This window comes from Paraburkholderia caffeinilytica (assembly GCF_051027425.1).
Taxonomy (GTDB): domain Bacteria; phylum Pseudomonadota; class Gammaproteobacteria; order Burkholderiales; family Burkholderiaceae; genus Paraburkholderia; species Paraburkholderia caffeinilytica_A.
Window position 1 is genome coordinate 1,944,735 of the sequence record NZ_CP186552.1, and the last position, 230,686, is coordinate 2,175,420.

A 230,686-nucleotide genomic window follows, 5' to 3' on the forward strand; every position below is an offset into this window, starting at 1 on the left:
GGTCGAGTGCGGCCTCGCCGGTCTGCGTCTCTTTACCGGCGGCAGCACCAAGGAGTTCGATCCGAGCGAGCTCGACGATCCGCGCTCGTTCCCGGCGTGGGAACTGTGCGGGAAGCTCGGTCTGCCAATGTGCATCCAGACCGGCCCGATCGGCTTACCTCAGGTAACGGCGCTCGCGCGGCGTTTCCCGAAGGTTGCAATCATCCTCGATCACCTCGGACGCCCCGACGTGACTGACGGCGCACCGTACGTCAACGCGCGGAGTCTGTTCGATCTGGCGCCGTTCGAGAACATCTACCTGAAGCTCTCGCCGCGCATTTTCGGCGATGTGAAGAAGGAAAAGGCGAGCGCTGAAACATTCTTCCCGCGCGTAGTCGAGGCCTTCGGCGCAAAGCGCATGGCCTGGGGCTCGAATTACCCGACCTCGCCTGGCACGCTCAGCGAAATTCTTGCCACGGCCCAGGCAGGTCTGGCATGCCTGAGCGCGGAAGATCGCGATTGGATTTTTGGCAGGACAGCGCAGCACCTGTATCCGGCTCTGACTTCAGGACGAGATTCGGCGCCGACCCACGACAAGAGAGAACCAGCATGAGCGATACCCGCCTCAACAGCATCATCCGCGCATTCGAATCCGGCAAGCCCGCCTTCGCCGCCTTCTCCAAACTGGATAAACAGAGCGCCATCGAAATGAGCGATGCCCCGTACGACGGCATCGTCTTCGAGATGGAGCATAACCCGTACGACGTATCGGCACTCGGCGACGCATTGCAGTACATGCTCAGCCGCAAACAGATCGCCGAGTCCGGCTCGGTCGCACCGCGCGTCACGCCGATCGCCCGCATTCCGGCCAATGGCGCGGAGATGAACCAGTCCTTCGCCAAGCAGGTCCTCGACCGTGGCGCCTATGGCGTGGTGTGGCCGCATGTGTCGACGGTGGAGCAGGCCTATAACGCGGTGGCGTCCTGCCGTTACGCGCGGCCCAAAGGTGCACCGCTCTATGAGCCGAAGGGCATCCGTGGTGACGGCCCCGCCAACGCGGCGCGCTACTGGGGCCTGAGCATGGCCGATTACTATAAAAAGGCGGACGTCTGGCCGCTCGCCCCCGAAGGCGAAATTCTGGTCGGGCTGATGTGCGAGAGCACCGAGGCGATCGAAAACCTCGATGACATCCTGGCGGAGGTGCCCGGCATCGGCTTCATCCTGATTGGCGAGGGCGATCTCAGCCAGCAGCTGGGCCATCCGCGCGATTACGAGCACCCGGTGGTGGTCGATGCGATGCGCCAGATTGTCGAGACCTGCCACAAACACAACGTGGTGGTCGGCAATCCGCATGTGAACGCGAAGAATCACAAGCGGCTCATCGAGGAGGGCTACCGTTTCCTGATCTCCGCACCGCTCAGGAGCTACGGCGTGGTCGGCCTCGCGCGCGAGATGGCGGGGTACTGAATGAGCGCAATGAGCGGAACGACCGCAACGACCGCAATGAACGGCGCCGAAAGCCTGGTCCAGACGCTCACCGAGCAGGGCGTCGACATCTGTTTCGCGAACCCCGGCACCTCGGAGATGCACTTCCTGAAGGCGCTCGAAAACCCGCGCATGAAGAGCGTCCTGTGTCTTTTTGAGGGCGTGTGCACAGGTGCGGCCGATGGTTATTACCGGATGAAAGACACACCGGCCTCCACGCTGCTGCACCTCGGGCCGGGACTCGCGAACGGGCTGGCCAATATCCACAATGCCCGACGGGCATCGTCGGGGATGGTCAATATCGTGGGCGAGCATTCGGCCGCACACCTGAAATACGATCCGCCGCTGACGTCCGATATCGAGGGCCTCGCGCGGCCGCTGAGTCACTGGGTGCGCCGCGTCGAGTCGCCGGGCGCGGTGGCCTGGGACGTCGCAACGGCGGTGGGCAAGGCGAGCGAACATCCGGGACAGATCGCGACACTCATTCTGCCCGGGGACACCTCCTGGCAGGATGCGGGCGAGCAGGTCGCGGTGCCACGCGTGATCGCCAGCGTGAAAACACCGGATGCCACGCGCATCGAGCACATCGCAAAGGTGCTGCGCTCGGGCGAACCGACGCTCATCGTACTTGCCGGCCGCGCGACGCGTGGCCGCGCGCTCGAACTGGCGGGCAGGCTCAAGGCGGCAACCGGGTGCCGCATCGCGACGCAGTTCTTCAGTTCCCGGATCGAACGCGGGGCAGGGCGGGTCACGCTAGAACGCATTCCGTATGCCGTGGGACTGGCCGTCGAGTATCTGAAAGATTTCAGGCACATCGTCACGGTGGAGACCACCGAGCCGATCGCCTTCTTCAGCTATCCGGGCAAACCGAGCCTGCTCAAGGCACCCGGCACGCGAGTTCATGCGCTGGTCGAAACCGGCGAGGACAGTGAAACCGGCCTCGACATGCTGCTTGATGCGCTCGGCGCGACGCATACGGCGGCGGTGCTTCAGCCGCGCTCGGATGCCCCGCCGCCGACTGGCGCGCTCACGCCTGCCACGATTGCCCAGGCATTGGCCGCTGCACTCCCCGAAAACTGCATCCTCGTCGACGAATCGCTGACCACGGGCCGCGAGACGATGGGGCTGACCGTGGGGGCCGCGCCGCACGATCTGATCAACAACATGGGCGGCTCGATCGGCTACGGAACGCCGGTGGCGACTGGGGCCGCGCTGGCCTGTCCTGGGCGGCGCGTGTTCTGCATGGTCGGTGACGGCAGCGCGATGTACACGATCCAGTCGCTGTGGACGCAGGCACGCGAGGGCCTGAACATCACGACGATCATCTTTGCCAACAACAGCTACGCGATCCTGAAGGCCGAGTACGCGAACATGGGCGCCGGCGCGCCCGGGGCGCGCGCGCTGGCGATGATCGATATCGACCGCCCGAGGATCGACTGGCAGGCGATGGCGAAAAGCATGGGCGTACCCGCTGTCGCCGTCGACACGGCCGAGGCGTTCCACATGGCCATGGCCGGCTCGGTGAACGAGGCGGGACCCTGCCTGATCGAGGTCAGGCTGTGAATCCATTCAGACGTAAAGAGGGACAACAATGACAACAGCGGCAACCAGGGCACTCACCGGCGTGCCGACATTACGCACCAATCTGGCCGACTACCCGGTCACGAAGGCGATGAAGGACGGGCGGGTGAGTTCGGACCTGGTCAGGCTCAACTATTGCGGACCGACGCCGGCGCATAACGGGTTCAAGGCGATGGTGCGGGAAAACGCGTTCGACGCGGGCGAGCTGGCGATCGTCACCTTCCTGCAGGCGAAGGCTTACGGCAAGCCCTATGTGCTGTTGCCGACGCCGATATCGGGGCGTTTCCAGCATCATTGCGCGGGCTTCAACATCGACTTCGGCCACCTCGATCCGAAGGATATCGAGGGCAAGCAGGTCGGCGTTCGCACCTATACCCAGACAACGGCGCTCTGGATCCGCGGCATCCTGCGCCACGAATACGGTGTCGATCTCGACCGGGTGACATGGATGACGCTCGGCGAAGGACACCTCGCCGAGTATCGCGATCCGGATAACTGCGTGCGCCTGCCCGCAGGATCGTCGATTCCGCAGATGATGCTCGACGGTGAGCTGAGCGCCGCGTTGCTCGGTGAAGATATGCCGAAGGACCCCCGCGTGCGCACGCTGGTGCCCGATGCGCAGGCGGCGGCCAAAGACTGGTTTGCGCGCACCGGGGTAGTCCCGATTAACCATATGTTCGTGGTACACGAGAATGTGTCGAAGCAACGTCCTGACATTGTGCGTGAGCTTTATCGGATGATTGTGGAAAGCCGCTCGCTTGCCGAAGGAGTCCCGGCTGCGTTCCCGCCGATCGGACTGGAAGCAAATCGCAAGGGCCTGCAACTGGCAATCGACTGGGCGCTCGATCAGAAGATCATTCCGCATCGCCTGTCCGTCGACGAACTGTTCGACGATGTAACCGGCAGTCTTGGATAAGTGATACAACGGGCATCTGGGTCGAATCGGATGCTCATCCTGGCGAGGTCCCGTAGCGATCCCGGCAGGCGCGTCGCCAGGCAGAAAAGTTTGCGCCGAATAAAAAAATTACCGGAGATGAATCGATGGAGACAACCCGAGTGAAAGGGTCGCGGCCGGACAACCGCTGGGGCATTCTCGTGCTGCTTGCGCTCGGGTTGATGATCTCTTTTGTGGATCGCACGAGCATGTCCGCCGCGCTTGCGGACCATCGTTTCGTGCGGGAATTCCTGCTGACTCACGTCGAGCGCGGCTGGCTCGGTTCGGCCGTGTTCTGGTCCTACGGTATCCTGCAGATTCCCATGGGCTGGCTCGTCGATCGGTACGGCGTGAAATGGCCTTACGCGATCTGCTTTGTGCTGTGGTGCCTGGCCGCGGCGGCAACCGGCATGGTCAGCACGCTGTTTGCCCTGATCCTCGTGCGCCTCATGATCGGCGCCGCCGAAGCCGTGGTGGTTCCCGCCACCTATCGTTACCTCGCCAACAACTTTGAAGAAACCCAGAAAGGTACGGCGCTCGGCATTTTTTCAATCGGCGGCAAGATGGGTCCGGCGCTCGGCGCGCCGATTGCGGCGTGGTTGATCGTCGCGAGTTCCTGGAAGGCGATGTTTGTTGTCACCGGGCTCGTGGGGCTGATCTGGCTGATGCCGTGGCTGCTGATGCTCAAGAATGATTTCCCGTCCAAAGCCGGGCTGGCGGCGGCGAAGCAACGGGCGGCGTCGGTGCCGATCGGCAACCTGTTATCGAGTCCGGTGGTATGGGGCGGGTTGATTACCAACTTCTGCTACAGCTATTTTGCGTTCTACTGTATGACCTGGATGCCGGCTTATCTGGTCGAACAGCGTGGTCTCTCGCTGAAGCAGTCGGGGCTTTATACCTTCGTCAGCTTCGCCGGCATTGCGATCGTGGCGGCGCTTGCCGGATGGGCGGCCGACCGTCTGATTGCGCGCGGGCACGATGCGGTGGTGGTGCGCAAATCGTTTATCGTGGCCGGGTTTATCGGCGGCACAACCGTTCTGCTGGGTGCCTATACTCGCTCGCCGCAAATGGCCTTGTTCTGGAATGTGGTTTCACTCTCGCTGCTGGGCCTCGCCACCGCGAATAACCTCGCGCTGGTCAAACTGACATTGATCCCCAAACAGGCCGTGGGGTTGAACACGGGCTTGCAGCAGGTGGCGACCAGTCTGGCGGGCGGAGTGTCGGCCAGCCTGTCGGGCTGGCTGCTCCATCTGGGACACAGCTACACACTGCCCATGCTGGCGATTTTCGTGTTCCTGGTGCTGGGTGCGACCAGTACGGTGGTGCTCCTGCAGCGGAAATGGGCGCCGAAAGTCAATGACTGCCGGTACGAACAGCAGCAGGGTGAGGGGCTGGCGAGGCAGAGTGCGCCGTGAGCCGATAGCGGCCCCGCCGCTGTGCGAAGCTGAGGGCGAGCACGGCAAAAATCAGCACGCCGGTTGCGACCTGCTGCCAGTAGAAATTCCAGCCGATCAACAGCAATCCGTTTGCCACCAGACTCATCAGCAACACGCCGAGCAGCGTACCGGTCACGCCTGGCCGGCGCGTGGGCGACAGCGTCGTGCCAATGAAGGTCGCGCCGATCGCATTCAGCAAATAGCCGTTGCCTGCCTGAGGCACAAAGGCTTTGACGGTCGACGACAGCAATAGACCCACCACGCCGTAAATGAGCGCACTGGCGATGAACGTGACGGTCGTGATCGCGGCGACGGGCAAGCCCGAGTAGCGTGCTACGCCAGGTTGTGCGCCGAGCGCGACACTGTAGCGTCCGAATACCGAGCGCGCGAGCGCCACGTGCACGGCAATGGCCAGCACGGCAACGATCCACAGCGGCACGGGTAAGCCTGCCAACGTGCCGTGCGCCAACTGGCTGAATAGCGGCGGCAAGGCGATATTGAGCAGATAAACCGGCTGACCGCCATCCGTGGCGAGTTGCTGGATGGTCTGACCGATGAACAGCGTGCCGAGCGTCGCAAGAAACGGCGCGATGCCGAGCCCCGCGATCAGCACGCTGTTGAACGCGCCGACCAGCAACGCCGCACCAAGACCGCCGAGCAGCGCCGGCAGCACTCCGACGTGATGTGCGCTCAGCAGCACGAATACGAGGCTTGCCAGATCGACCGCAGTGGCGAGCGACAAGTCGATGGCCCCAATCGATAACGCGAGCGTCATGCCGAGCGCCGCGATGGCGAGCAAGGCGAAGTTGTTCAGCAAGACATCGGCAAGATTGGCGGGACGGGCGAAGCCGGGGGCGAACACCGCGAAGAACGCGATGACGGCAAGCAAGGCGCCCACCAGCGCAAAACGCTGCAGGCCTGCAAGGCGTTCAATCATGAGCATGATTTCCTGAATACCGGCGACGAATGACGGCTGTTGTTGCGACGACGAACAGGATCAACGCGCCTTCGACGCCATTGACCCAATAGCTCGACACGTTGTCGAGCTGAAAGCCGTTGGTGACGATGCCGATGAAGAGCACCGCGAGCAGGGTGCCCGGAATGGTCGGCACCAGGCGCCGCGAAAACACGACACCCAGCAACGCGGTGGCGACCACCGCAAGCAGATTGTCTCCGGCGCCGGGCGAGCTTCCGCTCAGTAGCGCGGCGGACGTGAAGGCGGCGAGGGCCGCTGTGATGCCACTCAGGACATAGCTGGCCGCCACATAGGCATTGACGCGTAGCCCGGCGGCCCGCGCCGCGTCGCGGTGCGCGCCGGCCGCGCGCAGCCGCAGACCGAACGGCGTGCCGTGAATCAGCACGGTGAAGAAGGCCGCGACGATCAGCAGTGCATAGGCGAGGTGGGGCACGCCGAACGGCCCGCTATCCAGCAGGAAGGTGAGTGCCGGGGCTGCTGCGGGGACCGACGTATTCTGCGTGAGGACCAGTTCGAACCCGCCGCAGATGTTCATCGTCGTCAGCGTGGCGAGCAGCGGAAAAATGCGCAAGCCAATCACGGCAAACGCATTGAGTGCGCCGACAGCGGCCCCCGTGGCGAGCGTCAACACGAGCGCTACGCTTTGCGGCGCGCCCTGGCCGAGTACGACGGCGTAGACGGCTGCGCAGAGCCCCATGTTGGCGGCGATCGACAGATCGAGACCGCCTTTGATCGGATCCGACCCGCCGCCGATCAGCACGATCGTCAAGCCAAAACCGAGAATCCCGACCACGACGGATTGCTGCAGGACGTTCGCGAGATTCGCGACGCTGACGAACAGGGGCGAACTGACGGCAAACACTGCAAACACAACGGCGAAGGCGAGCGCCGCACCGTAACGCAAGCCGTACTGTGCACCGAACCAGCCTGCGGGCAGTTCGACTTTCGCCGGGCGCCGCGTGCTGTCATGAATGACTTTGCTCATACGGCGAACTCCTGTTGCTGGGCCGGTCCGCGTGCGCCGGTCGCCCACGCGAGCACGTCCTGGCGATCGGTTTCATGCGACACGAGTTCCCTAACAATCCGGCCCCGTGTCATCACCAGGACGCGGTTCGTGACGTCCAGCAGTTCGATCAGATCGCTGGAAAACAGCAGAATGGCGGCGCCGTCGTGCGCGAGTTGCTCCAGCAGCCGATAGATCTCCGTCTTCGCACCGATATCCACGCCGACGGTCGGTTCATCGAGCAGATAAACCGGCGCAGCGAGCGCCGGTCCGCGGCTCAACCATTTCGCCAGCACCACCTTCTGCTGATTGCCGCCGGACAGATGGCGCACCGGCGCCTCCGCTCCCGGCGTGCGGATGCCGAGGGTGTCGATCAGCCTCTGCACGGCATCGCGTTCGCGGTGGCGCGCGAGCAGACCGAAACGGCTGAAACGCGTCAGACTGGCGAGCGTCATGTTCTCGCGCACGGACAACGCAGGCGCGACGCCGTGCGCGCGACGATCTTCCGGCACGAAGGCGATGCCACGCCGCGCCGCATCGAGCGGGCGGCGCAGGCGTACTGCGTGGCCACCGATTTCGATGTCGCCCTGCACACCGCGTTCGAGACCGAACAGACTGCGCACGACCTGTTTGCCCCCCGAGCCCAGCAAGCCTGTTACGCCGACGATCTCGCCGCGCCGCAAGTCGAACGAGACGTCGTCGAAGCGACCGCGCGCGCTCAGGTTGCGGACCTTCAGAATCGTCTCGCCCGGTGCGCGCGCCGGCGCGGGTGTTCGCGACGCCGCTTCCGTGCCGATCATCGCGGCGACGAGCGTCTCCGTCGGCGTGCTGCGCGCATCGACATGCGCGACGTCCGCACCGTCGCGCAATACGGTCACGCGATCGCAGATGGTGCTGATCTCGTTCAGGTAGTGAGACACGTAGAGGACCGTCAGCCCGCGTTGCCGAAGGCGGTCGATGGTCTGCAGCAGGCGCTCGACTTCGCGGCTCACGAGTGCGGCGGTGGGTTCGTCGAAAACGAGAATGGCGGGTTCGCGGATCAGCGCGCGCGTGATCTGCACGATCTGCTGCTCCGCGACGCTGAGTTCGGCGATCAACCGGTTAGGGGGCAACTCGATGTCGAAGTGGGTCTGCAGCGCGTCGCGCGCTTCCCGTTGCATGCGACGCGCATCCAGCAGCCGCAACGGACCGGCAGCGCGCGCGCCGATCGCGGGTTCGTTGCCGAGCAGCAGCGCTTCGGCGACCGTGAACGTAGCCGGCAGCAGGCGCTCCTGATGGATGAACTCGATACCGGCGAGGGGCGCGCGGCTCGATGATGCGGCAGCCAGCGGCCGCGTGACTCCGTCGATGGCGATCGTGCCGCTGTCGGCGGCGTAGATGCCGGCGAGAATCTTGATCAGCGTCGACTTGCCGGCGCCGTTCTGTCCGATCAGGCCGTGCACGGTGCCGCGCGCGACTTCGAGCGACGCGCCTCGCAATGCCGGCACGCCGTCGAACTGTTTGACGATGTCGCACAGTTCGAGTGCGGCCGGATGAGTGGCCGAATGCATGGCCGGATAAGCGGCCGCACTCATTTTGCGCTGACCTGGCCGAGCGTCTGCTGGATCGCGCCGGCGTTGTTCTTGGTGACGAGGATCGACGGTACGTAGGTGTACGGCGGCAAGGTGCGGTCTCCCGCCAGATAACGCGCGGCATTGTCGACGGCGGTCTTGCCGATCAGCGCGGGCTGCTGCGCGACCACTGCCGCCGCGCTCGATTTGGGATCCTTGATGAGGTTGACGATATCCGGACTGCCGTCCACCGCGTAGGTGCCGATTTCGGTGCGATGGGCGGCATCGACTGCCTGCGTCGCGCCGACTTGCGGGACGTCCCACGCCGACCAGATCGCGGCAATCTGCCCCTTCGGATATTTGGAAAGCAGCTGGCTGATCTGCGCGTACGCACTTTGTACCGTGTTTGAAGACACATCGCGCAGTTCCGGCTGGATGATGTGCACCTTCGGGTAGTACTTCAGCACGGCCTTCAACTGGTCGTAGCGTATTGCGCAGACCGGCACACCATAAAAGCCGTTGAAAACGAGAATATTGCCTTCGCCGTGAATGTCGTTGACGAGCTTGAGCGCGAGTTGCTCGCCAATAAAGAAATTATCCGAGGTCGTGTCGTTCAGGCTCGATGGCGAGGCGGTGTCGATCGAGAAGAGAGGGATGCCGGCCTGGCGGATTTTCTGCAACCACGGCTCCAGCACCGTGATTGTGCCCAACTGTTCGATGATGGCGTCCGGCTTCTGCGCGATCAGCGTCTGGATCTGCGCAATTTGCCGGTTGTCATTGCGTCCGGCGTCGAGCGCGATGGGCGTGCCGCCCAGGCGTTTCACTTCGTCGATGGCGCCCTGGTACGCTTTCAGGTCCCAATAGTGATCGGTACCGATCGCGGTGATGCCGATGCGCTTGCCTTTCAATGACGGGACGGCGGTGTCGCCCGTTGTTGTTTCACCCTGTGCATGAGCCGGGGAGAGAAGGCCGGTGGCAACAATCGTCAATACTGCGGCTGTCAGCAATCTGAGGGTTTGATTAAGACGTGTCATGTCATCGAAAGAAGGTGAAGGGGCCAAAAGGGCAATCGCAACGACTTTAATGAACAACCTGCCGTGCGTGAAACCATCGATTGCCGCTATGGTTAGAACGGGCGCGCTGCAGTGCTTATTGCTGAATGGAAATTGCGCCCTTGCAAGTCGTATGCGTGAGGTATTGCGGGTGAACGTTAGAGAACGAGACGTCCTTCCGATGCGATGGCGGTCAGCGCATTGCGTTGGCTCTGTACCTCGCGCGCCTGCAGCGCTTCCGGCAGCGATGCCTTGTCCCCCGCGCGGCCGATGGCGATAGCGGCTTCTATGGAGTACGTGTCCGGAACGGCGAGCGCCTGGCGGATCTTCTCGCGCTCGATGCCGGCAAGGCCGTGCGCGTTCCATCCGGAGAGGCTGGCCTGCAACGCCAGGTAGCCCCACGCGGCGCCGGTATCGAACGAATGGGTGGGAGCCGGAACTTCAGCCGCGCCGCCGGGCGGCGTGAAGGTGCTCTTTGACAGCACGACGACAATGGCCGCTGCATGGCGAGCCCAGCTTTGATTGAATTCGTTGAGGAAGCCGACGAATTGTTCCCAGTGAGGCGTATCGCGTCTTGCATAGACGAACCGCCAGGGCTGGGAGTTGTAAGAAGACGGCGCCCAGCGGGCTGCTTCGAAAAGCGTCAACAGGCTGGCTTCCGGAATCGGGTCGGAGGTGAACGCGCGGGGCGACCAACGGTTGAGGAATTGCCGGTCGATCGGATGGTCGGCGGTACGTGCGTTCGATGTTGTCATTGACTCTGCTCCTGAAAAGAAAGAATTCGGCGCTCAAACTTGAGGGCTGCAAAACCCTCTGGCGATGCCGAATCACTTTATTTGCCCGAACAGCGTGAATGAACCGATTTATTCTCACATCGTTATTCCCCGTAGCGGTGTGGGGAGACTCGATTGACCGGGTCAGATCGACTTGACCTCGCCGCCATCCATCCTCAACGTCGAACCCGTCATCCAGTGAGCCGCGGGCGACACGATGAACGCCATCAACTCGGCAATCTCCTCGGGCGTGCCGTATCGCGCGATGCCCGCTTCGGCAGGAAAGCGCGCCGTGGCTTCTTCAACGGTCATGTTGTGCAGCGGCGCCCAGTGTTCCAGATAGGATTGCCGCCGGCCGGTCATCACCGGCCCGGGCAGCACGCTGTTGACCTGGACACCGTCTGCAATCCCGCGGTCCGAGAAGGCCTTTGCCAGCGCCACAATCGCCGCGTTGATCGTGCCCACGGCCGCATACGGTGCTTTGGGAAACAGCGCGGAGTTGCCCGACATCAGCACCACTGATCCAGACGTCTGCTTCAACGACGGCCATGCCGCGATCGTCAATCGCCGCGCACCGTGCAGCTTCAGCGCGAAGCCGCGATCCCATTGATCGTCGCTCATCTCGAAGACATCGATCTGCGGCACCGCGCCCGCGATGTTGAGTAACGCGTCGATCTGCCCGAACGCCGACACCGTCTGGTCGACGACTTTCTGTGCGGCCTCGGGGTGAGACAGATCGAGATCGAGTGCAAGCGGTTCGGCGCCGGCTTTTTTGACGTCGTCGGCGGTCTGGGCGAGGTTCTCGCGATTGCGCGCAACCAGCACGATCGACGTAAAGTCGCGCGCCAACCGGATCGCGGTTGAGCGGCCGATCCCCTGGCTCGCCCCTGTAACGATTGCTACTCTCGTGGACATTTCCTTTCTCCTTCATGCGTGAATGAGCCGCTTGAATGAGCTGCATGAGCGGTGATTCAACCGACAATCGCCGCTCGTGGTTTACCTGTCAGCGAATAAGAAACCCCGAAATAGCCGCGGCGATTTCTGCTGCATGCGTTTCAAGCGCGAAGTGGCCGGTGTCGAGAAAACGCACCTCGGCGTTCGGTATGTCGCGCTTGAATGCTTCGGCGCCGGGTGGCAGGAAAAACGGATCGTTCTTCCCCCACACAGCAAGCAAAGGCGGCTGATGGGTACGGAAATAGTGCTGGAACGCGGGATACAACGCGACGTTGTTCCGGTAATCCTGGAACAGATCGAGCTGGATCTCGTGGGCACCCGGCCGGCTCAGATAGAAGTCGTCAAGCGAGTAGCCGTCGGGCGACACGGCGGTGGCGTCCTGTACGCCATGGGTGTACTGCCAGACGGTCGTTTCGTGCGTCAGCATCGCGCGAAGCGCCTCGCGATTGGCCTGCGAAGGATCCTTCCAGTAAGCACGGATCGGATTCCAGCCCTCGCTCAAACCCTCTTCGTACGCGTTACCGTTCTGCGAGATGATCGCGGCGATCCGCTCGGGGTGATTGAGCGCAAGCCGGAAGCCGGTTGGCGCACCGTAGTCGAATACGTACAGGGCAAAACGGTCGAAACCGATCTGCTCGGTGAAACGCTCGATCACGTTGGCGATGTTGTCGAACGTGTACGCGAAAGCATCGCGGCTCGGCATGTCCGACTGGCCAAAACCTGGCAGATCGGGCGCGACGATATGGAAATGCCCGGCAAGCAGGGGGATCAGGTCGCGAAACATGTGGCTCGAACTCGGAAAACCGTGCAGGAGCAGCAGCTTCGGCGCGTTCGGACGACCCGCTTCGCGGTAGAACACCTTGACGTGGTCGACGTCAGCATAACGATAGGCAATGGAGGACATGGGTTGACTCCCGGTTGGGTAAGCGGTGTGTTGGAAATGTCATGTTGCGAACGTGTGTCGGCATGACGGTTTGCAGGTATTGCTAGCGGGCCGGGACGGTCCGGATCGCTTCGACAATCACGTCGGTGACGACGTCAGGGGCTGTGACCATCGGCGTGTGATCGACCGCGTGTGAATGCACGCGCGCGCTCATGCGCTGTGCCATGAAATGTTGGGTGTCGGGATTGATCATCCGGTCCTGTTCGGCGCTCAGGAACCAGCTCGGCCGATCTTTCCAGAGCGGGCGCCCGACCGCCTCGCCAATGCATGAAACAGAAATGGGACGTTGAATTGCACCGAGCACCGTGAGCTCCCGCGCGCTCGCGTTCTGTGCGAATGCCGCCGCGAACGCTGTTTCGGGCAGCCAGATCAGGCCATGCCGATCCGGCGACAACGCGGGCGCCTGCGGGTGCGCTTCACCGCGGTAGAACACATCGCCCACCGTTTCGCCTTCGTCGGGTGCAAGCGCGGCGACGTAGACGAGAGCCTTCACGTTGTCGGCGCGTGTCGATCCGATCACGGCGCCGGCGTAGGCATGCCCCACCAGTACAACCGGACCTTCGATGCGTTCCAGCGTTCTATCGAGGGCGGCCACGTCGTCCTGCAAGGAACTGAGCGGCAACGGCGCCGCAACCGATCTGATGCCGCGCGCCGCCAGGCGTTCGACGACCTTGCTCCAGCTTGAACCATCCGCCCATGCGCCGTGCACCAGCACCGCGCTCACATTGCCAATCGACATTTCTCGCTCCTTTGAAAGAATTGAATGCGGTTTGTGAGGCACATCCATCGCGTCGTGCCGCGTGCCGCGTGCCGAATTGTGTAACCTTATTAAACTGTATTTACAGGTTACAAACGGGAGTCGTAACTTGTCAAGGGCATTTTTAGTGGTTACGATGTATCCATCGTCACTTCACGCTCGCCATGAGAGATGGACTACCGTCAGATCCCCGCAATCCTGGTGGCCGATGCGCCGGGCCTCGATTTCCTGAACTCGGTCGCGACGCCGTTCGATGAAGAAGTCGACTGGATCAGCGACGGAGAAGGCCTGCTTGCCTGGCTGGACCAGACAGGGTTCGTGCCCCGCGCGGCCCTCGAAGCAATACGAACCCAGTCGACGGCGGCCGAACTCGACGACGTGGCCGCACACGCGCGTGGGTTGCGGGAATGGTTCAGGGGATTTGTCCGGAAGAGGAAGGGGCGGCCGCTGGTCGCCAAGGATTTGCGCGAACTGGAACCGTTGAATCAGCTACTCGAGCGGGACCAGCAACATGGTGAAATCGTCACGCATGGATCGGGCGATGCGACACGCTTTGAGCTTCGCGCGAATCGGCGCTGGCCGTCAGCGGAGTCGCTGCTGATGCCCATAGCCGAGGCGCTGGCGAAGCTGGTATGCGAAGAGGATTTCACCTACGTGAAAGCGTGCGAGGGGCCGAGGTGCACCTTGATGTTTGCGGATCACACGCGGGGTCACGCCCGCCGGTGGTGCAGCATGGCGATCTGCGGCAATCGCGCGAAGGTCGCCGCTCACCGCAAGCGGCTCAAGGAGCAGGAAATCGGCTAGGCTGGCGCGGTCGTGATCGCCGGGAATTACATCGGGGGCAGCACAGGAATTGCCGGCGAGAGCCATTGGACGATACGTCATTGCACGACGGTGAGAGGGACCACCGCGTGCAATTAATGCCGCTGCGAAGCGCGGCACGTAATCTGGAATCGAACCGCATAATCGGGGTTACACAGTGCGGGCCGGCCGACGCCCATGGATTCGAATCGATTAAATTAAATTATTCTCTTTGCATACTATGGCGGAAAGGGCACGCAAGTTTGCACTGTTCATTCAAAGACCCCGGTACTATATAGTTCAGCGAGAATCGGCCCGGGAGCCAGCGTGAGAGAAGCCGGCATGTAAGCCGATGCGAGGCACGCCGCATATTCCACGTAAAAACATGAACAATTTTATTCGACCCCCAGTTTTCTATCCGTCATCTGTCGTTTTCGTGGACGACAGCGATAGCTACCTTGATGCGTTGCGCCGATTCTTTCCGGATATTTCCACCAATCTGTTTTTCACGCGGCCTCAAACCGCGCTCGCTTTCATTCGCAAGCATGCCCGCGAGAATTCGCTGGAGTTTGCGCCGGCCTCGGCCAGTCTGAGCGAGACGGGGCTGGAGCGGTATGTCGAAAGCTCGGCGGAGCGGGACATCCTGATCCGGGATTCCCGATTTACCGAGGTGGCCGCGGTTGTCGTCGATTACGACATGCCGGGACTGAGCGGCGTCGAATTTCTTTCGTCCATATCCAATCTGCGTTGCGCGAAGGTACTCCTGACCGGCGTCGCGGATGAGACTGTCGCGGTAAAGGCCTTTAATGCCGGCATTGTCGATCTGTATCTGCGGAAAACAGATGCGGATTCAGCCAATCGGCTGGTGCATTTTTTAAAAGATGCCAGAAACAGGCATTGTTCAGAGTCAGGCTGGCTCGGCTTAGGTGAAAACGGCACGACATATTGCGATCCGAGAACGAAAAGGGTGATCGACGAAATAGTTGCCGCTGAAGGCATCGTCGAGTACTACTGGCGTCCGGAGCAGAATGCCATCCTGATGTTCGACCGTGCGGGCCAGCCGAGTGTTTTCCTTGCGTGGGCGGAGAATGACTGGATCTCCCAGGCGGAGATCGTGGCGGATGAGAGCGGGCCGGTCGAACTGTTGAGGCAAATGGCGGTACGCGAATCGATGCCGGTTTTCTGGCCGCATCTGGCCTTTCGTCCCGGTACGGACTTCAAGACGGTAACGCCGCAAACCATCCCGGGCTGGGACGACGCTTTCTATGGCTGGAGCCGGATAGATTCGGCCGATGTGGGGGTGAACACACTGACGTTTTCGCAATGGCGGCGTGACCGGAATCCGCAAACCCACGGATGATGGGCTATCCCTTCGCTTACTCTGCGATGAAAATGCCGGAATAGCCCAATGCTTCCAGACACATTGAGCCACATGTACGCCATTCCGACTGCCTTTGTGTCCGCGCTGTTCGTGGTGTTCGGCCTTTACGTACTCATCACGCAAGGGGTGACGCGTCTGTCCGCGCCGTTTCTTTTGATGTGCGCGACGACGTTTGCATGGCAGGGCACATGGACCTTGCTATTCCAGACGGAAAATCCCCACATTGCGAGCGTGCTGGTCAGGGTCGGTTATCTCTTCATTCTTTTCCTGCCCACCACGTTCTATCACTTCGTCACGGAGGTGGCGGCGAGGCGCCGTGAGCAGCCGGTATTGCTCGCGTCTTACGGCATGTGTCTTGTTCTGGCCGTGCTGCTGCCCGGCGACGAAGTGGTCGCGGGCTACCGGCATTACTTCTTTGGCTACTATCCAAGCGCCGGGCCGCTGCATCCCTTGCATGTGTTGCAGACCGTGCTGCTCGCCGGCCGCAGCGGACAGCTTCTGCTCGCCGCCCGCAAGCAAGCCGGTGGCGAAGCGCGCCGGCGTCTCGATCTCTGCTTTGCGAGCCTTTGCCTCTATTCGTTCGCGGCGGTCGACTACGCGGTCAACTATGGCTACGCGTTCTATCCGCCGGGGGTGCTGTTCATCGCCCTCAGCCTTGGACTGCTCGCGATCACGATTGTCCGCTATCACCTGATCCACCCTTATGCGCTCGCGGCGACCATCGCGCATGAAATCGCGACGCCGCTCGCGACGATCGCCATGCACGCCGACGAAATCGCCAGTGTCTGGTCCCATGTGTTCAAAGGTTACCGGCTGGCCGTTACGCACGGGCTTTACGACGACGAGGAGGTGCATTCCGGACAGCCCGAACGCGTCAGCCAGCTTGCCACGGCAATCAGGCGGGAGGTATCGGGCACCAGCGCAATGGTCGAAATGGCGCTCGCTTCGTTCACGCTGGATCGTCTGGACCGCACCCGCTTCAGTCCTCATTCCATGCAGCAATGTGTGGCGTCGGCGCTGGAACGTTATCCGTTCCGCGGCGGCGAACGTGCATGCGTCACCGTGGAGCCGATCGACGCAGCCTTATGCTTTTCAGGCTCGGACACGCTGGCGGTTTTTGTCCTGTTCAATCTGTTGAAAAACGCGTTGCACGCTATCCACGTGAGCGGCGAGGGCGAGATCGCCATCAGTGCGGTTCAGGAGCAGGGCTTTTGCGTCTTGCGATTCCGCGACACGGGGCCCGGCATCGCGCCCGACGTGCTGCCGCATATCTTCGACGCCTTCTTCTCGACCAAGCGGCACGGAAGCGGCGCGGGCATGGGGCTCGCATTCTGCCGCCGCGCGGCGGAGCTTCTGGGTGGAAGTATCGAATGCAGTTCGATGCGCGGTGCGCACACCACATTCACCGTGCGCTTGCCGGTACCGGGCTCGCCGGCGGATCGCGCACTGAGCAAGGCGCCGGCGCGTCCTTTGCGCCGGCGTCAGGAGTGAAAGTTAAAGTTGAAACCTGGCGGTGAAACTTAACGTAAAACCCTGCGATAAAACCCAGCCATAAAACCCAGCGGAAAAAACTGAACGGCGAAGGTCAATCGTTATGATCAGGCGGCTAATGCAGTCGTCGGCAGTTCGTACTCCTTGACCCGCTCGACGATCCCTTCCGGGAACCGCCTGATCTTCCGGTCACGCCCGGCATACAGGATCTGCTGGTAACCCTGCGAAACCTGCCGACCATCCACGCAGAAGCGAAACAGCAGGTAGGCCGAGCACTGCTTGACCTGTACCGTGTTCAGGTAGCAATCCACGTGCTGGAAAGGGAACGTTTCGTGGACATATTCCTGGTGTGCGCGTTTAGTCACGAACATGCCGTCCGATCCCAGCAGGTCGTTGTGTATGCATTCATGAAACCAGCGCTCGCGGCACACACCTTGCCACTCGAAGTAACGCGAGAAATACGTATTCATGAACGCGTTCGAGTCCTTCAGATAGATATCGAACGTATGGTGGAAGGTCTTGAGCGAGGTCGTTGCCATCGGGTCTTCGGAAAGAAGGGCGGAGCCTCGGTTCAGGGCGGTAGGGATTACATCACGCATCAACATACGATTTTCCTTTTGCAGGAACGGCTGCTTGCGGCAACCACGCATGCCTCCCTGTACGGCAGGCACATCCCATTCTGTTGGGGATGTGGGCCGTATGGCTATTGGCTGACAAACATGCGGCGCAGAAATCCTGAACTTCTCGTGGATCGGGCAGGTTGCGCGCGCGATTGCCGCGCAGGTTGAAACCCGCCGTACCTGAAAAAATCGCATGGAAGATGCCGGTGACAGGCCGGCGGAGAACGGGGGAGAGGGGCCGGTACATAACGCGTTCGCCCCGGCGCCTCTGCCTGCTTCTACCCGCTTCTACCTGCTTCTACCCATTAGGCATTTCTCTATGCCATGCTCACAGCATGGATTTGCCCTGGGCAAGAATCTTGTCGCAGATCTGCTTCGTGGCCTGCTGCTTCAGGCCGCCGCCGCTCAGGTCCAACTGCTGGCCGCTGCTGCTGCTCAGGATACCCTTGGCGCCATCGCTATAGCCGCTGTCGGACGAGGCGGCACTGGAACCGCCAGGCAGCTTGCTCATTAGCGAGTCCTTGACCGAGGATGCGCCGCTGCCGCTCACATAGTTGTTCTTGATGCAAAACTCCAGCACGCCCGCGACGTTGCCGGTGCTGCCAGAAGTCAATGACTGACCCGACAAGGCACTGCCCATGCTACCGAGGCTTCCAAGGCCGCCGGACGATCCGCTTCCGCTGCCTCCGGCCTGGTTAAGCAGGTTTCCGAGCTGCGCCTGGGCGCCCGAGACAGGTAGCAATGCGGCGAACAGGATGCCTAGCGCTGCGGTGCGATACGTACGTGCTTTCATACTCGAACTCCTTTTCTGGCTGAAAAACCTTTCTACTATAGTTCTTTTCGGACTGACGGCAGACGGCGTCACGTTACATATTGCGTGACGCAAGAGTAGGGAAGTCATCCCTCTTCGCGGAAATCCGAATTTAGAAACGTAAGTTCGCTGACCCGGCCCCGACATGGCGTTTTCGCATGATGCGGTCACGTTCAAGGTCGGGTCTGCAGAATCATTCCATGCTGTGCAGTGCGCTAACCGGCGTATCGCACCTGTATCTCACCTCTGCAGCCGCAACCAATCCACGGTTTTTTCAGTACCCCGCAGTGCGCACTTCAGGCGTGCACCGCGGGCTTGTGTTTGGCTTGTCGATTCCATTAATCAAAACATGCAGAGGGGTAGTATGAGGAAGGCTTCGTTCATGACGCTGTCGGCGATAACGCTGGCAGGCGCGGTATTAGCCGCTTGCGGCGGCAGTCTCCACAGCGATCCGGCATCCACGGTTGCGTCGTCGCCGGGCTCGGCGTCCGCACCGGCCGGCGCGTCGGCGCCGGTTTCCGCCTCGAGCCCGGCGGTGGTGGCCGCAAGCGTCAAGTGGTCGCTGGATAGCGGCGTGCAGCCGGTTGCCGCACAAATCAACGTGGGCACGTCGATCGGCAAGGGCGCCGGCGCGACGCCGTTCACGCTCGACAAGCTGGCGCTCGATCCGAAAAACACGCAGAACACGACCAACCCGTTCCTGACGACAGGCAACGTTCCCGACACGGCCGCCGGCTATTGCGACTACACCGTCACGCCGCCGGTTCGGAAGACCTACGCCACCGGCTCGAAGTTCGTGATCCCGCCGACCGACCCGCTCGTCAACATGGCGCCGTTCTATTTCCCGTTGGTCTATACCAGCAACCTGACGACGACGGGTAACGTGAATGGCACGACCACGCCGATCATCGGGCTGTTCGACTGGCGTCCGAAGGACATCAACGAGTCGGTCGTCGCGGCCGAGTCGGACGACAACGGCAAGACCTGGTACTTCATGCAGAACGTGCTGGAACTCAATCCTGGCGAGTGTCCCGCAACGATCACGAGCACCAATGCAGCGACCACCGCCGACAACGGCTGGGGCCACGCATCGCTCCTGCAACTGCCGGGCACGCAGGCCGCGACCGGCCAGATGCTCTACACGCTGAACCGCGATCCGGCCAAGGTCGACGTGGCGCCGCTGAACGTGATCTCGCTGCCGCTTGCCAGCGCCAAGTTCCCGATCTGGAACACCAACACCACGAACGTGGGCGGTCAGGACATCGCCGCAGTGGCGACGGCGACGACCAACACGGCGGGCTCGGTGAACCCGGTCGTGGTGCAGCAGACCACCGGTTTGCTGAATCCGGACGGGATCATGGCCGTCGTGCCGAACACCGACCCGACCAAGCCGACCACGGTGCTGTACGTGCAGAAAATCCTGAACGGCGACAACACCGGCAGTACGGCCATGCCGGGCGCCAACCAGTGTACGAAGGCGCCGTTTAGCGGCAAGACCAACCACGATATCTCGAACGTGCGTCTGGCCACGACGAAAGACGGCGTGAACTTCACCGATCTGGGCGTGGTGAGCGGCCTGAACGATCCGACCACCGTGGACTACAACGGCACCCGCTGGATCAGCCCGCGTGGCACGCTGATCGATATCAATGGCGACGGCAGCCGCTGGGGTCTGTACTTCTCGGGCGGCAACTGTCTGGACGGCGATTCGGACGCGTTCCACTACATCGGCTATGCGGAGTCGAACGACCTGAAGACGTGGACGGTCTATAACGACATCAACAGCCCGATCGCGTCGATCAACTCGATCACGACGACCAACCAGGGTGGCACGAAGACCTCGGTGACGATTCCTGCGAAGGCGCCGATCATCCCGACGCAAACATGGTTCGCTCAGCGTCTTTATGCGCCGACCGCCATCCAGATCGACGCGACTCACATGAGCGTGACGTTTGCCGGTTATGGCGTGCAGTCGCCGAACACCAATCTGCTGAACTACCGCCAGATCGGCAATGTGGTGCTGACGGCCAGCAAGTCGCTGCCGAAAGCGCCGAACAACATCAACAACCAGTAACGAGCAGGTTCGCTTCGGGCGCGGCGCGGCAGCGCCACGCCCGAATGGAGAGCAGAAGAGGCCGCCCCGGTTGGCAAACCGCGGCGGCCGTTCTGTTTTCTGTTGCGCATGCAACCAGATTAGGTTCGTAAGGTATCCATCACGGTCGATTAACGCCCGGTGTTTAGCATGTCCTTATTCGCTGATCACTCTACGGTCATTCAAAACAAAGGATGCTGAAACATGCAACGGGTACGTTCAAGGCTCCGCAAGAAGCCGCTTACGCAGTTCGTTCTGGCTTCGTTCTGCGCAGCCGGCACGCAGTTTTCCTTCGCCCAGACCACCGGGGATCTCGGCTCGGTGCAAAGCACGGCGACGGCTTCGTCCGCTGCCGCCGCTGCGCCGGACGGCAAATCGCAATCCGCGCCGGCTCAGGCGCCGTCGCAGGGATCCTTGAGCGCTAGCGAGCCGAAGTCGATTATCAGCCGCCATTACATCGAGAACAGCACGGCGCCGAGCGCGAACTATAGCGACATCATTCAGATATCGCCGAGCGTGTCCAATATCGATCCGAACGGCGCAGGCCTGATGGAGTCGCAAAGCCTGTCGATTCGCGGCTTTCAGGACGGTCAGTACAACGTGACCTTCGACGGTATTCCGTTTGGCGACTCCAACGATTTCACGCACCATTCGACGTCGTTCTTCTCGTCGCGCAATATCGGTTCGATTGCCGTGGACCGCGGTCCTGGCGACGCCTCGCAGATCGGCTTTGCGACGTTCGGCGGCACGATCGCCGTGCAGTCGGTGGAACCGTCCTTGACGCCGAAATTCACGGTGCTCGGTTCGTACGGCAGTTTCAATACCTGGATGAGCGGCGCCGAGCTCAATACAGGCGACATGCAGCAGTGGGGCGACGCGCGCGCGGTGGTCGGCTACAACCACATCGGCAGCGACGGCTATCTGACCAACGCGGCGCAGCGCCGCGACAACTTTTTCTTCAAGCTCGACAAGCCGCTCGGCGACGACACGCTGCTCACGCTGTATGCGGACTACAGCCGCATCCATCAGAACGTGTCGCTCGGCGCGACGGCGGCGCAGATCCGCGAGTTCGGTCCGAACTTCGGCCTGAGCGGCGACCCGTCGAGCCAGTCGTACTACGGCTACAACTACGACCGCATCAACACGGACTTCGAGTACATCGGCATCAAGACGAAACTCGCGGACTGGAAGATCGAAAACAAGCTGTACACCTACGCTTACTATCACGACGGCTTCAACGGACTGGACCCGAACGGTGAAACGCCGAACGGCACCAGCTTCGGTCAGAACAACGTGCCCGGCCAGCAGATGGCCAACAACTATCGCGCGTTCGGCGATATCGTGAATGCCGAACGGCAGATCGGTCCGGGCAAGCTGGAGCTTGGCGCGTGGCTCACGCATCAGTCGAATTTCCGCGACAACATGAACGTGGACGACTCGCTGAATTTCGCGCTCGAGCAACTGAACTTCACGATGCACGACACGTTCCTCACGTTCGAGCCGTTCATTCAGTACGAGTGGCAATTGCCGCACGGGCTGACCGTGACGCCGGGCGTCAAGTACGTGTCGTTCAACCGCAATATCGACACGCCGCTCGATCAGGGCTCCGGCGCGGCGGTGGACTTCAGCCATACGTGGACGAAGGTGTTGCCGTCGCTGACGCTCCATGAGCAGATCAACCCGAACTGGAGCGCGTACATCCAGTATGCACAAGGCTTCCTCGCGCCGAACCTTAACGTGTTCTACGTGCAGAATCCGTCCGTTTCCGGCCAGCCCGATCCCGAGCAGACCGACAACTACCAGATCGGCACCACGTATAAGACGGATCGCCTGACGCTGTCGGCCGACCTGTACTACATCAACTTCCGCAATGCGGTGACGAGCCGCGTGGTGGGCGGCAATGCGACGTTCTCGAATGCGGGTGGCGCGGTCTACAAGGGTTTCGAATCGGAAGCGACGTTCTATGCCGGACTCGGATTCAGCCTGTACGGCAACCTGACCTTCAATTCGGCCAAACAGAAGAGCACCGACACGTGGATGCCGAACGCACCGCAATCGACGGCGGCACTGGGTGTGATCTATGAGCGCGGGCCGCTCTACGGCTCGCTGATCACCAAGTTCGTCGGCCATCAGTTCGGCGATACCGGCGATACGCAGCCGATCGGCGGCTTTATGGTGACCAACCTCTCCGCCGTCTACACGATCAAGAGCCCGGCCGCGTGGATGCACAACACGCGTATCGGCCTCGAACTCGACAACCTCTTTAACCGCACCAGCATCGACGCGCTCGCCGGCTATACCGCCGCCGCCAGCACGCCGCTGTACTGGACGATTCCCGGCCGCGCGGTTGTCGCCTCGCTGTCCACCGACTTCTAACTGGAGATTGATTCAATGAATGTCGACACCCTGGTGCACCTCGCGAACGATTCCGGAGGCGTGCTGTACGTGATCGCCGCGATGCTGTTCGTCGCGTTGACGGTGATTGTCGAGCGCTTCTGGTTCCTGCATCGCCTCGCGGCATGCGGTCATGCCGCGCTCGACCAGATCGACGGGCTCGATCATCTCGACGCGGCGACGCTTGCCTCGCTTACGCAGCAATATCGCGATTTGCCGGTCGCCCGGCTCTTCGCGACAGCCACGCGCCTGCAAACCACGCACAACCGCGAGGAGCTCGACGCGCGCTTCAACGAGGTCATCATGCGCGAGGCGCCGCGCATCGACCGGCTGCTGTGGGTGCTCGATACGATCGTCACGCTCGCGCCGTTGCTCGGCCTGTTCGGCACGATCATCGGCATGTTCAACGCGTTCCAGGTGTTGTCGAACCCGGGCAATGCACCGACTCAGGTGACCGGCGGCGTCGCCGAAGCACTGGTCGCCACCGCGTCGGGCCTGTTCGTCGCGATGCTGGGTCTGGTGTTTTTCAACGGGTTGCACAACCGGGTTCGCTCCGTCGTGCATCAACTGGAAACGTTGAAGGCGGCGCTCGTGAACCGGATGGCCGGCGCCGCGCATGAGCAGGTGGCGCGAGGCGAGCGCGAAGCGCCGCGCGCAGTGGCCGGAAAGCTGATGTCGCAAGGGGCGTGACGATGAAGTATTTCGAAGCGCGCAAGGCCCGCATCGAGATCATCCCGATGATCGACATCATGTTCTTTCTGCTGGTGTTCTTCATCATGATCACGCTGCACATGATTCCGAATGCGGGTCTGAAAACGCAGTTGCCGTCGAGCGCGAGCACGCAAACGTTGCCGCCGGCGAAGGTGATGGTCACGCTGTCCGACGACGGCGCGATGTCGGTCGAGGGCAAGACGGTATCGGCCGCGGAACTCACGGCGATGCTGTCGGCGCGGCCCGATCCGGCGCATACGGCGGTGACGATCGCCGGCTCGAAGGTGGCGCAGATCCAGAAACTCGTTGCCGTAATGGACGCGTGCCGCGCGGCGGGCGTGTCGCAAATCGCGCTGGCCGCACAACCCGTGGCGAAGTGAGATGGCGACGATCTCTGCGCATGTCAGCGCGCCGGAGCGGCGGCGCATCTATCTGGCGGCGGCGCTTGCGCTCGTCGTGGAGACCGGTGTGCTGGCCGGTGCGTATCTGCTGTTGACGCATCGGCAGGCCGAGCCGCCGGCGACGGTGTTGACGCTGGCACCGGCGGTTGTGCCCACGCCCACGCCTGCACCAGCGGCGCCGCCCGTGCCGCAAGCTGCGCCGCGGCCTGTGGTGCATCCGCCTCAGCCCGTGCATCGCGCTGAGCATGTGGTAACGCAGCGTCCGGCTATTCATCCACCCGCTCCGGTGGTGCCGCCCAAACCCGAGCCGGCGCCCGCGGCGCCGTCGGCTACGCCTACAGAACCACCGGCTGTCTCTCATCCCGCGCCGCCGCCGGTTGCGGCGCCCGCGGCGCCGGGCGCGAGTTTCGAGGCCGCATTACGTGCCGCGATCCAGTCCGCCCTGCATTACCCGGAGTCGGCGCGCATGGGCGGTATCGCAGGCCGTACGCGGGTGGCGTTCGATTACCGCGACGGCGTGATCTCCGGCGCGCGGGTCGTCGTTTCCAGCGGCGTGGGCCTGCTCGATCGCGCCGCGCTGGCGGCGGTGCGCGACGCGGCGTGTCCGAAGCCGGAACCCGCCTTCGCGGGAAAGACGCTCTCCGAACAACTGTGGGTCACTTTCAATCTAAACGAAACCGAATGAAACCGATTCTTTCCGCCATAACAGCCGCGCTCTCGCTTTCCGCTCTTGCCGTCGCAGGCACTGCCTGCGCGGGCGTACTGCCGCCCGGGGCGCCGGTGCAGCACGTGCTGCTGATCAGCGTCGACGGTCTGCATACCGGCGACCTCGCCAACTTCATTCAGGCGCATCCCGATAGCACGCTGGCGACTCTGTCGAAGCAGGGCGTCGACTACACCAACGCCCATACGGTCGAGCCGGCCGATTCGTTTCCCGGCCTGCTGGCGCTCGTAACCGGCGGCACACCCGCCGTGACCGGCGTGTACTACGACGACTCCTACGACCGCCGGCTTGCGGCACCCGGCAGCGATTGCAGCCGGACGGGCACACGGGTTCGCTATGACGAATCGCTCGACACGACCGGCGCCGACGGCCGCGATGCAATCGATCCGGTCAAGCTGCCCCGCGACCCGCTGCATGCTTGCGCGCCGGTCTATCCGCACGCGTTCCTGCGCGTGAATACGATCTTCGAAGCCGTACGCGAAGCCGGCGGCTACACCGCCTGGACCGACAAGCACCCGACTTACGAACTGGTCGAGGGACCGTCCGGTCATGGCGTCGACGATCTGTTCCTGCCGGAGATCGGTGCGAACTATGAAGGCCTGAGCAACGTGTCGACCCGTGAGATCACCGGTTCGCTCGGCAAGACCGAGAACTACGACGATCTCAAGGCACACGCGATCATCAATGAGATCGACGGTTTGACCCACGACGCCAGCCGGCACGCAGCCGTGCCGAACGTGTTCGGGCTGAATCTGCAGGCCGTGAATGTGGCGCAGAAACTGTATGGTTATCGCGATGCCGACGGCGGTCTGACGCCGGGCGTCGATCGCGCGATCGGTCATGCGGACCGGCTGATCGGCCAGTTCGTGACTGAACTGGAGAAACAACATCTGCTCGACGACACGCTGGTGATCGTGACGGCCAAGCACGGCAACGGTCCGATCGATCCGAGCCGCCTCAACAAGATCGACGAGCGCCGTCTGCAGAAGGTGATCGACGACGCCGCGCCCGGCGCGCTCGCGCAACTGACCACCGATCACGGTGCGCTGATCTGGTTGCACGACGCATCCGCCACGCAACGGATCAGCGCCGCGCTTCGCAGCCAGGCCAAAGCGCTGGGGATCGCCGACGTGCTGAGCGGCGACCGGCTGGCATTGCGCTTTCCGGCGCCGTCGCAAGACAGCCGTACGCCGGACATCGTCGTGGTATCGCGCGACGGTGTCATATTTACGCCACCGAAAGATGGCAAACTCGCCGAGCACGGCGGTTTTCATAACGACGATACAGCGGTGGCGCTGCTGCTCGCGAGTCCGCATCTTGCCGACGCGGGCCGTCGCGTGACTTACCCCGTTTCGACGACTCAGGTCGCGCCCACCATTCTGGCCGCGCTCGGCCTGCCGCCCACCGCGTTGCAGGCGGTCGCGCAGGAAGGCACGGCCGTGCTGCCGGCCGCGACGTGGGGGCAGCCGCGGCAACTGGCTCAGGATCAACGAGGAACTCATCCACTTGGCAAGTGAACTGCCGATTGCCCTACCAGGCGGGAGCACGGCGCGCGTTCTGGTCGTCGAGGACGATCAGAACGTCGCGCTTGAAATACATGCCGCGCTCGAAGACTACGGTTTCGACGTGGAGTGCGTGTCGACCGGTCATCATGGTTTGCTACGCGCCCTGAACGGCGACTTCGACGTCGTGGTGCTCGACCGCATGCTGCCGGACCTCGACGGCCTGTCGATCCTGTCCACCTTGCGCAACGTCGGTAAGCGCACGCCGGTGCTCATCCTCAGCGCGTTGGGCGCGGTCGATGAACGCGTGCGCGGACTGCGGGCCGGCGGCGACGATTATGTGACCAAGCCATTCGACGGGCTCGAACTGACCGCGCGGCTGAATGCGCTGCTGCGCCGCCATTCGTCGGCCGGGGAGCCGTCCCTGTTGTGCGTCGGCGATCTGACGCTCGACCCCGAGACACGCGTCGTTCAGCGCGCCGGACAGACGCTCGAACTGCAACCGCGCGAACTGGCGCTGCTCGAGTTCCTGATGCGGCACGCCGGCCAGGTCGTGACGCGCGCGATGCTGTTCGAGTCGGTCTGGAATTACCACTTCAATACGCAGACGAACGTCGTCGACATGCATATTTCCAATCTGCGCCGCAAGGTCAGTTGCAATGGACGCCTGCCGGCCATGATCGTGACGGTGCGCAATGCCGGCTATATCATTCATGCGGAAAGCTGAACGAACGGCACGGGTCAGCGCGGGCAGCGTCGGCTGGCTGATGATCGTGTTCGTCAGCTCCGCGATCGCGCTTTTCACGCTGCTGTACTGGCTGACGAGCAGCTATCTGCTGCATGAGGTCGATGAGCGTTTGCTGGGCGAGGTGGCCGAATTCCACACCGTCGGCCGCGCCGAGGCGATCGCCAGCATCGCGGCGTTGAGCCGGCGCGACATCGCCAATAGCAGGCCGTACGGCGTGTTCGATGCGAACCGCAAGTGGCTCGCGGGCAATGTCGCGAACTTGCCGGCGGAGCCGGACCGCACGCCTTTCAACTACACGCAGCGCTATAAGGACGGCAGTGCGGAGGTGGAAGGCCATTATCGCGGCATCATTGTGCCGACCACCAGCGGCGTACGGATCGTGGTTGGACATTCGATCGACGAGATCATTGTTTTCGACCGCACGTTGGTGAAGACGCTATGCGCGGGCGTGACGCTGACGATCTTGCTGGCGATCGTCTGCGGCGCCGCGCTCAACTGGATGTCGAACCAGCGCATTCGCGCGATCAGCGAGGCCAGCCGTGAAATCATGACGGGCAAGCTGAATCGCCGTCTGCCGACGCGGGGCACGAGCCACGATCTCGACCGGCTGGCGTCGATCGTCAATACGATGCTCGACGAGATCGAACGTCTTGTTGAAGAAGTGCGCTGGGTGTGCGCCGGCATCGCACACGATCTGCGCACGCCAATGACGCATTTGCGCGCGGGACTTGAACGCGCTGCCCGGCGCTCGCGCACGCCGGAGGACTACGCAGCGGCGATCAACAGCGCGATTGTGAATTCGGACGTGGTGCTGAATCGCTTTACGGCGCTGCTCAGGATCGCGGAAATCGAAGCCGGGGGACGGCAGGCGAGCTTCGGTCCGGTTTCGCTCGATACGGTGCTGCGCGATGTCGTCGAACTCTATGAACCGCTTGCCCATGAGCGGGGCTTGACGATGAAGGTGCAGGCATCGGCGCCGGTGGAGGTGACGGGCGACGTCGATCTGCTGTTCGGCGTGGTCGAAAATCTTCTCGACAATGCGCTGAAGTTCACGCCGAGAGACGGCGCGATCACGCTCGAGGTGAACCAGGAAGGCGGGCTCGTCATGCTGCGGGTGGCCGACACGGGACCCGGTATCGAACCCGGTGAGCGCGAAGCGGTATTGCGGCCGTTCTATCGCAGCGGCGGCGCGGCTGCCCAGGCAACGGCGGGGCACGGTCTCGGTTTGAGCCTCGTCGCGGCAATCGCGCGGGTTCACGACGCGGAGATCACAATCGGCGATAACCAGCCCGGTTGCAAAGTGCTGCTGCGATTCAGGGCGGCGTAGTCCCTTTCTTTCTGTTACTGAGCGGCGCTAGTTCGCAGAATCTCCGCCTCGCCGGGCTCTCGTTTGCCGGTTTTGACCATCGCAGGTTTTACGCCCCGTTCTCATTGATAGCCTGGCACGGCGGCGCATCGTCCAGTTCGGGTGTTTCCCGACTCAGGAAATGCGCCGCTGCGCCGTTAACCAGTGATAACCCTCTAACGGCTCGTCCATTCGTCGAGCCTCCAGAGTGGTTGAACACTGAGCCTGGCGGTTGAGCCGGCGATGGATGGCTATGGAGAAAACGGCGTGAACCGACTCAGCTTGAATACCAAACTGTGGCTTGCATTATTGATTACGTGGCTGGGCCTGCTGGGTCTCGGCGGCTGGGCCGCGTGGCAGTCGCGCACGACGATGCTGTCTGAGCGCAAAGCGGCGGTGCAAAACGTTGTCGAAAGCGCGTACGGCATCGTGGCCGACTACGCGAAGCTCGCCGACCGGCATGAACTGACGCTCGAGCAGGCGAAGCAGCAGGCAATGGCGCGACTCTCGGTGATGCGCTATCCCGGCAACGGCTACATGATTATCACGACGGCGACACCGGTCGTCATCATGCATCCGACGCTCGCGGATCTGCGCAACAAGGACGTCACGCACTACGCGGATAGCGACGGCAAGCTCCTGTTCGTCGAGATGGTCAAGCTCGCGCAGGCGCAAGGACAGGGCTTCGTCGACTATATGGCGAGATTGCCCGGCAGAACCGACCACGTGCCGAAAATCAGCTTCGTCAAGCGCGTCGACGCGTGGGACTGGTATCTGATTTCAGGCGTCTACGTGAACGACATCGACGAAGCATTCCGCGCCGGTCTGCTGCGCTATTTCATCATCATTCTCGTGATAGGGAGCTTCAGCACGATCGCGCTGGTGCTCATCATCCGCAACGTGAAACGCAGTCTCGGCGGCGAGCCGGCCTATGCGGCGCGCGTGGCGGAGACCATCGCGGATGGCGACCTGTCGCATCCCGTTGCACTAGGCGGCGACGATCGGCAAAGCATGCTGTTCGCGATGCAGCGCATGCAGAGCCGGTTGGCCGAGGCGATGCGGCGCATTCGCGGCGGCACCGAAACGATCACCGTCGCGGCCGAGCAGATCGCTGCGGGCAATCTCGATCTGTCGGCGCGTACCGAAGAGCAGGCCTCGTCGCTCGGCGAAACCGCGGCGAGCATGGAGCAACTCACCGCGACCGTGAAGCAGAACGCCGACAACGCATTGCAGGCGAACCAGATGGCGCTCAGCGCTTCGAAGCTCGCGGGCGAAGGCGGCGAGGTCGTCCAGCAGGTGGTTGCGAACATGCAGAATATCGCGGCGAGTTCGGCGCGCGTCGTCGACATCATTGCCGTGATCGAAAGCATTGCGTTTCAGACCAATATTCTCGCGTTGAACGCGGCGGTCGAAGCGGCGCGTGCCGGTGAAGAAGGGCGCGGATTTGCCGTGGTGGCGGGCGAAGTGCGCAATCTCGCGCGTCGCAGCTCGGATGCGGCGAAGGAGATCAAGAGCCTGATCGAGGACTCGGTGGAACGTGTCGACGACGGCAAGGCGCTCGTCGAAAAAGCAGGCGGCACGATGTATTCGCTTGTTGACGCAGTGAAGCGCGTCACCGACATCATCAGCGAAATCTCGGCGGCTTCGGAAGAACAAAGCCGCGGCATCGAGCAGGTCAACGTCGCCATTGCGCAGATGGACGAGACCACGCAGCAGAACGCGGCGATGGTCGAAGAAGCCGCCGCCGCCGCGCAATCGATGCAGGAACAGGCGCAGATGTTGCGCGACGTCGTCAACGTGTTCCGGCTGCAGGGCGAGACTGTCTGACGACGTGACGGATCGCGGCGCGCTTGATGGATTGAGCGCGTCGTCTTTCCTGACGAGTCTATGTGTCTATGGCGACGGGATGCGCCGATGGTTTGCGAGCAAGGCGACCCTGATCCGCTTATCGTGGCGTTGTGCCATCGCGGCCATCACTGCCTGCCACCGTGCGTTGCCAATGCTGACTTCAGGCCCCGGCTGTACAAACTGGGGAGCGTGGAACGCAAGGCCGATCGAAGCGACGGCAAGAGGAACAAGCCATAGGGCTGCTGGCAGAGGGCTAAGTCGCATTTACAGTCTTCCGCAGATCACGGCGTATACGTTCTTCGCAATCCGGCAAACATACCGGCAGGCCGCACCCGCATAGCGCAGCATGCGCGTTATCGCGGGGCCATGTGAGCGGCCGAATGGAGACACACGACGAGCGTGATGTAGACGAGGGCCGCGCAGACGCCGGCCAGCGTACCGGCTACATCTCGCGCGCTGGCGCCGCGCCGGAACTGGACCGGAATTCCCACCAGCAGGTACGCGACCGAGAACACGATGGCGGCCATCAAAGGCGGGGGCGCAAGTGAAGCAGCGATGTCGGGCAATGCGTGCATGGGAAAACCTCCACTCAATCCGGAACGGCCGCTTTTCCTTCACGGCAAGTTCCGGCGATTCATACTTCAGTGGCGCCGCGCGCCGGGAAAAACACCAGTCGGCGCGACTCTGCGCGATTCTGCGAGTAAGAACCCGCTGGTAAGAACCTGTTAACGAAGCTGGGCGACCAGCGCATCCGCGCCTTTGTCGAGGCCGGTCTCCGCTGCGCTCAACGAGCCGAAGGCTGCCGGAAGGTTCATCGCGTTCGGATACTGCTTCGAAACGTAGGCCTTCAGCAGTTGGCCATTGGCGCCGTCATAGACTTCCACGGCGTAGGAAACCGAGCCGCTGAACGCGCCCTGGCCGCCACGGATCGACTGCACGCCGTTATAAAGATTGCCCGCAAGGTCGAAGTGCATGACCTGTCCAACCAGCATCGTCGTCTTTTCAGCGCCCGTCAGTGTCAGCTTGATGCGCAGGGTGTTGGGGCCGGGCTGCTTCGCAACAGTGAACCGTGCCGCCAGTTTTTCCGAAAACGTCTTGTTCATGTAATCGGCGAGCGCGGCGCGGTCGGCGGGCTTCATATCGCCGAACTGGTTATCGCTGCCCTGATAGACGACGACCGGGTCCAGCACGACCTGCGTGTATCGCGACCAGACCACCGGGGCCGTGTATTTGTAGGGCACCTTGCGGGAATCGTCACCGCGGTTCTGCGTCAACTGCGACGCAGAGGAGATGCCCGTATAGGCGACCGGCTGCACGCCCGCGCACGCGGTTAAGGTCAGTACCGCTGCAGCGGTGAAAAGAAGCGGGACGACGTTTTTCTTAAACATTGGGTGTTCCTGGGAGGGTAGATCGGGTGGAGAAAAGCGTCCTGGGTCAGGCCGGAGCCGATGAGGCCGAACAGTAGCATCACCGTTATGATTTGTAAACCGTCTATCCGGGTTGTTTTTGGGGTGCCCGGCGCGGTACAATTCCATTCCTCAGCACGAATTCTCTTGCGGCGAGGGTCTGCGGCACGGCTCGCAGACCCCGATTCACCGCTTCGAATGGCGTGCCGGACACCATAACTACGCGGCCGTTATCGAGCCGGCGGCGCAATCATCGCGATCTCATCAATATCGACAATGGATAACCAGACCCGTTCGGAGATTTCCCGCAGAAGGGCAATTGAAGCCGCTTTTTCCATCCTCACCCGGGACGGTGTCGGCGGACTGACGTTCGATTCGTTAGCGCGCGAAAGCGGCATCAGCAAGGGCGGACTGCTGCATCAGTTCCGTACCAAACAAGGCGTGCTTTACGCGCTGCTGGAACATCAGCGGCAGCAGTTCGAGCAGATTGCGCGCAGCTATATTGCGAAAGAGGGGGCGTCGAAGGCCGAACCGAACCTGGCCGCCCAGATTGCAATTTATCGGGAATCGGTCAATCAGCCGCATTCCGTCGCACGCGCCATTCTCGCGGCGATTATCGAAAGCCCGACCTTGCTTGACGACATGAAGGTCGCGGACGCCGGGAAAATGCAGGCGTTGCAAGATGAAGCGGCCGACCTCGACTTGTCGTTGCTGCGATATTTCGCTGCCAGCGGTCTCGCATTTCATTCCCTGTTGGGATTGTCGCCACTGGCCGATTCGACTCGTAACCGGCTGTTCGATCGTCTCCTCGACGAAGAGAGCTGGCAAGGCCAGGTGTCGCCGCCAAAACGCCGGAAACGGTCCGCGGGCTGACCTGCGCGGGTGGTGCGAATAGAGGGGCGACCGGGCGAATCTGCGTCTGAGCGTCCCTTTCGACTCAATGGTTCGACCTACAAACAAACCGTCTAGGCGGTTTACAAGTTGAAATTGCGGTGTTACTGTGGCGCCTCACATGAGTTGTCTCTCTGCGGCCCAGGTACGAACCCAACGGCGTCGATCGAATAAGGGCCGCGCGCTTCCGGGTTATGCGCCCTCAAGCGGATACCGAAAATGAATGAAGCCAGATTAATTGCGTGTCACGAATGTGATTTGCTGCAGTGGAGGGCACCACTATTCGAACGCGGTACTGCGCGTTGTCAACGATGCGATGCAGCGCTCTACCGAAGCTTGCCGGCCACGTACGATCGCGCGCTCGCGTTCACGCTCGCGGCTGCGGTTCTGTTTGCGATTGCCAACTGTTTTCCGATCATCGGACTGCGGGTCAATGGCGCGCTCGTTGAAACCACGCTATTTGAAGCCGTTTCTTCGCTGTACGCCGACGGTATGTGGCCGGTAGCGGGTCTCGTTCTGGTGACGACGATCCTGATGCCGGCATTGAACATAGCGGCGGTGATCTATCTGCTTCTGCCGCTGCATATCGGCGGATTGCCTCAACGTCCCGAGATTGTTCTGCGTGTGCTCAGGCATGTCGCGCCTTGGGGGATGATCGAGGTGCTCATGCTTGCGATGCTGGTTGCGCTCGTCAAACTCCAGCACTTCGCGACGGTGGTTCCCGGCATCGCGATCTGGGCATTCGGTGCGGTGATGGTGCTGCTCGCGGCAGCCGCTGTTTCGTTCAATCCACGCGATATCTGGGCGCGTATCGAAAGCATGCCAGGCGTCGTTGTCGTGTCGCATGCGCTACAGGCAGGCGCCAGTGCGGCTACTGCAGCACGTGCCGGTCTATTCGCTTGTCACGACTGCGGCCTGCTGTCAAAACCGCTCGGCCATGCTGGTGGCGGGATTTGTCCGCGTTGCAGCGCCGTGTTGCATCTGCGCAAGCCCAATAGCCTCGCACGCACCTGGGCATTCCTGCTGGCCGCGATGGTTCTCTATATCCCAGCCATTCTCCTGCCGGTCATGGTCACCAGTACTTTATTCAGCGCGCAATCCGACACGATTTTAAGCGGTGTCGTGTTTCTCTGGACCTCCGGATCGTGGGTGCTTGCCACGATCGTTTTCATTGCAAGCATCGTGGTGCCCATGCTCAAAATCCTGTCGTTAGCCTACCTCGCCTGGAGTACCCAGTTGCGCTCGTCCCACATGCCGCGCAAGCGCACGCGCATCTACCGGTGCGTGGAGCTGGTCGGCCGGTGGTCGATGCTCGATATCTACGTCATCACTATCCTGGTAGCGCTCGTGCAATTTGGTTCGGTTGCAACGATCGATGCGGGTCCCGGGGCGATAGCGTTCGGCGCGGTAGTTGTGCTGACCATGTTCGCCGCACTGTCGTTCGATCCACGGCTCATATGGGATGCAGTGGAGTTGGACGGTGAATAAGTTGCCAGCACAGAACGATGGTGAAGATGCGACCGACTTTCCAACAGCAGTGACCGCCGGGCGGTCGAGGTGGCGTATGCCGCTCGTGTGGCTCGTGCCGCTTGTTGCCGTCCTGATAGCGGGCGGCCTCGCGGTGCAGTCGATCATGCAAAAAGGCCCAACCATCACCATCAGCTTCACGACAGGCGAGGGCATCGAGGCCGGCAAGACGAAGATCAAGTTCAAGAATGTCGATATTGGCGTGATCAAAAGTCTCACACTTTCTGACGATCACAAGACCGTGCTTGCCAGCGCTGAAATGTCTCGCAACGCTTCCAGCATGCTGGTCGACGATACCCGCTTCTGGGTGGTTCGGCCGCGCATTGCGGGCGGCACCGTATCGGGCATCAGTACATTGATATCCGGTTCTCACATCGGCATGGACATTGGAACGTCGCAAAAAGCGCGGCGTGATTTCACCGGTCTCGAGTCTCCGCCCGTTCTCGCTTCAGGGGCGCCGGGGCGGGAGTTCGTCCTTAAGAGCGGCAGCATTGGCTCGCTCGATATAGGTTCGCCCGTATTTTTCCGCAAGCTTCAGGTTGGCCAGATCGTTTCTTACGCGCTCGACCCCGACGGCGCGGGAATGACCGTGCACGTTTTTGTCAACGCGCCATACGACAAGTACGTCACGAACGACACTCGTTTCTGGCAAGCGAGCGGCGTTGACGTGACGTTGGACACGACCGGCGTGAAGGTCAACACCGAGTCGCTGGTATCCATCCTGATCGGTGGCCTGGCGTTCGAGAATCCGCCTGACACAACCAGCAAGATCGAAGCGGACCCGAAGCGTGAGTTCCAACTTTTCGGCGGCCGGGCGGATGCGATGAAGCAGCATGAAACGATCGTCGACAAATACGTGCTGAACTTCAAGGAGTCTGTCCGCGGATTGACTGTTGGGGCGCCGATCGACTTCCGCGGGATCGTCATCGGCGAGGTATCGGCGATCAATACGCACTTTGATCCGGCGACGAAGGAATTCAGTATCCCCGTCGAGGTCAGCTTCTTCCCGGAGCGCCTGATTTCACGCGACGAAGTCGGCGGCGCCATTGCGGCAACACCGGCAGAGCGGCAAGAGTTTGCGGACTATCTGGTGAAGAAGGGTCTGCGAGCGCAACTCAGAACAGCGAGCCTGCTGACCGGTCAACTCTATATCGCGATCGATTTCTTTCCTTCGGCGCCGAAGGCGGCCATCGACTGGAGTAAAACGACGCCTCAGTTGCCGACCATACCGGGCAACCTGCAGGGTTTGCAGGACTCCATTACAACGCTCGTCGCCAAGTTGAACAAGATTCCATTTGAAGGCATTGGCAACGACTTGCGCAAAACGCTCAATGATGCGGATACGCTGATGAATACGATCAATACCGATGTGGCGCCGGAGGCAAAAGCGACGCTGGCCACAGCACGTGAAGCCATCACGTCGGTGAATCGCACGTTGCAAAGCGACTCGCCATTGCAGCAAAGCACGGCGGAAACCATGCGCGAAGTGTCACGGACCGCGGCTTCGTTCCGCGCGCTGGCGGAGTATCTCCAGCGCCATCCCGAGGCGCTGCTTCGTGGCAAGACCGAGGACAAGTAATGAGCCGAATAATGAGCCGACTAATGAACCGACATTTGACGTTACCTTCGGCACTGCTTGCGCTGACGTTTTTCGCGGGGTGCGCAACATCGCCGGAATCGAAGTTCTATACGTTGAGCCCGGTTGAGGTTGCCGGACAGGCGGCGCCCGCCAATCCGGTTTCAATCTCAATCGCGATCGATCCGGTGACGGTTCCCGAACTGGTCGATCGACCGCAAATCGTTTCCCGGCTGGACGCGAACCGTGTGTCGATCGATGAGTTCGCGCGTTGGGCGGAGCCGTTGAAGAGTCAGATTTCACGTGTGCTGGCCGCGGACCTCGCGCAACGTATTCCGGGTGCGATCGTATCCAGTTATCCGCAACGTGTGGACGATAACGCCTATCGCGTATCGGTTGATGTGCAGAGCTTCGATTCGTCAGTGGGGGGCATCACCATGCTGGCCGTTATCTGGTCGGTGCGCCCGCCGAAGCGAGGGGAAGCGCTCAGCGGACGGACGGTTGTGTATGAGCCCGTGAGCGGACCCGGCTACGATGCAATGGTGGCGGCGCACAGTCGAGCGCTTGCGTCCGTGGCCGGCGATATCGCCGTAGCGACGCGTTCAGCCATGCAGCGGTGAAACGAAGCGGGGAAACTTCACATCATCGTCACTTCGGATGACTAATCTCATGAATTGCAGTACCCCTTCAACCATGAGAACCGAAATGACAAAGATCAAATGGAATCATGCAGCAGCGCTCGCGCTTTTCGCGGCGTCCCAGGTGGCTCACGCCGGCACGCCAAGCGTTGGCAGCCGTGAGTACAAAGTGTTGCTCAATCCCGTTGCATTCGACAGTTCACCGGTCGATACGGCGAATCGCTTTCTGACCGATCTGCAGGCGAGCCTTGCGGCAAACGGCTTCGATAGCACCGTCAAGAAGACGTTCGGGGCCGACAACGACCGCACCGTGCTCTACTACGATTCACCGGGTACCTGTGCCGTCAAGCAGGCCGGCTACTCGATGCGCGAGCGCGATGACAGCAGCGGTCGCAAGATCGAGTTGAAGTTCGGCTCGGCGAATGAAGCCACCTCGGCGAATACGGACGTCAGCGGCAGCTCGTCGAAGGCAAGCAGCAAACTCGAAGACGACATCACGCCGCCGTCGAATCAGACATACTCGCATTCGACAAGCGAGCCGCTCTCCAACTCCAAGAACATCAACCACCTGAGCGACATCAACGATCTGTTCCCTACCACGCACGTGTTCGACAGCATCAGCACGCAGTCGCTCGTGCCGGTGAGCGGTCTGTCGATCCATGAACTGACCTTCGACGGCCCGACCAGCGATCTCGGTCAGGAAGATGCTGACTTCACCATGACCGTCTGGTATGCCAACGGTTCCAGCACGCCGGCGCTCGCGGAAATCTCGTTCGAAGTCGACGTGAACGACGACGGCGTATTCACCGACAAGGTCACCGCGCGGTCGCAACTGATCTTCAATACGATTCAGGGCATGACGAACTGGGTGCAATCTCCGAGCTCGACGAAGACCGCCTGGGTTTACAAGTATCAACCGTCATTCTGTAGCCAGTAAGTTCGTACGACTGCCGCGCCGGTCCTGCTTTTGCCGCCGGCGCGGCGCACCGCAATACGGCCCGATACAGGACAGACTCAGGGTAGCGTGTCGAGACGCCGTGTCCAGAGCGATGCCACGGCGAGCACAATACCGCTGATCACCAGCATCAGCGTGCCCATCGCCATCCCGTCGCCAATCGAGCCTTGCTCGAACTGTTGCCAGATGAACACCGAAGCGGTTTGCACGCCGCTTGGCGAAAGCAGCAGCGAAGTCACCAACTCGCGCGACGCCACCGCGAACACGATCATCATCGATGCGGCGAGCGGTGGCGCGACCAGCGGCAACACGATACGCCACAGCACGCGCGCACCGCTCGCGCCGTGTACGCGCGCCGCGGCTTCGAGACTGCCGCCGATCTGCCGCAGCGCCGCGCTTGCGTAACGCACCGGATACGGCAACAGCAGACAGCTATACGACAGCAGCAGAATGCCCCACGTGTTGTACGGCGTGACGGGCCAGAGCGGCAGGTTCCACGCGAGGATCAAACCGACGCCGATCACGATGCCGGGCATTGCATGCGGCAACAGCGTGAGGCCGTCGAGCGCCGCGCGGCCTGGTGTACGCGTTTTGATGATGATCCATGCGGCGAGAAAACCCAATGTCCCGGTGACGACAGCCGTCGCCGCGGCCAGCCCGAGACTGGTGAGCAGGGCGCCTGCGCCTTCGCCGGCCGAGGCAATCGCCGCGAAATGCGCGAGCGTCAGATTGGACACGCTCAAACCGCCCGACAACGTACGCACGAACGACGTCGCCACGATCGCACCAAGCGGCGCAAGTGTCGTGCAGAATGCCGCCGCGCTGAATAGCAACAGGACCGGCGCACGCCAGCGGCCCAGTTCGAGTGGATCGTTGGCAACCGGTTTGCCCGTTTGCGTATCGAAGTCGCGGCCGGCAAGCAGACGCCGCTGCGCGATGAAGGCAGCGAGCGCGGTGAGCGCGAGCAGTGTCGAAAGCACGGCTGCGCCGGCCAGATCGATCGGCCAATCGGAGAAGCGCGCTTCGATCGACGTGACCAGCAGACTGAAGCCGGCACGCGCGCCGAGTGCGGACGGAATGCCGAACTCCTCGATCGACATGGTGAAAGCAAGCAGCGCGCTCGCGGCGATCGCCGGCGCAGCGAGCGGCAGCGTGATGCGCACGAACGCGCGCCATGGCGTTGCACCGCATACGCGCGCCACTTGCGCGAGCCGGCCGCCCGTCGACATCAACGCGCGTGAAACCGCGAAATACACAACAGGAAACACGCTCAGCGTCATCGTAAGCGCGATGCCGGTGAACGAAAACAGATACGCGCCGAGATCGAAGCCGGCCAGTTGCTGAAGATAGCCATGCGGCTGCAACAGCAGCATCCAGCCGAGCGCCGCGAGATACGGTGGAATCAGAAACGGTGCGAGAAACAGCAAATCCCATAGGCGCGCGGCCGGCAATCGCGTCAGGCCACGCAGTGCGCCGAGCGGCACACCGAACGCGATGCTCGCAAGCGCAACCGTGATGCCGAAGCGCAGCGTATTGCCGAGCAACGGCCACGTGTCGGATTGCGTGAGTGTCGCGCGGATCGCGGCAAAGGGATGGGAAAGGGAACCGTGGTTCAGCGCCGGAAAGATCGCCTGCAACGCGACGAAGGCAGTGGGCAGCGCGACCAGCAGCCCCAATGCCACGAACAGCGCACCGAGCGCAACGGTGCGTCCGGCGCGGCTCAGTTGCCACGCGCGTCGCGTGGCGGGGCGCTGCGCGATCACGCTTGCCATCAGTGTTCGCCGAACAGGGCGTTAAAGCGCGACAACACCTCGGCTCGCGATTTCGTGTTGCTGCCGTCGTCCTGCGGAAGAAGCTTCAGGTCTTTCAGACGCGGGCGCGGCGTGTCGATATCGTCGCGCGCGGGCATCAGGTAGGCGGCCGCTACGAGTTGCTGGCCTTCGTCGGAGAGCACGTAGTCGATGAATGCCCGGGCGTCCGCCTGGTGCGGCGACGATTTGAGGATCATCATCGGACGCGGCGCGATCACCGTGCCGCTGCTCGGGAAGATCACCTTGACCGATTCGCCGCTGGCCGCCGCGCCGTATGCGACGTAATCGACCGCACCGAACACCGCCGATTTCGCTCCCTGCAACACCGGGTTGATCGCCTGCGCATTCGGCCCGAGCACGACCATGCCGTTCTTGTGCAGGCTGTCGAACAGCGTCCAGGCGGATTCGCCGAGCCGGTCCTGCAGGCCCAACAAAAGATCGAGCGATGCACCCGACAGAGCGGGATTCGGCGTGGTCACCTGGTCGCGATAGGCGGGCGCGGCGAGATCGCGCCAGTCGTGCGGCTCGGGTTTGCCGGCACGCGTATTCCAGACAATGCCCAGCGCCGAAATACCTTGCGCGACGTAAGAGGGCGACTTGAACATAGGCGGCACGTGCGCGGCATTCGGGCTCGTGTAAGGGGCGAGCCAGCCGCGCCGGTCGAGATCCTGAGCCGTATCCCATGACGCGGAAATCAGGACGTCCGCGTGAGGATTGCTCGATTCCGCCTCGATCCGCGCCATCACCTTGCCGGTCGTGGCCTGAAACAGATCGATTTTGACACCCGTTTTACGCTCGAAACCTTGAGCGAGTTTTTTGCTGAGATTGCCAGGACCGGCAGTATAGACAGTAAGCGCGTGCACGGAAGTAGTCAGCCCGAAGGCAAGGAAAATGAAACAAACGAGGGAAGACAGTGATTTGACCATTGTAGCGACTCCTTTATCGATAGACAGTTCGCGCCACACGTCCGTGCGCCAGCGTGACGATCGTGTGCGCCAGCGCATCGGCTTCGCTGCGATCGTGCGTCACATACACGGCGGTCGTGCCGAGTTGCGCGAGGAGGGTGCGAATGTCGTCGCAGAGGGTGGCGCGCAACTGCGCGTCGAGATTCGAAAGCGGTTCGTCGAACAGCAACACGCGTGGACGCGCGACGATCGCGCGTGCCAGCGCGACGCGCTGCTGCTGGCCGCCGGAGAGCGCCGACGGCCGCCGCGCGGCCAGGTGTTCGAGACCGACGCGCGCCAGCGCCTGCGCGACCGCCGCGACACGCGCGGCGCGCGGCACGCCGCGCATCTCCAGCGGAAACGATACGTTGCCCGCCACCGTCATATGCGGCCAGAGCGCGTAGTCCTGGAACACCATGCCGAGGTCGCGCGCTTCCGGCGGCACGCAATGCGCCGGATCGGCGACGGTTTCGTCGCCGAACATCACGCGGCCTTCGTCGGGGCGCAGCAGTCCGGCGAGCAGTTTGAGTAGCGTGCTCTTACCGCAGCCGGACGGCCCGAGCAGCGCGAGCGTCGTGCCGGCCGGCACGTCGAGATCGATACCGTCGAGCACGGTTTGTTCACCGAACCGCTGACGAAGCCCGCGCAAGTGGATCGATACGCTCGCGTCGTTCATCGGCATGCCTAGAACTTGTGGCGGATGCCGGCCATCAGGCCGAACTGGTTCTTGCCGGCCACGACGTCGGTGCCGAAGCCATTGAGACCCAGGTTCGAGCCGTTGCGGTTCAGCACATACGCAAGGTTCAGATACAGGTCGGTGCGCTTGGACAGGAAGTAATCCGCATCGGCCTGGAACGACCACGGGTCACGCGAGGTGCCGTAGAAGTTCTGGTACATCGCCGTGCTGGAGAGCGCGAGGTTGGGCTGCGCGAGCCACGTTGCGCCGAGCCAGTAGAGGCTGGTCGCTTCGACGGGCGACGTGCTCAACGTGCTCAGATGCACCGCTTTCGAATCGAGGTAGCGATAACCGGCATAAGTCGTCACCGTCGAAATCCTGTAGCTCGCGGCAAAGGACACGCGGCGGTCCGTGTTGCCTTCGTAGCCGCCGACCTTCGTCGTGTGCGCGGCCGTCGGGCTCGTGCTGCCGCCGTTCTTCTGGTCGTAGACGAGTGTCGCGCTGAACGGGCCGTGCTTATAACGCAGGCCACCTTCGATAACACGGGCGAAGCGGGTGTCGCCGGCCGGCTGCGCGCCGTACGTGACCGTGTCGTAGCCGAAGCTGTATTGCGCGATCGCCGTCAGTTCGCCGAAGCGTTTTTCATAGCGGGCGGTGTTGTCGAGCCGGTCCGAAAATGCCGGGTCCTGCATCTTGATCGCGTAGACCGCGTTCTTCAGCGGGTTGTATTCGCTGACCCAGTCGAGGAACAGACCGCCCTGGCGGCCCAGCGAGAACGAACCCAGGGTGTCGTTTGCGATACCGACGTAGGCGAGCCGGCCGAACTCGCGGCCGCCTTGCAGCAGGGCGCCGCTATCGACGTTGATGCCGCTTTCGAGCAGGAAGAAGGTGCGCGAGCCGCCGCCGAGGTCTTCGGTGCCGGTAATGCCCCAGCGCGAGCCGGACATGTCGCCGGAAGTCAGGCGCGTGACGCTATGCGTTTCGCCTTTCGACGACGATGCACTGGTGAGATATTCGAGTCCGGTATCGACGATACCGTAGAGCGTGACAGACGAGCCGGAGATGGCGGATGCTTCGTCGGCATGTGCGTAGGCAGACAGGCTGGCGCAGACGGCCAGACAGCAGCCTACCGCCGTGGTGCGGTAGGAGTGATTCACAGATTGTGTCCTCTTTGGGATTAATTTGAGCCACGAATGTAAGCGGCCTGCAAGTCATCCGCGTGACAAAAGGACAGTGATGAACCTGCCGTGTGCTACGCTTTACCCAGATACGAACGGGAACTGAATCATCGGCGAATCGGAAGCCTGGCGTGGAGCGCAAGGGATCGATTCAGCGGAAATAGTCGAAATGTTCGTCTGAATTTCGGGGGTGTAATGAAAAGAAGATTTCAGGTGGTACTTGTCGGCGCAACGTTTCTAACGGGCTGCGCGACCGCAAAATACGACAGCATGGGACCCGCGCTGTCGCTGATGTCGCAACAGCAGAAATGCTATCTCGTGGCTCAGACCGCCTCGGCCGCGGCGAAGTGGCGCGATGACGGCGTTCCCGTCAGCGAAGCGCATGCGCGCCTCGACGCCGTCATCATGCCGATGCGTGCGCCCGACGATTACAAGCAGCGGGTGCATGAAGGCATCGACACCACCTATCAAAGCCATGTCACGCAGCAGCAGCTCTATTCGAGCATGAAGGGCGCATGCCGCGCTGAGAGCGCGAAGGTTCCTCCGGTGAATTGAACGACGCGGGGGCTTGCTTATCGCCGTTCCGCCATCGCCGGGACGCGTTGCGCCGTCCGCGCGTTTGCGAAATCGACCTGTTTGCCGTCATAGCCCATCGCCGCAGCTTTCCGCGCTCATGTTCGCATCTGCGCGGGATCGCGGCATGTCGCACAAACACGTCTTTGGCCTTGACCCATAGCGCCTGATCGCTTCGATTTTCCCGATTTCCGCGAAAGAGATTCCCCTTTCGGCTCTGTGTCTCCATCGTTGACGAATATACACTCCGGTCAAAGTTGCACTAAAACAACGACGGAGACGCGCCATGCCGCAAGCAGACCTCTGCTTCGAAATCCCTCATACGTCGATGCGCATTCAGCGAACGCGATCAGCAACTGATCGGGTTACGTTTTAAGCATTCCAGAATAGTAAAACGCTGCGCGGAATATCAAATCAAAACGATCTGATTATCAGAAGGTAGGTTATTAAAATAGTAGTAGTACTATATATAGGAGATGCGATGAGAAAGGTTCTGTTTGGGCTGCTCGCTATGACGGCCACGGCGTCGGCAAGTGCGCAAAGCAGTGTCACGTTGTATGGCATAGTAGACAACGGGCTCCAGTACGAGTCTGGCTTGCCGAAAGGGCACGTGTTCGGTGCGCAAAGTGGAGGATGGGCCCAGTCGCGATTCGGCCTTAAAGGCACAGAAGATATTGGAGGCGGAACACAGGCCATTTTCCACCTTGAGTCCCGTCTCAACACACAGAACGGCAGCCTGGCCAACGGCAGCTTCTTCGAGGGGCAGGCGACTGTCGGCTTGCACAATGACACATGGGGCCAATTGAAGTTCGGCAACATGGGCTCGGCCGAAATAAGCCAGTATTCGGGCGATGTCGATCCGCAACAGACGAAAAAGTATGCGATCGGTACGCTGGTGCGAGGCCGGATTTTTTCGCAGGCGGGTAATGGTGTCGAGTATCTGTCGCCGACGCTCGGGGGATTTACGCTGCAGGGGCAATACGACCTGACGAACTCGACGAAATGGAACGCCGGAAATCCGGGAAGCGCGCCGGGCCAGTTGGGCACGTCGAGCGGTCTGGGTAGCGCTCAGGGGCGAACGGACGGTATCAAGCTGTCGTACCAGACTGGCGGTCTTTTCTGGCAGGCAACCTATGACGAGGTTCGCGATCCCAACGGCCAGTTCAGCAACGTGTATCTGGCCTCGCGTTCCATCCTCACGGGCGCGACCTATGCGTTCGGCCCCGTGATTGCGTATATCGGCTATCAGCACCTCAGCGCGCCCAATGCGTCCAATACCGGATACTTCGGTACGGCCACGCCAACAACGCTGCCCTCAGGCACGTCGCTGCCAACAGCGGTCAATCACGAATGGATCGGGGCAATCTGGCAGACCACGCCGGCGCTTTCGATCACCGGTGCGGTGTATCACGCAAACGCCAATCATGGTAACGGTAACGCGACGCTGTACACACTGGGCACGAACTACTCGCTGTCGAAGCGAACGCTCCTGTATACCGAGCTCGGTTACGTTCGGAATAGTGCGACGTCCAACCTTGGACTCGACAGTGGGCTGTATGGCGCGAACAGTAACAACGACCCGGTGAACGGCAGCACGTCCAGCACGAATCCGAACTATGGCAAGAGCCAGTTCGGCGTAATCGCGGGCATCGCCCACCAGTTCTAGGAGGAGCGGACGGGTTTGGGAGAGGTTCTATCCCGAACCCGGCTCGCTATATGCTCGGGAATATTCTCCGGCGTCACGACAACGACCGATGAAGATGGCGATACGGCTGAGGCCGGCAGGAGTTTGTGGAAATGGATGATGTGTTGGCACGCCGAGCGCATGTCCTGGCGTAGATCGTGATGGAGAATCGCCTGTACCTTACCCTCGCGCAGCAATTGCACGTTGTCTCGATCGAGGTCGTGTCCGATAAAGCAAATCGGAGCTTGCTGCTGTGCTTCGAGTGCTCGAAGAATGGCGACATTTCCTCCTCCCATGGAGTAGACCGCGGCGATGCGGGTTGCTGCGCCGAGGACATTGAGGACTCGTTTCTCGGTGGGCGTGTCGAGGCCGTGGCCGCCACTGGCATCGATCAACGTAAGCTGTGGATAGCGGGTTCTCAACGCGCGCCGAAAACTTATTTCGCGTTCCTCCTCGCCCCTGAACCGTTCATCGCTCATGGTGATCAGGATGTTGCCGGACCGCGGACCGAGCCACTGCGCAACGAGATATGCGGCGGTGGCGCCGGCGACCCGATTGTCCAGCCCCGCGTATGCAACGCGGCCGGACAACGGGATATCGGTGAAGATCGTGACGACTGGAATGCCGCGGCGCTGCAGGTCGCCGATCGCTTCGGCAATCTCGGGAACATCGCGGGCCTTCAGGAAAACCCCGTGGCTTCCGCGGCGTCCAATCGACTGAAGAGTCTCGACGACCTCGGCGGTCGTCATTGTTTCCCGCATCAGGAAACGCGGACGAACGACTACCGGGTGCATCACGGGCAATTCTGTTTCAAGCGCATCCTTGATCTCGTCAGCAAAGCGTGCAGGCGCTTCTACGACCACGTCAACCATGAGTTTTCGCCCGACGGTCGCCAACTGCAGTTCCTGTTTTTCGAGTTCCTTGATGGCTTGTTCGACGCGCTTGCGCGTGTGTTCGCGAACGTGGGCACGCCCGTTGAGCACGCGGTCGACTGTTGCCACGCCTAGCCCGGCCTGGAGAGCTATCTCCTTGATAAGAAAGCGGTGTGCCATGCCTGCGCTTCCATTTGTGATGTGTTTTTGATGTTTTTATGATAACCGCATATTGGTTCGGCGGACTATGCTGTGACTGCAAGATTCACACGCGCATTGAGCAAGTTTGCCTCGTTAAATTATAGGACGGGCATTCCAGACGAGCCTGGGTAAACGCTAAGTTTGATGTGTTTTTGATGTGTTTTCATTCTTCGCCGATAGAAAGAGTACCGTATTATTTCCAGCCCACGACAAACAGGCGGCCGGGCGAAGTTCTCCCGAATCGCGCGCCTGTGCGGTCTCTCGCACGACGGAACTTGCGAAAAAGTAGGTGGTACAAGATGGACCAGTTCAAGGAGCTACAACTGTTCGTTGAGGTTGCCGAAACGGGCAGTATCAGCCGGGCCGCGGAAGCGGTAGACCTTTCCATATCCGCGGCAAGCCGCTACCTGATTTCGCTGGAGACCCGGCTTGCTGTCCAGCTCGTGCGCAGGACGACACGCAATCTCTATCTCACGCAGGCAGGGGCGGAGTTCCACCGGCGATGCAAGTCCATCCTGGCCGACCTTGGCGAAGCTGAGTCGGTCATCAAGGATGCAACGGTACGACCGAGTGGCGTACTTCGCGTCACTGCATCGCTCTCGTTCTGCATGCTGCACATTGCACCCATGCTTCCGGAGTTTGCGGCGCGTTATCCGGACATCACGGTGGACGTGGTAGCGGCCAATCGTTACCACGACATCATCGAAAATGGCATCGACGTTGCAATCCGTACCAAGGTGCTCGAGGCAGACAGCAACATTACGGTAAGGCGGCTCGCCGCAACCCGGCGAATACTGGCCGCGGCTCCTTCGTATATCGAAGCAAATGGTTCGCCGCGCTTCCCGGCGGAACTGGTCAAGCACAAGGTATTGAACTACGGACTCGCCGACAATCCGCGCGAGCTCGTATTCTGCCGAACCGGTGAGTCGGTTCTCGTCAAGGTCAGACCGCTTCTTGAATCCAACGACGGCCAGATACTCAGGGTTGCCGCACTCGACGGCATGGGTATTCTCGTGCAGCCCAAGTACATCGTGTACGACGACCTCAAGGCCGGCCGCCTCGTTCCGGTGCTGGATGACTGGGATCTGCCACGGCTCACGATGAACATTGCATTCCAGACCCGAACTCATATGCCGGTAAAGGTTCGCCTGTTTATCGATGCACTCGTCGAGCGGTTTCAGCAGAACGAGTACGAGCGGCACTGGACCGCGTGACGGTCACGCGGAAGGGGCAATCATGCATATGCTTTCTTCTATTTTCCCAGTCTGCGCGAAAGAGATTCCCTTTTTAGCTCTGTTTTGCCGAGTTTGACGAATATAGACTCGCTTCAAAGCTGAACGAAAATATCGAAGGAGACGCATCATGCAGCAAGCAGCATCTTCTGTTTCCCAATCCTCCTCACCGTATTTTGATGAAGCTCACTCAGCGGACGTCGTCAACGCCCGCATGGGTCAGAATGCCGATGCGCGACTGCGGCAGGTGATGGAGATTCTGGTCAGGCATCTGCATGCGGCGGTGAAGGAAATCGAGCCGACGCACGAAGAGTGGTTCGCCGCCATCCGATTCCTGACCGAAACCGGCCAGATGTGCACCGACTGGCGCCAGGAATACATCCTGCTGTCGGACATTCTTGGTGTTTCGATGCTCGTTGACTCCATCAATCATCGTCGGCCGAGCGGGGCGACTCCCAACACAATTCTCGGCCCGTTTTATGTTGCGAATGCACCCGAATACGAGAATGGCGCGAACATCTGCCTGGACGGAAAGGGCGAATCGCTGGTTGTCGCGGGACGTGTGACGAACATTGAAGGCACACCTATTCCGAATGCGAAGCTCGAGGTCTGGCAGACCAACAACGATGGTTTTTACGACGTCCAGCAAAAGGGGATCCAGCCGGACTCAAATTTGCGCGGCGTATTTAACTCGGACGCTGAGGGCCGCTACTGGTTCAAGTCCGTCAAGCCGCGCCACTATCCGATTCCATCAGACGGGCCGGTCGGAAAACTTCTCGGTGCAATAGGCCGCCACCCGAATCGTGCCGCGCATCTTCATTTCATTGTGACTGCGCCGGGCTACGACCCTGTCATTACCCACATCTTTACGCCTGATTGCCCCTATCTCCCCGAGGATGCGGTGTTCGGCGTCAAGCGTGAACTGATTGCCGAATTCAACCAGATTGACGACTCCGACGCAGCGCGAGAGCTTGGGTTTGCGGCTCCTTTCTGGTCGGTGAACTGGGATTTTACCCTCGCAAGCTCCGCGAATCCGACGCCGGCAATCGCCTGATCGTGCATCGTGCAGGAATGCATAGCGTCAAACGTTTGTCGAACGTTTTGAATCAACCTGAACTACAGGAACACACTGAAATGAGCGCCAAAGAGATCGAACTGCTGGCTGCGTACTGGACTATTGCGGGCGACGTCTATCCGTGTGGACCGGTCGAAATCAGTCCGTTTCCGCTGCGGGACCGTTGCGTAGCGGCATCGCGTGCCGGCTGGAGCGGCATCGGCCTCATCCTCGATGACCTCGAGTACAGCATCGGGAAATACGGGCTCTCCGGCGTCAGGAATATTCTGGACGACACGGGCATGAAGTACTTCGAACTCGAGATTCTCATGGACTGGTACCTCGACGGCGAGGCGCGTGCGAAATCGGACAGCTTCCGCCGCCGTGTCATCGAGCTGGGGGGCGAACTGGGCATGCGCAATCTGAAAATCGGCGCGAACCCCTTCGACGAAAATCCGGCCGACTTTCCGCGCATGACCGACGAATTCGCGAAACTTTGCGAAGACGTGGCGACGGTTAATGCGACGGTCGCAATCGAATTTATGCCTTTTTCTCCCATCCGGAACATCGGCGAAGCGCTGAAGATTGCTGAAGGCGCCGGCCAACCCAACGGTGGCTTGATGGTCGACCATTGGCACGTAGCACGCGGTGGCAGCCCCTATAGCGAGGTCGCCCGAATTCCCGCGCGCTTCATCAAGGGCGTAGAACTGGACGACGTAGGCACGCAAGTCAGAGGAACGCTGTTCGAGGACTCGAGCTTTAACCGGCAGCTTTGTGGCGAAGGTGCAGGCGACTGTCCCGCCTTTATCGATGCTCTGCAACAAGCGGGCTGCACGCTTCCTTACTACGGCGTGGAGCTCATCTCCGAGTCCCACCGGAAGTTGCCCCTCGACGAAATGGCAAAGCGCGCCTACGACACCACGCGCGCGCAGTTCCTGGAAAAAAGCGCGACTTCCGTCTGACGCTATTGGCCTTAAATCAAAAAGTACTTCTGGAGATTCACATGATTCGTATCGCTGTACTCGGCGCTGGCCGGATTGGTCGCATTCACGCTGGCAACGTTGCCGCGAGCCCGAACGCGAAGCTCGTTGTCGTCGCCGATCCGGTTGAGAAGGCCGCCACCTCGCTCGCCGAAAAACTCGGCTGCGAAGCGTCGACGGATTGCTCGGCTGTCCTCGAGCGCAACGACATCGATGCCGTGGTGATCGGCACGCCGACGGATACGCACATCACATTCATGTTGCAAGCCGTGGCGCGAGGCAAGGCGGTGTTGTGCGAAAAGCCCATCGATCTGGATATGGAAAAATCGATCGCGGCAGCCAGGGAAGTTGAGCGCCTCAACGGCCGGGTGATGCTTGCGTTCAACCGCCGCTTCGACCCGACCTCCCAGGCATTTCGTAAGGCGATCGACGCCGGCGACGTGGGCGAGGTGCGTCAGGTTGTCATTTCGAGCCGCGATCCGGGCATGCCGCCTCGCGATTACGTCGAGCACTCAGGCGGCATTTTCCGCGACATGGTGATCCATGACCTCGATATGGCCCGCTGGCTGCTCGGCGAGGAGCCGGTCGAGGTGATGGCAATGGCAAGCCGGCTCATCGACCCGTCGCTGGCAGAACTCACCGATTTCGACACGGTCATGGTGCAGCTTCGCACGGCTTCGGGCAAGCAATGCCACATCAATTGCTGTCGCGAGGCGGTGTACGGCTACGACCAGCGCATGGAAGTCTCGGGTTCCAAGGGCATGCTCCTGCAGGAGAACCTTCGGCCTTCGACGATCCGCCGCTGGACGAAGGAGGCGACCGATGTCCGCGAACCTCTCCTCAACTTCTTCCTCGAGCGGTACGAAGCGGCCTACAAGGCTGAACTCGAAGCGTTCGTCGAGGCGCTCAATACGAACTCACCCCTGCCGACCTCGGTGCAGGACGGCCTCAAGGCATTGCGCCTGGCTGATTGCGCACTCGAGTCCGCGGTGTCGGGAAAATCGGTCAAGGTGTAACGGATAACCAGGAGGGGACAAGACATGACGCGAAAGATCGGTGCAAACGAAACGGTGGGCGTGGTGTGCCTCGGCATTACCCATCCGCACACGTCCGGCCGGGTCAAGGCAATCCAGCGTCGATCCGACGCAAAGATGCTCGGTGCGTGGGACACCAGTCCGCTGCTTGAACCGTTCGTGGACGCGCTAGGCCTCGAAGCACGCACGAAAGAGGACATTCTCGCCGACGACAACGTACACGTCGTGCTCGTGCACTCGAAGAGCGAGAAGATGGCCGACCTGACCATTGAAGCACTCGAAGCCGGCAAGTCGGTGCTGTGCGAAAAGCCCGCGGGCCGCAGTTCCGCGGATGCCAAACGGATCGTCGCTGCGGTTGAACGTACCGGCGGTCTCGTCCAGGTCGGCTACTGCTGGCGCTTTGCACCATCGGTCGACGCGATGCAGGCGGCGTTGAAGAGCGGCCGCCTTGGCAAGGTGGTCCAGGTGCGCGCGCACGGCGGTTGCTCGCATGATGAGGCGGGAACGGCTCACATGACCCAGCCGGGCGATATCGGCGGCGCTGTCTTTGTTATCGGCTGCCACCTCGTGGACCGCATCCTCCTGCATTTCGGCATGCCACGGTCCGTCAACGCGCGCATCACCAAATTCCCGAACTTCCATGGCGATGAGTCGCGCGAGGATGCAGCGGGCGCGGTGCTGAACTACGAAGACAAGATCGTGGTCATCGACTTCATGTCGTGGGACGTGCTGCCCTGGACGGAAAGCTGGGACATCACGGCGTATGGCACCGAAGGCATTATGTCTTCCCGCTCGCTGCCGTCGAGCTACAAGATCTACGACGCGGGCAAGGGCGCCTATCCGGAAGGATGGACCGAATGGCAGGAAACGAGTTTCCCCGAGATCTGGGCGACAAAGAAGACCGAGTATTCGCCCGATATTGCTGAAATCGGGAACCCGGTCTACTTCGACCGCGAGTCGAATGCATTTTTCGACGCGCTTCGTAACGGTACGCCGTCGGTTGTCCCCGCTACGCAAGCGTACAACATCAGCCGCGTCATTGAGGCGATGTTCGCCTCGTCGAAGCAGGCCGGCGCAGAGATTTTTATCGAGTAGGAAGGCGAACGGCTGGTCCCCCTGTAGGGCCGGCTACCAGAAACTGACTGGAGAAAGTCAGAATTGAATTATGTAATCCTAATCAGGAGACAAAGAATGAACATTATTAAGAACATCGTGATGGCCGCAGTCGCCTCATTTGCATTGTCTGCGGTGTCGCTATCCGCTTACGCACAGGACAAGGGTGTCATTGGCATTTCGCTGCCGGACAAGACGGAATCGCGCTGGATCACCGATGGCAAAAGCATGGTCGACGCGCTGAAAGCGAAGGGCTATTCCGCCGATCTCCAGTACGCCAACTATGACGTGCCGACTCAGGTCAACCAGGTCGAGAACATGCTGGCGAAAGGCGTCAAGGCACTCGTGATTGCGCCGATCGACGGGAAGACCTTTTCCGACGCCCTGGCGCTGGCGCAAAAGAATCACATCAAGGTCATCTCGTACGACCGTCTGATCAGCCAGACGAAGGACGTCGACTACTACGCGACGTTCGACAACTACGGCGTGGGTGTTCTGCAAGGCCAGAGCATCGTTGCCACCTGGCAGAAGAAGGGCAGTAAGACTCCTTTCAACATTGAGGTCTTTGGCGGCTCGTCGGACGATAACAACGCGCATATGGTCTACGCCGGCGGGATGTCCGTACTCAAGCCGTACATCGACAGCGGGAAGTTCGTGGTTCGCAGCAAGCAGGTGGCATTCGAAAAAGTCGCCACCCGCAACTGGGATGGCGCCACGGCCCAGTCCCGCATGGATAACCTGCTGAGCGCTTTCTATGGCAACAACCGGCTCGATGCCGTATGGACGCCGAACGACGCTATCGCAATCGGTGTGATTTCGTCGCTCAAGGGTGTCGGCTACGGTTCGGCGCAGCAGCCGATGCCGATCGTCACCGGACAGGACGCGGACCTGCAGAACGTCAAGGGAATCATACGCGGCGATCAGACCACGACCGTGTTCAAGGATACGCGCAAGCTGGCCAGCATCACGGCCGATATCGTGGACGACGCGCTGACTGGAAAGACCGTGCCGGTGAACGACACGAAGAGCTACAACAACGGCGCCAAGATCGTTCCGACCTATCTCGTGAAGCCCATTCTCGTCGACAAGGACAACTGGCAACCGGAGCTCGTTACGAGCGGGTATTACACGCAGGCGCAGTTGAAGTAACAGTGTCCTGATCCTGGTGGAGTCCGGAAGTCTTGTGGCCGCCCGGGCTCCACTGCGCAGACACGTGTTGTACGTGACCAACCCGAGGAATACGACGATGGACGCGATCCTGGAGATGAACGAAATTCAGAAGAGCTTTGGCGCGGTCAAAGCCCTGAATAACGTCAATCTTAAAGTCCGCAAAGGTGAGATTCACGCCATATGCGGCGAAAACGGCGCCGGCAAATCGACACTGATGAAGATCCTGAGTGGCGTCTATCCGCACGGCTCCTACGCAGGCAACGTGGTCTACGAGGGTGAAGATCGCGCGTTTTCGGATATCTCCGACAGCGAGCAGGTGGGGATCATCATCATTCACCAGGAACTCGCACTCGTGCCCATGCTCTCGATTACCGAGAACATTTTCCTGGGTAACGAACAATCGAAGCGGGGCGTGATCGACTGGCAGGGCTCCCGCTCAAAGGCGAAGGACCTGTTGGCGAAGGTCGGCCTGACTGACTCCCCCGATACGCTTGTAGGCACACTTGGTATCGGCAAACAGCAGCTTGTCGAAATCGCCAAGGCATTATCGAAAGAGGTCCGCCTGCTGATCCTGGACGAACCTACGGCAAGCCTTAACGAAAAAGACAGTGACACGCTGCTCGATCTTTTGCTGGAACTGAAGGCGCGCGGCGTGACGTCCATCATCATCTCGCACAAGCTCAACGAGATTTCACGCGTCGCCGACGGCATTACGGTGATCCGGGATGGTTCGACTGTCGACGCACTCGACTGCAAGGCCGGGGGCGTGAGCGAAGATCGCATCATCAAGGCGATGGTCGGCCGGGAGATGTCCGACCGTTATCCGAAACGTGTGCCGAATATCGGCGAGGTGATTTTCGAAGTCAGGGACTGGCGCGCACAGCATCCGACCCAGCGGGAGCGCGCTGTCATCAAGGGCATCAATCTCAAGGCGCGAAAGGGCGAGATCGTCGGTATTGCCGGACTGATGGGTTCTGGCCGGACCGAATTCGCGATGAGTGTCTTTGGTGGAACGTACGGCCAGGACATTTCCGGCACCGTGCTCATGCATGGAAAACCGGTAGACGTTTCGTCGGTACAGAAGGCCATCAAAGCGGGTCTCGCCTACGTGACAGAAGACCGTAAAGGAAACGGCCTGGTCCTTGACGACACCATCCAGCGAAACATCAGCCTGGCGAACCTCGCAGGCGTGTCGAAACTCGGGGTGATCAACGAACACGCGGAAATAACCGTCGCGGCCGATTTCCTGAAGAAGCTCCGCATCCGCGCCCAGGGCGTAACCCACGTCGTCGCCAATCTGTCTGGCGGCAATCAGCAAAAGGTGGTGCTGAGCAAGTGGCTGTTTTCGGGACCCGAAGTACTCATTCTGGATGAGCCCACGCGCGGCATTGACGTGGGAGCGAAATACGAGATCTACAGCATCATCAATCAGGCAGTTGAAGCGGGTAAATGCGTTGTCATGATTTCCTCGGAAATGCCGGAGCTTCTTGGCATGTGCGACCGCGTTTACGTCATGAACGAAGGCCGCTTTGTCGGCGAGTTCACCGCGGAAGAAGTCTCGCAGGAGAAGATCATGCGGGCAATTATGCGAAACGGAGGCATTTGAAATGCGTAAGGCACTTTCGCCGGCAGCACCACAGGACACCGGCGTTAAAAATAGTAGCGAAATCGTTCGGGCGCTCAAGCGCGGCGCCAGTGAATATGGGCTGCTGATTTCGCTCGTCGTCATCATGGCATTCTTCCAGGTGTCGACGAGCGGCGTATTGATGCAACCGCTCAATCTGACGAATCTGGTACTTCAGAACAGTTATATCGTCATCATGGCGCTCGGCATGCTGATGGTGATTGTTGCGGGCCATATCGATCTCTCGGTTGGTTCGACCGCAGGGTTGGTGGGCGCGCTCGCAGCGGTACTGATGGTGCAGTTCAATGTCAGCTACGTGCTGGCCACCATCATCTGTTTAGTCACCGGCGCGCTGATCGGAGCCGTTCAGGGTTACTGGATTGCGTTCTGGCGGATGCCGTCGTTCATCGTCACGCTGGCCGGCATGCTGGTGTTTCGCGGGCTGACAAACCTCGTGTTGCAGGGTCAATCCATTGGACCCTTCCCCGACACTTTCGCTGCGTTCAGTTCAGGCTTTATTCCTGACGTCTTTCACGGGCAGAGTCTGCACATCACCTCCATCCTGCTTGGAATTCTGGTGGGCGTGCTCTTTTTCGCGATTGAACTTCGGCACCGCACGAGCGCAACCAAATACGGGATGGGTAACGGATCGTTCTCGATGTTCGTCGCGAAGAACGTCATTCTGACCGGCCTGATTGTTTTCCTCTGCAGCATCCTTGCTTCGTATCGAGGCCTGCCGACGGTTCTCGTCATCATGGGCGTGCTGATTGGTGTTTACACCTTCGTCATGAATCGCACCACCATTGGCCGTCGGATCTATGCAGTGGGTGGCAATGCCAAGGCGGCCAGGTTGTCCGGGGTCAGTGTTCCGGCCGTCAGCTTTTTTACCTTCGTGAATATGGGTGTTCTGGCAGCCCTGGCCGGCCTCATTTTCGCCGCCCGCCTGAACAGCGGCACGCCGAAAGCCGGAACGGGGTTCGAACTCGACGTGATCGCTGCATGCTTTATCGGCGGTGCGTCTGCTTCCGGCGGAGTCGGGAAGGTGGTCGGCGCGGTAGTGGGGGCCTTCATTATGGGTGTCATGAACAACGGGATGTCGATTATGGGCATCGGCGTCGACTACCAGCAGGTGATCAAAGGCGTGGTGTTGCTCGCGGCCGTCTTTGTCGATGTCTACAACAAGAACAAGGCCTGAGCTTCGGATTCCGGACGTGCAGCTAGATGGTGCGGACGAGAAGTAGCCAATTTCAACGGCAGAGTACCCGGCGGATTCAGATCACGCATCTATAGATAGGGATGCCTGAAGAATTTCGCTCGGGCATCGGTAGCAAACACGGAATCGAAATGATTAAACACATCGTTATGTGGGATGTTCGCGGTGAGACGCCGGAGCAAAAGAGGAAAACGGCTCAACTGGTAAAGAGCGCTTTTGAAAGTCTGGCCGGAAAGATTCCGGGACTAACGAAGCTCGAGGTCGGTATGGACGTGAGTGGGGTCGACTACGCCTGTGACGTCGTGCTCTATACGGAGTTTGAGGATACTCAGTCGCTGGAGGCGTATGCGTCCCATCCCGAACATCTGCGCGTCAAGCAGGTCATTGGGGACAGCCGCATCGCCCGGCACCAGGTCGATTACATCTGAGTCGTTGAACGATAGGGAATCCTATGTACGAATTTACCTATACGACGTCCGCCTCGCGGGTGGTGTTCGGCGCAGGGAGCATGAAACTCATCCAGCAGGAAGTCGAAACGCTGGGAGCGCGCAGGGCGCTGGTTTTATGCACGCCGGAGCAGCGAACGCAGGCGGAGATCGTTTCGTCTCTTCTCGGTCCGTCGAGTGCCGGCGTCTTTGATGGAGCTCAGATGCATGTTCCCATTGAAAACGCCCGCCGTGCGCGCGAGTACGCGAGGGCGGTTGACGCGGATTGCGCGGTGGCCATTGGCGGAGGCTCGACGATTGGTCTTGGCAAGGCCATTGCTCTCGAATCGTCTTTGCCGATTATCGCGATTCCAACGACCTACGCCGGTTCCGAAATGACCCCGATCTACGGCATTACGGATAACGGGCTCAAGCAGACAGGCCGCGACCCAAAAGTTCTGCCGAAAACGGTTCTTTACGACCCGGAACTGTCGATCGGTTTGCCAGCGCATCTCTCGTTCGTGAGTGGACTGAATGCAATCGCACATGCTGCCGAAGGTTTGTACGCGAAAGATGGAAACCCGGTCATGTCGCTTATGGCGGAAGAGGGAATCCGTGCACTCGCCAATGGTCTGCGTGGCGTGAAGAAGAGCAGCAAGGACAGGACGGCGCGCAGCGATTGCCTCTACGGTGCGTGGCTGTGCGGAATGGTTCTCGGCAACGTGGGTATGGCACTCCATCATAAGCTCTGCCACACGCTTGGTGGGACGTTCAATCTTCCGCACGCGGAGACGCATGCGATTGTTCTTCCACACGCGCTCGCCTACAACAGCATCGTCGCTGCGGACGCGATGACACGAATTGCACGTGCGCTCGATGCGAAGTCTGCCGCGGATGGTTTATACGACCTGAGCGAAGAGTTGGGTGTGCCTCGTGGGCTGCGTGAGATCGGACTGCTTGAAAGCGACCTCGACCGTGCGTGCGAGGTCGCGATGTCGAATCCGTACTGGAATCCGCGCCCGGTGGAGGCGGCGGCGCTCAGAGCATTGATCCAGCGTGCCTGGGAAGGGAGTCGGCCGAGCCCTTGATGAGTCGCCGCGGCATCGTCGCGGAGTCGCCGCGATCTCAGTGACAGAATTTGCAAGACCGCGCCTCAGGGCGCGGAATGCCTCAGGCGAGCATCTGGCAAAATCTCCAGAAGGACGCCAGAAATGGAGGCAGCTTGCACACGGTCGAATACCGCTTTTTCACCATTTGGCGCATCGATGCACCCGTGCAGGAAGTTTGGGTGGCGATCCAGGATTCGGCGCGCTGGCCCGAGTGGTGGAATAACGTCGAGCGCGTGGACCAGCTGGAGGCGGGCTCCGAGCAGGGCGTGGGTGCCGTACAGCGCTATACGTGGAAAGGCTGGTTGCCCTATCGCCTCGTGTTCGATATGCGGGTGACGCGCGTCGATCCGCTGGTCGCGCTGGAGGGACAGGCCAGCGGCGACGTAGAAGGTGTCGGCCGGTGGAGTTTTTCGACCGACGGACGCAACCTTACCGTAGTCCGCTACGACTGGTGCGTGCATACGAACCGCGCATGGATGAACGCATTGGCGCCGTTGTTGCGGCCGGTTTTCCAATGGAACCACGATGCCGTAATGCGCGAAGGCGGCGCCGCGCTCGCGCGACGGCTGGATGCGCGGCTGGTTGGCATCGAGCATGGATGAAGTCCGTCACATTACGGCAGTTGTCCGGCCAATCCAGGCTGCTATTTCGTCGCAACAGTCAGACTGGTGCAGGCAAGGTTCTACAACCTTGCCTTACCGTCGCGAAGCAAATCAAACGTAGCGCATCTCGTTGAGGTCGGCGATGAGTGTCGGGCCACTCGGATGCCAACCCAGCCGCGCCTGGGTTCGGGCGCTGGAAGCCGGAAAATCCATGCCGACAAACATCCCCATCCATCCGAAATGCTCGGCCGCTTTTTCCGGCGCGATGGAAACAACCGGCAGGTTCAAACCTCGGCCAAGGGCCTCGGCGATCTCGCGGCTGCTGACTGCTTCCTCGCCAACCGCGTGATAACGCGCGCCCGGTTCATGCGCTTCCACAGCGAGACGGTAAAGACGCACCACATCGAGCAAATGGCCCGCCGGCCAGCGGTTATGGCCTTCGCCCACATAGGCCGAGACGCCTTTTTCACGGGCGATCGTGACGAGTGGCGTGATGAGCCCCTGCTTGACCGTGTTGTGAACCTGCGGAAGCCGCACGACCGACACGTTGATCCCTTTCTCCAATAACTCATTTCCCATGAGTTCGGACGCGATACGCGGATTGGGATGGTCGATGTTGAAGACGTCTTCGGTTGCCAACTGGCCGAGCCCAGGGTTGCCAATTCCGGTCCCGGAGGTGATGACGAGAGGACGATCGGAGCCTGCGAGGGCGGAGCCGAGCGCGGCGATGGCACGTTTGTCCTTTTCGCAATTCTCGACAAACCTTGTAAAGTCGTGATCGAAGGCCGTGTGGATCACGCCTTCCGCTTTCGCGGCGCCACTGCGCAAGCTCTCGGGATCTTCCAGGCTTCCCCGATGCACCTCGGCTCCCGCAGCGACGAGCGCCTGAGCACCCGTTTCCGAACGGGTCATACCGATCACCTGATGGCCAGCGTTGATGAGTTCGGGGACGAGGGCCGAACCGATGAATCCGGTTGCACCCGTGAGAAAGATACGCATGACAAAGCCTCCTTGGTAGTCAGGGGCGTACTATCCGGCCATTCTTTACTCGTTAAAAGTAGTGAGATCATCCTATTAAAATGATTAACAGGCTTGTGCGCGCAAGAGAAATCAAATGTGAAATCGCGCTGCACTTCGCTTACGGAGCGGTCTGCGCGCGGATATAACGGCGCGAGGCTGGGGAGCCGATCGTTAATGCGATTCCTCTGCTGCTCGAAACACCTTTAAGGCCGACGAGCCGAATACCTGGCTGATCGATCCGAAGCGAGCCAGAGCGGGTGTTTTTGGCCATCCGGAGCTGGCGGCCGATTTCTCGGTAATGAGACGTCAGACAACTAAGGGCGCCAGCCAAGCTACGAACAAATTACACAAAATTAGCGATCCGACGGCCAATTCGGGTAAATACGAATCCAAGTATTTCGACAGGGTCAGATTCATCTTGTATGATGACGTATATCAAATTGCTCCACATGGAGCGACGTCGCATTCGCGCGGGTCGAGCGGCTTGCTCCTCAACGGAATTGCCGATAGCCGGCAACGTGACGATGGTGTCGCGTGGGGTGGAGTCCCAAATATTGATCGCCACTGCCGGCTGACGAAGATCGGAGCGATGACCGATCGCGTCGCGATTAGACGGGCGAGCTAAGCGCAAGCGCAGTACTGCAGTGTGTGCCGTATTTGCGAAATCGAAGACTCAGGTTTTGTGTTGTTTATGTCGTAAACAAATCGACAACGGTTAACTGGATCGGTAAGTATGCGTAATCTGACAATAAGAAACAGTCTCCTTGCCGTCCTCGTGCTTTTCGCGAGCATGATTCTGATCGGCGGCGTAGTGGGGGTGCTGGCACTGGGCCGTTCTAATGACAACGCTCGGCGCTTACACGAAATTGCCAGCCAGGAAGTGCTGGTCAACAACGCCTACAAAGACTCCACACGCACCCGCGCGGCTATGACGCGTGCGTATTCGGCATTGAAAGAGCGCAATGACGAAGCGACCCGCGATTCGGCGCTCAAGAGCGCTGCCTCGACATTGGCGCGCGCGGACCATGAAACCCAGATGTTTCGTGATGCTACGAAATTTGCAGGTCAGGACGACGCGCTGAAACAGAAGCTCATCGATTCCTCCAATGCGTTAGCCGCGATTCTGCAGACAGCGTTCGCCGCCTTGCAGCGGGGCGATACGAATGCTTACGTATCGATCAACGATAAAGATATCACTGCGGCCGGCGTCGCCTATTCGGCCAATGTCGAGAAGTTCCAGAACCTCGCCGAGGCACTTGCCCAGGATTCCGCCGCGCAAGGTGACCGTGAATACACATGGGTCGTCACAATGGTCGTGGTGGGGGTGGCCTTGGCCCTCGCATTGGTGGTGGCCGTGCATTTCGCTTTGCGGGAGATTGTGGTCCGCCCGCTGCAACTCGCGTCGGATATGCTCAACCGCATCGCGGGAAGCGATCTGACGGTATCGATTCCGGAAGGCGGCAGAAGCGAGTTGGGACAGCTGTTTACATCGATGTCCCGGATGCAGACAGGACTGGCGACAACTGTGTCGAATGTGCGTGTGAACTGTGAAGCCATCCATGGCGGTGCGCGTGAGATCGCTGCAGGCAACCTCGATTTGTCGAGTAGAACTGAGCAGCAATCTGCATCGCTCGAAGAAACGGCGGCAAGCATGGAAGAACTGACTTCGACCGTCAAGCAGAACGCCGACCATGCCCGCCAGGCCAGCAAGCTCGCCGCCAGTGCGGCGGATGTTGCGCAGCGAGGCGGCAGCGTCGTGCAGCGGGCCGTGCAAACCATGACTGCGATCACCGCCAGTTCGAACAAGATCGCGGAGATCACCGGCATGATCAACAGCATCGCATTTCAGACCAACATTCTGGCTCTGAATGCAGCGGTCGAATCCGCGCGTGCCGGCGAGCAGGGCCGTGGCTTTGCCGTTGTCGCGGGCGAGGTGCGCACGCTCGCGCAGCGCAGCGCGGTCGCGGCGCAAGAGATCAAAACGCTCATTGCCGCCTCCGTCGGCGATATCCGTGAAGGAAATGAACTCGTTGTCCAGGCCGGCCAGACCATGAGCGAAATTGTGGGGGCGGTGCAGGGCGTCGCGACCATCATGGCTGAGATTACCTCGGCGACGGTTGAGCAGAGCACCGGCATCGAACAGGTGGGGCAGGCCGTCAGCCAGATGGACCGGGTGACGCAGCAGAACGCCGCGCTAGTCGAGCAGGCCGCGGCTGCCGCGAATGCACTCGAGCAGCAGGCGCAATCGATGACGGATGCTGTTTCGGCATTCCGCCTCAATCGGGTTTGACCATCACCCGTATCTAGCAAACACATCCATCGCGCCTATGCCGGCGCGGCAATGTGCTGCCATCGGCCGGCTTTCTTTCGAAAGACTGGGACGGCCGATGCCGGCTATTCATATTCGATCCATTCAACCATTTCAACGGAGTGTCACGATGAGCGTTAGGGCCACCATGGTAGCGGCAGCAATCCTGTTTGCGGGTGCGTTGGGATCGGGGGCATCTCAGGCTGCTACGTATGCCTACGTATCGAATGCCGACAGCCAGGACATCTCTGTCTTCAGTCTCGACAAATCGAGTGGCTCGCTCACCGCGGTCGAGACCGTGCCGGTTGGCGGCACGATCATGCCGATGGCGCTTTCGCCCGACCATCTCCGGCTCTATGCCGCGTTGCGTTCCAAGCCATATGCCGTGGTGAGCTTCGCGGTCAATCCGCTCGACGGCCGCCTGATCGAACTTGGCCGGGCGCCGCTGGCGGATAGCATGGCCTATGTCTCGACGGATGCGACCGGCCGATACCTCTTTTCCGCATCGTATGGCGGCAATCTTCTGGCAGTGAACAAGATCGCCGCAGACGGCGTGGCCGGCGAAGTCCAGCAAACCGTCAAAACCGGCCCGATGGCTCACGCCATACGCAACGCGCCGGACAACCGTTATGTTTTCGCGTCGGTGCTCGGCTCGGATGCGTGGCTGCGTCTGAAATTCGATGCATCGAACGGTCAGTTGACCGAAGACGCCGCGCCCGCCTATTCGTTGCCGGAGAAGTCGGGGCCGCGCCACTTTGTCTTCTCGCCGGATCATCGCTTTGTCTATCTGATCGATGAGCTCGACGGCAAGCTGCATGTGCTCGCCTTCAATAGCGCGCGTGACACGGTCAAGTCCATCCAGACCGTTTCCATCCTGCCGCCCGATTTCTCCGGCGACAAGCCGTGGGGTGCGGATTTGCACGTCACACCGGATGGACGTTTCCTGTACGCCACCGAACGCACGTCCAGTACGCTGGCTGCCTATCGGGTGAACGCGAAGTCGGGTGAGTTGACGCGCATTGGCACGTATCAGACGGAAAAGCAGCCGCGCGGATTCAGTATCGATCCGTCGGGCAAGTATCTGCTGGCGGTCGGCCAGTTGTCTTCGAACCTGAGTGCTTATCGCATCGACAGCAAGTCCGGCGCGCTGGCTGCGATTGGACAATACCCTGTGGGTAAGGGCGCGAACTGGATCGAGATAGTCGAGTTCGAGGGAACAGGCGGCAATTGAGAATTGAGGCACGCGTAAGCCGAATGTGGCCGTGATGTGCACCGCGGTCGAGCGGGACAGTGCTCATATTCAGATCAAAGAAGACGCCAGTCGCAAGCCTGTTTAGTGTTGGCCGGAACACCACCCGTGTTCCGGCAATCCATCTTCCTTCCCACGCGTCCCGCATTAACACTGCCGTTACTGCTGCCTGCCCCTGCTCCGCATTCTCATGCAATGCGCAAACCGAAACGTCACCTCATCTGCTGCGCTCAGTCGCTGGATCGTCGGCCTTCGTCCTCGCCCAAACCTTACAAAGTAATAACGCGAAAGTCTAAAAGTATGGAAAATTTGCGCGTAAACGATAATTGGTATGAAGAATAGATTGTGGCTGCCGTTAACTGAATACATGGAGCACTTGCCGCATCCCCGGACGGCATTGCCGACTATCCGGCGACGCGCGAGCGCCGTTGGATCTATTTCCTTGTTCCAATTTTTTCACGTTGACGAAGCAAGCTATGAATATCGGCAATATGAAGCTCGGCGCCAAACTAATCTGCGCCTTTATCCTCGTATCGGTCATCAGTGCCATCGTCAGTGTGATCGGTGTCCGCAGCATGGGCCAGATCAGCGACAACGCGGACACGACCTATCGAATGGATCTCGTGGGGCTCAACCAGATCCAGCAAGCGAACGCCGATGTACTGAGAGTCGGTACCTATCTGCGCAACGCCATTCTGGCTTCCACGGCCGAGCAGCGGACCGCCTCGTTAGCCCAGGCCGAAAAAGCCCTGGCTTCGGCGCGCGAGCACCTCAATCAGGCCGAACCTCTTGTCTACACCGATAAAGGGAAGGCGACCTTCGCCGATCTCGATCGAGGCTGGCATGACTACATCCAGGCCTTCGATGAAATGAAAGGGCGGATTAACGCCGCCGGGCTGCAGGATCAAGCCGCCCTGACTGCCTATCTGTTGGGCGAATACCATGAGAAGGGTTTCAAGACCCTGGTCCTGATGGGCACGCTGGTCAATGTGAAACAGAGCGACGCCCAGGCGACGGCCGGATCCAACGACAAGGTGTACGAGGACGGCCGCAATCTGATGCTTGTTCTGGTGATCTTGTCCGTGTTGATCGGTTGGGGAATCGGCGTCTGGATGGCGCGCAGTCTGACGCGGCAACTGGGCACTGAACCGGCGACCGCCGCCAGCCTCGCCAGAAGCGTGGCAGCCGGCGATCTCAGCGTAAGCATCGACCTCCGGGCCGGCGACACGACCAGCCTCATGGCATCGCTGAAGGCAATGCGTGATGCGCTGGCGCAGGTCGTGGCCGAAGTCCGCGAGAACGCCGAAGGCGTGGCGACGGCGAGCTCGCAGATCGCACAAGGGAATCTGGATCTGTCGAGCCGTACAGAGGAACAGGCAGCATCGCTCGAAGAAACCGCCTCGAGCATCGAAGAACTGACCGCCGCGGTCCGTCACAACACGGACAACGCGAGGCAGGCAGCAACGCTCGCCGGTACGGCCTCCGGCATCGCCCAGCAAGGCGGCGAGGTGGTCGGGCAGGTGGTCGAAACGATGCGCGATATCTCCGCCAGCTCGACCAAAATGTCCGAGATCATCAGTGTGATCGAGGGTATTGCCTTCCAGACCAACATCCTCGCGCTCAACGCGGCGGTCGAAGCGGCTCGTGCCGGCGAACAGGGCCGCGGCTTCGCTGTCGTGGCCGGTGAAGTCCGCGCGCTTGCCCAGCGCAGTGCCAGCGCCGCAAAGGAAATCAAGGACCTGATCGCTGATTCGGTCAACCGGGTGGAGGTGGGCTCGAACCTTGTCGAGCAGGCGGGCGGCACGATCAATGAGATCGTCGCGTCGGTGAAGCGTGTCACCGATATCGTGGGCGAAATCTCATCGGCGTCGCAAGAACAGAGCACCGGCATCGAGCAGGTCAACCAGGCCGTCAACCAGATGGACCAGGTCACCCAGCAGAACGCCGCGCTGGTGGAAGAAGCTTCGGCGGCGGCTCAGTCGATGGCGCAGCAGGCCCAGGGCCTGCGCGCGGCGGTAGCCTTCTTCAAGATCGACGTCAGGCGCGCATCCATGTCGCCTGCGAACACCGCTCGGATGGAACCACGTCGGACGCAGCCGAAAATTCACACGTCTTCCCCTGCAAGGTTGGCACAACCCGCGACGACACCACGTTTAACAAGTGGCGCAAGCACCGCGGTCGCGACCAGCGCCAGTGAGACTGCCGACTGGCAGACATTCTGAACGGAGCAACGCGTTCAGGCTGGACGACAACCCGTAGTCGAACGGACCGAGGTTCGCGGTTCACGCGCGCCGCATGGTCGATAACACCTCGCAGCGCTCGCCTCAGCCATTGAGGCCGTGCATGCGAGCGACGTCGTAGCCGGAAAAGAGTACTCACGGATGGAGACACGGGCCCGTTTCAGGCGGGCTCGATGAAGCAGCACGGGACGCGATTGCAGCCGGTGTGCAACGCGCTCAGGGCCGTCTCGCTGTCTCCGCATACCGGCGTTGTGCCGCCGGCTTCGTCACGTTGCTCTTTCGGGGGCCACGCGCGACGTCCGGATGAGGGGTAGCGAGATCCGATTATTGGTTTCTACTCGGATCGTACTCAAAAAATATGGAATCACACGCTCCTCTCAATGTATCGACAACGGTCGTGAAGTCGCTGGAAGTCGCGAAAATCGACCACGTCTTCCTCGTGCCGGGGAAGATGATCTACCCGCTGCTGGATGCAATCGACAAGTCGCCGTCGATTCGCGGAATTGTTTGCGCGCATGAGACCAGCAGTGCTTTCATGGCCGATGGTTATGCGCGGGCCAGCCGGAAATTTGGCGTGTGCGTGGGGATTTCCGGACCGGGCACCATGAATTTCGTGCCCGGCATGGCGGCCGCTCACGCGGACCGGATTCCCATGCTCTATATCGCCGGAGGGGTTTCGTCGCGTGCGGAAGGCAAAGGCGCGTTCCAGGACGCGACGCAGAGCGGTATTTTCGAAAGCGGCGTGGTGAGGAGCCTTGTCGAAAATGTCGTTGAACTGAAGAACAAAGACAATCTTCAGGCCGAAATGCGCCGCGCGACAGACGGGTTGAACTGGATGCGCCGGGCGCAGTCTTTCGTGAGCATCCCTGTCGACGTTCAACGTCAGGAAGTGCTACCCGGCCACGACGCATCGCGGCAACCGTACGATCATGACGAGTTCAACGCCTGCGAGGTCCCCGCGAACCGCGCCGCGCTGGACGCCTTGTGCAACCGGTATCTGCTGAAATCGAAGCGGGTCGCTTTCCTGATCGGCAGCCGCGGCAACGACCCGGAAACCGCGAAGGTCCTGCTCGACGTGGCCGAAAAATTCTGCATTCCGGTTGCGACCACGCTATCGGGAAAGGGCGCGTTTCCTGAGGACCATGTCCTTTCGCTCGGCGTGTACGGATTCTCGGGCCACTCGCGGGCCGTTCGCGTCATCAACTCGGACGAGCTCGACGTGCTCGTCGTGTTCGGCAGCGACCTGAATCAGCGCGACAGCATGAACTGGACAGAAAAGCTGGCGGCCTGGAAAGAGCTGATCATCTTCGACGACAGCTTCGACGCACCCGCGACGGGGCATGTCGCGCGCGGCAGGGTTTTCTCCGGGATTGGCGCCACATTCCGCGCGCTGTCGCAGATGGACACGAACCGGAGCGCCGACTTTCACACGGTGCTGGAAAAAAGAAAAGCATGGGTCGCCGAGGTTAACGAAACTCCCCTGTACGACTATAAGTTCGAGCAACCCGGCGTGCAGGGTTCAGACGGCGATCAATCGCTCTATACAGGCGACGTCGTCAAGCAACTGTGTCAACTTCTGCCGAAGGATGCAAACGTTGTCGTCGATTCGGGCGCTCACCGGATATTCATGGCTCACTACTGGCTCTCGTCGGGCATCGGCAACTATTTCTCATCCAGCTCGCTCGCGCCGATGGGTTGGGCAGTCGCCGCCGGGATCGGCGTCAAGCTTGCGGCTCCAGAGCGTCCGTGTGTCGTCGTGACCGGAGACGGATGCATGCTGATGCACGGCATGGAGATCCAGACCGCAGCCCGATACGGCGTAAAGATGCTTTATGTCGTGCTGAACAATGCTGCGCATGGCGCGGTCCATATCGACGCAATCAGCAATGGCTCCATTCCGGAGCAGTTCAGCAAGCTCCCGAGTCATGATTGGGCCGCTTTTGCCGCTTCGCTCGGGGTCGCGGCGCGCAGGGTCGAGCGCCTCGATGACCTCGCCGATGCGCTGAGCGAGGCGTCCCGGTTTAACGGTCCATTCCTGATCGAAGTGATGACCGGCGTCTTTCCGGCACCGAATCGGTACTACGCGGAATGCGCGGCTTGAACAGCGGCTGGTTCGTTTGCGTCCCATGACCGAACGCGCAACCAGAATCAGCCAATCCTTACGAAATATTCAGCATTCCCGTACCCCATTCGCGCTACACAAAAAGGCCTCTCCATCCGTTAATAGGGGAGGCGCGCATCGCGCTCTGCAGCTATGCCGGCGCCGAAGGCAAACGTTTGCGAGAAAGTGCCCGCCAGGCCATATCTGGCGTCGACGTCATGCGGTCAACAGCATGCGCTTGCCGCCTGGCATTTCTCTTTCCGTTCGCAACTCATTCACCATACAACGCGTAGGAGCCGTATGAAGAGCAGCAACGAACACAACTCAGGGATGTCGCGGCGAACCTTTTTATATAGTCTCGGCGCGCTCGCGCTGTCGGGTTGTGACGGCAGTGCCAGTTCCGCGGCCACGGCCGTGAGCCGCGCGACGAGCCGGGCCGCGACATCGGGCGTGACCCTTGCGCATGTCGCGAATGGCGCAACAGACATCGCCACGAGCGGCGCATTCGTTCACCCTGGGCTGCTGCATACGCAAGCCGACTTCGACCGCATGGCGCAGAAAGTCGCCGCGCAGGCGTCCCCCTGGTACGACGGCTGGAAGGTGCTGATCGCCAACGGCCGTACAAGACTGTCGTGGTCGCCGCGCCCTCAGGTCGAAGTCGATCGCGGGGGGAGCGGTGCGCAAAATTATCCCGTGCTGTACAACGATATCGCCGCGGCCTATGCATGCGCGCTCTACTGGAAAATAACCGGCGACACGGCCTATGCCGACAAGTCCGTGCAGATCATGAATGCCTGGTCTTCGACCTTGCAGCGACTCGGCGGCGATAGCAACGTCGATCTCGCAGCCGGTATTTACGGCTACGAGTTCGCGAATGCCGGCGAAATCATGCGCGGCTATTCGGGCTGGGCAGCGGCCGATTTTGCCGCGTTCCAGTCGATGATGCTCAACATCTTCTATCCGATCAACGTCGACTTTCTCAACCGCCACAACAACACCGACATCACGCATTACTGGGCCAACTGGGACCTGTGCAACATGGCGTCGATCATGGCCATCGGCGTGCTGTGCGACGACCACACCCTGTTCGATCAGGCAGCCAACTACTTTATCGACGGGGCCGGTAACGGTGCGATCGCGCAAGCGGTCTATTACGTGCACCCCGGCTATCTCGGACAATGGCAGGAGACGGGCCGCGATCAGGGGCATAACACGCTGGGCATCGCGCTGGGCGGGGCCATCTGCGAGATGGCGTGGAATCAGGGCATCGATCTGTACGGGTATGACAACAATCGCTTTCTCGCCGGTGCGGAATACGTGGCGAAGGCGAATCTTCTGCAGGCGGACGGCACCTATCTCACGGTGCCCTACGTGAGCTATTCGAATGTCGACGTCACGCAACCGGGTTTTTCAACCTCCGCGCAAGGCACGATCCGGCCGTGTTGGGCACTTGTCTACAACCATTACGTGAATCGCAAAGGGCTGGCTGCGCCGTGGTCGACGAAGTTCGCGCTGGCAATCCAGCCGGAAGGGGGCGGCGGCAACTACGGCACAGCCAGCGGCGGTTTCGATCAACTTGGCTATGGCACGCTGACGTGCACGCGCGAGGCAGTCGCGCCCCTCACTGCGCCGAGCGGTCTCACGGCGTTCCCGAGTGCGGGGCAGGTTGTACTGTCATGGTGGGGCGTTGCCAATGGCACGAGCTACAACGTGAAGCGCGCGTCCAGTTCGGGCGGAGCGTACACGACTATTGCGAGCGGCATTGTCGATCCGTCGACGTACACGGACAATCCGGCAGCGGGTACGTGGTATTACGTTGTGAGCGCGCAGACAACGTCGGGCGAAAGCGCGAATTCGTCAGAGGCCGTCGCGGTGACTGCGGTGCAACTGCATACGTATCTGACGTTCAACGAAACAACCGGCACGAGCGCCGCCGATTCGACGGGCAACGGCCACACGGGCTCGCTCGTCGGCGGCGTGACGCATGTGGTGGGCAGAGCCGGCAACGCAGTGTCGCTCGATGGCTCAAGCGGCTACGTCAGCCTTCCCAACAACGTTGTCGCCGATGTGTCGGACTTCACTATCGCCGCCTGGGTTTTCTGGAACGGCGGCAATGCATGGACCCGCATTTTCGATTTCGGTGCGGGCACGGGACGCTATCTGTTCCTCACGCCGAAGAACTCCAGCGGCGTCATGCGTTTCGCGATTACGACCAACGGCGGGCACGGTGAGCGCGGCATTAACGGCAATGCCGCACTGCCGACAGGACAATGGGCGCACGTGGCCGTCACCCTATCGGGCACAACCGCGACGCTGTATCTGAACGGCACTGTGATCGGCAGCGCGACCGATGTTGTCTTCGCGCCGTGGCGTGTCGGTCCCACTGCACAGAACTGGCTTGGACGCTCGCAGTATGCCGGCGACCCGTTCTTCAGCGGATCGATCGACGAGTTCCGTATTTATCGCGGCGCAATGTCAGCCGATCAGATTACGGCGCTTGTGCAGGGTACGTAGCCCGAGCAGGTTGCGATATCAGGAGACCGCGCCAGAGCCGTATTTGCCCACCAGCAATGCGCCGCTGGCGAAGCGGTCGAGGGCGTAGGGCGCGAGGGAAACCTCGGTGGGCAGATCGAGTGCATGCTGGGCGAGAATCTTGCCGATGCCGGGCGAGAGCTTGAAGCCGTGCCCCGAAAAACCGAAACCGACCACGAGGCCTTCGATATCGGCGACCTTGCCCAATACCGGGTTCCAGTCGGGCGTCACGTCGTAGACGCCGGTCCATGACGAAGCGAGACCCGCGGCTTCATACTGTGGGAAGCGTTCGGCCACCTGGGCGCCGACTTCGGCGACATAGTCGAGTGAGATGTCGCCCTGTTCGGTTTCCGGAGCGTTCAACGTTTCGCCCACTACGCCTTCCGACACCAGCATCTGGCTGCCGCCGTAACTGCGGTAATAGAGCATGCCGGCCGAGCCGAGGTCCTTGAACGCGGGCATTCTGAACGAGTACGCAGCGCCGTCGCATTCGAGTGCGAGCACGGTGTGACGCTCCGGTTTGACCGGCAGCGGCACACCGATCCAGCCGGCCAGTTCCGGCGTCCAGATGTTCTGCGTGCTGATGAGGGTGCCACAACTGAAGTTGCCGGCGCTGGTTGCGACGCCGGTGATCCGGCGTCCTTCGCGGACGAGGCTCGTGACCGTCACGCCTTCCATGATCTTGACACCGCGCCGGCGCGCCGAACGTGCGAAGCCGGTCGCCACCAGATAGGCATCCGCAAAACCCGCCTCCGGTTCGTAGCCGATCAACGCGGCATCGTCGAAGTTCGCGATCGGCAAGTGCTCGTGCGCCTGTGCCGTGTCGAGCAGTTGCACTTCGATGCCCATATCCTGCTGCGCGGCGAGCGAAGCGCGCAGCGGTTCCAGCTTGTCGCTGTCGGGCGCGCAGATCAGATAGCCGCATTTGACGAGACCGCAGGACGCTTCGTCGTCGCCGAGATAGTCGGCGAAATTATTGAATGCCCACCACGAAGCGCGTGCGAGTTCCACATTCTGGCGCACCGAATAGTGCGTGCGCAACAGACCGGACGACTGTGACGTGGTGCCCGCGCCGATCGTGCCCTGTTCGATGACCAGCACGCTGTGCGCGCCCAGTGCGGCGAGATGATGGGCGACCGACGTGCCAATGACACCCGCGCCGATCACGATGAAATCGTAGTGGCTCATGTGGACCTCTGGATGGGCAATGAGGCGAATTCTAGAAAAACGTTGGCTGCACTAATTTTGTATTAGGCAAACTTATGGCGAGCCAATGCAATTTCTCATCCTGCGCATCAACCCTGCGAACCTCGGCACGCTGCGGTCGTACTACACAGGATGACCGGCATGCCACCCACGAGAGCGGAGCATTTCATGAGACGAACCCCGGCTCCAATCGATCTACGCGCGTTGCAGGCTTTTGTCGCTGTCTGCGAGAGCGGCTCGATGACGGGCGCGGCGAAGCAGCTCGGCGTGAGCCAGAGCGCCATCAGCCAGTCGATCGCCGCGCTGGAGCGCGATCAGGGCCTGACGCTGTTCGATCGCGAGAGCCGTCCGCCGCGCCCGAATGTAGCGGGGCGTGCGTTGCTGGAGTTGGCGGGGCCGTTGATCGAACACGCGCAGATGGTGAGCGCCCGTATCGGCGATGCGTCGCATACCGGCAAGATGCCGGTGCGCCTGGGTTGTGTCGATTCGTTCGCGGCTACCGTTGGACCTGAATTGATTCGCGCAGTGTCGAATTCAGAGCGGCAGATTTCGATGTGGTCCGGTCTCACGCCGGGCCTGAGCAAGCAGTTGCACGACCGCGAACTGGATATCGCGATCTGCACGCAGACCACGCTGAGCGACGCACGGATCGTCGAAGTGCCGTTGTTTTCCGAGGCGTTCGTGGTGGTGGTTGCACGCAGCCAATTGAACGGACGCCGCACGATCGACTGGCGCACGCTCGCGCTCGAACTGCCGCTGATCCGTTATACGGCGCGCTCGGTGATCGGCCAGCAGATCGAGCGTTTCGCACGCCATCTGGGCATCGACAGTCCGCGGCGTTACGAGTTCGACGCGACCGATCCGCTGCTGAGTCTGGTGGCCGCGCGCGTGGGATTCGCGATTTCGACGCCCTTGTGTCTGTGGCAGGCGCGGCACTATCTGGACGATCTCGCGGTGATGCCGTTGCCGCCGAGCCGGCTCGGGAGGCGCGACTTTTTCCTGCTGCATCGCCAGGGCGAATGGGACCAGTTCGCCGGCGACATCGTCATGCTGACACGCGGCGTGCTGGACAACGCGATTCAACCCTCGCTCGCACGGGCGCTGCCCGATCTGCCGGACGATGCCTTGCGCTGACTCAGGCGCGATAGCGCGCGTTTGTATAAGCGTTGCTTTTAACGCTGCTTAACCGCACACCTCGTTTTTGTGCAAAGTCGCACCAGTCGTAGCGCCGATGTGCACCGCAGTCAGGACGATGAACCTTTCAGCGTCGAAATCAGGAACGGCGTATGGCGCCCAAAGCGTTTATTGCTGGGAATCTTTGATTCACTCGGATAAACATGGCACAAACGTTGCATTGATAAATGCGTCGACTGGGACGACGGCAGCGAGCGATCAGTCAGCCGCGCTCGATTGCGGATACACAAAGATCGACAGGAATTGAATGGGCGTCTTGATCAGGCGTTCCGGACCGTGCGGTATCTCGCCCTGAAAGGTGAGCGTGTCGCCGGGATGAAGAATGTAGGTTTGCTGACCGTGGCGGTATTCGATCACGCCCTTGAGCATGTGAATGAACTCGGTGCCCGGATGCTGAAACACGGGAAAGCGTTCGGCTTCGTCTTCCATTGTGATCAGGAAGGGTTCGAAAAGCTTACGCGGACCCTGGTCATAGGCAAGCAGGTGATAGGTGTGGCCGCTTTTGGTGCCCTTGCGAACCACTTCCATGCCGCCGCCTTTTTTGACGAGTTGTGCACCGCCTTGCGGCACGTCGAAATTGCGAAACAGCATGGAGAGCGAAACGCCGAGCGCCTGGGCGATGCGGTTGAGGACTTCGAGGCCGGCGGAAGTCTGCGCGTTTTCGATCTTCGAGAGCATGCCGCGGCTGATGCCGGCCTGAGCGGAAACCTGAGCGATGGTCAGACCGTGGCGTTGGCGTAATTCGCGAATGGTGTTGCCGAGGTAGCGTTCAAGCGGCGTTTTATTGTCTTCACCGATTTGCATGTAAGCCTCACGTAAAAGGAAAGCGTAGCAGATTGCAGCGCCAGGTCACGCGCAAAGAGTTTCACTAAGAGAATCTTTGTTTCTCGCCAATAAAGTACCCGGCCAATTGAAAACACGCTCGAAGCACGCCGCGACCGGCGTTCGGGAGCGCGTTGCGAAACCCGCCCACACGCGTTGTGTGTGGATTTTCCAAACCACGAAAGATGCAGTTGCAAGGAGTGGCGATGAACCTGAACGATGCGAGCAAGCCGCCGGTCGACGCGCTCGGATGCGTGCCCCGCTTCGGCTCGGCGGAAGAGGCGCAAGCGTATCTGACGCAACAGGGCGTGAAGTACGTGCTGGCGCAGTTTGTCGACATTCACGGCGTGGCCAAGGCGAAGTCGGTGCCGGTCAGTCATCTGAAGAGCGTGCTGACGGCGGGTGCGGGTTTCGCGGGGTTTGCGATCTGGGGCGTCGGTATCGAGCCGAACGGTCCCGACTATATGGCCGTCGGCGATCTGGCGACGCTCACGCCGGTGCCGTGGCAGCCGGGCCTGGCACGGATCGTCTGCGACGGTCACGTGAACGGCGAAGCGTGGCAATACGATTCGCGCGTGACCTTGAAGAAACAGGTCGCACGGATGACCGCACGCAACTGGACGCTCTTCACCGGTCTGGAGCCGGAATTCTCGCTGCTGCGCCGGTCGGCGTCCGGCACGCTGGAGCCATGCGATCCGAGCGATACGCTCGCCAAGCCGTGCTACGACTACAAGGGACTCTCGCGTACACGCGTATTCCTGGAAAAACTCACCGAATCGATGCGCGCGGTCGGCATCGACGTCTATCAGATCGACCACGAAGATGCGAACGGGCAGTTCGAAATCAACTACACGTACACCGATTGCCTGACGTCGTGCGATCACTATGTGTTCTTCAAGATGGCGGCCTCCGAGATCGCCAATGAACTCGGCATGATCTGCTCGTTCATGCCGAAGCCGTTCGCGAACCGTCCCGGCAACGGCATGCACATGCATATGTCGATCGGCGACGGTGAACGCAACCTGTTCGCTGATTCATCGGACTGGCTCGGCATGGGCCTCTCCAGGCTCGGCTACCAGTTCACGGCGGGACTGCTCGCGCACGCGCCGGCGCTGTCCGCGCTGTGCAATCCGACCGTGAATTCGTACAAGCGCCTCGTGGTCGGCCGCTCGCTGACGGGCGCAACGTGGGCGCCGGCCTACATCAGCTATGGCGACAACAACCGTTCGACGATGGTGCGCATGCCCGGCGAGCGTATTGAACTGCGGCTGCCCGATGGCTCATGCAATCCCTATCTCGCGACCGCGGCGGTGATCGCGGCAGGACTCGACGGCATCGACCGTGGTCTGTCGCCGGGCGAACCGGCTAACGAGAATCTCTACGAGTGGTCGCCCGCGAAACTCTCCGAACACGGCATTGGCGTGCTGCCGCAAAACCTTGAGCAGGCGCTCGATGCGCTGGAAAGCGACCACGTGATCCGCGACGCGCTCGGCCCGGTTGCCGATGAATTCCTCAAGCTCAAACGGATGGAGTGGCTCGAATACATGCGTCACGTGTCGGACTGGGAACTGAAGACTTACCTCGAATTCTTCTAAGGAGAAGCACCATGTGCGGAATTGTGGGCTTGCTGGTCAAGACGCCGGCATTGCGCGAACGGCTCGGCGAACTGATGGTGCCGATGCTGATCGGCATGACCGAGCGTGGACCGGATTCGGCGGGCCTCGCGGTGTTCGGCAAACAGGTCGATGCGAGCCAGCGCAAGCTGAGTATCTACGCGGGCTTCACCGACGAAGGCGCGGATTTCGCATGGCAGCCGCTGGTGGAAGCGCTGAACGCGGCGATGGACGTCACCGCGCGGATCGACTCGAAAGGCAATCATGGCGTGCTGACGGTGCAGGGCAATGTCGAGCGCGTGAAGACGTGGCTGCGCGAGCGCTATCCGAAGCTGTATCTGCTGTCGAGCGGCCGCTCGATCGATCTGTACAAAGACATCGGCTCGCCGTCGCAAGTCGCCGAGCGTTATGACTTTGCCAACCTGAAGGGCTCGCACCTGGTCGGTCACACACGCATGGCGACCGAATCGGCGGTGACGCCGGATCGCGCGCATCCGTTCACGGCCGGCGACGATTTCTGCCTCGTCCACAACGGCTCGCTCTCGAACGCGCATGGCGTGCGCCGCAAGCTCGAACCGCAAGGCATTCACTTCGATACCGACAACGACACCGAAGCCGCCTGCCGCTTTCTCGAATGGCGGCTGCGCGAAGGCGATACGTTGCCGGTCGCCTTGCAGAAGGGTTTCGAAGAACTCGACGGCTTCTACACATTCCTGATGGGCACCTCGACCGAACTCGCGCTGATTCGCGATCCGTTCGCGTGCAAGCCGGCGGTGGTCGCGGAAAACGACGACTACGTCGCGATCGCTTCCGAGTTCCGTTCGCTTGCGCATCTGCCCGATATCAAGAACGCCCGGGTCTTCGAACCGGCACCTGAGGAGATGTATGTATGGAAAGCCTGACTTTCGATCTGGAGCGCACGACGGTCCGTGAGCTGAACCAGTTCCTGCACAAACCGGCGGGCGAACTGGCGGGCCAGGCGGTAGCGGTCGTCGCGCCGAACGGCGCGCATAACCTCGCAGTCGGTGTGGATGCGCCGGTGCGCGTGACGATTGCCGGTCACGCCGGCTACTACGCGGGCGGCATGAACAAGCACGCCACCATCGAGATCGAAGGCAGCGCGGGCACCGGCGTCGCGGAAAACATGATGAGCGGCAAGGTGCATGTGAAGGGTTTCGCGTCGAACGGCGCGGGCGCTTCCGCGCACGGCGGCCTGCTGGTGATCGACGGCGATGCGGGTCTGCGCTGCGGTATTTCGCTGAAGGGTGGCGACATCGTGGTGGGCGGCTCGGTGGGCAGCTTCTCGGCGTTCATGGCGCAGGCGGGCCGCATGGTGATCTGCGGCGATGCGGGCGACGCGCTCGGCGACTCGCTCTACGAAGCGGTGCTGTACGTGCGCGGCGAAGTGAAATCGCTCGGCGCGGACGCGCGATACGAGCCGATGACGCAAGCGGATATCGACGCGGTGCGTGCGCTGCTCACCGCCGCCGGCATGGATCACGACCCGGCGTCGTTCAAACGGATCGCCTCTGCTCGCACGCTCTATCACTGGAACGCGGACGCGAACCAGGAATATTGAACACACGCTCTCGAAGAAGGCCCCCATGGAAGCCAAACCCGTTCAATTCGTCCGCTTGCAGCAGGAAGAGTCGCAAGGTTACGACCGCAAGACGATCGACTATATTCACGCCGCCGCGCAGCGCGGCCTCTACGAAATTCGCGGTCTGGGCGCGAAACGCCATGTGCCGCATTTCGACGATCTGCTGTTTCTCGGCGCCTCGCTGTCGCGCTATCCGCTTGAAGGGTATCGCGAGAAATGCGCGACGCGGACCGTGCTCGGCACACGCTTTGCCACGAAGCCGGTGGTGCTCGATATTCCGATCACGATTGCCGGCATGAGCTTCGGCGCGCTGTCCGCAAACGTGAAAGAAGCGCTCGGCCAGGCCGCGACCGCGATGGGCACCTCGACCACCACCGGCGACGGCGGCATGACGCAGGAAGAACGCCGTTCGTCGAAGACGCTGGTCTATCAGTGCCTGCCGTCGCGCTACGGCTTCAACCCGGACGACGTGCGCCGCGCCGATGCGATCGAAATCGTGATCGGCCAGGGCGCGAAGCCGGGCGGCGGAGGCATGTTGCTCGGGCAAAAGGTCAATCCGCGCGTCGCCTCGATGCGCACCTTGCCGGCCGGCGTCGATCAGCGTTCGGCGAGCCGTCATCCGGACTGGACCGGTCCGGACGATCTGGCGATCAAGATTCAGGAGCTGCGCGAAATCACCGATTGGGAAAAGCCGATCTACGTGAAGGTTGGTGCAACCCGCACGTTCAACGACGTCAAGCTCGCGGTGCATGCGGGCGCGGACGTGGTGGTGATCGACGGCATGCAGGGTGGCACGGCGGCGACGCAAACCTGTTTCATCGAGAACGTCGGTATTCCCACGTTGGCGGCGGTTCGTCAGGCAGTGGACGCGCTCGAAGATCTGAATATGAAAGGCCAGGTACAACTGATCGTCTCGGGCGGCATCCGCACCGGCGCCGACGTGGCGAAGGCATTGGCGCTCGGCGCGGACGCCGTGGCGATCGGGCAGGGCATGCTGATGGCGCTCGGCTGCAACAGCGATACGTACTTCCAGAACGGCGCCTTGCATTCGGCTGCAGCGGACTACGCGGCGCTGAACACGTCACCGGGTTTCTGCCATCACTGCCACACGGGCAAGTGCCCCGTCGGCGTAACGACACAGGACGCTGTGCTCGAACAACGCGTTCAGCCGGACGAAGGCTCGCGCCGCGTACGCAACTACCTGAAGACACTGAACATGGAGCTGACGACGATTGCGCGTGCGTGCGGCAAGCAGAACGTGCATCACCTGGAGCCCGAGGACCTCGTCGCCCTGACGGTGGAAGCAGCGGCGATGGCGCGCATTCCGCTCGCGGGTACCTCGTGGATTCCCGGATGGACTAAATGAATTGAGTTGTTTTGAGTTTTTTGACTGTGGAAAAGTTGAGTGCATTCAACCTTGATTCACCCCTCTATCAGGAGCCCGACATGAGCACTCCGCAAAGCACCACGCAAGCAGTACCGGCACCATCCGGTGGTCTACGTGCCGGCACGTTAGGTTTTCCCGAGGTCATCGGCCAATCCATCGCGAACCTTTCGCCAACTTTCACGCCGTCGATCAACGTGACCGCGATCGCGGCGCTGGCCGGCGCGGGGACCTGGTTGATTTATGGTCTTTCGACGCTCGGGCTGTTGCTGGTGAGCATGAGCATCATCGCGCTCTCGAGCCGGATCGCCTCGGCGGGTTCGTTCTTTATCTATATCTCGCGCGCGCTTGGGCCGATGGCGGGTGGCATTGCCGGTTGGGGGTTGATCGCGGCCTACGTGGGCACGGCAATGGGGGTGGGCGCCGCAGGCGTCGTATTCGTGCAGAACGCTTTTACGGCCTGGGGGTTCAATGTCCCCTCGTGGGCGGTCTACACGGTCTTTGTCGGCCTCGCCTGGTTCTTCTCGGCACGTGACGTGAAGCTCTCCTCGCGTCTGTCGCTGGCAATCGAAGCTGCTTCGGTGGTGATCGTGGGCGGTGTGCTGATCTATGTGCTCGCACTGCATCCGGACCATATCATCGACCATACGCAACTGGGCCTGCAGGGCGTGAGCGGTAAAGGCATGGCACAGGGCATGGTGCTCGGCATCTTCTCGTACGTGGGTTTCGAGAGCGCGGCCTCGCTCGGCCAGGAAACCAGGAACCCGCTGCGTGTCATTCCGCGGGCGGTGGTCTGGTGCGTGATCCTGTCGGGCCTGTTCTTCATGTTTGTGGCCTATTCGATGACGATCGCCTACCACGACGACGCAGCCAAGCTCGGCGGCGATTCGGCCGTGCTCAGCACCTTGCTCACGAGCGTCGGCGCGTCGCCGCTCGGCCCGGTGTTCTATCTGATTGCCTCGGTCAGCGCGTTCTCGTGCGTGCTTGCGTGCATCAACTCGTCCAGCCGCCTGCTGTATTCGATGGGCCGCTATCAGTTCGTGCACCGCTCGATGGGCATGGTGCATCGCACGCACCAGACGCCGTACCTGGCCGTTGCGTTTTCCTCCATCGTGACCTTCGTGGTGTGTATCGCCATGCTCGGCACGGGGCCGCTCAACACCTTCGGCTATACCAGTACGTTTGCGACCTTTGGCTTCCTGGTCGTGTATTTCCTGGTCGCCATCGCGGCGCCGGTTTATCTGAAGAAGCAGGGCGAGCTCAAGACGAGTACCGTCGTGTGGGGCGTGCTCGGCGCCCTGGCGATGGTCGGCGCGGTGATCGGCAGCGTGTATCCGGTTCCCGACTATCCGTACAACATCCTGCCGTATCTGTTCGTTGCGTATATGCTGGTTGGCGCGGCCTGGTTGCTGATGCTCAAGAAGCGCTCGCCGCAGGTGCTCGAGAAGATCGAGCACGATCTGGAAACCAGCGACGTGATGACCCACGGCAAAAAGTAAATGAGTGAACCCTTCTCCCAGGATAGCTTGCCCGCACCCAGCACGGGGCGAATGCCAGACGATCCGGAGGGAAGGCCCGCTAGCGGTCGCGGCATGAGCGGCCAGGAAATCGATCTGCAGTTGAGGCCGGAGCGCGGCGAGTGCGCCGCGCTCGAGATCGGTTGTGTTTCTTTTCCTGCCCGCACCCGCGGGCAGGATCACATCAACGAAGACTACGTCGGCGTGATGCCCGGCGATCTGGTGGAGCGCGCCGCGCGTGGCAGCGTGATCGCGCTTGCCGATGGCGTGAGCGGCAGCAAGGGCGGCCGGGTCGCGGCCGAACTCTCGGTGCGGACTTTTATCGATGCCTATTACGGGCTCGCCGACACCTTGCAGCCCGGCGTGGCCGCGGCGCGCGCGCTCGAAGCAATCCATGGCTGGCTGCATCAGATCGGCCGCGTCGACCCTGCGCTGAAGCAGATGGCCGCGTCTTTTGCGGCGCTGATCGTGCGGCGAGCTACCGCGTACCTGGTAGCGGCCGGCGATGTGCGGCTCTATCTGCTGCGCGATGGTCAACTCACCCAGCTCGGTGACGACGACGTGGTGCCGGTCGCTTTCGGCTCGTATGTGGCGCACGCGGTCGGCATGCTTCCCACGCTGGTGACGCGCATCGAAACGCTCGAACTGCACGAGGGCGATCGCCTGCTGATGTGCTCCGACGGACTCTATCGCCGCGTGCCGATGCGCGAACTGCAGACGGTGCTGGCGGCGCGCGGCGGTGCGCTCGACACGGCGCGCCGGCTCGGCGCGCTGGCCGTGGCGCGTGGCTCACAAGACGACGTGACGAGCGCGGTGCTCGACGTCGGCGGCCTGCCTTTGCTCGATATCGGTTACCTTGAGCGGGTGGTCGGCACCTTGCCGATTCCGGCGGTGCCCGACGCCGGCGAAGTGATCGACGGCTATCTGCTCAAGAGCGTGTTGAGCGACGGCTTCTATTCGCGGATTTTCGCGGGCTACGATCTGGCCGATCCGAACACGCCATTGGCGCTCAAGTTTCCCAAGCCGCGTGTCGAGCAGGACGAGAACGTGCGGCAGTCGATCGTGCGCGAGCGCTGGCTGGCCGGCAAGATCGGCGACGATGGCGTGCTTGCGCCGATGCCGGTCGATGCCGACCGGCAGACCCGGCTCTATGTGGTGATGCCGCTCGGCGCAGGCGTCACGCTCGAAAAACTGCTGGCGGCGCCGCAACCCATGGCGCTGCCGCGTGCGCTCAAGATCGCGCAACAGCTAGGCCATTCGATCGACGTGCTGAATCGCCGCAATATCTTCCATCGCGATATCAAACCCGAGAACGTGCTGGTGATGCGGGGCGATAGCACGCGTCTGCTCGATCTCGGTTTCGGTTATATGCCGGGCATGCAATTGCCGGGCCCCGACGCCGCACCGGGCTCGCCCGCTTACATGGCGCCCGAGTTGATGAGGGGCGCACAGGGCGATGCGCGTTCCGAAGTGTTCGCGTATGGTGTGACCCTGTACCGGCTGTTCAGCGGCGGCAAGCTGCCCTACGGCTTCAATGGCCGCGTGCCGCTCTATCAGTACCGGCCGGACGCGCCGCAATGGCTCGACCTGGTGCTGGAGAAAGCACTGCAGCCCGATCCGGCGCGCAGGTATCAGGACGTGCTCGAAGTCTGCGCCGATCTCGAACGCTTTTCGAGCGGTCGGGACGCGATGGCGCCGGTTCGGCGCAAGCCCCTGCTCGAGAGCGATCCGGTGCTGTTCTGGCAGGGCGTCGCGGTGCTGTTGCTGGCGCTGCTGTTGTGGTCCCTGATGCGGCATTAAGCGGCGGCATTGAACGGCATTGAGCGCAGTTGATGGCGCCTGCGCCGCTCCGGCAACGAAGACCTCCGCGGATTACGCCGCGACGCTCGTTTGCAACCACTGAAGAAGCGGCTTCAATTTCTCGCGATATTCATTGCGCGGCGGATGCACCAGATAATATCCCGCCCCGGTCTCCACCACGCGCCTGAACGGCGTCACCAGTGAGCCGCTGGCGAGATTCTCTCCGACCAGGTTCAGATCGCCCAGCGCCACACCCAACCCTCGTACCGCGGCGCTGAATGCGAGGTCCAGCGTATCGAACACCTGCTCCCGGTACGTATGCGCGGCAAGGTTGCCTTCCTGCTGCAGCCACAGGATCCAGCCGCGCCGGCCGAAGCTGGAATGCAGCAACGTGTGGTGTTTCAGATCTTCGGGTTCCACGAGCGGGGGCGTGCCGTTGGCGATCTGCGGCGAGCAGACCGGCGTCAATCTTTCCCGCATCAGGCAGGTGGCTTCCAATCCTTCCCAATTGCCGGTTCCGAACAGGATCGCCGCGTCGAGCGTGCCTTCGCCGAAATTGGTCGGCAGGAACCATGCGGTGTCGATATTCAACTGCGTACCCGGGACTTCCGCATAGAAGTCGGTCAGGCGCGGCAGCAGCCAGCGCGCCGCCAGCGTGGGCGTGACCCGCAGGGTAATGGTCTGGCCGCCGGCATTGGTGATGTGCATCGAGCGGCGCGCGGTGGCCAGCAATTCCTCGACGATCGGCACCAACCGCTGACACTCCGCAGTCTGCACGACCGCCCGGGTGTGCCTGACGAACAGCGCGCAACCGAAATACTCCTCGATCTGTTGAATATGCCGGCTCACCGCGCTTTGGCTGAGAAAGAGCTGCTGCGATGCCGCCGTGAAGTTGCCGCAACGGGCGACCACCAGCAGGGTTTGCAGCACGTTGAAGGGAGGATAGCGTTCGATCTTCATTTATGCACAACTCGCATGGTAACCATGAGATTTTACCGTTTGTGGGCAGAAAATTGGCGTTCTTAAATCCCTTCGACGAGTCCGGATTTCAATGCTCGAAGCCGTCTTGCCGGGAGCACCGCGGCGCCCCCGCTGATCAGCGGGTTTGCCTTGCCTGGCGGACAGATGCACCGGCTCGGCACCGTATCGAACAATGCGTTCAAGGGAGTTTTAGTTTGACCCGATCTACCGTTACGTTGACCTTGCCGGAGGGCATGCCTGCGCCGCCAAGCCATGCACACAATGCAAGCTTGTCTGAGGCGTTGGGCAGCGTTTCTCAAATGGAATCTGTCGAGCGCCAGTCGACTCGGACCGCGCCGCGCTGGCCGGAAGGACATCGCTCTTGCGTCGCGCTCGCGTTCGATCTCGACGGCCCGACCGGCGATGCGATGCTCAACGGTTCGATCTGGACCAACCCTTCGTACTTCACGCTGGGCAGTTACGGCCCGTGGCGTGCACTTGGCCGTCTGCTCGATATGCTCAACGAGCGGGGCGTGCCGGCCACCTTCTTCGTGCCGGCCTGGGTGGTCGAAAACTGGCCGGACCAATGTGCGGCGATCGTCGCGGGCGGCCACGAGATCGCTTACCACGGCTACCGGCACGAGGCCTTCTGGACCTTGGACCGCGACGCTCAACGCGCTGTGATGGAACGCTCCGCGGAAGTCTTCGCCAAGTACCTCGGCATTCGACCGGTTGGTTTTCGCACGCCGTCGGGCGACTGGGGGCCGGACACGATTCGCGTATTGATGGAAGCCGGCGTGCGCTATTCGAGTTCGATGCGTGGCGACGATCGCCCTTATCTGCTGCACGCCGAGGGTATCGCCGAACCCATGGTCGAAATTCCAGGCCGCTGGGAGCTCGACGATTATGCGTCGCTGGCCTATCACCGCAACCCGGATTTCCCGGCGAGTCTCGATCGCATTGCCAGCTATGACACGACGCTCGACAACTGGCGTCGTGAATTCGACGGCTCGCATCGCGACGGACTTTGCCTGACCACGCTGTTTCATCCGAAGGTGTCCGGCAAACCCGGCCGGATTGCGCTGCTGGAAAGACTGATCGATCACATGCGCGCACAAGGCGGCGTATGGTTCGCCACGTGCCGCGACGTCGCGCAATGGTGGCTCGACAACAATACGTCGGGACACGCGCAGGAGGTCAGCGCATGAATGCACTTCACTGGCCGCACAACGCGCGCTGCGCGGTGGTCGTCACGGTCGACTTCAACGACGAACACGGCATCCTGACTCAGGAGCCGCGCATTGCAGGTCGCGAGAAATCGCTTTCGGTCTGGCGCTACGGGGCGAAGCGAGGCGTGGATCGTGTGCTCGACGCGGTCGATGAATTCGATGTCCGCTCGAGCTGGTTCCTGCCCGGACGCGTTGCCCAAACCCACACGGATTTGCTGCATCGTATCGACGCGCAGCAACACGAAATCGGCACGAGCGGATTTCGCTGCGAGAACTTCGACACCCTCACGTTCGATCAGCAACGACACGCGTTTCTTGCGGGCCAGCAAGCGCTTGCCGACGCGCTCGGTCGGCGCGTGCAGGGTTTTCGTTCCTTCACCGGCAATTGGGCGCCGGGTTTCGCGGACTTTCTTCGCAGCGAAGGGGTGACGTGGTCGTCTTCATGGCGTGGTGACGATCTGCCGTATTTTCATCTGCCGGACGCGAATGCGAATACAGGGAAGGTGGTGGCTGGCGACACGCCGCCGCTGGTCGAACTGCCGCTTCACTATGAACTCGAAGACGAACCGTACTTCGTCTACAACCTGTCGCCTGCAGTACCGGTCGGACAGCCACGGATTCCCTCGTATCGAGAGGTGCTGGCGAACTGGAAGCAGGATTTCGCGGCGTTCCATCGCTTCGGTTTGTGCTTTGTGCTGAGGCTGCATCCGGAGCTTATCGGAACGGCGGGACGGATCGACGTGTTGCGCGAGTTGCTGGCGGAGATGCGTTCGCATGACGACGTGTGGTTCGCGACGGGCGCGGAAGTAGCGGCCTGGTGGCGCCAGAACGTCGACGGTAACGAGCCCGGTCATCCGGTCGACGTGTTTGCCCGGCATCGGGAGGCTGCACGATGAGCGCGCGAGATCTATCGCTGTCGGAGCAACTGGCGGCATTCGTCGCCGGCGTACCTAACGACGCGCTGCCTGCTGCCGTCGTCCATAAGGCCAAGCGACATATTCTCGATACGCTCGGCGCGTCGCTGGCTGGTGCCGCGGCTATCGAGTCACGCAGCGCGCGGGCGGTTATGGCCGGCGACGGACCAGGTGTGGCGCAGGTGTGGGGCACGCGGCAGTCGCTCGGCCCGCGCAACGCGGCCTTCGTCAACGGTGTCGCCGCGCATGCATTGGAACTCGACGACTCCGGCGGCTGCGATCATTCCGGCGCCGTCGTGCTGCCCGCGGCATTCGCGGCGCTTGCCTGTTCATCGCGCCCGGTGTCGGGGCGTGAGTTTCTTGCGGCCGTGGTGCTCGGCTACGACGTCGGCCGGCGCGTGCTCGAAGCGTGCGGCGGATATTCGCCGCACAACGCACGCGGCTGGCATTCGACCATGACCTGCGGCGTGTTCGGCGCGGCGGCGGCAAGCGCGCGCCTGCTCGGACTCGATGCGGTGCAAACCGGCGCGGCGCTCGGCCATGCGGGCAGCTTCAGCGGCGGCCTGTGGGGTTTCATTCACGACGCGTCGCAAACGAAACGCATGCACACCGGCCGCGCGGCGGAAGGTGGATTACTGGCGGCATTGCTGGCGCGGGAAAACGTCAGTGGCCCGACGCAGGTGTTCGCGGACGTATGGGGCGGCTTCTTCAATGCGTTCGCTCCCGACACGCAGAAGCCCGAAGCCTTGCTGCACGAACTGGGCAACACGTGGAAGATCATGCGTTGCTCGATCAAGCCGCACGCGTCGTGCCGCAGCACGCATGCAGCAGTCGATGCCACGCTCGATCTGTTGCGTGACGTGAAGTGTGACCCGGACAGACTGTCCAGTGTCCACGTCAAATTGAGCGCATTCGTCGAAGGCATGTGCGGTGGCCGCGACTTGCGCAATCTGGCCTCATCGCAGATGAGTCTGCCGTATGCGGTCGCTTCGGCGCTGGTTCATGGTCATGCGGGAATTGCCGCTTATCTCGAGGCGGCGCGAACCGATCCGCGCATGGCCGCGATGATGGAGCGCATCACGCTCGAAGTCGATCCGGCGATGTCCGATCTCGACGAGCCCCTCGTCACGCTCACGATCGCCGATGAGATGCCGCGCTCGCGGCAGGTGCTCACGCCGCTCGGCGATCCGCGCAATCCGTTGTCGGATGCGGACCTGCTGTCGAAGTATCACGCGCTGGCCGCGATGGCGCTCGACGACACGTCGGCGAACGCGCTTGCCGATGCCGTACTCGATCTGGACAATCTCGCCGACGCGCGCACGCTTCTGCCGTGGCTCGGCGGCGATGCCGATGCCAAACCCGTGCTGCGCTAGCGCGGTAGGTCACAACGGAAACTCAATGGTTTTGATGACAAGCGTTCAATTCTTTAAAGGTATGTCCTCCATGTCCAAGCTGAACCCGCTGCACGCCGCGTCCCGTTTGATGGCAGTCTGCCTGTCGACGTTGTTCTTCGGCGCCGCCGCCCATGCACAAGCGTTGCCCGATTCGATTGCCAAAACCAGGGTCATCAAGGTCGCGGTCAACTCGATCTACCCGCCGATGGAATACAAAGACCCGGAGAGCGGCGAACTGACCGGCTTCGATATCGACCTCGGCAATGCGATCGCGAAGCAACTCGGCGTCAAGCTGGACTGGCAGGAGTCGGCGTTTGAACAATTGCTGCCCTCGCTCGCGACCGGACGTGTGGACATGGTGCTGAGCGGATTGAGCGACGTACCGGGGCGCCGCGATACAGCGGACTTTCTCGATTACCTGAATTCGGGCGCGCAGTTCTACATCCTGACGGGCGCGCATGGCGGCGAGATCCGGCAGTCGGCGGATCTGTGCGGCAAGGCGGTCGGTACGAGCCGCAGCACGTCATTCCCCGCGGACACCGCGGCATGGAGTGCGAAGAACTGCGTCGGCAAGACGCCGATCACGGTGGTGGGTACGGAAGACACGTCGTCCGCACGCATGGAGTTGAAGCAGGGGCGAATCGTGGCGGGCGTGCAGGGCAGCGAAACCCTGCCGTACGCAATGAAGCTCGAGCCGAACACCTACAAACCGATTGGCGAACCGTTCGCAGCTTCGCCTGAAGGTATCGCCTTTGCGAAATCCAACCCGAAGCTGCGCGATGCCGTGCGGGCCGCGCTCGACAAGCTGGTCGCCAACGGCACATACCGTGCGATCGTCGCGAAGTGGGGGCTGCAATCGAGTGCGGTTCAGCAGGTGACGATGAACGGCGCGAAGGACCATTGAAGCACCTGGGTCACTCCATGTTTTCGCTCAGCCACATGGCGAATGCCGAGACGAGCGGCGTATCGGACAACTCCTGGCGGGACACCAGGTAATACGCGTGTCGCGACGGCACGGTGATGTTGAACGGCCGGATCAGCGTGCCGTCCATCAAGTCGTCACGCACCGAGAAACTGTCGCCGAGCGCCACACCCTGACCGTGAATCGCCGCTTCGATACCGATATGCGCATTGCCGATTTCCAGAATCCTGATGCCCTCGAGTTTGTCGGCCGACGCATGCGCGAGCCATCGCATCCACGATCCCGAGTGCTCGCAAAACAGCGCCTTGCCCGCGAGATCCCCGATCTTGCGGATCGCGTTGGGACTGTTCATCAAGGCGGGGCTGACCACCGGAAACAGCGCGGGATGCGTAATCAGCGAGACGTGACGATCGCGCCAGCGGCCTTCTCCATAGCGCACGCATACGTCGACGTCGGGCGAATACACCTCGCGGTCGTCGTTGGAGGGAATCACTTTCAGATTGATCGCCGGGTACCGGTCGAGAAATTCGCCGATGTGCCGGGCCATCCAGCGCGACGTGAACAGCAGCGGCGTGGACACGACGAGATCGCCGGCCATCTCCGGTGAGTCCAGTTTGACCACGGCGTTGGCGATCATGTCGAAGGCGTTTTTGACGGGCTGCAGCAAGGCCTCGCCTTCGCGCGTCAGTTTCACGCGTGCCTTTGATCTGACGAACAGCGTGACGCCGAGCGACTCTTCGAGAATGCGGATCTGATGGCTGACCGCGCTGGCGGTCACGTGCAGCTCCTGCGCGGCGCCGGCCACGCTCGAGCGCCGCGCGGCGGCCTCGAACGCACGGAGCGGATTGAGCGGTGGCAAACGGTTTCGCATGAGGCGGGAAGAGATGCTGAGAAAAATTTCATTTGAACGGAATTTAATTCTCGCTACAAGAAGAAAAACTGGATACGTACAGTAGGGTCAACTTAACTGAGGGCTGGCAGCGATGAACATTTCTGAACCGATCGAGCGTTTGTGGGGCGGGCGTTTCAAGTCGGGGCCGTCGGCGGCGCTCAAGGCGCTGTCGCGTTCGGACCCGAGCTTCTTCCGGCTCGCGCCTTACGATCTGGCCGGTTCCCGCGCGCATGCGCAGGAACTGCGCCGCGCGCAGATCCTGACCGAAGAAGAACTGCAGCAACTGCTGGGCGAAATGGATACGCTGCAAGCGCAGTTCCTTGCGGGCGAGATCGGACCGTCGCAGGACGACGAAGACGTGCACACGTTCCTCGAACGCGAATTGACGCAACGTTTGGGCGCCACGGGCGGCAAGCTGCGCGCCGGCCGCTCGCGCAACGACCAGGCCGCCAACGACTTGCGCCTGTTCCTGCGCGACAAGGCACGCACGCTGGCGCACGCGGTGATCGATCTGCAGAACGCACTGATCGAACAGGCAAGTGCGCACACGCGCAGCGTGACGGCGGGCTTTACTCATCTGCAACCGGCGCAGCCGGTCGTGTTCGCGCATCACTTGCTGGCGCATGCGCAGTCGATTTACCGCGACGTCGATCGTCTGGTGGACTGGGACCGGCGCAGTGCGCGCTCGCCGCTCGGCGCGGCAGCGCTGGCAGGCTCGGCGATCTGTGTGCGCCCGGAACTGTCTGCGGTAGAGTTGGGCTATGACGCGCCGTGCGAGAACTCGATCGACGCGGTCGCCTCGCGCGATCACGTGGCGGAGTTCGTGTTCATTGCGAGCATGCTGTCGGTGAATCTGTCGCGGCTGTCGGAAGAAGTGATTCTGTGGACGACGCGCCAGTTCGGCTGGGTCGTGCTGGACGACGGCTACGCGACGGGCAGCTCGATCATGCCGCAGAAAAAGAACTCGGATATCGCGGAGCTCACGCGCGGCAAGGCAGGGCGGCTGATCGGCAATCTTGGCGGCTTGCTGGCGACGCTGAAGTCGCTGCCGCTCGCGTATAACCGCGATCTGGCGGAAGACAAGATCGCCGCGTTCGACAGCATCGACACACTGGAGTTGGTATTGCCCGCAATGGCTGGCATGATCCGCACGATGCAGGTGAACGTGGACGAGATGCGCCGCCAGGCGCCGCTGGGTTTCACGCTCGCCACGGAGGTGGCCGACTGGCTCGCGCTGCGCGGCATTCCGTTCAGCGAAGCGCACGAGATCACGGGCGCGCTGGTGAGGGCGTGTGAAGAGCAGGGCATCGAGCTGGACGAGGTATCGGTGGCGACGTTGGCGCAGGTGGATGCGCGGCTGGAGGCCTCGGTGCTGGAACACGTGACGCTCGAAGCGGCGGTGGCCGCGCGCAGCGGCTACGGCGGCACGGCGCCGGCGCGCGTGGAAGAGCAGATCGCCCGGCTGCGTGCGGCGATCGACCGGCAGACCGCGTGGGCGGCCGACTATCGAGGCCCATCATGGTAAGCGTATCTAACGATCGGGCGGCACTGCCCGCGGAGGCTCAGAAGCAGATGACAGAGACGAATGAGGACGTCACCGACATTTCGCATCTGGAGCATGTGCGGCGGCGCTACTGGGGCCGTTATGTGGCCTCGGCGGCGATCATCGCGGTGATTGGGTACGTAGTGCTGGCGTTCGCGCATGGTCAGATCGAATGGCGTTATGTCGCGCGGTTTCTGACGGCGCGTTCGATCCTGACCGGCCTCGTCAACACGATCGTGATGACGGTGCTGGCGATGGTGCTGGGCGTGGTGCTCGGCGTGATCACCGCGATCATGCGGCTGTCGCCGAACCCGGTATTGCAGGCGGTCGCGCAAAGCTATGTGTGGCTGTTTCGCGGCACGCCGGTGATCCTGCAACTGCTGCTGTGGTTCAACCTCGCACTGGTGTTTCCGTCGATGGGGATCCCGGGGCTGTTCGAATTCCGCACGGTGGACGTCATGACGCCGTTCCTTGCGGCGCTGCTGGGTCTGGGGATCAACCAGGGGGCGTACACGTCGGAAGTGGTGCGCGCGGGGCTGCTCTCCGTGGACACGGGCCAGTATGAAGCGGCCAAGTCGATCGGTATGCCGCGATTGCAGGCGCTGCGCCGGGTGATTCTGCCGCAGGCGATGCGGGTGATCGTGCCGCCGATCGGCAACGAGCTGGTGGGGATGGTGAAGCTGACCTCGCTTGCGAGCGTGATCCAGTATGCGGAGATGTTGCACAACGCCGAGAACATCTACTACGCGAACTCACGGGTGATCGAGCTGCTGATGGTGGCCGCTGTCTGGTATCTGGTGGTGGTGACGGTGCTCTCGTTCGTGCAGTCGCGGGTGGAGCGGCATTACGCCCGCGGCGCGGGACGTGCATCGGGCCGGCAATGAAAGCGCCGGTGACGACAGGACAAGGAGCCAAAATGAATTCAATCGTTCGCGCGGTCGACGTGCGCAAGTCATACGGCGAGTTCAAGGCCCTGCAGGGCATCACGCTGGATGTCGCCAAAGGCGAGGTGCTGTGCGTAATCGGGCCGTCGGGCTCGGGCAAGAGCACGTTCCTGCGGTGTATCAATCAGCTGGAGAAAATCAACGACGGGGCGCTGTGGGTGAACGGCGAACTGGCGGGCTACCGGCGGGTGGGCAACCGGCTGCACGAACTGTCGGAACGGCAGGTGGCGCGCCAGCGTCTGGCGACCAGCATGGTGTTCCAGAAATTCAATCTGTTCCCGCACAAGACGGTGCTGGAGAACGTGATCGAAGGTCCGGTGCAGGTTCTCAAGCGGCGGCGCGCGGAAGCGGAAGAAGAGGCGCGTTCGCTGCTCAAGCGGGTCGGGCTCGCTCATAAGTGCGACGCGTTCCCGGTGGAACTGTCCGGTGGACAGCAGCAACGGGTGGCGATCGCACGGGCACTGGCCATGCGTCCGCAACTGATGCTGTTCGACGAGCCGACCTCGGCGCTGGATCCCGAACTCGTGGGCGAGGTGCTGGCGGTGATGCGGGATCTGGCGCAAAGCGGCATGACGATGATCGTGGTGACGCATGAACTGGGCTTTGCCCGCGAGGTGGCCAACCGGGTGGTCTTCATGGATCAGGGGCAGGTGGTGGAAACCGGCACGCCCGATCAGGTGCTCGGGCAGCCAAAACATAAACGTACGCAGGATTTCATCTCGGCCGTGCTGTCCTGATCACGACCGCGCACAACCGCGGGTTCCGGCTGGGACCCGCTTTCCAGATTCTTCTAACAAGCGAGTTTCTATGAACGCGTCCTTTCGTTTGCGTGAATGGTTCACCCTGGCAGTTGGCGTCGTAGCGCTGCATGCGCCGCTTTCTCACGCGCAAACTGCCGCGCCGTCCATCCCCAGCATTGGCAAGAGCACGCTCGTCGCGGCGATCGTGCCGAACTATCCGCCGTTCGAATACAAGGACCCGGCCACCGACAAGCTGATGGGCTTCGACGTCGATCTCGGCGAAGCGCTCGCCGCGAAACTCGGCGTCAAGCTCGAATGGCAGGAAACCAGCTTCGACCAGATGATGAGCGCACTGACCACGAAGCGCGTCGACGTGATCCTGTCGGGCATGACCGATCTGCCCGAACGCCGCGGGGCAGTGAACTTCCTCGACTACATCACGACCGGCCCGCAGTTCTACACGGTGAAGGCGCGCGCGGGCGAGTTCGCGACGATGGATGCGCTGTGTGGCAAGACCGTCGGAACGAGCCGCCGCACATCGTTTCCGAACGACATCGCCAAGTGGAGCAATGAGCATTGCGTGAAGGCAGGCAAGCCGCCCGTCAAGGTAGTCGGTACGGATGGCTCGTCGGACGCGCGCATGCAGTTGCGCCAGAACCGGATCGATGCGGCGGTGCAGGGCGGCGAAACCTTGCCGTACCAGAACTCGATTGAGCAGAACGCGTACGCGCCGATCGGCCAGCCGTTCCTGTCGCAGTACACCGCGCTCGGCATGTCGAAGGACAACGCGGCGCTCAACACGGCGCTGACCAATGCGTTCAACCAGCTGGTCGCCGACGGCACCTACCAGAAGATCCTGACGAAATGGGGTTTGCAGCAACACGCTGTGCCGAAGGCGCTGGTTAACGCCGGGACGTGACACGGGCCGGCGCGGGCCTCGCCTCGGCCTGCGCCGCAACTCGCTGAGTGAAATGAGTTTGTATGCCTGCACGAATCGTGGCACGATGATTTTTTGACCGTGCATGATTCAGGGCGATCCGGGCCAGTACTGACGAATCGCTCATGTGTCGAACCTATCCATGCATCGCAGGCGTTTTGTATTGGCTGCACTGGGCGCGGCAGGCGTGACGCTCCGCGCGCGTGCCGCTTCCGCGGCCCCATTCTCTATCGTTTACCCGCACTACAGCCTCGAAGACCGGGCACGTGCGGTCTTCCCCCTGGCGGTGCTCGACCTCGCAATGAAAGCGGCTGGCGCCGAGTACGTGGCGCGGCAGGCTGAGGTCCTGATGGAACGGGGGCGTGCGCTGACAGAACTGGCCGGCGGGAGCAATGCCATCAATCTGCTCTGGACGAGCATGGACGCCGAGGCGGAACGCGGGTTGAACGTGGTACGGATTCCTATCAACCGCGGGCTGATCGGCTACCGGATCTTTGTCATACGAAAAGATCGTCAGGCTGATTTCGACAGGGTGGGGAGCCTGTCCGATCTGAAGGCATTGACGGGCGGCCAGGGGCTTGACTGGATCGACACAAAAATCATGAGAGCGGCCGGTCTGAAAATAGAAACGGTTCCCTATGAGACCGTGTTCGATATGATTCAGGGCGGCCGGCTCGACTATTTTCCGCGCGGTGTCGTCGAAGCTTTCGCGGAACTGGACGAGCCGCGGCACAGGGAGCGGAATCTGGTCGTCGAGAGGCGGCTGCTTCTGAAATACCGGTCGGACTTTATTTTCTATGTCTCCACGAAGAACGCGAGCCTCGCCCAGACTATTCGCAGAGGGCTGGTGAAGGCGTATCTCGACGGATCGTATATGAGGCTGTTCAACTCCCATCCCTACATTCAGGACGGGCTGGTCCGTGCCGACCTCGCGAGCCGCAAGATCTTCGTTCTCGACAATCCGTATCTTTCCGAAGAGGATCGCCTGATCCCGAACAAGTACTGGATGAGCTAACGTCGCGCGGGTTTGAAGGCGTGCCTGGCTTCAAGCGCCATGGTGTCGCCGGCCATCTTGAGAAAGCTGTCGACGATCGGATTGGTGGATTGAAGCTGCGGACATACCGTGAATCCCCGAAACATGACGTCCGGTGCAAACGGCCGGAACTGGATCTTCGTGGGATTGGCATCGAAAGTCGCCAGCGGATTCACGATGCCGATGCCCAACCCGCGCGACACCATCGCGCAAATCGTTGCACCGTATGGCGTTTCGATAGTCGGCACCTGATTGACGTCCGCCTGACGCAACACGCGATCCAGCGACGAACGCGTGTCGTCCGCATACGAAGCCAGAATCAACCTTTCGTTACGCAGATCGCGTGCGTGGATACGTTTGCGCGCCGTCAGCGGATGTCCGGCCGGCAGCGCGCATACGCCGGGCAGCCGGTATAACTCGGCGCTCGTCACGCCGAACGCTTCGGGCGTAGTCGTAGCAAAGCCGATATCGCAATAGGCCGACGAGGCCCAACGCTGGATCGTGCCTTCGCTGCGCATTTCCAGCGATATCGCGATGCGAGGATAGACGGCGAGAAAACGCTCGATCACCATCGGGATGAACGACAACGCCAGCACCGGCGCCGCGACGAGCCGCAGGCGGCCACTGCCGAACTGACGGATTTCGCGCGCGGAATGCGCCAGTTTCTCGATGCCCACAAAACTCCGGTCCACTTCGCGGTAAAACGCGCTTCCGGCATCCGTGGCCTGAATCCTTCCGCCGTTGCGCGTGAACAGCGCCAATCCCGTCGATGCCTCCAGTTCCGCAATCAACCGGCTGATGCTCGGCTGCGACGTGCCAAGCTCCTCGGCCGCGGCGGTCATCGAACCGCGCAACATGACCAGCCTGAATGCATCGATTTGCCGTTGATTCATTCTTCTGCCTCGTTTGCCTTCGTTAATCCAGCTCGCAGCTTGCCATATCAAATTTGAATGGCAGACGTTTTTGGTCGTATTTGACCGGATGGTCGACGAAAACCTAGACTGGTTTGCATCTTCCCACCGGCCATAGACGATGCGCTCCGATGCCCTGCTGTTTCACGACGATTTCCGCGTGACCCCGTACTGGTGGGACACCGCGCCGCCCGAGACGGCCCGTGACGCGTTGCCCTCGAGCGTGGATCTGGTGATTGTCGGCAGCGGCTATTGCGGCTTGTCGGCGGCAGCGGTTGCGGCGCGCCACGGCGCGAGCGTCGCCGTGCTCGACGCGGCGGAGATCGGAGCGGGCGGCAGCACGCGCAGCGGCGGCATGGTGTCGAGCGGACAGAAGCTCGCGCTGACCAACGCGATTCGTGGCGTATCGGCAGAGCGGCTGGGACGGCTGATGCGCGAGTCGATGGCGAGCTTCGATTACCTGAAGCGCCTGGTCGCTGAGGAGTCGCTCGACGCCGATCTGCAGATCACGGGCCGTTTCTTCGGCGCCTTCACGCCGCGCCACTTCGATCGTTTGCGGCGCCAGGGCGACCTCCTGCGCGAGAAGACCGGCGTGACGGTGCACGTCGTGCCGCGCGCGGAGCAGCATACGGTGATCGGCTCCGACTACTACTACGGCGGGATTCTCGTCGACGAATACGGCGGTCTGCATACGGCCAAATATCATCGCGCGCTGCGCGATCTCGCGCGGCGTTGCGGCGCGACGTTACATTCGCATGCGGGCGTGGAGCGAATCGAACGCCATGGCGCGGGTTTTCGGGTTCATGCCACGCGAGGCAAAATCGACACGAAGCATGTGCTGGTCGCGACCAACGGCTACACCGGACGGCTGCTGCCGTTCTTCGCGCGGCGCGTGCTGCCGGTTGCGAGTTACCAGATCGCGACAGAGCCGCTGCCGCCCGGACTGATGGCCGTGCTGAATCCGGGGCGGCGCATGATCAGCGATTCGAAGCGCAATCTGTTCTACACGAGACCGTCGCCCGACGGCACGCGCATGCTGTTCGGCTCGCGCCCCGCCATTCGCGAGGTGAGCGAACGTGAAGCCGCGGGGATGCTGCACGCGAAGATGATCGAGTTGTGGCCCGCACTGCGCGACGTGCGCATTACGCACGCGTGGAAGGGCTACGTCGCGATGACGGGCGACAAGCTCGCGCATATCGGCGAGCAGGACGGCATTCACTACGCGCTCGGCTGCAACGGCAACGGTGTCGCGCTGATGAGCTATCTGGGCGCGCGCGTCGCGAGGTCCATGCTCGGGCTCGACGCGCAGGCGGGCGCATTCGGCGAGGGCGCCTTTCCGGTCAGCCCGGCCGGCATGGCGAGCCGCCTGAGCGTGCCGGTCGGCACGGCGCTCTATGCGTTCGACGATTTCTGGAGCGGCCGCGCGCGCGCCGCGCTTTCGTGACTGACTTCCCATCGCAGGTTCTTTCGACGGAGCAAACATCATGCGTTTTCGCCATCTTCTCAGCCTCATTGCGGTTGTCGTGCCTTTATCGTTCGCGTTGCAAGGCAACGCCCGTGCCGACGACATCGGCACGCTGACGCCCGGCAAGCTGGTCGCCGGCGTGGATGCGAACAACAAGCCGTATTCGTATATCGACAACGGCAAGATGACGGGCTTCGACGTCGAATTGCTGCGCGCCATAGCGGCGAAGCTCGGTCTGAGCGCCGAGTTCCGCGCGCAGGATTTCAGCGGGCTGCTGCCGAGCGTCGCGAACCAGCAGATCGATCTGGCCGCCGGATCGATTTCGATCACGAAGGAACGTCTGAAGATGGTCGATTTCTCGGAGGGCTATCTGACGGGCCTGCTGAGCGTAGCAACCTTGCCCGACAGCACGATCACGAGCGATCCCTCATCGGTGAAGGGCAAACGGATCGGCGTCGTGCAGGGCACCATCGAGGACACGTATTCGGACAGCTACCTGCCGGGCGCGCAGATCGTGCGCTTTCCGAACCTGAACGCGGGATTCCTTGCGATGCGCTCGAAATATATCGACGGCTATTTCGTGGATAAAACGCTCGTAGAGGGCTTGCAAGGAAAGTATCCACAGATGAATATCGCGGACAAGCTCGACATTTCCGCCGTCAATCTGCCCGCCGGTTTTCCAGTGCATAAGGGCAACGCCAAGCTTGAGGCAGCGCTGAACAAGACTATTGGCGAACTGGTCGCGGACGGAACCTGGCTGAAGCTGTACCTGCAGTTCCACCCGGGTTATTCGAAGCCCGCGAGCTTGCCGCCGTACGCGATGAAGACCGGTAACTGATCCAGTCCGGCCGGTTGCGGACCGGCGGCTGAATTCACCGCCGAGGCTCAACAGGGAGCGCACCATGAATGCTTTCTTGCAGAACTTTCTCGACTGGCCGTTGCTGATCTCGTCGATACCGTCGTTGCTGTGCACGGGCCTCGTCAACACGCTGGTGCTATCGGTGTTTTCGACCGTGCTGGGGATCGTCGCGGGCATGATGCTCGCGTTGATGACGGTGTCGCACATGCGCTGGTTGATGCTGCCCGCACAGGTGTTCATCGACGTGTTTCGCGGCCTGCCGGCCGCGCTCGTGATCCTGCTGGTCGGCCAGGGACTCGCGCCAATAGGGCTCGCGATCTTCGGGCCCAACCCGTATCCGCTTGCGATCGTCGCACTGGGGTTGATTTCGTCCGCGTATATCGCGGAGATTTTCCGCTCCGGCATTCAAAGCGTGGGGCGCGGACAACTTTCTGCGTGTCAGGCGCTCGGCATGACGTACTGGAGCAGCATGCGCCACGTGATCGTGCCGCAAGGCGTGCGGCGCATCTTGCCGGCGCTGGCGAACCAGTTCATTTCGATCGTCAAGGATTCGAGTCTGGTCTATTTTCTCGGCCTGCTGACTTCGCAACGCGATCTGTTTACGATCGGCCAGAACACGTCGGTAAATACCGCGAACCTGTCGCCGCTGGTGGCCGCGGGTGCGGTGTATCTGCTCGTGACCGTGCCGCTCACGCACGCGATCAATCACATCGACCGCTGGACCAACCGTCATTCGAATCCGGCGCGCGGCAATTCCAGCACGGGATTGTCACGCCGGCAGCGCAAGGCGCAGGCTTCGGCCAGTTCGACCGTCTCCGTCAGGGCCGGCATCGCCGATCAACATAACTAGTCTTTACAGGCAGGACACCAGCCACAATGAGACCCCAAGTAGAAACGGTCGCTGACGACACCACCTTGCCTGCGCAAGTCGATGTCGTCGTCATCGGCGGCGGCATTATCGGCGTGAGCACGGCCCTTTATCTGAGCGAGAAAGGATTGCAGGTCGCGCTATGTGAGAAAGGCCATATTGCGGGCGAACAATCGAGTCGCAATTGGGGCTGGGTGCGCGTCACGCATCGCGACATGCGCGAGTTCGCCTTGAGCATAGAAAGCCTGAAGCTGTGGCGGAAAATGGATGCGGCGCTCGGCATCGACACGGGCTTCAATCAATGCGGCATCCTCTACATGACCGACGAAGACAGCGTGATGGACAGTCATCACGTATGGCTCGACAAGGCGCGCCACGTAGGGGGCGACACGTTCGACACGCGCGTGGTCGACGGGAGTGCCGTTGCCGGACTGCTGCCCGGCGCGACGAAAGCGTTCAAGGGCGGGCTTTACACACCCGGCGACGGCCGCGCCGAACCGCAAAAAGCCGCACCTGCAATCGCGAATGCGTTGCGCAAACGCGGCGTCAAAATTCTGACGCCATGTGCCGCCCGTGGCATCGAAACGAGTGCAGGGCGCGTCAGTGCCGTCGTCACCGAGCACGGCACGATTCGCTGCAACAGTGTCGTCGTCGCGGGTGGCGCGTGGTCGCGGTTGTTCTGCGGCAACCTGGATGTCGATGTACCGCAACTGCTGGTAAAAGCCTCGGTGCTTCGTACCGAGCCGCTCGACGGCGGCCCCACCTGTAGCGCGAGCAACAAGAAATTCGCGTTTCGCAAGCGCGCCGACGGCGGCTATACGATCGCCTTTGGCTTTCGCACCTATAGCGATCTCACGCCCGATTCATTTCGCCTGTTCTTCAAATATGTCGAAGCGTTGAAGAGCCAGTTGGGCTCGTTGCGCATCGGCATCGGCGCCCGTTTCTTCGATGAATTGCGCCGTCCCCGTCATTGGGCGCTCGACCGTCCCACTGCGTTCGAAGCGGTCCGCACGCTCGATCCCGAACCGATCGTCAAGTACACCGACGCCGGCTTGCGCGAGTTCACCAGGGTCTTCCCGCATCTGGCGCACGCGCGAATCGCACAGCGCTGGGCGGGCTACATGGACGTGACGCCGGACGCGATTCCCGTGATCTCCGGGGTCGATACGGTGCCGGGTCTTTTTATCGGCACCGGCTTTTCGGGGCATGGATTCGGCATCGGCCCGGCGGCTGGAAAGCTGATGGCGGATCTGGTGGCGAACGACACGCCGCTTGTCGACCCGCATGCGTTCCGCCTCAACCGGTTCAGCGACGGGACGAAGATCGTGATCGACGCGGGCTTCTAGGGTGATCTTTCATCAGAAGGAATATCCGGTCATCATGAAGCCGATGTGATGCGGTTGCCATAACTTGATGTCATGGGCACCACAACAATTGCGGCGTTGTCGTCATTAAATAGACTCACTATATTTGGCTCAACACGCATTACATCCACGATCTCTTTCGCTTAACCGTTTCGAGGACAAAGTCGTGATCAAGAAGCCAACGTTGCGTCCGCTTGCCGCTGTTCTGATTCTCGGTGTCGTGGGTCTGGTGCCTGCGTGTTTCACGCCTGCTTTTGCTGCGGGCAAGATTACCTTTGTTTCTCAAGGCGGCACGTATCAGGAAGCGCAGACCAAGGCGATTCTCGACCCGGCGGCGAAACTGCTGAACATCACTGTGAACCAGGACAGCATCCCGGACGCGTGGCCGCAGATCAAGGCCCAGGCCGCAACCGGCAAGCCGATCTGGGACGTGGTGGATACGCCGACGTCCAACTGTCTGCGCGGCGGCCACGAAGGCCTGCTGGAGAAGCTGGATTTCTCGAAGATCCCGAATGGGGCGGCGATGCCCGAGAAATACCGCACGCCGTACTCAGTCGCCTATGAGTTCTATTCGACGGTGATCGGCTACAACAAGAAGACGTTGAAGAAAGTGCCGCAGAGCTGGGCCGATTTCTGGAACGTAAAGGGCTTCCCCGGCACCCGCGCGTTGCGCAACGATCCGCAGACGGTGCTCGAAGCCGCGCTTCTGGCAGACGGCGTGCCGCGCGACAAGCTTTATCCGCTCGATGTCGATCGTGCGTTCAAGAAGCTTCAACAGATCAAGCCGGACGTGAGCGTCTGGTGGACGTCGGGCGGGCAGTCGGCACAATTGCTGCACGACGGCGAAGTCGACATGACGATGATCTGGAACGGCCGCGCGAGCGCCGTGCGTAAAGACAACCCCGATATCGACTTCACGTTCAACGACGGCATTCTCCAGAATACCCAGTTGTGCATATTGAAGAACGCGCCGAACCTGGCCGACGCGATCAAGTTCGTCAACGCCGCTGTCTCGCCCGAATTGCAGGCGAACCTGCCGTTGTACATCGACTATGGCCCGGGCAATCCGGCGGCCTTCAAGACCGGCAAGATCGACGCGAAACGCGCGAGCGAGCTGCCAAGTTCGCCGGACAACGCGGCGAAGCAGGCGCTCATGTCGGAGGAGTGGTGGGCCTCGGACGCCGGCATTCAGGCGAAGGCGCGCTGGCTTAAGTTCATGCAGTAAAGCTGCAGGTCGTTTTTTACGCGCGGGTCTATAGGCCCGCGCACACGCGCCTTGCCTTGTTTCGCCCGGCCCGCACGTTTCAACGCCCGCATCATCATCGAATGTGATCGACTATCTGATTCTCGGCGGCGGGTCGGCCGGCTGCGTGCTCGCCGCGCGTCTATCCGAAGACGCCTGCAAGACCGTCTGCCTCGTCGAGGCCGGACGCAATATCTCGCAGACCGACATGCCGCCTGCGGTACGCAGCCGGTATCCCGGCCGCGCCTATCTCGACACGGCGAACATCTGGCAGCGCCTGCAGGCGCGCATGAATGCATCGGCGACGACACGCCGCTATGAACAGGCGCGTCTGCTCGGCGGCGGTTCGGCGATCAATGCGCTCATGGCGAATCGCGGCGCACCCGCCGATTACGACGAATGGCATGCGCTCGGCGCGCATGGCTGGGACTGGAACGCCTGCCTGCCGTATTTCCGCAAACTCGAATCCGATTGCGACTTCGACGGCGACCTGCATGGCAAGAGCGGTCCAGTCCGCATCCAGCGCGCGAAGTGGGCGCGCATCTCGCCCTTTGTGCGCGCGGTGCTCGGCACGCTCGCCGCGCGTGGCCACGTGCGGCGCGAGGATCAGAACGGCGTGTGGGAGGATGGCACGTTCATCGGATCGATCGCCGTGAGCGAGGCGGGGGAGCGTATCCCGACATCGGTGTGTTATCTCGACGACACCGTGCGCGCCCGTCCGAACCTCCAGATCCGCACCGGTATGCTGGTCGAGCGCGTGCTGTTCGACGGCACGCGCGCGGTCGGTGCGCGCATCGTCGGCAGTGAGGGCAGGGATGGCATGGATGGCGTCGGCGAAGAATTGCGCGCCGCGCATGTAATCACCTGTGCCGGCGCGATTCACAGTCCCGCGCTGCTGATGAGAAGCGGCATCGGACCGGCCGCGGAGCTCGCCGCGCTCGGTATCGACGTGCGCGCGGATCGTGCCGGCGTCGGCGGCAATCTGATGGAGCATCCGTCGATTGCCGTCTCCGCGGTTTTGCCGCGAGCTGCCCGCACGCCGTTTCCAGACGAGCATCACGAGCAGGCCATCGTGCGCTTTTCGTCAGGTGTGCCCGGCACCGTACCCGGCGACATGCACGGCGCGATCCTGTCGCGCTCGGGCTGGCATTCGGTCGGCTACCGGCTCGGCACGATCTTCTTCTGGGTGAACAAGTCGTACTCGCGCGGCCGGGTGACGCTTAAGTCGGCGAGTCCGCATAGCGAGCCTGCTGTCGATTTCAACATGCTGTCCGATGCTCGCGATCTCGAACGCCTGAAGCAGGCGCTACGCTTCGGCGCTGAAACGCTGGCCGATCCGATGATGGCGAAGCATTGCGCGACACGCCTGCCTTCGAGTTATTCGCCGCGTGTCGCAAGTGTGGCCGTGCCGGGTGTGTGGAATGCGTTGCAACGCGGCGTGCTGAGCGCGCTGCTCGACATCGCGGGATCGTTTCGCGCGTGGCTCGTGCGGCGCGTGGTCACTCAAGGCGTGACGCTGACCGACTTGCTCGCCGACGATCGTGCACTGACGCAATTCGTCACGCGTTCGGTGGGCGGCACCTGGCATCCGTCGGGAACCTGCCGGATGGGCGCCGCGGACGATCCGCTCGCCGTCTGCGATGCGCGCGGCGCCGTGTACGGTGTCAGCGGACTCTATGTATGCGATGCGTCGCTGATGCCGTCGATACCGTGCGCGAACACGAATGTGCCTACCATCATGATTGCGGAGCGCATCGCGGATATGCTGCGTGGCCGTGTTTGAATGCTGTGTCGTGCTGTACTGTGTCGTGCCGGAATAGTCACGCTGTAGTCTCACGCCGGTCCGGCAAGCGGCAGAGCGCCCCAGTCACGCTGAATGCAGTTGCCCTGAGTCGCCTCAGTCTCCATACCCCACGATGCCTTTCACTTCGAGAAACGCCTCCAGTCCCCACTCGGCGTATTCGCGTCCGTTGCCCGACTGCTTGTAGCCGCCGAAAGGCGAGCCCGCGTCCCATGAGGGATAGTTGAGGTACACGCTGCCCGCACGCAACCTGAACGCCACACGTCGTGCACGGTCGAGATCGGCGGATTGCACATAGGCCGCGAGACCGAAGGGGCTGTCGTTCGCGATCGCGATTGCGTCTTCTTCGTCGCGATACGGCATGATCGCGAGCACGGGTCCGAAAATTTCCTCGCGCGCAATCGTCATCGATGGACGCACGTTTGCGAACACAGTGGGTTGCACGTAATAGCCGCGTTCGAGACCTTGCGGACGACCGAGGCCACCTGTCACCACCTGTGCGCCCTCGTCGATACCGATCGCGATCAGCCGCTCCACGCGCTCGAACTGCACGCTGCTGACAACCGGTCCCATGGTCGTGCGTTCGTGGCTGGCGGGGCCGACGCGATGTGCTTCTGCCGCGCGCCGGGCGATCGCCACCGCCTCGTCATGGCGTGCCTCGGGCACCAGCATGCGCGTCGGTGCATTGCACGACTGGCCGCTGTTGTTGAAGCACGAGTTGACACCCGCCGTCACGGCCGCTTCAAAATCGACGTCGTCCAGCAGGATGTTGGCCGACTTGCCGCCCAGTTCCTGATGCACGCGCTTGACGGTCGGCGCCGCGAGCTTCGCGATCTCGATGCCGGCGCGCGTCGAACCGGTGAACGACACCATGTCGACATCGGGATGCGCCGCGAGCGCCGCGCCGACCGTCGGCCCATCGCCGTTCACGAGATTGAATACGCCGGGCGGCACGCCGGCGGCGTCCAGAATCTCGGCGAACAGCAGCGCGTTGAGCGGGGTGACTTCGCTGGGCTTGAGCACCATCGTGCAACCGGCCATGATGGCGGGCGCGGCCTTGCAGACGATCTGATTGACCGGCCAGTTCCACGGCGTGATGAGCGCGACGACGCCCACCGGCTCGTGATTGACGAGCGTAGTGCCTTTTTTGCGCTGCCATTCGAAGGTTTCGCAGGTAAGGATCAGCTCGTCGAGATGCCGCCGCCCGATTCCCGCCTGCCACGCACGCGCCATGGCGAGCGGGGCGCCCAGCTCACGCGAGATCGTATCGCCCATCTCATCGTGCCGTTCGAGAAAGACTTCAAGAATGCGGCGGATCAGCGCGAGGCGGTCGGCGGGCGAGGTCTGCGAGAACGACGTGAACGCGTGTTTCGCCGCGGCGACCGCGCGATCGATATCGGCAGGTGTGCCCATCGCGACTTCGGCGAACGCTTCTTCGGTGCAGGGATCGATCACGGGCAGGCGTGCCGTGCCCGACGGCTCGACCCAGGCGCCGTCGATATAGAACTTCAGTGCATTGGTCATGGGATAGATGGTTAGGAGACGTTCAGGCGCGCGCCGCGCCGGAGCGGCGGCTCACCACGACGATCATCACGAGGCATAGCGTCAGCGCGGTAAGCATCGTGCTGATCGCGGCGATGGTCGGATCGATCTCGTCACGCAGCGTGACGAACATGCGGCGCGTCAGCGTCTGGTTCGAGCCGCCTGACACGAAGAGCGCGACCACCGTTTCGTCGAGCGCCTGAATGAACACGAATACCGCGCCGGAGATCACACTCGCCTTGATTTGCGGCAGCGTCACCGCCATGAAGCTGCGAAAGCGATTCATGCCGAGGCTGCGGGCGACCATCTCCTGAGTGCGGTCGAAGGTGCGCAGATCGGCGCCGACCGAGATCAGCACGTACGGCAGCCCGAGCATCGTATCCGCGAGAATCAGCCCGCCGAGCGTATTCACATAGCCCGCCTGCGAGTAGACGAAGAACACACCCACCGCGACGATGATGATCGGCACCATCAACGGCAACATCAGCAGCGTGCGCAGATAACGCATGATCCAGTGCGTGCCGTTCTGGATCGCATAGGCGGCGCATACGCCGAGCGGCGTGGCGAGCAGCGCGGCACAGGTCGAGGCGATCAGCGTGGTGCGCGCGGCGTCGATCCACGCGGGGTTATCGAAGAACGAGTGGTACCAGCGCAGCGAATAGGCAGGCGGCGGGAAGGTCATGAAGCGCGTGTCCGAGAACGACAGCGGCACGACGATCAGCACCGGCACCATCAGGAACAGGAGAATCAGCACGACCGTCGCGCCGAGGACGATCCTTCCGAATGAGAGCTTGGTCATTTCGCGCCTAGGGTCTTCTCAAGTGGCACCACGCGGCTCGCGGCGTAGAAGATCGCGAACACGCAGATCAGCAGCACGACGCTCACCGCGCTCGCCGCGCCCCAACTGTTATAGATCTCGACGTTGCGGCTCACCACCATCGACACCATGATCGACTTGCCGCCGCCCATCAACTCGGGCGTGATGTAAAAGCCGAGGCACAGCACGAACACGAGCGTGACACCGGCGAACACGCCGCTCATTGAAAGCGGCAGGAACACGCGCATGAACACATGCAGCGGCGAGCCGCCCAGGCTTGCACCCGCCTGCGAGAGATTCGCCGGAATCTTCTGCATGGCCGAGTAAAGCGGCAGCACCATGAACGGCAGCAGGATATGAACCATGGCGACTATCGTGCCGAACTGGTTATAGGCGAGCTGCACCGGCCGGTCGATCAGGCCCGAGGCGATCAGGGCCTTGTTGACGAGGCCCGTACGCTGCAGCAGCACGAGCCACGCGTAAGTGCGCACCAGTACGCTGGTCCAGAACGGCAGGATCACCATGCCGAGAACAAGCGCGCTCAGCCTGGGCGGCAGCGAGGCCGCGAAATAGGCCACCGGATAGCCGAGCACCAGCGTGATGACGGTCACGACAATGCTCAGCTTGAACGTCAGCAGGAAGGTGTCGAGGTAAGCGCCCGTGAACATCCGCCGATAGTTTTCGAACGTGAAGCCGTCGTGCCAGATCGACTGCCACGACAGCCACGCGAGCGGCACGACGAGCAGCACGACGATCACGAGGAGCGCTGGCGCCATCAGGAGAAGCATCGTGCGATCTTCGCGGCGCTGGTAACGTGTGGCGGGATCGGACTCGGTGGCCTGCATCAATGGAGATCCTTCAAGCATCCGTTTGGCGGTCGTCATCATGCACCTACGGCGTCGAGAAACTGATACCACGCGGCGACGAGCCTCACACCCGGCGCACGCAGCGAATGAAACGGCACAGGTCGCAGGCCAGGCGCGCCGAGCAGCGAAAGCTCGGGCGTCTCGCCGAGGGCGAGCGCGGCGGCATGCTGGCCGAGCAGGCTCGCCATCGCGACACCTGCTCCGTTATACCCCAGACAGAAGCTCGTGGCGTCGTCGCTGCGCCCCACATGCGGCAGGGAATTGAACGTCATGCCCACGTAGCCCGACCAGCCATACGCTACGGGCACGCCGGCGAGGTCGGGAAAGAGCGCGACCATCGCGCGTTGCAGTGCATCGAAGCCGGTCGTCTGGCTTTCCTTGCCGAACGCGTCGCGTCCGCCGAACAGCATGCGGCCGTCTACTTTGCGGAACCACTTCATCATGCGCCGCGTTTCGGTGTAGCTGCGGCGCTCGACCATCAGACGCGCGTCGAGGTCGGCGGGCAGGCGTTCGGTGGCGATCATCGCGCTGCGGAACGGCACGAGCTCGCGCTGATACGGAGAGGTGGCCGGCGTGAGATCCGAGTAGGCATTGGTCGCGACGATCACCTGCTTCGCACGCACCGTACCGCCGGGCGTGCACAACGTCACGTGGGTGTCGCCGGGCGCGCGGTGCATCTGCAGGACCGGCGTCGACTCGTAAATCGGCACGCCGCGCAGCGTCATGCCGTGGGCGAGTCCACGCAGGTATTCGAGCGGCAGGATCGTGCCGGCGTCCGCGCTCAGCACGCCGCCGACAAAGCCCTTCGAACCCGTTTCGTGCTCGACTTCCACGCGCGATTGCACGCTCATCGAGGTATCGCCGAGCGTCGCGCGCACCCAGTCCGCTTCGGCGCAGATCGCGGCCAGCGCACGCTCGGTGTGCGCGCAGCGCAGGCTGCCGGTATGTTCGAAGCGGGCCCGTGTGAGCCCGAACTCGTCGACCAGCGATTCGACGACCCGCACACCCTCATGCGCGAGCCGGTGCATGCGCTTCGCGGTATCGAGGCCATGCAGCTTGTCGATGGTAGGAAACGACAGTCTGAATTTCGACGACACCACCCCGCCATTGCGCCCGCTCGCACCCCAGCCGACCGGGTTCGCGTCGAGCACGACGCAATCGACGCCGCGCTTTTGCAGCGCATAGGCGGCCGTAAGGCCCGAATAGCCCGCGCCGATCACCGCGACTTCGACGGCGAGATCGCGTGCGAGCGGCGCACCGGTGCTGACCGCCGCGTCCGCATCCGGCGAGGCGGCAAGGAGCGCTCGCCAGAGCGAGTCGGGCTGGGGGCGGGGGTGTGCCGTCGGCGCGAGCATCGGATCAGGCGGCGAGGCGTGCTTCGGCTTCGACGGCGTCCGCGAGCTCGGCGAGCGTCGGGAACGTGAACGTCGGCGTTGTGACGGCCTCGGGCACCGGCGTGGCGCCGAAGCCCTTCTTGCCCTGACGGCGCTCGATCCAGCAGGTCGCATAGCCCAGTTTCGTGGCGACGCCGATGTCGTGGTACTGGCTCTGCGCGGTGTGCAGGATCTCGCCGAACTTGTAGCCGAATGCCGCCTGGCGGCCACGGTTGTAGGCGAAGAATTGCGGATCGGGCTTGGCGACGCCGGTTTCGTCGCAGCAGACCGTGTCGTCGAATGGATCGCCGAGCGTGTGCGCATAAGCCGACAGCGCGACGCGGTCCGCATTCGTCATCGCGACCAGACGGAAGTGCTTGCGCAGACGCTTGAGCGCGGCGACCGAGTCCGCGAACGCGGGCCATTCGAGCACGTCGCGCTGGAAGGCGGCGGCCGATTGCGGGTCGTCGGGCAGACCGAGTTCCTTCGCCAGCGACAGGTAGACGTTGGCCATTTCATGGCTCGAGCGGCCCGGGTAGGTCGCACGGCCACGCATGTACGGCTCGAAAATCTGGTCGTCGGTCAGGTCCTTCGCTGCCGGGCCGCCAATGCGCCGCACGGAGGCGAGCACGCCGCGCTCGAAGTCGATGAGTGTGCCGACGACGTCGAACGTCAGGACCTTGAAATCGGTGAGCTTCATGAAATCATCCTTTTGCAATGTGCTGTGAATCGGAACAGGGAGTGCCCGTGTCCGGGCGGGGGCGGTTAAAAAAGAGTGAGGTCAGGCGGGCACGACGATCGTGTCCTGCGGATCGAGCACGACGCTCATCGGCGCGCCCGGCTCCGGAATGCGCCGGCGCGCGTCGTGGCCGCCGGGCTGCCTGAGGCTGATGGCGGTGCCGTCGGCGAGCGTGGCGAACACGCGCAGGCTTTCGCCTTGATACAGCACCTCGGTGACCCGGCACGACAGGCGGTTCACGCCGTCGTGCCGATCGCCGCCGTCGATTACCAGCTTCTCGGTCTGCACCGCGAGCAGCAGTTTGTCGCCGCGCGGCAGCGGGTGGGCGGTGCGCAGAACCGTCTCGCCGAGACGGACGGCGTCGTCGCCGGCACGCGTCACGTCGAGCAGCGTCGCTTCGCCGATGAAGCTCGCCACGAACGCGTCGCACGGGCGGTCGTAGAGCCGTTCGGGTGTGTCGATCTGCACGAGCCGGCCGTTCTTCAGCACGGCGACGCGATCGCTCATGGTGAGCGCCTCACGCTGGTCGTGCGTCACATAGACGATCGTCGCGCCGAGCTTGCGATGCAGCCGCCGCAGTTCGATCTGCATGGTTTCGCGCAACTGCTTGTCGAGCGCGGAGAGCGGTTCGTCCATCAGGATCAGTTGCGGCTCGAAGACCATGGCGCGGGCGAGCGCCACGCGCTGGCGCTGGCCGCCGGACAATTGGCCGATGCCGCGGCTCTCGTAGCCGGAGAGTTCGACCATGGCGAGCGCGTCGGCGACCTTTTTCGCCCACGTCGCTTTCGGCTGACGGCGCGCGCGCAACGGAAACGCCACGTTCTCGCCAACGTTCATGTGCGGAAAGAGCGCGTAGTTCTGAAAGACGATGCCGATGTCCCGTTTGTGCGGCGGCGCAAATGTAATGTCGCGCTCGCCGACCCACACCGCGCCTGAACTGGGCTGCACGAAGCCGCCGAGGATGCCGAGCAGGGTGGTCTTGCCCGACCCGGACGGGCCGAGCAGCGACACGAATTCGCCTGGGGCGATATCGAGCGACACGTTGTCGAGGGCCATGACCGGACCATAACGTTTCACTGCCGATCGGATCGAAACACCTGTTTTCGCTCGTGCGTCCATGACGTTCTGTCTCGCTGTAGAAGCCCGCGTTAGGGAAAATATAGGCCGCGTCATTATTGACGGCAATTCCCAAATTGTTGGATAAGGCATAACATCAAGTCATGCCTAACCTTCGCAAAAAACTGCCGAGTGCGAACGCGCTGTTCGTGTTCGAAGCTGCGGCCCGCTGTGGCAACTTCACGCGTGCGGCGCAGGAGCTGTATGTCAGCCAGCCGGCGGTGAGCCGCATGCTCTCGCGCATGGAGGATCATCTCGGCGTGCGTCTTTTTGAGCGCGTGCGCGGTGGGATCGAACTGACCGAGAACGGCCGGATCCTTTACCGGAAAATATCCGAAGGCTTCAACGGCATAGAAAGCGCAATACGCGAGATCGAGGCGCGTGCGACGGGTGTCGAGTCGGTGTCGCTATCGGTGTCCACCGCGTTCACCACGCACTGGCTGATGCCGCGCATGAGCCGGCTGAACCAGGCGTTTCCGAATGTCGATTTGAGGTTTCAACTGATCTCAGGGCGCATTGGCGGGCCGCTCGTCGATGTCGATCTCGGCATGCGCTTCATGCGCGAAGACGAGATTGGTGAGAACAGCGTGCTCGTGATGCCGGAGACGTTGCTGCCGGTGTGCAACCGGCGCTATCACGAGACGGTTTCGACCGGAACGGGCCGCGAGCACGGCGATACGGTGATCGTGATGGACGACGGCGAGCGGGGCTGGCATGAGCGCTTCGCCGCGTTTGCGGCGCATGGGCGGCACGCCGCGAGCATGCTGAGTTTCAACGACTACGCCATCGTCGTGCAGGCGGCGCTGCTTGGGCAGGGCGTCGCGCTCGGCTGGCTCAATGTGGTGTCGCATTGGCTGCTCGAGGGCGCGCTGCTGCCGGCCGAAGAGGAACTGATCGTAACGAACCGGCGCTGCTGTCTGGTGTGGCCGGAGAATCGGCCGTTGCGGCCGGTTGCCGCGGACGTGCGCGACTGGATCATCGAGGAGACCCGCGCCGATGTGTCCGCGGTCGATCGAAATTATCCGAAGCTGGGGTTGCGGCGCTCGCTGGCGGAGGCGGGTCTGGTGATCTGAACGGCGCAGGATGACGCGCGAGGGTTCAGACTCCAGCCGGCCTCCCCAACATAATCACGCCGCAATCACACCAGATCGCGTCCGCCGGTTTCTTCGAGCATCGTCACGGCACAGAGCGAAATGATCACGCACGCGATCATGTACCACGCCGGCGCCATCGTATTGCCCGTCACCTTGATGAGCCACGCGACGACGAGTTGCGCCGTGCCGCCGAACACCGACACCGCCACGGCATACGCGCTTGCCAGGTAGCCCGCGCGCACATGCTTCGGAAAGTTCTCCGGCATCAGCGCATAGGCCGGCGCCGAACCCATCGTGTAGAAGAACATCAAAAGGACGATCAGGCCGATGACGACCGGCAGCGTCGGAAACTGGTTCATCAGCCAGAACGCGGGGTAGAGCAGCGCGATCAGCACCACGCGTCCGAACACGGTCAGCGGCTTTCTACGGCCCATGCGGTCCGACAGCGCGCCCCAGATCGGGCACATCACCAGCGAGACACAGGCGGCGCCGATCGAGACCAGCATCGACAGCTTGGGCGGCATCTTCAGATACTGAATCGAGTAGGTCGGGATGTAGTACATCAGCACGTAAGTCGCGACCGTCATGCCCATGATCGCGAAGACGGTCAAAAACCATTTACGCACGAGAGCCGGTTCGAAGCGCGAGCGCTCCGTTTTGACGGGTTCGTCGTCCACGATATGCCGGCGCAGATACACGCCTACCGGCATGATCAGCGTGCCGGCCAGAAACGGAACGCGCCATCCCCAATCGAGCAGATCCGCTGCGCTCAATTGATAGGTGAGCAGTGCGGCCATGCCCGAGCCAAGCAGGGCGGCCGCACCCTGGCTTGCCAGTTGCCAGCTTGCGCGAAAGCCACGCCCTTTTGCGGAGCCGGTTTCCAGCAGCGTCGCGGTGGCCGCGCCAAACTCGCCGCCTTGCGCAAAACCCTGCACGAGGCGCGCTATCACGATCAACGTGGGCGCGGCGATGCCGATCGTTTCATAGGTCGGCGCGAGACCGATCGCTGCGGAGCCGACGGCCATCAGGAAGATCGTCAGTGTGAGCGCAGCGCGGCGCCCGTGCTTGTCCGCGTAATGGCCGAGCACGAAGCCGCCGACGGGTCTCGCCACGAAGCCGATCGCGAACGCCGACAACGCCAGCAGGGTCGACACAATGGGATCGTGCGACGGAAAGAACAGCTTGGCGATGGTCAGCGCGAAAAAGCTGTAGACCGTGAAATCGAAGAATTCAAGCAGATTGCCGATAACGGCCGCCACGACAATGCGGGTCTGCGAAACCGCAGTCGTGCCGGACGACGTGAGAGGCTGGGTTGACATGGTTCAGGTCCTCACCGTAGGTGGTTTTATGATTGTTATGTCTGCGCGTTCTGAGCTGCGCTTAGACTTTCGACGCAAGAAACCGCTCGACCAGCCGCGTCCAGAATGCGGCGCCGACGGTCAGATTGTCGTCGTTGAAATCGTATTTCGCGTTGTGCAGCATGGGCGTGTTCATGCCATTGCCCACGCGCAGGAAGCAGCCTGGCTTTTTCAGCAGGTAGAAGGCGAAGTCTTCGCTGCCGGCGATCGGACCAAAGCCATCCACCACGCGTTCGTCGCCCACCAGTTCGCGTGCGACCTGCAAGGCGAATTCCGTCTCCGGCGCGCTGTTGACGAGCACCGGATAGCCCGGCACATAGTCGATCTCGACGCTGGCGCCGTGTGCTTCTGCATGCGCGTTGGCGAGCGCGCGGATGCGTGTTTCGAGTAGCGCGCGCACGGCGGGATCGAACGAGCGCACGCTCAGTTGAAGGCGCGCCGTTTCGGGGATCACGTTGGGCGCGTGTCCGGCATTGAACGCGCCGACCGTGACTACGGCGGGCTGCATCGGATCGATATTGCGCGACACGACGGTCTGCAGCGCCGTCACGAGCCCTGCGCCGATCACGAGCGGATCGGTGGTGAGGTGGGGGCGCGCGGCGTGACCGCCGCGGCCGTGGATCGTGATGTCGACGGTATCGCATGCGGCCATGAACGGACCGCTGCGGAACATGAAGGTACCCGCCGGTGCGCCGGGATGATTGTGCAGGCCGAAGATGGCTTCGCAAGGGAAACGCTCGAACAGACCGTCGGCAATCATGCGTTCCGCGCCGCTATCCGTGCCGATTTCCTCGGCGGGCTGAAAGACCAGATGGACCGTTCCGTCAAAGCGGCGCGTGCGCGCCAGATGCCGCGCTGCGCCAAGCACCATCGCCGTGTGGCCGTCGTGACCGCATGCGTGCATCTTGCCCGGGTGAACGCTGGAATAGGGCAGGCCGGTGGCCTCGGTGATCGGCAGGGCGTCCATATCGGCGCGCACGGCAACGGCCCGCGATCCCGTTCCCGACTTCAGCGAGGCGACCATGCCCGTTCCGCCCAGGCCACGTGTCACTTCGTAGCCCCAGCTTTCGAGCGCTTCGGCGACCAGATCCGCTGTCTGGAACTCCTGATAAGCGAGCTCAGGGTGCTGGTGCAAGCGGTGGCGAATGCCGCGCAGTTCGTCGTTCAGGTCGCTGGTTTCGTCGAGCGTACAAAAGTGTTGCGTATGGGTATCGGACATGGGATTGACGGGCATAGGGAAAGCGAAACGTCAGTATTTCGCTGCAAAAACGTGCGATCAATGACGTCTTAAGGTCGATAATGTTGACCTGAATGTCAACAGTCCGGAAAACATGTCAAACGACGCCGATATCCCTCAGCAAGGCGCCCTGAGCCTGCGCAGCCTCCGTTATCTGCATGAAATCGCCGTGCAGGGTGGGGTGCGGGCGGCGGCGGATGCGCTCGGCATCAATGCGTCGGTGATCAGCCGGCAGGTGAAGCAGCTGGAGCACGCACATGGTGTGGCGCTGCTCGAGCGGCAGGGCCGGCGCGTGGCGCTCACGGAAATCGGCCTGAGTCTCGTCGATCACTTTCGTGAAGGCCGGCGCCGCGATACTGAAATGCTGGCGCAACTGGAGGACTATCGGGGACTGCGGCGAGGACGGCTCGGTATCGGGTGTGGCGAGGGGTTCGTCGGCAATCTGATGGCGATCGTGCTCGAGCGTTTTAGCGCGCAGTTTCCGGATATCGTCGTCGATCTGCATACCGGCGCAACGTCCGAAATCATCGCGATGGTTCGTAACGACGAGGTCGATCTCGGCTTATGCGCGGGCGGTGCGAAGGACCCGTCGATACGCTCGCGCACGTTTCGCGCCGCGCCGTTCTGCGCGTTCGTGAGCCCGCGTCATCCGTTGGCGGGACTGCAACGCATCCGCTTCGAGCAGCTTGCCGATGCCCGCCTGATTTTCATGCCGCCGCGTTTCGGCGTGCAACAGTACGTCGACTCGATCATTCGCGCGGAGCGGCTCAGCCTGTCGCCGGCTTACCGGTGCGATATGTTCGCCGCGGCGCAGGCGATCGCGGCGGCGGGTCTTGGCGTCGCGTTCATGTCGACCGACGCCGCGCGGCAATATCTCGACGCGGGCAAACTCGTCGCGCTTGAAATCGATCATCCGATTGCACGCGACTTCAGCAGTCAGGTGATACGGCGGGTTGGCCGGCGCCTGTCGCCGGCGGCGGAGTTCCTGTGGAAGCAGTTGGTGGAGGCGATGCAGAGAGGGTGGGCGTCGGCGTCGGCTGGCAAAGGCCGATGAACGGAGTGCTGGAATTGCGGATGCGCGCGCACGGTCGTCGAACCGTCGTTGCGATCGATCGTGGTCGCGCGGCATCAGGTTGCTGGTGAAAGGTGGCGCCGGTCCGGTGGCACCGCGAACTCAATGCGCGGGTCCGGCATTCAGTTTGGTCGCCGAAGCCCGGGCACTATCGGCGGTCAGCTTTGCGGCGCCTGGTTCATAGCCGTTCGAATACAGCAGGAAGGCCATGATGTCGGCATAGTCCTGGTCTTTCAGCTTGCCGGGACGGTCGGCCGGCATATTGGTCGCCATGTAGCCAAACACGCCGCCGATCGTCAGATGTGCATTTGCCGCCGGCGCGAACGCGGGCCCACGCAGCGCCGGAGCGGTCACGCCTTGCAACGCACCGCCGTGACATTTCGCGCACGAACTCGCATAGAGCGTCTTGCCGTGATTGGCCTGCAAGCGGTCGAACGATGGCGCGTCGGTGGAGTCGCCGGCAGACACCTTGATGAAGCGTCCCTGCGCCGTCCCGGCCGCCGCGGCTCGCCCGATGGCGGCGGGCAGGCGTGACGTCTGGACCGAGCCGTCGAGATAGGCATAGTGCGATGCGCCTGCAGCCCCTCGCGATGCGGCGGCTTCTGTATCGGGCATCGTCCATGCGCGTGTCAATGCAGCCAGTTTGCCGTTGGTGCTCATCCGGGCGAGCGCGGTGTCGACGCGTTTCTGCAGTGCCCCGCTGTTGGCGCCGAACGCGAACACGAGGTGCCAGTCCGCGTAGGGCGAGGTGGTTGGCGTAACGGTGAAGTGCTGTTGCGGATGCGCGAGACCGTAGGCGACGACCGCGGGATACCAGACAATCGCGCGTTGCGCGCGGCCATTGGCCACCGCGCTCACGCTCAGCTCCGCGGTGTTTTCCAGATCCAGCCTGACATCCTTCTGCTGGAGTGCGATCAGTTGTGCGGGACTTGCGTACATCGCCGCGACGGTATTTTTGGCGGTGTCGTCCGGCGTCGCGCCGGGGACCTGAACGCTGACGTAGCCTGAGCGCAGATAGCCGCGGGAAAACAGCATCTTGCTTCGGGAGGCGTCTGCCACGGTCGAGCGCGGAAAGCCGGCGATCACGTCGCAGTCATGACCGAGGGTCCGGTCGAGTTCCCTCAGCGATACGCCGTCGTCATCGCCGTCGTTGATTCCATGCGCGACGAGCGACGCTGCGACGTCGGCGGTCCTGAAGACTTCTCGTGCCACGGCCTGATCGAGCGCGGTCGATGGACTGCCGGGAAAGGTGCAGACGCGCACGCCCGCCATGGCCTGAACCGGCGTGAGCGTGACGCTGGCCGCGAGCAGAGCGGCGGCCGACAGATGTTTGATGTGCAGGGTGGTCATGATGGAATCCGTAAAGACAGGAGCAGGCCGCAGCCGCGCGACGCGGCTGCGATACTGCAATGCGTGGGGCGATCAGCTCTGGTTCAGCGCGAACACATACAGGGTGCCGCCACGTGGAACTTTCTCTGCAGCCTTGGCCATCGGACCACCCCAGATCGGATTCGCACCACCGTAGCCGGCCAGCACCGCGACATATTCCTTGCCGTCGATCTCGAACACTGACGGCTGCGCAATGATGCCGCTCGCCAGTTTCGGGCTTTGCCATAACACCTTGCCGCTCGTTTCGTCGAACGCATACAGGTGGCCGTCGAGCGAGCCGCTGAAGGCGAGACCGCCGGCGGTGGTGGCGACGCCGCCATTCCAGGGCAATTTCGTCCAGTGACTCCAGACCTTCTTGCCGGTGTTGACGTCGACCGCTTGCAGCTCGCCGTAACCTTGGCTACCCGGTTCGGGTTTGATTTCGAAGCCTTCGCCGAGATAAGGCAACCCCTCCATGTAATTGACCGATTTGCCGGACAGCGACATGCAGGCATGCAAGGCCGGAATGAAGGCGAGATGCTTGTCGGGGTCATAGGAAACCGACCACCAGTTCTTGCCGCCGAGGAAGCTCGGACAGGTTTCGATGGTCGTGCCGGCCTTCGGATACTTGCTTGCATCCTGCTGCGGCGCGCCATCTGCCGAATAGCCTGTGACTGAAGTTGCCTTGACGAACGGCCGCGCGTAGATCAGCTTGCCCGTGGCCCGGTCGATCGCATGGAAGTAGCCGTTGCGATCGGCATGCACAATTGCATCGTAGTCCTTGCCTTCATATTTAATATTGGCGAGAACCGGTGTATTGACGCCGTCATAGTCCCAGGTGTCATGACGCGTGTACTGATAATGCCATTTGAGGTCGCCCGTCTTCGGGTCGAGTGCGAGCAGCGAGTCGGAATATAAATTGTCGCCCGGACGCAAATCCGCGAGCCACGGTCCGGGGTTGCCGACACCCCAGTACAGTGTTTTCGATGCCGCGTCATAGGTGCCTGTCAGCCATGCGGGTGCTCCGCCATGTTCCTGCATGCCATCCGGCCACGTGTTGCCGTCCTTCTCTTTCGCGCCCGGGACGGTATAGCGCTTCCAGAGCACGTTGCCGTCCTTCGGGTCGAGCGCCGCGATGAAGCCGCGCGCGCCGTATTCGCCGCCGGAACTGCCCACCACGATCGCACCGTCGAGCGCGAGCGGCGCCAATGAAAATGCGTAGCCGATACCGGGTTCGAACATCTGCTTTTTCCAGACGAGCGCGCCGGTTTGCGCATCGAGTGCCGCGACTTCGCCGCTCAGCATCGCGACATAGACGTTCTTTCCGTACAGCGCAACACCGCGGTTGACCACGTCGCAGCAAGCGGTCTTGAACGATTCGTCGCCGAGCTTCGGCTCATATTTCCAGAGCTGTTTTCCCGATGCCGCATCGAACGCGTAGACGTTGTCCTTCGGCGTGGTCACGAACATGAAGCGGCCGTTGATGATTGGCGTTGCTTCAAAGCCCTGCTGAAGATCGGCCGGAAACTTGTAGCTCCATGCCTGCTTCAGTTTTTTCACATTCGATGTGTCGATCTGCTTGAGCGGCGAGTGGGCCTGGCCGTTATACGTGCGGTAGTAGGTAAGCCAGCCGGGGTCGCTTTGGGCAGAGGTCAGGCGCTCGTACGTGACCGCCGGGTAGTCGTCGGCTGCCGCAACGGGCCCAGGCTTCAGACTGATGGTGGCGACGGCAACGGCGCCCATGACTAGCGTTGCGAGCCGCATAGTCGAAGCCGAAGGTGTCTTCATTGTTGTCTCCTGTTGATTTGTCGATGCGGTGCCTCCCGGCGGACCGTCGCCTGAAGGTTGCAGAATGACTGCGCAATCGTTAAGGCAAATCGCATGCCACTTTGGGTTGATCGGCGAGGTTCCCTGGCGCGAGCGGGTTCGCGCGAGACGACGGCCTCGCGGCGAATCGATCCCGTGCCGCAGGGGTGTTGCATGGCGGAACAGCGCGTGCCGCGTGTGTTGCCAAACGTGACAGGTCCGACGTCGCCAGGATACTGTCTTGACGCGCGCGCGAGCGGATGACGTGCGCGTATCTGGAATCAGCCGCCTCGTAGTCGATGGATGCAATCGATGGCACGGTTCTCGCTGTTTGGCTCCGGCGATGACGGCGTGCGAGCCCGACGACAGTTGAACGGGCCAACGTGTCAAGTCGATTCCATTACCAATCAGGAGGCGCCACGAATGAACCACGCAGACATGCAATTTCTCGACGTTGAATTTCCCTTCGCACGCCAATACGGCAATTTCATTGGCGGTCAATGGATCGAGCCTGTACGCGGCGAATACTTCGAGAACCATTCGCCGATTACGGGTGAGCCCTTCACGTCGATTCCGCGTTCCACTGAAGAAGACATCGAGCTCGCACTCGATGCGGCGCATCGCGCCAGCAAAGCCTGGGCCGATACGTCACCCGCCGCGCGCGCCACGATCCTGAATCGGATCGCGGATCGCATGGAGAAGAATCTGTCGCGCCTTGCATTTGCGGAATCGATCGACAACGGCAAGCCGATCCGCGAAACGATGGCCGCGGACATTCCGCTCGCGATCGACCACTTCCGCTATTTCGCTGGCTGTATCCGGGCACAGGAAGGATCGATTGGCGAGATCGACGGCGATACGGTGGCGTATCACTTCCATGAGCCGCTGGGCGTGGTCGGTCAGATCATCCCGTGGAATTTCCCGATTCTGATGGCGACGTGGAAAGTCGCGCCGGCGCTTGCCGCCGGCAATTGCGTGGTATTGAAACCGGCGGAGCAGACGCCCGCGTCGATTCTCGTATTGCTCGAACTGATTCAGGATTTGTTGCCGCCGGGCGTGCTGAATGTGGTCAATGGCTTCGGCGTCGAAGCGGGCAAGCCGCTTGCAACCAGCAAGCGTATCGCGAAGATCGCGTTTACCGGAGAGACGTCGACGGGCCGCCTGATCATGCAGTACGCGAGCCAGAACATCATCCCCGTGACGCTCGAGCTCGGCGGCAAGAGCCCGAATATTTTCTTTGCCGACGTAATGGATCAGGACGATAGCTTCTTCGATAAGGCGCTCGAAGGCTTCGCGATGTTCGCGCTGAATCAGGGCGAGGTCTGCACCTGTCCGTCGCGCGTGCTGATTGACGAAAAGATCTACGACCGCTTCATGGAACGGGCGATCAAGCGCGTTGCTGCAATCCGGCAGGGACATCCGCTCGACACGAGGACGATGATCGGTGCGCAGGCCTCGCAGGAACAGCTTGAGAAAATTCTTTCGTATATCGATCTGGGCAAGCAGGAGGGCGCGCAATGCCTGATCGGCGGGGAGCGCGGCGCGCTGGGCGGTGAGCTGAGCAAAGGCTATTACGTGAAGCCGACCGTATTTCGCGGGCACAATAAAATGCGCATTTTTCAGGAAGAGATTTTCGGCCCGGTCGTGTCTGTCACGACCTTCAGGACCGAGGACGAAGCGCTGGAAATCGCCAACGATACGCTTTACGGTCTGGGCGCCGGCGTGTGGACACGCGACGGTACGCGCGCCTATCGCTTCGGCCGGCAGATTCAGGCGGGCCGCGTGTGGACCAATTGCTATCACGCCTATCCGGCGCATGCGGCGTTCGGCGGCTATAAGCAGTCGGGTATCGGCCGTGAAACGCACAAGATGATGCTCGACCACTATCAACAGACCAAGAACCTGCTCGTCAGCTACAGCGAGCAACCGCTGGGCTTTTTCTAAATAGCCGGCGCCCGGCCGCCCCGATCCGCCCCGGTCGCAAATCCCGCCACCCGGAGGGTGGGGGCGGGCGGCGCAACCGAACAAAGGATGCAATCAGGAGCGCGTCGTCACCGTACAACGATACGTAAGTTCTGCCAGAAGCCATAGCGGCGGCGCTGGATGAATGATGTCGTGGTTCATATCAGTCCACCCAGCCTCGCTGCCGCGCATGCTCGATAAAGCGGTATACGTCGGCGGCAAGGGCAGAGGTGCTGAACAGGTGTTCGAGTTCTCCAATGATGTCGTCGAGTTCACGGGTGCCGTCGCAGCGCGACAGGATCTCGCCGGCGCTCGGATTGAGCTTGACCATCCCTTCGGGATAGAGCAATACGTAGGCGTCTTGCGCGGTCTCCCATTGCAGCCGGAACATCGACTTCAGATGGGGGCGCAGGCGGGTCGCATCGGTGGGATTCGATGAACTCATTCTGGATAAGCCTTTTCAATTGCGTCGAGCATCGACCACAGGATGTCGAGCTTGAATTGCAGAATGTCGAGCGCGCGTCGCTGCGCTTCTGGCGTGCGGAAATAGTGCGGTGTGACGTCGAGGTCATGGCACCGCTCGTCGCCACCTGCGGCGGTAGCGGCGAGCGGCGCTTTGAGCGTGTCGTTAGCGGGTGGCGATATACATCGTGATTTCAAAGCCGAAACGCAGATCGGTGTAAGCGGGGGTGGTCCACTGCATGAATGTCTCCTTGGATGTGATAGGTCGGTGAGTCAGCCGCGCAGAACACGCGGTCGAATAGCCAACGCAAAGTCCATGCCGGGGTGCCGCAGACCGCTTCGACGGACGCATAGCGGACATGAAGACACATGACATTCGGAAACGAAGCTTCGGCATGGATGAACAGGCCGTCTCGCGCAGCGACACCGCGCGTCACGATGGATCAACCCATGTGCCACTGCTCATTTAAGGGACACCAGTGTTGCAGAACGCAACACCGGCTGAACAGTCGGACGGATTCGATGGCGCAGACCGGCGACGAGCGAGTCCCTCGCGGACCGTTCAGAGATCTTCCGGCACACCGTCCGCACCGGATAACGCAGGCAGTTTCCGGTAGATCGTATTGCGGGAAATCCCCAGGTCCCGCGCCGCCGCGGACACATTGCCCCCGTGCCGCGCGACTGCGGCCGCAATGGTCGATGTCGCGACATCCTGCAGGCGTACTGCCTGCGCCGCCCAGGCGGTCTGCGAGTCAGTTGCTGAAACGACGGTGCCCGGAGCGTTGGCGGTGCTCCGCAAATCTTCGAAGAAATCATCGGGCAGATGCTCAACGCGGATTTCGCCGTCATCGTCGACCATCGCAGCGGCCGTGCGCAGCAGATTGCCCAGTTGCCGGAAATTGCCTGGCCACGTGCATCGCTCAAATAGCGCCATCACGTCGCCGGCGACACTCAGACGATTGCCGCTCGCGCAATCGGGCGGTTCGCTCTGCAGCATCTTCTGGATGACCGTTGCCAGGTCGGTGCGCTCGCGCAGGGGAGGCAACTTCACGACGAGGCCGTTCAGACGGTAATACAGATCCTCGCGAAAGCGGTTCTGCGCGATCATCTCGCGTAGGTCCCGGTGGGTCGCACAGATAATGGCAATGTCGACCGGAATCGACTTGCTCGAGCCGAGCGGGTTCACCAGCCTTTCCTGCAGCACGCGCAGGAGGCGCACTTGCAGCGGATACGGCATGTCGCCGATTTCGTCGAGAAACAGCGTACCGCCGTTAGCCTGCAGTAATTTGCCGAGCGCACCTTTACGCCGCGCGCCGGTGAACGCGCCTTCCTCGTAGCCGAACAGTTCGGATTCGATCAGGGTCTCCGGAATCGACGCGCAATTGACCGCGACAAACGCGTTGCCCCGCCGCGGCGAATCGTTGTGAATTGCCTGGGCGAGAAGTTCTTTGCCGGTGCCCGTTTCACCCGTGATCAGGATCGGGATGTTTTTGCCGATCACCTTGCGGACCTTGCCGATCACCGCGGATACCTGCGGGTCGCCCGTATCGAGGTACGTAAGTCGCGACAGCGCGCTGGACGCCGCTGCGGGCTGCGGCGCCAAGGCGCGCGCCGGCCTCGCACCGTCCTGCGGATCGAGCGGCCAGCCGCTATTGGCGAGCGTGGCGCGTCTGAACTCGACGTTCGCGCACACCACCGTGCCGTTGTGCAGATCGAGCGACATATGCCGTCCAAGACTCATGCGCAGACGGTCGATCAGTTGCGGGCTGGTGAGCCCGAACAGCGACGACAACGTGTGTGCGCGTAGCGCTGCGAGCGGCATGCCCAACTGAAATTGCGCACTGCGGTTCGCCGATAGAAAACGGCCATCGCAGGTAAACGCAACGATTCCCTCCATGAGCGTGCCGAGGAATTCGGGGCGTCCATGGAAGGCGATTTGCAAGGTTTCGCGAAAGGTGCTGGTGAACAGATGATTCTCGATCATCTGCACGGACATCCTGGCAAGCGCCATCGTATGCTGATGATAGCTGCGATGGTCGCCTGTCACGTCCAGCACGCCGATCAGGTCGCCATAGGGGTCGAGGATCGGTACGCTTGAGCAGGTCAGAAAGCGATTGGCGGCGAGATAGTGTTGCTCGCCGTGGACGACCGTCGCGGATCGCTCGATGATTGCCGTGCCGATCGCGTTGGTCCCCTGGCGGTCTTCGGCCCAGTTCGCGCCGGGCCGCAGCGCTACCTTTTCAGCCCGCTGCAGGAAGTCGTCGTCGCCGATCGAATGAAGAATCAGGCCTTCGGCGTCGGTCAGCACGATCATGCTTTGGGTGTTGACGATCTGTTCATGGAGGGTCTCCATCACCGGCGTCGCGTGTGCGCATAGAACCCGGCTCTGCTCCATCTTCAACAGGAGTTCCGCCCTGGGCAGCACGTCGTAATCGGGACGTGTCGACGCAATCAGACCGAAGGTTTCCGAGCGTTCGTGAGCCTTCTGAATGGAAGGTGTAAGCCATCCACTTTCGCGAGTCGCCAGTGGGCTGATTGTATGAGACGTGTCATCCTGCATTGTCTCCTCCTGTTTGAGCGCCGGTCATGTAGCCGGAACATCTTGGGTGCATTGGCCCACTTGATTAGCAAGTCTCGAGCCAGTTTTTTGCCGCCATTCCGTTTCGCGGGTATACGCTTGCAATCGCATTCGCGAATGCTTGCGTCTACCGCGTAGCGTTACACTCGGCGATTTGCCTCCTATCCGACAAATTGCGGAGCCAAAGCATGCCAGGATCACGGTCGCGAAACGAGCAACGGCAACATGTAATGCATCGAGTCTTCCGCGACGGTCATCACGTGGCTTTCACGGTAGCGGGCACGGCCACCGGTATTCCCGTGGTTGTGCTGCATGGCGGTCCGGGTAGCGGAAGCCAGCAATCGGTATTGCAACTGTTCGATCTCGCGCGCTTTCGCGTTGTGCTGGTGGATCAGCGCGGCGCCGGCGCGTCGACTCCACGCGGGAGCCTGCGCCATAACCGCACGGCGCAACTGACCGGCGACCTCGAAGCTATTCGCATGCGGCTCGGTATCGAGCGATGGGGCGTCATGGGCGGTTCGTGGGGTGCGTCGCTCGCGCTTGCCTATGCCGGGTTGTATCCTCGCGCGGTAACAGGCGTTGTGATGCGCGGACTGTTTCTAACTTCGGCCCGTGAGGTGCGTCGTCTGTTCGGTGCGAGCAGGGTGCATGCGCCGCATGAATGGAAGCGATTGTGCGCCGCGGCGCAGTGCCATCGTCCGTCTGCCTTGCTGGGTCGCTGCGCGACGGCGCTGCAAGCCGGCGGTTTGGCCGCACGCCAACGCGCCGTCGCGCTTGCGTGGCGCGACTATGAAGCGGCAGTGCTCGCGTCGTCGCATTCACGCCGCGTGCACGTGCGGCCCGTTCGTTCGTATGCGGTAGTGCGCAAGCTGATTTCCAAGTACCGGATTCAGGCGCACTACCTGACGCACGATTGCTGGCTCGGCGAGCGCCGCTTGCTGTCGCGTGCGCGAGATGCGCAAGCGGCAGGCGTACCGCTCTTTGCCGTGCATGGGATGCGCGATCCGGTTTGCCCGCCGGACAATCTGCGGCGTCTTGCACGCGTGGTGCCGGCTGTGCACGTCGAGTGGGCGCATGCGGGACATCTGGCAACCGAACCCGAACTTGCCATGCGGATGAAACGCGCGATCGAAGCGGTGTTCGCACCATGCGCTTTATCTGCGGATGCCGCAACGTGATGGCATGGGTTTGCGATCGGACTCTGCGGTCGAAAGACGTTCATGCTGTTGACGCCGATGGGTGAGGGTATGGCGTGATTTTTGTCTCGCGCACGGCAAGTTGACAACGCCTTCTCGCCCGACCGGGAACATTGGACCGGATCACTCCTCGGGGGCAGCCCACCCGCGGACACTAACCTCTGCCAGCGCCTCGAATACCGCCGGCGTGCGTTCCAGGCGGGCGATCGTTCGGGCGCCTTCGAGGGCGGCTACCAATCCGGCTGCGGTAGAGGACGCGCGCGCGGGAGCGAAACCGCACCCCCTAAAATGCTCCGCAATAATCTCGGTCGACTCAATAAAACCGCGCGCTACCCGTTGGGTCAGCTCAGCGTCGAGCGCGGGCAGCTCATTCGCCAGATTTTGCATTAGACATCCATACTGGAAATCAGAGGCGACCATCTCAGCCGCAAATGTGCTGAAAATCTGATGAACAAAATTCAGCGCATCACCCGTCGTATTCGCCGAGATGCCCCGTAGTACAGCAATTCGATTCGCAATGTAGTTATCGATTGCTTCTTCTGCGAGTTGTGCCTTGCCGCGTGGAAAGTGAAAGTAGAACGATCCCTTAGGCGCACCGCTTTCTTTAAGGATCTGGATCAATCCCGTCGCAGTGTAGCCCTGGATGCGAAACAGCCGTTCGGCCGTGGCAATCGCGCTAGCGCGGGCGTCAGTCTTACGTGTCATGCCGGAAACGTACCACGTTTCGCTTGACGTCGCTATGGCGATCGACCTACTATGGCGATCACCATATTCTGATTCCAGCGATGCCCCTCGACCCAATCACGCCATCGACGTCCCGACGAGCCGTCTTGGCGATGGGTGCGGTCAGCCTGATCGCCGCTTTTATTCGACCCGCCCGCGCAAACCTCATAGGAGGAATTGACTTGTCCACAGCAACGTATGGCGATGGAACGCTTCCGAATAGGGTCCGCTCGCGCATGATTCGTGGGGTCAACGGCCTCGATGTCCATATTCTCGAGGCCGGTTACGAAAGTCCCGGCCGGCCACTCGCGCTGCTTCTGCACGGGTTTCCCGATCTGGCTTACGGCTGGCGACACCTCATCCCAATTCTGGCGGACGCCGGCTACCATGTCGTGGCGCCCGACCAGCGAGGTTTTGGCCGCACCACCGGTTGGGTGAACGACTATGACGCCCAGCTAGCGCCCTTCAGCCTTTTGAATATGACGCGTGACGCCCTCGGATTGGTTTTGGCGTTGGGGTATCGGCGTACGGCAATGCTCGTCGGGCACGACCTCGGCTCGCCCGTAGCGGCCTATTGTGCGCTAGCCCGACCTGACGTCTTTCCCTCGGTGGTGCTGATGAGCGCACCGTTCCCCGGTCCGCCGACGCTTCCGTTCAACATTGCGGAAAGCGAGGTATCGTCAGTTCAACCGAACACCGGCAATCAAAAGTTAGCGGCCGCGCTGGCGGCGCTCGACCCGCCGAGAGAGTATTACCAGCAATACCTGAGCACACGGGAGGCGAACCATGACATGTGGCACCCCCCTCAAGGCTTACACGCGTTTCTTCGCGCATTTTTCTACGTCAAGAGCGCCGACTGGCCGGGAAATAAGCCGCATCCGTTGAAGGCGCTAACCGCCGCAGAACTTGCACGAATGCCCACCTATTACGTCATGGATCTCGGCAAGACGATGCCCGAGACCGTCGCTCCATTCCAACCTTCCTCCGCCGAGGTCCTGGCCAGCACATGGCTCACCGAGCCTGAACTTGGGGTGTACACGGAGGAGTATGGCCGCACGGGGTTTCAAGGCGCCCTGCAGGCTTATCGCGTCTTTTCCGACCCTGACCTGAACGCTGAGTTGCGGCTGTTTTCGGGTAAGACGATCGATGTCCCGTCGCTCTTCATTGGCGGGAAGAGCGATTGGGGCACCTATTCGGCGCCGGGCGCGCTCGATCTTATGAGGACGAAGGCGGTGACGAGAATGGGCGGCATCGAGCTGATCGACGGCGCCGGTCACTGGATCCAACAGGAGCAGCCGGCTCGGCTCAGCGAGCTCCTGCTCGCCTTCATCAAGGAGGTGGGCGGGGCGGATCACACCAGCGGTTAGATCGGGGAATGCCTGTCGTTGCTCTTGAATCGAACCGCCTTCCCGCATGCGCAACGCGCCTGAGGTCTGATTTGCGTCTTCATATCGTTACTGCGCGTTGTCCGCGACCATACTGGCGCGGCGAACAATTCATGACCCGTTTGAATGCCGTGCTGAAGGATTTCTCGGACTCATACCCAAGCGCGCGGCCGATCCCGGCAACTGAGTCGCGGGAATGCGTCAGCCTGTCTGCGGCAAGCATCATTCGCCAGCGCGTCAGATAGTCCATCGGCGAGAGGCCGACGAGTTCCCTGAACCGAAGCGCGAAGGTCGTGCGCGACATGGCGGCTTGCCCGGCGAGCGTCTGCAGGGTCCATTTCGTGCCGGGCGCCTCGTGCATAGCATTGATCACCGCGCGCATGCGTTTGTCCGCCAGGGCGAACAGCCAGCCGACACCATCGCCGCTCTTCGCGGAAAGCCGCATCCGCAACGCCTGCACCAGAACCATCGTGGCCAATTGCTGGGCGACGATGTCGCCGCCGGGTTGCGGCTCGCGCAATTCCTGTCTCATGCGTTCGATGCACCATCGCAACGTCGACAGGCCAGGCTCGTCACGGACGTGAACGATGGTGGGCAGCATATTCAACAGCAGATCGGCCTGAGCATCGGCGAGGGTGAAAAAACCGCCGATGCTCAGGAATCCGCCGCCGCCGTTGTACGTCACGATGCGGCCGTCCTGGACTTGCGGCAGCAGCGTGCGGACATCGACCGGCTTGGCTGCCATATCGCTCGCGATGCGAAACGGCCTTCCACTCGCGAGCAGAAAACACTCACCTTCCGTGACCTTCACGGGCTCAGGTTCGCCTTCCACCGAGACCCAGCATTGCCCGCGAAGAACAGCATGGAATTTGATCCCGTCGTGAGGACCAAATTGCACTGCCCAGTCTCCGCCCGCATCGAAGCCGCCGGACACGTAACTGCGCAGTTCCAGCAACGACAAGACATCTGATAGGGGGTCCATATAGCAAGTTCCGAACGAATGGATACTAAATACGAACGATAAGGCATAGATCGTCCCGCTTCAATGCCGTAGCCTGTGCTGGAAACAGAACAGGAGGTTTGTGATGCGTGTATTCGTGACGGGAGCGACCGGCTGGGTTGGCTCGGCCGTGGTACGGGAACTGATTGAAACGGGGCATCACTGGTCGCGCTTTGCCGAGGTTTGCACCGTTCGTGGCAATTGACGCTCCTGCTACGAGTGATCGCACGCGTGCGCTGTTGGGCTGGGCGCCTGAGCAGTGCGGCCTCCTTGCCGACCTTGCGCAATCCGGTTATTTCAGCATCGGATCGACTGCATCCTCTCACTGAATTTTCATCGAAGGAGCGCGGAATGCGGGTTTTCATCACGGGCGCCACAGGCTTCATAGGCTCCGCTATCGTTCGCAGTCTTATCACCGCCGGCCACGAGGTTACCGGCCTTGTACGCTCGGCGAATGCCGCCGCTTCGCTTGAAGCCTTGGGGGCTCAGGCTTGCCACGGGACGATCGAGGATCTCCACGTCCTTCGGCGGGCTGCGGCTGCTGCGGAGGGCGTCATTCACACTGCCTTCTTTCATGCGCTCTCGCAAGCCAGCCTCGGTATCCGTGTACGAATCATGTTCGGCGGTCGCCCGACGAATATTGTCGAGCGGTTCACGACTGCGGCCGTCGGAGCAGAGCGGCACGCCATCGAGACATTCGGTGGCGCACTCGAAGCAAGGAAAGGCTCGCTGATCATCGCGTTTCCGACGATGGCAATGGCACAGGGGCGTTTGGCACTTGAAACTGACGTCGCCGATCCCGGTGCGGTGGGCGGGCTCAGGGCGCAATCCGAAAAGACGGCATTGGATCTCGTCCGGACCGGTGTGAGCGCCACGGTCGTTCGGTTGCCGCCGTCGGTCCATGACGAGACCAGGCTCGGGCTCGTCACGCGGTTGATCGAGATCGCACGGAAGAAGCGGATTTCCGCCTATCCGGGGGATGGGAACAACAGATGGGCTGCCGTGCACCGGCTCGACGCATCGCAGCTGTTCCGGCTCGCGCTCGAAAGTGACGAGGCGGGTGCCCGCTATCACGCTGTGGCGGAGGAGGGCATCCGGTTCCGTGGCATCGCCGAGGCGATTGGACGCCATCTCGACGTCCGGGTTGTGCCTTTGTCAGTTGAAGACGCTGCGAGGCATTTTGGCTGGCTGGCACCCTTTGTCAGCGCAGATAACCCGGTTTCCAGTCAAGCCACACGGGAACGATTGGGCTGGGAGCCGCGGCATCCGCAGTTGATGACCGACCTTATGGCTTCCTTGCGCGACGTACGTCGTTAACGCCTCTCATGTTCCGGACGCAGCACCGAGGCGCCAACGCGTGATTGCGCATCCAGACAGGCGATTATCTGACGCCGTTCTACTCGGACGAGGCGCTCGCGCTGCAGACGCGCTTCTTCGATCATTTCCTGAGGGGCGTGAACAACGGTTTGGAGAACGAACTATGCGTCGCGGTGCAAGTGCGGCGCCCGGAGGGAACGGCCTGGCGCAATGCGGTCGCCTAGTCGCGCTATTAATTTTACATAATATAAATTATCAACATACTGGATGTAGAGGCTAAGTTGTAATGTCCGCTTCTAGCCAAGTTCAAATGTCCGGTTCCCGACTCCGGACCGGCGGCTGTTGCGCATGCTGCGGCATCCCAGCGATGCCTGGAGCCAGACCACGGACGGACATGGATTCATCACGATCACCATGAGCACAGCGCACAGCGAGCCAGACCATGAACGCATGTGGATTTATCACGATCAGCACGCGTGCGCTTGATCGGCTCAAGATCATTGAGGCGATCGTCGAACACCGGCTGAAGTTATCTAGGCGGTCATCGAGAAACGACTGATGCGCCTGCTGCGCAAACAGCCGCTCCGTACTTTCCCTCCCAAAATCCGGCAATAGCTTGACTACAATGTATTGAAGCAAACGAAACTGCAACGGCGGTCGGTACAGACACAGCAGTCAGTACGGTGACGTTCCAATTCCTTCATTGGAGGCACGGCCATGACCTGCCTGAGCGAAAGGATTGTCGGCGCAATATTCTGTTTGCTGGGCGTAAGCGGATATGCGTTCGCGGACGGTCTTGCCATGGACTCGCACGAAGAGATGACCGTTGCGAATATCGCGCCTCCGCCCGAGAAGATTGTTCCATCCATTCCGGAACCGCAGCGCTATCTGCAGCGCTATGAAATGGAATATCAGGTGGATCAGGGGCAGCCGTTTTACGCTCAAGTCGAGAACTTCTATAGCTCACCGGTGACTCACGACTTCCATCTCGGCGCCGCGAAGACCACCGCAACGCCCGAGGCGGCGCAACAGCAAACGTCGAGTTATCTTCATCTGGGTCCGTCGACGGTACCGCAGATCTCGATCGTCCAGTTATCGAACACGACTTTAACGCTCGGTGCGCAACCGCAGCGAAGACTGTCGTTGACCGTCAACGATTGGGTCTTTTCCGGCACAGCGCGCGTCGCGGTTTTCCATTCACACGATACGGGTGCGACGCTTTCTGTCCGGCACGGCTTTTAACCTGAGGTCCGTGGGTTAACTCGAATCCGTGCCTGCTGGGATCGCTGAACGGCCGGCTCGGTGACTGCCGTCCCGACGCGAAGCACACCATAGCATTCGCAATTGCCGCCGCAACGCCGACCACCCTGGTATCCCCTACTCCCTTCACACCCGACGGATCGGCGACGTCCTCGGGTTCGTCGGCAAACATGCGTTTGAACCGGAGACGACGATGAAACCGTCGCGATTCGACACGGCGCGTGCTGCAACCGGTAGAGCCATATCGCCCCAAAGTGGCCACTTGAAAGTGGTTACCTGAAATTAAATAAAACTGGTTATTTAATAAGGCCACTTGAGCGCCTAATCTGTACTCACCGAACCACTGAGTGGGTCCAAACCATCAAGGAGTGAATCATGGAACAACGTCTCGACTTCTACAAAGCCAATCCTGCCGCCATCAAGGCGATGCTGGGCGTTGAAGAGCGCATCGGCAAATCGGCCCTCGAAAAATCGCTGACTGAACTGGTCCGTTTGCGCGCTTCCCAGATCAACGGCTGCGCTTTCTGTGTCGACATGCACACCACCGATGCCCGCAAAGGCGGCGAATCAGAGCGCCGTCTGGCCACCGTCGTAGCGTGGCGTGAAACGCCCTTCTTCACCGACCGTGAACGCGCCGCGCTCGAATGGACCGAAGCGCTCACGCTGGTGTCGCGGGACCACGTACCCGATGCCGTGTGGCAAGCCGTCCGCCCGCATTTCAGCGACGAGGAACTGGTCGACCTGACGCTGCTGGTGTCCGCCATCAACGCGTGGAACCGCTTCGCAATCGGGTTTCGCAAGATGCCGGTTTGAGCTCGCCGCCGCTATGCCGCCCGCAGAATCATTTCTGCATTAAACCTGAAGGACAGAAGTCGTGAAAATCATGCACGTCGACGCGAATCCCAACCGCGAGCGATTCAATGAGGCGCGTAAGCGCACGAAAATGCGCAAGCTTATCGCGATGGTGGCGCTAGCCGGTTTTTCCATCGCTGGAATTTCCCAACCTGTATTCGCCGCCGATACAGCCGCTGCTCACGAGACGATTACGCCCGCGTTCACTGAGGCAATCGCCAACGTTCCGGGCAAAACGATGACGGCGCTGGTCGTCGACTATGCGCCTGGCGGCAAATCACCGTCGCATCGTCATGGGCAGGCTTTCGTGGTGGGCTATGTGCTGTCGGGTGCGATCCGCAGCCGTGTCGACAGTGGCGAAGAACGCGTCTTTCATGCGGGCGAATACTGGACCGAGAAGCCCGGCGCGCATCATATGGTCAGCGAAAACGCGAGCAATACCGAACCCGCGAAGCTGCTGGCTATTTTTGTTGCGGACACAAATGATAAAAACCTGGTCACGTTCGACAAACAGTGAACGCGTAGCGTGAGACGCATGCGGTCCATGCGGTCCATGCGCTCCCCGCGTGGACCGCATGCATGCCATTGCCACCATGCACGTTAAGATGTCGCGCTACGGTTTTTCATTAATCTGGCGATGGCCGAAAATACCAACGATTCAATTGAGCAGCCGCGCGCGAGTAAATGGCACATGCTCGTCGAACTCATCATCATCGTTCTGGCGACATGGACGTGCGCGAAGTTACCGCTGCAATGGGGCCTCGTTGGCTGGCTCTCCATTGCGCTGTTCGAATGGCTGCAAAGTCGATTTACCGTTCTTCGAACCGGTTGGTTCTCGCTCATCCGGTTGTGCTGGCCGTTCGGACTCGGCATCCGAACGGCTCTCGACGTGCCCCATCTCGTGCTCGGCGTGCCGGCAGGCATCGGCGTGTGGGCGCTTTCCGTGCTTGCGCTGGAGGCATTTGAGCGGCGCATCGGACTGCGCCCGCGCACGGTCGAATCAGAGCCCCTCAGGCATCGGCCTGATCCTCCATCGCACGCCGTTCAGGACGGCCCGCGTGGCGGGAGCGCCTGGGGTGGTGACACGCCTGCCCAGACGCCCGAAGGCGAACCGGTTCGCGTGATCGGTGCGGAAGAGATTGCCATGGGTGGGCCGGTCATCTGCGACTTTCTGCTCCCCGACGGCACCGTGCTGCTGCACGGCGGCGCATCGGCACGCTTTTCCCGCGATGGACGCTACTTCGTGTCGCCCAAGCCAAGTCGGGGCGCGTGGGAGCTGTATGTCTTCGACCGTCGGGAGCGCGTGCTGTATCACTGCCGCGAGTCGCGTTTCTGGGAGCTTGACGAAGTCAGCGAAACGGACGTCAAGGGGCGCGTCAGTCCGCTTACGCACGACCAGACCTCCGTAGTGCCGCTGGCCGAATTGATCGGCAATGGAAAACCCGAGCGCTTCGCGGCCGTGCGCGACCTCTGGCTGCCGGAGTCGTTCATCGAAGAGATCGCAAAGTGGCATGCCCACGAGGCGTTGCCGCCAGGACCGGCTGAATCGCCGGTTGTCGAATGCCGTCATTGGCTGCCGGAATCATTGCGTGCGCTCGATGACCCACTTGCTTTGCTGCGGCGGCCGCAAGGCGATGTATTTGTCGGTGGTGTGGCCACCGGGTTGAAGGTGTTTTCTCGAACGCTGACCATCGACTGGTGCGGTGGCGGCCGCACCTTCATCTGCACCGCGATGGCGGCCGGCGATTACGCGATGCGTCGTCGTCAATGGAGTCCCGAACATGGATTCACCCTGATCGACGACACGGCTTCGTCAGTGTCCCCGTCCCCCTAGAATTTCGGATGACATTCGAAATTCACTGACGATGCATGCTCGCTCATCATCTGCACGCCGCTCACCGTTTCCGTTGTGACGCTGCTCTGCATGCCGCGCCGCTCGCAATAGTCGCGCGCCTCGTTGACAGCGTGTTCGTGCGCGCGGGCCCAGGCCATCCGCCCGCCAGTTGCGCTCGCCGCCACAGTGTAAATACCGGGTTTGTCCGTGGCGGCAACGTCGGTCGTCGATATGCATCCCACCAGGCTGGCGCACGCGCTCACCGCCGCGATGAGCGAGCGCCCGCGGCTGAACAACGGGCGTCGACGCTGCTGTGCTACGGATGCCCGCTCCCGATCGAGCCTGTGATCTGAAACCGTGTTGAACATGATTCGCCTACATTTCTTAACCGTTTTACCAATCTCGAAATTATGCGTAATCAGACGCGCAAGATCAGCCTCGTCACCCGAAAACACTGTTGCATACGACTGAACAATCGCCGGCCGCCCTTACACAAGCGGAGCTTCGTCAGTCCTCGGCATGACGGGCGCACAGCGTGATCCTGTCGACCTGAGCCGGGTTTTCATCGCGGTTTTCCGTCATGCAATTTCCGCACTCTCCTCATAAAAACAATGCACTGGCTTTATCCCGCCAGTTCGCTTGAAATTAGCACGGTCATTCCATTTTGCGGCGACGGTCCGGGGTCGATGAACCCGGACCGCACTCGCTCCGCAACAGGGCTGTGCAATCAGGTCCGCTACAGGCGGATATAAAAAGAGGAGACATGCATGCGTTTTATCAATCATGGCGTTTGCGGAGCCACGCTGATTCTTGCCACCGGCGCCGCCGCGGCTGCCGAGTCGAGCGTGACCTTGTACGGCGTCGTCGATGCGAACATCCAGTATCTGGACAACGGCGGCGTCCACTCGTACGCGGAAAAGAGCGGCGGCTCGACGGGTTCCCTGTTCGGCCTGAAAGGCAACGAAGACCTGGGTGGCGGCCTGAAGGCACAGTTCAACGTCGAGACGGGCTTTAACGTGAACAACGGCGGCTTGTTCGCCGATACCTCGGCGCTCTTCTATCGTCAGGCATGGGTCGGTCTGAGCCACGACCAATACGGTTCGGTGACCATGGGACGCCAGTACGAGCCGAGTTTCCGGGTCATCTATCCGTCCGATCCGTTTCGCGCGAACGAAGTGTTGTCGCCGTTTTCGGCCAACGTCCTCGCAGTCGACCGGAACACGCTGTCGACACAATACGATTCCGGCCGCGCCAGCAATTCGATCATGTATCAATCGCCGGATATGAAAGGCCTGAAGTTCTACGGCATGTATGCGTTCGCCGCCACGGTGAGCCAGCCTGTGCCGGCCACGAGCGGCAACATGCTGAACGTCGCGGCCACTTACACGGGCTACGGTTTCTACGCGGGTCTTGCTTACGTGAACCAGCATCCGGGACAGGAAACCATCGCCGGCCTGCCCACGTCGCTGAGCCTGCTGGGCACCGAGCATTTCATCGGTGCGCTCGCTTACCGGATCGGCATCGTGAATTTCCAGTTCAACTATTCGTACAACCGCGCGCAGGATGCCGCGCCTGGCTCGCTGGCCGCGCACCTGGGCACCGCCCATTCACTGAGCATTGCGGAGTTGGGCGCGACGATTCAGGCAACCCCTGCCGATACGATCACGATTGCCGGCGTTCAGCGCAGCGTGCGTGGCGCGCATGACAATACGCCGAGCATCGAAGTGGGCGCCGACCATTCGATATCGAAGCGTACGAGTCTGTACATGCGGGCGGGCTATATGAAGAACAACGGCTCCGCCACGGTGAGCTGGCCGGGCGTAACCGTGACCGCCCCCGGAACCAAGCAGATTCTCGCGACCGTGGGTATGACGCATCGGTTCTAGGACGAATCGCGGCCGCTGGGTGACGCGGAGGCGTCGCCTCGCGGCAAGCGTTCCCGAAAGCAAAACACTTTCGGAATCGCGCTCCACCGACTAGTCTGTATGCACACCAAGCAAACGGACCGGACGCTGAACCGGAGGAGACGTCGATGGATATTGAAGCACGCACCATAACGCGCGTGACGGTTCGGCTCGTGCCGTTCCTGATCGTCTGCTATTTCATAGCTTATCTCGACCGGGTCAACGTCGGCTTTGCTGCACTGCAAATGAACAAGGCGCTCGGGCTGTCCGCGAGCGCATTCGGCTTCGGCGCGGGCATCTTCTTCATCGCGTATTTTTTCTTCGAAGTCCCGTCCAATCTTCTGCTCGAGAAATTCGGCGCGCGGCGCTGGATCGCCCGGATCATGTTCACATGGGGGATTCTCGCCGGCGCGATGGCGTATATCCCGGACATTGCCCGCTTCACCGGCCTCTCGCCCGCGCACGTGTTTTACGGCTTGCGGATTCTGTTGGGCGTGGCCGAAGCAGGATTTTTCCCCGGCATCATCTTTCTGCTCACATTGTGGTTTCCCGCCGCCTATCGCGCCCGCGTGGTCGGCTATTTCATGGCGGCCATTCCGCTGTCGACGGTGATCGGCGGCCCGATTTCCGGCGCCCTCCTCTCGCTGGACGGCCATGGCGGACTGGCCGGCTGGCAGTGGGTCTATCTGATCGAGGCGCTGCCCGCGCTGGTGCTCTCGTTCTGCGTGCTGTTCTATCTGACCGACAAGCCGGCGGACGCCACCTGGCTTGCCAATGACGAACGCGCCTGGCTGGTCGCCCGCCAGGCTCAGGAACGTGAGCATCGCGAGGCCGTGCGCACTTTCAGCGTGAAGGAAGCGCTGTTCAATCCGCGAGTCCTGGCCGTTGCGCTCATCTACTTCGGTGCGAACGCAACCAACTATGGCCTGAGTTTCTTCCTGCCGCAGATCGTCAAGTCCTTCGGTCTCACCAATCTGCAAACCGGTTTCGTGACGTCGCTGCCTTACATCGTCGGCGTGATCAGCATGATTTACTGGGGGCGCCATTCGGACCGCAAGCTCGAACGCAAATGGCACGTGGCGATCGCGTTGCTGGTCGCGGCCGGCGGCATCGCGGCAGCGGCCGGGCTCGACGATCCGGTGCAGAAGATGATCGCGCTGTCGATTGCCGGGTTTGGCATCTTCGGCTGCCTGCCGGTGATCTGGACCTTGCCGGCCGCGTTCCTGTCGGGCGCGGCGGCGGCGGGCGGCATCGCGGCCGTCAATTCCCTCGGCAACCTCGCGGGATTCTTCGGGCCTTACGCGATGGGCTGGATCAAGGACAGCACCGGCGGCTTCGGCGCTGGCCTGCTGTGTCTGTCGGGTGCGGGATTGATCGGCGTGGCGGCCGTGCTTCTGCTGCGTCACGACACGGCGCTCGAGGCGTCGTGCAGTCTTCCGCCGGACCCGGGCGCGACGGGCAACACGGAGGTGGCGAGGTCCTAGCGAAATGACAACGCCGCGCGGACCGAACCACGCGGCGCAGCACGTTTGCCCCTCAGGGCGATGCGCTCGCGCTGGCCGGCGTAGTCGAGAATGGGTTCGCCGCGCCGCCGCCCGCGTCCGGCGGTAACACATCGTCTGGTGTGGGCGTAGGCGCCAGGGCCGGCTCGCCGCTGCCGTGCACTTCACCGTCGACGGCCCTGTTTGCAGGCGCGGGCGCGGATGCCGGCGCCTGAAGAAGCGGCGGCAGCGCACGCGGTTCGACATCGGCGGCGGCGGTGGACGCCGCGGCTACCGATGCAGTGGACGCCGGTGCAGCGGCAACAGCAGGCGCATGACGCGGCGTATTGCGCGACACAACCGGCGCCGAGGTTTTCGCGGGCGGCGTTGCGAACAGATGCTGGAACCACTGGCGCAATCTGTCCGAGCGTTCGGCAAACCATCCCGGCTCCTGCTCGGTCGCGAACCTGACTCGGCTGTCGACCAGTTTCGACCTTTGCGCGCGCTGGAAAAAGTCGCCGACGATCGGCAACGCACTGTGCGCCCCCTGCCCCCAATAGTCGCTGCGCAAGGTCACGCGGCTGTCGTTGAAACCGACCCACGCCCCGGCGACTAGCTGCGGCGAGATCAGGATGAACCAGCCGTCGGCGTTGCCCTGCGTCGTGCCCGTCTTGCCCGCGACGTCGCCACGCACGCCGAAGCGGCTGCGAATGCTCGAACCGGTGCCCCGGCTCACCACGTCGCGCATCACATCGACGAGCGTGCGAGCGGCGTCGGCCGGCAATTCCTGCTTGGGTGACACTGGCGCGAAGTCGGCCAGCACCTCGCCGTTGCGGTCTTCGATACGCGTGACCATCACCGGTTCCACGTAGCCGCCAAGGTTCGCGATCGTGCCGTAGGCCGAGACCATTTCCTTCAGTGTCACCGGGCTCGTGCCGAGCGCGAGCGACGGCACCGGATCGAGTTCGCTGTCGCGCACGCCCATGGCGCGCGCCAGCCGCGCGACCTTGTTCGGACCGACCTGTTCCATCAACTGGGCGGTGATCCGGTTGCGGGAATAGGCGAGGCCGTCGCGCAGGCTGATGGCGCGCTCGCTCGGTTCGTCCTCGTCGCCCGGACGCCAGATTTCTCCGCCGGCCAGCGGAATTTCGACGGGTTTGTCGATAAACGTGTCGCTGGGTTTGGCGCCATTTTCGAAGGCCGCGGCATAGACGAACGGCTTGAAGGTCGACCCCGGCTGGCGGCGTGCCTGCTGAACGTGGTCGAACGGATCCTGGCTGAAGTCGCGGCTGCCGACCCAGGCCTTGATCTGGCCGTTGCGTGGATCCATCGCGAGGAAGTCCGCCTGCACCCGGGTTTTGGACTCGCACACGGTCTTCACCAGATCGCGGTCGGACGAGACGCGCTTCATCGCGTCGTCGTCCGTCAGGCCGGCGTCTTTCGCGGCGCGATAGTCGGGCGTTTCGCGCAGGAAAGTCTGCAACAGGTCCCGGCCGCTCGCACAGCCCGCACGCGTGCCCCACGCCGAATTGGCGATGCCCTGCAACTGGTTGCCCTGCAAGGTCACGGCCTGGGTGGCCATGGTCTGCAGGCGCGAATCGATCGTGGTGCGCACCACCAGTCCGTCGGAATAGATGTTGTAGTCGTTGCGATCGGCCCATGCCGCGAGCCACTTGCGCAGTTGCTGCGCGAAGTGCGGCGCGGGTCCGGGCGGCTCGGTCTGCCGCTCGAAATCGATGCGCAGGGGACGGCGCGCGAGCGTCGCGTAGGCCGCGGGCGTGAGCTTGCCGTACTTGACCATTTGCGCCAGTACCGTGTTGCGCCGCTGCAGCGCGCGTTCCGGGTTGAGCACCGGGTTGTAGTAGCTATTGCCTTTGAGCATGCCGGTGAGCGTCGCGCTTTCCAGCACGTTCAGGTCGCCGGCCGATTTGTCGAAATAAGTGCGCGCCGCCATCTCGATGCCATAGGCGTTGTAGAGGAACGGCACCGTGTTGAGGTAGGTCTCGAGGATCTCGTCCTTGGTGTAGAGCGCCTCGATCTTGAAGGCGGTGATCGCCTCCTTGATCTTGCGGGTCAGCGTGGGGGCGCGGCCGATCTCGTCCGGATAGAGATTGCGGGCGAGTTGCTGGGTGATGGTCGAACCACCCTGCCGGTCGCCGGAAAACGTGTGCAGCGCGGCCGATGCCGTACGGCGCCAGTCGAGCCCGAAATGCTGATAGAAGCGGTGATCTTCCGTGGCGATCAGCGCGTTCACCACGTTTGGCGAGATATCCTGGAGTTTCACCCACTCGCGGTTCGAGGGTTTGAATTCGGCCAGCAGTTTGCCGTCCGCCGAGAGAATCTGCGCCGGCTGCTCGATTTTCGCCTTGCGGATGTCGCCGATGCTGGGTGTGAACGGAATCAGGACCAGCACATACAGGACCAGCAGCACCGGGATCGCCGCACAGGCCTTTGCCACGCCGCGCGGCGTGGGATGGCGGAGGTGCCAGAAGGCCCGGGCGATGGGCTGGTTTGCCAGGGTTAGCCCTTTTTCAAGGGTCTGTAGGAATTGGGGGATCAGGCGCTTCACTCGGGTTACCGTTCTGCTTGACGAAGGCAGCATCGTATCAAGATGGGGCGCTTGGGCAGCTGGTTTTGGTTTGGGGTGCCTGCGTGGCGTTTGTTGTTGGTTGCCTATGGCATTGGGATTTGTTTGATTGGGTTGCCTGCGCGGCGCTTGTTTGTCTGTTCGCCTGAGGCGTTGGGCTTTCGTTGATCTGGATTCTTTGGTCTTTGGTCTTTGGCCTTTCCTTGTTTTCTTATTGGTTTATTAGCGTCGCCCCTGTGCGGGGCAGGCACCTACTTTTCTTTGCCTGCTGCAAAGAAAAGTAGGCAAAAGAAAGCAGCTCAAACCGCCAGCTTATAAGCGGGTCCCCCGCACAGCCACGGTAGTGGTGCATCTGGAATCCGTGTTTTCGCACACTCCGCCCAGGTGACAAGGCCGTCATTCTTCCGGCGGCGCTGTGCGCGCCGACGCGTATTTCAGAGAACCATCTGCGCGGTTTGTGCGCGTGCTTCACTCGACGCCGTGGCTCGCCGTTGCATCTCCAGCGTTGCCGCCATGTGCCGGCGCTTCATTCGACGTGCGAACTCACATCTGCATGGGCTGTCGCGACTTGTCGGTCGCTGGAGGCGCTAGGTAGCACCTCCCGAAACAGACATAGTTTTCAGCACTTCGCCGAGGCAAAGCCGACGGCCCCCACGGACCTCAAACGAAACCATTGGCTTCCTGGGCAGACTCGTCCGCGCCGAGGCAAAGCCAACGGCCTCCGCGCACGAACGAAGCCTCCGGTTTCCCATGCGGACCCATCCGCGACGCACGCAGTGCGAAGTGGGAGCGGATGAGCCCTTTGTCACTCACGCCGAATGTGCGGGAACACGGATTCCAGATGCACCACTACCGTGGCTGCGCGGGGGACCCGCTTAAGAGTTAGCGGGGTGAGCTGCTTTCTTTTGCCTACTTTTCTTTGCAGCAGGCAAAGAAAAGTAGGTGCCTGCCCCGCACAGGGGCGACGCTAATAAACCAATAAGAATTCAAGGAAAGCCCAAAGAATCCAGATCAAGGAAAGCCCAACGCCGCAGGCGAACAGACAAACAAGCGCCGCGCAGGCAAAAGATCAAAAAAAGTCCACCACCACAGACAACCAACAAGAAACGCCGTGCAGGCAAACAGGAAAGCCCACCCCCGCAGGCGCACAAAAAACCCAAACCCAAACCCCCACTATAATGTCGGCAATTCTGACAAGAGGTGCTTCATGATCATCAAACCGCGCGTGCGTGGCTTCATCTGTGTATCGACCCATCCGGTTGGCTGCGAAGCCAACGTCAAAGAACAGATCGAATACGTCAAGGCACGCGGTCCCATCGCCAATGGCCCGAAAAAAGTGCTCGTGATCGGCGCCTCCACGGGCTACGGCCTCGCCGCCCGCATCAGCGCCGCGTTCGGCTCGGACGCCGCCACGCTCGGCGTATTCTTCGAGCGCGCCGGCAGCGAAACCAAGGCCGGCACCGCAGGCTGGTACAACACCGCCGCCTTCGAGAAATTCGCCACGGAACAAGGCCTGTACGCAACCAGCATCAACGGCGATGCCTTCTCCGATGAAGTCAAGCAACGCACCATCGAAGTCATCAAGCGCGATCTCGGTCAGGTCGACCTGGTCGTCTACAGTCTCGCCGCGCCCAAGCGCACGCATCCGAAAACCGGCGAAGTGTTCACCTCGACCCTGAAGCCGGTCGGCAAGGCCGTCAACCTGCGCGGCATCGACACCGACAAGGAAGTCATCAAGGAAACCGTCCTCGAACCCGCCACGCAAGCCGAAATCGACAGCACCGTCGCGGTGATGGGCGGCGAAGACTGGCAGATGTGGATCGACGCCCTCCTCGAAGCCAACGTGCTCGCGGATGGCGCGAAGACCACCGCGTTCACCTATCTCGGCGAAAAGATCACGCACGACATCTACTGGAACGGCTCGATCGGCGCGGCCAAGAAAGATCTCGACGAGAAGGTGCTCGGGATCCGCGAAAAACTCGCGGCCAAAGGCGGCGATGCACGCGTCTCGGTGCTCAAGGCGGTCGTCACGCAGGCGAGCTCCGCGATTCCGATGATGCCGCTGTACCTGTCGCTGCTCTTCAAGGTGATGAAGGCGAAAGGCACGCACGAAGGCTGTATCGAGCAGGTCTACGGGCTCTACAAGGACAGCATGTACGGCACGACGCCGCACATCGATGAAGAAGGCCGTCTGCGCGCGGACTACAAGGAACTCGATCCCGAAGTGCAAGCCCGCGTTCAGGAACTCTGGACTCAGGTGACCAACGACAATATTTACGAGCTCACCGATTTCAGCGGCTACAAGACCGACTTCCTGCGTCTGTTCGGATTCGAGATCGCCGGCGTGGACTATGACGCCGACGTCAATCCGGACGTGCAGATTCCCGGGCTCGTGCAGATGTGATGTTTGCTTGCGGGGTTCCGACGGCCCCGCAAAGCCTGTGTTTTCAGTGTGATTGGCAGCTCGTCCTGAGCGAACAACACGAGGGCTTCCACGCGATGACGTTCGAGGCGGGCGAAGCAGCGATGTGGCGGCTCGCGCAGCGCTACACAGGTCGCGTGGGATACCAGCGCGGCGTCAAATCCGAGGGGCTGTCCGCGAACCCGCCGGTCATCGATTGCTCGGGATGGACTGCCCTGCTTCTCACGCAGGCAATGCATGCGGAAAACGAGGCGGCTTCCCGCGGGGGAGCCTCCCGCATGGTGTTTGCCGCTCGCGACATGGACGCGTTGCACGTGTGGTCCGATCGGATCGTTCACGAGATCGAGCACCGCACAGGATTCCTTCTCCAGGGGGCCGAGGTCACGGCCCACACCCTGCCGCGCTGCGCAACCATCGGCTTGAAAATGGGCGATCCCGCATGGGCCATCAACCATCCCCGGCCACGCGGCATCACTCATATCGTTCAGATCGTCCGCCGCCCGGAGGATGATGCGCCGTTCGTTTCCGAAGCGTTCGGCGGTTCGGTCGCGCCGGGAATCAGTCTTACACCGCTGGCGGAGTGGCTTGCCCGCTCGCAGCCGCATATTCTCGCGAACGAAGTGTGGGCAGTGGACGCGTTCCGGATGGCGTCGTAGCCGGACTCATCCTGCGTATCAGCAGGGAAACGCCGCCTGAAGCGAGCGCAGAATGGCGAGCCCGATCGGAAAGTCGTCTGAAAGTCCCGGATGGTTGGTGAAAAACTGATCCAGCAGCGGATAGACATTCTGATTGCCGATAGCCAGGTTCTGCGGCGGGCAGAACAACGGCGGACGCTTCTTCGATACCAGATCCCCGTTCGCCCACCCCAGCGCGTTGATCGTACCGGTGATGTAAGCCGCGTAGACCGAGTTATTGTCGGTATGGGCCCAGAGTTTGTATTGCGAGGCCGTCATTTCGGCGCTTGCGTTGAGCGTAAAACAGGCCGTCAGTAAAGCCAGTGCAAATTTCGATACCCGCATCTTCGAACCTTCAATCCGTGTCGCAAAAGCGGCCATTGTAGGCGAGTCGGATCGCGGTGCGCAGAAGCACTCGATAGCTGGTTTTTTGTAAGTACTGCGCAGGCTTTTTTGTAAGCGTCGGGTGCGGATCGGCCCCGTGATGCCGGAGCCGCCGCCATGACCTGATAGCGTGACGACAGATGCCGCACGAATGATCTGCTCACGGCGTACCGTTGCGGCAGTACTCCAGATACGCGGGACGCAAGGCAAGGCGCGCCATGTAAGCCGTCAGCGCCGGAAAATCGGCGTGCTGCAACGGCGTCTCAAGCCAGCGGTTGATCGAAAGCGCAATCGGAATGTCCGCAAGCGAGAACGATGCGCCGGCGATGAAGGCGCCGGTCGTCTCCAGTTGCCTGTCGACGATTGCAATATGCCTCGCCCAGTTCGCGCACGACAGGTCGATCTGCTGACGATCCTGATGAGCCGGCGAGCGCCGGACCAGCGCAAGAAACGCGTAGCTCCACGCCCGGTTCAGCTCGCTTGCCTGCCAGTCGATCCATTGATCGCACCTGGCGCGTTCGCAAGGATCGCCCGGGTAGAGCCACTCACCGGCATAGCGGCCGGCCAGGTAACGGATGATCGAGTTCGATTCCCACAGCACGAACTCGCCGTCCCGGATGACGGGGACCATCGCGTTAGGATTCAACGCGACGAATTCGGGCACGTCGGTCGCCCTGAATCCGGAACCCCAATCCTCCCGCTCGAACGGCAGGCCGAGTTCGGCGCATGCCCACAGTACTTTGCGCACGTTGATGGATGAAGCTTTGCCTAGTATTTGCAGCATGGAATCGTGTCCGTCCGTTCGGTCGCTATGGATAAACGCCGGGAATCCGGCTCGAATCGTAGCGTATCGATAGCGCGATAAAACGGACATAGACACTTTGCAGGTCGCGCACGGGGCCAGCCGGCGTCACGGCCGAGGGTCGGTCGTGGCCGATTCTCGGGTTCCTCCGATCATCCGGCGATATTTGATCAAATTTCCCAAAAAGAAAAATCCATGCGATGATTTGATCAAATCTCATGATGCAAAACGTCCAGCTTTCCCGAACAGATGGTTCGTCGCGCCAGGTTTGCAGCCGCGCTTCGCGCCGTCTTCATCAACCGACTGGAGTCAACCTTGCAAAGCGACCTACGCGCCGACCTCCGCGAATTCCTGGAACATCACCGTATTCATGAGGTGGAATGCGTGATACCGGACATGACGGGCGTGGCGCGCGGCAAGATCGTGCCGAAGAACCTGTTTCTCTCGGAAGGCAAGATGCACATGTCGAACGCGCTGCTGATGATTACCGTCAACGGCGAGTTCGCGAATTTCGAGCGCTTTGTCGGGCCGAGCGATCCCGACATGGTCTGCATCCCCGATCCGGATACGATACGGCTCGTACCGTGGGCGATCGAACAGGTCGCGGTGGTGATTCACGATTGTGTCGGACTGGACGGCAAGCCGATCGGCATTTCGCCACGCGCGGTGTTGCGGCGTGTGCTGAAGCTCTATGAGGACAAAGGCTGGCGCCCTGTGGTCGCGCCGGAGATGGAGTTTTACCTGATCGCGCAGAACCAGAATCCGCACGAACCGCTGCGTCCGCCGCAAGGCCGCGCGGGGCGCAGCGAAGCCGGCCGCCAGTCGTTTTCGATCGACGCCGTCAACGAATTCGATCCGTTCTTCCAGGATCTGTCGCGCTTCTGCGAGACCACGCATCTCGGCGTCGAAACGCTCGTGCATGAAGTCGGCGCGGGGCAAATGGAGATCAATTTTTCGCACGGCGATGCGCTCGATCTCGCCGACCGCGTGTTCCTGTTCAAACGCGCGGTGCGCGAAACCGCCTTCCGTCATGGCATTTTCGCGACTTTCATGGCGAAGCCGATGGAGCACGAGCCCGGCAGCGCGATGCATATTCACCAGAGCATCGTCGACAGCAAAACCGGCGCGAACATCTTTTCACTGCCCGACGGAACGGCGAGCCCGCTGTTTTTCAACTATATCGGCGGTTTGCAGAAGTACATGCCGCAAGCCATGCCCATGTTCGCGCCCTACGTGAATTCCTACCGGCGTCTGTCGCGCTTCACCGCCGCGCCGATCAACGTGCGCTGGGGTTACGACAACCGCACCTGCGGCATCCGCGTGCCGAATTCCGGGCCCGACGGACGGCGGCTCGAAAACCGCGTGCCGGGCGTCGATGTCAATCCGTATCTGGCGATGGCGGCTACCCTCGCCTGTGGCTATCTCGGCATGGTGGAGCAGCAGGAGGCGTCGGCGCCGATGATCGAAAGCGCCTACGACCTCGAATACGAATTGCCGCGCGGTCTCGAAGATGCGCTCAAGGCGCTCCTGAAGTGCACCGAACTCGCAGACGTGCTCGGCGACAAGTTCGTGCAGGCCTATTGCGCGGTCAAGGAAACGGAGTTCGAGACCTTCTCGCAAGGCATTACCGCGTGGGAGCGGGAGCATCTACAACTGCTCGTCTGAGCGCTGGCGGCCGCTGGAAACATTCTGGAAACGTCATTGGAGAAGCAGGATTTGAATACCCGCCACGGCATCAACTGGGCGCGCGCGCAAGCGCTCGTCGAACGAGAACGGCGCGCGTTTGCGGAAGCCATGCCGGCATCGCGCGCGCTGTCCGAACGCGCCGCGCGCCACCTGCTGTTCGGCGTGCCGCTGCACTGGATGAACGACTGGTCGACGCCCTTCTCGCTCTATGTTGAAGAGGCACGCGGCGCTTCGTTTACCGACGTGGACGGTCATCGCTACGCGGACTTCTGCCTCGGCGACACGGGTGCGATGTTCGGCCACTCGCCTGCCCCCGTGGCCCGCGCGTTGGCTGCCCAGGCTGAGCGCGGCTTGACGACCATGCTGCCGGGCGAGGACGCCGCATGGGTCGGCGAAGAACTCGCGCGCCGTTTCGGGCTGCCCTACTGGCAGTTCGCGATGACGGCGAGCGATGCCAACCGTTTTGCGTTGCGCTGGGCGCGCGCAGCGACCGGACGCAAACAGATTGTGATCTTCAACGGCTGCTATCACGGTACCGTGGACGACGTGTTCGTCGATCTCGTCGACGGCAAGCCGCAACAACGCGACAGCCTGATCGGCCAAGTGCACGACCTGCTCGATACCACGCGCGTGATCGAATTCAACGACCTGGCCGCGCTGGAAAACGCGCTGAAAGACGGCGACGTGGCCTGCGTGCTGGCCGAACCCGCGATGACCAACATCGGCATGGTGCTGCCCGAGGCGGACTACTGGCGGCAAGCGCAAGCGCTCATGCGCCGCTACGGCACGCTGCTCGCGATCGACGAAACCCACACCATCAGTTGCGGGCCGGGCGGTTACACGAAAGCGTACGGCCTCGAACCCGACCTGTTCATCCTCGGCAAACCGGTGGGCGGCGGCTTTCCGTGCGCGGTGTATGGTTTCAGCACCGAGCTGGCGGCCCGCGCGCAGCACGCCAAGCGCAGCGCACCGCCCGGCCATTCCGGCATCGGCACCACCCTCACGGCGAACATGCTGGCGATGAGCGCGATTCGCGCGACCCTCGCCGAGGTCATGACCGATGCCGCCTACGATCATATGTTCGCGCTCGCCGAGCGGATCGAAACCGGCCTGAAAAGTGCGATTGCGCGTCATGGTCTCGCGTGGTGCGTGACGCGCATCGGCGCCCGCACCGAATTCCAGTTCGCGCCGACGCCGCCGCGCAACGGTGACGAAGCGGGCCGCCAGCTCGACCCGGAACTGGAACATATCGTGCACCTGTATCTGCTCAATCGCGGCGTGCTGATCACGCCGTTTCACAACATGATCCTGGTGTGCCCCGACACGTCGGCGGCCGACGTCGACAGACTGGTTTCTACGTTCGACGCCTGTCTTGCCGAACTGACCTGATCTGAGCGTTTTCAGATCGAGGTTGATCGAGTGAGGCTAGCGCTAAACTGTCGGCCTTTTTTCCGGCCTTTTTGCGGTCTTTTTTCGGCTCTCGTACCGGGCTCTATGAAAACTTCGCGCCATCACACGCTGCAGGACCAGACTTACGAAACGCTGCGGCAATGGCTGACGATCGGACGCTTCGTGCCGGGCGAGCGCATCAAGATCCGTCACGTCGCCGCCGAGCTCGGCGTGGGCGAAATGCCGGTGCGCTCCGCCTTGCAGCGCCTTGCGGCCGAATCGGCGCTGGTGAACGTGCCCAATTGCGGCGTGACGGTGCCACGTCTGTCGAAAGAACAATTCGACGATGTGCTGCGCGTGCGCCTGATTCTCGAAGGCCAGGCTGCCGAATTGGGCGTGCCGCATCTGGGCACGCACGATCTGGATATGCTGGAAAAACTGAATGCACAGATGGTGCAGGCTTTGCGAACCGCCGACGCCAAGGGCTATCTCGATGCCAACGAGGCGTTCCATCTGATTCTGTATCGCGCGGCCGGCTCGCCGCTTCTGCTCGAATTGATCGAAACGGTCTGGCTGCAGGTCGGGCCAATTTCGAATCTGTTGTTTGGCGACGCGCAGTTCGCCGCTACGCTCAACGACGCCCACGATGACTTGCTGAACGCCGCGAAGGCGCGTGACGCGGCTGGGGTGCGGCGCGCGATCGAACAGGATCTGAGTCATGCGGCGAGCTGTTTGCGCGCGCAGTGTCTATAGGCGTTGAGGTGGGACTCAGGCTGCGGGTTTTGCGCCTGGAGATTCAGGCTTAGGATTTCAGACTTAGGGTTTTGGTTTTGGCTTCGGGCTTCGGGTTTTCAGGCGCTGAAATTCAGATCCCGCGCTTTGGCGCCAACATCACGCTTTCAACGTCGCCTGCTCAAGAATCATGTCGTAGAGCGCCTGCGCCGCCGGCGACAACTGGGCGGTCTTACGCGCCACGAGCACGAGCGTGCGCGAAACCACCGGATGCGTAAGCTCGACCATGCGCACCGCCGGATACGCGCCCTTCTGAACCGCGAGTGCCGGCACGACGGCCGCGCCCACACCCTGAGCGACCAGCCCCACAGCAGTCGAACTGCGCTGCACTTCATAGAACGAGCGCAGCGCCAGTTCGTTCTTTGCCAATGCGACATCGAGCAACGCGCGATTGCCGCTGACCTCGCCGGCAAAAATCAGCGGATACGATTGCAACTGCTGCCAGGCGATGCGCCGCCGTTTCGCCAGCGGATGATCTTCATGGCAAATCAGCACGTAGCGGTCTTTCGTCAACGGCACGCTGGCAAGATCCGGATGATGTTCGCCGGCGATATTGATGCCGAACTCCACCTCCCGGCGCAACACGGCCTCCTCCACCGCGGACGACGCGTGATCGAGAATCTTGATGCGGTTATGCGGATAACGCGCGGCATACGCCTGCAGAATGCGCGGCAGATACTGCACGCCCACCGTCGGCACGCAGGCGATCGACACATCGCCGCGACGAGCCACACCCGTCTCGCGAATCTCCACCAGCGCGTCGGCAAGCTCGCCCAACAAACGGCGCGCCTGCGGCAGAAAACTGCGCCCGATTTCCGTCAGCGCCATGGAACGGGTAGTCCGCTCGATCAGCGTAACGCCGAGATACGCTTCGAGCTTGCGCAGACGCTGCGTAATGGCCGTTTGCGTGACGTGCAGAGAATCCGCCGCGCCCTGAAAGCTGCCCCGGTCTGCAATCGCAACAAACGCCTGTACGCCGAGCGTGTCGATTTTCATTAGAAAAATGAAGGAATCGGAATGATAAATTCATTTTACTCCACCTTCGGCGCCGCACAGAATAAGCGGATTGGATCGATTCGACGCCACACACTGGGCGCGGATGTCGGCAAAAACGGTCCGGCAGTCGGGACAAATCGGAACAAAACAGGACAAAGGAGCGCGAGATGACTTCATCGACGAATTGGCAGGCAAAACAGTACGTGTTGTTCGAAAACGAGCGCACGCGTCCGGTCCGGGATCTGCTGGCGGCGGTCCCGGAAACGGACGTGCGCGTGGCGGTGGACATCGGCTGCGGCCCCGGTAATTCCACCGAAGCACTGGCGGCCCGCCTGCCCGGCGCGGCGGTCAGCGGTATGGACAGCTCCGCCGACATGATCGCGGCGGCCAGGAAGCGCCTGCCGCAATTCCAGTTCGAGGTGAGCGACATCGAAACGTGGGAGGCTCCCGGCCCCTACGACCTGATTCTCGCCAATGCCGTGCTGCAGTGGGTACCGAATCACGAACAGCTGTTTCCGTCGCTGGTGAAAAAACTTGCGCCGGGCGGCAGCCTGGCCGTGCAAATGCCGGACAACCTCGACGAACCGGCGCACCGTCTGCTGCGCGAAATCGCGGCGGACGGCCCCTGGGCGAACAAGCTGCGGGGCGTCGAACGCACCATGCGCTACGGCGCCGACTGGTACTACGCATTGCTCAAACCGCTGTGCGCGCGGGTCGACGTGTGGCGCACCGTCTACCATCACCCGCTGGCCGGCGGCGCGGACGCGGTGGTCGAATGGTTCAAGGGCAGCGCGCTCAGACCGTTTCTGGCCGAGCTCGACGACAGCGAGGAAGGCGTTTTCCTCGCGCGCTACCGGGAAGCGATCGCGCGAGCTTATCCGGCGCTGGCCGACGGCACCGTGCTACTGCCGTTTCCGCGACTGTTTATCGTCGCTACGCGCTAGCGGCGTCAGCCCGCCTGCGGGCTGACGCGCGGCGTTTGTGGTGCCGGAGTCGCCAGGGTCAGTCAGGCATTGCCGCTCGTGAATTCTGCGTGATATTGTGTAACGTAAGCGGGGACGGCAAGCCGCCCCCACCGGAACGCAAATTACAGCAGCGAGCGTCGCCATGAGTGATGTACGCCATCATCTGAGTCCACGTGACCGTTTGGAGCTGTTGTGCTGGCTCACCTGCGGGTCGCTTGGCGCTTTTTACCTCAATGAGGACTGGCCCGACGCGGCGTTTCAGGTGCAGGCCGCCCATAAGTGGCTCGACCTGCGCTCGCGCGAAGCAGACTGGTTGAGTATCGCCAGGTTGTCGGCAACCGCACTGGAGATCGCGCGTCGGCATGCGAGTTTTGTCGAGGCCGACTGGGCGCGGGACGCCGTCGAGGAGATTCTCGATACCGACGAACTCGACCCTCAGGCGCGGCTGGTAAAACAGGTGCTGGCGGATTGCCAGAGCGCGCTGGCGGACAAGCGCTTGGCGGATTAGTTTGTCCCGCGCGGCACGTTGAGCGATCCGCCATGCGGCGTCGGCTGCGTTGATCTGCTTACCGTTTGCCAGCGCCGCGCAGGCGGATTAAAAATTGTGCCGCACGCCGACGATCACGGAGAGTTGTTTATCCGTATCCGAGTTAACGATATTCGGAATCTGCGCCAGATTCTCCGTCTGCCCCGTCGACGGATTGATCCCCAGTCCCGCACCCGAAGATTTCTGTCCAATCGCCACCGCATAGACCGCCGTCCGCTTCGACAGGCTATACACCGCGCCGAGGTTGATCTGGTGCACGCGTGTCGAGGCGCCGCTGCTCGGTTTGGCGTCGTTGAAGATATACGCCAGACCGAGTTGCAAATCCGGCGCGAGCATATAGGTCGTGTTCAACTCGGCAATATCGAATGAAATATCGGCCCCGGCAGGGTTCGCCGCACTTGCGAAATATTGGCTCTGCGACAGACGCGTATGCGTATAGGTGAGCGCCACGCTCGCCTTGCCGAACGCATACGAGCCCCCTGCTCCGAAAATCCTCACCTTGCTCGCCTGCTGCAGCAGACAATACGACGCGTCGGCATTCGCGCAACTGAAATCGCCGATATACCCGGTAGTGCCGCCTAAGGCCGCCTGCAACGGCTGGTTCAACTCGAGATACCCCGCGCTCAACGACAACGGGCCCTGTGCGTAATTCGCCGCCAATGCCCAACCCTTGTTCTGCGAAAAATTCCCCGCCACGCCACCCAGGCTGAACAACCCGCCAACGGTCAACCCGCCGAAGCTCGGGCTGATGTATTTGATCGAGTTGTTGAAGTTGAACGCTTCGTTGAGGTTGTCGACGTCGCCGAAATGCGAGCCGTACAGCGTCGCCCAGTTATTGCTCGAGGCATACGCACCCATGTAGTCGGAGAACGGATCGTATTGACGACCGAACGTCAGCGCGCCGTATGTGCCGTTGTTCAACCCGACCCATGCGTTGCGATTGAACAGCGTATTCGATTGCAACATCGCACCGTTGCCGATCAGAAAGCTGTTCTCCAACGTGAAGTTGACCGTGGTGCCGCCACCGATATCCTCCGTGCCCATCAAGCCCCAACGCGAAGGCACCAGATTGCCGCCCGCCAACTGATAATTCGCGTGACCGTTGGTGCTGCCATCGGCGAGCGTTGTCTGCTGGTTGGTCGTGTAGACGACGCCGGCGTCGACCGTGCCATAGAGCGTTACCGAAGATTGCGCATGTGCGCCCATCGCGAGGCCGCACGCGGCCAGCGCAAGCGCTGAGCGCTTGACGAATGTGTCTGCCATATTTTTAGCCGGAAGTTGAGTGATGAAATCAGCAAGAACAAACAACACGCCCCGAGGACGCCCCAAGCACACCCCGAGCACACCCCAAGGACGCCTCGCACGAGCGACACCATTCCGCCGCCGCTCAGGATTGAACGGCAACAGTCGATCGTTAGAACGTGGCGAGCTAGCGCGCGCTGATGAGTGCCTTGCGCGCTGTTCGATTACTGTCCGAAGCGCGCGTAGATATCAGGTCGCTTCTTGCGCAAGATGAGACCGATCACGACGCCGACGAGCGCCACCGCGAATACGATCCAGGGGAAAGACTTGACGACCGGGCTATCGGAGCCGCTGAGCGCATCGAGATTGCGCACCAGAATCACGCCGATATACAGCAGGCCGATGCCACCGACGAGAGGCGCGACAAACGAGTGCCATACGCGCGTGTCCTTGCGCGTCTTGCGGAAGAATGCGATGACGGAAAAACTCGTCACCGCTTGCAACATCACAACGCCGATCGTGCCGAGCGCCGAACTCCAGCTGAACACAATGTTGAACGCATCGCTGCCTGCCGCGATGAAAAGCCCTAGCAGAACGCACACGGAGAGCGTTTGCAGATAGCTCGCCACATACGGTGAACGATATTTTTCGTGCACCCGATTGAGCGCTTGCGGCAGGATGCCCTCCAGGCTCAGCGCGTGGATATAGCGCACCAGTGTGTTATGAAACGACAACAGGCTCGCGAAGATACTGCTGAGCAACAGGAAGCTCATCACCGTCGTGACCGCACCGCCCAGATATTTGCCCGATTGAATGAACCAGAAGTCGCCCGGCTGCTTCGTCGCGACCGTGACCACGTCGTTCAGTCCGTACGCGCAAACAATCGTCCACGTAACGAATGCGAAGAACACGAGAATCAGCATCACCGACACATACGTCGCGCGTGGCACGGTCACCTTCGGATCGCGGCATTCCTTGCCGTAAATCGCCGTCGCTTCGAAACCGATAAACGACGCGAAGGCGAACATCACCGCAATCCCCAGGTGGCCGCTGAACACATGCTCCGGCGTGAACGGCGCGAGCGTGAGGCCGTTCGGGCCACCACCATGCACGACGATCGCAATCGCAAGCAGCAGCAGGATGCCCAGTTCGAGACACATCAGCACGCCGAGCAGCCGGCTATTCAGATCGATCCCGCGGATGCCGGTGAATTGCACCACCGCCACGCAGATCAGCGAATAGCCGTACCAGGGCATCGCCGTGTGCAGCAGTGGAGAAAGAATCACCGTGCAGAAAAATCCAAACAGCCCGTATAGCGCGATCTGGATGAAGGTGTACGACATCAGTGCGACGAGTGCGCCGGCCATGCCCAACGGCCGTCCAAGTCCGGCGGTGATGTACGCATAAAACGCACCGGCGCGCACCACATGCCGGCTCATCGACGCGAAGCCCACGCTAAAGATCAGCAGCACGACGCCGGCAATCACGAACGCGCCAGGAATGCCGGCGCCATTGCCCAGGCTGATCGCGGGCGGCACCGCGCCGAGCATGCCGGTCAGGGGTGCCGCTGCGGAAATCACAAGGAACACGATCTGCCACAAGCCCAGCGTATTGCCCTTCAGTTCCACGGGATTCTCCGCGTCGACCAGACGGGTCGGAGAGTAGGGTTCATTCATCGCTGCCTCTATTTTGTTGGCTAGTCTGGAACTCGCCTAAACCCTGGAAATACTGGTCCAGACGCTCGCTTGACCGACGTTTCAAGTTTCGGTGTGAGCGCATGGTAGGTAGCTAAAAAATAAAGCGACTTCGCGAACTGCGCCAAATTTTCGATAAATTGCGCCAATGCGCGTGAGCGTCTCAACACTGCGGTTCGCGGTGAATAGTTAGGAAACGAAAGTTTTTATTTTCGTGTGACGATTTCGCTTTCACGTGCTTTCAGAATGAAAGCGCGTGAAAGCGCCCCCACCTTTTATTGTTTTTTCCAGTTGCGCGTGGCGCGCCACAGCACGGTTGCGTCGGCATAACCCACGGCGCGAGCGATCGCCGCATTGGTGAGTCCGTCACGTTCCAGCAGTCCTTCCACACTGCGCTGCCGTTCTTCGCGCACGATCTGCCGCACGGAAGTCCCCGCTTCGGCCAGATGCCGCTGCAACGAGCGATGTGAAAGCCCGAGATCTTTCGCGATGTCGGCAACGATCAGCTTTTCGTGCGCGAGCCGCCGCGTCACCAGATCGCGTACCTGGTCGGCAATGCTGTGGGGCACCGCATCGCGCGCAATCAGATCGGTGGCATGGCGCTCCATCATGCGCGCCATTTGCGTGTCGGCGCTTTTGAGCGGCGCATCGAGATCCGACGGACGCAGGATCACACCATTGAAAGGCTGCTGAAAGCGCACCGGTACGCGGAAAATGCGTGCATACGGTTTGAGGTCGGCGGGTGCGGCATGTTCGAAATGCACTTCGACCGGATTCCACGCCGCGCCACGCACGGCGCGGATCATATGGCACATCGTCGAGAGGCTGTATTCCGCGTCCTGGCGGCGCGGCCAGATCTGCGGATTGGCGATCTGATAGGTCCATACCGGCCATTCGCCGTCGCGCAACAACTCGCAGGTCGTGGTGTTCTGCCATGACGCGAGCGCGAGCGAGAACTTGCGCACTGCCGCGTTCAAGGTCGGCGACGATAGAAACACGAGACCTGCCGGCCCGAGCTCCGTCACCTGCAATTCGCTGCCGAGACGCAAGCCGAGCAAGGGTTCGTCAAGTACTTCGGCGGCGCGCTCGAAGGCCGCCACGTAACGCGTAAGCGGCAGGATTTCATAGGGATTCGACAGGAGCTTGCGGTTCATGCCGAACGCTTCGAGCAGCGCGTCGCAATTGGCGCCTGACGCATCGAGTGCGCGCACAACCGGTCCCATGACCGCGGCGCGGATCATCGGAAAACTGCCGTTGAGCGTGACTTTTTTCATGCTGAGCGTCTCCTCTCAAGTCTTCGCTGATGTGCTGCTGTGCGATTGCACCTGGCGCACTTTATCGTTCATTTGGCGCGATAAGCAAGCGCGAAAATATTATTGGGTTCCTACGATTTGCCATCGACTCAGCGTTCGACGCGCTTCACGCAGCCTCGCACGCAGTCCGGTCCAGCACACTCCTTACGGGAATCTTATGAACACGAATGCCACGAAAATCGCACACGCCCCCGTTCATCCGCTCGATCCGCTGAGTCCGGACGAAATGCAGCTTGCCTGCGATCTCGTGAAGGCCGCCGAAAACCTCGACGGGCACGTTCGCTTTCCGATGGTCGAATTGCGCGAGCCGCCGAAGGCCGAAGTGATCGCATTCAAAACCGGTGAATATTTTTCGCGCACGGCATTCGTCCTGGCAATCGATCGCACGAATGGCACGACCACCGAATTCCAAGTGGACCTGAGAGAGAAAAAAATTGCCTCGCGCAACGTGCTGCCATTCGATCAGGCGCCCTATGGTCAGCCGCCGATCATGATCGAAGACTTCATGAACGCCGAGCAGATCGTCAAGAGCGACGACGCATGGCGCGTTGCGGTGATGAAGCGCGGCCTCACCGAGAAGGATCTGGAGCGCGTCCAGGTGGATCCGTTTTCCGCCGGCTGCTTCGACCGCGAAAACGAGAACGGCCGCCGCCTCGTGCGATGCGTGAGCTACTACCGCGAGACCGTGACCGATAACGGCTACGCGCATCCAATCGAGGGCGTGGTGGCGGTGGTCGATCTGCTCGAGAAGAAAGTGATCGAACTGGTGGACGACGGCCGCATCATTCCGATTCCGCGCGCGAAGCACAACTACGACACGCCGAGCCTCGGCGAGCCGCGCAGCACGCTCAAACCGCTGTCGATCAGCCAGCCCGAGGGCCCGAGCTTCAAGATCGACGGCTGGCACGTGAGCTGGCAGAACTGGAACTTCCGCGTCGGCTTTACGCCGCGCGAGGGACTGGTGCTGCATCAACTGTCATGGGACGACGGCAAGAACACGCGGCCGATCATCTACCGTGCGAGCGTGACGGAGATGTGCGTGCCCTACTCCGACCCGAGCACGAATCACTACTGGAAGAGCGCGTTCGATGCCGGCGAATACGGCCTCGGCAAACTGGCGAATCAACTCGAACTCGGTTGCGATTGCCTCGGCACGATCCGCTATTTCGACATTCCTTCCGCCGACGATTTCGGCAATGCGTTCGTCATGAAGAACGCCGTGTGCATGCACGAAGAGGACTACGGCACCCTGTGGAAGCACTACGAGTTTCGCACCGGCGTCTTCGAAATGCGCCGTTCGCGACGCCTCGTAATCTCGTTCTTCGCGACGGTCGGCAACTACGACTACGGCTTCTACTGGTACCTGTACCAGGACGGCACGATACAACTCGAATGCAAGCTGACCGGCATCGTACAAACCTCGGCAGTGGCCGACGGCGACACGTATCCGTGGGGCGGCATGATCACCGAAAACCTGGGCGGCCCGACCCATCAGCACTTCTTCAATGCACGGATGCACATGATGGTGGACGGCGAACGCAACACGGTGACCGAACACGAATTCGTGCCGCGTCCGATGGGCGAATCGAATCCGTACGGCAACGTTTTCGACACCACCAAACACGTCTTCAAGACCGAGAGCGAAGCCGCACGTCTCGCGAACGGCCGTACCGGACGTTACTGGAAGGTGACCAACCCGAACGTAAAAAACGCTGTCGGCGCGAATCCTGGCTACAAGCTGATCGTGAACGATTCTCCGCTCATGCTGGCCGACGAGCGCTCAAAAGTCCGCCAGCGCGGCGGCTTTGCGACACGCCACGTGTGGGTCACCCCGTTCGACCCGGCCGAGCGCTACGCGAGCGGCGACTATCCGAACCAGCACGCCGGTGGTGACGGCTTGCCGCGCTACATCGAGGCAAACCGCAACATTGAGAACGAGGACATTGTCTTGTGGCACAGCTTCGGCCACACGCACGTGTGCAAACCCGAGGACTTCCCCGTGATGCCCGTGGAGTACGCCGGCTTCATGCTCAAGCCGAACAACTTCTTCTCCGCCAACCCGACGATGGATCTACCGTCCGAGCGTGACAAAAACAGCGTCGAAGACGGCAAGTCCACGGATCATGGCTGCTGCAAGCACTGATTCGATGACACGCGACGCGCAGCCCGCTACGGCACACATGCCTGACACGGCAAACGTGCATCCCGCGGTTGTATGCAGCGCGGTACGCCGGCTGACCTCAAGTGAATACGCCGTGGCACGCAAGCTGATTGCGGGCGCAAGCAGTGAGGCACACGGGTGGATTGCGTGTGCGAGGGGCACGGTACACGGGCTGATTGCGCGCGCGCGAGGCACGGTACGCGGATTAATTGCTAGCGTGGGTTGGGCAGCACGTGTGCTGATGGCGAGCGTGGGTGGCGCAGCACACCGGCTAATTGTGAACATGGGTGGCACGACGCGCGGGTTAATTACGAGCGTAAGCGGCACGGCATGTGTGTTGCTCGTGAGCGGCGCCGCGACGCTGGTGACTCATGCTGGCCTTGGCCAACGAGTCAACGTGCTGTGGATGAGCGCGTTGACGTTGGCAACGATGACGATCGTGCCGTTGTTGATGTCACGCGTATCAAGGGCGCACACCACGCTTGCGACGGCTACGACGCTGATTGCCGCGATGAGTGCAATGAGCGTGATGCCAACGTATATGAGTGGATTGAATCATTCCACCACGATAGCAGGGTTGTTTGTGGTGGTGGGTGGCGTGTTGCTGTTGTATGGGCAGCATCTTGTTGGCGCGTCAGTCTTGCGTCATGAGGATTTCGATCCGAATCAGTACGCGAATCGAAGTACGGTTCAGTCGGCTAGAGCCATCCACATGACTGGCACAACGGCACTACTCGCATTGTTTGCGGGCTTATCGAGCGGCAGTCTCGCGCGTTTCCAGTTGTTTGCGATTTGCGGCATGAGTGGTGCGCAATCGATGTGGGAGATCGCACTTTCGCTGGGTGCGGTTTGCACGCTGGCGTTTATCGCCGACCGATCCCGCGACAACAACCGGATGTTGATTGTGCTGTACGTGCTACGAGCAACGCTAATTGGGACCCTCGCATCCGTGGACAGTCCAACACTGGCACTACTCGCAGCAAGGATATTTCTGATTCTCGACTGCCTGACGATTCCGGCACTGATGAAACAGCCGGGTAAATCGCGCAGCGCATTAAGCGCGAGTTGTGCTGGCGCGGCACACCACATCGGAATGGTGTTGGGCGCAACGTTATCGACGACGCCGTACTTTTTCGGCGACGGATTCATGGTTCTGTCCGCGCTAAGCGCAATGACGAACCTGATATGCGCAGGCACATTGGCAACCCAATTGGTTCGAAAAAAAGCCGCTCCGCGAGCACCTACCCGTCAGGCGGCCCCTTCCGACGAGCACAAAGTGCGAGACGGGAAGTATGACGCCTTTGTCACTGGCGCCGAATATACGAGAACACAGATTCCAGATGCGCCACTACCTTCTGTGAGCTACGGGACCCGCTTAGCAGGAATGGTTTGAGCCGCTTTCTTTTGCCTACTTTTCTTTGCGGCGGCAAAGAAAAGTAGGTGCTCCCCCGCACAGGGGGAACGCTAATAAACCACAAACAAAACAAAACAAGGCAAGGCCAAAGCCCCAGGCAAGCAGCAAAGGAACAAAGCAGCAAAGCAACAAAGAAACAAAGCTACAACCAAATACCACCACCAACATCACCCCGTCGGAGACAACCCATGCCCGAACAAAAAAACCAACCAGCGCAACTACCAACCACCATGTTCATCAACGGCGAAAAAACCCCAAGCGCCGCAGGCAAAACCTTCCCCATCTACAACCCCGCAACAGGCGAAGAACTAGCCCACCTCCCAGACGCATCGGAATCAGACATCGACCACGCAGTAAAAACCTCCAAAGCAGCCTTCGAGTCAGACACCTGGCGCAGAATGCCGCCTGCCGCCCGTGAACGCCTGCTACTAAAACTAGCCGACCTGGTAGAGCAACACACCGACGAACTAGCCACACTAGAAACCCTGAACCAGGGAAAACTAATAGCCTTCTCAAAGATGCTGGAAGTCTCAGGCAGCGTCCAATGGCTGCGCTACATGGCCGGCTGGGCCACCAAAATCGAGGGCACCACCTTCGACCTGTCGATCCCCTTCCCACCGGGCACCCGCTACAACGCCTCAACAAAACGCGTCCCAGCGGGAGTAGTCGCCGCAATCGTCCCGTGGAATTTCCCGCTCCTGATGGCAGTCTGGAAGATCGCCCCCGCCCTCGCATGCGGCTGCACCGTCGTGCTGAAACCAGCGGAAGAAACGCCATTGACGGCGATCCGCCTCGCCGAACTGGCCCATGAAGCCGGCTTCCCCTCAGGCGTATTCAACGTCGTCACAGGCCGTGGCGAGACCGCCGGCGCAGCGCTGGTCAGGCATCCCCTGGTGAACAAGGTCACCTTCACGGGATCGACCGAAGTGGGCCGCATCATCGGCCGCCAATGCGCTAGCGATCTGAAGCGCGCGTCGCTGGAACTGGGCGGCAAGAGCCCTGTAATCGTGCTGGACGATTGCGACCCGAAGAAAGCAATCGAAGGCGCAGCCGGCGCGATTTTCTTCAACCACGGGCAGGTCTGTACCGCGGGTTCCCGCCTGTACGTTGCGCGCTCGATTTACGACGAAGTGGTGCAAGGTATCGCCGCCGTGGCCGATGGAATCGCATTGGGTTCCGGTTTCGATGCCGCGACGCAGATGGGGCCCATGGTTTCCGCGCGGCACCGCGACAAGGTCATGGGAATGATTGCGCAAGGCCGGCAGGAAGGCGGCGAAATTCTATCGCGTGACGCGGCCGTTGATGCGGACGGCTTCTTTGTCCGCCCGACGGTCATTGCCAATCGTGCGTGCAAGCCGCTTTCCGTGGTCAGGGAGGAAGTATTCGGGCCGGTGCTGGTGGCCATGCCTTATGACGATATCGATGAGGTCCTGACTCAGGCCAACGCATCGGAATATGGTCTCGGCGCGAGTGTGTGGACAAATCAGCTCGACAAGGCGTTGAGGCTGGTTGACGGCATCGAAGCGGGAACCGTCTGGGTCAACACGCACAACATGGTGGATCCCGCCATGCCGTTCGGCGGGTTCAAGGCCTCGGGGATCGGACGCGAGCACGGCAAGGCCATTGTGGATGCCTACACGGAAAGCAAATCGGTCTGCATCGCGTATTGACCGGTCGCGGCACGTCTTGCGGCGCGAACGCATCGGCGCCGCAAGACGTGCACACCTGTAGCGCCTCAAGGGCAACACAGTAAAATAGCGGGCACCCGCGCTACCGCGCGTCAGCCTACCCTTGGGTGCCCAATCTTGAAACGCAAAATGCCCGCGCTGAACGCGCTGAAAGCCTTCGAAGTCGCCGGTCGCACGGGCAGCTTCACGCGCGCTGCGGAACTGCTCAACGTGACGCAAAGCGCGGTCAGCCGGCAAGTCCGCCAACTCGAGGCCCAACTCGGCGAGACGTTGCTCCAGCGTCATCATCACCACCTCGAACTCTCGGCCGCCGGCCGCATCCTCCTGCAAGCCCTGCAGCAATCATTCGACCGGATCGAGCTCACGGTCCGCAGCCTGCAGGAGAAAACCCACCGCAACCGTCTGCGTATCAACGCACCCCCCACGTTTACGAGCCGCTGGCTGATGCCGCGTCTCGGACGTCTGCGCGACGCGCATCCGCATCTCGAACTCAGCCTGTCGACCCGCGTCGACGACAACCTCGCCGAATCGGGCGTGCTCGACTGCGCGATCCGCTTTGGCAACGGCGAGTGGGAAGGCTTCGATAATCGTCTGCTGATGAACGAGCGGCACATTGCCGTCTGCGCGCCCGCGTTGCTCGCGCGCCAGGCCGGCCGCGCGGCGATCGATCTGAACCAGTTCACGCTGCTGCACGTGCTTGCGAGCGCCGATCAGCGCTATCTGACGTGGCAGCATTGGTTGAAAGCCGCCGGCATCGAGAACGTCGACACGCGCGGCGGGTACGAATTCGATCTGCTCGATCACGCGATCCGCGCGGCTATCGACGGCCTTGGCGTGACGATTGCCGATCGTCACATGATTGGGCGTGAACTTGCGGAGGGGCAGCTCGTGCAGGTGCTGAACGTGCACGTCGACGGGCATCAGTCGTACTGGCTCGTCACGCGCGCGGAACAGGACGAGCTGCCGCACGTCGCGCTGTTCCGCGACTGGTTGCAACAGGAGATCTGGTTGACCGAACGTGCGCTCGATTCGTCGGAGTCGGCGCAGTTGGGCGAGGCCGGTTGAACTCAGGCCGCGGCAGCCAGCTCCGCCGCCTCGGGTTTAAAGGCGGCATCGACCGCGGCGTCCATCAGAATCATCTCGGCGCCCTTCTCCGCCACCATCATCGTCGGTGCGTTGATGTTGCCCGACGTGATGTTCGGGAAAATCGACGCGTCGACCACGCGCAAACCGGTAATGCCGTGCACCCGCAAGCGCGCATCGACCACCGAGGTGCGTGGGTCGTCGCCCATCGCGCACGAACCGCACAGGTGATAGATCGAACCCGACTGCTCGCGGAAATACTGCAGGAAGCCTTCGCGCGTGTTCACCTGCGGCCCCGGCGAGATTTCCTCGACGGTGATCTCTTTCAACGCCGGCGATGCCATCACCTTGCGCACCAGTTCGCAGCCCTGAATCACCTCGTCGATATCCTTCTCCGTCGTCAGCGCATTGATGCGGATTTTCGCGGCGTCTTCCGCGCGATTCGACGCGATCTCGATCGATCCGCGGCTCGTCGGCCGGCACGGGTTGAATGCCAGCAGGAAGCCCGAATACGGCTCGGGCTCGAGATTCGCCTTGCTGCTCTTCGGAATCCGGTACGACAGCGGATTGAAGTACAACTGCAGATTCGGCTGCGCTTCCTGATCGGTGCCCTTGAAGAACCCGCCCGACTGGTTCACGCTCATCGCGAGCGGCCCCTTGCGCGTCAGCAGATACTGCAGACCGAGTTTGAGCTTGCCAAGCAACGGACGCATTTCGTCGTTCAGCGTCCTCACGTTCGCACGATAGTAAAAACTCACGCACAGATGGTCCTGCAGATTCTGTCCCACTGCGGGCAGTTCCTTGACCATCGCGATGCGATGCTTCGCCAGCAATGAGCTATCGCCTACGCCCGAGAGTTGCAGCAGCTTGGGCGAATCGACCGCGCCCGCCGACAGGATCACCTCACGGTTCGCCATAAACTGCCGCGTCGCGCCGTTCTGCGTCACGCTCACGCCGATTGCCCGTTGGTTGCCGTCGAATAGAACGCGGCTTGCCAGCACGTCTCGCTCGACCGTCAGGTTCTTACGCGTCAATACCGGATGCAGGTATTCGAAGCTGCTCGACGAACGCTGACCATTGCGCGTATTCACGTCGTAGATGCCGGCGCCTTCGAATTGCGCGCCGTTGAAGTCGTCGCTACGTTTGTAGCCGGCCTGGTCGCAGCCTTTCAGGAACACGCGGCAAATCGGATGCACTGCGTCTTTCATCGGCGAGATACGGATCGGGCCATCCGCGCCGTGATAGTCGGTGTTGCCGAGCGGATGCGATTCGAGCTTGCGGAAATACGGCAGCACGTCGCGAAACGCCCAGCCCTGGTTGCCCGCCGCGGCCCAATCGTCGAAATCGTGCGGCTGGCCGCGTACGTAGATCATCGCGTTGATCGAGCCGGAGCCGCCCTGCACTTTGCCGCGCGGGCAATAGATCGGCCGGTTGTCGAGTTCCTTTTCGGGCTCGCTGTAGTACATCCAGTTGTAGGTTTCGTTGTAATACGTCTTGGTGAAACCCACCGGGATCTTGAACCAGAACGAGCTATCCTTGCCGCCTGCTTCGAGTAGCAGCACCGAATACTGGCCCGACGCCGAAAGGCGATTGGCGAGAATGCAGCCCGCCGAACCCGCGCCGACGATGATGTAATCGTAGTTCATGCTCTATGTCGCCAGACGGCGCCCAATCCATTGAATGCGTAAAAACAGGTTTCAGCTCGCAGGTTTCAACCCGCGGATTTCAGTCCACGGATTGAAATCCATGGGTCGAATCCAGCAGGTTTCAATCCTGGTTCAACCCTTGGCAGGCGCGAGATCTTTCACGTCAGCAGGTTGTGTGGCCATTTGCAGATGCAGACGTTCGCCGGTGTACGGCGTGTGCTGCCTGACGACGTCCATGTTCAACTCCACGCCCAGGCCCGGCTCCTGCGAAGGAATGATGTAGCCGTCTTCCCATTGAATCGGCTTCTTCAACACTTCGGCGTGGAAACCGTCCCACGTGCCGATGCTTTCCTGAATCAGGAAGTTCGGCGTGCAGGCTGCGAGCTGAATGCTGGCGGCCGCGCCAATCGGACCGTTGTACAGATGCGGCGCGATCTGCGCGTAGTACACCTCGGCGATTGCCGCGACTTTCTTCGCTTCGAGCAGACCACCCACGCGCGCCACGTTCAGTTGCAGGATCGACGCCGCGCCCGCTTCGAGCAGCTTGAAGAACTCGTACTTGGTGGTCAGGCGCTCGCCTGCGGCAATCGGAATGCTCGTGTGCTGCGCGACTTGTGCCATCGCGCCTTCCTGCCCCGGCGGCACCGGTTCTTCGAACCACAGCGGATCGTATTTCTCGAGGCGTTTGGCAAGCCTGATTGCCGACGACGGCACCATCTGCCCATGCGTGCCGAACAGCAGATCGGCCTTGCTGCCCACTGCCTCACGCACGCGCTTGCAGAACGTTTCGCAACGATCAAGCACTTCCATCGACAGTTGATGACCCGAGTAAGCCGTATACGGACCGGCCGGATCGAACTTCACCGCAGTGAAACCGCGCTTCACGTTTTCAACGGCGCATTCGGCGGCGAGATCGGGATCGTCGTAGTCGTATTCGCCTTTGCTGTTCTTCGGATACAGGTACGTGTACGAACGCAGGCGCTGGTTCACCATGCCGCCGAGCAGCTCATACACCGGCTTGTTCGCCGCCTTGCCGATGATGTCCCAGCACGCCATCTCCAGCCCGCTGACCACGCCCATCATCGTCAGATCGGGACGTTGCGTGAAACCGCTCGAATACGCTTCGCGCCAGAGCCGCTCGACATGATGCGGATCCTTATCGAGCAGATAGCGGCCGAATACATCGTCGATGACGTGCGTCATCGCTTTCGGATGGAACGTCGCCGAATAGATTTCGCCGACGCCTTCAATACCGCAATCGGTCTTCAGTTTGACGAAAATCCAGTACATGCCGCCCACATGCGGCGGCGGTACGGCGACGATATGCGTTTCGAGCGAGACGACTTTCATTTACGCAACCTCTTTTCTATTGAGCATGTTTCTCAGCGCAAGACCGGCAACACCGCCGAGCGCCGCCATTCCGGCCACATAGCCGAAGTAAAGCTGGTAACCGAATACGCCCGGGAAGTTCTGTGTCAGATAGCCGTTGATCAACGGCAGGAACACGTCGGGCGAATAGCCGAGTACGGAGATCAGGCCGATGGCGAGACCCATCGTTTCGACCGGGATATTGCAGCGATCCAGCAGCGACCAGTACAGACCGCGAATCGCGTAAGTCAGAATGCCGATGAACAGCACGAGGAACACCAGCAGCACGTGACTCGAAATACGCGGCGCCGCCATCAGACCCAGCAGCGACAATGCGGCGAGGAAGAGCGCGATCACCAGCACCGAAACCTTTGAATAGCGGTCGCCGAGAAAGCCCCCGCCGATGCCGCCGATCGGCCGCATCCACAGCTTGAGCGTCGTGATCGTGCCGGCCATCACCACCGTCAACCCGATCTCGCCTTCGTGCAGATAGGCGGAGAAGCTGTAAGTCGCCCAGAACACCTGATAACCGCAGAATACGATCGCCGCGACCAGCCACAACTCGGGAATCGATGCGAGCGTTTTCAGATCGATCAGCACGTTGCTGCGTTTCTTCGTGGCACGGTTGGCGGCCGCGTCTCTAGCGCCTTGAGGATCTTTGACGAGCGCAAGCACCACGCCGAGTGCGATGCACAGAAACGCGTACATGTAGACGACCAGCTTGAAACCAGCCGTGACGGGTTCACCCTTGGTCTGAGTGAACCAGGCGAACAGCGTGATTGCGATGGTCGCGAGCATGGCTTCGATCAACCCGCGTCCACCATCGAGCAAACCGAAGAAACGCCCCTGCTCATGCGTGCCTGCGATCATCGTCACGCGCTTGATAACGGCGGCCCAGAAGGTCAACCCGGTGGACAGTCCCCAGCCGCCGAAAATCAGCATCAACATCTGGAACGACGGTGCGGTGGAATACCACAAGCCGAGCACGCCGGTTGCGATCAGCGAAAAGCAGATCAGCAGACGCGGCGCAATCCGGTCGGCGAGCCACCCGCTCGGCAGGTAGCTCAGCAGAAAGATCGTACCTAGCGACGAATACAGATAACCGAGCTGACTGTCGGTGATGTGAAACACTTCGAGCATCGTCGGCTGATAGACCTGCCGCAGATACAGAATCGGGTAAATCGCGCCGGCCGCCACGACCAGCAACATGAGCTGAATGTAGCGTTGCGCCTTGTTGGCTTGCAATGCGTTTTCCGCGGCGCTTGAGGCAAGCGAGGCGGCGGTTTGAACAGGTTGAGATGACACGTGAGCGCTCCTGGAAGACACGGCGTCGATTCTTCGGGTCGCCGGTTCTTCAAATATTTTTATAAGTGCAGCGGATTTGCTGCGTTTCTGCGGATTTCAATGCAACGCGTGCCGCCTACTCCGAATCGCGCGGCACGCGCCTGTTCCAGCTTCAGTACTTCATGACCACAAGACGGGTTTGCGTGAATTCGAGCATGCCGTGCTTGCCATCGTCACCACCGAGACCCGAGCGTTTCCAGCCCGCGTGAAAACCTTGATAGGGATCGGCCGGTGTACGGTTCACATACAACTCACCTGCCTCGATGCCGTTGGCGATCTTCATCGCGCTGCGGTAGTTCTCGGTATAAAGCACCGACGACAAACCGAACTGATGGTCATTGGCCATCTCCAGCGCTTCGTCGAGCGTGCGGTATTTGACGACCGGCATGATCGGACCGAAGGTCTCTTCCTGGATGATTTCCATGTCCTGACGGCAGTTCGACAACAACGTGGCCGGATAGAAAAAGCCCTTGCCTTGCGGCAGCCTGCCGCCGGTTTCGAGCGTGGCGCCCGCCGCAATCGCGCGTTCGACCATGCCGTGAATCGACTGGCGCGATGCCTCGTTGACGAGCGGCCCCATCAGCGACGGCTGTTCGCTGCGATCGCCGCTTTCCACCGCGCTCATGTGCTTCTTCAGCAGCGCGACGAAACGGTCATGCACGCTTTCCTGCACATAGACGCGTTCGATCGCCGTGCAAAGCTGCCCACAGTGGGTGGTTTTGGAGGCGACCAGATCGCGCGCGGCTTTCTCCAGATCGGCATCGGCCTCGATAATCGCGGGCGTCTTGCCGCCCAGTTCGAGCGACGGTTTGGCGATGTTCGCCTTGCAGTATTCGAGGACCTTGCGGCCTGCGCCGACGCTGCCGGTCAGCGTGATCATGCCGACCTTCGGATGCGTGCAAAGCGCCTCGGCGGTCGCATGGTTCATCGCGAGAATGTTCACGACGCCGGCCGGAAGCCCGGCCTTCTCAACGGCCTTCGCGATCTCGAACGCGGAGGTCGGCGTGTTGTTGCTCGGGCGCACCACCACGGTGTTACCGGCGATCAGCGCGGGCGCCACCTTGCGCATGAACGTATAGACCGGGTAATTGAACGGGATCAGGCACGCGACCACGCCGATCGGTTCGCGATGCAACACGAGGTTTTCGTCGGGCGTGTCGCTCGGAATCACTTCGCCTTCGATGCGGCGCGCCCATTCGGCGTGGTAGCGGGTGATCTGGCCGGCGTAGATCGCTTCGTTGGTGGCGTCGGCAACACTCTTGCCCGACTCCAGCGCAAGCGCCGCGCCAATGGCGGGCGCGCATTCGGTGAGCGCGTCGGCGAGTTTGTGCAGATAGACCGCGCGCTCGGCCGATGGCAGCTTGCGCCAGCCCTTCTGGGCGGCCGCGGCGGCGTCGACCGCGGCGATAGCCTCGGCCTGGGTCGCGCCCGTGACATGGGCAATCACGGCTTCGGTGGCAGGGTTGGTGACGGCAATGAGCTCGTCGCTTGCCGCGTCGATAAAGCGGCCGTTAGCAAAATTACGATCGAGTCGCATGTCGTCTCCTGAAAACCTGGTGCGGTGGCGCATTGCCTTCGGCTATCGCCTTCATGCCAAAGGTGCATGACCGGAATTTTTCTCTCCGGCACGGCGTGCCACAAGCGAATAATTCGCGGGACAAACATTCGAAAAAATCACGTTTATCCAGGGATGTGCCTCATACGCGAATCTCATTCCGAATAGCAGAATCCGGGCTTTGCCAATAAGCAGCGGCCTTTGCAAGCGGTCGAACCCCGTTTCGAACCGTTGGGGCCGCTCATTACCAATGTCTGGAGCTCACAATGAAAAAGAATGTCATCGCCACCGCGGTAATCGCCGCACTCGCCTCGCTGACGGCCCCGTCCGCCTTCGCGCAAAGCAGCGTGACCCTGTACGGCGTGCTGGATGAAGGCATCGACTACACCAACAACGCCGGGCGCGGCGCGGTCTGGGAAATGGCGAGCGGCTATGCCCAAGGCAGCCGCTGGGGCATGAAGGGTTCGGAAGATCTGGGCGGCGGCATGAAGGCCGTGTTCCAGCTGGAAAACGGCTTCGACGTGAGCTCGGGGCGGCTTGGCCAGGGCGGCCGCATGTTCGGCCGTCAGGCCTACGTAGGCCTGAGCGACGACCGGTTCGGCACGGTCACGCTCGGACGCCAGTACGATTCGGTGGTCGACTATCTCGCGCAGACCACCGCCAACGGCAACTGGGCCGGCTACCTGTTCGCACACCCGTACGACAACGACAACACGGACAACTCGTTCCGCCTCGGCAACAGCGTGAAGTACGCGAGCCCGGAGATCGCGGGCTTCCAGTTCGGGGGTGTGTACAGTTTCAGTAACGACACCAACTTCGCGAATAACCGCGCCTATAGCTTTGGCGGTCAGTACGCGAACGGCGGGCTGCTGATCGCGGCCGCGTACCTGCAGGCGAACAATCCGGGCGCGGGCTCGACCGGCGCGATCACCGCGAACGACGCGAGCTTCATCGCGGGACGCATGCGGGTGTTCGGCGGTGGCATCAACTACACGTTCGGTGCGGCGACCGCCGGTTTTGCTTACACCAACTCAAACTATAAAGACCCGACCGGCAACGGCTATATCGGCATTCCGCTGGCGGCGTCCGGTGTCAGGTTGAATACGCTGAAGTACCAGAATTTCGAAGTGAACGGCAAATACCAGTTCACGCCGGCCTTCTTTATCGGCGCGCAGTATGTGTACACGATGGAAAACTACGATGCGTCGACGGGTAGCGTAAAGCCGAAGATTCACTCGGTCGGCTTGATGGCGGATTACAACCTGTCCAAACGCACGGATGTGTACGTGCAGGGCGAATATCAGAAGGTTGCGGGCGATTCGACCCACTCGATTCTCGACGACGCGTTCATTCCGGGTGTGCAGGCGCCGTCGTCGACGGGGAATCAGGTGGCTGTGCGGGTTGCGCTGCGGCACAAGTTCTAGGAAATCTCACTCTTCCACCGCCGCCTTCAATCGCAGCAGCGCGTGATCCCACTGCCGCGAAATCGATTCGAGCGCGCGCCGCGCTTCGTCGAGGTGTGCCGGTTCGAACGCCCATAAGCGTTCACGGCCCACCTTGACGTCGCGCACGAGGCCCGCATTAGCCAGCACCTGCAAATGCTGCGTGACCGACTGCCGCGTGATCTCCGTGCCGGCGGTCAACTGCGCGATCGACATCGCACTGCCCGCGCACAACAGGGCGATCAGACGCAGGCGCGTTTCATCGCCGAGCGCCGCAAAGATCTGCGCGGAGCTTCGCAGTATGGCTGCCTTCGTACGTGCATTGACGGCAGCCGCGGGCTTACCCTTTGGCGACATGCTTTTCGATGTTGACCAACTGCTGTTCCCAGCCGCCGCTATTCATACGGAACGCCTCTTCACGCCGTGCGGCCGGAATCCGGTCGAAGCCCGATTCGATCACGCGCAGCAAGGTGCCCGAGTCGACCTCGCTCAGCTCGAATACGACCAGCGTGGTGGGCTCCGGCGAATAGTCGACCGAGATATCCACCGCGGCCGGATGCCAGCGAAACGACAGATGATGCTCCGGCTCTACCCGCTCGACCAGCACGTCCATAACGAGATGTTCGTAGCCGGGATACGTGATGTTGCCTTGCACGGACTGCCCGGCAACAAACTGTTTGCCGCTGAAATCCACGCAAAACCATTTGCCGAATTCCTCGGCGTTGGACACCGCGCGCCACACACGCGAGCGCGGCGCCTTCAGCAGAATCTGTTTTTCGATGCGATCGGTGGATGAGTCAGACGATGAGTTCATATGCAGCCTCCTGACTGCATATTAGGCTCGCAATTGGCAACATGCAAGTATTTGCCTGCATATTTTCAGCCCCCCAGTCTTTCCGCCGAGGGACGGCGAAACGGATCGCAACAGGCGCTTGCTTATCCCGCCGAAGTCTTTTGCACAAACGCGCTCACCACAGACTCCAGTTCTTTGGTGATGGAAGTCATCACCCCCGCTATGACGGCGAACTCCCGGCCGGTCACATTAGAGCGGCTTGCCACGATCTGACCGTTGAACGAGACGATATGCGCTTCCTTTGCGATCGCCTTGATCCGCTCGACGAGATCCTGTTGACCTTTCTTCTGCGCCCGCGCAATGCGCCGGCTTTCCTGCTCGTAGACGGCGGTCACGGCATGCAGATGCGTCAACAACGGATCGACGCAACCGATCAACGTGTTCAGTGCTTCTTTGGCGCGCGGCGAAGCGCTTTCGATCGCATCCAACGCCACCGTAGCCAGCGCGATAAAGTCCGTGATTTTCTGCGCGACGTTCCCGCTGCCGTGAAAAGCTTCGCGCAACGCCGGCGAGAATAGTCCGGGCAAACCGTCGCGGCCCTGCATCAACGCCGTGTGGCTGTCCGAAAACGTGCGCAAGGTTTCGCGCGCGATTGCGATTGCACCGTCGAACTGTTGAAACGCCAACATCGATTGCAACACAATGCGTTGCGACAGCATCCGCTGGCGACCTGCCGTGTTGATCAACGAGCTCAATACTTCACTTGAGACATCCGCTTCGGACAGCGGTGCCTGAACCCGTTCTTTCGTGATGCTCATGTCATCTTCTTATGATTCGATTGACCCCTTCGTGCCGACCGGCACCCGCGCCGCGAAACCACCATCGACAGTTACACTGCGGCGCGGATGCCGGATTGCATTACTCCGTTGCGTGAGCATGCATCACGTTGGCGTGCATGGACCACGCCATCCACGGACGGCGCAGCGCGACGATCGCGAGGAACGCGCAAGCCGCCAGCGCACCGAAGGTCGCAAAGCCCATCTGATAGCTGCCCGTGCTTTCCTTCGCGATGCCCATCACGACCGGCAGATAGAATCCGCCGATGCCGCCAGCGGCACCGACAATGCCCGACATCAAACCAGTGCGGCCTGCCCAACGATGCGGCACCAGTTGGAAGGTCGCGCCGTTGCCGAGACCGAAGGCCACGTACAGACACACCAGCAGTGCGATCCCGCCCACCATCGAAGGCATGGCGGCGGCGAACACGAAGTCACACAGCGAAATGATGGCCAGCAGGATGGTCAATGCGCGCACGCCTGACACCTTGTCGGCGATCAGGCCACCCAACGGCCGCACGATCGCGCCGGTTGCGGCAAGCAGCGCCATGAACAGACCCGCGTCGATCTTCGAGAGTTGATACAGGTTGGTCAACAGCAGCGAAACATACGAGGACATGCCGACAAAACCGCCGAAGGTGATGCTGTACACCAGCATGATCACCCACGTGTCGCGCTCGCCCAGCACGGTGCGATAGCGCTTGGGCAGCACCGCAATCGCAAGCAATGCGCCGATCACCGGCAACAGCAGCACACCGGTTTTTCCCGAGCCGAACAGGCCCGCTTCGACCAGCAGCACGAGCACGATCAAACCCACGAGCGTGACCGCAAAGCTGCCGAACGCGCGCAGCACGCTGCCCGATTTGATACCGGAATCGTTGGCCCAGAAGTACAGCGTGATCGCGGCAATCGCGAGCAACGGCAATGCGCCGGCGGTCGCCATTTGCCAGCCGTAGTGGGTAGCGAGTTGCGGGAACATGAAGCCGTCGAGCACCGCGCCGATGTTGCCGGCTGCGGCAAGACCGAGCACCAGGCCCTGCACCTTCGGCGGATAGTTGCTCCCCGCCATCGGCAGCGCCACGGCGAAGCTCGCACCGCCCACGCCGAGGAAGACACCGAGTACCAGCAGCACAGTGTACGACGGCACGGATGGCAGCAGCGGCAGCACGATGGTCGGCACGGCCGAGAGCAATACGCCCATCAACGCGATGCGCTTGCCGTGTGCCGATTGATACAGGTTACCGAGCGTCACGCGCAGAATTGCCGCCGACAGCACCGGCACGGCCACCAGCAAACCTTGTTGTGCGGGTGTCATCGCAATGCTCTTGCTGATGAACGGCGCGAGCGGCCCGTATAGCACCCAAACGGTGAAGCCCGTGTCGAAATAGAGAAAACACGCCACTAGCGCTCGCCAATCCCCGCTCTTCAGGGAGCTCATCACGTTTTTCATTAGACATCCTCACATATGCTGATTGTTCGATCACCAGATTCACTGCGCCTGGCACGGCGCACCGAAACGGTCACGATGTTGAATACCGGCTTTCACATGCAATCTCCATGCCATCCGGGTTAATCTGCTGATGCATTACTACGGATTACTTAAAACATGGATATCGCACGAATCGGATCTGCTTAAAAAATCAATAAACGTCGCGTACGTAGCGCTTTTCTTGCGCCAAACGGGTCACATAATCGTTAGCCTTTTCTTCGCTCATGCCACCGTGCTGCGCGACCACATGCTTGAGCGTCGCGTCGACGTCTCTCGCCATCCGGCTTGCGTCGCCACAGACGTAGAAATGCGCACCTTCTTCGAGCCATGCCCACAATTGCGCACCCTGCTCGCGCATGCGGTCCTGTACATAGATCTTTTCCGTTTGATCGCGTGAGAACGCCACGTCGAGCCGGGTCAGTACACCGCTGTCGCGCATCGCTTCAAGTTCGTCGCGATAGTAGAAATCCGTGGCCGCATGTTGCTCGCCGAAGAACAGCCAGTTACGCCCCTTGTCGCCGCGTGCACACCGCTCGTGCAGAAAGCCACGAAACGGTGCAACGCCGGTGCCGGGACCAACCATGATGATCGGCGTATCCGAAACATGAGGAGGACGAAAATGCGCAGATTTCTGCACGAATACCGGCACGCTGACATCGCCTGCCCGATCGGCGAGAAACGTCGACGAAACGCCCTTGCGCTGGCGGCGGCCGTTGCTGTAGCGAACCGCGGAAACCGTCAGATGAACTTCGCCGGGATGCGCCTTCGGACTCGATGCGATCGAGTACAAACGCGGCTGCAGACGCTTGAGCATGCCGGTCAGTTCGGTGGCCGTCAGCGTCACTGGAAATTCGTGGAGCACGTCGGCGAGTTGTTGACCCCAAAGCCATTGTTTGAGATCGGACTTGCGCTCCGGCATCAACAGATCGCGCAGTGAACTGTTGGTACTGCGCGCGGCGATAAACGCGAGCGCATCCGGGCTGGGACGCGCGATTTCGTAGTGCTTGCCGAGCGCATCGGCGAGACGCATTTCGCCGACGCCTGACACATTGACCGCGGCCTCGGCGCTCACGCCGCTCAAGCTGATCAATTCGTCGACCAGTTCGGGGCAATTGCTCGGCCATACGCCCAGCGCATCGCCCGCTTCATATTCGATACCCGAGTCGCCCGCGCTCAACGAGAAGTAGCGCGTATCCTTCGCCGCGCCCTGCTTGTTCAGTTGCAGGTTCCTGACGAGCCGCGATGCGGCCGGCCGCGTTTTGGTCGGCACGGCGCCAGGCACCACGGCGTTGATCATGCCGCCCGGCGGCACGGCATGCAGCGCCGCATCTTCTTCGTTGATGCGCACGATGATGCGTTCAAGCCACGCGTCGGCGCTCTCCTGATACTCGCTGTCGCAGTCGACGCGATCCATCAGACGCAGCGCGCCCTGCTCGGCAAAACGCTCGTCGAGCCGGCGGCCGTGGCCGCAGAACTGATCGTAGTTGCGATCGCCCAGCGCGAGCACTGCATAGCGCACGCCTTCGAGACGCGGCGCTGAATCGCTGTTCAGTTGAGACCAGAAACTTTGTGCGTTATCAGGCGGATCGCCGTCGCCGAACGTGCTCGTCATGAGCAGGACGTATTGCGATTTCGCGAGGGCCGAGACCTGATAGTCCGCCATGCATGACGTGCGAATTTCGAACCGCGACTCCATCAGACGCGTGGCATAGCGCTCGGTAAGCGATTCGGTGTTGCCGGTTTGCGAGGCCCACAGCAGCGTGACTTTAGGCCGTACGCGCACAATGCGTACGCCGGAAGCGTGCGTGTCGGACTGCGGCGCGGCAAACGCACCCACAGGGGCGGCCATATTCATTCCGCCGTGGCTATAAAGTCCGGCCAGCAAACCGTCCACATACAGACGCTTGCTCTGCTCAAACGGTGCGCTGCCCGGCAAGACCGGCACGCTGACGATGCCCTGTACTTCAGCCGAACGCAGGCCGCTGACGAAACCGCTCAGATACACCCGCTCGGTCTCCGTGAACGATGGTGCGGGTGTCTGCGGAAGTTGCAACAAACGGGAAAGTGCTTCGATACGGGGCATGTCCTGTTCCTCGGCGTTTGCCGATATAGCGCTCGCCGGCATGGCGCCGGCTGCAACGGCAGGCTCGTCGGTAAGCGTCTCGTCATCGGTAATCGAAATCGGCTCGATGGCTTCAACCGCAACCCGGCTCAGCGCAACCGCGCAAAACTTGAGTTCGGGTTGCTGCGAGATCGGATCGATTGCGTCGCTGGTGACTGCGTTGATGCACAGGTCGTCGCCGAACACATCGTTCCAGTGCATTGGCGCAAAGCAGTTGCCTGCCTGCACGCGCTCCGTGACGACGGCGGGCAACACGGCGCGTCCGCGGCGCGAGCGGATTTCGACCGGATCTTTGGCCTTGATGCCGAGCGTGGCCGCATCTTCGGGATGAATCTCGACGAACGGACCCGGGTTCAGCTTGTTGAGCATCGCGACCTTGCCGGTCTTGGTCATGGTGTGCCATTGATGCTGCAAGCGACCCGTGTTCAACACGATGGGAAACTCCCGATCCGGCAATTCGGCCGGGGCCGCAAAGGCACGGGCAAAGAACACCGCTTTGCCGCTTGCGGTCGGAAACACCAACCGCGGGCGGCTACCGTCGGGCAGTTCCTTCAGCGTCTGGCTGACACCGTCGTTGAGATAGCGAATCGGATTGCGGTCAGCCGTGTCATCGGCGGCAAGCGGCCATTGCAACGGCGAATCCTTCAAACGGCGATGGCTCGCGCCGCGCAAGTCGTATCCCGTTTTCGGATTCGACACGCGGGTAATTTCCGCGAAAACTTCTTCGACGCTCGCATAGGTGAACGCATCGACGAAACCCATTTCGCAGGCAACACGCGCGATGATCTGCCAATCCGGCAACGCGGCGCCCGGCGGCTCGATGCCCTTCTGCATCAGCGTCAGGTTGCGCTCCGAGTTGATCATCACGCCTTCGGCCTCGGCCCATAGCGCGCCGGGCAACAACACGTCGGCGTAACGGTTGGTCTCGGTATCGAGGAAGGCGTCCTGCGAAATCACAAGCTCCGCCGCGCGCAATCCAGCGATAGCGTTCTGACGATTCGCGACACTCGCCACCGGATTGGTGCAGATGACCCAGCACGCCTTGATCTCGCCCGCGGCCATGCGGGTGAACATATCGATCGTTCCGTTGCCGACTTCGGTCCTCAGCGTGCCCTTCGGAAGGCTCCACAGATCTTCGATAAATGCGCGGTCTTCTTCGACCAGGACCGAACGCTGTCCCGGCAAACCCGGGCCCATGTAGCCCATTTCACGTCCGCCCATCGCGTTGGGCTGACCCGTCAATGAGAACGGACCGCTGCCGCGGCGGCAGATCTTGCCGGTAGCGAGATGCAGATTGCAGATCGCGTTGGTGTGCCACGTGCCGTGCGTGCTCTGATTCAGACCCATGGTCCAGCAGCTCATCCACTCCGGCGCGGCGCCGATCATCTGGGCGGCCCGGCGGATATCCCCGGCGGTGAGCCCCGTAATTTTCGCGACTTTCTCCGGCGTGTAGTCCGCGAGAAAAGCGGGCATCGCGTCCCAGCCTTGGGTAGCGTCAGCGATAAACGACGCATCCGTATGGCCGTTTTCGTGCAAAAGATGCAGCAGGCCATTGAGCAGAGCCAGATCGGTGCCCGGTTTGATCTGCAGAAAGAGATCGGCCTTGTCAGCCGTCGTATTACGGCGCGGATCGACCACGATCAGTTTGGCGCCGGCCTTCACGCGATCCATCATGCGAAGGAACAGAATCGGGTGACAGTCGGCCATATTCGCGCCGATCACGAAGAACAGGTCGGCGTGATCGATATCTTCATACGACCCTGGCGGGCCGTCCGCGCCGAGCGAAAGCTTATAGCCGCTGCCCGCGCTTGCCATGCACAGACGCGAATTCGATTCGATGTTGTTGGTGCCTACAAAGCCCTTCGCGAGCTTGTTGACGAGATACTGCGCCTCGATCGACATCTGCCCGGACACATAAAACGAGAGCGCGTCCGGTCCATGTGCATCGAGCAGGCCGCGCAAACGCGCCGCCGTGTCGCTGATTGCCTGCGCCATCGGCAACGGCACCGGGTCCTGGTCGCGTGCATGACGCACGAACGCGCCTTCCAGACGCCCCGACTTGCGCAGCGCGACGTGCGCCGACTGCCCCTTCGTGCACAGCCGTCCGAAGTTAGCCGGATGTTCCTTGTCGCCGGATATTTTCACGACCTGCCCGTCCTCGACGTGCAGCACCATTCCGCAGCCGACGCCGCAGTAGGGGCACACCGTTTTTACGCTACTGGAGGACATGGCAGTCGGTATCGCTCGGCAAGGTTAATAAACAATCAATGACTCACATCGCGACCCACACCTGCCCGTCTTCCACCCGCGCGGTGAACGCGCTGACGGAATACGCCGGTGTTTCAAGGCACTCGCCGGTGCGCAGATCGAAGTGATGCTTGTAGATCGGCGAAGCAACCACGAGACGCTCGCCGAGATTGCCGATCAGGCCACGTGAGAGCACCGCCGCTTGCGAGCCCGGATCGTAGTTTTCGATCGCATACACGATGCTGTCCGCGTCGCCGTTATCCACGTGAAATACGGCGACCTGCTCACCGTTGACGAGCGCGCACACACCCGTGTTGGGAACGATCTCGTCGAGCGGGCAAACCGGTGTCCAGGCAAGCGGAAGGCGGTCAAGGTTCATGGCGGAAGTCCTCGGTGAACGACGCAAAAAAGAGAATCAGACGGTTTCGACAACCACGGGAATCGAAGCGAGCTTCGAGCGCCGCTCGGCCGTGGTTGCGGGCCGGATCTGGCCGCGCTCCTCGACGAACGCGACATTGCTGTCCGGCTCGTTGCTATTGACGAAGTGACGGAAGCGCTTGCGCGTCTCGGGATCGGTGACGGCCTTCTTCCATTCGCATTCGTAGGTGTCGACAATGTGCTGCATGTCCATTTCGAGTTCCGCGGCCACACCCAGGCGATCGTTGACGACCACGTCGACCAGATACTCGAGGCCGCCCTCGAGGTTGTCGCGCCACACGCTGGTGCGTTGCAAACGGTCTGCCGTGCGCACGTAGAACATCAGGAAGCGGTCGATGTACCGCACCAGCGTTTCCTGATCGAGGTCCGAGGCGAGCAACTCTGCGTGACGCGGTTTCATGCCGCCGTTGCCGCAAACGTAGAGATTCCAGCCCTTCTCGGTGGCGATGATGCCGACGTCCTTGCCTTGTGCTTCCGCGCATTCGCGCGTGCAGCCGGATACGCCGAACTTGATCTTGTGCGGCGTGCGCAGGCCCTTGTAGCGGTTCTCGAGTTCGACCGCGAGGCCCACCGAATCGCCGACACCGTAGCGGCACCACGTCGAACCGACGCACGACTTCACCGTGCGCAGCGATTTTCCGTATGCATGGCCCGACTCGAAACCGGCCGCGATCAGTTCTTCCCAGATGAACGGCAGTTGCTCGACCCGCGCACCGAACAGGTCGACGCGCTGGCCGCCGGTGATCTTCGTGTAGAGACCGTATTTCTTCGCCACCTGGCCCACCGCGATCAAGCCGTCAGGCGTCACTTCACCGCCTGCCATGCGCGGCACCACCGAATAGGTACCGTCGCGCTGAATATTCGCGAGGTAGTAGTCGTTGGTGTCCTGCAGCGAGGCGTGCTCCTTCTTCAGCACGAATTCGTTCCAGCACGACGCGAGAATGCTCGCCACGGCCGGCTTGCAGATATCGCAGCCCAGGCCGTGTCCGTGCTTCGCCAGCAATTCGCCGAAGTTGCGCATGCCTTCCACGCGCACGATGTGATACAGCTCCTGACGTGAATACGGGAAGTGTTCGCACAAGTGGTTGTTGACCGCGAGGCCCTGCTTCTTCATCTCGGCCTTCATCACCTGGGTGACGAGCGGCACGCAGCCGCCGCACGAAGTGCCGGCCTGGGTCGCGCATTTCAATGCGCCGATGTCGGTCGCGCCCGCGCAAACGGCGGCGCACAGGTCGCCCTTCGAGACGTTGTTGCACGAGCAGATCTGCGCGGCGGCGGGCAAGGCCTCGACGCCGAGCGCCGGTTTCGCCTGACCGTCGGACGAAGGCAGAATCAGGAATTCAGGCGACTCCGGCAATTCGATCCGGTTCAGCATCATCTGCAGCAGCGTGCCGTACTCGCTTGCGTCGCCGACCATCACGCTGCCGAGCAGATACTTGCCGCACTCGGACACCACCAGCTTCTTGTAGATCTGCTTACGTTCGTCGCTGAACTGATAGGTGCGGCTGCCCGGCGTCTTGCCGTGCGCATCGCCGATGCTGGCAACGTCCACGCCCATCAGCTTCAGTTTGGTGCTCATATCGGCGCCGGCGAATTCTGCCGAATCGCCGAGCAGTTGCTTCGCCACCGTGCGCGCCATGTCGTAACCGGGCGCAACGAGGCCGAACAGCTGACCGTTCCACAGCGCACACTCGCCGATCGCATAGATGTGCGGGTCGCTGGTGCGGCACGCGTTGTCGATCACGATGCCACCGCGTTCGCCGAGCACGAGGCCGCTTTCGCGTGCGAGGTCGTCACGCGGCCGAATGCCCGCTGAGAACACGATCATGTCGGTATCGAGGAAACTGCCGTCGGCGAATTGCATGCGGTGCGTGCCGTTCTCGCCGTCCACAATCGCCGAAGTGTTCTTCTGCGTATGGACCGTCAGGCCGAGTTCTTCGATCCTGGTGCGCAGCACGCGGCCGCCGCCATCGTCCACCTGCACCGCCATCAGGCGCGGCGCGAATTCGACCACATGCGTTTCCAGACCCATGTCGCGCAATGCCTTCGCGCATTCGAGACCCAGCAGACCGCCGCCGACCACCGTGCCGGTCTTCGAACGCGCGCCGCATTCCTGCATGGCTTCGAGGTCGTCGATGGTGCGGTAGACGAAGCAGTCGGCCCGCTCGCGGCCCGGCACGGGCGGCACGAACGGATAGGAGCCGGTGGCGAACACCAGCTTGTCGTAGGGCAACGTTTCACCGGTCGATACCGTCACCGTGCGCGCGTCGCGATCGATCGCCACGGCTTTCGCATTCAGTTTGAGCAGGACGTTCTGGCGTTCGAAGAAGCCCGGCTCGACGAGCGACAGATCGTCCGCCGTCTTGCCCGAGAAGAATTCGGACAGGTGCACGCGGTCGTATGCCGGCCGGGATTCCTCGCACAGCACAGTGATGTCGAGGCCATGGGCCGCGTCCTGTGCCAGGCACTCGACCAGTTTGTGGCCGACCATCCCGTGACCGATAACGATGATTTTCATGACCGCGGCTTCCTCAATGTGCTGGGCTTCGATCGCTGACGTGGGGCATCTGGACGAAAGCGATTCCGGAAATAAAAACGGCGTCCCGCGAACCCAGTCGATGACTGAATTCGGGGGACGCCGTTGTCCTGACCTGTGTTGCAGCGAGTACTTTGTTGTTGCACTCACGACGGATCTACGTTGATCCGCTGGCAAGCCATAATGCAAAGGCTGTGCCAATTGCACGAAATTCCCGCTGAAGCGCCGTGGCGCGTGGCCTGGCGGCGAATGGCACGCGCGTTCTGCCGGCATGATGCGCGGCACGTTTTGATGCAGCGAAGCACATGGATGGTGCGACGCAGCACTGTACGCGTGCGAGCAGCGAGCACCCGGTGCGTGCATTGCCGGTACGTTGCCGCTGCCTTGCCGATGACTTGCCGGTGCCTTGCGGGTGCCTTTTGGTCGGCCTGACGGCGCAACATGGCAAGCCTTGCGTGAATGTTTTCGCGCGATGGCCCGGTATTTGCGTGATTGAGCGGTGAGAGTCTCCCGGCAACGCAGCCGGGGACGGGTGAAATTCAGGGCAAAACTCAAGCAAACCCCGAACCGAACCTCAGGCGAAGCACACGGCAGTGCATCGCTTCGATTAACGATAATGAGCAGTAAACGGACAACGGCGTCCCCTCGTGATCTTCACGGGCGGACGCCGTTTTTATTTGGCGCTGACGGTCCCGCGGCCGTCAGCCTTCAGGAAAACCAGGGACATCGCGATGAATACAACGATCGGCGCGCGCGCAGGCAAGGTCACATTATTGAGCGCCGGCCCGGGCGACCTCGACTTGCTTACGCTCAGGGCGGCCAAAGCACTGGCGGCCGCGGATGTCGTGCTGCTCGACGACCTCGCCAATCCCGAGATCGTCACGCTGGCGCCGCAGGCGCGTGTGATTCGCGTCGGCAAACGCGGCGGCTGCCGCTCGACGCCGCAGGCGTTCATCGAACGCCTGATGCAGCGCTACGCGCTCAAGGGTTTGCATGTGGTCCGCGTAAAAGGCGGCGAGGCGCTGCTGTTCGGACGCGCCGGTGAAGAACTCGCCGCATTGCGCGGCGCGGGCATTCAGGTGGAAATCGTCAATGGCATCTCGTCTGGCTTTGCAGCGGCCGCGGGCCTCGGCATTTCGCTGACGCATCGCCGCCACTGCCATGGCGTGAGCTTCATCACGGCGCACACGGAAGATCACGGCGAGCCGGATTGGGCCGCTCTTGCCGCGACTCGCACCACACTGGCCATCTATATGGGGATGCGGCGCATCGAGAGCCTTGCCACGGCGTTGCTGGCGAGCCTGCCTGCCGACACCCCGGCCGCCGTCGTGCAATGGGCAGGCGGCGCCAATGAGCGGCGCTTGCTGACGCGTCTCGATCGACTGGCCGCCGACGCCACGAGTGCGGGCTTCGGCAGCCCGGCGGTGATTCTGGTGGGAAGTGCGATCGGCGAGAGCGTCGAGCGCGGGAGTGAGGGCAGCAAGGAATCGTGCGAAGACCGGGCGGCCATGCGGGTTGAGGCGTTCGTGGCAGACGAGGCAATCGTGCGAGCCGCTTGAACTCACTCGCCGATCGGCAAGCTAGCAACGAATGCGGTGCCGTCCCCGGCGGACGATCTGATATCGAGCGTGCCGCCGTGCGTGCAGATGACCCGCTTGCAGATATGGAAACCGAACCGCGCTCTAATCGCCAAAACCCAATTCGGCCTCGACCGCTTGCCCGACCCTCAGCCACGCCCCCGCTCCTCGCACGACGATTGCATTGTTGCCGAACGTCAACGCGCCTCCGCGCTGCGGATTCGCCCGGTAAACGCTCATCGTGTCGGTGGGTTCGTTCGGCCAGTCGGGATCGGGCGCGCCCTTCGTCTGATCGATGGTCGGCATCGGACAGCGCGAGCACGGCTTGACCAGTTGCAGTTGCACGGCCTCATCCTCTGCGCCTTCGACGCTCAGGCTCTCGACATAATCCTCCTCGTAGGCATCGAGTCCCGCCAGCACGACGTTGGGGCGAAACCGGTTGATCGGAATCGACGGCGCGCCCTTCCTGTTCAGGCGCACGTTCAGGTCGTCGAGCGAGGCCTGGCCGATCACCAGTAGCGGAAAACCATCGGCGAAATGCGTGGTGGCGCGGCCGACGCTGCCGGTATAGTCGGGATCGACTATCCGTGCGCGCTCGGGATCGAAGCGCAGCAGGCGCGCCGGCACGCCGAGAAACGCGGAAAACCATGCCGCGCTTTCTTCACCGGTGTCGAGCCCGTAGGCCGCGTCGTGCCATACCTCGGTTTGGACTTTGGGCGGTGCGCCGAGTGCGGCGGCGTCGAACGGCGTGCGCAATTCGCTCATGCCCGGCGCACGGATCACGAGCTCACGTTCGCCTAACTCGACTTTGATCAGCGCCATGCGTGGATACGCGCGCTGCGTGAGCATCGCGCCGCCCGGGTCGGTGACCATCCAGCATCGATCGTATTCGAGGCCGGTGGCGAGCAGGCGCGCTTCATTGAGCGCAATGCCGGCGCAGGATTTGATCGGATAGACAAACAGCTCGCTGATCGTAGGCATGATATGGAGCGTGGGGAACACGCGATTTCTTGTGTTAATGCCTGATTGTAAAGCGCATATTGGCAGCGTTGTGGCGCCCATCTGCATCCCGCCTGCACCGCCCGCGTTGAAAACGTTGCGCACGTGATGCCGCGCCTTCGAGCGAAAACCGCCGTGCCGCTATTCCCAGCCTTCCAGCCGAAGCGTTGCGCGCACGAGCCGCTGCTCTTCCTGTTCGATTTCCCGCAGGTTCGCACATACGCTATGGATGTGATCGGCCGCCGCCTTACGCGCCTGTTCGGGCAGCTTGCCGGTGACGGCGTTATAGAGCCGTGCATGCTGACGATCGATGACCTTCTTTTGCGGCTCGCGGTGATAAAGATTGTTCACCGACGCGAACACCGAACTCAGCAGCAGATCGGTCAGCGTGCTCAAGGTATGCACCAGCACCGGGTTATGCGAGGCCTCGCAAATCGCCAGATGAAACGCGTGATCGAGCCGCGCATGGGTGGACGCACTCGTCTCCTTGCCGTGCGCCGCTAGCATTTCCTCGTAGCGTCGCGTGATCAGCACGAAGTCGGCGGGCGTGCCGCGCAGCGCCGCAAGCCGTGCGGATTCCGCTTCGAGCAAGGCGCGCACTTCGAACAGATCGTAGAGCGTGCGCGGCTGCGAACCGAGCAGATGCATCATCGGCGTGAGCGTGGGTTGCGCGGTGAGGCTCGCGACGAACGAGCCCTTGCCGTGCGAAGTCTCGATGATGCCGCGCGCCCGCAGGAGCTTGAGCCCTTCGCGCAGCGCCGTGCGCGATACGCCGAGCTTGTCGGTGAGGCGCCGCTCCGACGGCAGCGCCTGCCCCGTTTTCAGCACGCCGTCGACAATCAATCGTTCGATACGCTCGGCAACGACATCCGCCACCTGCCGTGCGCTTTCCTGATCCGCTGTCCGCATTGCAATTCCACTGGTATGACCACTTTTAAATGCTAACACGCAAGCTCTATGGGTATCCGCTGTAACCCACACGAATAAGCTATTTTCTGATGAAAACCCAGAAAATACCCAATCAAAAACTGGTACGACCACTTGCTTCACCTGTCGACATCAACGCCCATCGCCGCAACAATCCCGCCTGAGACACGCTCGCGCGCCCGTGCCCACGGACGGGTATGACCGCCAGGTTCGCGCGGCACCAGGAGACTCCCCATGAGCTATCACTACGACGAGCGCATCGACGGCGCGCTCGCAACGCACGACAAATCCGCGGTCGTCGCGCAACTGCAAGCGCTGATCCCCGATCTGCAACTCCTCCATGAGCAGGAGGATCTGCGTCCGTTCGAATGCGACGGCCTCGCCGCCTATCGCGCGACGCCGATGCTGGTCGCGCTGCCCGACAAGGTCGAACAGGTCGAGGCGCTGCTGAAATTCGCCCATGCCCAGAAGATTCCAGTGGTCGCGCGCGGCGCCGGCACCGGTTTGTCGGGCGGCGCACTGCCGTTGGACAAAGGCATTCTGCTGGTGATGGCGCGTTTCAACCGGATTCTCGACGTCGATCCCGAAGCCGGCATCGCCCGCGTGCAGCCCGGCGTGCGCAATCTCGCGATCTCGCAAGCTGCCGCGCCCCATGGCATGTACTACGCGCCGGACCCCTCGTCGCAGATTGCCTGCTCGATCGGCGGCAATGTCGCGGAAAACGCGGGCGGCGTGCACTGTCTGAAGTACGGGCTGACCGTCAACAACATCCTGAAGCTCGAGATTCTCACGATCGACGGCGAGCGCATCACACTCGGCTCGGATGCACTGGACGCACCCGGCTTCGATTTCCTCGCGCTTTTCACCGGCTCGGAAGGCATGCTCGGCATCGTCACCGAAGTCACCGTGAAACTGCTTACCCGGCCGCAAAGCGCCAGGGTACTGCTCGCCAGTTTCGACGACGTCGAGAAAGCCGGCGCGGCGGTCGCGCAGATCATCGGCGCGGGCGTGATCCCGGGCGGCCTCGAAATGATGGACAACCTCGCGATCCGCGCCGCGGAAGACTTCATCCACGCAGGCTATCCGGTCGATGCCGAAGCGATCCTGCTGTGCGAAGTCGACGGTGCGGAAAGCGACGTGCAGGAAGACGTGGAGCGGGTCGACGCGCTGCTGCGCGCGGCGGGCGCAACCGACATCCGGCTCGCGAAAGACGAGGCCGAACGCCAGCGTTTCTGGGCCGGCCGTAAGAACGCGTTCCCTGCCGTGGGCCGCATCTCGCCGGATTACTACTGCATGGACGGCACGATCCCGCGCCGCGAATTGCCGCGTGTGCTCAAAGGCATCGAAGACCTCTCGACCGAATACGGCCTGCGCGTAGCCAACGTGTTTCACGCAGGCGACGGCAACATGCATCCGCTGATCCTGTTCGATGCCAACGCACCCGGCGAAACCGAACGCGCCGAAACCCTCGGCGCGAAGATCCTCGAACTCTGCGTGGCGGTGGGCGGCAGCATCACCGGCGAACACGGCGTGGGCCGCGAAAAGATCAACCAGATGTGCGCGCAGTTCAATAACGACGAACTGAGTTTCTTCCACGCGCTGAAAGCCGCCTTCGACCCGAGCAGCCTCCTGAACCCCGGCAAGAACGTGCCGACCCTGCACCGCTGCGCCGAATTCGGCTCGATGCATGTCCACCACGGCGCACTGCCCTTTCCTGAACTGGAGCGTTTCTGATGCGGATCGAACCGGTATCGATGGACGACAGCGAACGGCTCGTCGCCGAAGTCTCCCAGGCATGGGCAAACGGCACGCCGCTGAAAATCCGCGGCGGCAACAGCAAGGCGTTTCTCGGGCGCCCGGTGCACGGTGTGCCAATCGACACGCGCTCGCATCGCGGCATCGTCAGCTACGACCCGACCGAACTCGTGATCACCGCGCGTGCCGGGACGCCACTCGCTGAATTGAACGCCGCGCTCGACGCCGCCGGTCAGATGCTGCCTTGCGAGCCACCGGCTTTCGACGGCGCGGCCACCGTCGGCGGAACGGTTGCCGCCGGTCTCGCCGGTCCGCGCCGGCCATGGTCCGGTTCGGTGCGCGATTTCGTGCTGGGTTGCCGCGTCATTACGGGTCGCGCCAAACAGCTGCGCTTTGGCGGCGAAGTGATGAAGAACGTCGCGGGCTACGACGTCTCGCGCCTGATGGCCGGCAGCTTCGGCTGCCTCGGCCTGATCGCCGAAGTGTCGCTCAAGGTGTTGCCGAAGCCGCGCGCGATCGGCAGTCTCACGCTCGATCTCGACGCAGGCGAAGCGCTGCGCGAATTGTCCGCGTGGCGCAAGGCAGCGTTGCCGATCAGCGGCGCCTGTCATGCCGACGGACGATTGCACGTGAGGCTCGAAGGCGGCACCGGGTCGGTGGCCTCGGCCGTGGACCGCATCGGCGGCGCCGAACTCGACGTGCGGTTCTGGGACGCGCTGCGTGAGCACCGTCTGGCATTTTTCGACGACCCGCGCCCGTTGTGGCGCCTCTCGCTGCCGAACGCTGCGCCGCTGACGCGTTTGCCCGGCGACGCGCTGCTCGACTGGGCCGGCGCGCAGCGCTGGCTGAAAAGCGACGCGCCGGCCGCGACGATCCGGCAGATCGCGCATGCCGCGGGTGGCCACGCGACCTGCTTCACGCCGCATGCGGACGCCGAGCCGTTCACACCGCTGCCGGAAGCGCTGTTGCGCTTTCATCAGCAGTTGAAGCAGCAACTCGACCCACGCGGCCTCTTCAACCCCGGCCGCCTTTATGCCGGTCTGTGAATGCCAGCCGGTGAACACCGGCCTGTGAGTCCTGGCCTGCGCCTGGCCTGCGGGCCTTGTCCTCCGCGCATCGACCTGTGAAGCCCTGAAAGCAAACGACACCATGCAAACCAATCTAAGCGACGCCGCCAAAACCCTGTCACGTGCCGACGAAGCCGAACAGATCCTGCGCTCGTGCGTACATTGCGGCTTCTGCAACGCGACCTGTCCGACCTATCAGTTGCTCGGCAACGAACTCGACGGGCCGCGCGGCCGCATTTATCTGATCAAACAGATGCTGGAAGGCGAGCCGGTCACGCAGAAAACCCAGTTGCACCTCGACCGTTGCCTGAGTTGCCGCAATTGTGAAACCACTTGCCCGTCGGGCGTGACCTATCACGCGCTGCTCGATATCGGCCGCGCCGAGCTGGAGCGGCGGATTGTTCGCCCTGCGTCGGAACGCCTGCTGCGCGAGGGTTTGCGCCGTGCGATCCCGAATCCGGCGGTGTTCGATGCGTTGCTAAAAACCGGCCGGGCCATACGGCCGTTTCTTCCGGCCGCGCTTGGACGTAAAATCCCCAAGCAAGGTGCTCAGGCAAACGCAGGGACAAAACTGAGGCCGGCGTCGCGGCATCCGCGCAAAATGCTGATGCTGGAAGGCTGCGTGCAACCCGCGCTGTCGCCGAACACCAACGCGGCCGCCGCGCGTGTGCTGGACCGGCTGGGCATCAGCATCGTGAATGCCAGGCGGGCCGGCTGCTGTGGAGCGACCGATTATCATCTGAATGCGCAAGAGGCAGGCCTTGCGCGGGCACGGCGCAATATCGACGCGTGGTGGCCCGCCATCGAGGCCGGCGTCGAGGCGATCGTGCAAACCGCGAGTGGCTGCGGCGCGTTCGTCAAGGAATACGGGCATCTGTTGCGCGACGACCCCGGCTATGCGTCAAAAGCGCAGCGGGTCAGCGAACTGACGCGAGACCTCGTGGAGGTATTGGCTAACGAGCCGCTCGATCAGTTGCAGGCGAGTCAATCGCCGGCGGAATTGTCTACGCGGGGGTCGGTGCAAGAGTCAACGCAGTTGTCAGCGGAGTTTCCAGCGAAGTTGCCAGCGAAGTTGCCAAGCGAGGCCCCGCGGAAAATCGCGTTTCACTGCCCCTGCACGTTGCAGCATGCGCAGAAGCTGGGCGGCGCGGTCGAGTCGGTCCTGCAACGGCTCGGCTTCGATCTCACCGCCGTGCCCGACGCCCATCTGTGCTGCGGATCGGCGGGCACGTATTCGATCACCCAGCCGGAGCTGGCGGAGCAATTACGCAGCAACCGGCTCGATGCACTGGAAAGCGGCAAACCGGAGATGATCGTCACGGCCAACATCGGTTGCCAGATGCATCTGGACGGCGCCGGGCGCACGCCGGTGCGCCACTGGATAGAACTTGTAGAAGCATCCCTACCATAAACGAAACAGGAAATTCATTATGCTGAGCAAACCCGTTTTGACCGTTGCCGAAACGACCCGGATCCTCGAAGCCGCCCGCGCGGAAGCCGAGAAGAACCAGTGGGCCGTCGCTATCGTGGTGGTCGACGACGGTGGCCACCCACTCGGCATGCTGCGTCTGGACGGCAGCGCGCCGGCCAGCTCGTATATCGCGACCGAAAAGGCCCGCACGTCGGCGATCGGCCGCCGCGAAACCAAGGTGTACGAAGACATGATCAACAACGGCCGCACGGCATTCCTGAGCGCGCCGTTGCAAGGCACGCTGGAAGGCGGCGTGCCGGTGATCGTCGACGGCCAGGTGGTCGGTGCGGTCGGCGTGTCGGGCGTCAAGTCGGATCAGGACGCGCAAATCGCCAAGGCGGGTATTCACGCGATCGCCGCTTAAGTTCGACATCCGTCCGGATTCGTTCAAAGCGGCCATCAATAAAAGCAACAAGCACAACCGGGACCGATGCCCCCTCATCGGTCCCATTCAAGGATGGAGCAGTCGATGACTCAGATGAACCCGCGCGGTGGACTGCAAGTCGCCGCCAACCTCGACCAGTTCGTCGAAACGGAAGCCCTGCCCGGCACCGGACTCGACAGCGCCGCATTCTGGTCGGGTTTCGACGCCCTCGTGCACGAGCTGGCGCCCAAAAACCGTGCGCTGCTGGCCGAGCGCGACCGCCTGCAAACCGAACTCGACACCTGGCATCGCGCCAATCCGGGTCCGGTGCGCGATCTGCAGGCGTACCGCGCTTTCCTCGAAGGCATCGGCTATATCGTGCCGCCGCCGGCCAGCGTCAAAGCCACGACCGACCACGTGGACACCGAAATCGCCGAACAGGCCGGCCCGCAACTCGTGGTGCCGCTGTCGAATCAACGCTATGCGCTCAACGCCGCCAACGCGCGCTGGGGCAGCCTGTACGACGCGTTGTACGGCACCGATGCGATTCCCGAGACCAACGGCGCCGAAAAGCAGAAGGCCTTCAACCCGGTGCGCGGCGCCGCGGTGATCGCTTATGCCCGCACGTTTCTCGATCAGGCCGCTCCGCTCGCGAACGGCTCGCACGCCGACGCCACGCTGTATAGCGTCGAAGGCGGCAAGCTCGTCGTCACGCTGAAGAGCGGCAAGACCGAACTGACAACGCCGGCGCAATTCATCGGCTATCAGGGCGAGGCGAGCGCACCGTCGGCCGTGCTGTTGAAACACAACGGCCTGCATTTCGAAATCCAGATCGATGCGAACGATTCGATCGGCAAGACCGATTCGGCGCACGTGAAGGACGTGCTGGTCGAAGCCGCGGTGAGCACGATCATCGACTGCGAAGACTCGGTTGCGGCAGTAGATGCGGACGACAAGGTGCAGCTCTATCGCAACTGGCTCGGCCTGATGAACGGCGACCTCGCGGAAGAAGTCACGAAGGGCGGCAAGACCTTCACGCGCCGTCTGAACGCCGATCGCGAGTACACCGGCGCGGATGGCAAGTCGCAGGTCAAACTGCATGGCCGCTCGCTGCTGTTCATTCGCAACGTCGGTCATTTGATGACGAATCCGGCCGTGCTGACCCAGGACGGCCACGAGATTCCGGAAGGCATTCTCGACGGCGTCATCACCACGCTGTGCGCGCTGCACGACCGCAAGCACAAGCTGAATTCGCGCACCGGCTCGATCTATATCGTGAAGCCGAAAATGCACGGCCCGGCCGAAGTCGCGTTCGCGAGCGAACTGTTCGCACGCATCGAAGACCTGCTGAAGCTGCCGCGCAACACGATCAAGATGGGCATCATGGACGAGGAGCGCCGCACCTCCGTCAATCTGCTCGCCTGCATCGGCGAAGCGTCCGAGCGTGTCGCGTTCATCAACACGGGTTTCCTCGACCGCACCGGCGACGAAATGCATACGGCGATGGAAGCCGGTCCGATGATGCGCAAGGGCGACATGAAGTCGAGCGCATGGATTACCGCATACGAGCGCAGCAACGTGCTGGCCGGTTTGAGCGCGGGCCTGCGCGGCCGCTCGCAGATCGGCAAGGGCATGTGGGCGATGCCGGACCTGATGCACGCCATGCTCGAACAGAAGATCGCGCATCCGAAGGCCGGCGCGAACACCGCATGGGTGCCCTCGCCGACCGCCGCGACGCTGCACGCGTTGCACTACCACCAGGTCGACGTGCAAGCGGTTCAGCAGGAACTCGAACGCACGGACTACGCGAAGGTGCGCGACGAACTGCTCGACGGCCTGCTGACGATTCCGGTCGTCGCCGAGGCGAAGTGGAGCGCGGACGAGATCCGCAGCGAAGTCGAGAACAACGCGCAAGGCATTCTCGGCTACGTGGTGCGCTGGATCGATCAGGGTGTGGGCTGCTCGAAGGTGCCGGACATTCACAACGTCGGCCTGATGGAAGACCGTGCAACGCTGCGTATTTCCAGCCAGCACATCGCCAACTGGCTGCATCACGGCGTGGTGACGCGCGAGCTGGTCGAGGAGACCTTCAAACGCATGGCGAAGGTGGTCGACGGGCAGAACGCGGGCGATCCGCACTATCAGCCGATGGCGCCGGGTTTCGACACGCTGGCATTCAAGGCCGCACAGGCACTGGTATTCGAAGGACGCCAGCAGCCGAGCGGCTATACGGAACCGTTGCTGCACAAGTTCCGGCTGGAAGTGAAGAAGGCGCAGTAAAAACTGTTCAGGCCGCGGCCTGGGTCCAGGGCTCGATTTTTTGGCCCGGACCACAGCCGCGAACCGCGCCGGAAAGAAAGACGGGCACCGCATCATGCGGCGCCCGTTTTAATTTGCGCTGTCGTGCTGCGCGTTACTTCTGCGTGAAGTCCTTTGCCGCGGCCTCTTCCTTTCTTCCTGTTATGCCGCTTCAGCCGTGTACTGCGCCGGCACGGTGGCCTGCATATTCGCCTGCATATACGTTTGCAAATACGCTTCGAATTCCGCCTTCACTTCCGGATGGCGCAGCGCGAATTCCACGGTCGCCTTCAGATAACCGAGCTTGCTGCCGCAATCGAAGCGTGTGCCGAAGTAGCGATAGGCAAGCACCTGCTCTTCAGTCAGCAGCGATTGCACCGCGTCGGTCAATTGCAGCTCACCGCCGGCGCCCGGCTTGATCGAGCGGATATGCTTGAAGATGGTCGGCATCAGCACATAGCGGCCCACCACGCCGAGATTCGACGGCGCCTTGTCCGGTGCCGGCTTTTCGACGATACCCGACAGCTTGATCACGTTGTCTTCCCACTCCTTGCCATCCACCACGCCGTACGAGCGGCTGTCTTCGCGTGCGATGGTTTCGACGCCGATCACCGAGCTGTGATAGTGGTTGAACGTGTCGACGAGCTGGCTCATGACCGGCTTCGAGCTGTGCAGCAAGTCGTCGGCCAGAATCACGGCAAACGGGCTGTCGCCCACCAGTTTCTCGGCGCACAGCACTGCATGGCCGAGACCGAGTGCTTCGGCCTGACGGACATAGAAGCAATCGACGTTGGCCGGCTTGATGCTGCGCACGAGGTCGAGCAGCTTCTGCTTGTTGCGCGCTTCGAGTTCCGCTTCGATCTCGTAGGATTTGTCGAAATGATCTTCGATGGCGCGCTTGCTGCGGCCCGTGACGAAAATCATCTCGGTAATGCCGGCGGCAATGGCCTCTTCAACCGCGTACTGGATCAGCGGCTTGTCGACGATAGGCAGCATTTCCTTAGGGCTTGCTTTGGTAGCCGGCAGAAATCGTGTCCCGAGGCCCGCTACGGGAAACACGGCTTTGGTGACTTTCAGCATGGTAGGCATTCCCACATCGGTTAGAAATTGGTGTGTTCGCGGGCCTGGCGGCCACTCGATGTCGCCAGAAAGGCTAACAAAAAATTAATCCGTTTCACGCGTGAAATTTTCTCGATTCGAATAAATAAATCGATTCCATTTCAATATTCCGGATCGTGACATGCACCAGGAAACAATTACGCATCTAAATTGAATTATTTTCGGAAATTCCGAAAATTTTACGCATCCGGCAAAGCGGATAGCGGGTGGCCCAAACACGTCCGGACGCGCAGCGCCGACGCGCCCGGGCGCTCCCCCGCATCGCTCATTCGTTCTCGTCCAGCTGGGGCAGCTTGGCCGGGTTGATGCGGAAACGGCGGATCGGCTCGTTGCGCAGCGCCTCCCGGTAGGCGGAGGCGGCGACAAGGATCAGTAGCACGGCAATGCCGGCGAGTAAATGCAGGTTCATGACTTCACCTCAGGTCAAGAGAATCCGTGTCTTAAATTAGCACGACAAAACCAGCAAATAATTCGATGTAGCAAGTACTTATGCGTAATTACAATTCGTCACAAAATCGCCATTTAATTCAAATTGGCAGACAATTTTTTATCGATTTTTTGCCGCCGTGGTGCACTAGCATGGGAGGCACCGCGGGCGCGCATGGCGCCCGGGAATAAGCTTTTTCCTCCGTCAGAATAAGGACCGCGCATGAGCGACTCAGCACTGGATGCCGCCGGCTCATCCCTGCCCCTCTCCCCGTCACGACCGGCCGCCGCGCCGCGCGCGCAGAGCGAAGCGCGTGCCGACAGCGCCGGCAAGGAACATGTCATCGACGCAATGCGGGGCTTCGCCGCGCTTCTGGTCGCGTATTTTCATTGCCGCCAGGTCGAATGGGTCGGCATGCAAACCTTTCACCAGGCTGTCGGCCATTCATTCAGTCTGAGTACGATTGCCGCTTATCTGACGTTCCCGATTGCATGGGGTTCGGCCGGCGTGCCGATTTTCTTCGTGATCAGCGGCTACTGCATTCATCGCGGCGGCGCATTGCGACTGGCAAAAAATCCCGACTACCGGCTCGACGCCGGCAATTTCTGGGTGCGCCGTTTCGCGCGGATTTATCCGGTGTTGCTGGCGGCGCTCGTGCTGACGCTGGCGCTCGACTGGGTCAGCCTGCAGATGCCGCCGGTCAATCACAAGATCCGCGAGATCGGCCTGCAGGCGTTCCTCGTCAACCTGTTTTCGTTGCAAGGGGTCGCCGGCAAGACGTATGGGTCGAACGGCGCGCTTTGGACGCTTTCGCTCGAAGTGCAGTTCTACGCGATTTACCCGCTGCTGTTTGCATTGCGCCGGCGTCTGGGCATGAGCTCTGTGCTGGCGATCGTCGCGGTGATCAACGTGGTGTCGGCCTATGTGCTCGAGCGCCACGATATCCAGTTCTTCACGTCCTACTGGTTTTCGTGGATGCTCGGCGCGTGGATCGCCGATGCCAAGGCCCATGCCGCGCCGAATGCGCGCTCGCCGGTCTGGCTCTACGCGCTCGCCGCTGCGTTCATCGCGCTCGGTTGCGCCGCCTTCCATTTCGGGCAATACGGTGCATTCCAGTTCTGGGCGATCGGCTTCGCGTTTTACCTGTACAAGGCGCTGGAGCGCCGCAATGCCGACACGCCGGGCGTGCGCCTCCTGTCACGGTTCGGCGATTTCAGTTTCTCGCTCTACCTGATCCATCTGCCGATCTTCGTGCTGCTGTCGTCGATCCTGTTCCGTTCGTCGCTGCAAATGTCGATCTGGCCGTCGTTCGGCTACATGCTGGTGGCCGTGCCGGTGGCGTATGTGTTCTACCGGCTGGTCGAACTGCCGGCGATGAAGTGGTCCGCGAGTTTCAAACCGAAGAATGGTGTGAAGCCAGCCTGAGAGCAGTAGAAGGATCGGAGAAACCCAATGTTCAGTTCAGAAACAGGTTTCTCCTTCAAGAAGTTCAACAAGGTAAGCGCGCCGCCACGTGCCGCCGGGACCCCGCTGTACGACCCGGTTGCATAGGCGGCGCACGGCGCGAAAAAAAACGGAGCGAGAGTCCCTGGGACTTTCGCTCCGCTGCGCCAATGACAGAAACTGGCCGAGTCCCTGTCTACCCCGCGTTAATTCAACCGCCCAACCACGCCCGCATAAACGCCTGCGCAAGCACCTTAACGTCCCGCCACGCGCTTCAGAATCCGCTCGACACCCTCGACATACGTCGCCGTACCGAACCGGCTCAACGCCGTCTGATAGCCGTTCCTGACCAGCCGGTTGCGCAGGTCGTCGTTCGAACGCAATTCGGCGAGCGAGTCGGCTAGACCGTGCGCGTCGCCCGGCGTGCACAACACGCCGTTCTCGCCGTCGTCGATGATCTCCAGCACGCCGCCCGCGCGTGCCGCCACCACCGGCCGCTGCGCCAGCATCCCTTCGACGATCACGCGGCCGAACGGCTCCGGCGTGATCGAGGTGTGGACGACTGCATCGACCGCGCACATGCAAGCCGCAATGTCGTGCTGGAAGCCGAGAAAGTGCACCCTGTCACCCAGATTGTGCGCAGCGACGAAGGCGTGCAGTTCGATCTCGTACGCGTCTTCGCCGAACAGCGGCGCGCCCACCAGCACCGCATGCATGTGGGGATTGAGGACCATCGCTTCGAGCAGCACGTGCTGGCCTTTCCAGCGTGCGAGGCGGCTGAACGAACCGACCAGAAACGCGTCCTGCGGCAAGTTCAGACGCTGGCGCAGGGTCGCTTGCGGGACGCTGCGCAATGCGTCGAACGGCGCTGCGGAAATGCCGTTGAACACCACGTCGATGCGCTTCTCGTCGAAGCGCGTCAGCTCCGCGAAGGCCCGGGCGGAAGCCGCCGAATTGGCGATCACGTGCGTAAGGCCAAGGCGCGCGCACCACTTGATGATCGCCAGTTGCTTACCGCCGAAATGCTCGGGACTCACGATATCGCGCAGATGCCACACCACCGGCCGCCTCGCGAGCTTGCCGGCAATCGCGCCGATCACCATCGCGCGCTGCGTGTTGGCGTAGATCACTTCGGCATCGCGCGCGCGTTTCGCAGTGGCGCGCACGAGCGACATCAGACCCTTGAGCGCTTGCCCCTTCGGCAGGGACCCGCCCTGTTTGCGCACGTTGCGCAATGCGCCGGCGTCCAGCACGTTGACGGTCACGCCGGTCTTGGCCAAAGCCGTGCGGAACGGACCGTCGTCGAATAGCACGACTTCAATGCGCGAGCGCAACGCCTTGACGATCTCCAGCAGCGATAACTCGGCGCCGCCGAGCACACCGCTCTGATCGACGGCGAGAATGCGCGGCGCGTTGGCGCCCGCGGCTGCTTTGTAGGGAACGTATGGCGGCAGCGTTGCCGAGCGCAGTGCCGGCACTGAAGCCCGCACGTGAGCGAAGAAACGTTCGCGGAAATTGGCGGCGGAGAACTGCTCGGCATTCGCGCGGCAGTCCTCCGGCGAAAAACGCTTCACGTGGTCGTCGAAACGCTCGACCGCCGCAATGATCGACTCGGCGTTCTGATCGTCGAAGAACATGCCCGTGGGCCGCGTCTCCGACAGATCGCGCACGGTTTCGAGCGCCCCGCCCTTGCCGTAGGCGATCACCGGCGTGCCGCACGCCTGCGCTTCGACCACGGAAATGCCGAAGTCTTCTTCCGCGGCGAACACGAAAGCTTTCGCGCGGCTCATCTTTTCCTTGAGCACCTTGAACGGCTGGTAGCCCATGATCTCGACATTGGGCCCCGCCTTCGCGCGGATCTTCTGCATGTCGGGGCCGTCGCCGATCACCACCAGCTTGCGCTCCGGCATCCGCGCGAACGCCTCGACGATCAGGTCGATCTTCTTGTACGGCACCATTCGCGAGGCGGTGAGATAGAAATCGTCCTTGTCGGTGCACAGCGAAAACGCTTCGACGTCGACCGGCGGAAAGATCACCTGCGCTTCGCGCTGATAGACCTTTTTGATGCGCCGCGCGATGAAGTCGGAGTTCGCCACAAAGCCGTCCACCGAATTCGACGTACGGATATCCCAGTTGCGAATGTAGTGAAGAATCAGCCGGGCCATTGCCGACTTCGGACCGTTGGTCAGCTTCGACTGCTGCAGATACTGGTGCTGCAGATCCCACGCATAGCGGATCGGCGAATGCACGTAGCTGATGTGCACCTGGTCGGGGCCGGTGAGAATCCCTTTTGCCACGGCGTGGCTGCTTGAGATCACCACGTCGTAGGCCGATACGTCGAGTTGCTCGATCGCGAGCGGCATCAAGGGCAGATACGTGCGGTATTTCGCGCGTGCGAGCGGCAGTTTCTGGATGAACGAGGTCGTAACCGGTTTACCGCGCAGAAAGCTGCGGTCGTCGAGAAAATCGACGAGGCTGAACAGGTCCGCGTCCGGAAAGCACGCAACGATCTGCTCGAGCACTTTCTCGGCGCCCGCATAGGTGACGAGCCAGTCGTGCACGATCGCCACACGCACCGTCTTGTCGCTACGCAGCGCCGTGCGGCGCGACGGCGTCTGAACGCCGGGAACGGTGGTGAGTTCTGCCAGTGCACTGCGCGTTGAGGATTGCAGCACGGCTTCTTCAAGGACTTCGTGGTTCATGCGCTTTTCCTCGGATTCAGTCGCAACAGCAGTGAACGCGCAAGATCGCGCAAGGCGGGCGTCATCGTGATCGACCAGGCGACGTTCGCGCCTACCATCAACAGACCGGCCACGATCGCCAAAGCGAGACTTGGCAGGAAGCTGGCAAGCCACAGGCTGGCCAGCAGAAAAGCGAGGTGGGCGAGCATGTCGAGCGCGATCTGGCGCGCGCGAATCGCTGACAGGCGCAGCAGCACGGCGTAATCGAACAGTGCACGGCCGGCCACGGCCACCGCCGCGCCGGTCAAACCGAAGTGGGTAATGCCGAGCCACAATGCCCCGGCAAACAAGGGCAATTCGAACAAACCGACGCGCGCTGCGGTAGCCGGGTTAACTTGCGACTGGATCAGAATCCGTGTGACGTTTGCCTGGCCGACGAGCCACACGGCAACGATCATGATCCGGCCCACCGGAGCGGCCACAGTGGCAATTTCATTGCCGACCCACAGATGCAGAAACGGCTCGAGCACCAGCATTGCAATCAGCGCGACCGGCGTGAACACGCCATTGAGAAATTCGAGCGATTGCTGCGTGATGGTGTCGGCGTCCGCGCGGCCCACGGCAGACAGGCGCGGAAACAGCGTGCGCACCAGTGCGGTCGGCACGATATTCAAACGCGTCACGAGGTTCTGCGGCACCGTGTAGTAGGTCACGAAACGCGCGCCGAGACTGGTGCCGAGCATCACGCGGTCGAGCGATTCGGCGATCATGTTGGTGACGCTCGCAATCAGCATCCAGCCGCCGAAGTTGAAGAGCCCCTTGGCCACGCCGAGTTGCGGCGGCAGAATGCTGCGGATGTCCAGCACCTTCAGCGCGGAACGGCCCAGCAGAAGCGCGGCGAGAATCCGCGCGAACACCGCGGCGGCGAGCACGTTCTGCAAGGTCGCCCCCAGCCAGAGCGCGGCGCCGAGCGGCAGCAACTGGAACAGGAAGGTGCCGATGGTCTGATTGGTGTTGTAGACACCAAAGCGTTCCGCGCCGTTAATGGCCCCGGCGAACACCCACGACACATTGGCAATCGGAATCGCCACCGCGAGCCACGGCAGCGCCATATAGACCTCGTGCTGCAGTTCCGGCGACACCTTGGTGAAATACGCGGTGTACAGAAACGCCCCGAAATAGATGATCAGGCCGCCGATCACACCGGTCGCGAGATTGAGCCACGTCGCGCTCCAGAAAACCCGTGCGCTCTCATTCTTGTCGCCTGAGGCACGCGCCTTCGAAATATGATTCTGCGCGGCCATGCTCATGCCGAGATCGAGAATCCCGAAGTAGCCGATCAAGGTCCACACGAGACTGATCACGCCGTAGCGCTCGACGCCGAGCAGCTTGATATACGACGGCACGGTCACGAGCGAGACGAACGTCGGCAGCACCAGCCCGAAAAAGTTGATCGCTACGTTCTTGAGAATGCCTTTGTCCATCGGATGCCTTGGGTTAAATCAGTTGCCTGGCTCTGTTGCCTGGTGCATTTTCCAGGTGCAGTTGCCAGGTATTGCGAATGAAGCCTTCACGACGCGTATTCGTACATATGCGCGTACGTCATCAAGGCTTCCAGCGATACATCATCACTTTCCCGCGCGCGTCTTCTTCGACGAACACGAGGTACTCGCCATTGCTGCGCTTCGCGGCGCTGATGCCGTTGGGCACGTCGACCCAGCCCGACGCGCGGCCCACTTCCGGGCCCGGACGAATCACGCCGACCTCCTTGCCGGTGTCCTTGTCCCACACGTGCACGGCGCCCACCGGCTCCACGCCGAAGAGGTATTGCCCTTCGACCGTGAGGCCGATGATCGTGGCGATAGGCTTGGTCTGCGTCGTCCACGGCAGCGTGATCGAATAGCGCTGCACCGGGGTGCCACTCGACCATTTGTCGTAGCGCACCAGCACGCGGCCCACTTCTTTCCAGAAGCCGCGATCCGCCGGCGTGTCGGGCGTATAGCCGGTCACGTACATCGTGTCGGTGGCGGGGTCGTAGATCGCGCGATGCAGCTCGGTGAACGGTTGCGGCACCGGGTACTGCGTCATGTCCGAATACGAGTAGATGGGATTGCCCTTCGCATCCAGACCGCCGAAACGGAAGCGATAGATGCCTTTGTTATCCCGTGTGCGCCAGATGTCGCCGGCGGTATCGACCCACCAGCCCCAGCCGCCCGCGAGCTTCGTGCCGGTCGTGTTGAGTGTGAATTCGTCGGTATTGAACTTGCCGTCGCCGTTCACATCGCGCCAGATCCAGTCGCCGCCCGGCGGCGCATTCGGCACTCTCGCGACCGCACGATCACGCCCGGCGATAAAGCCCGAAGGAATCGCTGTTTCGCCGTCGCGCTGCGGGTCGAAGCGATAGATCTTCAGGTGGTCCGCGTACATGTCGGTCAGGTACAGGAACGTGTGGCCCTTGAGCTTGCGAGCGATCGGCAAGCCGGGATATTGATCCACGTGAAAGACGGGGTCGTCGGGGTACTTGAAGCGGTTCGACAGAAAGCCCACGTATTTCCAGTCCTGACCCGCCGGCTTCGACAGATCGAGTTCGAAGCGCTTGTTGCCGGTGTAGACGCTATCCGGACGCGACGGATCGATCCATGCACCGTCGACGAACAACAAACCTTGCACCTGCCAGTTCTGTTTGCCATCGGGCGCATAGCTTTCGAGCGTGGCGCCGAGGCCCGCGCCGATCGGTTCGTAGCGCGGACCGATACCGTTGGTCGATACGTACACGTTGCCGCGCGCATCCACACCCACGCCGGTCAGACCGTTAAAGCGCTGCGGGCCCGGTTTGCCGGGAACCCCGCTAAAAATCCCGCCGCGTTCGCCGAGCGAGCCCGACTCCGCGTACCGGCCATTGCTCTTGCTGAAAAACAGCACCTGCTGACGCGGGCCGTTGTCGGCGATCAGCACGCGGCCTTGTGCGTCGATGGCGATATCGACCGCGACCGTATCGGCCGGCAACGTGAACGTTTCGTCGATGCGCTTGCCCGTCGTGGTGTAGTGCTCCACCTGCGGCGCCTTGTCGTTGCGGGTGCCGCTCAACACCCAAAGCGTGCCGTCGGGAGCAAGCGCGATACGGCCAGGCTCGTGCACCGTCCACGTGGTTTTCTGCTGCATCGATTCCGCGTCATAGACCTCGATGCGATCGCGTGCGGTGTTCGCCGCGTACAGCGTGGTGTCGTTCGCCGCCAGGCCGCCGATTTCGGCGCTCGTGCCGGTCGGCACTTCGTTCATCATCAGAAAGCCGGCGGCCAGTTGCGCATGCGGGTCGGCGCTTTTTGCGGCCGGCTGGAACGGCGCGGCGCGCTTCGGATCGGCGATCTGCCGGCGCGAAATGCCGAACCATTGCTTGCCCTTTTCCGGCCACACGCCCTGCTCGACCAGATGCCCCTTCTCGTTGCCGACCGAGATCGCGACGAACGCGTACTTGCGATTCACCGCAATCGCATTGCCGCCGCCATTGCCCCAGCCGTGCGTGCCGCCCGCGAAGCCGAGCATCTTGCCGTTCTGGTAGACGCTCGCTTCGGCGCCGCTTTCGTCCCACGGCGCGTTCGTATAAACCTTGCCGTCCGGCGCGACCGCAATCGCGGTGATGTTGATCTGCGTCCACGTGCCGTCGCCAAAACCAAAGGTATTGCCGATCCAGGAAGTTTTCGCGTTCAACACGGTTTCCGCGGATGCCGTGAAGCTGACCGATGCAGCCGTCATTCCGGCCGCATAGGCGAGTACGGCAATCCAGGTTTTGAACGTGAAACGGGCCAAAGTTATTCCTCCAGTCAGGGCCGTGCCGCGATCGGGCAACTGGCCCGCGCGGGTGCAAAATCCAATGAAGTGACGGCAGAGGCCGCGAGAAGCGGATGCGACGTAAGAACACGAGACTGATTCCCGCACCGGTCACATTACGCGGAAAAAACGCCGCAACGAAAATCGAAAATAATTCAAAAATATTCGATGCTTTAAGCGTCGTGAAAGAAAGTGATTTAAAAATAGATTAAATGAAAATAGACGTGGTTTCTTGCGTCCAGCGGAGCCTCGACCCATCATCTTTACCGACCCGGCCTGGTGCCGGCTGCACTTCTTACGCATTAAGACAGCGTCAAGACACAAGCATAAAAATCAATTTCGAATGGGTAACGAAACACCCTGTTGCAATCTGATTCACTTATCCATTTCATTCCCGTTTTTTCATCAATTTATTTTCCCTAGAATCGAATGCACTTCCGTTGCGACGCGAAGCGGGCGCGCCCCCTGTTTTCTCAAGCCCTGTTCCTGACTTGAAACGGCGCGCACGATCCTTCGCCAGGCCCATCCGCTTCACACCATGGACGGTTCATGACTGCTAGCGCACTGCCCTCAGCGCCTTCTCACTCCCGCCGCATCGTGCAGCTCGACGGCTTGCGCGCCATCGCCGTGCTCGCGGTGTTCGCCCAGCACGCGTTGAAAGCGCCGCTATGGATGGGCGTCGATCTGTTTTTTGTCTTGAGCGGTTTTTTGATCACCGGCATCCTGCTCGAACGTAAAGCGCGCGGGCAGTCGTATTTCGGCTATTTCTATGCACGCCGGGCGCGGCGCATCCTGCCGCCTTATCTGCTGCTGATGGTGGTGTCTTCGATTCTGTTCGGCTTCGGCTGGGCACAGCACTGGCAGTGGTATGCGTTTTTCGCGACCAATATCGGCGACGCGCTCAATCAAAGCGGTCACGACAGCCTGAACGTGCTGTGGTCGCTGGCCGTTGAAGAGCAGTTCTATATTTTCTGGCCGTTCGTGATTCTGTTGCTGCCCGAGCGCGTGCTCGGTTACGTGGCGGCCGCGTTGATCGTTCTGGTGCCGGTGTTGCGCGCGGTCGCCACACCCTGGTTCGATTCGTTCTGGCCGATCTATTACCTGACGCCGTTCCGCATGGATCTGCTCGCGGCCGGCGCGCTGCTCGCGGTCGCCGTGCGGCGCGATCGCAACGCGCTCGAACCGTTCAAGGGTCTCGCCGTGCTCGGCTTCTTTGCCGCGCTGGCCGTGCTTGCGTGGCTGCATCTGCATTACCCGCGGTTCCGGGCGGCGAATACGCCTCTGTCGAATGCCGGGCTTTACAGCATTTCGTTGGTGCTTTGTACTTCCGTCGTGGTCATCGCCTTGCAAAGCAAGGGCATCGTCAAACGGCTGCTGTGCAATCCCGTGCTGGTCTATATCGGCACGATCAGCTACACGATCTATCTGATTCACCTGAGCGTGCTGTACACGCTGTGGCCATTGCATCTGAACCGCTATCTGACGGCGGCGCTGGCGCTCGCGATCACCCTCGCCTATGCCAGCATCACGTGGTTCGCGTTCGAAAAACGGTTGATCTTCGGCTCCGCGAGCAAAAACCCGGCGGCCGCCGGCAGCGTGTCGCAAGGCGCGTCGCAAGCGCCGCAAAGCCGCGCATGAGGCGCCGCGTATGGCTCGCCGCGAGCATGTCGGTCGCGGCGTCGATACTGATTTCACCGGCATTCGATGCTTATGCCGGCAATCGTGCCGCCACGCAGGTACTGGTCGACGCCTATGGCGATTCGACCACGCTCGGCATTACGTGCAGCGACGGCCACTGCGGCCCGCAGGCGCAAAACGCCGTGGCGTATCTGCAGAGCGAATTGCAAGCGAAGTATGGCGAACGCGTGCACGTGACGAACTACGGCGTGGGCGGCACGATGGCCACCCAGTTGCGCGACGGCTCCGGCAACCGCCGCGCCGGCCCGACGGCCGGCCTGCCGTGGCAGGAGCGGCTCGCCGCTTCGTCGGCGCAGATCGTGCTGATCAACTACGGCATTAACGAAGTGATGCAGAACCAGACGCCCGAGCAGTTTTACGCGGCCGAAACAACGCTCGTGAAAACCGCCCGCGCGCTCGGCAAACAGCCGGTTCTGCAGACCTCGAACCCGATGCCCGACAACCACCTCAACGCGCGGCTCGCCGCGATGGTGGCGATGACGCGCCGCGTGGCCGCCGAACAGCAGGTGCCGCTGGTCGATCAGTTCGCGTACGTCAGCAATCTGCCGGACTGGAAGATGCTGATGTCCGACGGCGCGCATCCGAAGCCGGGCTTGTACCGGCTCAAGGCTGAACAGGATTTTCAGGTCGTCGACCCGCTGGTGCGGCGACTGCTGGACGGCACGCTCTGAAGTTCTTTTTTCTTTTACCAATATTGAAGGCAAGCTATGAGCCAACCACGCAAAGCGATCATCACCGGCGTATCCGGACAGGACGGCGCCTATCTGACCAAACTGTTGCTCGACAAGGGCTACCACGTGACCGGCACCTACCGGCGCACGAGTTCGGTCAATTTCTGGCGCATTCGTGAGCTCGGCGTGCTCGATCATCCGAATCTGCGTCTGGTCGAACACGATCTGACCGATCTCGGCTCCACGCTGCGCCTGCTCGAAGGCGCGCAGGCCGACGAGCTGTACAACCTGGCCGCGCAGAGCTTCGTGGGCGTTTCGTTCGACCAGCCCGTGACGACCGCCGAAGTGACCGGCATCGGCGCGCTGAATCTGCTCGAAGGCATCCGCATTCTGAATCCGAAGACCCGTTTTTATCAGGCGTCGACCTCGGAAATGTTCGGTCTCGTGCAGGCGGTGCCGCAACGCGAGGACACGCCTTTCTATCCGCGCAGCCCGTACGGTGTCGCCAAGCTGTTCGCGCACTGGTCGACCATCAATTACCGCGAGTCGTACAACCTGTTCGCCAGCAGCGGCATTCTGTTCAATCACGAGTCGCCGCTGCGTGGCCGCGAATTCGTCACCCGCAAGATCACGGACACGGTCGCGAAGATCAAGCTCGGCAAACAGGACGCGCTGGAACTCGGCAACCTGAGCGCCAAGCGCGACTGGGGCTTCGCGCTGGAATACGTGGAAGGCATGTGGCGCATGCTGCAAGCCGATGAGCCCGACACCTTCGTGCTCGCCACCGGCCGCACCGAAACGGTACGCGACTTCGTGCGCATGGCGTTCGCCGCCGCGGGCTACCAGATCGAATGGTCGGGCAAGGACGAGCGCGAGACCGGTATCGACGTCGCCACCGGCAAGACGCTGGTGCGCGTGAATCCGAAGTTCTACCGTCCCGCGGAAGTGGACCTGCTGATCGGTTGCGCGGACAAGGCGCACGAGAAGCTCGGCTGGAAACCGGAAACCACGCTCGAACAGCTGTGCCACATGATGGTTCATGCGGACCTTGGGCGTAACGAGCATCACGAGACGTTCTGATTCGGTGACGCAGCGAACGGCCGTGAGAGCAGTCGCGGCCCTGCCTGTGCCAGTGTGCTCGCCTTCCCCGAGGCGAGCCGAAAATCGGTAAGCCTGATCGCAATGATTCAGGTCAAAGCTACCAATACCCGGTAGTGCAAAAATAGCCGCTTGAGAAGGTGACGCGTCTTTTCCGGAAGCCCGTCACCTTCACCACCAAACGGCCGCGCCGCGTATGAACCCGTGCGCTTGCTTTAGCGTTCGTGGTCGCGTTTGTCAGTGCGTTTGTCTGTACATCTGTCGGCGCATTTTTGGGCGCTTTTTTTGGGCGCGTTTTTGAGCACGTCTTTCGGCGCATCCTTCAGCGCGTCTGCGTTCGTTCGCGCCAACGCGCCGACATCAATCTTCCATGAGGAATCCCCTATCTTGGCATCCCGTCAGGACAAAACCAGCCAACGCGCGCCCGCGCCCCGGCTCGTCAGCCACGGCGACGTCGCCGTCGACATTCGCGATGCGGCTCGCGGCGGCACGCAAAGCAACTCGCATAGCGACCTCGCCGCTGTCGCAACGCCCCACGCCAATCACGCGGCGCGTGCCGCCGAACGCAGCGAAACCAGCCGTTCGGTCGAAGCCGCCAACGCCTTTATCGTGAACGGCATGGAAAGCGTTCTTGCGGGGCAAACTCAAGCCGAACGCGAACCTGGCGGTGCAATGAACACCATCAAGACGCTGCTCGACGGCCTCTCGCCCGACGAAGCCCGGGCGCTGCGCATGCAATTGCTCGAAGGCAATCCCGCCACCTGGCATGCGGGCGCCGTCCGCCATCCAGACGACGAACTGTCGCCGGCACTGCGTGAAGGCGGCTATCCCTACCGCAATCTGATGTCCCGCCGCGCGTACGAAAAGCAGAAATATCGTTTGCAGGTCGAACTGCTGAAGTTACAGGCATGGGTGCGGGAAACGGGCCAGCGCGTCGTGATCCTGTTCGAAGGGCGCGACGCGGCCGGCAAAGGCGGCACGATCAAACGCTTCATGGAACATCTGAATCCACGCGGCGCGCGGGTCGTCGCGCTGGAAAAGCCGAGCGAGTCGGAACGCGGCCAATGGTACTTCCAGCGCTACGTCCAGCATCTGCCCACCGCCGGCGAAATCGTGCTGTTCGACCGCTCGTGGTACAACCGCGCGGGCGTCGAACGGGTCATGGGATTCTGTTCACCGCAGGAGTACGGCGAATTCATGCAGCAGGTGCCCGAATTCGAACGGCACCTTGCGCGCAGCGGCACGCATATCGTCAAGTTCTGGTTCTCGGTCAGCCGCGAAGAACAGCGCCGCCGCTTCAAGGAGCGGGAGGTTCATCCGCTCAAGCAATGGAAGCTGAGCCCGGTCGACCTCGCCTCGCTCGACAAATGGGACGAATACACCCAGGCCAAGGAGGCGATGTTCGCGCAAACCGATACGGCTGACGCGCCGTGGGCCGTGGTCCGCTCCGATTGCAAGAAACGCGCGCGCCTCAATGCGATGCGCTACGTGCTGCACAAGCTGCCGTACGCAAATCGCGACGCCGAGGCGGTCGGCGTGGTGGACCCGTTGATCGTCGGGCGGGCGATGTAACGCGGGCGCGATTGCGATTGCGGTCTCGGTTGTAATTGCGGTTACGGATGCGATTGCGGCTGCAGGCTCGGTTGCAATTGCGGTTACGGCTGCGATTGTGCCTACGGGCTCGATTGCAACTGTGGTTACGGGCGCGGTTGCGGCTGCTGCGTTTACAGCAGACCGTTTCACACGCCGCAACCGCGCCCTGTCATCCGTCAGTGCACGCCACCCGCCGCAATCGCCTCGCTATACACCGACGCCACGCGCTTCGCGATCACCGAGTTGTCGAAGTTCTCGCGTGCATAGCGGCGGCAGGCATCGGCATCCGGAAGCTTCAGCGAGCCGTTCAACGCACCGGCCAGCCCTTCCGCGATCGCCTTCGCACCCGTCTCCCGCAACACCAGATTCGGCGACAGACCCGCCACCGCTTCCGGCAAACCACCCACCGGCGTCACCAGCACCGGCGTGCCCGACGCCAGCGATTCAACGGTAATCAAACCGAAGCCTTCAAGCGCCACGGTCGGCACCACGCTGATATTCGCCGCACGGTACAACGCAGCCAGATGCTGATCGGGCACGAAGCCCAGCAGCTTCACGTTGTTCTCGAGACCCGCCTCGGTGATCCGCGCCTGCAACTCGCCCTCGAGCCGCCCCTTGCCCGCGATCAGCAGCAGCACGTCGGGCTCCGTGCGTTTGAGCAGCTTCACCGCATCGATCAGATCTTCGAGGCCCATGCGGCGCACCAGACGCCGCACCGCCAGCACGATCGGCCGGTCTTGCGGCAATTGCAGCTTCAGGCGCGCTTCAGCCGGCGTGATCGGCAGATTGAATTGCTCGACATCCACGCAGCCCGGCACTACGCGCACGCGGTCCGGTGAAATGCGATAGCGCGACGTCAGGATCTTGCCGAAGGCCTCGGACAACACGATCAACCGCGACGAACGTGCATACACCGATTGCTCCAGATAGCGCTTGGCGCGCTGGCCGAGCGAATCGGCGCCTTCCACGTGGCTCTCGTCGGCCCACGGTCCCTGAAAATGCGAAACCTGCGGAATGCCGCGCGTCACATCGAGACCCGGAAACGTGTACAGCGCGAAGTGCGACGAAATCACATCGGGACGCGAGGTGCTGATCTCCTGGCGCAATGCGCGGCGTGCCGCCATCAACCGCAGCGGCAGCGATTGCGCCGCGGAGCCGAAACCGTTGATCGCGCCACCGGTATCCGCCGCAACTTTCGGCGAGCCGGCCACCACGCCGCGCACCGCGACGCCCGCGCCCGGCAATGCGCCGACCAGCGAGTAGTACATGCGGTCGAGGCCGCCCGCGCGCTCGGGAAACCAGTGCATCCCGATCTGCAGCGATTTGATTGAACTCGTCGTCATGATTGTTGCCCCTGTGCGTCTGAGAGTTGTAGTGGATTGCGGGATGGCTCGGCCAGCCGGTTCGCCGACGGATTCACCCGAGCGACGTATTGGTCCGTGTGTTGGCCCGACTGCGGGTCCTCGTTCCGGTCCCGCCGCCATTCCCTGTCAGGGCGCGCCTTCATTCCGCGCCCTTCTGCCCGGCCAGCGTGTTCAGCGTCAACGCGTCGGTCTTGGCGACCGCCGACGCTTCCGCTTCGCTGCGCCGGCGGTCTTTCTGCTGCCCCGCCAGTTGCCGATAAAGCGCGATGTATTGCGCCGCCATGCGCGCCCAGCCGAAGCCGGTCGCAAGTTCGTTGGCGGCTATGCCCATCGCGCGGCGAGCGTCGTCGTTGTCGGCCAGACGCGCGACGGCGCCGGCCAATGCCTTGGGATCGTCCGGGTCGTCCAGCACGATGCCGCATTCCGGCGTGATGATTTCCGCACCGCCCGCCGTGCGCGCCGTGACCACCGGCAGGCCCGCGGCCATCGCTTCGAGCAGCGACAGGCTCATCGCCTCGTAGCGCGACGGAAACACGAACGCGTCGACCGAATGCATCAGCACCGGCATCTCCTTGACCAGCCCAAGAAAATGCACGCGATGCGCAATGCCGAGCGCCTTCGCTTCTTCCGGATACGGACTGCCCGGCAGAAACCCGGCCACCGCGATCTGCACGTGTTCGGGCAGATGCTTGAGCGCCTTCAACACCGTGCCGAGGTTCTTGCGCGGCGTGCGCAGGTCGCCCACGAACAGCAGCAGGAATGCGTCCGCGGGCAAGCCGAATTTCGCCCGATCGCCGGTTGCGGCCGCGAAGCCTTGCGTATCGACGCCGTTGTAAATCACGTCGACCCGGTTATCCGGCGTCAAGCCGATCGCGCGAATTTCGTCGGCGACCTTTTGCGACACCGCCGTGATCACCTTCGAGCGCCGGTAAGCCCAGCGTTCGAGCAGCGCATTGCAACGCGTATAAACCGACTGATACGCGGACCACACGCCCTTCGTGAGGCCAAACGGGTAGTACTTGCTGCCGAACCAGCCGCTATGCACGAAGTGCGACGTATTGACGTCGGCGGGCATCCACGTGATGAAGCCGTTCACGTGCAGCACGTCGTATTCGCGGCGATGCGCGCGCAGCCACATCGCGCTCTTGAACGCGAACACCTGCTGGCGCAGCAGATTGGTGGGCCACCATTTGCCGATCTTGATGGGCGTCCAGCGAACGTTCGGATGGGCCAGAAGATCGGGCGCGACATGCGACGCGACCAGCGTCACGCCGATGTTCTCGTCGAGAGCGGCGCGCGCGATCTCGTGGTTGACGCGTCCCTGGCCGTCGTTATGGCGCACGACGTGCGTGACAATGGCGACTCTCAATCAGTGCCTCCGTGGAGAAATAGCGTGCGTCTGCGGTTCATCTTTTCGTAGTGCACCGCGGATAGGATCGAAAAAACACTCATGAAAAGCAGCAGGCCGCCGGTGCCGACCAGCGAATTGGTGAACACCAGCATCGCGAAAGTCGCGAGACTGAGGCTCAGGCAGGCCGAAACGAATTTGTCGTTGCGCAGCTTGAACGACGCGAGCGCCGCGCGCACCACCAGCCACACGATGCCGGACATGTAGAGCAAGGTGCCGGGCCAGCCGAGCACGAACGGGATGTTCATCACGCCGCTGTCGAAGTTGCCGTACTGGCCGAGCTGGCCGCCGTCGTTCGAAAGCTTGGTCGACGTGCCGGTCGCGCCCATGCCTTCGCCGGAGACGTCGGTGAAGGCGGTCTTCGCGAACGTCGCGTAGAACTCGTTACGCGCGGCATAGCTCTGGTCGTCGCTCAGGTTGACGAGCGTGTTCAGGCGCGCCTGCATCCGCTCGGCGACCGGGCCGACCGTGAGCAGCGGCACGCACAGACCGGCAAGCAGCACCGCGCTCGCGACGATCCGCACACGCACCTTGTTGTTCGATTTGACCAACTGGATGAACAGCGCGATCACCCAGCCACCCCACGTCGAACGCACGAGGCTCAGCGCGAACGAAAAGAAGCCCAGCGCCGCCGCGACCCAGCGCACGCGATGCTTCGCCGCCATCACGTAGACCATCGCACCCATCATCGCGAACGCGAACGGTCCCGACGAGTTCATCGTGCTGAACACGCGCACGCCCATCGGCACAGGATCGCCCTGCGAATTCATCTGCGAGCCGAGCATCCACAGTGCGTCCCACTGCGGCATGATGAAGAACTGGATCAGACCATAGCCGCCCATCACCAGCATGCCCCAGATGAAGGTATTGACGATGGTGTCGCGGTACTTCGGGTACTGGCGCGTGTGCGCCATGATGTGAAAGCCGATCAGGATCGGATAGAGCCAGTTCGCGAGGTCATAGGTCGCGGCGAGCGGCCCGCTCGACATCACGCCGATCATGAACGCGTAGGCGAGCCCCATCAGAATCAGCAGCACCGGCAGGCCGCGCCGCTGCGAAAGTATCTTGTAGTAACGGAGCAGGGAAAACCCGCTGATCATCGTCACCGCAAGCGGCGCAATCTGGATCAGGCTGGTCGGCGTGAACGAACCTTTGGACCAGTCGGCGAGACGCCGCACTTCCGGGCTCAGAAACCACAGCCACCACATGAAACCGATGTAGCGCGCCGGGCTTCTGAAGTAGAGCCAGAGACCCGTCAGGATCGCGAGTACCGGGAATCCGAGCGTGAGCACCGTGCCCTGATGCGCGCCGATCAGCATCACGGTGATCAGCCACAGCAAGGCCTCGGGCAGCCACTCCTTGCGCGTGCCGGAGAGGATCCGGCTCGCGCTGTCGCCGTCAGCTCGCGTGATTGTCGACATCGTTTAAAGGCCCCCGCGTGATTCGCGCGCAGGACGTTGAGCCGGCCCCTGGCTGCCCGCGCGGACCCGCACCGGCTGATTCGACGGGGCCGTAGCCGTAGCTGCAACCGGAGCCGGGGCCGGCGCGGCGCGCGGCGTGGTTGCCTCGGCGTCGGCGGCGCCTGCGCTCACGCGGCCACGCGCCGCCGCGCGGACGCGCAGCATCTCCTGCGTGATCCTCACGTGCTGCATCGCATAGCTCTGCGTGGTCAGTTCGCGTGACAGCAAGCCGGCGGCCGCCGCCTGCGCCTGGCGCAACGCGTCCGCGGGCGAGGCCGCGAGCTGGTCCACCGCCTCGCGCAATGCCTGCGGGTTGAACGGCGGGATATAAGCCGCCTCGCCCGCCGGGAAATAATCCTGCAACGCGCCGACGTTGGTGACCACCATCGGCTTGCCGACCGCCGCCGCTTCCAGCATCACGGTGATGCCCGAGGCGTGCGAATTCGGCCGCAACGGCACGACGATCACGTCGGCCCAGTCGTAGAGTTCGTGCTGCTTTTTGATGCCCGAGAACAATGCGATCTCGACGTTCGGCGCGCGCAGCGAAGCGGGAATGCGCCGGCGGGTCGCGAGCTTGACCGTGTAGCGCGCGTCGTTGCCGAAGGCTTTGATCAGGGTCTCCCAGTCGCGGTCGCGATCGTTGCCGATCGCGGCGATGCGAATCGGCGTGTGCGGCGTCCACCCGGCCGGCGTCTTCACGGGAAAGTCCTGTGTGTTCAGGCCGTAGTAGAGATGCTTCGCGTCGCGGTTGAAATAACGTTGGCACAGCTCGGCGTTTTCGCTGGCGAGCGTGGTCAGCTGATCGGCGCGCTTCATCAGCTTGCGATACAGCCAGCTGCGCAACATGCCGTAGGAAGGCCATTTATCGAGCAGCCACACGCTTTGTGCGAGCAGCAAGGGTTCGGCGTCCACGCCGGCCTTGCGGCCGCTCAGCAGCAGCATGAGCGCGGCGGAGAGCCATTCCTGCTCGGTATGCGTCCAGATCACGTCCGAGCGCAGCATCTCGGCGCGGTTGCGCCACGTATGGATGAAGTCGAATCCGAGCGCCGCCTTCAGCGCGCGGCGCAACAAACGCACCGGCTTGCTTTCGCGTGCGTCCTGCGAATAGGTCAGCTTGAACGCGTCGGATTCGGCATGGTGATAGCCGTACAGACAACCGATGTTGTCGCCCGGCCGGTAAAAACGCGGATCCGCGCCGTAAAACAGATGAACGTGAACTTTCGTACTCATGCAGACACTCCGCTCTGCCGGTGGAAAGGAGCATCGGCGGGCGCCCGTGGGCGCAAGTGCCGATGCACGAACGTGCAGGACGATCGGGTCACGCGTGGATCACGCGAGTCATGCGACTCGGGTGCCTCGGGTGCCTCGGGTGACTCATGCGGTCCGCGACAGCGCGCGGCGCGCTTCGTGCGCGCCGGTGCGCACCGCGCGCCAGCGCGACAGCCGCAGACTCGCCTGTTTCGAAATCAGCCCGAGCGCCGCATGCGTGAGACCCGGATAGACGCGCGTGCCGACCAGCGTCCACCACCACCACGCGGTTTCGCGGCGCAACGGCGGCAACTGGTCGCGCAGGATCAGATGAAAATTGAAGGCGGCATTGCGCAACGCCGTCATGGTTTGCGCATCGCGCCGGTCGTCGTCGAAACGCTCGGCCGGAAAATGGTCGACGGCGACGCGTGGGTCGTACATCAGCTTCCAGCCGGCGTTCTTCACGCTCAGGCTGAAGGCCATGTCGTTGTGAACCTGGGCACCCGCGCCGCGCAGGCGCTGATCGAAGCGGATCGTGCGGACCGCCTCGCGCCGGTAACTCATGTTGGCGCCCTTCAGGATGTCGACTTCGCGTGCGCCGCCCACGCCAAGGTGATGATTGCCGATGATCTTGCCGTGCGCCGTGACCTTGCCGACCAGCGGCCGCTCGCCATCCAGCACGCGGCCTTTTTCGTGCACCCAGTCGCGGCCGCCCAGCGCACCCAGGCGCGCGTCGCTTTCGAACGCGGCGGCAATACGTTCCACCCAGTCGACGTGCGGCGCGGCGTCGTCGTCGGTGATCGCGATGACGTCGCCCGTGGCCGCATCCAGTCCGCGATTCAGGGCAGCGACCTGGCCTGGCACGTCCACCAGCGCGACGGACAGCGGCAACGCGCCCGGCACGGCGGGATCGCGCAGGCAGACGTGGGTCGCTTCGTCGTCGGCGCGCGCGACCACCACCACTTCGTCCGGCGTGCGCGACTGCCGTTGCAGCGCCGCGAGGCAGCGCGCCAGGTCGGCCGGGCGGCGGTAAGTCGGAACCAGTACCGTCACTTTCATCGTGATGTCCTTGTTTAGCGTGTTTGCGCCGGGATCGGCACACTGGGCCCGGTCTTGCAGACCGCTGCCCGGGACCCCGGTGCTCGAACTCAGGTGCTCAGATATTCCTGGACCGCTGCATAGCTGCGGTCGTAGCCGCCGCGCGAGCGCGCCGGCATCCCGTTGAAGATGCCGCCCTGCACGTGCACGCCGGCCGCGCGCAGGCGCTTCAATGCGTCGGCGATCTCGCCTTCGCTGTGCACGCCGGAGCGCATCACGAAGAAGGTCGCACCGGCATACGCACCGATAATCGACGCATCGGTCACGGCCAGCACCGGCGGCGTGTCGATCAGGATCACGTCGTAGCGTTTGGCGAGGCCGTCCAGGTATTGCGGCAGACGCGGCGACATCAGCAGTTCCGACGGATTCGGCGGACGGCGGCCGCACGAGATGAAGCTCAGGTTCTCGACGTTCGAGGCACGGATCGCTTCTTCAAGCGAGATCTGCCCGCTCAGCAATTCCGACAGGCCGTTCTCCTGCGCCCCGCCCAGATAACGTTCAAGCGCGCCGCGGCGCATATCGCCGTCGATCATCAGCACGCGTTTGCCCGAGTGCGCGAGCAGCACCGCCAGATTGACCGTCAGGAAGCTCTTGCCGACGCCGGCCATGGGCCCTGTCAGCATGACGATGCGGTTCTTCGCGTCCATCATCGTGAACTGCATCGAGGTGCGCAGGCTGCGCAGACTTTCGATCGTGACGTCCTTCGGCCTCGCGTTCGCCAGCACCGAGCGCAGGCGTTCGCCGCCGCGTTCGAAGCCGCTTTCGAGCAGGGCCTGTTCGGCGCTCAACGGCACGAGACCGTACACCGGCAGATGGAACGTGCGCTCGATATGCTCGGGATCGTCGATACCCTTGAACATATTGCGGCGCAGGAACACGAAACCGGTGCCGCAAATCAGGCCCAGAATGACTGCCGCCGACAGGATCAGCACTTTCTTCGGCTTGACCGGCGCGCCCGGGCGCATCGCTTCGTCGACGATATGCACGTTGCCGCCGGTGCCGGCCTTCTGTACCGACAACTCCTGCACACGGTTGAGCAGCAGCACGTAAATGTCTTCCGCCACCTTCGCATCGCGTTGCAACTGCACGGCCTTCACTTCGGTTGCCGGCAGATCGCGGAAACGGTCGGCGTATTTGGCGCGTTGCGCTTCCAGTTCGGCCATCTGCTGACGGGCGGCCACGAGCATCGGGTGGTCGTCGCCATAGCGTTCGGTCAACTGCGCCATCTGCAGACGCAAACCGGCGATCTGCTGCTCGTATTGCACGCTGCCTTCGAGGTAGACCTTGGCTTCGTCGCTCGCATTGATCGAGCCGGACTGGCGCTGATACGCGGTCAACGCGGCTTCGGCGCGTTCGAGATCGGACTTCAGGCGCGGCTCTTCGCTCTTCAGGAAGTCGAGCATCTTGCTCGCGTCGACCTGCTTGTTCGAAATGTGCTGACGTACATACGACTGCGCGAGCGCATTGGCCACCAGCGCGGCGTGCTCAGGACTCTTGTCCTCCAGCGAAATCTGGATCACGCCGGTCTGCTTGCCCTGCTCCTGCACGGTGATCGCCGACTGGAACGCGGTGATCGCGTCGAGGTCGTTAAAACGCGTCACGGTGAACTCTTCACCCGGACGGGCCACCAGCTTGCTGACGAGAATCGTCACGCCGCCGCCCTGCTCCTGCTGGCCGACCTGGCCGCGCAACAGCAGCGAGCCGTTCTCCGCGTACAGTTCGTAGTGCTGGCCGTCGAACACCTTCATCGTCATCTTCTGGCCTTCCAGCGCGGGCACCACGTCGAGCGAATCGACCTCGGCGTCTTCACCGCCCCATGCGTACGAAGTCAGACCCAGCCACGGCCTGGCCGGCTGGCCCGGCGTCGCCATACGCGCGGCGATGCTGCCGAGCAGCGGAATCGTCTTCGGCGCGACACTGAAATTCAGCTTCAGTTGCTGGACCACCGGGCCGACTACACCACGGCTCTTGATGATTTCGATTTCGGCGTCGGTCGGCAGCGAAGTCGAGCCGGACGTGATGGCCGCGCCGGTCTGCGTCTGCGTGAGCGCCTGCGAGGTGTTGTCGGACTGCTCGACGCGCACGTGGGCGTCGGCCGAATAGATCGGTTTGGCGAGAAAACAGTACGCGGCGGCCAGCGCGACGATCACGCCGGCGATCGTAATCAGCCACCAGATGTCGTCGAGGATCACCTGGACCAGTTGCCCGAGGACGACGTCCTCTTCTTCGGTCTTGATCGGACCGGCCATGTGTGGAGTGATTTGATTGCTCACAATTCGCTTCCCGTATCGGTTGCGTCAGCATCGACTGCTGCTTTTGCTTCGGCGTTTGCTTCGGTCCCGCGCCCTGTGAGAGCGGCGCGGGCCTGTCGACGGCTCAGACGGTTATTTCGTCAACTGCTTCAGGTAGAACAGCGTCTGCACGGTCGGCAGGACTTGCTGCAACACACGGTTGAACGTGGTCGAAGCGGCGGTGCCCACATACACGACATCCATCGGTTGCAACTGGAACTGCGACGACAGCATGATCGCGTCGGGCTGCGTCATGTTGAGGCGGTACACGTCCGGCGTGGTCGGATGTTCGCGCATGCCGCGCATCACGAAGATCTGGCGCGGATTGGCGTCCGTGTCGAGAATGCCGCCTGCCTGGGTGAGCGCGTCGGCGATCGTCAGGCGGCCCTTCAGCATCGGCACCTGGATCGGCGTCTTCACTTCGCCCATCACGAAGATGCGGCTGTCGGTGTGATCCGGAACGTTGATCACGTCACCGTTTTGCAGCATGACGTTCTGCGTGGTGTCGCCCTGGTCGAGCATGCGGTCCGCGTCGAGCACGTACAGCTTGTTGTTGCGCGTGAGGCGCACGCGCTGGATGTCGGCGTCGCTGTTCGTGCCGCCCGAGCGCGTGATCGCGTCGACCAGCGTGAGCGGCACGTCGCTGATGGCGAGCGGGCCCGGCGTCTTCACGTCGCCGGTCACCTGCACCTTCTGGCCGCGATAGGACAGCACGCGCACGTCGACCTGCGGATTGCGGATGTAGCGCACGAGGCCGGCGCTCAACTGATCGCGCACCTCGGCCACCGTCTTGCCCGCGGCCCTGATCCGGCCGACGAACGGGAAAAAGATCGTGCCGTCTGGAGCAATGGTCTGGCCGTAAGGATCGGCCTGCCCCGGCAATGCCGCGGTATACGGCTGCTGCAAGGCGCCGCCGATCGACTGCGTGGTGTTGCCGCCCGCGGACAGCGTGCTGCCCTGCGGGGTGGTCAATTCCGGGTGATCCCACACGGTGATGCCGAGAATGTCCTGCGGCGAAAGCCGGTACACGTACTGCGACGGATCGCTGATATGCGAGGTCGGCAGCACCTGCTGCGCGGCGGCGGCGGCTTGCGCCTGTGCTTGCGCCGCGACCAGCGGACCGTCGATGATATGGACCGGGTAGGTTTCGTTCGCTTGTTGACCCTGATGCTGGCCGTCGTCTTTCAGACGGGATGTGTCGAGGTAATTACCAGGTGCGGTAGCGCAAGCCGACAGAAAGGACGTCAGCAAAAGCGTAGCGGCGAATTTCGATTTAAGACCCGTCGATTTAAGACCCGTCGATTTGGAATCCGTCGGGCGGACGTTCGCGAATGTGTGTTCAGTGCGTTGTTTCATCAGCATATTTTCTTCAGCCATCCCATGACCAGGTGTTCGATGAGCACGAGACTCTTCCTATAGTCGGCTTCCATGCCGCCGTGCGGATCGGCGACGTCGGAATCGTCTTCCCACTTGCCGAGCGGATAGACCTTGCCGCGCGAGGCAGGATCGAGTGCTTCCACCGCGCTGACCTGCGCGCGCTCGGTGACGAGCACCAGGTCGGCGGAACGCACGAGCTGGCGGTCGAGGCGCCGTGAATAGTGGATACCGGAAGCGACGCCCTGCTCGTCGAGCAGGCGCCGCATCACCGGGTCCATGCCGTGGCCGTTCGCGGCACGGATACCCGCCGAATGAAACGCGATCGGCGCTGAGGACGACCGCGACGGTACGCGTTGCCGGGCCTTGAACAGCATCTCGGCTGCGGGCGAACGGCACACGTTGGCGTGGCAGACGATCAGAACGTTGGCGAACATAGCGGGCTCCTTAATGAAACGTGGCGGCGCGGCGGCTTACTGGCCGGCCCCGACCGCGTCGGCCGGGCGAACCGCCCCGGTCGTGACCGGCAGGCCGTTCGCGCCGACCTTCGCCGGCGCATTGCGCAACGCCGCCTGACGGCCGATCGCGTGATACTCGATACCGAGTTCGAGCAGTGCGTCCGGTTCGTACAGATTGCGGCCGTCGAAAATCAGCGGCGTGGTGAGGATTTCCTTGAGCGAACCGAAATCCGGACTCTTGAAGACCTTCCATTCGGTCAGGATCACGAGCGCATCGGCGCCAATGGCGGCGTCCATCTCCTCGTTCACGAAGGACAGGCGCGCGTGCTGTTGCGGCACGTCCTTCAGATCGAGCGCGAAGACGCGCTTCGATTCGTCGATTGCGACCGGATCGTAGGCCTTCACGTGTGCGCCACGGCGCAGCAGCTCGGCGATCAGCGGGCGGCTCGGCGCTTCGCGCATGTCGTCCGTGTTCGGCTTGAAGGCGAGGCCCCACACGCCGAAGGTGCGATCCGACAGATCCTCGCCCAGACGATCGACGATCTTGTGCGCGAGGATCTTTTTCTGCGTGTCGTTGACGGCTTCCACCGCTTCGAGAATGCGCAGATTGGCCTTGTGGTCGGCGGCCGTACGGATCAGCGCCTGCACGTCTTTCGGGAAGCACGAGCCGCCGTAGCCGCAACCGGCATACAGGAAGTCGTAGCCGATACGCGGATCGGAACCGATGCCGCGGCGTACCGCTTCGATATCCGCGCCGACGCGGTCGGCCAGATTCGCGAGCTCGTTCATGTACGAGATCCGCGTGGCGAGCATGGCGTTGGCCGCGTACTTGGTGAACTCGGCCGACCGCACGTCCATGTACAGCGTGCGTTCGCGATTGCGGTTGAACGGCGCATAGAGGCGCTTCATCAACTCGCGGGCTTTTTCGCCCGGCACGTCTTCATCGCAACCGAGCACGATGCGATCCGGCCGCGTGAAGTCTTCCACGGCCGCGCCTTCTTTCAGGAACTCGGGATTCGACACGACCGAGAACATGTGATTGAGGTTGCGTGCGGCCAGTTCCTCGGCGATCACGTCGCGCACGCGCGATGCCGTGCCGACCGGCACCGTCGATTTGTCGACGATCACCTTGAAGCCCGTCATATGGCGGCCGATGTTGCGCGCGGCGGCGAGCACGTATTGCAGGTCGGCGGAACCGTCTTCGTCGGACGGCGTACCCACGGCGATGAACTGGATGTCGCCGTGCGCGACCGCGGCCGGGATGTCGGTCGAGAACTTCAGGCGGCCGGCTTTGCGATTGCGCGCAATGATTTCCTGCAGACCCGGTTCATGGATCGGCACGCCGCCGTTGTTGAGCACGTCGATCTTGCGCTGATCGACGTCGAGACAGAACACGTCGTGGCCGATGTCAGCCAGACAAGCGCCCGTCACGAGGCCTACGTAGCCACTACCGATGATCGTCAGGTTCATGTATTACACCTCGGAAAATGGAGTTGATTCATTAAATGCGGTCACGCGTTGCGCGGCTGCATATTCAATAAGCGTTGTTGCCCACAAAGCCCTTCCACAGCGTGAGCACGACGATCTTGATGTCGAGCCAGAAGGTCCAGTGCTGCATGTAGTACAGATCGAGCTTGACGCGGCCCATCATCTTTTCGATGCGATCGGTCTCACCGCGATAGCCGTTGATCTGCGCCCACCCGGTGATGCCCGGCTTGATCCGGTAGCGGTGCATGTAGCCCTTCACCAGATCCTTGTAGATGTCGTCGTGTTCGAGCGCATGCGGACGCGGGCCGACCACCGACATCTCGCCGCGCAGCACGTTGATGAATTGCGGCAATTCATCGAGGCTGGTGCGCCGCAGGAATGCGCCGACCGCGGTGATGCGCGGATCGCGCCGCGTGGCCTGGGTGATCTTGCCGGCCTCTTCCTTGTGCATCTTCATCGAGCGGAACTTGTAGATCTCGAACTGGTTGCCGTCGATGCCCTTTCTCTTCTGGCGAAAGAACACCGGGCCCGGCGAGCTCGCCTTCACCATCACCGCGATCACCAGCATCACCGGCGACAGCGCGGTCAATGCCGCCAGCGCGAACAGACGGTCGAAAATGCGCTTGGGCAGCACGCGCAGATCGGTGATCGGCGAGGCGGCCAGGTTGATCGCCGGCACGCCGAGCAGATCCACCATCGGTTGATTGAAGAGCGTGAGGCTGCGCACGTCCGGGATGAAGCGGATGTTCACGAAGTCGTTCTTCAGGTCCGTCACGAAACGGTGAATCGCCTTCTCCTTCGAAATCGGCAGCGCGAGCCACAACTCGCGAATCGCGCGCTGGCGCACCAGCTGAAGCATCCGTCCGTAGTCACGCTCGACCGGCACGCCTTCGATCAGATCGCTCGCATCCGGGTCCTCATAAGGATTGATCGTGCCGTCCTCGTCGAACACCACGACGGGGCTAAAGCCCGCTTCCGGGCGGGTACGCATCTGTTCGATCAGGAAGCGCCCATACGGCGCGCCACCGACGATCGCCACCGCGCGCTGATTGAAGCCTTCGCGACGCAGCCCACGCAGGATCGAATAAACGATCACCTTGGTGACGATCAGCAGCACGATCGTGGCAACCGCCCAGTAGACGAGCCACAGACGCGACAGGCTGTCCGAACGGTGCAGGCTGAAGCTGATCAGGATGCCGGTGACCTCCACCATCACCCAGCCGCCCGCGACGCGGCACAGCAGGTCGTAGAGCGGCTTGCCGCGCCACGACTGATAGATACCCAGCGCCGGAAAGAACACCACCACCAACAGGCAGTCGAACGCGAGCGATACGCTTTGGACGTCGTCCAGCCACACCAATTTCCCGCTGTGCACGGCCGTCGCGATGGCGGCGCCGAGCGCGACCATGGCGATGTCGATGATTCTCGATAGAACGCTCAACATGCGCTGCCCCTCAGTTCGTCAGTCAAGTGCCATCCATTGGTTGGTTGAATTCCCGTCACACCCGTCAAACCGCAGGACACACAATGCCGGTCTGCGCGCCTGCCAGATAAATGCGCGACACGAATCCGATTCAACCGGTGCTAATTGCCCTGCCGCTTTCCGAACTAAAAATTGCCCAATCGGCCAACCCGGAAAATGCGTGTCTGAATGAGTGAATACCCTTGTACAGGTATAGATAAAGCTATATTAAAATTCGCGCTGCAAGACCGCAAAATATCTCAAATTGTATCGGTCAAAGTTCCAGCATTTTTTCTGAATTTCGTTCGGCAATTGTTACCGAATCTGGCGTTTCAAAGGCTTTTTTCGGCCTTTATAGAGGCCAAGGCGAGCCGACCTGTCCGTTTTCCTGCGAAGCTTACGTTTCGCGTTTCGTCCCTATTCTGCGTCAATTCGCCGGATAAAAAAATTACCCGCGATTTTTTTCGTGTAATTTTTATTTTTTAAAAATTAATCGGACATTTTTCCTTCACGGAACGGCTTAATTTTATTAAGCGTTTTATATAGTTTCTATTTAACGCGCTTTTATTGACTCCTTGCTTCGTGATAAAACTCGACGCATTCACCCAGCCTCGAGGAGTTCATCATGACAGCTCCGGTTACGGCCACGCCCGCCGACACCCGGTCCACGCAAGCTATGCCGCTCAACGTCAAACTCAAAGTTCATCCCGTGATTCTGGCGGGCGGTTCCGGTACACGGTTGTGGCCGATGTCGCGCGAGCAGCATCCGAAGCAACTGATTGGTCTGCTCGGCGACGACTCGCTGTTGCAGTCGACCACTCGCCGGCTCGACGGACTGGAAGCCGACCATCCGCTCGCCGAGCAACTCATCGTGGTGGCCAACGAAGAGCAGCGCTTCACGACCGCCGAACAATTGCGCACGAGCGGTAAGCCGACCCGGCTGATTCTCGAGCCTGCCGGACGCGACACGGCGCCGGCACTGACCGTGGCCGCTCTTTCGATCGCGGCGCAGGACGAAGACGGCATCATGGTCGTGATGCCGGCCGATCACGCGGTGACCGATATCGACGGTTTTCATGCGGCGGTGGCCGCCGGCGTGCAGCATGCGGCGGCCGGCCATATCGTGACGATGGGTATCGTGCCGACGCGTGCGGAAACGGGCTACGGTTATATCCGTATCGGCGCAGCGCTTGGTAGCCCGCTTGGTAGCCCTAATGACACGCACGACGCAGACAGTGATGCAGGTAGTGAAGCCGCCAGCAAGATTGGCGCGCACAAACTCGATCGGTTCGTCGAAAAACCGCATCTGGAACTGGCGCAACGCTATATCGAATCGCAGGAATACTGGTGGAACAGCGGCATTTTTATCATGCGCGCGTCGACCTGGCTGAAGGCGATCCGCCACTTCCAGCCGGCGATTTACGAAGCCTGCGACGCGGCCTTCGCAGGCGGCAAAGCGGACGGCGACTTCTTCCGTCTGCAACGCGATGCGTTCAGCGCCTCGCCGTCGAATTCGATCGACTACGCGGTGATGGAGCAACTCGGCAACGACCAGGCCGCCGCATCCGGCGTGGTCGTGCCGCTGCAAGCGGGCTGGTCGGACGTGGGTTCGTGGGACGCGATCTGGGATATCTCGGCGAAGGACGCCGATCAGAACGTGGGGCGCGGGCGCGTGATGTTCGAAGGCGCGAGCTCGACCTTCGCGCATTCGGAAGGACGCCTGATCGCCTGCGTCGGCACGCAGGATCTCGTGGTGGTCGAAACGGCCGATGCGATTCTGGTCGCGGATAAATCGCGCGTGCAGGACGTCAAGAAGATCGTTGGACGGATTCGAAGCGACGGCGGGCTGGAAGCGGCCAACCATCGCAAGGTGCATCGCCCGTGGGGCAACTACGATTCCGTCGACACCGGCGAGCGCTTCCAGGTGAAACGCATTGTCGTGAAACCGGGTGCACGGCTTTCGTTGCAAATGCATCATCACCGCGCGGAACATTGGATCGTCGTGCGCGGCACCGCGCTCGTCACGCGCGGTGAAGAGCGCTTCATCGTCTCCGAAAACGAATCGGCTTATATTCCGCTCGGCGTCACCCACCGCCTCGAGAACCCGGGCAAGATGCCGCTCGAAATGATCGAGGTGCAGTCCGGCTCGTATCTCGGCGAAGACGATATCGTGCGCTTCGACGACACGTATGGGCGCAAATGAAGCACGCGACTGACGCGCACCGATAAACGCGCGCCAATGAGGAACGCCGGTGAACGATGCCGGCGCACAACCTTGAATTCGCGCCAATGCAACGCTCTGGCAACGTCAATCGACGTTCAACGCCAGTCAGGTAACACCAATGATTCACAACGGATGAAGTGGGAACCTGCGGCGGTTGCTCCTACCGGCCGCGGGGTGCTGCTGTTTTTAGCTGTTGCGCTTACTGGTCATGCTTACTGGTCACGCTTACCTGATCACACTTGCTGCCTTGCTAGCCGCCGTGCTGATTGCCGCACGCCGCCGCACTAGCCGCCGCACTCATCCCGCATGGGAAATGAGTTCCGGGTACGACGGAAAACGATCTGATGCACTGCTTTCGGCTGTGCTCGCGGGCGCCGCCGGTTCACTCGGGTAACGGCGCAGCGGTCCACGAAACGCATTGAGCGGACCGTGCAAAGGACCACCGTGATTCGCCGTGACCGGCTCGGGGACATGGCGCATGGCCGGCAACGGACGCGCCACCGCCGCCGCTGCTGCGTTGACTGCCGGTGCAGCCTCGGCAGCCGCCTGTGTGCGGCATTCACGATCGATCCACTGCCGCGCCCAGTCGAGCGCGTATTGCTCCGCCGCGTCGGCTTGCGCAAAGCGAGGACCCACGAGGCCGGAGCGCTCGACGCGCTTGCCGTCCTTCATGATCTCCGCCCATGCGCGATACATGGCGTTGGGCACCTGCTCCGCCACGACGTAGATCACATAGCCGTGCTGGTCGGCGATCTGCGTGCCGCGTGGCGCGAGGCTCATCGACAGCGGGCTGCGCTGATCGTCAAGCTGTTGCGCACGGCGTGCCGACGTAATGGCCGAATCCAGGCTGTGCATTGCCGCGCCCACCGCCCGCGCTTCCTCCATGCTTTGCAGATCGGCGCGCGTAACAGGCCGTGCCGCAAACGACGAGGATGCCGACGACGAGCGCGACGCCGGCGGCACATTCGTCAGCCCGGACAACTGGCGCGTGATATCGGCGATCGGATCCGCCGAACGCCAGTTGCTCAGGCTGCTCGAAACGCCGGGCGCCTGCCACGACTCGGGGCTCTTCCAGGACACGCCGCGCGGATTTTCGTCACGCACGCTGGGAGGTTCTGCTACCGGTGCCGCAGGTTTGGCCGCGACAGGCGGTGCCGGTTGCGGGACGTACGCGAAGGTGCGCCCGGTTTGAGACAACAGCCGAACCATCTCGAGGAGGGTGCCGTTCAACTGCCATTCTTCAAAACGGCGCCGGCATGTAGGACCTGACGGATAGCGGCCTGGCAGCTTCGACCAGGGTTCACCGGTTGTCAGAATCCACAGGACGGCATTCGCCACGATACGCGGTTCGGCGCGCGGCCGTCCGCGTCGGTTCAGACGGACGGCCGGCTCATCAGAGACAAGCGCTGCCAGCAGCGCCCATTCGTCATTGCTTAGCTCATCGAAAAACATTGGGTTTTCTCCACGCAGCCTGGCCGGGCCGCGGCTTTGGACAGCCACGGATTCAACTTTCACGATCCGTGTGCAGCCCGCGGTTGCACAAATATGTTTTGTACGTTCTGTTGGTGGGTCAATGTCGCACTGGGTTAGTGCGGTTTGTCCCTATTGCGAAGCACAAAACGTGGTCTCACTCGTGCATGGGAGAATTTGTGCACGAAGCATACCACCACCAGGGTTTGCGTGAATATCGTTGAGACAAGTGTTACGGATGGAAACAAACTTGTCCTTTTTGCTGCGTCGTTTCGCACATTGCCGTAACACAACTATAGGCGGTTCTTGCGGAGAAAGCTCCTATTGCATAGCACAATGGCATCGCATCGGCGGTGAATGGCATTTATGAAATTGGCGTTTGATTCACCATGCATTTCGAGGCGTTTCGAACGGTTTTTTCAGGTGACCGCCGCGTACCTGGGCGTAGCGCGTGAACAACGTCCTGGGCGCTTCGAGGCGCGACGGCCGCGGACGTAAACGCAGCCCCTGGATATGCCATTGGCATTCCTCTCGACGCCGCGCGAGCATGGCTGAGCAGCGTGCTTCAGCGTATAGGGTTCGCCGCGCCCTCACCCGCCACAGTCATCCACTGACGTACGCGCCAGCGCGCCACGAGCCCGGCGAGTACATATGGATCGGCTCTGGCAAAGGCTTCGGCGGCTGCGGGAGAGTCGCCTTCGAAGAGCAGCACGGCGGTATCCACGGGCTCGGTTAACGCCCCGCCCAGTTGCAATTCACCGCGCTCCGCAGCCGCCCAGGCGAGTTTCAGATGCGCGTCGCGATACGCGGCACGCCGTTCGAGGTAGTCCGGTACGAGGTCATACATGAGCAGGTAGTGCATGGCGAGCCTCCTTTGGCTTGCGTGACAGGGACGACGGTCGGCACATCGGCACAGGGAATCGAGTCAGGATTACCCATATGCTGGACAACGGGATTTTCTGCCGATTTCCTATTCATTTGCATCTGCAGCAATGCAGATCGGATTTTTAATATTTGATCCGCATTGTCGAATGGCGATGAACTGAATTATTTGCATATGCCTTACCAATTAATCCGGATTGCATAACATATTTTGGCACTGCTACGATTCAGCCGTTTCATCCGCCGGAGCGCCCGCTAGCCCCCGTGTGTAGGGGAAAACCAGCGTGAGCGCCTGTCAACCGGATTGCTCTTTTATCCGTTCTGGCAGACAGCATTTGCCATAATGGACATGCCGAGGGGTCCTGGACGCCATTGACGCCCCCGTGCATGAACGACCAAAAACGTTTTCACCACCGATGGAGTGTCACATGAAAATCCAATCCGCTATCGCTACGCTGGTGCTGGGTGCCGTCCTCGTTTCGCCGGTGTTCGCGCAGAACAGCCAGCAAACGAAAATGGCCGACTGCAACAAGCAGGCCGCCGACAAGAAAGGCGATGACCGCAAGGCCTTCATGAAGACCTGCCTGTCCGCCAAGCCGGCCGCCGCCGCACCGATGAGCCAGCAGGACAAGATGAAGGCGTGCAACACGCAAGCCACCGGCAAGAAAGGCGACGACCGCAAGGCTTTCATGAAGACCTGCCTGTCGTCCGCGCCGGCTAACTAAACACGAGGCAATCGGCGCGGCCCACACGCCGCGCGTCTAACCGCGTATTGCTCGAACAGGGCCGCGCCATTGTCCGGCGCGGTTGCTGTCTTTTTCTGTCCTTCCTTCCGCTTTCCTCGTAATTCCCCCTCGCAGTTCATCTCCCCGGCAGCCGTCCGCGCGTTACCCACCCCTTCGCAGTCCGTCCACGCCAACGCACCGATTTTCTTCTATGATGGCTGCGGAGACGGCCCACACCCCCATACACAACATTAGACGGGCCGCCATCTTGTCGTTGGTGCTGCAAGAGCATCGATCGGAGGCAAGGATGGTTTCGAAACATAAAAACCGCTGGTTAAGGCGGTGGCTGGTCGTCATCGTATTCTGGGCCGTGCCCGTGGCGATCGTTGCAGTCAGCGAGATCCGGGAGGAAATGGCGTACAACGCCGTCGACCTCGACCGCGCGCTGACCACCTGGAATCTCACCGACGCACAACGCGCCGCCGGCGCCGCCGCGCGCTGCCATGGCAAGCCCGACGAGGCGCAAGCCGCCGGCTGCCCGGCCGATGTGCTGGCCGCCAATCTGCCGCGCCAGCAGGACGCCCGCAATGAATACAGCGTGCGCCGCTCCACCCTCATGGCTTACCTCTGGCATGCATTCGTCGGCTACTGGATCGTGCCGGCTGTCACGCTGTTCCTGATCGGCGTGTTGATCGGCATGATTCGCCGCGCACTCCGGCGCCCGCCGGTCAAAAGTCCGGCAAACCATGGCTGAGGATGCGGTGCGGTGCCGAGGCAACACTTTCAATTCAATTTCAGCGCAATTCGTGAACGCGCAGAAATCGGTAAAAACGGATACTTGATAGGGTTCCAGCCTCACTGCCGCCGGGCAGGTTCAGGCCAGGCACGGTTTCTCCGGAGCCCGTTCGCTCGCGTTGTCCGCAGGGCTTCTAACGCATGCCGCATGCCGGTCAAAATTACATGACCGCTTCTTATAATCGGTCGCAAAGCCCCGCCACACAAGGCTTTTCACCCGGCAACACAGCACGCCTTTTACGCTTGCGTGTGATATAACTCAAAGACAACCCGGCAACACCAAATGAGGTTGTGCCCAGGAACCACGATGGAGAAAAACGATGCAAAGACGAAACTTCATGCTGAAGACTACCGCTGCGCTCGCTTTCGGAGGCCTTACGCTCGCCGGTTGTACAACCAACGGCAGCGGCCACGATACCCCCTCCACTGATGCATCCAAACGCCAGTCGATCGATGCCAGCGTCGACGGCACCATGTCGCGGCTGTTCACCACCGTGAAAGGCTCGCGCGAACTCGTCTCCAAGGCGCGCGGCGTGCTGGTGTTCCCGTCGGTATTGCAGGCGGGCTTCATCGTCGGCGGACAGTATGGCGAGGGCTCGCTGCGCGTAGGCGGCGGCACGGTGGGCTACTACAGCACGATTTCCGGCTCGTTCGGCCTGCAGGCAGGCGCGCAGTCGAAGGCCATCATTTTCCTGTTCATGACACAGGACTCGCTCGACACATTCCGCAACGCCGACGGCTGGTCGGCGGGCGGCGATGCCTCCGTCGCGCTGGTGAAGATGGGCGCCAACGGCGCGATCGACACGACCACGGCAACGGCCCCGGTCGAAGTATTCATTTTGACCAATGCCGGCCTGATGGCCGATATCTCGCTACAGGGCACCAAGGTATCGCGCCTGAAGATCTAGGCGCGCGGTCCATTTGCCGGACCCGAACACAACGGCAACAAAAAACGGCGATGCGCAGCACACATCGCCGTTCTTTTTTTCAGACTGCTGCCTGAATGCTGCGTGAATGCTGCCTGAAGCCGCTGCTCCGCTCAGCTTCCCGACGTATCGATCACCTTGAAGCGCGAACGCTTCTGCGCGCGAATCACCGACTGATACGCATCCACATACTGCTGCGCCATCCGGTGCGACGTGAAGCGCTCCTCGAAGCGCTGCCGAACGCCCGCCCGCGGCACCTTATGCAGGCGGTTGACCGCCGCCACCGCGCCGATCTCATCTTCGACGATATAGCCCGTCACGCCGTCTTCCAGCACTTCCGGCACCGAGCCGCGGTTGAACGCGATCACCGGCGTGCCGCATGCCATCGCTTCGATCATCACGAGGCCGAACGGCTCCGGCCAGTCGATCGGGAACAGCAACGCGTGTGCGCCCGACAGGAACTCGGCCTTCTGGTTATCGGCGATCTCGCCGATGAACTCGACATGCGGCAAATCCAGCAACGGCCGGATCTCACGCTCGAAGTATTCGCGGTCGGCGGCATCCACTTTCGCGGCAATGCGAATCGGCATGCCGCAGCGCCCGGCAATGCGGATCGCCGTGTCGACACGCTTTTCCGGCGAGATACGGCCGAGAAACGCGAGGTACTTCTGCTCGACCGGCTGCGGCGTGTAGAGCTGTTCCGGCAGACCGTGGTAGACGGTGGCAAGCCATTTGGCCTGCGGCAACGGATGACGCTGCGAATTCGAAATCGAGATCACCGGCGCGGTGTTGAAGGTGTCGAACACCGGTTGTTGCTCGGGCAAGTCGAGGCGGCCATGCATCGTCGTGACGAAGGGCGTCTCCTGGCGCTTGAAGACCGAAAACGAGTAATAGTCGAGGTGAAAATGCAGCACGTCGAAATTTTCGGCCTGGCGGCGCACCAGTTCCATCAGCAGCATATGAGGCGCGATGCGGTCGCGAATGCCCGGGTCCAGACGCAGCGCGCGCGGCCATACCGCTTCAAGCTTTGCGCTCGTGACGGAGTCGCCGCTCGCGAATAGCGTCACGTCATGGCCGAGATCGACCAGCGCCTCGGTGATGTAGGACACGACGCGCTCCGTTCCACCGTAAAGCTTCGGTGGCACCGATTCGGTCAAAGGGGCGATCTGGGCAATCTTCATATTTTTGTCTCCGTGAGCTGACGGCTTGCGCCAATGGCGGTGCACGTCAGGGGCGCTGAGCACGACAGCGCGGGCCTTCTCTAACGATGCAGACAACGCCGGGCGTCCGCCTGCACCAACCGCATCAAAGCATTATTCATCAGGTTGCAACAAAAAGCCCTTGGCCTTGCAAATCCTACGCGTTGTTACATTCAGATTACATCCGGCGACGCGCCCTATCCGCCAGCCGATCAAACGTGCGCTGCCGGGCGCTCGGTAAAACAAACGCCGTTCTGCAAACGCGTCGTCACTTATGGCCGCCGCCCTTGCCCGGCTTCTGCACCGGCACGCTGCGCAAATCATCCAGAAAGGTATCGCGCCACACGCCGAGATCGTTTTTGCGCAGCGCCGCCATGTTGATCTCGTGACGCCGCTGGCGTGCATCGAGCGGCATTTGCAGCGCGCGCTGCAGGGCTTCGCACATGCCAATCGCATCGTGCGGGTTGACCAGCAGCGCACCGCTCAACTCCGCCGCCGCGCCCGCGAAAATCGACAACACCAGCACGCCCGGATCGTCGGGATTTTGCGCGGCGACGTACTCCTTCGCGACGAGATTCATACCGTCATGCAAGGGCGTGACGAAGCCGATCTGCGACTCGCGAAACAGCGACATCAGCTTCCAGCGGTCGTACTGCTGATTCAGATAGCGGATCGGCGTGTAATCGAGGCCCGAATAACGGCCGTTGATGCGCCCCGCTTCGTACTCGAGATCCTGGCGGATCTTCTGATAGGTGGCGACGTCCGAGCGGGTCGGCGGGGCGATCTGCACCAGCGTGACGTTGCCGCGCCATTCGGGCGAGCGTTCCAGCAACTGCTCGAAAGCGCGAAAACGTTCGATGAGGCCTTTCGAATAATCGAGCCGGTCGACGCTCATGATCAGCTTGCGGCCTTCCAGGCTCTGCTTCAGGTCGAGCACGTGCTGGCGGCTTTCGTAGCGCTTGGCCTGTTCGGCAATTTCGTCGGGGAAGACGCCGATCCGGTAGACACCCGTGCGCAGCTTGCGGCCGAACGCTTCGACATGATTGCCCTCGCTGACGGTGCCACGCGCGCGGCGTGTCACGTAGTCGTGGAAAGCGAGCTCATCGGTTGCGGTCTGAAAGCCTAGCAGGTCATAGCACGACAGCGATTTCACCAACTCTTCGTGCGGTGGAATGTTGAGCAGGATCTGCGGCGCCGGAAACGGAATGTGCAGGAAGAAACCGATGCGGTTGGTGATGCCTTCGGAGCGCAGCGCTTCGGCGAACGGGATCAGATGGTAGTCGTGAATCCAGATCACGTCGTCGGGTTCGAGCAGCTTGATCAGCTTGTGCGCCAACCATGCGTTGACGCGCCGGTAGCCGGCATACTCGTCGCGCTCGTAGCGCGCCAGGTCGTTGCGGTAGTGGAATACCGGCCACAGTGTCGCGTTCGAAAAGCCGCGGTAGTACTGGTCGTAATCCTTGCGCGTGAGGCCGACGGTTGCGAAGGTCACCGCGCCGTCCTGTTCCAGCGTCGGTCCGGCATTGGCGACGGTTTCGCTCACTACGTCGCCGCTCCAGCCGAACCACACGCCCCCTGCGTCCTTCAGCGCGCCGAACACGCCGACCGCGAGGCCGCCCGCCGATCCTTTGGTTTCCGTCGGCGTTGCGACACGATTCGACACGACGATCAGTCGGCCCATGCTGGTAGCCCTCCTTGGTTCGCACAGCGCGGCGCTTGCGCTTCAGGCGCTTGCGATGCCGCGAGCGCTGCGGCATGCCGATGACGTCAAGCGGTCGAAACACGCGATGCCGCGCCAGATTCGTGAGTGAGATGGACGGTTCGACCACGCCGGTGCACGGTCAGTTGCACTCATCTTCGGCCGGTGGGTGGTATTCCCCTGCCAGGCGCGCGCCCGTGGCACATCTTGCGGATAGTGTTGCCGGATGAAATCGAGCAGGCCCTTGCCGACCCGGCAGCGCAGGTCCCCGTTCGGACCCGCGGCGCATCCAGTTGGAGAATGGATGCTCGATGGACCATTGCTATGGTGCGATCAAGCGCTGCTGGTCCCACAGTTCAAGCGCGGTTTGAGGCAATTTCAAGCGGCTTTAAGCGGCTGAAGACGGCTTTAAGCGGCTTCGAACAGGCCACAAACGAGTTTCAAATACGTCACCGGTTCAGCCTGAAACTCGCCCAGGACTTAAGCGAACTGAAACGCCTAACGCGCCTGACTATGGTGCCCGGCGCAGGCGTCAGCCGCGATTCACATCAAATTCAGTTCAGCTACGAGATCAACTGCCGCTCTTGCAAGGAAATGCCTTGCCGAGCCCCAGTGAGATCGCCGTGCTGGCGTTATAGCCCGCGACGATCGGGTTATCCGCAATGTATTTGCGTACCGCGTCGGTCAGTTGCGCCGAGCGCGCGTCCGGCGGCAGGCAGAAGTACTGGCCAACGCGCGGCCCGGTAGTACCGCCAATCGCGTCGATCGTGTTGAAGATGCCGTCTGCAGCGCCCTCAATGTACGCAGCACACGCACTACGCGATGCCACATCGGTCTTCGTGCACAGCTTGTTGAGGTCGCCTCCCGTAAACGCAGCTGCCGATAGCGGTACGGCAAGCGCGCTGGCGAAAATCAAGGCCCGCAGCATGGTGTTCCTTTCCAGGGTGGTTTATCAGGCGGTCTTGCGCCGCATAGAACCGGCGCGCCTCGTAGCACGCCAAGTCGTCATTCTGCACTGTTTTGTGGAGTGGCAGGCATGCCAACAGCCGCTATCTTCAGGCAAATTTGTGTGTTCCTGTGTTCCTGTGTTCCGGCGCTCCGGTATCGCGCGTTCGGTGTTCCGGCAATCCTGTGCGCCGGTGGCTGGCATCCTGGCCGCCGGCGCTTCGATTTCTCCAGCCGTTCACTTCTGCTGCATCTGCTGCAGGCGCGCGGTGAGTCCTTCGACCACGTCCGGCTCCTTGTAAGTCTTCGCGAAATCGAGCGCTGTCATGCCAATCTGGTTCTTCACCGTGAGGTCCGCGCCGTTGTCGAGCAGGAGCTTCACCGTGGATACATGACCGCCACGCGCGGCCATCATCAGCGGCGTGGTGCCGTTCGGCGAACCGGCGTCGACGTAGGCCGAATGGTCGAGCAGCACTTTGACGATATCGTCGTGGCCGTTCGCAGCCGCGTAATGCAACGGCGCCCAGCCCTTCTTGTTGACCTCGGCGTCTTTCGCGATCAGCAGATTGACGAAATCGAGGTCACCGTTCAGCGCGGCCATCATCATCGCGTTCTCGCCGGCCTTGTCCTGGATCTCGATGTTGGTCTTCGGATTGGCGACCAGCGCGGCGCCCACCTTGTCCGACTTCTCACGCGCGGCGATCACCAGCAGCGGGATGCCCTGGTTGTCCACGCTGTTCGGGTCCATACCCTTGGCGAGCAGTTTGTTGACGCCGTCGACGTCGTCGAATTTAACCGACTTGATCAGTGAGTCGATCGGCGCGGCCTGAACCGGCGCGGCAACCAGCGAACTCAGTGCGACGCAGACAAACGTGGCGGCCAGCGCAACGCGCGACGCGCCGCGGCGCGCCGAACCGAAAGCGGATTGCATGGCTGAAACCTCCTGAAACGCTGCAGTCGAAGTCGAATAATTTATCATGTTTTACTTTAGGAAATTTCCCTATCCTTTTGATATTTATTAGCTTTACCGATCACTCACCAGCCGGCACGGGAATCTTGAAGAGCCGGAAGAAGTTATGTGTCGTCGCGGCGGCAAGCGCCGTGTCCGGCATCTCGCGTTGTTGTGCGATGAAGCGTCCGACATAACTTACGTACGCAGGTTCATTAGGCTTGCCGCGATACGGCACGGGCGCGAGGTACGGCGAATCGGTTTCGATCAGCAGACGGTCGAGCGGCACGCGGCGCGCGACGTCCTGTACCTCGGTCGCGCTCTTGAACGTGACGATGCCCGACAGCGAAATGTAAAAATTCTGCGCCAGCGCTTGCTCGGCAATTGCCCACGGTTCGGTGAAGCAATGCATCACGCCGCCCGGCTCGCTCGCGCGCTCCTCGGCCATGATGCGCAGCGTGTCTTCCGCCGACGAACGCGTGTGAATGATCAGCGGTTTTTTCGTGGCGTGCGCCGCGCGGATATGGGTGCGAAAGCGCTCGCGCTGCCACTCCATATCGGCGATCGTGCGGCCTTCCAGACGGTAGTAGTCGAGGCCGGTCTCGCCGATCGCGACCACCTTCGGATGCCCGGCGAGCTCGACGAGTTCGGCAAGGCTGGGCTCGCGCATGTCTTCGTGATCCGGATGCACGCCGACCGACGCGTAGACGTTGTCGTGCCGGCTGGCGATCTCCAGCACGGACGGCAGCGTTTCGAGATCGACCGAGACGCACAGCGCATGCGTGACCGAATGGCTGCGCATGTTCTCGAGCACCTGCGGCAGGCGGTCGGCGAGTCCTTCGAAGTTGATATGGCAGTGCGAATCGACAAACATGGTGTGGTCCTGCTGAAAAGATAGCTTTAACCCGGCTCTAACCCGGCGTTGATCCGGCTTTCACTCGGTTTTAACCAGGCCTTAACTGACCTTAACTCGACCTTGACTTGACCTTGACCCGGCCCTGGTCCGGCCTTCGTTCGGGCGTGGTGTAAACCCGGCTGCAACCCTAGCCGTGAAAACCCAACCGCCAATCAGGCAGCGGCCGGATCGAGCCGCTTGCCGAGAATCACCAGATCGCGCTCCACGCCATCGAGCACCGCGACGCGCGGGAGCGAGCCCCACGTGTCGAAACCGAAGCCGCGGAACAGCCGCAAGCTCGCTTCATTGTGGCCGAAGATGAAACCCAGCACAGTATCGATGCCGAGCGCCGGCGCAGCCGAGAGCGAAGCCGCCAGCAGTTGCTTGCCGAGGCCCTTGCCACGCGCGCTTTCGTCCAGATAGATGCTGACTTCGGCGGTGCGCTGATAGGCCGGGCGGCCGTAAAAGTCGGAGAAACTGAGCCATGCGATCACGCGGCCGGACTGTTGCGGATCTTCCACCACCCACAGGGGGCGCTTTTGCGGACCATGCGCGTGAAACCACGCCAGACGGCTTTCCACGCTCACCGGTTCGAGATCGGCGGTGACCTGCCGCGACGGCACGGTCGAGTTGTAGATGGCGACAATCGCGGACAGATCGTCGAGCGTGGCATCGCGGTAAGGAAGATTCATGGTGCTGTGAACGTGAGATGGAGGACGCATCAGTGGACGAAGCGGACGGACGCGTGAGCGGGCGTGTCACTGTAGGTACAGTAAGGCGCGCCCGCCTTGGACAAACCGTCCGGCATCAAAATATTTACGCGAACAACTCGCGATAGCCGATAAACAGCTCTTCAAACACCAGCCGCGCGTTCAGCGGATGGTTCTCGACGGCGCGCTGGCGCGTCACGGTACGCATGAAGCGCGCGAACGCGCTGGCGTCGGCCTGCGATGCACAGCGCGTCAAGGCCGTCGACGCCTGCGGAAAATAGCGCGGCGCGCCAGCTGTGCGCTGCGCCAGCAAATCGTACATCCAGCGTTGCAGCCAGCCGAGCACGAGCGGCACCGGCAGCTTCTGCAACGCCTCGCCGCAGGCAAAGGCGTCGCAATCGGCACCGGCGGCCAGTTGCTTAAGCGTCCAGTCACGCAGCGTACGGTTCTCGTCGCTGGCCAGCGCAAGCGCCGTGAGCGGCGCTCCGCCGGCCTCGGCGAGCAACGCGGGGGCTTCGGCGACGCCTTGCGCGGCGAGCCATTTCGTGGCGACCTCCGGCGCGGGGATCGTCATCGGCCACTGGCGGCAGCGGCTGATGATGGTGGGCAACAGGCGGTCGATGCGCGCCGAGACCATCAGGAAAATCACGCCCGCCGGCGGTTCTTCGAGCGTTTTCAGCAGCGCATTGGCCGCGGCGATGTTCAGCCCCTCGGCGGGATACAGCACGACCACGCGCGCACCGCCGCGGTGCGAGCCGACGCCGACGAAATCGAGCAAGCCGCGAATCTGCTCGATCTTGATCTCCTTGCTGGGCGCGCGCGTCTTCTTGCCTTCGTCGCTGTCGGCCTTCTCGGCTTTTTCGTCCGCGGCGTTGTTGAGACCGGCTTCGGCAGCCAGCGCTTCAGGCACGACGATCCGATAGTCAGGATGATTGCCCTGCGTGAACCAGTTGCACGCCACGCATGCACCGCAGGGTTCGCCGTTGGCCTGCGGGGCCTCGCACAGGAACCCCTGGGCCAGATGCTGCGCGAAGCGCAACTTGCCGATTCCAGCCTGCCCGTGCAGCAGCAAGGCGTGCGGCCAATGCCCACGTAACTGCTGCAGGCGATTCCAGTCATCGGCTTGCCACGGATAAATCATTGTTTCTCTTTTAAATCAATCGGTTGATGTCGTTTATTGATGTATCGAACGAACTTTGCCGAGCTTTATAATTCAGAATTATATTCTTTTAAAATCAAAGAACTGAGATCAATTCTTCAAGTTTTTTCTGGATTCGCGCGATGCTCTCCGAAGAGTCGATGATAGCGAACCGGTACGGCGCTTCTTCCGCGCGACGCAGATATTCAGTACGGGTGCGGTTGAAAAACGCCTCCGATTCGCTTTCGAAGCGATCCGGATCGCGCGCGGCGCGGCGCCGTTCGTTGGCGATTTCCGGCGCCAGGTCGAACAGTACGGTCAGGTCCGGCTGAAAACCGCCCTGCACCCAGCGCTCCAGCGTTTCCAGCTTGTCGCGCGGCAGACCGCGGCCGCCGCCCTGGTACGCGAAGGTCGCGTCGGAGAAACGGTCGGACAGCACCCAGTCGCCGCGCGCCAGCGCCGGCTCGATCACTTCGGCCAGATGCTGGCGGCGCAGCGCGAACATCAGCAAGGCCTCGGTTTCGAGGTCCATTTTCTGATGCAGCACGATTTCGCGGATCTGCTCGCCGAGCGGCGTGCCGCCCGGCTCGCGCGTCATCACGACCGAGCGGCCGGTGCTCGCGACTTTCTCTTCGAGGCGTTCGCGAAACCAGCCCAGATGGGTAGTTTTGCCGGCACCGTCGATGCCCTCAAACGTTATGAATTTGCCCCGCGCCATCATTGCCCTCGAATGTATTTGTCCACGGCCTTGTTGTGATCGCCGAGGGTGTCAGAAAAGATACTGCTGCCGTCGCCGCGAGAAACGAAATACAGCGCGGTGGATTGCGCCGGGTTCATCGCCGCTTGCAGCGATGCGACACCGGGCAGCGAGATGGGGGTTGGCGGAAGCCCCATCCGGGTATAGGTATTGTAGGGAGTGTCGGTCTGCAGGTCTTTCTTCCTGATGCGGCCGGTGTAGCTCTCGCCCATGCCGTAAATCACGGTCGGGTCGGTTTGCAGCGGCATGCCCACCCGCAGCCGGTTCGCGAACACGGCCGCCACCATCGGCCGGTCCGATTTCTTGCCGGTTTCCTTTTCGATGATCGACGCCATCGTCAACGCATCATACGGGGTCTTGTACGGCAGGTTCGGCGCGCGGGCGGTCCAGGCTTCGTCCAGACGCAGCCGCATCAGCCGGTACGCGCGGCGATAGATGTCCAGATCGCTGGTGTCCTTGTCGAACAGATAGGTGTCCGGGAAAAAGAGCCCCTCGCCGTTGCCGATCGACGCTTCCGGCGCGTTGATCGCATTCATCAGATCGGCGTCGCTCATGCCCGCCGTGTCGTGCTTGAGCGCCGGATTGGCGTCCAGTTCGGCGCGCATGCGCTTGAAGGTCCACCCTTCGATGATGGTCGCCACGTATTCGTTGACGTCGCCGCGCGCGATTTTTTGCAGCACTTCGTACGGCGTGATGCCCGTTTTGAACTCGTAGTTGCCGGATTTCAGATCGCTTTGCAGCCCGAGCAGCCGCGTCATGACGACGAACAGTTCAGGCTCGACCGGCACACCGCCGCGATTGAGCTGCAGCGTAACACTGCGCAAGCTGCTGTGCGGCTTGACGGTGACATCGAGTTGCGCGGGGGTCAAATCGAGTGGGCTGTTGGCCCAGTGATATCCGCCTGCGATTGCGGCTGCGGCCAGCACAACGACAACTGCGCCGGCGGCTAAACATTTCTTCAAAAGGGACATGCGGAACATGGCTAGGTTGGACCTCATATAATACTTGTTTGCCTTAGCTAAAGTCAGAATTGACTGTTCTCGGAATCCATGAACACACCGCTCGCTACCGCTTCAGGCACGCCTTCAGTTGCTTCCGCTGGTGCTCAACCCGGCACCGCTGCCCCGGCACAGGCCTCCGCGCCTGTCGGACTTCCGGCTTTGCCGCGCCCCGCCGCTGACGAATTCGACGCTGTCATCCACCAAGGCGCCTACATGCCGCTGACGCAGTTCGGCGTGATCGACGCAACCGGCGACGACGCGGCGAGCTTCCTGCACGGCCAGTTGACCAACGACACCCAGCATCTCGACGCCGCCAATGCGCGTCTGTCCGGCTACTGCTCGGCCAAGGGCCGCCTGCTGGCGTCCTTCCTGACGTGGCGTACCGGCGAGACGATTCGCCTTCTGGTGTCGAAAGACGTACAGGCCGCCGTGCAGAAACGGCTGTCCATGTTCGTTCTGCGCGCCAAGGCCAAACTCGCGGATGCGAGCGGCGAACTGGCCGTAGTAGGCCTCGCGGGCGACGTGCGTAAAGCGCTGTCCGGCGTGTTCGACGCGCTGCCCGACGGCGTGCACGTGCAGGTGGACGGCACGGCGGGTTCCCTGATCCGTGTTCCGGACGCGCTCGGCCGGCTGCGTTATCTGTGGGTCGGCCCCAAAGCGGCGATCGAAACGCACCTGCCCTTGCTCGACGAAAAACTCAAGCGCGTATCGCCGGCGGTGTGGGACTGGCTCGACATTCGCGCGGGCGAACCGCGCATCACCCAGCCGGTGGTCGAGCAATTCGTGCCGCAAATGGTCAATTTCGACGTACTCGGCGCAGTCAATTTCCGCAAGGGCTGCTATCCCGGTCAGGAAGTGGTGGCGCGCAGCCAGTATCGCGGCACGATCAAGCGGCGCACCTCGCTCGCGAACGTGGCGGGCGAACTGGAGACGGTCAGGGCCGGCGCGGAACTGTTCCACTCGGACGATCCGGGCCAACCGTGCGGGATGGTGGTGAATGCGGCGTCGGCGCCGGAGGGTGGCGTCGATGTGCTGGTGGAGATCAAGCTGGCGGCGCTCGAAGGCGGTTCGGTGCATCTGGGCGCAGCGGATGGTCAGACGCTGACGTTCCTGCCGTTGCCGTACGGGTTGCCGACCGAGGTTTAAGCGCCCTAGCCCGAACCCGAGCGGCGCATTCCGGCGCCGCTTGTCTTCTGCATCTATTACGTCACGCCTCCACCGGGAGACTTCACCGGATGTGTCTGATCGTTTTCGACTGGCGGCCCGACGCGGTCGATGGACCGCTCTTCACGCTCGCCGCGAATCGCGACGAATTTTTTCGCCGCACTGCCGAGCCGATCAGCTGGTGGCATGACGCACCGACCGTGCTGGCCGGCCGCGATCTCGTGGGCGGTGGCACGTGGCTCGGCATGTCGCGCGACGGCCGCTTCGCCGCGCTGACCAATTACCGCGCGCCGCATGAAATGCGTGCCGACGCGCCGACTCGCGGCACGCTTGTGAGCGACTGGCTCAGCGGCTCCGCAAAAGGCTCAGACAACGAGACGCACGAAACACCACTCGACTATCTGCGCCACGTCGCGCAAACCGGCGACATCTATAACGGTTTCAACCTGCTCGTCGGCGACTGGACACGCCGTGAGCTCGGCTGGTACTGCAACCGGTCGGAGGTTGGGCCCACGCTGCTCGCACCCGGCACACACGGCATTTCGAACGCGGTGCTCGATACTGCCTGGCCGAAGCTGGTCACGAAGCGCGCGGAACTGGGCGCCATGCTCGCGCGTGATGCGATGCCGCCGCTCGAACGGTTGATCGATCTGATGCGCGATCCGCGCCTCGCACGCGACGACGAATTGCCGTCCACCGGCATTCCGCTGGAACGGGAGCGGGCGTTGTCGGCGGCGTTTATCGAAACGCCGGAATATGGCACGCGGGGCACGACCGCGGTGCGCGTGGTCGCGCATGGCGAAGTGATCAGCGTAGCGGCCGCCGAACGCAGCGACGACAACGGCTCGCATCGGATCGTGCGACCCGGTGACTTCGAGCGAAGCTTCGCGTTCAACGTGGAACGCGAGATCGCCTGAGGCGTGTCCGGCGGCTAGCTTGCCGTTCGCTGACTACTCAACGCCAAACGCCGCGCGTAGTGCCGCGGCGGCATCCGCATGCGCCTCGGCGACATCGGCCACGAAGCCGCCCATCTTGAAGAATTCGTGAATCATGCCCGGGTAGCGTTGCAGCGCGACCTGATTGCCCGCCGCGCGCAACTTCTCCGCATACGCATCGCCTTCGTCGCTTAAAGGATCGTATTCGGCGGTCGCGATCCAT

At 61.8% G+C, this 230,686-nt stretch carries 191 protein-coding genes and 1 pseudogene (2 of these 192 only partly in view); 105 read left to right on the top strand and 87 right to left on the bottom strand.

The window, feature by feature from the left end; genetic code table 11:
- From ACOSV0_RS08545 to ACOSV0_RS08565, 5 genes are all read left to right on the top strand, one after another.
- On the top strand, window positions 1-592 hold the 3' portion of the coding sequence (locus tag ACOSV0_RS08545; RefSeq protein WP_434109868.1) for an amidohydrolase family protein. The gene continues 305 nt to the left of window position 1, outside the view; only the last 592 of its 897 coding nucleotides appear in the window; its start codon lies beyond the left edge, outside the window; its stop codon occupies window positions 590-592.
- Window positions 589-1,446, top strand: a complete 858-nt coding sequence (locus ACOSV0_RS08550; RefSeq protein WP_434109869.1) for an HpcH/HpaI aldolase family protein — start codon at window positions 589-591, stop codon at window positions 1,444-1,446. Before ACOSV0_RS08545 ends, ACOSV0_RS08550 begins: the two co-directional genes overlap by 4 nt.
- A 36-nt stretch (window positions 1,447-1,482) precedes the next feature.
- Window positions 1,483-3,027, top strand: a complete 1,545-nt coding sequence (locus ACOSV0_RS08555) for an acetolactate synthase large subunit (RefSeq protein WP_434110218.1) — start codon at window positions 1,483-1,485, stop codon at window positions 3,025-3,027.
- A 28-nt stretch (window positions 3,028-3,055) separates the two neighbouring features.
- Window positions 3,056-3,961, top strand: a complete 906-nt coding sequence (locus ACOSV0_RS08560; RefSeq protein WP_434109870.1) for a phosphate ABC transporter substrate-binding protein — start codon at window positions 3,056-3,058, stop codon at window positions 3,959-3,961.
- A 125-nt stretch (window positions 3,962-4,086) separates the two neighbouring features.
- Window positions 4,087-5,394, top strand: a complete 1,308-nt coding sequence (locus tag ACOSV0_RS08565; RefSeq protein ID WP_434109871.1) for an MFS transporter — start codon at window positions 4,087-4,089, stop codon at window positions 5,392-5,394.
- On the opposite strand, the gene ACOSV0_RS08570 is transcribed toward ACOSV0_RS08565, so the two are convergent.
- From ACOSV0_RS08570 to ACOSV0_RS08605, 8 genes are all read right to left on the bottom strand, one after another.
- Window positions 5,333-6,352, bottom strand: a complete 1,020-nt coding sequence (locus ACOSV0_RS08570; protein ID WP_434109872.1) for an ABC transporter permease — start codon at window positions 6,350-6,352, stop codon at window positions 5,333-5,335. The genes ACOSV0_RS08565 and ACOSV0_RS08570 overlap by 62 nt on opposite strands.
- Complete coding sequence (locus ACOSV0_RS08575; RefSeq protein WP_434109873.1) at window positions 6,345-7,376, bottom strand: ABC transporter permease; 1,032 nt, start codon at window positions 7,374-7,376, stop codon at window positions 6,345-6,347. Before ACOSV0_RS08575 ends, ACOSV0_RS08570 begins: the two co-directional genes overlap by 8 nt.
- Complete coding sequence (locus tag ACOSV0_RS08580) at window positions 7,373-8,968, bottom strand: sugar ABC transporter ATP-binding protein (protein ID WP_434109874.1); 1,596 nt, start codon at window positions 8,966-8,968, stop codon at window positions 7,373-7,375. The genes ACOSV0_RS08575 and ACOSV0_RS08580 overlap by 4 nt, the downstream gene beginning before the upstream one ends.
- Window positions 8,965-9,978, bottom strand: coding sequence for a sugar ABC transporter substrate-binding protein (locus ACOSV0_RS08585; RefSeq protein ID WP_434109875.1), 1,014 nt, complete (start codon window positions 9,976-9,978; stop codon window positions 8,965-8,967). The genes ACOSV0_RS08580 and ACOSV0_RS08585 overlap by 4 nt, the downstream gene beginning before the upstream one ends.
- Window positions 9,979-10,154: 176 nt before the next feature.
- Window positions 10,155-10,751 carry a nitroreductase family protein gene (locus ACOSV0_RS08590; protein WP_434109876.1) on the bottom strand — a complete coding sequence of 199 codons (597 nt, stop codon included), beginning with the start codon at window positions 10,749-10,751 and terminating at the stop codon, window positions 10,155-10,157.
- 162 nt (window positions 10,752-10,913) lie between these two features.
- Complete coding sequence (locus ACOSV0_RS08595) at window positions 10,914-11,684, bottom strand: SDR family oxidoreductase (protein WP_434109877.1); 771 nt, start codon at window positions 11,682-11,684, stop codon at window positions 10,914-10,916.
- Between the two features lie 88 nt (window positions 11,685-11,772).
- Window positions 11,773-12,627, bottom strand: a complete 855-nt coding sequence (locus tag ACOSV0_RS08600; protein ID WP_434109878.1) for an alpha/beta fold hydrolase — start codon at window positions 12,625-12,627, stop codon at window positions 11,773-11,775.
- Between the two features lie 82 nt (window positions 12,628-12,709).
- The gene (locus ACOSV0_RS08605; RefSeq protein WP_434109879.1) at window positions 12,710-13,405 is read right to left on the bottom strand and encodes an alpha/beta fold hydrolase; all 696 of its coding nucleotides are present in this window, start codon (window positions 13,403-13,405) and stop codon (window positions 12,710-12,712) included.
- A gap of 189 nt (window positions 13,406-13,594) precedes the next feature.
- Here ACOSV0_RS08605 and ACOSV0_RS08610 point away from each other — a divergent pair, with 189 nt between their 5' ends.
- The 3 genes from ACOSV0_RS08610 (at window position 13,595) to ACOSV0_RS08620 (ending at window position 17,096) form a co-directional block, all read left to right on the top strand.
- Window positions 13,595-14,227, top strand: a complete 633-nt coding sequence (locus ACOSV0_RS08610; protein ID WP_434109880.1) for a CGNR zinc finger domain-containing protein — start codon at window positions 13,595-13,597, stop codon at window positions 14,225-14,227.
- 382 nt (window positions 14,228-14,609) lie between these two features.
- The gene (locus tag ACOSV0_RS08615; RefSeq protein ID WP_434109881.1) at window positions 14,610-15,584 is read left to right on the top strand and encodes a response regulator; all 975 of its coding nucleotides are present in this window, start codon (window positions 14,610-14,612) and stop codon (window positions 15,582-15,584) included.
- A gap of 72 nt (window positions 15,585-15,656) precedes the next feature.
- Window positions 15,657-17,096, top strand: a complete 1,440-nt coding sequence (locus ACOSV0_RS08620; protein WP_434110220.1) for an ATP-binding protein — start codon at window positions 15,657-15,659, stop codon at window positions 17,094-17,096.
- A gap of 107 nt (window positions 17,097-17,203) precedes the next feature.
- Here the strand turns inward: ACOSV0_RS08620 and ACOSV0_RS08625 are convergent, their stop codons facing one another.
- Together ACOSV0_RS08625 and ACOSV0_RS08630 are read right to left on the bottom strand one after the other, a co-directional pair.
- Window positions 17,204-17,701 (bottom strand): acyl-CoA thioesterase, encoded by a 498-nt coding sequence (locus ACOSV0_RS08625; RefSeq protein WP_434110221.1) that lies wholly within the window; start codon window positions 17,699-17,701, stop codon window positions 17,204-17,206.
- 343 nt (window positions 17,702-18,044) lie between these two features.
- Complete coding sequence (locus ACOSV0_RS08630; protein ID WP_434109882.1) at window positions 18,045-18,509, bottom strand: DUF2501 domain-containing protein; 465 nt, start codon at window positions 18,507-18,509, stop codon at window positions 18,045-18,047.
- A gap of 382 nt (window positions 18,510-18,891) precedes the next feature.
- On the opposite strand from ACOSV0_RS08630, the gene ACOSV0_RS08635 reads away from it, so the two are divergent.
- The 9 genes from ACOSV0_RS08635 (at window position 18,892) to ACOSV0_RS08675 (ending at window position 30,271) form a co-directional block, all read left to right on the top strand.
- Entirely contained in the window at window positions 18,892-20,601 is a 1,710-nt protein-coding gene (locus ACOSV0_RS08635) for a hypothetical protein (protein WP_434109884.1), read from the top strand.
- 222 nt (window positions 20,602-20,823) lie between these two features.
- Window positions 20,824-22,995: a TonB-dependent receptor gene (locus ACOSV0_RS08640; RefSeq protein WP_434109885.1), complete on the top strand. Its 2,172-nt coding sequence runs from the start codon at window positions 20,824-20,826 to the stop codon at window positions 22,993-22,995.
- A 15-nt stretch (window positions 22,996-23,010) separates the two neighbouring features.
- On the top strand, window positions 23,011-23,703 hold the full coding sequence (locus tag ACOSV0_RS08645; RefSeq protein ID WP_434109886.1) for a MotA/TolQ/ExbB proton channel family protein: 693 nt from the start codon (window positions 23,011-23,013) through the stop codon (window positions 23,701-23,703).
- A gap of 2 nt (window positions 23,704-23,705) precedes the next feature.
- Window positions 23,706-24,104, top strand: coding sequence for an ExbD/TolR family protein (locus ACOSV0_RS08650; protein WP_434109887.1), 399 nt, complete (start codon window positions 23,706-23,708; stop codon window positions 24,102-24,104).
- 1 nt (window position 24,105) lies between these two features.
- The gene (locus ACOSV0_RS08655) at window positions 24,106-24,810 is read left to right on the top strand and encodes a TonB family protein (RefSeq protein WP_434109889.1); all 705 of its coding nucleotides are present in this window, start codon (window positions 24,106-24,108) and stop codon (window positions 24,808-24,810) included.
- On the top strand, window positions 24,807-26,366 hold the full coding sequence (locus ACOSV0_RS08660; protein WP_434109891.1) for an alkaline phosphatase family protein: 1,560 nt from the start codon (window positions 24,807-24,809) through the stop codon (window positions 26,364-26,366). Before ACOSV0_RS08655 ends, ACOSV0_RS08660 begins: the two co-directional genes overlap by 4 nt.
- Window positions 26,356-27,078, top strand: a complete 723-nt coding sequence (locus ACOSV0_RS08665; protein ID WP_434109893.1) for a response regulator transcription factor — start codon at window positions 26,356-26,358, stop codon at window positions 27,076-27,078. The genes ACOSV0_RS08660 and ACOSV0_RS08665 overlap by 11 nt, the downstream gene beginning before the upstream one ends.
- Window positions 27,065-28,426, top strand: a complete 1,362-nt coding sequence (locus tag ACOSV0_RS08670) for a sensor histidine kinase (RefSeq protein WP_434109894.1) — start codon at window positions 27,065-27,067, stop codon at window positions 28,424-28,426. Before ACOSV0_RS08665 ends, ACOSV0_RS08670 begins: the two co-directional genes overlap by 14 nt.
- Before the next feature lie 285 nt (window positions 28,427-28,711).
- A complete protein-coding gene (locus tag ACOSV0_RS08675) occupies window positions 28,712-30,271 on the top strand; it encodes a methyl-accepting chemotaxis protein (protein WP_434109896.1) in 1,560 nt (519 codons plus the stop codon).
- Between the two features lie 374 nt (window positions 30,272-30,645).
- Here ACOSV0_RS08675 and ACOSV0_RS08680 read toward each other — a convergent pair whose 3' ends face one another.
- Together ACOSV0_RS08680 and ACOSV0_RS08685 are read right to left on the bottom strand one after the other, a co-directional pair.
- Complete coding sequence (locus ACOSV0_RS08680; RefSeq protein WP_434109898.1) at window positions 30,646-30,867, bottom strand: hypothetical protein; 222 nt, start codon at window positions 30,865-30,867, stop codon at window positions 30,646-30,648.
- A 150-nt stretch (window positions 30,868-31,017) separates the two neighbouring features.
- On the bottom strand, window positions 31,018-31,680 hold the full coding sequence (locus ACOSV0_RS08685) for a DUF3313 domain-containing protein (RefSeq protein WP_434109900.1): 663 nt from the start codon (window positions 31,678-31,680) through the stop codon (window positions 31,018-31,020).
- 294 nt (window positions 31,681-31,974) lie between these two features.
- On the opposite strand from ACOSV0_RS08685, the gene ACOSV0_RS08690 reads away from it, so the two are divergent.
- The 5 genes from ACOSV0_RS08690 (at window position 31,975) to ACOSV0_RS08710 (ending at window position 37,267) form a co-directional block, all read left to right on the top strand.
- Window positions 31,975-32,571 (top strand): TetR/AcrR family transcriptional regulator, encoded by a 597-nt coding sequence (locus ACOSV0_RS08690; RefSeq protein ID WP_434109903.1) that lies wholly within the window; start codon window positions 31,975-31,977, stop codon window positions 32,569-32,571.
- A 237-nt stretch (window positions 32,572-32,808) separates the two neighbouring features.
- Window positions 32,809-34,077, top strand: a complete 1,269-nt coding sequence (locus tag ACOSV0_RS08695) for a paraquat-inducible protein A (protein ID WP_434109904.1) — start codon at window positions 32,809-32,811, stop codon at window positions 34,075-34,077.
- Window positions 34,052-35,695: an intermembrane transport protein PqiB gene (locus ACOSV0_RS08700; protein ID WP_434109905.1), complete on the top strand. Its 1,644-nt coding sequence runs from the start codon at window positions 34,052-34,054 to the stop codon at window positions 35,693-35,695. Before ACOSV0_RS08695 ends, ACOSV0_RS08700 begins: the two co-directional genes overlap by 26 nt.
- Window positions 35,696-35,718: 23 nt before the next feature.
- The gene (locus tag ACOSV0_RS08705) at window positions 35,719-36,312 is read left to right on the top strand and encodes a PqiC family protein (protein ID WP_434109907.1); all 594 of its coding nucleotides are present in this window, start codon (window positions 35,719-35,721) and stop codon (window positions 36,310-36,312) included.
- An 85-nt stretch (window positions 36,313-36,397) separates the two neighbouring features.
- Window positions 36,398-37,267, top strand: coding sequence for a hypothetical protein (locus ACOSV0_RS08710; protein ID WP_434109909.1), 870 nt, complete (start codon window positions 36,398-36,400; stop codon window positions 37,265-37,267).
- Between the two features lie 77 nt (window positions 37,268-37,344).
- On the opposite strand, the gene ACOSV0_RS08715 is transcribed toward ACOSV0_RS08710, so the two are convergent.
- The 4 genes from ACOSV0_RS08715 to ACOSV0_RS08730 are packed head-to-tail and all read right to left on the bottom strand — an operon-like array spanning window position 37,345 to window position 41,873.
- Window positions 37,345-39,057, bottom strand: a complete 1,713-nt coding sequence (locus ACOSV0_RS08715) for an ABC transporter permease (RefSeq protein WP_434109910.1) — start codon at window positions 39,055-39,057, stop codon at window positions 37,345-37,347.
- Window positions 39,057-40,022, bottom strand: a complete 966-nt coding sequence (locus ACOSV0_RS08720; protein WP_434109911.1) for an ABC transporter substrate-binding protein — start codon at window positions 40,020-40,022, stop codon at window positions 39,057-39,059. The genes ACOSV0_RS08715 and ACOSV0_RS08720 overlap by 1 nt, the downstream gene beginning before the upstream one ends.
- A 13-nt stretch (window positions 40,023-40,035) precedes the next feature.
- Entirely contained in the window at window positions 40,036-40,716 is a 681-nt protein-coding gene (locus ACOSV0_RS08725; RefSeq protein WP_434109912.1) for an ABC transporter ATP-binding protein, read from the bottom strand.
- Between the two features lie 8 nt (window positions 40,717-40,724).
- A complete protein-coding gene (locus tag ACOSV0_RS08730; RefSeq protein ID WP_434109914.1) occupies window positions 40,725-41,873 on the bottom strand; it encodes a porin in 1,149 nt (382 codons plus the stop codon).
- 216 nt (window positions 41,874-42,089) lie between these two features.
- On the opposite strand from ACOSV0_RS08730, the gene ACOSV0_RS08735 reads away from it, so the two are divergent.
- Entirely contained in the window at window positions 42,090-42,449 is a 360-nt protein-coding gene (locus tag ACOSV0_RS08735) for a hypothetical protein (RefSeq protein ID WP_434109916.1), read from the top strand.
- A 499-nt stretch (window positions 42,450-42,948) separates the two neighbouring features.
- A complete protein-coding gene (locus ACOSV0_RS08740; RefSeq protein WP_434109917.1) occupies window positions 42,949-44,133 on the top strand; it encodes a porin in 1,185 nt (394 codons plus the stop codon).
- On the opposite strand, the gene ACOSV0_RS08745 is transcribed toward ACOSV0_RS08740, so the two are convergent.
- Window positions 44,130-45,203 (bottom strand): LacI family DNA-binding transcriptional regulator, encoded by a 1,074-nt coding sequence (locus tag ACOSV0_RS08745; protein WP_434109918.1) that lies wholly within the window; start codon window positions 45,201-45,203, stop codon window positions 44,130-44,132. The two genes, ACOSV0_RS08740 and ACOSV0_RS08745, sit on opposite strands and share 4 nt — an antisense overlap.
- A gap of 320 nt (window positions 45,204-45,523) precedes the next feature.
- Here ACOSV0_RS08745 and ACOSV0_RS08750 point away from each other — a divergent pair, with 320 nt between their 5' ends.
- From ACOSV0_RS08750 to ACOSV0_RS08800, 11 genes are all read left to right on the top strand, one after another.
- Window positions 45,524-46,438 carry a LysR family transcriptional regulator gene (locus ACOSV0_RS08750; RefSeq protein ID WP_434109919.1) on the top strand — a complete coding sequence of 305 codons (915 nt, stop codon included), beginning with the start codon at window positions 45,524-45,526 and terminating at the stop codon, window positions 46,436-46,438.
- Window positions 46,439-46,586: 148 nt separating this feature from the next.
- Window positions 46,587-47,510, top strand: coding sequence for an intradiol ring-cleavage dioxygenase (locus ACOSV0_RS08755; protein ID WP_434109920.1), 924 nt, complete (start codon window positions 46,587-46,589; stop codon window positions 47,508-47,510).
- A gap of 80 nt (window positions 47,511-47,590) precedes the next feature.
- On the top strand, window positions 47,591-48,472 hold the full coding sequence (locus ACOSV0_RS08760; RefSeq protein WP_434109921.1) for a sugar phosphate isomerase/epimerase family protein: 882 nt from the start codon (window positions 47,591-47,593) through the stop codon (window positions 48,470-48,472).
- Window positions 48,473-48,513: 41 nt separating this feature from the next.
- The gene (gene iolG, locus ACOSV0_RS08765) at window positions 48,514-49,506 is read left to right on the top strand and encodes an inositol 2-dehydrogenase (RefSeq protein ID WP_434109922.1); all 993 of its coding nucleotides are present in this window, start codon (window positions 48,514-48,516) and stop codon (window positions 49,504-49,506) included.
- 24 nt (window positions 49,507-49,530) lie between these two features.
- Window positions 49,531-50,619, top strand: a complete 1,089-nt coding sequence (locus ACOSV0_RS08770; protein WP_434109923.1) for a Gfo/Idh/MocA family protein — start codon at window positions 49,531-49,533, stop codon at window positions 50,617-50,619.
- Between the two features lie 96 nt (window positions 50,620-50,715).
- Window positions 50,716-51,786: a multiple monosaccharide ABC transporter substrate-binding protein gene (gene chvE, locus ACOSV0_RS08775; RefSeq protein WP_434109924.1), complete on the top strand. Its 1,071-nt coding sequence runs from the start codon at window positions 50,716-50,718 to the stop codon at window positions 51,784-51,786.
- Window positions 51,787-51,883: 97 nt separating this feature from the next.
- On the top strand, window positions 51,884-53,413 hold the full coding sequence (gene mmsA, locus ACOSV0_RS08780; protein WP_434109925.1) for a multiple monosaccharide ABC transporter ATP-binding protein: 1,530 nt from the start codon (window positions 51,884-51,886) through the stop codon (window positions 53,411-53,413).
- A gap of 1 nt (window position 53,414) precedes the next feature.
- On the top strand, window positions 53,415-54,626 hold the full coding sequence (mmsB, locus tag ACOSV0_RS08785) for a multiple monosaccharide ABC transporter permease (protein WP_434109926.1): 1,212 nt from the start codon (window positions 53,415-53,417) through the stop codon (window positions 54,624-54,626).
- Window positions 54,627-54,775: 149 nt separating this feature from the next.
- Window positions 54,776-55,072 (top strand): Dabb family protein, encoded by a 297-nt coding sequence (locus tag ACOSV0_RS08790; protein WP_434109927.1) that lies wholly within the window; start codon window positions 54,776-54,778, stop codon window positions 55,070-55,072.
- Between the two features lie 23 nt (window positions 55,073-55,095).
- On the top strand, window positions 55,096-56,157 hold the full coding sequence (locus ACOSV0_RS08795) for a maleylacetate reductase (RefSeq protein ID WP_434109928.1): 1,062 nt from the start codon (window positions 55,096-55,098) through the stop codon (window positions 56,155-56,157).
- A gap of 134 nt (window positions 56,158-56,291) precedes the next feature.
- Window positions 56,292-56,780 (top strand): SRPBCC family protein, encoded by a 489-nt coding sequence (locus ACOSV0_RS08800; RefSeq protein WP_434109929.1) that lies wholly within the window; start codon window positions 56,292-56,294, stop codon window positions 56,778-56,780.
- A 111-nt stretch (window positions 56,781-56,891) separates the two neighbouring features.
- Here ACOSV0_RS08800 and ACOSV0_RS08805 read toward each other — a convergent pair whose 3' ends face one another.
- Window positions 56,892-57,779 carry an SDR family oxidoreductase gene (locus ACOSV0_RS08805; protein WP_434109930.1) on the bottom strand — a complete coding sequence of 296 codons (888 nt, stop codon included), beginning with the start codon at window positions 57,777-57,779 and terminating at the stop codon, window positions 56,892-56,894.
- 754 nt (window positions 57,780-58,533) lie between these two features.
- On the opposite strand from ACOSV0_RS08805, the gene ACOSV0_RS08810 reads away from it, so the two are divergent.
- The 5 genes from ACOSV0_RS08810 (at window position 58,534) to ACOSV0_RS08830 (ending at window position 68,212) form a co-directional block, all read left to right on the top strand.
- Window positions 58,534-60,090: a methyl-accepting chemotaxis protein gene (locus ACOSV0_RS08810; protein WP_434109931.1), complete on the top strand. Its 1,557-nt coding sequence runs from the start codon at window positions 58,534-58,536 to the stop codon at window positions 60,088-60,090.
- 148 nt (window positions 60,091-60,238) lie between these two features.
- Window positions 60,239-61,339: a lactonase family protein gene (locus tag ACOSV0_RS08815; RefSeq protein WP_434109932.1), complete on the top strand. Its 1,101-nt coding sequence runs from the start codon at window positions 60,239-60,241 to the stop codon at window positions 61,337-61,339.
- Window positions 61,340-61,833: 494 nt separating this feature from the next.
- Window positions 61,834-63,579, top strand: a complete 1,746-nt coding sequence (locus ACOSV0_RS08820; RefSeq protein WP_434109933.1) for a methyl-accepting chemotaxis protein — start codon at window positions 61,834-61,836, stop codon at window positions 63,577-63,579.
- Between the two features lie 415 nt (window positions 63,580-63,994).
- Window positions 63,995-65,698 carry a thiamine pyrophosphate-binding protein gene (locus ACOSV0_RS08825; RefSeq protein ID WP_434109934.1) on the top strand — a complete coding sequence of 568 codons (1,704 nt, stop codon included), beginning with the start codon at window positions 63,995-63,997 and terminating at the stop codon, window positions 65,696-65,698.
- A gap of 300 nt (window positions 65,699-65,998) precedes the next feature.
- Window positions 65,999-68,212 (top strand): LamG-like jellyroll fold domain-containing protein, encoded by a 2,214-nt coding sequence (locus tag ACOSV0_RS08830; protein WP_434109935.1) that lies wholly within the window; start codon window positions 65,999-66,001, stop codon window positions 68,210-68,212.
- Window positions 68,213-68,230: 18 nt separating this feature from the next.
- Here the strand turns inward: ACOSV0_RS08830 and ACOSV0_RS08835 are convergent, their stop codons facing one another.
- On the bottom strand, window positions 68,231-69,418 hold the full coding sequence (locus ACOSV0_RS08835) for an NAD(P)/FAD-dependent oxidoreductase (protein ID WP_434109936.1): 1,188 nt from the start codon (window positions 69,416-69,418) through the stop codon (window positions 68,231-68,233).
- A gap of 186 nt (window positions 69,419-69,604) precedes the next feature.
- Between ACOSV0_RS08835 and ACOSV0_RS08840 the strand changes: the two genes are divergently transcribed.
- Window positions 69,605-70,570: a LysR family transcriptional regulator gene (locus ACOSV0_RS08840; RefSeq protein WP_434109938.1), complete on the top strand. Its 966-nt coding sequence runs from the start codon at window positions 69,605-69,607 to the stop codon at window positions 70,568-70,570.
- Window positions 70,571-70,828: 258 nt separating this feature from the next.
- Here ACOSV0_RS08840 and ACOSV0_RS08845 read toward each other — a convergent pair whose 3' ends face one another.
- Window positions 70,829-71,434: a helix-turn-helix domain-containing protein gene (locus ACOSV0_RS08845; RefSeq protein ID WP_097394443.1), complete on the bottom strand. Its 606-nt coding sequence runs from the start codon at window positions 71,432-71,434 to the stop codon at window positions 70,829-70,831.
- Between the two features lie 224 nt (window positions 71,435-71,658).
- On the opposite strand from ACOSV0_RS08845, the gene glnT reads away from it, so the two are divergent.
- From glnT to ACOSV0_RS08875, 6 genes are all read left to right on the top strand, one after another.
- The gene (glnT, locus tag ACOSV0_RS08850) at window positions 71,659-73,047 is read left to right on the top strand and encodes a type III glutamate--ammonia ligase (RefSeq protein WP_434109939.1); all 1,389 of its coding nucleotides are present in this window, start codon (window positions 71,659-71,661) and stop codon (window positions 73,045-73,047) included.
- A gap of 11 nt (window positions 73,048-73,058) precedes the next feature.
- Complete coding sequence (locus tag ACOSV0_RS08855; protein WP_434109940.1) at window positions 73,059-73,967, top strand: class II glutamine amidotransferase; 909 nt, start codon at window positions 73,059-73,061, stop codon at window positions 73,965-73,967.
- A complete protein-coding gene (locus ACOSV0_RS08860) occupies window positions 73,955-74,644 on the top strand; it encodes a protein glxC (RefSeq protein ID WP_434109941.1) in 690 nt (229 codons plus the stop codon). Before ACOSV0_RS08855 ends, ACOSV0_RS08860 begins: the two co-directional genes overlap by 13 nt.
- Before the next feature lie 25 nt (window positions 74,645-74,669).
- Window positions 74,670-76,031 carry an FMN-binding glutamate synthase family protein gene (locus ACOSV0_RS08865; protein WP_434109942.1) on the top strand — a complete coding sequence of 454 codons (1,362 nt, stop codon included), beginning with the start codon at window positions 74,670-74,672 and terminating at the stop codon, window positions 76,029-76,031.
- Between the two features lie 80 nt (window positions 76,032-76,111).
- Window positions 76,112-77,548: an APC family permease gene (locus ACOSV0_RS08870; RefSeq protein WP_434109944.1), complete on the top strand. Its 1,437-nt coding sequence runs from the start codon at window positions 76,112-76,114 to the stop codon at window positions 77,546-77,548.
- 51 nt (window positions 77,549-77,599) lie between these two features.
- On the top strand, window positions 77,600-79,366 hold the full coding sequence (locus ACOSV0_RS08875; RefSeq protein ID WP_434109945.1) for a bifunctional protein-serine/threonine kinase/phosphatase: 1,767 nt from the start codon (window positions 77,600-77,602) through the stop codon (window positions 79,364-79,366).
- Between the two features lie 72 nt (window positions 79,367-79,438).
- Here ACOSV0_RS08875 and ACOSV0_RS08880 read toward each other — a convergent pair whose 3' ends face one another.
- A complete protein-coding gene (locus ACOSV0_RS08880; RefSeq protein WP_434109946.1) occupies window positions 79,439-80,326 on the bottom strand; it encodes a LysR substrate-binding domain-containing protein in 888 nt (295 codons plus the stop codon).
- 320 nt (window positions 80,327-80,646) lie between these two features.
- On the opposite strand from ACOSV0_RS08880, the gene ACOSV0_RS08885 reads away from it, so the two are divergent.
- From ACOSV0_RS08885 to ACOSV0_RS08900, 4 genes are all read left to right on the top strand, one after another.
- Complete coding sequence (locus ACOSV0_RS08885; RefSeq protein WP_434109948.1) at window positions 80,647-81,534, top strand: polysaccharide deacetylase family protein; 888 nt, start codon at window positions 80,647-80,649, stop codon at window positions 81,532-81,534.
- Window positions 81,531-82,451: a polysaccharide deacetylase family protein gene (locus tag ACOSV0_RS08890; RefSeq protein WP_434109949.1), complete on the top strand. Its 921-nt coding sequence runs from the start codon at window positions 81,531-81,533 to the stop codon at window positions 82,449-82,451. Before ACOSV0_RS08885 ends, ACOSV0_RS08890 begins: the two co-directional genes overlap by 4 nt.
- Complete coding sequence (locus ACOSV0_RS08895; RefSeq protein WP_434109950.1) at window positions 82,448-83,842, top strand: MmgE/PrpD family protein; 1,395 nt, start codon at window positions 82,448-82,450, stop codon at window positions 83,840-83,842. The genes ACOSV0_RS08890 and ACOSV0_RS08895 overlap by 4 nt, the downstream gene beginning before the upstream one ends.
- Window positions 83,843-83,912: 70 nt before the next feature.
- Window positions 83,913-84,767 (top strand): ABC transporter substrate-binding protein, encoded by an 855-nt coding sequence (locus ACOSV0_RS08900; RefSeq protein WP_434109951.1) that lies wholly within the window; start codon window positions 83,913-83,915, stop codon window positions 84,765-84,767.
- A gap of 10 nt (window positions 84,768-84,777) precedes the next feature.
- Here ACOSV0_RS08900 and ACOSV0_RS08905 read toward each other — a convergent pair whose 3' ends face one another.
- Window positions 84,778-85,656, bottom strand: coding sequence for a LysR substrate-binding domain-containing protein (locus ACOSV0_RS08905; RefSeq protein ID WP_434109952.1), 879 nt, complete (start codon window positions 85,654-85,656; stop codon window positions 84,778-84,780).
- A gap of 112 nt (window positions 85,657-85,768) precedes the next feature.
- Here ACOSV0_RS08905 and argH point away from each other — a divergent pair, with 112 nt between their 5' ends.
- The 5 genes from argH to ACOSV0_RS08930 all read left to right on the top strand — a co-directional run bounded on the left by argH (window position 85,769) and on the right by ACOSV0_RS08930 (window position 90,856).
- Complete coding sequence (gene argH, locus ACOSV0_RS08910) at window positions 85,769-87,202, top strand: argininosuccinate lyase (protein WP_434109954.1); 1,434 nt, start codon at window positions 85,769-85,771, stop codon at window positions 87,200-87,202.
- A 47-nt stretch (window positions 87,203-87,249) separates the two neighbouring features.
- Window positions 87,250-88,104: an amino acid ABC transporter permease gene (locus tag ACOSV0_RS08915; RefSeq protein ID WP_434109955.1), complete on the top strand. Its 855-nt coding sequence runs from the start codon at window positions 87,250-87,252 to the stop codon at window positions 88,102-88,104.
- Window positions 88,105-88,136: 32 nt separating this feature from the next.
- On the top strand, window positions 88,137-88,901 hold the full coding sequence (locus ACOSV0_RS08920) for an amino acid ABC transporter ATP-binding protein (RefSeq protein ID WP_434109956.1): 765 nt from the start codon (window positions 88,137-88,139) through the stop codon (window positions 88,899-88,901).
- Between the two features lie 70 nt (window positions 88,902-88,971).
- Complete coding sequence (locus tag ACOSV0_RS08925; RefSeq protein WP_434109957.1) at window positions 88,972-89,823, top strand: ABC transporter substrate-binding protein; 852 nt, start codon at window positions 88,972-88,974, stop codon at window positions 89,821-89,823.
- A 181-nt stretch (window positions 89,824-90,004) separates the two neighbouring features.
- Complete coding sequence (locus ACOSV0_RS08930; RefSeq protein WP_434109958.1) at window positions 90,005-90,856, top strand: hypothetical protein; 852 nt, start codon at window positions 90,005-90,007, stop codon at window positions 90,854-90,856.
- On the opposite strand, the gene ACOSV0_RS08935 is transcribed toward ACOSV0_RS08930, so the two are convergent.
- Window positions 90,853-91,767 carry a LysR substrate-binding domain-containing protein gene (locus tag ACOSV0_RS08935; RefSeq protein ID WP_434109960.1) on the bottom strand — a complete coding sequence of 305 codons (915 nt, stop codon included), beginning with the start codon at window positions 91,765-91,767 and terminating at the stop codon, window positions 90,853-90,855. The genes ACOSV0_RS08930 and ACOSV0_RS08935 overlap by 4 nt on opposite strands.
- A 139-nt stretch (window positions 91,768-91,906) precedes the next feature.
- Between ACOSV0_RS08935 and ACOSV0_RS08940 the strand changes: the two genes are divergently transcribed.
- From ACOSV0_RS08940 to ACOSV0_RS08965, 6 genes are all read left to right on the top strand, one after another.
- Window positions 91,907-93,229: an NAD(P)/FAD-dependent oxidoreductase gene (locus ACOSV0_RS08940; protein WP_434109961.1), complete on the top strand. Its 1,323-nt coding sequence runs from the start codon at window positions 91,907-91,909 to the stop codon at window positions 93,227-93,229.
- Between the two features lie 40 nt (window positions 93,230-93,269).
- A complete protein-coding gene (locus ACOSV0_RS08945) occupies window positions 93,270-94,088 on the top strand; it encodes a substrate-binding periplasmic protein (protein ID WP_434109962.1) in 819 nt (272 codons plus the stop codon).
- A 64-nt stretch (window positions 94,089-94,152) separates the two neighbouring features.
- Complete coding sequence (locus ACOSV0_RS08950; protein ID WP_434109964.1) at window positions 94,153-94,959, top strand: amino acid ABC transporter permease; 807 nt, start codon at window positions 94,153-94,155, stop codon at window positions 94,957-94,959.
- 26 nt (window positions 94,960-94,985) lie between these two features.
- Window positions 94,986-96,323: an NAD(P)/FAD-dependent oxidoreductase gene (locus tag ACOSV0_RS08955; protein WP_434109965.1), complete on the top strand. Its 1,338-nt coding sequence runs from the start codon at window positions 94,986-94,988 to the stop codon at window positions 96,321-96,323.
- Window positions 96,324-96,507: 184 nt separating this feature from the next.
- Complete coding sequence (locus tag ACOSV0_RS08960) at window positions 96,508-97,566, top strand: ABC transporter substrate-binding protein (RefSeq protein WP_434109966.1); 1,059 nt, start codon at window positions 96,508-96,510, stop codon at window positions 97,564-97,566.
- 103 nt (window positions 97,567-97,669) lie between these two features.
- Window positions 97,670-99,367, top strand: coding sequence for a GMC family oxidoreductase (locus ACOSV0_RS08965; protein ID WP_434109968.1), 1,698 nt, complete (start codon window positions 97,670-97,672; stop codon window positions 99,365-99,367).
- Between the two features lie 114 nt (window positions 99,368-99,481).
- Here ACOSV0_RS08965 and ACOSV0_RS08970 read toward each other — a convergent pair whose 3' ends face one another.
- The 6 genes from ACOSV0_RS08970 to ACOSV0_RS08995 form a co-directional block, all read right to left on the bottom strand.
- Window positions 99,482-100,909, bottom strand: a complete 1,428-nt coding sequence (locus ACOSV0_RS08970; RefSeq protein WP_434109970.1) for an aldehyde dehydrogenase family protein — start codon at window positions 100,907-100,909, stop codon at window positions 99,482-99,484.
- Window positions 100,910-100,931: 22 nt separating this feature from the next.
- Entirely contained in the window at window positions 100,932-101,726 is a 795-nt protein-coding gene (locus ACOSV0_RS08975; protein WP_434109972.1) for an ABC transporter permease, read from the bottom strand.
- Window positions 101,723-102,589: an ABC transporter permease gene (locus ACOSV0_RS08980; RefSeq protein WP_434109973.1), complete on the bottom strand. Its 867-nt coding sequence runs from the start codon at window positions 102,587-102,589 to the stop codon at window positions 101,723-101,725. Before ACOSV0_RS08980 ends, ACOSV0_RS08975 begins: the two co-directional genes overlap by 4 nt.
- 38 nt (window positions 102,590-102,627) lie before the next feature.
- The gene (locus ACOSV0_RS08985) at window positions 102,628-103,965 is read right to left on the bottom strand and encodes an NAD(P)/FAD-dependent oxidoreductase (protein ID WP_434109974.1); all 1,338 of its coding nucleotides are present in this window, start codon (window positions 103,963-103,965) and stop codon (window positions 102,628-102,630) included.
- 4 nt (window positions 103,966-103,969) lie between these two features.
- Complete coding sequence (locus ACOSV0_RS08990) at window positions 103,970-104,683, bottom strand: HAD-IA family hydrolase (protein ID WP_434109976.1); 714 nt, start codon at window positions 104,681-104,683, stop codon at window positions 103,970-103,972.
- Window positions 104,684-104,764: 81 nt separating this feature from the next.
- On the bottom strand, window positions 104,765-105,841 hold the full coding sequence (locus ACOSV0_RS08995; RefSeq protein ID WP_434109977.1) for an ABC transporter ATP-binding protein: 1,077 nt from the start codon (window positions 105,839-105,841) through the stop codon (window positions 104,765-104,767).
- Window positions 105,842-105,942: 101 nt separating this feature from the next.
- Here ACOSV0_RS08995 and ACOSV0_RS09000 point away from each other — a divergent pair, with 101 nt between their 5' ends.
- The gene (locus tag ACOSV0_RS09000) at window positions 105,943-106,911 is read left to right on the top strand and encodes a LysR family transcriptional regulator (RefSeq protein ID WP_434109978.1); all 969 of its coding nucleotides are present in this window, start codon (window positions 105,943-105,945) and stop codon (window positions 106,909-106,911) included.
- Window positions 106,912-106,976: 65 nt separating this feature from the next.
- On the opposite strand, the gene ACOSV0_RS09005 is transcribed toward ACOSV0_RS09000, so the two are convergent.
- Window positions 106,977-108,251: an MFS transporter gene (locus ACOSV0_RS09005; protein ID WP_434109979.1), complete on the bottom strand. Its 1,275-nt coding sequence runs from the start codon at window positions 108,249-108,251 to the stop codon at window positions 106,977-106,979.
- 61 nt (window positions 108,252-108,312) lie between these two features.
- The gene (locus ACOSV0_RS09010; RefSeq protein ID WP_434109980.1) at window positions 108,313-109,509 is read right to left on the bottom strand and encodes a M20 aminoacylase family protein; all 1,197 of its coding nucleotides are present in this window, start codon (window positions 109,507-109,509) and stop codon (window positions 108,313-108,315) included.
- 112 nt (window positions 109,510-109,621) lie between these two features.
- On the opposite strand from ACOSV0_RS09010, the gene ACOSV0_RS09015 reads away from it, so the two are divergent.
- On the top strand, window positions 109,622-110,581 hold the full coding sequence (locus tag ACOSV0_RS09015; RefSeq protein WP_434109981.1) for a LysR family transcriptional regulator: 960 nt from the start codon (window positions 109,622-109,624) through the stop codon (window positions 110,579-110,581).
- Between the two features lie 120 nt (window positions 110,582-110,701).
- Here ACOSV0_RS09015 and ACOSV0_RS09020 read toward each other — a convergent pair whose 3' ends face one another.
- Together ACOSV0_RS09020 and ACOSV0_RS09025 are read right to left on the bottom strand one after the other, a co-directional pair.
- Entirely contained in the window at window positions 110,702-111,949 is a 1,248-nt protein-coding gene (locus tag ACOSV0_RS09020; RefSeq protein ID WP_434109982.1) for a c-type cytochrome, read from the bottom strand.
- 72 nt (window positions 111,950-112,021) lie between these two features.
- Window positions 112,022-113,755 (bottom strand): methanol/ethanol family PQQ-dependent dehydrogenase, encoded by a 1,734-nt coding sequence (locus tag ACOSV0_RS09025; protein WP_434109983.1) that lies wholly within the window; start codon window positions 113,753-113,755, stop codon window positions 112,022-112,024.
- A gap of 441 nt (window positions 113,756-114,196) precedes the next feature.
- On the opposite strand from ACOSV0_RS09025, the gene adh reads away from it, so the two are divergent.
- Window positions 114,197-115,717: an aldehyde dehydrogenase gene (gene adh / locus ACOSV0_RS09030; protein ID WP_434109984.1), complete on the top strand. Its 1,521-nt coding sequence runs from the start codon at window positions 114,197-114,199 to the stop codon at window positions 115,715-115,717.
- 181 nt (window positions 115,718-115,898) lie between these two features.
- Here adh and pqqD read toward each other — a convergent pair whose 3' ends face one another.
- From pqqD to ACOSV0_RS09050, 4 genes and pseudogenes are all read right to left on the bottom strand, one after another.
- Window positions 115,899-116,180 carry a pyrroloquinoline quinone biosynthesis peptide chaperone PqqD gene (gene pqqD / locus ACOSV0_RS09035; protein WP_434109985.1) on the bottom strand — a complete coding sequence of 94 codons (282 nt, stop codon included), beginning with the start codon at window positions 116,178-116,180 and terminating at the stop codon, window positions 115,899-115,901.
- A pseudogene (locus ACOSV0_RS09040) lies at window positions 116,177-116,308 on the bottom strand (pyrroloquinoline-quinone synthase PqqC); the annotation flags it as partial. The pseudogene ACOSV0_RS09040 and the gene pqqD, both read right to left, overlap by 4 nt.
- A gap of 55 nt (window positions 116,309-116,363) precedes the next feature.
- Window positions 116,364-116,438 (bottom strand): pyrroloquinoline quinone precursor peptide PqqA, encoded by a 75-nt coding sequence (gene pqqA, locus ACOSV0_RS09045; protein WP_033379411.1) that lies wholly within the window; start codon window positions 116,436-116,438, stop codon window positions 116,364-116,366.
- A gap of 321 nt (window positions 116,439-116,759) precedes the next feature.
- The gene (locus ACOSV0_RS09050) at window positions 116,760-118,757 is read right to left on the bottom strand and encodes a sigma-54-dependent Fis family transcriptional regulator (protein ID WP_434109986.1); all 1,998 of its coding nucleotides are present in this window, start codon (window positions 118,755-118,757) and stop codon (window positions 116,760-116,762) included.
- 206 nt (window positions 118,758-118,963) lie between these two features.
- Between ACOSV0_RS09050 and ACOSV0_RS09055 the strand changes: the two genes are divergently transcribed.
- Entirely contained in the window at window positions 118,964-119,953 is a 990-nt protein-coding gene (locus ACOSV0_RS09055) for an alpha/beta fold hydrolase (protein ID WP_434109987.1), read from the top strand.
- A 141-nt stretch (window positions 119,954-120,094) separates the two neighbouring features.
- On the opposite strand, the gene ACOSV0_RS09060 is transcribed toward ACOSV0_RS09055, so the two are convergent.
- Complete coding sequence (locus ACOSV0_RS09060; protein WP_434109988.1) at window positions 120,095-120,676, bottom strand: TetR/AcrR family transcriptional regulator; 582 nt, start codon at window positions 120,674-120,676, stop codon at window positions 120,095-120,097.
- Between the two features lie 254 nt (window positions 120,677-120,930).
- On the opposite strand from ACOSV0_RS09060, the gene ACOSV0_RS09065 reads away from it, so the two are divergent.
- Window positions 120,931-122,061 carry an alpha/beta fold hydrolase gene (locus ACOSV0_RS09065; RefSeq protein WP_434110222.1) on the top strand — a complete coding sequence of 377 codons (1,131 nt, stop codon included), beginning with the start codon at window positions 120,931-120,933 and terminating at the stop codon, window positions 122,059-122,061.
- Window positions 122,062-122,140: 79 nt separating this feature from the next.
- Here the strand turns inward: ACOSV0_RS09065 and ACOSV0_RS09070 are convergent, their stop codons facing one another.
- On the bottom strand, window positions 122,141-123,061 hold the full coding sequence (locus tag ACOSV0_RS09070) for an AraC family transcriptional regulator (RefSeq protein WP_434109989.1): 921 nt from the start codon (window positions 123,059-123,061) through the stop codon (window positions 122,141-122,143).
- A 103-nt stretch (window positions 123,062-123,164) separates the two neighbouring features.
- Between ACOSV0_RS09070 and ACOSV0_RS09075 the strand changes: the two genes are divergently transcribed.
- The 7 genes from ACOSV0_RS09075 (at window position 123,165) to ACOSV0_RS09105 (ending at window position 128,342) form a co-directional block, all read left to right on the top strand.
- Window positions 123,165-123,284 (top strand): NAD-dependent epimerase/dehydratase family protein, encoded by a 120-nt coding sequence (locus tag ACOSV0_RS09075; RefSeq protein ID WP_434109990.1) that lies wholly within the window; start codon window positions 123,165-123,167, stop codon window positions 123,282-123,284.
- 146 nt (window positions 123,285-123,430) lie between these two features.
- Window positions 123,431-124,396 carry an SDR family oxidoreductase gene (locus ACOSV0_RS09080; protein ID WP_434109991.1) on the top strand — a complete coding sequence of 322 codons (966 nt, stop codon included), beginning with the start codon at window positions 123,431-123,433 and terminating at the stop codon, window positions 124,394-124,396.
- 44 nt (window positions 124,397-124,440) lie between these two features.
- Window positions 124,441-124,620, top strand: a complete 180-nt coding sequence (locus tag ACOSV0_RS09085; protein ID WP_434109992.1) for a hypothetical protein — start codon at window positions 124,441-124,443, stop codon at window positions 124,618-124,620.
- 493 nt (window positions 124,621-125,113) lie between these two features.
- On the top strand, window positions 125,114-125,638 hold the full coding sequence (locus ACOSV0_RS09090; RefSeq protein ID WP_434109993.1) for a hypothetical protein: 525 nt from the start codon (window positions 125,114-125,116) through the stop codon (window positions 125,636-125,638).
- A 393-nt stretch (window positions 125,639-126,031) separates the two neighbouring features.
- A complete protein-coding gene (locus ACOSV0_RS09095; RefSeq protein ID WP_434109995.1) occupies window positions 126,032-126,469 on the top strand; it encodes a carboxymuconolactone decarboxylase family protein in 438 nt (145 codons plus the stop codon).
- A 130-nt stretch (window positions 126,470-126,599) separates the two neighbouring features.
- A complete protein-coding gene (locus ACOSV0_RS09100) occupies window positions 126,600-127,025 on the top strand; it encodes a cupin domain-containing protein (protein WP_434110223.1) in 426 nt (141 codons plus the stop codon).
- A gap of 174 nt (window positions 127,026-127,199) precedes the next feature.
- Window positions 127,200-128,342, top strand: coding sequence for a hypothetical protein (locus ACOSV0_RS09105; RefSeq protein WP_434109996.1), 1,143 nt, complete (start codon window positions 127,200-127,202; stop codon window positions 128,340-128,342).
- Here ACOSV0_RS09105 and ACOSV0_RS09110 read toward each other — a convergent pair.
- Window positions 128,339-128,710: a hypothetical protein gene (locus ACOSV0_RS09110; RefSeq protein ID WP_434110224.1), complete on the bottom strand. Its 372-nt coding sequence runs from the start codon at window positions 128,708-128,710 to the stop codon at window positions 128,339-128,341. The genes ACOSV0_RS09105 and ACOSV0_RS09110 overlap by 4 nt on opposite strands.
- Before the next feature lie 399 nt (window positions 128,711-129,109).
- Between ACOSV0_RS09110 and ACOSV0_RS09115 the strand changes: the two genes are divergently transcribed.
- Entirely contained in the window at window positions 129,110-130,228 is a 1,119-nt protein-coding gene (locus ACOSV0_RS09115) for a porin (protein ID WP_434109997.1), read from the top strand.
- Window positions 130,229-130,374: 146 nt separating this feature from the next.
- Window positions 130,375-131,730 carry an MFS transporter gene (locus ACOSV0_RS09120; protein ID WP_434109998.1) on the top strand — a complete coding sequence of 452 codons (1,356 nt, stop codon included), beginning with the start codon at window positions 130,375-130,377 and terminating at the stop codon, window positions 131,728-131,730.
- Window positions 131,731-131,782: 52 nt separating this feature from the next.
- Here ACOSV0_RS09120 and ACOSV0_RS09125 read toward each other — a convergent pair whose 3' ends face one another.
- The gene (locus ACOSV0_RS09125; protein WP_434110000.1) at window positions 131,783-134,296 is read right to left on the bottom strand and encodes a penicillin-binding protein 1A; all 2,514 of its coding nucleotides are present in this window, start codon (window positions 134,294-134,296) and stop codon (window positions 131,783-131,785) included.
- A gap of 1,225 nt (window positions 134,297-135,521) precedes the next feature.
- Here ACOSV0_RS09125 and fabV point away from each other — a divergent pair.
- Together fabV and ACOSV0_RS09135 are read left to right on the top strand one after the other, a co-directional pair.
- Window positions 135,522-136,718 carry an enoyl-ACP reductase FabV gene (gene fabV / locus ACOSV0_RS09130; protein ID WP_434110001.1) on the top strand — a complete coding sequence of 399 codons (1,197 nt, stop codon included), beginning with the start codon at window positions 135,522-135,524 and terminating at the stop codon, window positions 136,716-136,718.
- A 95-nt stretch (window positions 136,719-136,813) separates the two neighbouring features.
- On the top strand, window positions 136,814-137,392 hold the full coding sequence (locus ACOSV0_RS09135) for a hypothetical protein (RefSeq protein ID WP_434110003.1): 579 nt from the start codon (window positions 136,814-136,816) through the stop codon (window positions 137,390-137,392).
- Between the two features lie 18 nt (window positions 137,393-137,410).
- Here the strand turns inward: ACOSV0_RS09135 and ACOSV0_RS09140 are convergent, their stop codons facing one another.
- Together ACOSV0_RS09140 and ACOSV0_RS09145 are read right to left on the bottom strand one after the other, a co-directional pair.
- A complete protein-coding gene (locus ACOSV0_RS09140) occupies window positions 137,411-138,004 on the bottom strand; it encodes a hypothetical protein (RefSeq protein ID WP_434110387.1) in 594 nt (197 codons plus the stop codon).
- Window positions 137,955-138,578 (bottom strand): glutathione S-transferase family protein, encoded by a 624-nt coding sequence (locus ACOSV0_RS09145; RefSeq protein ID WP_434110004.1) that lies wholly within the window; start codon window positions 138,576-138,578, stop codon window positions 137,955-137,957. Before ACOSV0_RS09145 ends, ACOSV0_RS09140 begins: the two co-directional genes overlap by 50 nt.
- A 333-nt stretch (window positions 138,579-138,911) precedes the next feature.
- Here ACOSV0_RS09145 and ACOSV0_RS09150 point away from each other — a divergent pair, with 333 nt between their 5' ends.
- The 3 genes from ACOSV0_RS09150 (at window position 138,912) to ACOSV0_RS09160 (ending at window position 142,424) form a co-directional block, all read left to right on the top strand.
- Window positions 138,912-140,261, top strand: coding sequence for a glutamine synthetase family protein (locus ACOSV0_RS09150; RefSeq protein WP_434110006.1), 1,350 nt, complete (start codon window positions 138,912-138,914; stop codon window positions 140,259-140,261).
- Between the two features lie 51 nt (window positions 140,262-140,312).
- Window positions 140,313-141,671, top strand: coding sequence for an aspartate aminotransferase family protein (locus tag ACOSV0_RS09155; protein WP_434110008.1), 1,359 nt, complete (start codon window positions 140,313-140,315; stop codon window positions 141,669-141,671).
- 105 nt (window positions 141,672-141,776) lie between these two features.
- Window positions 141,777-142,424 (top strand): GntR family transcriptional regulator, encoded by a 648-nt coding sequence (locus ACOSV0_RS09160; protein WP_434110009.1) that lies wholly within the window; start codon window positions 141,777-141,779, stop codon window positions 142,422-142,424.
- Window positions 142,425-142,562: 138 nt separating this feature from the next.
- Here the strand turns inward: ACOSV0_RS09160 and ACOSV0_RS09165 are convergent, their stop codons facing one another.
- Window positions 142,563-143,459 carry a LysR substrate-binding domain-containing protein gene (locus ACOSV0_RS09165; protein WP_434110010.1) on the bottom strand — a complete coding sequence of 299 codons (897 nt, stop codon included), beginning with the start codon at window positions 143,457-143,459 and terminating at the stop codon, window positions 142,563-142,565.
- Window positions 143,460-143,626: 167 nt separating this feature from the next.
- Here ACOSV0_RS09165 and tam point away from each other — a divergent pair, with 167 nt between their 5' ends.
- A complete protein-coding gene (gene tam / locus ACOSV0_RS09170; protein WP_434110011.1) occupies window positions 143,627-144,403 on the top strand; it encodes a trans-aconitate 2-methyltransferase in 777 nt (258 codons plus the stop codon).
- A gap of 163 nt (window positions 144,404-144,566) precedes the next feature.
- Entirely contained in the window at window positions 144,567-144,932 is a 366-nt protein-coding gene (locus tag ACOSV0_RS09175) for a hypothetical protein (protein WP_434110012.1), read from the top strand.
- 87 nt (window positions 144,933-145,019) lie between these two features.
- Here ACOSV0_RS09175 and ACOSV0_RS09180 read toward each other — a convergent pair whose 3' ends face one another.
- The 3 genes from ACOSV0_RS09180 to ACOSV0_RS09190 form a co-directional block, all read right to left on the bottom strand.
- A complete protein-coding gene (locus ACOSV0_RS09180) occupies window positions 145,020-146,234 on the bottom strand; it encodes a porin (RefSeq protein WP_434110013.1) in 1,215 nt (404 codons plus the stop codon).
- Window positions 146,235-146,437: 203 nt separating this feature from the next.
- A complete protein-coding gene (locus ACOSV0_RS09185; protein WP_434110014.1) occupies window positions 146,438-147,889 on the bottom strand; it encodes an APC family permease in 1,452 nt (483 codons plus the stop codon).
- 293 nt (window positions 147,890-148,182) lie between these two features.
- Window positions 148,183-149,181 (bottom strand): AraC family transcriptional regulator, encoded by a 999-nt coding sequence (locus ACOSV0_RS09190; RefSeq protein ID WP_434110015.1) that lies wholly within the window; start codon window positions 149,179-149,181, stop codon window positions 148,183-148,185.
- Between the two features lie 196 nt (window positions 149,182-149,377).
- On the opposite strand from ACOSV0_RS09190, the gene ACOSV0_RS09195 reads away from it, so the two are divergent.
- The 4 genes from ACOSV0_RS09195 to ACOSV0_RS09210 all read left to right on the top strand — a co-directional run bounded on the left by ACOSV0_RS09195 (window position 149,378) and on the right by ACOSV0_RS09210 (window position 155,548).
- Window positions 149,378-151,363: a primary-amine oxidase gene (locus ACOSV0_RS09195; protein ID WP_434110016.1), complete on the top strand. Its 1,986-nt coding sequence runs from the start codon at window positions 149,378-149,380 to the stop codon at window positions 151,361-151,363.
- A gap of 301 nt (window positions 151,364-151,664) precedes the next feature.
- Window positions 151,665-152,774 carry a hypothetical protein gene (locus ACOSV0_RS09200; RefSeq protein WP_434110017.1) on the top strand — a complete coding sequence of 370 codons (1,110 nt, stop codon included), beginning with the start codon at window positions 151,665-151,667 and terminating at the stop codon, window positions 152,772-152,774.
- Between the two features lie 209 nt (window positions 152,775-152,983).
- Window positions 152,984-154,465 carry a phenylacetaldehyde dehydrogenase StyD gene (styD, locus tag ACOSV0_RS09205; RefSeq protein WP_434110018.1) on the top strand — a complete coding sequence of 494 codons (1,482 nt, stop codon included), beginning with the start codon at window positions 152,984-152,986 and terminating at the stop codon, window positions 154,463-154,465.
- A gap of 147 nt (window positions 154,466-154,612) precedes the next feature.
- Window positions 154,613-155,548 carry a LysR substrate-binding domain-containing protein gene (locus ACOSV0_RS09210; RefSeq protein ID WP_200651005.1) on the top strand — a complete coding sequence of 312 codons (936 nt, stop codon included), beginning with the start codon at window positions 154,613-154,615 and terminating at the stop codon, window positions 155,546-155,548.
- 2 nt (window positions 155,549-155,550) lie between these two features.
- On the opposite strand, the gene ACOSV0_RS09215 is transcribed toward ACOSV0_RS09210, so the two are convergent.
- The 4 genes from ACOSV0_RS09215 to aldA form a co-directional block, all read right to left on the bottom strand.
- Window positions 155,551-157,212, bottom strand: a complete 1,662-nt coding sequence (locus tag ACOSV0_RS09215) for a GMC family oxidoreductase (RefSeq protein ID WP_434110019.1) — start codon at window positions 157,210-157,212, stop codon at window positions 155,551-155,553.
- Window positions 157,213-157,344: 132 nt separating this feature from the next.
- Window positions 157,345-158,562 carry a mandelate racemase/muconate lactonizing enzyme family protein gene (locus ACOSV0_RS09220; protein WP_434110020.1) on the bottom strand — a complete coding sequence of 406 codons (1,218 nt, stop codon included), beginning with the start codon at window positions 158,560-158,562 and terminating at the stop codon, window positions 157,345-157,347.
- On the bottom strand, window positions 158,563-159,885 hold the full coding sequence (locus ACOSV0_RS09225) for an MFS transporter (protein ID WP_434110021.1): 1,323 nt from the start codon (window positions 159,883-159,885) through the stop codon (window positions 158,563-158,565). It lies immediately after the preceding gene.
- A gap of 151 nt (window positions 159,886-160,036) precedes the next feature.
- Complete coding sequence (aldA, locus tag ACOSV0_RS09230) at window positions 160,037-161,461, bottom strand: aldehyde dehydrogenase (protein WP_434110022.1); 1,425 nt, start codon at window positions 161,459-161,461, stop codon at window positions 160,037-160,039.
- 284 nt (window positions 161,462-161,745) lie between these two features.
- Here aldA and ACOSV0_RS09235 point away from each other — a divergent pair, with 284 nt between their 5' ends.
- The gene (locus tag ACOSV0_RS09235; RefSeq protein ID WP_434110023.1) at window positions 161,746-162,903 is read left to right on the top strand and encodes a porin; all 1,158 of its coding nucleotides are present in this window, start codon (window positions 161,746-161,748) and stop codon (window positions 162,901-162,903) included.
- 6 nt (window positions 162,904-162,909) lie between these two features.
- On the opposite strand, the gene ACOSV0_RS09240 is transcribed toward ACOSV0_RS09235, so the two are convergent.
- The 7 genes from ACOSV0_RS09240 to nirB form a co-directional block, all read right to left on the bottom strand.
- Entirely contained in the window at window positions 162,910-163,278 is a 369-nt protein-coding gene (locus ACOSV0_RS09240; RefSeq protein ID WP_434110024.1) for an ArsR/SmtB family transcription factor, read from the bottom strand.
- Window positions 163,262-163,735 (bottom strand): SRPBCC family protein, encoded by a 474-nt coding sequence (locus ACOSV0_RS09245; protein WP_434110025.1) that lies wholly within the window; start codon window positions 163,733-163,735, stop codon window positions 163,262-163,264. Before ACOSV0_RS09245 ends, ACOSV0_RS09240 begins: the two co-directional genes overlap by 17 nt.
- A gap of 122 nt (window positions 163,736-163,857) precedes the next feature.
- Complete coding sequence (locus tag ACOSV0_RS09250) at window positions 163,858-164,532, bottom strand: type IV pili methyl-accepting chemotaxis transducer N-terminal domain-containing protein (protein WP_434110026.1); 675 nt, start codon at window positions 164,530-164,532, stop codon at window positions 163,858-163,860.
- Between the two features lie 100 nt (window positions 164,533-164,632).
- Entirely contained in the window at window positions 164,633-166,000 is a 1,368-nt protein-coding gene (locus tag ACOSV0_RS09255; protein ID WP_434110027.1) for an MFS transporter, read from the bottom strand.
- Between the two features lie 190 nt (window positions 166,001-166,190).
- Window positions 166,191-170,390, bottom strand: a complete 4,200-nt coding sequence (locus ACOSV0_RS09260; protein ID WP_434110028.1) for a molybdopterin-dependent oxidoreductase — start codon at window positions 170,388-170,390, stop codon at window positions 166,191-166,193.
- A 43-nt stretch (window positions 170,391-170,433) separates the two neighbouring features.
- Window positions 170,434-170,787 carry a nitrite reductase small subunit NirD gene (nirD, locus tag ACOSV0_RS09265; RefSeq protein ID WP_434110029.1) on the bottom strand — a complete coding sequence of 118 codons (354 nt, stop codon included), beginning with the start codon at window positions 170,785-170,787 and terminating at the stop codon, window positions 170,434-170,436.
- 36 nt (window positions 170,788-170,823) lie between these two features.
- Window positions 170,824-173,364, bottom strand: coding sequence for a nitrite reductase large subunit NirB (nirB, locus tag ACOSV0_RS09270; protein WP_434110031.1), 2,541 nt, complete (start codon window positions 173,362-173,364; stop codon window positions 170,824-170,826).
- A gap of 749 nt (window positions 173,365-174,113) precedes the next feature.
- Between nirB and cobA the strand changes: the two genes are divergently transcribed.
- Window positions 174,114-174,941: a uroporphyrinogen-III C-methyltransferase gene (gene cobA, locus ACOSV0_RS09275; RefSeq protein WP_434110032.1), complete on the top strand. Its 828-nt coding sequence runs from the start codon at window positions 174,114-174,116 to the stop codon at window positions 174,939-174,941.
- Between the two features lie 123 nt (window positions 174,942-175,064).
- Here the strand turns inward: cobA and ACOSV0_RS09280 are convergent, their stop codons facing one another.
- On the bottom strand, window positions 175,065-175,940 hold the full coding sequence (locus tag ACOSV0_RS09280; protein ID WP_434110034.1) for an MOSC domain-containing protein: 876 nt from the start codon (window positions 175,938-175,940) through the stop codon (window positions 175,065-175,067).
- 159 nt (window positions 175,941-176,099) lie between these two features.
- Window positions 176,100-176,867, bottom strand: coding sequence for a transcriptional regulator GlcC (gene glcC, locus ACOSV0_RS09285; RefSeq protein WP_434110035.1), 768 nt, complete (start codon window positions 176,865-176,867; stop codon window positions 176,100-176,102).
- A 252-nt stretch (window positions 176,868-177,119) separates the two neighbouring features.
- On the opposite strand from glcC, the gene glcD reads away from it, so the two are divergent.
- The 5 genes from glcD to ACOSV0_RS09310 all read left to right on the top strand — a co-directional run bounded on the left by glcD (window position 177,120) and on the right by ACOSV0_RS09310 (window position 183,822).
- A complete protein-coding gene (glcD, locus tag ACOSV0_RS09290) occupies window positions 177,120-178,619 on the top strand; it encodes a glycolate oxidase subunit GlcD (RefSeq protein ID WP_434110037.1) in 1,500 nt (499 codons plus the stop codon).
- Window positions 178,619-179,686, top strand: a complete 1,068-nt coding sequence (glcE, locus tag ACOSV0_RS09295) for a glycolate oxidase subunit GlcE (protein WP_434110038.1) — start codon at window positions 178,619-178,621, stop codon at window positions 179,684-179,686. Before glcD ends, glcE begins: the two co-directional genes overlap by 1 nt.
- Window positions 179,687-179,789: 103 nt before the next feature.
- Window positions 179,790-181,118 carry a glycolate oxidase subunit GlcF gene (glcF, locus tag ACOSV0_RS09300; RefSeq protein ID WP_434110039.1) on the top strand — a complete coding sequence of 443 codons (1,329 nt, stop codon included), beginning with the start codon at window positions 179,790-179,792 and terminating at the stop codon, window positions 181,116-181,118.
- Between the two features lie 19 nt (window positions 181,119-181,137).
- Window positions 181,138-181,542 (top strand): heme-binding protein, encoded by a 405-nt coding sequence (locus tag ACOSV0_RS09305; protein WP_434110040.1) that lies wholly within the window; start codon window positions 181,138-181,140, stop codon window positions 181,540-181,542.
- Window positions 181,543-181,647: 105 nt separating this feature from the next.
- Window positions 181,648-183,822: a malate synthase G gene (locus ACOSV0_RS09310; RefSeq protein WP_434110041.1), complete on the top strand. Its 2,175-nt coding sequence runs from the start codon at window positions 181,648-181,650 to the stop codon at window positions 183,820-183,822.
- 180 nt (window positions 183,823-184,002) lie between these two features.
- Here ACOSV0_RS09310 and galU read toward each other — a convergent pair whose 3' ends face one another.
- Window positions 184,003-184,920 carry a UTP--glucose-1-phosphate uridylyltransferase GalU gene (gene galU, locus ACOSV0_RS09315; RefSeq protein ID WP_434110042.1) on the bottom strand — a complete coding sequence of 306 codons (918 nt, stop codon included), beginning with the start codon at window positions 184,918-184,920 and terminating at the stop codon, window positions 184,003-184,005.
- 304 nt (window positions 184,921-185,224) lie between these two features.
- Window positions 185,225-185,368: a hypothetical protein gene (locus ACOSV0_RS09320; protein WP_325043959.1), complete on the bottom strand. Its 144-nt coding sequence runs from the start codon at window positions 185,366-185,368 to the stop codon at window positions 185,225-185,227.
- 240 nt (window positions 185,369-185,608) lie between these two features.
- Between ACOSV0_RS09320 and ACOSV0_RS09325 the strand changes: the two genes are divergently transcribed.
- Entirely contained in the window at window positions 185,609-186,811 is a 1,203-nt protein-coding gene (locus ACOSV0_RS09325; RefSeq protein ID WP_434110043.1) for an acyltransferase family protein, read from the top strand.
- Between the two features lie 272 nt (window positions 186,812-187,083).
- Here the strand turns inward: ACOSV0_RS09325 and ACOSV0_RS09330 are convergent, their stop codons facing one another.
- The 3 genes from ACOSV0_RS09330 to ACOSV0_RS09340 all read right to left on the bottom strand — a co-directional run bounded on the left by ACOSV0_RS09330 (window position 187,084) and on the right by ACOSV0_RS09340 (window position 193,317).
- Window positions 187,084-189,531 (bottom strand): glycosyltransferase family 4 protein, encoded by a 2,448-nt coding sequence (locus ACOSV0_RS09330; protein WP_434110044.1) that lies wholly within the window; start codon window positions 189,529-189,531, stop codon window positions 187,084-187,086.
- Window positions 189,528-190,994 carry a flippase gene (locus ACOSV0_RS09335; protein ID WP_434110045.1) on the bottom strand — a complete coding sequence of 489 codons (1,467 nt, stop codon included), beginning with the start codon at window positions 190,992-190,994 and terminating at the stop codon, window positions 189,528-189,530. Before ACOSV0_RS09335 ends, ACOSV0_RS09330 begins: the two co-directional genes overlap by 4 nt.
- A 121-nt stretch (window positions 190,995-191,115) precedes the next feature.
- Window positions 191,116-193,317, bottom strand: coding sequence for a hypothetical protein (locus tag ACOSV0_RS09340; RefSeq protein ID WP_434110046.1), 2,202 nt, complete (start codon window positions 193,315-193,317; stop codon window positions 191,116-191,118).
- A gap of 570 nt (window positions 193,318-193,887) precedes the next feature.
- On the opposite strand from ACOSV0_RS09340, the gene ACOSV0_RS09345 reads away from it, so the two are divergent.
- The 4 genes from ACOSV0_RS09345 (at window position 193,888) to ppk2 (ending at window position 198,377) form a co-directional block, all read left to right on the top strand.
- Window positions 193,888-194,976 carry an acyltransferase family protein gene (locus ACOSV0_RS09345; RefSeq protein ID WP_434110047.1) on the top strand — a complete coding sequence of 363 codons (1,089 nt, stop codon included), beginning with the start codon at window positions 193,888-193,890 and terminating at the stop codon, window positions 194,974-194,976.
- Window positions 194,973-195,707 carry an SGNH/GDSL hydrolase family protein gene (locus ACOSV0_RS09350; protein WP_434110049.1) on the top strand — a complete coding sequence of 245 codons (735 nt, stop codon included), beginning with the start codon at window positions 194,973-194,975 and terminating at the stop codon, window positions 195,705-195,707. Before ACOSV0_RS09345 ends, ACOSV0_RS09350 begins: the two co-directional genes overlap by 4 nt.
- A gap of 36 nt (window positions 195,708-195,743) precedes the next feature.
- Complete coding sequence (gene gmd, locus ACOSV0_RS09355) at window positions 195,744-196,787, top strand: GDP-mannose 4,6-dehydratase (protein WP_434110050.1); 1,044 nt, start codon at window positions 195,744-195,746, stop codon at window positions 196,785-196,787.
- Window positions 196,788-197,192: 405 nt separating this feature from the next.
- Window positions 197,193-198,377 carry a polyphosphate kinase 2 gene (ppk2, locus tag ACOSV0_RS09360; protein WP_434110052.1) on the top strand — a complete coding sequence of 395 codons (1,185 nt, stop codon included), beginning with the start codon at window positions 197,193-197,195 and terminating at the stop codon, window positions 198,375-198,377.
- A gap of 197 nt (window positions 198,378-198,574) precedes the next feature.
- Here ppk2 and ACOSV0_RS09365 read toward each other — a convergent pair whose 3' ends face one another.
- The 10 genes from ACOSV0_RS09365 to ACOSV0_RS09410 all read right to left on the bottom strand — a co-directional run bounded on the left by ACOSV0_RS09365 (window position 198,575) and on the right by ACOSV0_RS09410 (window position 212,031).
- Entirely contained in the window at window positions 198,575-199,741 is a 1,167-nt protein-coding gene (locus tag ACOSV0_RS09365) for a glycosyltransferase family 4 protein (RefSeq protein ID WP_434110053.1), read from the bottom strand.
- Between the two features lie 160 nt (window positions 199,742-199,901).
- Window positions 199,902-201,131 carry a glycosyltransferase family 4 protein gene (locus ACOSV0_RS09370; protein WP_434110054.1) on the bottom strand — a complete coding sequence of 410 codons (1,230 nt, stop codon included), beginning with the start codon at window positions 201,129-201,131 and terminating at the stop codon, window positions 199,902-199,904.
- Complete coding sequence (locus ACOSV0_RS09375; protein WP_434110055.1) at window positions 201,128-202,591, bottom strand: glucose-6-phosphate isomerase; 1,464 nt, start codon at window positions 202,589-202,591, stop codon at window positions 201,128-201,130. Before ACOSV0_RS09375 ends, ACOSV0_RS09370 begins: the two co-directional genes overlap by 4 nt.
- A 3-nt stretch (window positions 202,592-202,594) precedes the next feature.
- On the bottom strand, window positions 202,595-203,860 hold the full coding sequence (locus tag ACOSV0_RS09380) for a glycosyltransferase (protein ID WP_434110056.1): 1,266 nt from the start codon (window positions 203,858-203,860) through the stop codon (window positions 202,595-202,597).
- A gap of 144 nt (window positions 203,861-204,004) precedes the next feature.
- Window positions 204,005-204,937 (bottom strand): glycosyltransferase family 2 protein, encoded by a 933-nt coding sequence (locus tag ACOSV0_RS09385; RefSeq protein ID WP_434110057.1) that lies wholly within the window; start codon window positions 204,935-204,937, stop codon window positions 204,005-204,007.
- An 89-nt stretch (window positions 204,938-205,026) separates the two neighbouring features.
- On the bottom strand, window positions 205,027-207,225 hold the full coding sequence (locus tag ACOSV0_RS09390) for a polysaccharide biosynthesis tyrosine autokinase (protein WP_434110225.1): 2,199 nt from the start codon (window positions 207,223-207,225) through the stop codon (window positions 205,027-205,029).
- 135 nt (window positions 207,226-207,360) lie between these two features.
- Entirely contained in the window at window positions 207,361-208,623 is a 1,263-nt protein-coding gene (locus tag ACOSV0_RS09395; RefSeq protein WP_434110058.1) for a polysaccharide biosynthesis/export family protein, read from the bottom strand.
- Window positions 208,623-209,078 (bottom strand): low molecular weight phosphotyrosine protein phosphatase, encoded by a 456-nt coding sequence (locus tag ACOSV0_RS09400; protein ID WP_434110059.1) that lies wholly within the window; start codon window positions 209,076-209,078, stop codon window positions 208,623-208,625. Before ACOSV0_RS09400 ends, ACOSV0_RS09395 begins: the two co-directional genes overlap by 1 nt.
- 36 nt (window positions 209,079-209,114) lie before the next feature.
- A complete protein-coding gene (locus ACOSV0_RS09405; protein ID WP_434110060.1) occupies window positions 209,115-210,569 on the bottom strand; it encodes a UDP-glucose dehydrogenase family protein in 1,455 nt (484 codons plus the stop codon).
- A gap of 64 nt (window positions 210,570-210,633) precedes the next feature.
- Window positions 210,634-212,031, bottom strand: coding sequence for an undecaprenyl-phosphate glucose phosphotransferase (locus tag ACOSV0_RS09410; RefSeq protein WP_434110061.1), 1,398 nt, complete (start codon window positions 212,029-212,031; stop codon window positions 210,634-210,636).
- A 643-nt stretch (window positions 212,032-212,674) separates the two neighbouring features.
- Between ACOSV0_RS09410 and ACOSV0_RS09415 the strand changes: the two genes are divergently transcribed.
- Window positions 212,675-214,252, top strand: a complete 1,578-nt coding sequence (locus tag ACOSV0_RS09415) for a mannose-1-phosphate guanylyltransferase/mannose-6-phosphate isomerase (protein ID WP_434110062.1) — start codon at window positions 212,675-212,677, stop codon at window positions 214,250-214,252.
- A 318-nt stretch (window positions 214,253-214,570) separates the two neighbouring features.
- On the opposite strand, the gene ACOSV0_RS09420 is transcribed toward ACOSV0_RS09415, so the two are convergent.
- On the bottom strand, window positions 214,571-215,725 hold the full coding sequence (locus ACOSV0_RS09420) for a transposase (RefSeq protein WP_434110063.1): 1,155 nt from the start codon (window positions 215,723-215,725) through the stop codon (window positions 214,571-214,573).
- 583 nt (window positions 215,726-216,308) lie between these two features.
- On the bottom strand, window positions 216,309-216,605 hold the full coding sequence (locus tag ACOSV0_RS09425; protein WP_434110064.1) for a YciI-like protein: 297 nt from the start codon (window positions 216,603-216,605) through the stop codon (window positions 216,309-216,311).
- 448 nt (window positions 216,606-217,053) lie between these two features.
- Here ACOSV0_RS09425 and ACOSV0_RS09430 point away from each other — a divergent pair, with 448 nt between their 5' ends.
- From ACOSV0_RS09430 to ACOSV0_RS09440, 3 genes are all read left to right on the top strand, one after another.
- A complete protein-coding gene (locus ACOSV0_RS09430; protein WP_169487044.1) occupies window positions 217,054-217,350 on the top strand; it encodes a PsiF family protein in 297 nt (98 codons plus the stop codon).
- Window positions 217,351-217,657: 307 nt separating this feature from the next.
- A complete protein-coding gene (locus ACOSV0_RS09435) occupies window positions 217,658-218,104 on the top strand; it encodes a hypothetical protein (protein ID WP_434110065.1) in 447 nt (148 codons plus the stop codon).
- 361 nt (window positions 218,105-218,465) lie between these two features.
- Window positions 218,466-219,053, top strand: a complete 588-nt coding sequence (locus ACOSV0_RS09440; RefSeq protein WP_434110066.1) for a BPSL1445 family SYLF domain-containing lipoprotein — start codon at window positions 218,466-218,468, stop codon at window positions 219,051-219,053.
- Between the two features lie 131 nt (window positions 219,054-219,184).
- On the opposite strand, the gene ACOSV0_RS09445 is transcribed toward ACOSV0_RS09440, so the two are convergent.
- The 9 genes from ACOSV0_RS09445 to mltG form a co-directional block, all read right to left on the bottom strand.
- A complete protein-coding gene (locus ACOSV0_RS09445; RefSeq protein WP_434110067.1) occupies window positions 219,185-220,252 on the bottom strand; it encodes a glycosyltransferase family 4 protein in 1,068 nt (355 codons plus the stop codon).
- A gap of 286 nt (window positions 220,253-220,538) precedes the next feature.
- Window positions 220,539-221,951, bottom strand: a complete 1,413-nt coding sequence (otsA, locus tag ACOSV0_RS09450) for an alpha,alpha-trehalose-phosphate synthase (UDP-forming) (RefSeq protein WP_434110068.1) — start codon at window positions 221,949-221,951, stop codon at window positions 220,539-220,541.
- 589 nt (window positions 221,952-222,540) lie between these two features.
- A complete protein-coding gene (locus tag ACOSV0_RS09455) occupies window positions 222,541-222,897 on the bottom strand; it encodes a Rap1a/Tai family immunity protein (protein WP_434110069.1) in 357 nt (118 codons plus the stop codon).
- A 255-nt stretch (window positions 222,898-223,152) separates the two neighbouring features.
- Entirely contained in the window at window positions 223,153-223,893 is a 741-nt protein-coding gene (locus ACOSV0_RS09460) for an ankyrin repeat domain-containing protein (protein WP_434110071.1), read from the bottom strand.
- Between the two features lie 52 nt (window positions 223,894-223,945).
- A complete protein-coding gene (locus ACOSV0_RS09465) occupies window positions 223,946-224,737 on the bottom strand; it encodes a TatD family hydrolase (RefSeq protein ID WP_434110072.1) in 792 nt (263 codons plus the stop codon).
- A 194-nt stretch (window positions 224,738-224,931) separates the two neighbouring features.
- Window positions 224,932-225,450, bottom strand: coding sequence for a GNAT family N-acetyltransferase (locus ACOSV0_RS09470; RefSeq protein ID WP_434110073.1), 519 nt, complete (start codon window positions 225,448-225,450; stop codon window positions 224,932-224,934).
- Between the two features lie 124 nt (window positions 225,451-225,574).
- Window positions 225,575-226,609 carry a DNA polymerase III subunit delta' gene (locus tag ACOSV0_RS09475; protein ID WP_434110074.1) on the bottom strand — a complete coding sequence of 345 codons (1,035 nt, stop codon included), beginning with the start codon at window positions 226,607-226,609 and terminating at the stop codon, window positions 225,575-225,577.
- Window positions 226,610-226,703: 94 nt separating this feature from the next.
- The gene (gene tmk, locus ACOSV0_RS09480; RefSeq protein ID WP_434110226.1) at window positions 226,704-227,324 is read right to left on the bottom strand and encodes a dTMP kinase; all 621 of its coding nucleotides are present in this window, start codon (window positions 227,322-227,324) and stop codon (window positions 226,704-226,706) included.
- Window positions 227,324-228,334 carry an endolytic transglycosylase MltG gene (gene mltG / locus ACOSV0_RS09485; protein WP_434110075.1) on the bottom strand — a complete coding sequence of 337 codons (1,011 nt, stop codon included), beginning with the start codon at window positions 228,332-228,334 and terminating at the stop codon, window positions 227,324-227,326. The genes tmk and mltG overlap by 1 nt, the downstream gene beginning before the upstream one ends.
- A 78-nt stretch (window positions 228,335-228,412) precedes the next feature.
- On the opposite strand from mltG, the gene ACOSV0_RS09490 reads away from it, so the two are divergent.
- Both ACOSV0_RS09490 and ACOSV0_RS09495 read left to right on the top strand, forming a co-directional pair.
- Window positions 228,413-229,510 (top strand): YgfZ/GcvT domain-containing protein, encoded by a 1,098-nt coding sequence (locus tag ACOSV0_RS09490; RefSeq protein ID WP_434110076.1) that lies wholly within the window; start codon window positions 228,413-228,415, stop codon window positions 229,508-229,510.
- A gap of 89 nt (window positions 229,511-229,599) precedes the next feature.
- A complete protein-coding gene (locus ACOSV0_RS09495) occupies window positions 229,600-230,445 on the top strand; it encodes an NRDE family protein (protein WP_434110077.1) in 846 nt (281 codons plus the stop codon).
- A gap of 33 nt (window positions 230,446-230,478) precedes the next feature.
- Here the strand turns inward: ACOSV0_RS09495 and ACOSV0_RS09500 are convergent, their stop codons facing one another.
- On the bottom strand, window positions 230,479-230,686 hold the end of the coding sequence (locus ACOSV0_RS09500) for an alpha/beta hydrolase (RefSeq protein ID WP_434110078.1). It continues 752 nt past the right edge of the window; 208 of the gene's 960 nt are visible here — the last part of the coding sequence; the start codon falls outside the window, past its right edge — the gene reads right to left on this strand; it ends in the stop codon at window positions 230,479-230,481.

Excerpts from the sequence above, each read along its gene's own strand:
- ACOSV0_RS08560 (WP_434109870.1), top strand. The coding sequence starts at position 3,056 with ATGACAACAGCGGCAACCAGGGCACTCACCGGCGTGCCGACATTACGC.
- gmd (WP_434110050.1), top strand. The coding sequence starts at position 195,744 with ATGAGCCAACCACGCAAAGCGATCATCACCGGCGTATCCGGACAGGAC.
- ACOSV0_RS08680 (WP_434109898.1), bottom strand. The coding sequence starts at position 30,867 with ATGCACGCATTGCCCGACATCGCTGCTTCACTTGCGCCCCCGCCTTTG.
- ACOSV0_RS09405 (WP_434110060.1), bottom strand. The coding sequence starts at position 210,569 with ATGAACCTGACGATCATCGGTAGTGGCTACGTAGGCCTCGTGACGGGC.
- ACOSV0_RS09425 (WP_434110064.1), bottom strand. The coding sequence starts at position 216,605 with ATGCACTACCTGCTCATGTATGACCTCGTACCGGACTACCTCGAACGG.
- ACOSV0_RS08700 (WP_434109905.1), top strand. The coding sequence starts at position 34,052 with ATGCAGTGGAGTTGGACGGTGAATAAGTTGCCAGCACAGAACGATGGT.
- ACOSV0_RS08655 (WP_434109889.1), top strand. The coding sequence starts at position 24,106 with ATGGCGACGATCTCTGCGCATGTCAGCGCGCCGGAGCGGCGGCGCATC.
- ACOSV0_RS09390 (WP_434110225.1), bottom strand. The coding sequence starts at position 207,225 with ATGGCCGGTCCGATCAAGACCGAAGAAGAGGACGTCGTCCTCGGGCAA.
- ACOSV0_RS08950 (WP_434109964.1), top strand. The coding sequence starts at position 94,153 with ATGAATGCTTTCTTGCAGAACTTTCTCGACTGGCCGTTGCTGATCTCG.
- ACOSV0_RS09310 (WP_434110041.1), top strand. The coding sequence starts at position 181,648 with ATGACTCAGATGAACCCGCGCGGTGGACTGCAAGTCGCCGCCAACCTC.
- ACOSV0_RS08820 (WP_434109933.1), top strand. The coding sequence starts at position 61,834 with ATGAATATCGGCAATATGAAGCTCGGCGCCAAACTAATCTGCGCCTTT.
- nirD (WP_434110029.1), bottom strand. The coding sequence starts at position 170,787 with ATGAACCTTGACCGCCTTCCGCTTGCCTGGACACCGGTTTGCCCGCTC.
- glcC (WP_434110035.1), bottom strand. The coding sequence starts at position 176,867 with ATGCGGACAGCGGATCAGGAAAGCGCACGGCAGGTGGCGGATGTCGTT.
- ACOSV0_RS08570 (WP_434109872.1), bottom strand. The coding sequence starts at position 6,352 with ATGATTGAACGCCTTGCAGGCCTGCAGCGTTTTGCGCTGGTGGGCGCC.
- ACOSV0_RS08590 (WP_434109876.1), bottom strand. The coding sequence starts at position 10,751 with ATGACAACATCGAACGCACGTACCGCCGACCATCCGATCGACCGGCAA.
- ACOSV0_RS08635 (WP_434109884.1), top strand. The coding sequence starts at position 18,892 with ATGAGGAAGGCTTCGTTCATGACGCTGTCGGCGATAACGCTGGCAGGC.
- ACOSV0_RS08815 (WP_434109932.1), top strand. The coding sequence starts at position 60,239 with ATGAGCGTTAGGGCCACCATGGTAGCGGCAGCAATCCTGTTTGCGGGT.
- ACOSV0_RS09100 (WP_434110223.1), top strand. The coding sequence starts at position 126,600 with ATGCGCAAGCTTATCGCGATGGTGGCGCTAGCCGGTTTTTCCATCGCT.
- argH (WP_434109954.1), top strand. The coding sequence starts at position 85,769 with ATGAACATTTCTGAACCGATCGAGCGTTTGTGGGGCGGGCGTTTCAAG.
- ACOSV0_RS09465 (WP_434110072.1), bottom strand. The coding sequence starts at position 224,737 with ATGTTTGTCGATTCGCACTGCCATATCAACTTCGAAGGACTCGCCGAC.
- ACOSV0_RS08720 (WP_434109911.1), bottom strand. The coding sequence starts at position 40,022 with ATGGTCAAATCACTGTCTTCCCTCGTTTGTTTCATTTTCCTTGCCTTC.
- ACOSV0_RS09195 (WP_434110016.1), top strand. The coding sequence starts at position 149,378 with ATGAACACGAATGCCACGAAAATCGCACACGCCCCCGTTCATCCGCTC.
- ACOSV0_RS08705 (WP_434109907.1), top strand. The coding sequence starts at position 35,719 with ATGAACCGACATTTGACGTTACCTTCGGCACTGCTTGCGCTGACGTTT.
- ACOSV0_RS08685 (WP_434109900.1), bottom strand. The coding sequence starts at position 31,680 with ATGTTTAAGAAAAACGTCGTCCCGCTTCTTTTCACCGCTGCAGCGGTA.
- ACOSV0_RS09385 (WP_434110057.1), bottom strand. The coding sequence starts at position 204,937 with ATGAAAGTGACGGTACTGGTTCCGACTTACCGCCGCCCGGCCGACCTG.
- ACOSV0_RS09005 (WP_434109979.1), bottom strand. The coding sequence starts at position 108,251 with ATGTCAACCCAGCCTCTCACGTCGTCCGGCACGACTGCGGTTTCGCAG.
- ACOSV0_RS09455 (WP_434110069.1), bottom strand. The coding sequence starts at position 222,897 with ATGCTGCGGGCCTTGATTTTCGCCAGCGCGCTTGCCGTACCGCTATCG.
- ACOSV0_RS09410 (WP_434110061.1), bottom strand. The coding sequence starts at position 212,031 with ATGTTGAGCGTTCTATCGAGAATCATCGACATCGCCATGGTCGCGCTC.
- ACOSV0_RS09260 (WP_434110028.1), bottom strand. The coding sequence starts at position 170,390 with ATGTCCTCCAGTAGCGTAAAAACGGTGTGCCCCTACTGCGGCGTCGGC.
- nirB (WP_434110031.1), bottom strand. The coding sequence starts at position 173,364 with ATGAAAATCATCGTTATCGGTCACGGGATGGTCGGCCACAAACTGGTC.
- ACOSV0_RS08575 (WP_434109873.1), bottom strand. The coding sequence starts at position 7,376 with ATGAGCAAAGTCATTCATGACAGCACGCGGCGCCCGGCGAAAGTCGAA.
- ACOSV0_RS08555 (WP_434110218.1), top strand. The coding sequence starts at position 1,483 with ATGAACGGCGCCGAAAGCCTGGTCCAGACGCTCACCGAGCAGGGCGTC.
- ACOSV0_RS08660 (WP_434109891.1), top strand. The coding sequence starts at position 24,807 with ATGAAACCGATTCTTTCCGCCATAACAGCCGCGCTCTCGCTTTCCGCT.
- ACOSV0_RS08805 (WP_434109930.1), bottom strand. The coding sequence starts at position 57,779 with ATGCGTATCTTTCTCACGGGTGCAACCGGATTCATCGGTTCGGCCCTC.
- ACOSV0_RS08715 (WP_434109910.1), bottom strand. The coding sequence starts at position 39,057 with ATGGCAAGCGTGATCGCGCAGCGCCCCGCCACGCGACGCGCGTGGCAA.
- tam (WP_434110011.1), top strand. The coding sequence starts at position 143,627 with ATGACTTCATCGACGAATTGGCAGGCAAAACAGTACGTGTTGTTCGAA.
- ACOSV0_RS09020 (WP_434109982.1), bottom strand. The coding sequence starts at position 111,949 with ATGACCACCCTGCACATCAAACATCTGTCGGCCGCCGCTCTGCTCGCG.
- ACOSV0_RS08610 (WP_434109880.1), top strand. The coding sequence starts at position 13,595 with ATGGACTACCGTCAGATCCCCGCAATCCTGGTGGCCGATGCGCCGGGC.
- ACOSV0_RS08975 (WP_434109972.1), bottom strand. The coding sequence starts at position 101,726 with ATGACCAAGCTCTCATTCGGAAGGATCGTCCTCGGCGCGACGGTCGTG.
- ACOSV0_RS08995 (WP_434109977.1), bottom strand. The coding sequence starts at position 105,841 with ATGGACGCACGAGCGAAAACAGGTGTTTCGATCCGATCGGCAGTGAAA.
- ACOSV0_RS08565 (WP_434109871.1), top strand. The coding sequence starts at position 4,087 with ATGGAGACAACCCGAGTGAAAGGGTCGCGGCCGGACAACCGCTGGGGC.
- ACOSV0_RS08880 (WP_434109946.1), bottom strand. The coding sequence starts at position 80,326 with ATGAAGATCGAACGCTATCCTCCCTTCAACGTGCTGCAAACCCTGCTG.
- ACOSV0_RS09470 (WP_434110073.1), bottom strand. The coding sequence starts at position 225,450 with ATGAATCTTCCTTACCGCGATGCCACGCTCGACGATCTGTCCGCGATT.
- ACOSV0_RS08900 (WP_434109951.1), top strand. The coding sequence starts at position 83,913 with ATGTCCAAGCTGAACCCGCTGCACGCCGCGTCCCGTTTGATGGCAGTC.
- ACOSV0_RS08750 (WP_434109919.1), top strand. The coding sequence starts at position 45,524 with ATGGACCAGTTCAAGGAGCTACAACTGTTCGTTGAGGTTGCCGAAACG.
- ACOSV0_RS09490 (WP_434110076.1), top strand. The coding sequence starts at position 228,413 with ATGAACACACCGCTCGCTACCGCTTCAGGCACGCCTTCAGTTGCTTCC.
- ACOSV0_RS09245 (WP_434110025.1), bottom strand. The coding sequence starts at position 163,735 with ATGAACTCATCGTCTGACTCATCCACCGATCGCATCGAAAAACAGATT.
- ACOSV0_RS09015 (WP_434109981.1), top strand. The coding sequence starts at position 109,622 with ATGTCAAACGACGCCGATATCCCTCAGCAAGGCGCCCTGAGCCTGCGC.
- ACOSV0_RS09240 (WP_434110024.1), bottom strand. The coding sequence starts at position 163,278 with ATGTCGCCAAAGGGTAAGCCCGCGGCTGCCGTCAATGCACGTACGAAG.
- ACOSV0_RS09435 (WP_434110065.1), top strand. The coding sequence starts at position 217,658 with ATGGTTTCGAAACATAAAAACCGCTGGTTAAGGCGGTGGCTGGTCGTC.
- ACOSV0_RS08980 (WP_434109973.1), bottom strand. The coding sequence starts at position 102,589 with ATGCAGGCCACCGAGTCCGATCCCGCCACACGTTACCAGCGCCGCGAA.
- ACOSV0_RS08710 (WP_434109909.1), top strand. The coding sequence starts at position 36,398 with ATGACAAAGATCAAATGGAATCATGCAGCAGCGCTCGCGCTTTTCGCG.
- ACOSV0_RS09175 (WP_434110012.1), top strand. The coding sequence starts at position 144,567 with ATGAGTGATGTACGCCATCATCTGAGTCCACGTGACCGTTTGGAGCTG.
- ACOSV0_RS09185 (WP_434110014.1), bottom strand. The coding sequence starts at position 147,889 with ATGAATGAACCCTACTCTCCGACCCGTCTGGTCGACGCGGAGAATCCC.
- ACOSV0_RS08745 (WP_434109918.1), bottom strand. The coding sequence starts at position 45,203 with ATGGCACACCGCTTTCTTATCAAGGAGATAGCTCTCCAGGCCGGGCTA.
- ACOSV0_RS09445 (WP_434110067.1), bottom strand. The coding sequence starts at position 220,252 with ATGAAGATTGCCCAGATCGCCCCTTTGACCGAATCGGTGCCACCGAAG.
- ACOSV0_RS08735 (WP_434109916.1), top strand. The coding sequence starts at position 42,090 with ATGAAAAGAAGATTTCAGGTGGTACTTGTCGGCGCAACGTTTCTAACG.
- ACOSV0_RS08725 (WP_434109912.1), bottom strand. The coding sequence starts at position 40,716 with ATGAACGACGCGAGCGTATCGATCCACTTGCGCGGGCTTCGTCAGCGG.
- ACOSV0_RS09280 (WP_434110034.1), bottom strand. The coding sequence starts at position 175,940 with ATGCCTACGATCAGCGAGCTGTTTGTCTATCCGATCAAATCCTGCGCC.
- ACOSV0_RS08615 (WP_434109881.1), top strand. The coding sequence starts at position 14,610 with ATGAACAATTTTATTCGACCCCCAGTTTTCTATCCGTCATCTGTCGTT.
- galU (WP_434110042.1), bottom strand. The coding sequence starts at position 184,920 with ATGCTGAAAGTCACCAAAGCCGTGTTTCCCGTAGCGGGCCTCGGGACA.
- ACOSV0_RS09235 (WP_434110023.1), top strand. The coding sequence starts at position 161,746 with ATGAAAAAGAATGTCATCGCCACCGCGGTAATCGCCGCACTCGCCTCG.
- ACOSV0_RS09325 (WP_434110043.1), top strand. The coding sequence starts at position 185,609 with ATGAGCGACTCAGCACTGGATGCCGCCGGCTCATCCCTGCCCCTCTCC.
- ACOSV0_RS08925 (WP_434109957.1), top strand. The coding sequence starts at position 88,972 with ATGAACGCGTCCTTTCGTTTGCGTGAATGGTTCACCCTGGCAGTTGGC.
- ACOSV0_RS08640 (WP_434109885.1), top strand. The coding sequence starts at position 20,824 with ATGCAACGGGTACGTTCAAGGCTCCGCAAGAAGCCGCTTACGCAGTTC.
- ACOSV0_RS09250 (WP_434110026.1), bottom strand. The coding sequence starts at position 164,532 with ATGAGCATCACGAAAGAACGGGTTCAGGCACCGCTGTCCGAAGCGGAT.
- ACOSV0_RS08970 (WP_434109970.1), bottom strand. The coding sequence starts at position 100,909 with ATGACCAATGCACTGAAGTTCTATATCGACGGCGCCTGGGTCGAGCCG.
- ACOSV0_RS08650 (WP_434109887.1), top strand. The coding sequence starts at position 23,706 with ATGAAGTATTTCGAAGCGCGCAAGGCCCGCATCGAGATCATCCCGATG.
- ACOSV0_RS08755 (WP_434109920.1), top strand. The coding sequence starts at position 46,587 with ATGCAGCAAGCAGCATCTTCTGTTTCCCAATCCTCCTCACCGTATTTT.
- ACOSV0_RS09160 (WP_434110009.1), top strand. The coding sequence starts at position 141,777 with ATGAAAACTTCGCGCCATCACACGCTGCAGGACCAGACTTACGAAACG.
- ACOSV0_RS09475 (WP_434110074.1), bottom strand. The coding sequence starts at position 226,609 with ATGATTTATCCGTGGCAAGCCGATGACTGGAATCGCCTGCAGCAGTTA.
- ACOSV0_RS08795 (WP_434109928.1), top strand. The coding sequence starts at position 55,096 with ATGTACGAATTTACCTATACGACGTCCGCCTCGCGGGTGGTGTTCGGC.
- mltG (WP_434110075.1), bottom strand. The coding sequence starts at position 228,334 with ATGTCCCTTTTGAAGAAATGTTTAGCCGCCGGCGCAGTTGTCGTTGTG.
- ACOSV0_RS09080 (WP_434109991.1), top strand. The coding sequence starts at position 123,431 with ATGCGGGTTTTCATCACGGGCGCCACAGGCTTCATAGGCTCCGCTATC.
- ACOSV0_RS09380 (WP_434110056.1), bottom strand. The coding sequence starts at position 203,860 with ATGAGTACGAAAGTTCACGTTCATCTGTTTTACGGCGCGGATCCGCGT.
- ACOSV0_RS08625 (WP_434110221.1), bottom strand. The coding sequence starts at position 17,701 with ATGTTGATGCGTGATGTAATCCCTACCGCCCTGAACCGAGGCTCCGCC.
- ACOSV0_RS09025 (WP_434109983.1), bottom strand. The coding sequence starts at position 113,755 with ATGAAGACACCTTCGGCTTCGACTATGCGGCTCGCAACGCTAGTCATG.
- ACOSV0_RS08985 (WP_434109974.1), bottom strand. The coding sequence starts at position 103,965 with ATGCTCGCGCCGACGGCACACCCCCGCCCCCAGCCCGACTCGCTCTGG.
- ACOSV0_RS08905 (WP_434109952.1), bottom strand. The coding sequence starts at position 85,656 with ATGCGAAACCGTTTGCCACCGCTCAATCCGCTCCGTGCGTTCGAGGCC.
- ACOSV0_RS09335 (WP_434110045.1), bottom strand. The coding sequence starts at position 190,994 with ATGGACAAAGGCATTCTCAAGAACGTAGCGATCAACTTTTTCGGGCTG.
- ACOSV0_RS08605 (WP_434109879.1), bottom strand. The coding sequence starts at position 13,405 with ATGTCGATTGGCAATGTGAGCGCGGTGCTGGTGCACGGCGCATGGGCG.
- ACOSV0_RS09375 (WP_434110055.1), bottom strand. The coding sequence starts at position 202,591 with ATGTCGACAATCACGCGAGCTGACGGCGACAGCGCGAGCCGGATCCTC.
- ACOSV0_RS08955 (WP_434109965.1), top strand. The coding sequence starts at position 94,986 with ATGAGACCCCAAGTAGAAACGGTCGCTGACGACACCACCTTGCCTGCG.
- ACOSV0_RS09200 (WP_434110017.1), top strand. The coding sequence starts at position 151,665 with ATGGGTGGCACGACGCGCGGGTTAATTACGAGCGTAAGCGGCACGGCA.
- ACOSV0_RS09320 (WP_325043959.1), bottom strand. The coding sequence starts at position 185,368 with ATGAACCTGCATTTACTCGCCGGCATTGCCGTGCTACTGATCCTTGTC.
- mmsB (WP_434109926.1), top strand. The coding sequence starts at position 53,415 with ATGCGTAAGGCACTTTCGCCGGCAGCACCACAGGACACCGGCGTTAAA.
- ACOSV0_RS09000 (WP_434109978.1), top strand. The coding sequence starts at position 105,943 with ATGCCTAACCTTCGCAAAAAACTGCCGAGTGCGAACGCGCTGTTCGTG.
- ACOSV0_RS09110 (WP_434110224.1), bottom strand. The coding sequence starts at position 128,710 with ATGTTCAACACGGTTTCAGATCACAGGCTCGATCGGGAGCGGGCATCC.
- ACOSV0_RS08830 (WP_434109935.1), top strand. The coding sequence starts at position 65,999 with ATGAAGAGCAGCAACGAACACAACTCAGGGATGTCGCGGCGAACCTTT.
- ACOSV0_RS09460 (WP_434110071.1), bottom strand. The coding sequence starts at position 223,893 with ATGATAAATTATTCGACTTCGACTGCAGCGTTTCAGGAGGTTTCAGCC.
- ACOSV0_RS08935 (WP_434109960.1), bottom strand. The coding sequence starts at position 91,767 with ATGAATCAACGGCAAATCGATGCATTCAGGCTGGTCATGTTGCGCGGT.
- ACOSV0_RS08915 (WP_434109955.1), top strand. The coding sequence starts at position 87,250 with ATGACAGAGACGAATGAGGACGTCACCGACATTTCGCATCTGGAGCAT.
- ACOSV0_RS08550 (WP_434109869.1), top strand. The coding sequence starts at position 589 with ATGAGCGATACCCGCCTCAACAGCATCATCCGCGCATTCGAATCCGGC.
- adh (WP_434109984.1), top strand. The coding sequence starts at position 114,197 with ATGAACCACGCAGACATGCAATTTCTCGACGTTGAATTTCCCTTCGCA.
- ACOSV0_RS09495 (WP_434110077.1), top strand. The coding sequence starts at position 229,600 with ATGTGTCTGATCGTTTTCGACTGGCGGCCCGACGCGGTCGATGGACCG.
- ACOSV0_RS08945 (WP_434109962.1), top strand. The coding sequence starts at position 93,270 with ATGCGTTTTCGCCATCTTCTCAGCCTCATTGCGGTTGTCGTGCCTTTA.
- ACOSV0_RS08580 (WP_434109874.1), bottom strand. The coding sequence starts at position 8,968 with ATGAGTGCGGCCGCTTATCCGGCCATGCATTCGGCCACTCATCCGGCC.
- ACOSV0_RS09415 (WP_434110062.1), top strand. The coding sequence starts at position 212,675 with ATGACAGCTCCGGTTACGGCCACGCCCGCCGACACCCGGTCCACGCAA.
- ACOSV0_RS08875 (WP_434109945.1), top strand. The coding sequence starts at position 77,600 with ATGCCAGACGATCCGGAGGGAAGGCCCGCTAGCGGTCGCGGCATGAGC.
- ACOSV0_RS08770 (WP_434109923.1), top strand. The coding sequence starts at position 49,531 with ATGACGCGAAAGATCGGTGCAAACGAAACGGTGGGCGTGGTGTGCCTC.
- ACOSV0_RS09145 (WP_434110004.1), bottom strand. The coding sequence starts at position 138,578 with ATGCTGCAAATACTAGGCAAAGCTTCATCCATCAACGTGCGCAAAGTA.
- ACOSV0_RS08740 (WP_434109917.1), top strand. The coding sequence starts at position 42,949 with ATGAGAAAGGTTCTGTTTGGGCTGCTCGCTATGACGGCCACGGCGTCG.
- ACOSV0_RS08645 (WP_434109886.1), top strand. The coding sequence starts at position 23,011 with ATGAATGTCGACACCCTGGTGCACCTCGCGAACGATTCCGGAGGCGTG.
- ACOSV0_RS09050 (WP_434109986.1), bottom strand. The coding sequence starts at position 118,757 with ATGCAGGATGACACGTCTCATACAATCAGCCCACTGGCGACTCGCGAA.
- ACOSV0_RS09365 (WP_434110053.1), bottom strand. The coding sequence starts at position 199,741 with ATGACGACGAGTTCAATCAAATCGCTGCAGATCGGGATGCACTGGTTT.
- ACOSV0_RS08885 (WP_434109948.1), top strand. The coding sequence starts at position 80,647 with ATGGAATCTGTCGAGCGCCAGTCGACTCGGACCGCGCCGCGCTGGCCG.
- cobA (WP_434110032.1), top strand. The coding sequence starts at position 174,114 with ATGAATACAACGATCGGCGCGCGCGCAGGCAAGGTCACATTATTGAGC.
- aldA (WP_434110022.1), bottom strand. The coding sequence starts at position 161,461 with ATGCGACTCGATCGTAATTTTGCTAACGGCCGCTTTATCGACGCGGCA.
- ACOSV0_RS08600 (WP_434109878.1), bottom strand. The coding sequence starts at position 12,627 with ATGTCCTCCATTGCCTATCGTTATGCTGACGTCGACCACGTCAAGGTG.
- ACOSV0_RS09060 (WP_434109988.1), bottom strand. The coding sequence starts at position 120,676 with ATGACACGTAAGACTGACGCCCGCGCTAGCGCGATTGCCACGGCCGAA.
- glnT (WP_434109939.1), top strand. The coding sequence starts at position 71,659 with ATGAACCTGAACGATGCGAGCAAGCCGCCGGTCGACGCGCTCGGATGC.
- ACOSV0_RS09440 (WP_434110066.1), top strand. The coding sequence starts at position 218,466 with ATGCAAAGACGAAACTTCATGCTGAAGACTACCGCTGCGCTCGCTTTC.
- ACOSV0_RS08870 (WP_434109944.1), top strand. The coding sequence starts at position 76,112 with ATGAGCACTCCGCAAAGCACCACGCAAGCAGTACCGGCACCATCCGGT.
- ACOSV0_RS08790 (WP_434109927.1), top strand. The coding sequence starts at position 54,776 with ATGATTAAACACATCGTTATGTGGGATGTTCGCGGTGAGACGCCGGAG.
- ACOSV0_RS08695 (WP_434109904.1), top strand. The coding sequence starts at position 32,809 with ATGAATGAAGCCAGATTAATTGCGTGTCACGAATGTGATTTGCTGCAG.
- ACOSV0_RS08670 (WP_434109894.1), top strand. The coding sequence starts at position 27,065 with ATGCGGAAAGCTGAACGAACGGCACGGGTCAGCGCGGGCAGCGTCGGC.
- ACOSV0_RS08585 (WP_434109875.1), bottom strand. The coding sequence starts at position 9,978 with ATGACACGTCTTAATCAAACCCTCAGATTGCTGACAGCCGCAGTATTG.
- glcD (WP_434110037.1), top strand. The coding sequence starts at position 177,120 with ATGAGCTATCACTACGACGAGCGCATCGACGGCGCGCTCGCAACGCAC.
- ACOSV0_RS09095 (WP_434109995.1), top strand. The coding sequence starts at position 126,032 with ATGGAACAACGTCTCGACTTCTACAAAGCCAATCCTGCCGCCATCAAG.
- styD (WP_434110018.1), top strand. The coding sequence starts at position 152,984 with ATGCCCGAACAAAAAAACCAACCAGCGCAACTACCAACCACCATGTTC.
- ACOSV0_RS08620 (WP_434110220.1), top strand. The coding sequence starts at position 15,657 with ATGTACGCCATTCCGACTGCCTTTGTGTCCGCGCTGTTCGTGGTGTTC.
- ACOSV0_RS08840 (WP_434109938.1), top strand. The coding sequence starts at position 69,605 with ATGAGACGAACCCCGGCTCCAATCGATCTACGCGCGTTGCAGGCTTTT.
- fabV (WP_434110001.1), top strand. The coding sequence starts at position 135,522 with ATGATCATCAAACCGCGCGTGCGTGGCTTCATCTGTGTATCGACCCAT.
- ACOSV0_RS08990 (WP_434109976.1), bottom strand. The coding sequence starts at position 104,683 with ATGAAGCTCACCGATTTCAAGGTCCTGACGTTCGACGTCGTCGGCACA.
- ACOSV0_RS08895 (WP_434109950.1), top strand. The coding sequence starts at position 82,448 with ATGAGCGCGCGAGATCTATCGCTGTCGGAGCAACTGGCGGCATTCGTC.
- ACOSV0_RS09395 (WP_434110058.1), bottom strand. The coding sequence starts at position 208,623 with ATGAAACAACGCACTGAACACACATTCGCGAACGTCCGCCCGACGGAT.
- ACOSV0_RS09070 (WP_434109989.1), bottom strand. The coding sequence starts at position 123,061 with ATGGACCCCCTATCAGATGTCTTGTCGTTGCTGGAACTGCGCAGTTAC.
- ACOSV0_RS08760 (WP_434109921.1), top strand. The coding sequence starts at position 47,591 with ATGAGCGCCAAAGAGATCGAACTGCTGGCTGCGTACTGGACTATTGCG.
- iolG (WP_434109922.1), top strand. The coding sequence starts at position 48,514 with ATGATTCGTATCGCTGTACTCGGCGCTGGCCGGATTGGTCGCATTCAC.
- glcF (WP_434110039.1), top strand. The coding sequence starts at position 179,790 with ATGCAAACCAATCTAAGCGACGCCGCCAAAACCCTGTCACGTGCCGAC.
- ACOSV0_RS08845 (WP_097394443.1), bottom strand. The coding sequence starts at position 71,434 with ATGCAAATCGGTGAAGACAATAAAACGCCGCTTGAACGCTACCTCGGC.
- mmsA (WP_434109925.1), top strand. The coding sequence starts at position 51,884 with ATGGACGCGATCCTGGAGATGAACGAAATTCAGAAGAGCTTTGGCGCG.
- otsA (WP_434110068.1), bottom strand. The coding sequence starts at position 221,951 with ATGGGCCGACTGATCGTCGTGTCGAATCGTGTCGCAACGCCGACGGAA.
- ACOSV0_RS09420 (WP_434110063.1), bottom strand. The coding sequence starts at position 215,725 with ATGTTTTTCGATGAGCTAAGCAATGACGAATGGGCGCTGCTGGCAGCG.
- ACOSV0_RS09165 (WP_434110010.1), bottom strand. The coding sequence starts at position 143,459 with ATGAAAATCGACACGCTCGGCGTACAGGCGTTTGTTGCGATTGCAGAC.
- ACOSV0_RS09120 (WP_434109998.1), top strand. The coding sequence starts at position 130,375 with ATGGATATTGAAGCACGCACCATAACGCGCGTGACGGTTCGGCTCGTG.
- ACOSV0_RS09330 (WP_434110044.1), bottom strand. The coding sequence starts at position 189,531 with ATGAACCACGAAGTCCTTGAAGAAGCCGTGCTGCAATCCTCAACGCGC.
- ACOSV0_RS09210 (WP_200651005.1), top strand. The coding sequence starts at position 154,613 with ATGCCCGCGCTGAACGCGCTGAAAGCCTTCGAAGTCGCCGGTCGCACG.
- ACOSV0_RS08920 (WP_434109956.1), top strand. The coding sequence starts at position 88,137 with ATGAATTCAATCGTTCGCGCGGTCGACGTGCGCAAGTCATACGGCGAG.
- ACOSV0_RS09220 (WP_434110020.1), bottom strand. The coding sequence starts at position 158,562 with ATGAAAGTCGTCTCGCTCGAAACGCATATCGTCGCCGTACCGCCGCCG.
- ACOSV0_RS09215 (WP_434110019.1), bottom strand. The coding sequence starts at position 157,212 with ATGAACTACGATTACATCATCGTCGGCGCGGGTTCGGCGGGCTGCATT.
- ACOSV0_RS09090 (WP_434109993.1), top strand. The coding sequence starts at position 125,114 with ATGACCTGCCTGAGCGAAAGGATTGTCGGCGCAATATTCTGTTTGCTG.
- ACOSV0_RS09075 (WP_434109990.1), top strand. The coding sequence starts at position 123,165 with ATGCGTGTATTCGTGACGGGAGCGACCGGCTGGGTTGGCTCGGCCGTG.
- ACOSV0_RS09345 (WP_434110047.1), top strand. The coding sequence starts at position 193,888 with ATGACTGCTAGCGCACTGCCCTCAGCGCCTTCTCACTCCCGCCGCATC.
- ACOSV0_RS08595 (WP_434109877.1), bottom strand. The coding sequence starts at position 11,684 with ATGTCCACGAGAGTAGCAATCGTTACAGGGGCGAGCCAGGGGATCGGC.
- ACOSV0_RS08810 (WP_434109931.1), top strand. The coding sequence starts at position 58,534 with ATGCGTAATCTGACAATAAGAAACAGTCTCCTTGCCGTCCTCGTGCTT.
- ACOSV0_RS09065 (WP_434110222.1), top strand. The coding sequence starts at position 120,931 with ATGATTCGTGGGGTCAACGGCCTCGATGTCCATATTCTCGAGGCCGGT.
- ACOSV0_RS08855 (WP_434109940.1), top strand. The coding sequence starts at position 73,059 with ATGTGCGGAATTGTGGGCTTGCTGGTCAAGACGCCGGCATTGCGCGAA.
- ACOSV0_RS09115 (WP_434109997.1), top strand. The coding sequence starts at position 129,110 with ATGCGTTTTATCAATCATGGCGTTTGCGGAGCCACGCTGATTCTTGCC.
- ACOSV0_RS08940 (WP_434109961.1), top strand. The coding sequence starts at position 91,907 with ATGCGCTCCGATGCCCTGCTGTTTCACGACGATTTCCGCGTGACCCCG.
- ACOSV0_RS09350 (WP_434110049.1), top strand. The coding sequence starts at position 194,973 with ATGAGGCGCCGCGTATGGCTCGCCGCGAGCATGTCGGTCGCGGCGTCG.
- ACOSV0_RS09010 (WP_434109980.1), bottom strand. The coding sequence starts at position 109,509 with ATGTCCGATACCCATACGCAACACTTTTGTACGCTCGACGAAACCAGC.
- ACOSV0_RS08630 (WP_434109882.1), bottom strand. The coding sequence starts at position 18,509 with ATGAAAGCACGTACGTATCGCACCGCAGCGCTAGGCATCCTGTTCGCC.
- ACOSV0_RS09180 (WP_434110013.1), bottom strand. The coding sequence starts at position 146,234 with ATGGCAGACACATTCGTCAAGCGCTCAGCGCTTGCGCTGGCCGCGTGC.
- ACOSV0_RS09190 (WP_434110015.1), bottom strand. The coding sequence starts at position 149,181 with ATGAAAAAAGTCACGCTCAACGGCAGTTTTCCGATGATCCGCGCCGCG.
- ACOSV0_RS08690 (WP_434109903.1), top strand. The coding sequence starts at position 31,975 with ATGGATAACCAGACCCGTTCGGAGATTTCCCGCAGAAGGGCAATTGAA.
- ACOSV0_RS08865 (WP_434109942.1), top strand. The coding sequence starts at position 74,670 with ATGGAAGCCAAACCCGTTCAATTCGTCCGCTTGCAGCAGGAAGAGTCG.
- ACOSV0_RS09105 (WP_434109996.1), top strand. The coding sequence starts at position 127,200 with ATGCTCGTCGAACTCATCATCATCGTTCTGGCGACATGGACGTGCGCG.
- glcE (WP_434110038.1), top strand. The coding sequence starts at position 178,619 with ATGCGGATCGAACCGGTATCGATGGACGACAGCGAACGGCTCGTCGCC.
- ACOSV0_RS09055 (WP_434109987.1), top strand. The coding sequence starts at position 118,964 with ATGCCAGGATCACGGTCGCGAAACGAGCAACGGCAACATGTAATGCAT.
- tmk (WP_434110226.1), bottom strand. The coding sequence starts at position 227,324 with ATGGCGCGGGGCAAATTCATAACGTTTGAGGGCATCGACGGTGCCGGC.
- ACOSV0_RS09255 (WP_434110027.1), bottom strand. The coding sequence starts at position 166,000 with ATGAAAAACGTGATGAGCTCCCTGAAGAGCGGGGATTGGCGAGCGCTA.
- ACOSV0_RS09135 (WP_434110003.1), top strand. The coding sequence starts at position 136,814 with ATGACGTTCGAGGCGGGCGAAGCAGCGATGTGGCGGCTCGCGCAGCGC.
- ACOSV0_RS08890 (WP_434109949.1), top strand. The coding sequence starts at position 81,531 with ATGAATGCACTTCACTGGCCGCACAACGCGCGCTGCGCGGTGGTCGTC.
- ACOSV0_RS08835 (WP_434109936.1), bottom strand. The coding sequence starts at position 69,418 with ATGAGCCACTACGATTTCATCGTGATCGGCGCGGGTGTCATTGGCACG.
- ACOSV0_RS09430 (WP_169487044.1), top strand. The coding sequence starts at position 217,054 with ATGAAAATCCAATCCGCTATCGCTACGCTGGTGCTGGGTGCCGTCCTC.
- ACOSV0_RS09400 (WP_434110059.1), bottom strand. The coding sequence starts at position 209,078 with ATGTTCGCCAACGTTCTGATCGTCTGCCACGCCAACGTGTGCCGTTCG.
- ACOSV0_RS09305 (WP_434110040.1), top strand. The coding sequence starts at position 181,138 with ATGCTGAGCAAACCCGTTTTGACCGTTGCCGAAACGACCCGGATCCTC.
- chvE (WP_434109924.1), top strand. The coding sequence starts at position 50,716 with ATGAACATTATTAAGAACATCGTGATGGCCGCAGTCGCCTCATTTGCA.
- pqqD (WP_434109985.1), bottom strand. The coding sequence starts at position 116,180 with ATGAGTTCATCGAATCCCACCGATGCGACCCGCCTGCGCCCCCATCTG.
- ACOSV0_RS08860 (WP_434109941.1), top strand. The coding sequence starts at position 73,955 with ATGGAAAGCCTGACTTTCGATCTGGAGCGCACGACGGTCCGTGAGCTG.